Source organism: Sporosarcina sp. P20a (genome assembly GCF_002743175.1).
Classification (GTDB): Bacteria; Bacillota; Bacilli; order Bacillales_A; family Planococcaceae; genus Sporosarcina.
This window is the reverse complement of the sequence record NZ_PDYT01000003.1, coordinates 1-164,082: the sequence shown is the minus strand read 5'-3', so window position 1 is coordinate 164,082 and position 164,082 is coordinate 1. Positions and strand designations below refer to the sequence as shown.

156 protein-coding genes, 3 riboswitches and 1 other annotated feature are annotated in these 164,082 nt (G+C 42.1%); of the genes, 102 read left to right on the top strand and 54 right to left on the bottom strand.

Going from position 1 to position 164,082, the window contains the following annotated elements; all coding sequences use genetic code 11:
* Nucleotides 1–554 precede the first annotated feature (554 nt).
* From CSV72_RS06325 to CSV72_RS06280, 10 genes are all read left to right on the top strand, one after another.
* Nucleotides 555–1,361 (top strand): YihY/virulence factor BrkB family protein, encoded by an 807-nt coding sequence (locus CSV72_RS06325; RefSeq protein WP_099677636.1) that lies wholly within the window; start codon nucleotides 555–557, stop codon nucleotides 1,359–1,361.
* Nucleotides 1,358–2,029, top strand: coding sequence for a response regulator transcription factor (locus tag CSV72_RS06320; RefSeq protein ID WP_099677635.1), 672 nt, complete (start codon nucleotides 1,358–1,360; stop codon nucleotides 2,027–2,029). The genes CSV72_RS06325 and CSV72_RS06320 overlap by 4 nt, the downstream gene beginning before the upstream one ends.
* On the top strand, nucleotides 2,026–3,405 hold the full coding sequence (locus tag CSV72_RS06315) for a sensor histidine kinase (RefSeq protein WP_099677634.1): 1,380 nt from the start codon (nucleotides 2,026–2,028) through the stop codon (nucleotides 3,403–3,405). Before CSV72_RS06320 ends, CSV72_RS06315 begins: the two co-directional genes overlap by 4 nt.
* 74 nt (nucleotides 3,406–3,479) lie before the next feature.
* On the top strand, nucleotides 3,480–3,884 hold the full coding sequence (locus tag CSV72_RS06310) for a hypothetical protein (RefSeq protein ID WP_099634301.1): 405 nt from the start codon (nucleotides 3,480–3,482) through the stop codon (nucleotides 3,882–3,884).
* A gap of 155 nt (nucleotides 3,885–4,039) precedes the next feature.
* On the top strand, nucleotides 4,040–4,696 hold the full coding sequence (locus CSV72_RS06305; RefSeq protein ID WP_099677633.1) for a hypothetical protein: 657 nt from the start codon (nucleotides 4,040–4,042) through the stop codon (nucleotides 4,694–4,696).
* 148 nt (nucleotides 4,697–4,844) lie between these two features.
* On the top strand, nucleotides 4,845–5,465 hold the full coding sequence (locus tag CSV72_RS06300) for a class D sortase (RefSeq protein ID WP_158232165.1): 621 nt from the start codon (nucleotides 4,845–4,847) through the stop codon (nucleotides 5,463–5,465).
* 115 nt (nucleotides 5,466–5,580) lie between these two features.
* Nucleotides 5,581–12,750: an LPXTG cell wall anchor domain-containing protein gene (locus tag CSV72_RS06295; protein ID WP_099677631.1), complete on the top strand. Its 7,170-nt coding sequence runs from the start codon at nucleotides 5,581–5,583 to the stop codon at nucleotides 12,748–12,750.
* Nucleotides 12,751–12,880: 130 nt separating this feature from the next.
* Nucleotides 12,881–13,528, top strand: a complete 648-nt coding sequence (locus tag CSV72_RS06290; RefSeq protein ID WP_099677630.1) for a GGDEF domain-containing protein — start codon at nucleotides 12,881–12,883, stop codon at nucleotides 13,526–13,528.
* A 118-nt stretch (nucleotides 13,529–13,646) separates the two neighbouring features.
* On the top strand, nucleotides 13,647–13,859 hold the full coding sequence (locus CSV72_RS16705; protein ID WP_099677629.1) for a hypothetical protein: 213 nt from the start codon (nucleotides 13,647–13,649) through the stop codon (nucleotides 13,857–13,859).
* 68 nt (nucleotides 13,860–13,927) lie between these two features.
* Nucleotides 13,928–16,948, top strand: coding sequence for a hybrid sensor histidine kinase/response regulator (locus CSV72_RS06280; protein ID WP_099677628.1), 3,021 nt, complete (start codon nucleotides 13,928–13,930; stop codon nucleotides 16,946–16,948).
* A 37-nt stretch (nucleotides 16,949–16,985) separates the two neighbouring features.
* Here CSV72_RS06280 and CSV72_RS06275 read toward each other — a convergent pair whose 3' ends face one another.
* A complete protein-coding gene (locus tag CSV72_RS06275) occupies nucleotides 16,986–18,110 on the bottom strand; it encodes a response regulator (protein WP_158232164.1) in 1,125 nt (374 codons plus the stop codon).
* Nucleotides 18,111–18,330: 220 nt separating this feature from the next.
* On the opposite strand from CSV72_RS06275, the gene cls reads away from it, so the two are divergent.
* Nucleotides 18,331–19,785, top strand: coding sequence for a cardiolipin synthase (gene cls, locus CSV72_RS06270; protein WP_099677650.1), 1,455 nt, complete (start codon nucleotides 18,331–18,333; stop codon nucleotides 19,783–19,785).
* Nucleotides 19,786–19,878: 93 nt separating this feature from the next.
* Here the strand turns inward: cls and CSV72_RS06265 are convergent, their stop codons facing one another.
* Complete coding sequence (locus CSV72_RS06265; protein WP_099677626.1) at nucleotides 19,879–22,017, bottom strand: type IA DNA topoisomerase; 2,139 nt, start codon at nucleotides 22,015–22,017, stop codon at nucleotides 19,879–19,881.
* 182 nt (nucleotides 22,018–22,199) lie between these two features.
* Here CSV72_RS06265 and CSV72_RS06260 point away from each other — a divergent pair, with 182 nt between their 5' ends.
* Nucleotides 22,200–23,087, top strand: a complete 888-nt coding sequence (locus CSV72_RS06260) for a stalk domain-containing protein (RefSeq protein WP_099677625.1) — start codon at nucleotides 22,200–22,202, stop codon at nucleotides 23,085–23,087.
* A 56-nt stretch (nucleotides 23,088–23,143) separates the two neighbouring features.
* On the opposite strand, the gene CSV72_RS06255 is transcribed toward CSV72_RS06260, so the two are convergent.
* Entirely contained in the window at nucleotides 23,144–24,523 is a 1,380-nt protein-coding gene (locus CSV72_RS06255) for an alanine/glycine:cation symporter family protein (protein ID WP_099677624.1), read from the bottom strand.
* Nucleotides 24,524–24,808: 285 nt separating this feature from the next.
* Nucleotides 24,809–25,048, top strand: a binding site (T-box leader).
* Nucleotides 25,049–25,106: 58 nt separating this feature from the next.
* On the opposite strand from CSV72_RS06255, the gene CSV72_RS06250 reads away from it, so the two are divergent.
* Complete coding sequence (locus tag CSV72_RS06250) at nucleotides 25,107–26,693, top strand: 2-isopropylmalate synthase (protein ID WP_099677623.1); 1,587 nt, start codon at nucleotides 25,107–25,109, stop codon at nucleotides 26,691–26,693.
* Between the two features lie 311 nt (nucleotides 26,694–27,004).
* Here CSV72_RS06250 and CSV72_RS06245 read toward each other — a convergent pair whose 3' ends face one another.
* Entirely contained in the window at nucleotides 27,005–28,369 is a 1,365-nt protein-coding gene (locus CSV72_RS06245; protein ID WP_099677622.1) for a sigma-54 interaction domain-containing protein, read from the bottom strand.
* Nucleotides 28,370–28,602: 233 nt separating this feature from the next.
* On the opposite strand from CSV72_RS06245, the gene CSV72_RS06240 reads away from it, so the two are divergent.
* From CSV72_RS06240 to CSV72_RS06215, 6 genes are all read left to right on the top strand, one after another.
* Nucleotides 28,603–29,637 carry an NAD(P)/FAD-dependent oxidoreductase gene (locus CSV72_RS06240; RefSeq protein WP_099677621.1) on the top strand — a complete coding sequence of 345 codons (1,035 nt, stop codon included), beginning with the start codon at nucleotides 28,603–28,605 and terminating at the stop codon, nucleotides 29,635–29,637.
* Nucleotides 29,638–29,661: 24 nt separating this feature from the next.
* Nucleotides 29,662–29,910, top strand: coding sequence for a ferredoxin (locus CSV72_RS06235; protein WP_083034574.1), 249 nt, complete (start codon nucleotides 29,662–29,664; stop codon nucleotides 29,908–29,910).
* A 44-nt stretch (nucleotides 29,911–29,954) separates the two neighbouring features.
* Nucleotides 29,955–31,049, top strand: coding sequence for an aromatic ring-hydroxylating oxygenase subunit alpha (locus CSV72_RS06230; protein WP_083034575.1), 1,095 nt, complete (start codon nucleotides 29,955–29,957; stop codon nucleotides 31,047–31,049).
* Nucleotides 31,042–32,487 (top strand): aldehyde dehydrogenase family protein, encoded by a 1,446-nt coding sequence (locus CSV72_RS06225; RefSeq protein WP_099677620.1) that lies wholly within the window; start codon nucleotides 31,042–31,044, stop codon nucleotides 32,485–32,487. The genes CSV72_RS06230 and CSV72_RS06225 overlap by 8 nt, the downstream gene beginning before the upstream one ends.
* Before the next feature lie 17 nt (nucleotides 32,488–32,504).
* Complete coding sequence (locus CSV72_RS06220; RefSeq protein WP_099677649.1) at nucleotides 32,505–33,587, top strand: tartrate dehydrogenase; 1,083 nt, start codon at nucleotides 32,505–32,507, stop codon at nucleotides 33,585–33,587.
* Between the two features lie 123 nt (nucleotides 33,588–33,710).
* Nucleotides 33,711–35,324: a BCCT family transporter gene (locus CSV72_RS06215; protein ID WP_099677619.1), complete on the top strand. Its 1,614-nt coding sequence runs from the start codon at nucleotides 33,711–33,713 to the stop codon at nucleotides 35,322–35,324.
* A 410-nt stretch (nucleotides 35,325–35,734) separates the two neighbouring features.
* Here the strand turns inward: CSV72_RS06215 and yedF are convergent, their stop codons facing one another.
* From yedF to CSV72_RS06185, 6 genes are all read right to left on the bottom strand, one after another.
* Nucleotides 35,735–35,974 carry a sulfurtransferase-like selenium metabolism protein YedF gene (yedF, locus tag CSV72_RS06210; protein ID WP_199168481.1) on the bottom strand — a complete coding sequence of 80 codons (240 nt, stop codon included), beginning with the start codon at nucleotides 35,972–35,974 and terminating at the stop codon, nucleotides 35,735–35,737.
* The gene (gene yedE / locus CSV72_RS06205; RefSeq protein ID WP_099677618.1) at nucleotides 35,964–37,172 is read right to left on the bottom strand and encodes a selenium metabolism membrane protein YedE/FdhT; all 1,209 of its coding nucleotides are present in this window, start codon (nucleotides 37,170–37,172) and stop codon (nucleotides 35,964–35,966) included. Before yedE ends, yedF begins: the two co-directional genes overlap by 11 nt.
* Before the next feature lie 133 nt (nucleotides 37,173–37,305).
* Nucleotides 37,306–37,875 carry a nitroreductase family protein gene (locus CSV72_RS06200; protein WP_099677617.1) on the bottom strand — a complete coding sequence of 190 codons (570 nt, stop codon included), beginning with the start codon at nucleotides 37,873–37,875 and terminating at the stop codon, nucleotides 37,306–37,308.
* Between the two features lie 117 nt (nucleotides 37,876–37,992).
* Nucleotides 37,993–39,525, bottom strand: coding sequence for an AbgT family transporter (locus CSV72_RS06195; RefSeq protein ID WP_099677616.1), 1,533 nt, complete (start codon nucleotides 39,523–39,525; stop codon nucleotides 37,993–37,995).
* Between the two features lie 381 nt (nucleotides 39,526–39,906).
* On the bottom strand, nucleotides 39,907–40,749 hold the full coding sequence (locus tag CSV72_RS06190) for a YitT family protein (protein WP_099677615.1): 843 nt from the start codon (nucleotides 40,747–40,749) through the stop codon (nucleotides 39,907–39,909).
* A gap of 143 nt (nucleotides 40,750–40,892) precedes the next feature.
* Complete coding sequence (locus tag CSV72_RS06185; RefSeq protein WP_099677614.1) at nucleotides 40,893–41,327, bottom strand: putative periplasmic lipoprotein; 435 nt, start codon at nucleotides 41,325–41,327, stop codon at nucleotides 40,893–40,895.
* Nucleotides 41,328–41,461: 134 nt separating this feature from the next.
* Between CSV72_RS06185 and CSV72_RS06180 the strand changes: the two genes are divergently transcribed.
* The 14 genes from CSV72_RS06180 (at nucleotide 41,462) to CSV72_RS06115 (ending at nucleotide 53,556) form a co-directional block, all read left to right on the top strand.
* Nucleotides 41,462–42,367, top strand: coding sequence for a DMT family transporter (locus tag CSV72_RS06180; RefSeq protein WP_099677613.1), 906 nt, complete (start codon nucleotides 41,462–41,464; stop codon nucleotides 42,365–42,367).
* A gap of 99 nt (nucleotides 42,368–42,466) precedes the next feature.
* On the top strand, nucleotides 42,467–43,159 hold the full coding sequence (locus tag CSV72_RS06175) for a GntR family transcriptional regulator (protein ID WP_099677612.1): 693 nt from the start codon (nucleotides 42,467–42,469) through the stop codon (nucleotides 43,157–43,159).
* 135 nt (nucleotides 43,160–43,294) lie between these two features.
* A complete protein-coding gene (gene phnG, locus CSV72_RS06170; protein WP_099677611.1) occupies nucleotides 43,295–43,717 on the top strand; it encodes a phosphonate C-P lyase system protein PhnG in 423 nt (140 codons plus the stop codon).
* A 36-nt stretch (nucleotides 43,718–43,753) separates the two neighbouring features.
* Nucleotides 43,754–44,350: a phosphonate C-P lyase system protein PhnH gene (phnH, locus tag CSV72_RS06165; RefSeq protein WP_099677610.1), complete on the top strand. Its 597-nt coding sequence runs from the start codon at nucleotides 43,754–43,756 to the stop codon at nucleotides 44,348–44,350.
* Nucleotides 44,351–45,466, top strand: a complete 1,116-nt coding sequence (locus CSV72_RS06160; RefSeq protein WP_099677609.1) for a carbon-phosphorus lyase complex subunit PhnI — start codon at nucleotides 44,351–44,353, stop codon at nucleotides 45,464–45,466.
* Complete coding sequence (locus CSV72_RS06155; RefSeq protein ID WP_099677608.1) at nucleotides 45,456–46,322, top strand: alpha-D-ribose 1-methylphosphonate 5-phosphate C-P-lyase PhnJ; 867 nt, start codon at nucleotides 45,456–45,458, stop codon at nucleotides 46,320–46,322. The genes CSV72_RS06160 and CSV72_RS06155 overlap by 11 nt, the downstream gene beginning before the upstream one ends.
* Nucleotides 46,315–47,154, top strand: coding sequence for an ATP-binding cassette domain-containing protein (locus CSV72_RS06150; protein ID WP_099677607.1), 840 nt, complete (start codon nucleotides 46,315–46,317; stop codon nucleotides 47,152–47,154). The genes CSV72_RS06155 and CSV72_RS06150 overlap by 8 nt, the downstream gene beginning before the upstream one ends.
* Nucleotides 47,155–47,168: 14 nt before the next feature.
* Nucleotides 47,169–48,350, top strand: a complete 1,182-nt coding sequence (gene phnM / locus CSV72_RS06145) for a phosphonate metabolism protein PhnM (protein ID WP_099677606.1) — start codon at nucleotides 47,169–47,171, stop codon at nucleotides 48,348–48,350.
* A gap of 26 nt (nucleotides 48,351–48,376) precedes the next feature.
* A complete protein-coding gene (locus CSV72_RS06140) occupies nucleotides 48,377–49,102 on the top strand; it encodes a phosphonate C-P lyase system protein PhnL (protein WP_099677605.1) in 726 nt (241 codons plus the stop codon).
* Nucleotides 49,092–49,889 (top strand): PHP domain-containing protein, encoded by a 798-nt coding sequence (locus CSV72_RS06135; protein ID WP_099677648.1) that lies wholly within the window; start codon nucleotides 49,092–49,094, stop codon nucleotides 49,887–49,889. The genes CSV72_RS06140 and CSV72_RS06135 overlap by 11 nt, the downstream gene beginning before the upstream one ends.
* 113 nt (nucleotides 49,890–50,002) lie before the next feature.
* Nucleotides 50,003–51,046: a PhnD/SsuA/transferrin family substrate-binding protein gene (locus CSV72_RS06130; protein ID WP_099677604.1), complete on the top strand. Its 1,044-nt coding sequence runs from the start codon at nucleotides 50,003–50,005 to the stop codon at nucleotides 51,044–51,046.
* Nucleotides 51,047–51,123: 77 nt separating this feature from the next.
* Nucleotides 51,124–51,906: a phosphonate ABC transporter ATP-binding protein gene (phnC, locus tag CSV72_RS06125; RefSeq protein WP_099677603.1), complete on the top strand. Its 783-nt coding sequence runs from the start codon at nucleotides 51,124–51,126 to the stop codon at nucleotides 51,904–51,906.
* A gap of 52 nt (nucleotides 51,907–51,958) precedes the next feature.
* The gene (locus tag CSV72_RS06120) at nucleotides 51,959–52,708 is read left to right on the top strand and encodes a PhnE/PtxC family ABC transporter permease (protein ID WP_099677647.1); all 750 of its coding nucleotides are present in this window, start codon (nucleotides 51,959–51,961) and stop codon (nucleotides 52,706–52,708) included.
* On the top strand, nucleotides 52,708–53,556 hold the full coding sequence (locus tag CSV72_RS06115; RefSeq protein WP_099677602.1) for an ABC transporter permease subunit: 849 nt from the start codon (nucleotides 52,708–52,710) through the stop codon (nucleotides 53,554–53,556). The genes CSV72_RS06120 and CSV72_RS06115 overlap by 1 nt, the downstream gene beginning before the upstream one ends.
* Nucleotides 53,557–53,725: 169 nt before the next feature.
* On the opposite strand, the gene CSV72_RS06110 is transcribed toward CSV72_RS06115, so the two are convergent.
* Entirely contained in the window at nucleotides 53,726–54,376 is a 651-nt protein-coding gene (locus tag CSV72_RS06110; RefSeq protein WP_099677601.1) for an SDR family oxidoreductase, read from the bottom strand.
* A 138-nt stretch (nucleotides 54,377–54,514) separates the two neighbouring features.
* Between CSV72_RS06110 and CSV72_RS06105 the strand changes: the two genes are divergently transcribed.
* From CSV72_RS06105 to proS, 4 genes are all read left to right on the top strand, one after another.
* On the top strand, nucleotides 54,515–55,789 hold the full coding sequence (locus CSV72_RS06105; protein ID WP_233191112.1) for a sensor histidine kinase: 1,275 nt from the start codon (nucleotides 54,515–54,517) through the stop codon (nucleotides 55,787–55,789).
* Nucleotides 55,786–56,661: a response regulator gene (locus CSV72_RS06100; protein WP_099677599.1), complete on the top strand. Its 876-nt coding sequence runs from the start codon at nucleotides 55,786–55,788 to the stop codon at nucleotides 56,659–56,661. The genes CSV72_RS06105 and CSV72_RS06100 overlap by 4 nt, the downstream gene beginning before the upstream one ends.
* Nucleotides 56,662–56,759: 98 nt before the next feature.
* The gene (locus CSV72_RS06095) at nucleotides 56,760–58,049 is read left to right on the top strand and encodes a cation:dicarboxylate symporter family transporter (RefSeq protein ID WP_099677598.1); all 1,290 of its coding nucleotides are present in this window, start codon (nucleotides 56,760–56,762) and stop codon (nucleotides 58,047–58,049) included.
* Between the two features lie 160 nt (nucleotides 58,050–58,209).
* On the top strand, nucleotides 58,210–59,646 hold the full coding sequence (gene proS, locus CSV72_RS06090) for a proline--tRNA ligase (protein ID WP_099677597.1): 1,437 nt from the start codon (nucleotides 58,210–58,212) through the stop codon (nucleotides 59,644–59,646).
* A 440-nt stretch (nucleotides 59,647–60,086) separates the two neighbouring features.
* Here proS and CSV72_RS06085 read toward each other — a convergent pair whose 3' ends face one another.
* Nucleotides 60,087–62,279, bottom strand: a complete 2,193-nt coding sequence (locus tag CSV72_RS06085; protein WP_099677646.1) for a DNA topoisomerase III — start codon at nucleotides 62,277–62,279, stop codon at nucleotides 60,087–60,089.
* Between the two features lie 298 nt (nucleotides 62,280–62,577).
* On the opposite strand from CSV72_RS06085, the gene CSV72_RS06080 reads away from it, so the two are divergent.
* Nucleotides 62,578–63,015 carry a GatB/YqeY domain-containing protein gene (locus CSV72_RS06080; RefSeq protein WP_099634273.1) on the top strand — a complete coding sequence of 146 codons (438 nt, stop codon included), beginning with the start codon at nucleotides 62,578–62,580 and terminating at the stop codon, nucleotides 63,013–63,015.
* 51 nt (nucleotides 63,016–63,066) lie between these two features.
* Here the strand turns inward: CSV72_RS06080 and CSV72_RS06075 are convergent, their stop codons facing one another.
* Nucleotides 63,067–63,669, bottom strand: a complete 603-nt coding sequence (locus CSV72_RS06075; RefSeq protein ID WP_099677596.1) for a hypothetical protein — start codon at nucleotides 63,667–63,669, stop codon at nucleotides 63,067–63,069.
* Nucleotides 63,670–64,073: 404 nt separating this feature from the next.
* Between CSV72_RS06075 and CSV72_RS06070 the strand changes: the two genes are divergently transcribed.
* Nucleotides 64,074–65,315, top strand: a complete 1,242-nt coding sequence (locus CSV72_RS06070; RefSeq protein ID WP_369802888.1) for an acyl-CoA dehydrogenase family protein — start codon at nucleotides 64,074–64,076, stop codon at nucleotides 65,313–65,315.
* Between the two features lie 261 nt (nucleotides 65,316–65,576).
* Here the strand turns inward: CSV72_RS06070 and CSV72_RS06065 are convergent, their stop codons facing one another.
* Together CSV72_RS06065 and CSV72_RS06060 are read right to left on the bottom strand one after the other, a co-directional pair.
* On the bottom strand, nucleotides 65,577–67,094 hold the full coding sequence (locus tag CSV72_RS06065) for an ABC transporter permease/substrate-binding protein (protein ID WP_099677595.1): 1,518 nt from the start codon (nucleotides 67,092–67,094) through the stop codon (nucleotides 65,577–65,579).
* Nucleotides 67,087–68,037 (bottom strand): ABC transporter ATP-binding protein, encoded by a 951-nt coding sequence (locus CSV72_RS06060; RefSeq protein WP_099677594.1) that lies wholly within the window; start codon nucleotides 68,035–68,037, stop codon nucleotides 67,087–67,089. Before CSV72_RS06060 ends, CSV72_RS06065 begins: the two co-directional genes overlap by 8 nt.
* A gap of 168 nt (nucleotides 68,038–68,205) precedes the next feature.
* Here CSV72_RS06060 and CSV72_RS06055 point away from each other — a divergent pair, with 168 nt between their 5' ends.
* The 6 genes from CSV72_RS06055 (at nucleotide 68,206) to CSV72_RS06030 (ending at nucleotide 73,257) form a co-directional block, all read left to right on the top strand.
* On the top strand, nucleotides 68,206–69,237 hold the full coding sequence (locus CSV72_RS06055) for an ABC transporter permease (protein ID WP_099677593.1): 1,032 nt from the start codon (nucleotides 68,206–68,208) through the stop codon (nucleotides 69,235–69,237).
* A gap of 1 nt (nucleotide 69,238) precedes the next feature.
* Nucleotides 69,239–69,913 (top strand): ABC transporter ATP-binding protein, encoded by a 675-nt coding sequence (locus CSV72_RS06050; protein ID WP_099677592.1) that lies wholly within the window; start codon nucleotides 69,239–69,241, stop codon nucleotides 69,911–69,913.
* A 194-nt stretch (nucleotides 69,914–70,107) separates the two neighbouring features.
* Nucleotides 70,108–71,082, top strand: a complete 975-nt coding sequence (locus tag CSV72_RS17215) for a c-type cytochrome (RefSeq protein WP_099677591.1) — start codon at nucleotides 70,108–70,110, stop codon at nucleotides 71,080–71,082.
* A gap of 89 nt (nucleotides 71,083–71,171) precedes the next feature.
* Entirely contained in the window at nucleotides 71,172–71,801 is a 630-nt protein-coding gene (locus CSV72_RS06040) for an alpha/beta hydrolase (RefSeq protein ID WP_099677590.1), read from the top strand.
* 12 nt (nucleotides 71,802–71,813) lie between these two features.
* Nucleotides 71,814–72,701, top strand: coding sequence for a hypothetical protein (locus CSV72_RS06035; RefSeq protein WP_099677589.1), 888 nt, complete (start codon nucleotides 71,814–71,816; stop codon nucleotides 72,699–72,701).
* Nucleotides 72,694–73,257 carry a hypothetical protein gene (locus tag CSV72_RS06030; RefSeq protein ID WP_099677588.1) on the top strand — a complete coding sequence of 188 codons (564 nt, stop codon included), beginning with the start codon at nucleotides 72,694–72,696 and terminating at the stop codon, nucleotides 73,255–73,257. Before CSV72_RS06035 ends, CSV72_RS06030 begins: the two co-directional genes overlap by 8 nt.
* Nucleotides 73,258–73,289: 32 nt before the next feature.
* On the opposite strand, the gene CSV72_RS06025 is transcribed toward CSV72_RS06030, so the two are convergent.
* From CSV72_RS06025 to CSV72_RS06015, 3 genes are all read right to left on the bottom strand, one after another.
* Nucleotides 73,290–74,201, bottom strand: a complete 912-nt coding sequence (locus tag CSV72_RS06025) for an EamA family transporter (protein ID WP_369802887.1) — start codon at nucleotides 74,199–74,201, stop codon at nucleotides 73,290–73,292.
* A gap of 155 nt (nucleotides 74,202–74,356) precedes the next feature.
* Nucleotides 74,357–74,596, bottom strand: coding sequence for a hypothetical protein (locus tag CSV72_RS06020; protein ID WP_099677586.1), 240 nt, complete (start codon nucleotides 74,594–74,596; stop codon nucleotides 74,357–74,359).
* A gap of 16 nt (nucleotides 74,597–74,612) precedes the next feature.
* Entirely contained in the window at nucleotides 74,613–74,918 is a 306-nt protein-coding gene (locus CSV72_RS06015) for a DUF3243 domain-containing protein (RefSeq protein WP_369802886.1), read from the bottom strand.
* A gap of 157 nt (nucleotides 74,919–75,075) precedes the next feature.
* On the opposite strand from CSV72_RS06015, the gene CSV72_RS06010 reads away from it, so the two are divergent.
* On the top strand, nucleotides 75,076–75,546 hold the full coding sequence (locus CSV72_RS06010; RefSeq protein ID WP_099677585.1) for a general stress protein: 471 nt from the start codon (nucleotides 75,076–75,078) through the stop codon (nucleotides 75,544–75,546).
* A gap of 97 nt (nucleotides 75,547–75,643) precedes the next feature.
* On the opposite strand, the gene CSV72_RS06005 is transcribed toward CSV72_RS06010, so the two are convergent.
* Complete coding sequence (locus CSV72_RS06005) at nucleotides 75,644–75,853, bottom strand: CsbD family protein (protein ID WP_099677584.1); 210 nt, start codon at nucleotides 75,851–75,853, stop codon at nucleotides 75,644–75,646.
* Between the two features lie 151 nt (nucleotides 75,854–76,004).
* Nucleotides 76,005–76,127, bottom strand: a complete 123-nt coding sequence (locus CSV72_RS17130; protein WP_255397532.1) for a hypothetical protein — start codon at nucleotides 76,125–76,127, stop codon at nucleotides 76,005–76,007.
* A 145-nt stretch (nucleotides 76,128–76,272) separates the two neighbouring features.
* Between CSV72_RS17130 and CSV72_RS06000 the strand changes: the two genes are divergently transcribed.
* Nucleotides 76,273–77,472, top strand: coding sequence for an MFS transporter (locus CSV72_RS06000; protein ID WP_099677583.1), 1,200 nt, complete (start codon nucleotides 76,273–76,275; stop codon nucleotides 77,470–77,472).
* Nucleotides 77,473–77,516: 44 nt separating this feature from the next.
* On the opposite strand, the gene CSV72_RS05995 is transcribed toward CSV72_RS06000, so the two are convergent.
* Nucleotides 77,517–79,166, bottom strand: coding sequence for an SLC13 family permease (locus tag CSV72_RS05995; RefSeq protein ID WP_099677582.1), 1,650 nt, complete (start codon nucleotides 79,164–79,166; stop codon nucleotides 77,517–77,519).
* A gap of 255 nt (nucleotides 79,167–79,421) precedes the next feature.
* Between CSV72_RS05995 and CSV72_RS05990 the strand changes: the two genes are divergently transcribed.
* A complete protein-coding gene (locus tag CSV72_RS05990; RefSeq protein WP_099677581.1) occupies nucleotides 79,422–80,501 on the top strand; it encodes an AI-2E family transporter in 1,080 nt (359 codons plus the stop codon).
* Nucleotides 80,502–80,599: 98 nt separating this feature from the next.
* Complete coding sequence (locus CSV72_RS05985; protein ID WP_099677580.1) at nucleotides 80,600–80,878, top strand: hypothetical protein; 279 nt, start codon at nucleotides 80,600–80,602, stop codon at nucleotides 80,876–80,878.
* Between the two features lie 37 nt (nucleotides 80,879–80,915).
* Here CSV72_RS05985 and CSV72_RS05980 read toward each other — a convergent pair whose 3' ends face one another.
* A complete protein-coding gene (locus CSV72_RS05980) occupies nucleotides 80,916–81,623 on the bottom strand; it encodes a hypothetical protein (protein ID WP_099677579.1) in 708 nt (235 codons plus the stop codon).
* A gap of 107 nt (nucleotides 81,624–81,730) precedes the next feature.
* On the opposite strand from CSV72_RS05980, the gene CSV72_RS05975 reads away from it, so the two are divergent.
* The 4 genes from CSV72_RS05975 (at nucleotide 81,731) to CSV72_RS05960 (ending at nucleotide 85,737) form a co-directional block, all read left to right on the top strand.
* Nucleotides 81,731–82,549 (top strand): ABC transporter permease, encoded by an 819-nt coding sequence (locus CSV72_RS05975; protein ID WP_099677578.1) that lies wholly within the window; start codon nucleotides 81,731–81,733, stop codon nucleotides 82,547–82,549.
* Nucleotides 82,550–82,554: 5 nt separating this feature from the next.
* Nucleotides 82,555–83,334, top strand: coding sequence for an ABC transporter ATP-binding protein (locus CSV72_RS05970; protein WP_099634257.1), 780 nt, complete (start codon nucleotides 82,555–82,557; stop codon nucleotides 83,332–83,334).
* A gap of 74 nt (nucleotides 83,335–83,408) precedes the next feature.
* Nucleotides 83,409–84,437 (top strand): ABC transporter substrate-binding protein, encoded by a 1,029-nt coding sequence (locus CSV72_RS05965; RefSeq protein WP_199170065.1) that lies wholly within the window; start codon nucleotides 83,409–83,411, stop codon nucleotides 84,435–84,437.
* A gap of 406 nt (nucleotides 84,438–84,843) precedes the next feature.
* Entirely contained in the window at nucleotides 84,844–85,737 is an 894-nt protein-coding gene (locus CSV72_RS05960) for a DMT family transporter (RefSeq protein ID WP_099677642.1), read from the top strand.
* 49 nt (nucleotides 85,738–85,786) lie between these two features.
* Here CSV72_RS05960 and CSV72_RS05955 read toward each other — a convergent pair whose 3' ends face one another.
* From CSV72_RS05955 to hutG, 4 genes are all read right to left on the bottom strand, one after another.
* Nucleotides 85,787–86,740: a DMT family transporter gene (locus CSV72_RS05955; RefSeq protein WP_099677577.1), complete on the bottom strand. Its 954-nt coding sequence runs from the start codon at nucleotides 86,738–86,740 to the stop codon at nucleotides 85,787–85,789.
* Between the two features lie 4 nt (nucleotides 86,741–86,744).
* Entirely contained in the window at nucleotides 86,745–87,971 is a 1,227-nt protein-coding gene (pepT, locus tag CSV72_RS05950) for a peptidase T (RefSeq protein ID WP_099677576.1), read from the bottom strand.
* Between the two features lie 629 nt (nucleotides 87,972–88,600).
* Nucleotides 88,601–89,791, bottom strand: a complete 1,191-nt coding sequence (gene gltS, locus CSV72_RS05945; protein ID WP_099677575.1) for a sodium/glutamate symporter — start codon at nucleotides 89,789–89,791, stop codon at nucleotides 88,601–88,603.
* Nucleotides 89,788–90,747: a formimidoylglutamase gene (gene hutG, locus CSV72_RS05940; protein ID WP_099677574.1), complete on the bottom strand. Its 960-nt coding sequence runs from the start codon at nucleotides 90,745–90,747 to the stop codon at nucleotides 89,788–89,790. The genes gltS and hutG overlap by 4 nt, the downstream gene beginning before the upstream one ends.
* A gap of 113 nt (nucleotides 90,748–90,860) precedes the next feature.
* Between hutG and CSV72_RS05935 the strand changes: the two genes are divergently transcribed.
* Both CSV72_RS05935 and CSV72_RS05930 read left to right on the top strand, forming a co-directional pair.
* Nucleotides 90,861–91,781 (top strand): LysR family transcriptional regulator, encoded by a 921-nt coding sequence (locus tag CSV72_RS05935; RefSeq protein WP_099677573.1) that lies wholly within the window; start codon nucleotides 90,861–90,863, stop codon nucleotides 91,779–91,781.
* Nucleotides 91,774–92,661: a DMT family transporter gene (locus CSV72_RS05930; protein ID WP_099677572.1), complete on the top strand. Its 888-nt coding sequence runs from the start codon at nucleotides 91,774–91,776 to the stop codon at nucleotides 92,659–92,661. Before CSV72_RS05935 ends, CSV72_RS05930 begins: the two co-directional genes overlap by 8 nt.
* Here CSV72_RS05930 and CSV72_RS05925 read toward each other — a convergent pair.
* A complete protein-coding gene (locus CSV72_RS05925; RefSeq protein ID WP_158232163.1) occupies nucleotides 92,644–93,300 on the bottom strand; it encodes a substrate-binding domain-containing protein in 657 nt (218 codons plus the stop codon). The two genes, CSV72_RS05930 and CSV72_RS05925, sit on opposite strands and share 18 nt — an antisense overlap.
* A gap of 107 nt (nucleotides 93,301–93,407) precedes the next feature.
* Nucleotides 93,408–93,629 (bottom strand): DUF2187 family protein, encoded by a 222-nt coding sequence (locus CSV72_RS05920; RefSeq protein ID WP_099631988.1) that lies wholly within the window; start codon nucleotides 93,627–93,629, stop codon nucleotides 93,408–93,410.
* A gap of 287 nt (nucleotides 93,630–93,916) precedes the next feature.
* Between CSV72_RS05920 and CSV72_RS05915 the strand changes: the two genes are divergently transcribed.
* The 7 genes from CSV72_RS05915 (at nucleotide 93,917) to CSV72_RS05885 (ending at nucleotide 99,393) form a co-directional block, all read left to right on the top strand.
* A complete protein-coding gene (locus CSV72_RS05915) occupies nucleotides 93,917–94,180 on the top strand; it encodes a metal-sensitive transcriptional regulator (protein WP_099677570.1) in 264 nt (87 codons plus the stop codon).
* A gap of 90 nt (nucleotides 94,181–94,270) precedes the next feature.
* Nucleotides 94,271–94,750 (top strand): DsrE/DsrF/DrsH-like family protein, encoded by a 480-nt coding sequence (locus CSV72_RS05910; RefSeq protein WP_099634248.1) that lies wholly within the window; start codon nucleotides 94,271–94,273, stop codon nucleotides 94,748–94,750.
* Nucleotides 94,751–94,795: 45 nt separating this feature from the next.
* Complete coding sequence (locus CSV72_RS05905; protein WP_099677569.1) at nucleotides 94,796–95,374, top strand: sulfurtransferase TusA family protein; 579 nt, start codon at nucleotides 94,796–94,798, stop codon at nucleotides 95,372–95,374.
* Nucleotides 95,371–96,492, top strand: coding sequence for an MBL fold metallo-hydrolase (locus tag CSV72_RS05900; protein WP_099677568.1), 1,122 nt, complete (start codon nucleotides 95,371–95,373; stop codon nucleotides 96,490–96,492). The genes CSV72_RS05905 and CSV72_RS05900 overlap by 4 nt, the downstream gene beginning before the upstream one ends.
* 68 nt (nucleotides 96,493–96,560) lie before the next feature.
* A complete protein-coding gene (locus tag CSV72_RS05895; RefSeq protein ID WP_099677567.1) occupies nucleotides 96,561–96,788 on the top strand; it encodes a sulfurtransferase TusA family protein in 228 nt (75 codons plus the stop codon).
* A gap of 57 nt (nucleotides 96,789–96,845) precedes the next feature.
* Entirely contained in the window at nucleotides 96,846–97,622 is a 777-nt protein-coding gene (locus CSV72_RS05890) for a sulfite exporter TauE/SafE family protein (protein ID WP_099677566.1), read from the top strand.
* A 227-nt stretch (nucleotides 97,623–97,849) separates the two neighbouring features.
* Nucleotides 97,850–97,953, top strand: a riboswitch (SAM riboswitch).
* Between the two features lie 159 nt (nucleotides 97,954–98,112).
* Nucleotides 98,113–99,393 (top strand): O-acetylhomoserine aminocarboxypropyltransferase/cysteine synthase family protein, encoded by a 1,281-nt coding sequence (locus CSV72_RS05885; protein ID WP_099677565.1) that lies wholly within the window; start codon nucleotides 98,113–98,115, stop codon nucleotides 99,391–99,393.
* A 40-nt stretch (nucleotides 99,394–99,433) separates the two neighbouring features.
* On the opposite strand, the gene CSV72_RS05880 is transcribed toward CSV72_RS05885, so the two are convergent.
* Nucleotides 99,434–100,924, bottom strand: a complete 1,491-nt coding sequence (locus tag CSV72_RS05880) for a glycine betaine uptake BCCT transporter (protein WP_099677564.1) — start codon at nucleotides 100,922–100,924, stop codon at nucleotides 99,434–99,436.
* A gap of 368 nt (nucleotides 100,925–101,292) precedes the next feature.
* Between CSV72_RS05880 and CSV72_RS16860 the strand changes: the two genes are divergently transcribed.
* The 5 genes from CSV72_RS16860 to CSV72_RS05855 all read left to right on the top strand — a co-directional run bounded on the left by CSV72_RS16860 (nucleotide 101,293) and on the right by CSV72_RS05855 (nucleotide 106,924).
* Nucleotides 101,293–101,469, top strand: coding sequence for a hypothetical protein (locus tag CSV72_RS16860; protein ID WP_099625366.1), 177 nt, complete (start codon nucleotides 101,293–101,295; stop codon nucleotides 101,467–101,469).
* Nucleotides 101,470–101,609: 140 nt separating this feature from the next.
* Nucleotides 101,610–101,793, top strand: a riboswitch (cobalamin riboswitch).
* Between the two features lie 143 nt (nucleotides 101,794–101,936).
* The gene (locus tag CSV72_RS05870) at nucleotides 101,937–103,637 is read left to right on the top strand and encodes an S-layer homology domain-containing protein (RefSeq protein ID WP_099677563.1); all 1,701 of its coding nucleotides are present in this window, start codon (nucleotides 101,937–101,939) and stop codon (nucleotides 103,635–103,637) included.
* Between the two features lie 82 nt (nucleotides 103,638–103,719).
* On the top strand, nucleotides 103,720–104,598 hold the full coding sequence (locus CSV72_RS05865) for an energy-coupling factor transporter transmembrane component T (RefSeq protein ID WP_099677562.1): 879 nt from the start codon (nucleotides 103,720–103,722) through the stop codon (nucleotides 104,596–104,598).
* Complete coding sequence (locus CSV72_RS05860; protein WP_099677561.1) at nucleotides 104,580–106,253, top strand: ABC transporter ATP-binding protein; 1,674 nt, start codon at nucleotides 104,580–104,582, stop codon at nucleotides 106,251–106,253. Before CSV72_RS05865 ends, CSV72_RS05860 begins: the two co-directional genes overlap by 19 nt.
* Nucleotides 106,226–106,924 carry an ECF transporter S component gene (locus CSV72_RS05855; protein WP_099677560.1) on the top strand — a complete coding sequence of 233 codons (699 nt, stop codon included), beginning with the start codon at nucleotides 106,226–106,228 and terminating at the stop codon, nucleotides 106,922–106,924. The genes CSV72_RS05860 and CSV72_RS05855 overlap by 28 nt, the downstream gene beginning before the upstream one ends.
* A gap of 110 nt (nucleotides 106,925–107,034) precedes the next feature.
* On the opposite strand, the gene CSV72_RS05850 is transcribed toward CSV72_RS05855, so the two are convergent.
* Nucleotides 107,035–107,214, bottom strand: a complete 180-nt coding sequence (locus CSV72_RS05850; protein ID WP_233190429.1) for a hypothetical protein — start codon at nucleotides 107,212–107,214, stop codon at nucleotides 107,035–107,037.
* A gap of 296 nt (nucleotides 107,215–107,510) precedes the next feature.
* Here CSV72_RS05850 and CSV72_RS05845 point away from each other — a divergent pair, with 296 nt between their 5' ends.
* From CSV72_RS05845 to CSV72_RS05795, 10 genes are all read left to right on the top strand, one after another.
* Entirely contained in the window at nucleotides 107,511–108,200 is a 690-nt protein-coding gene (locus CSV72_RS05845) for a response regulator transcription factor (protein ID WP_099677559.1), read from the top strand.
* 156 nt (nucleotides 108,201–108,356) lie between these two features.
* Entirely contained in the window at nucleotides 108,357–110,555 is a 2,199-nt protein-coding gene (locus CSV72_RS05835) for a sensor histidine kinase (protein WP_158232162.1), read from the top strand.
* Nucleotides 110,556–110,702: 147 nt separating this feature from the next.
* Nucleotides 110,703–111,062: a hypothetical protein gene (locus CSV72_RS05830; protein WP_099677556.1), complete on the top strand. Its 360-nt coding sequence runs from the start codon at nucleotides 110,703–110,705 to the stop codon at nucleotides 111,060–111,062.
* A gap of 79 nt (nucleotides 111,063–111,141) precedes the next feature.
* Nucleotides 111,142–111,579, top strand: a complete 438-nt coding sequence (locus CSV72_RS05825) for a DinB family protein (RefSeq protein WP_158232161.1) — start codon at nucleotides 111,142–111,144, stop codon at nucleotides 111,577–111,579.
* Between the two features lie 1,371 nt (nucleotides 111,580–112,950).
* Nucleotides 112,951–113,295 carry a lmo0954 family membrane protein gene (locus tag CSV72_RS05820; RefSeq protein ID WP_099677554.1) on the top strand — a complete coding sequence of 115 codons (345 nt, stop codon included), beginning with the start codon at nucleotides 112,951–112,953 and terminating at the stop codon, nucleotides 113,293–113,295.
* Nucleotides 113,296–113,310: 15 nt separating this feature from the next.
* On the top strand, nucleotides 113,311–113,943 hold the full coding sequence (locus CSV72_RS05815) for a PspA/IM30 family protein (RefSeq protein WP_099677553.1): 633 nt from the start codon (nucleotides 113,311–113,313) through the stop codon (nucleotides 113,941–113,943).
* Nucleotides 113,944–113,993: 50 nt separating this feature from the next.
* Nucleotides 113,994–114,695 carry a cell wall-active antibiotics response protein LiaF gene (liaF, locus tag CSV72_RS05810; protein WP_099677552.1) on the top strand — a complete coding sequence of 234 codons (702 nt, stop codon included), beginning with the start codon at nucleotides 113,994–113,996 and terminating at the stop codon, nucleotides 114,693–114,695.
* Nucleotides 114,692–115,735, top strand: coding sequence for a sensor histidine kinase (locus tag CSV72_RS05805; protein ID WP_099677551.1), 1,044 nt, complete (start codon nucleotides 114,692–114,694; stop codon nucleotides 115,733–115,735). The genes liaF and CSV72_RS05805 overlap by 4 nt, the downstream gene beginning before the upstream one ends.
* Nucleotides 115,710–116,342 carry a response regulator gene (locus tag CSV72_RS05800; protein ID WP_099677550.1) on the top strand — a complete coding sequence of 211 codons (633 nt, stop codon included), beginning with the start codon at nucleotides 115,710–115,712 and terminating at the stop codon, nucleotides 116,340–116,342. Before CSV72_RS05805 ends, CSV72_RS05800 begins: the two co-directional genes overlap by 26 nt.
* A gap of 275 nt (nucleotides 116,343–116,617) precedes the next feature.
* Nucleotides 116,618–117,448: an undecaprenyl-diphosphate phosphatase gene (locus tag CSV72_RS05795; protein ID WP_099677549.1), complete on the top strand. Its 831-nt coding sequence runs from the start codon at nucleotides 116,618–116,620 to the stop codon at nucleotides 117,446–117,448.
* 546 nt (nucleotides 117,449–117,994) lie between these two features.
* On the opposite strand, the gene CSV72_RS05785 is transcribed toward CSV72_RS05795, so the two are convergent.
* On the bottom strand, nucleotides 117,995–118,732 hold the full coding sequence (locus tag CSV72_RS05785; RefSeq protein ID WP_099677547.1) for an MBL fold metallo-hydrolase: 738 nt from the start codon (nucleotides 118,730–118,732) through the stop codon (nucleotides 117,995–117,997).
* Nucleotides 118,733–119,137: 405 nt separating this feature from the next.
* Between CSV72_RS05785 and CSV72_RS05780 the strand changes: the two genes are divergently transcribed.
* From CSV72_RS05780 to CSV72_RS05760, 5 genes are all read left to right on the top strand, one after another.
* The gene (locus CSV72_RS05780) at nucleotides 119,138–120,334 is read left to right on the top strand and encodes a class I SAM-dependent rRNA methyltransferase (RefSeq protein WP_099677546.1); all 1,197 of its coding nucleotides are present in this window, start codon (nucleotides 119,138–119,140) and stop codon (nucleotides 120,332–120,334) included.
* A gap of 83 nt (nucleotides 120,335–120,417) precedes the next feature.
* A complete protein-coding gene (locus CSV72_RS05775) occupies nucleotides 120,418–120,804 on the top strand; it encodes a hypothetical protein (protein ID WP_099677545.1) in 387 nt (128 codons plus the stop codon).
* Nucleotides 120,805–120,820: 16 nt separating this feature from the next.
* A complete protein-coding gene (locus CSV72_RS05770; protein WP_099677544.1) occupies nucleotides 120,821–121,315 on the top strand; it encodes a DUF1648 domain-containing protein in 495 nt (164 codons plus the stop codon).
* A 91-nt stretch (nucleotides 121,316–121,406) separates the two neighbouring features.
* Nucleotides 121,407–123,137, top strand: a complete 1,731-nt coding sequence (locus CSV72_RS05765; RefSeq protein ID WP_099677543.1) for a DUF2207 domain-containing protein — start codon at nucleotides 121,407–121,409, stop codon at nucleotides 123,135–123,137.
* 23 nt (nucleotides 123,138–123,160) lie between these two features.
* Nucleotides 123,161–124,564 (top strand): cryptochrome/photolyase family protein, encoded by a 1,404-nt coding sequence (locus CSV72_RS05760; RefSeq protein WP_158232160.1) that lies wholly within the window; start codon nucleotides 123,161–123,163, stop codon nucleotides 124,562–124,564.
* Here CSV72_RS05760 and CSV72_RS05755 read toward each other — a convergent pair.
* Nucleotides 124,561–125,442, bottom strand: coding sequence for a MerR family transcriptional regulator (locus CSV72_RS05755; RefSeq protein ID WP_255407585.1), 882 nt, complete (start codon nucleotides 125,440–125,442; stop codon nucleotides 124,561–124,563). The two genes, CSV72_RS05760 and CSV72_RS05755, sit on opposite strands and share 4 nt — an antisense overlap.
* A 128-nt stretch (nucleotides 125,443–125,570) precedes the next feature.
* On the opposite strand from CSV72_RS05755, the gene CSV72_RS05750 reads away from it, so the two are divergent.
* From CSV72_RS05750 to CSV72_RS05740, 3 genes are all read left to right on the top strand, one after another.
* A complete protein-coding gene (locus CSV72_RS05750; RefSeq protein WP_099677540.1) occupies nucleotides 125,571–126,017 on the top strand; it encodes a hypothetical protein in 447 nt (148 codons plus the stop codon).
* Between the two features lie 207 nt (nucleotides 126,018–126,224).
* The gene (locus CSV72_RS05745; RefSeq protein ID WP_099677539.1) at nucleotides 126,225–127,295 is read left to right on the top strand and encodes an ABC transporter permease; all 1,071 of its coding nucleotides are present in this window, start codon (nucleotides 126,225–126,227) and stop codon (nucleotides 127,293–127,295) included.
* A gap of 3 nt (nucleotides 127,296–127,298) precedes the next feature.
* Nucleotides 127,299–127,997 carry an ABC transporter ATP-binding protein gene (locus tag CSV72_RS05740; RefSeq protein ID WP_099677538.1) on the top strand — a complete coding sequence of 233 codons (699 nt, stop codon included), beginning with the start codon at nucleotides 127,299–127,301 and terminating at the stop codon, nucleotides 127,995–127,997.
* Between the two features lie 502 nt (nucleotides 127,998–128,499).
* On the opposite strand, the gene CSV72_RS05735 is transcribed toward CSV72_RS05740, so the two are convergent.
* From CSV72_RS05735 to CSV72_RS05720, 4 genes are read right to left on the bottom strand one after another with little or no spacing between them, the layout of a single operon-like run.
* The gene (locus CSV72_RS05735; RefSeq protein WP_099677537.1) at nucleotides 128,500–129,516 is read right to left on the bottom strand and encodes a ThiF family adenylyltransferase; all 1,017 of its coding nucleotides are present in this window, start codon (nucleotides 129,514–129,516) and stop codon (nucleotides 128,500–128,502) included.
* A complete protein-coding gene (locus CSV72_RS05730) occupies nucleotides 129,513–130,286 on the bottom strand; it encodes a thiazole synthase (protein ID WP_099677536.1) in 774 nt (257 codons plus the stop codon). Before CSV72_RS05730 ends, CSV72_RS05735 begins: the two co-directional genes overlap by 4 nt.
* Nucleotides 130,283–130,489: a sulfur carrier protein ThiS gene (gene thiS / locus CSV72_RS05725; protein ID WP_099677535.1), complete on the bottom strand. Its 207-nt coding sequence runs from the start codon at nucleotides 130,487–130,489 to the stop codon at nucleotides 130,283–130,285. The genes CSV72_RS05730 and thiS overlap by 4 nt, the downstream gene beginning before the upstream one ends.
* A complete protein-coding gene (locus CSV72_RS05720) occupies nucleotides 130,473–131,072 on the bottom strand; it encodes a thiamine phosphate synthase (RefSeq protein ID WP_099677534.1) in 600 nt (199 codons plus the stop codon). Before CSV72_RS05720 ends, thiS begins: the two co-directional genes overlap by 17 nt.
* A gap of 70 nt (nucleotides 131,073–131,142) precedes the next feature.
* Nucleotides 131,143–131,251, bottom strand: a riboswitch (TPP riboswitch).
* A 414-nt stretch (nucleotides 131,252–131,665) separates the two neighbouring features.
* On the opposite strand from CSV72_RS05720, the gene CSV72_RS05715 reads away from it, so the two are divergent.
* The 5 genes from CSV72_RS05715 (at nucleotide 131,666) to CSV72_RS05695 (ending at nucleotide 136,396) form a co-directional block, all read left to right on the top strand.
* Nucleotides 131,666–132,346, top strand: coding sequence for a phosphoribosylaminoimidazolesuccinocarboxamide synthase (locus CSV72_RS05715; RefSeq protein WP_099677533.1), 681 nt, complete (start codon nucleotides 131,666–131,668; stop codon nucleotides 132,344–132,346).
* Between the two features lie 607 nt (nucleotides 132,347–132,953).
* Nucleotides 132,954–133,478, top strand: a complete 525-nt coding sequence (gene ectA / locus CSV72_RS05710) for a diaminobutyrate acetyltransferase (RefSeq protein ID WP_233191106.1) — start codon at nucleotides 132,954–132,956, stop codon at nucleotides 133,476–133,478.
* A 66-nt stretch (nucleotides 133,479–133,544) separates the two neighbouring features.
* Entirely contained in the window at nucleotides 133,545–134,825 is a 1,281-nt protein-coding gene (ectB, locus tag CSV72_RS05705; protein ID WP_099677532.1) for a diaminobutyrate--2-oxoglutarate transaminase, read from the top strand.
* Between the two features lie 15 nt (nucleotides 134,826–134,840).
* A complete protein-coding gene (locus tag CSV72_RS05700; protein WP_099677531.1) occupies nucleotides 134,841–135,230 on the top strand; it encodes an ectoine synthase in 390 nt (129 codons plus the stop codon).
* Nucleotides 135,231–135,799: 569 nt separating this feature from the next.
* Nucleotides 135,800–136,396: a superoxide dismutase family protein gene (locus tag CSV72_RS05695; RefSeq protein ID WP_233191104.1), complete on the top strand. Its 597-nt coding sequence runs from the start codon at nucleotides 135,800–135,802 to the stop codon at nucleotides 136,394–136,396.
* A gap of 699 nt (nucleotides 136,397–137,095) precedes the next feature.
* Here the strand turns inward: CSV72_RS05695 and CSV72_RS05690 are convergent.
* From CSV72_RS05690 to CSV72_RS05680, 3 genes are all read right to left on the bottom strand, one after another.
* Entirely contained in the window at nucleotides 137,096–137,386 is a 291-nt protein-coding gene (locus CSV72_RS05690; RefSeq protein WP_099627715.1) for a DUF2653 family protein, read from the bottom strand.
* Nucleotides 137,371–137,820: a hypothetical protein gene (locus tag CSV72_RS05685; protein WP_099677529.1), complete on the bottom strand. Its 450-nt coding sequence runs from the start codon at nucleotides 137,818–137,820 to the stop codon at nucleotides 137,371–137,373. Before CSV72_RS05685 ends, CSV72_RS05690 begins: the two co-directional genes overlap by 16 nt.
* A 98-nt stretch (nucleotides 137,821–137,918) precedes the next feature.
* Nucleotides 137,919–139,046, bottom strand: a complete 1,128-nt coding sequence (locus tag CSV72_RS05680) for a CAP domain-containing protein (protein ID WP_099677528.1) — start codon at nucleotides 139,044–139,046, stop codon at nucleotides 137,919–137,921.
* A 276-nt stretch (nucleotides 139,047–139,322) separates the two neighbouring features.
* On the opposite strand from CSV72_RS05680, the gene CSV72_RS05675 reads away from it, so the two are divergent.
* Together CSV72_RS05675 and CSV72_RS16700 are read left to right on the top strand one after the other, a co-directional pair.
* Nucleotides 139,323–139,784, top strand: a complete 462-nt coding sequence (locus CSV72_RS05675) for a hypothetical protein (protein ID WP_099634016.1) — start codon at nucleotides 139,323–139,325, stop codon at nucleotides 139,782–139,784.
* Between the two features lie 21 nt (nucleotides 139,785–139,805).
* Nucleotides 139,806–139,973: a hypothetical protein gene (locus tag CSV72_RS16700; RefSeq protein WP_158232159.1), complete on the top strand. Its 168-nt coding sequence runs from the start codon at nucleotides 139,806–139,808 to the stop codon at nucleotides 139,971–139,973.
* A gap of 46 nt (nucleotides 139,974–140,019) precedes the next feature.
* Here CSV72_RS16700 and CSV72_RS05670 read toward each other — a convergent pair whose 3' ends face one another.
* The 4 genes from CSV72_RS05670 to CSV72_RS05655 form a co-directional block, all read right to left on the bottom strand.
* A complete protein-coding gene (locus tag CSV72_RS05670) occupies nucleotides 140,020–142,170 on the bottom strand; it encodes an MMPL family transporter (protein ID WP_099677527.1) in 2,151 nt (716 codons plus the stop codon).
* Between the two features lie 148 nt (nucleotides 142,171–142,318).
* A complete protein-coding gene (locus CSV72_RS05665) occupies nucleotides 142,319–142,519 on the bottom strand; it encodes a cold-shock protein (RefSeq protein ID WP_009766462.1) in 201 nt (66 codons plus the stop codon).
* Nucleotides 142,520–142,710: 191 nt separating this feature from the next.
* Nucleotides 142,711–143,709 (bottom strand): inorganic phosphate transporter, encoded by a 999-nt coding sequence (locus CSV72_RS05660; RefSeq protein WP_099677526.1) that lies wholly within the window; start codon nucleotides 143,707–143,709, stop codon nucleotides 142,711–142,713.
* A gap of 13 nt (nucleotides 143,710–143,722) precedes the next feature.
* Nucleotides 143,723–144,343, bottom strand: coding sequence for a DUF47 domain-containing protein (locus CSV72_RS05655; RefSeq protein ID WP_099677525.1), 621 nt, complete (start codon nucleotides 144,341–144,343; stop codon nucleotides 143,723–143,725).
* Nucleotides 144,344–144,577: 234 nt separating this feature from the next.
* Between CSV72_RS05655 and CSV72_RS05650 the strand changes: the two genes are divergently transcribed.
* The 7 genes from CSV72_RS05650 (at nucleotide 144,578) to CSV72_RS05620 (ending at nucleotide 152,173) form a co-directional block, all read left to right on the top strand.
* Nucleotides 144,578–145,768 (top strand): chromate transporter, encoded by a 1,191-nt coding sequence (locus tag CSV72_RS05650; RefSeq protein ID WP_099677524.1) that lies wholly within the window; start codon nucleotides 144,578–144,580, stop codon nucleotides 145,766–145,768.
* Between the two features lie 71 nt (nucleotides 145,769–145,839).
* On the top strand, nucleotides 145,840–147,057 hold the full coding sequence (locus CSV72_RS05645; protein ID WP_099677523.1) for a multidrug effflux MFS transporter: 1,218 nt from the start codon (nucleotides 145,840–145,842) through the stop codon (nucleotides 147,055–147,057).
* A gap of 557 nt (nucleotides 147,058–147,614) precedes the next feature.
* On the top strand, nucleotides 147,615–149,000 hold the full coding sequence (gene fumC / locus CSV72_RS05640) for a class II fumarate hydratase (protein WP_099677522.1): 1,386 nt from the start codon (nucleotides 147,615–147,617) through the stop codon (nucleotides 148,998–149,000).
* An 84-nt stretch (nucleotides 149,001–149,084) separates the two neighbouring features.
* Nucleotides 149,085–149,609: a PCYCGC motif-containing (lipo)protein gene (locus tag CSV72_RS05635; RefSeq protein ID WP_099677521.1), complete on the top strand. Its 525-nt coding sequence runs from the start codon at nucleotides 149,085–149,087 to the stop codon at nucleotides 149,607–149,609.
* A gap of 401 nt (nucleotides 149,610–150,010) precedes the next feature.
* Nucleotides 150,011–151,003 (top strand): GNAT family N-acetyltransferase, encoded by a 993-nt coding sequence (locus tag CSV72_RS05630; protein WP_233191102.1) that lies wholly within the window; start codon nucleotides 150,011–150,013, stop codon nucleotides 151,001–151,003.
* Nucleotides 150,985–151,674 carry a Dph6-related ATP pyrophosphatase gene (locus CSV72_RS05625; protein WP_233191101.1) on the top strand — a complete coding sequence of 230 codons (690 nt, stop codon included), beginning with the start codon at nucleotides 150,985–150,987 and terminating at the stop codon, nucleotides 151,672–151,674. The genes CSV72_RS05630 and CSV72_RS05625 overlap by 19 nt, the downstream gene beginning before the upstream one ends.
* Nucleotides 151,675–151,735: 61 nt before the next feature.
* Nucleotides 151,736–152,173 carry a GNAT family N-acetyltransferase gene (locus tag CSV72_RS05620; protein ID WP_099677520.1) on the top strand — a complete coding sequence of 146 codons (438 nt, stop codon included), beginning with the start codon at nucleotides 151,736–151,738 and terminating at the stop codon, nucleotides 152,171–152,173.
* A gap of 104 nt (nucleotides 152,174–152,277) precedes the next feature.
* Here the strand turns inward: CSV72_RS05620 and CSV72_RS05615 are convergent, their stop codons facing one another.
* From CSV72_RS05615 to CSV72_RS05565, 11 genes are all read right to left on the bottom strand, one after another.
* The gene (locus CSV72_RS05615) at nucleotides 152,278–152,808 is read right to left on the bottom strand and encodes a YceI family protein (protein ID WP_099677519.1); all 531 of its coding nucleotides are present in this window, start codon (nucleotides 152,806–152,808) and stop codon (nucleotides 152,278–152,280) included.
* 73 nt (nucleotides 152,809–152,881) lie between these two features.
* Entirely contained in the window at nucleotides 152,882–153,787 is a 906-nt protein-coding gene (locus CSV72_RS05610; protein ID WP_099677518.1) for a DUF5996 family protein, read from the bottom strand.
* A 125-nt stretch (nucleotides 153,788–153,912) separates the two neighbouring features.
* Complete coding sequence (locus CSV72_RS05605) at nucleotides 153,913–154,194, bottom strand: GNAT family N-acetyltransferase (RefSeq protein ID WP_369802885.1); 282 nt, start codon at nucleotides 154,192–154,194, stop codon at nucleotides 153,913–153,915.
* A 41-nt stretch (nucleotides 154,195–154,235) separates the two neighbouring features.
* Nucleotides 154,236–154,826: an alpha/beta hydrolase gene (locus tag CSV72_RS05600; RefSeq protein ID WP_099677516.1), complete on the bottom strand. Its 591-nt coding sequence runs from the start codon at nucleotides 154,824–154,826 to the stop codon at nucleotides 154,236–154,238.
* Nucleotides 154,827–154,845: 19 nt separating this feature from the next.
* Nucleotides 154,846–155,469 (bottom strand): flavin reductase family protein, encoded by a 624-nt coding sequence (locus CSV72_RS05595; protein WP_369802884.1) that lies wholly within the window; start codon nucleotides 155,467–155,469, stop codon nucleotides 154,846–154,848.
* 3 nt (nucleotides 155,470–155,472) lie between these two features.
* Nucleotides 155,473–156,366: a VOC family protein gene (locus tag CSV72_RS05590; protein ID WP_099677515.1), complete on the bottom strand. Its 894-nt coding sequence runs from the start codon at nucleotides 156,364–156,366 to the stop codon at nucleotides 155,473–155,475.
* Nucleotides 156,367–156,388: 22 nt separating this feature from the next.
* A complete protein-coding gene (mhqE, locus tag CSV72_RS05585; protein WP_099677514.1) occupies nucleotides 156,389–157,342 on the bottom strand; it encodes a ring-cleaving dioxygenase MhqE in 954 nt (317 codons plus the stop codon).
* A gap of 76 nt (nucleotides 157,343–157,418) precedes the next feature.
* Nucleotides 157,419–157,874, bottom strand: a complete 456-nt coding sequence (locus CSV72_RS05580) for a MarR family winged helix-turn-helix transcriptional regulator (RefSeq protein WP_099677513.1) — start codon at nucleotides 157,872–157,874, stop codon at nucleotides 157,419–157,421.
* Between the two features lie 205 nt (nucleotides 157,875–158,079).
* Nucleotides 158,080–159,048: a polysaccharide deacetylase family protein gene (locus CSV72_RS17275; RefSeq protein WP_369802883.1), complete on the bottom strand. Its 969-nt coding sequence runs from the start codon at nucleotides 159,046–159,048 to the stop codon at nucleotides 158,080–158,082.
* Between the two features lie 124 nt (nucleotides 159,049–159,172).
* Complete coding sequence (gene rsiV, locus CSV72_RS05570; protein ID WP_099677512.1) at nucleotides 159,173–160,045, bottom strand: anti-sigma-V factor RsiV; 873 nt, start codon at nucleotides 160,043–160,045, stop codon at nucleotides 159,173–159,175.
* Entirely contained in the window at nucleotides 160,042–160,572 is a 531-nt protein-coding gene (locus CSV72_RS05565; RefSeq protein ID WP_099677511.1) for an RNA polymerase sigma factor SigV, read from the bottom strand. Before CSV72_RS05565 ends, rsiV begins: the two co-directional genes overlap by 4 nt.
* Nucleotides 160,573–160,747: 175 nt before the next feature.
* Between CSV72_RS05565 and CSV72_RS05560 the strand changes: the two genes are divergently transcribed.
* The 3 genes from CSV72_RS05560 (at nucleotide 160,748) to gloA (ending at nucleotide 163,495) form a co-directional block, all read left to right on the top strand.
* Nucleotides 160,748–162,001 carry an amidohydrolase family protein gene (locus tag CSV72_RS05560; protein ID WP_099677510.1) on the top strand — a complete coding sequence of 418 codons (1,254 nt, stop codon included), beginning with the start codon at nucleotides 160,748–160,750 and terminating at the stop codon, nucleotides 161,999–162,001.
* Nucleotides 162,002–162,324: 323 nt separating this feature from the next.
* Nucleotides 162,325–163,026, top strand: coding sequence for a hydroxyacylglutathione hydrolase (gene gloB / locus CSV72_RS05555; RefSeq protein ID WP_099677509.1), 702 nt, complete (start codon nucleotides 162,325–162,327; stop codon nucleotides 163,024–163,026).
* Between the two features lie 88 nt (nucleotides 163,027–163,114).
* Nucleotides 163,115–163,495: a lactoylglutathione lyase gene (gene gloA / locus CSV72_RS05550; RefSeq protein WP_099633962.1), complete on the top strand. Its 381-nt coding sequence runs from the start codon at nucleotides 163,115–163,117 to the stop codon at nucleotides 163,493–163,495.
* The last annotated feature ends 587 nt before the right edge of the window (nucleotides 163,496–164,082 follow it).

Sequence of the window (164,082 nt, the reverse complement as noted above, 5' to 3'; positions counted from 1 at the left end):
CGTTTTGTCTCTTCTGAATATACTCTTGTTTTCTCCGCCATCTTCTCAACCCCTTATCTATATGAATTGTAGAAGTGCGCTTTATAGTTTGTCTACTTTAAAGGTAGTCTATCACTCTGTTTATCCGCCCAATGAGTCCCGGCAAGCGCTCAATCTTTCCACGTATCCGCTCAATGAGTCCCGGCAAGCGCTCAATCTTCCCGCGTATCCGCTCAATGAGTCCCAGTAAGCGCTCAATCCTCCCGCGTATCCGCTCGATGAATCGAAGCAAGCGCTCAATCTCCCAGTATATCCGCTCAATGAATCACGGCGTCCCCTCTATCCCTGCGCTTATCCGCTCAATCAACCCAGCGTATCCAGCTTATCGAGCCTCGCACAAGTGCTCTACCATCCCGCTCAATCGCTCTAAGTTCCACACCAACCATTCATCACTTCTACTCCAACACCTAAGAAACCACTAAATTTATCTGAGAAATTTCATTTAACCTAATAGTCTAGGGTTTGTTGGGGTATATTGATAGTAAGACACGTACGATAGTAGAGGAGGGGATTCTATGATCATGACGATAATCAAACGCTTCTTTAAAGAACGCTTTTTTGATCAGGCTGCGCAGAACGCTTATTACTTGTTGCTTTCCGTGTTACCCTTTTTACTTGTAGTGCTGTCGATTGTGCAATTTCTACCTGTGCAGGAGGCTAGTATTTTAGCGTTGCTACGTCCATTCGTGCCAGATGAATCTTTTCAGCTAATTGAGCAAAGTGTTCAGTCCGTACTCTATAAAAGTCACGGAAATCTGCTTGCACTAAGTGTATTAGCTGCATTGTGGACGACATCGGTTGCGGTACAATCGTTTGCACGTTCATTAGACATGGCGAATCGTAGGCTTCACCAACAGCCGCTATGGATTAGTATAATTCGTAATCTTGGTGTAACCATTCTTTTCATGCTAATTGTACCGATGTCGTTATTTTTACCGTTAATTGAAAAACTTATGCATACTGTCATTGCGTATTATGATGTATTAGATGCCTGGGAAGGCTGGTTGTATATTTGGCCCAATATAAAATGGGGTCTTGGTACGTTCTTTTTATTTTTGTTCTTCTTGTTATTTTATCAACTCATGCCAACAGGAAAGATGAAATGGAAGGAAGCGTTGCCAGGTGCTTTGCTTTCGGCCTTTGGCTGGCAGTTCGTTTCATTATTATTCGGAGAGTATGTATCACGGGTTGATTATTCTAGGCTATATGGACAATTAGCCGGGATTATCATGCTTGTGTTATGGTTTTATCTAACAGCTGTGATTATTATTCTTTCTGGATTATTGAATGCAGAGTGGAAAAGGAAGGGGCGGTCTAAATGAAGATCTTAGTGGTAGATGATGATATACATATTTTAGAGTTGGTTAGTATTCATTTGCGTCAAGCGGGCTATACCGTTGTGAAGGCGATGAATGGGCTAGAGGCACTTGAGGTAGTCGATAAGGAGTGGCCTGATTTAGCCATCGTGGATGTGATGATGCCAGGTATGGACGGCTATACGCTGACGAAGAGGCTTCGTGAGGATTCTGAAATACCAGTTTTGTTGCTGACAGCTAAAGGTGAGATGGAAGATAAGGAGCGTGGCTTTTTGGCAGGGTCAGATGATTATCTGGTGAAGCCGTTTGAGCCGAAAGAGTTATTGTTCCGGATCCATGCTATTTTGCGACGTTATGATAAAGCGGTGGACCGGATGATTCAGGTCGGTCCTTTAGTGATTAATCGACTGAGTTATGAAGTAGTGCATGGTAAGAAGTCATTACTGCTTCCATTAAAGGAGTTTGAATTGTTGTCGGTGTTGGCTTCTCGTCATAGTCAGGTGTTTACACGAGAAGTGCTAGTAGAGCGCGTATGGGGCTTTGATTATGAAGGGGATGAGCAGACGTTGAGTGTACATATCAAACGTTTACGCGATAAGCTCGAGAAGCTTACGAATCAGGTGAAAATTGTCACGATACGTGGTGTTGGTTATAAACTCGAGGTTTCAGAATGAAGTCGCTGTATGGGAAGTTTCTCGTGTTAACGGTAGGAATTATGCTAGCGAGTGCAATAGTGGCGTTTCTCTCCGTCAATACATATTATCACATGTACTTAAAAGATGAAAATGATGCAAAGAATGTTCAAGTTGCTGAGCAAATTGCGTTGTTCATTGAAGCGAATGACGGGATGGATTTACCTACATACTTCGATATGCTTGCCAGCACGGGTTATAAGTTGCTAGTGAAATCGCCTGCAGGAGACGCAACAGTATATGGAGAAGCATTTCGCGATGATAATCTTGAGGATGAAGCGATTCAGAAAGTCTATAATGGACAAGTCTATCATGGTATGCGAGATCTGAAGGCAGAGACATTCGTGACAGGTTATTTCTCCAATGAGTCAGCTAATACAGTAGGTGTACCGTTAACGTACGATGGTCATACGTATGCACTATTTTTACGACCAGATATTAAAATGCTATTCACGGAAATTCACTATTTGCTTGGAGGCATGGTCATTGTCATGGCGATTATCAGTATTCTCGCTATGCTTGTCGTTGCGCGCAAGCTGATTGCACCGATTGTTGTGTTGACGAAAGCGACGAAGAAGGTAGGCGAGGAGGAGTTCACGGGTGAGCTGTCAATTGATCGACGTGATGAGATTGGGCAACTTGCAAAAAGTTTTCAGCAGATGATTGATCGTTTGAGTGAGAACGACCAGATTCGAAAGGCATTTGTTAGTGATGTGTCGCATGATTTTCAGTCACCGTTATTGAATATTAAAGGCTATGCAGACTTGTTATCGGATGAAGAGCTTCCGGCTAATGAGCGCATACGTTATGCAGGAATCATTCAATCGGAAACAGAACGACTTTCGACGTTGACGAAGCAGCTATTATTGCTGACGTCACTAGATCAACTAATCTCTCCACTGCAGAAAAAAGCATTCCGTGTTGATCAGCAAGTGAAGGAAACAGTACGTAAATTTCAATGGTTATTGCAAGAAAAAGAGATGTCTATCATGCTTGAAATTGATGACGTTACGTATGAAGGGGACCCTGCTTTTCTTGAAAAAGTGTGGGAGAATTTATTGTCGAATGCATTGAAATATTCCCCGGATGGAGAAACGATTGATATCCGACTGACCGAGCAGGCAAATGAAGTCTGTTTCTCTATTGAAGATACAGGAATTGGTATGTCATCTGAAACAAAGAATCGTATATTTGACCGTTTTTATCGTGCAGATGACTCAAGAACACGTGAAGTAGAAGGAACAGGCCTGGGATTATCTATTGTTGAACAAGTAGTACGCCTTCATGAAGGTCGAGTAGAAGTCGTCAGTGAGTTAGGTATAGGTACGACATTCATTGTGTATTTGCCTAAATTGTAACAGGCTGTTCATCTTCCGTTCATCTTGGAGTGTTATGATAAATGTAGTAGAAAGATGACAGGAGGAAATATAACATGCAAGAAAAGTGGAGTTTACGATTGATTCGCATTGCTGCGATTTTTGGTTTAATTGGGACGGTACTCGGTTCCCATATGGCGGGGGCAGGTTCGTACGCATTTCGTCCGATTCACGCGCATATTTTACTTGTAGGTTGGTTATCGGTGTTTTCATGGGGTGTGTTCTACAAGATTTACCGAGTCCGTGCTAGAAAGCTATTAACATTGCAAGGCTGGACAGGGATCATTGGTGCTATTGGTTTAACAGCGGGTATGTGGTTGCAGTTCATGCAACCCTTCAATATCAATGAAGTATTCGCGCTTATATTCTATATCGTAGGTGGTACCGTGCTATTAGTAAGCTTTGCTTTATTCGTAGTTGTAACATTTATGATTGAAAAAACACCTGCTACACGTCAATAAATAATTACCCAAGAATCCGATTCACTCCGGATCCTTGGGTTTTTTATTGTCGAATAACAAAGAAAAGTTTTTAAGAATAATCAGTTGTTTCAACAAATATTTCAATCTGCCTATGACATACTTGAGCGACTTAACAGATGAAGGAGCGAATGACTATGACTGCTCGCAATCGGTTTCACCTCATTACGATTTGTTTTACTGTCTTGATTGCTGGGACATTGTTAATTAAACAAACAGCAAGTTCGGAACAACAAAAGATTGAAACGATAGGAATAGATTATGCCCAGATGAATCAATCCGTGGAAAAAGTGCTAAAAGATATGCCTGAAATAGCAGGGGAGCTGGCATCTATTCAATCCGGCATTCATAATAACAAGCTAGGCCATTCGTTTTCAACAAATAAGACAGAGTTCCGTTTACGTGTGAAAAATAATCTAACTGAACAGGAACATTCATCTCCGTTTCTAAGAGGAATTGCGGAGAAACAAACGGATCATTATCAAGATGCTTTAGATATCGCAGAAGAAGCTTATGGGATTACGGTAACGGAAGATGAAATAGATGCATATATTAAAGAGAATGTCTCGACGATTTGGGATGCGGAAAAACGAAAGTACGCTAAATCGCTACAGTTAACGTTAAATGAACTGGACTATCACTTTGATCGAGATGTCTATGTGATGAATGTTCTATGGGAAAGAGTATTGCCTATCGTTATGCAAGAGTTTCCCAGACAACGTGGCGAAAGTGGACAAGCATATGGGAAGCGTTTGAAAGAAGAATTTTTCAGTGGAACAGAGGATTCTGCATAGGAATTCTTAACAGTATAGGTGTTAAGGGCTACCGTTAATCAGCGGGTAGTCCCTTAATTGTAGTCCAAGGGTTTAAGAGTTTTGTAAGAGCTCGTCATTATACTGGTGTGGGTGAGGTATGAATATGTTTGGCAGGGGAGAGGGTGCAATGGCTCGAAAAGTAATAGGGTGGGTTCTTGTCATTACCGGAGTGTTGGCTGTTTGTTTTCCGATGTTGGAGAATATCGCATATGACAAGCAACAACAGGAACTTCTCGAAGCCTTCGATTTGCTCGGTGCCATGGAGGACATCAGTTTTATGGATGAACCGGAAAGTGTAGCGTCAGCTGAAGCGCCAGTTGATAAGAAAATTCCTTCACTAGAAGGCAGTAGAGGAATTGTATCGATCGATAAAATCAATCTGAAGATGCTGATGTTCGACGGTGTCACGGAGAATGAACTCGCAAAAGGTGCGGGTATCATGGAGCCGCAAAAAGACTTTACGAAACATAACATTGGTCTGGCAGGTCATCGTGCTGTAGCGGATGGTAAGCAGTTCAATCGTCTGGGAGAATTGGAAGCAGGCGACGAAATCCAAGTGAATCTGAAGAGTGAAACACTTCATTACCGCATCACCTCTACATTTGTCGTACATAAAACAGACGTTTCCGTACTCGAAGACAAAGATACACCGCAACTCACACTCGTCACGTGTACACCACTAGGCAGCTGGCATCCACCGGACCGATTGATTGTGCAGGCGGAACTTCAGGAAGTGGAGAATCGTTAACCAAGTTATTTATCTCGACATATAGATAAGAGTCGTAAAAGGGAGATGTTCATTTAATGGATCGGCAGCTAGTGCCCCACCAACATACAATGAAGAGAGAAGAGGGGAACATGAATTGAAGAAACAGATACACATATTTATGCTGGCACTTCTGATTTTGAGCCAGACAATTTTAGGCCCAATCGGTGCAAGCATGGCGAGTGCGGAAAGCTTTCCCCAGCCTGCTTCAAATGAAGTAGGGAATGGGGTGCAGCAGAAAGATGATAAGAGAAGTTCTGCTGAGGCAGATGAGGGAAAGGTTGAGGTTCCCGAACAAGATCCAGGTAAAGTTGAGGTTGTTAAACCTGAAGAACCAAAAGAACCTGTAAAGCCCAATCCAGAAGCTGAAGGACCTAAAGACTCTGAAGAAAAGCCAGAGAAACCTTCTGTAAACCCTGGTGAGAAACTGGACGAAAACCCGGTTGTAAAACCAGAAACTAAGCCAGAAACAAAACCAGATATTAAACCAGAGGAGAAGCCGGTGTCTCCATCCACTGACGATACTCAGCTTGATATAGGTGTGGATGAAGATGTAATTGACGAAGAAAAAGATCCAGATGACACAGAATTGGTTGAAGAAGAAGAGTTGGAAGAAATAGAAATAGAAACGTTAGCTGCTGGAGAACTACCCGCATCAGTGATTACTGGTACCGAGTTTAGAATTAATGGTACTTTAATTTCAGGAACAGGGCCGTTCACAGTGAAGAATGGAGACAACGCCACACTTACATTTAATTTGAAACTTGCAGCTGGTCATACATATGGTCCAGGTTCTACATTAAAATACACTTTGCCAGAAGTTTTCAATGGTATCACATTCCCTTTAGGAACTAATTTTGGTGGACTTGGGGAAATAACGAAATCCGGAAGAGAAATAACTATTACTTTTAATGATTCGATTATTGATGGAAATGGTGTAGGAACAGCACTGGAAAATGCAAAGTTTTCTATTGGTGCTACGTTAAATAGTGTAGACAATGAAACTAATCAAAAAGTAGAATTACCAGGAAAACAAATTATTGAATTAAATTTCGCGCCAGTGAATGGAAATTCAATTACCAAAGAAAGTGGTGTAGCAAAACCTAGTGCTACGAACAGTGAATTTATAGAGTGGGAAGTAAAAGTAAACACAGACTTAAAAGCAACTGGAACAGTAGCATTCAAAGATACGTTAACTACCAATACGGGTAGTGGACATATTTATGATCAAACTTCTGTTGTGATTACTGAACTTTCTATGAAAGCAGATGGTAGTTATACAGAAACGGCATCTGGATTATCTCCAAACTTCGACGGAACTAATAAAGTAATGTCCATAAATCTAGATGGAACAAAAGCGTATAAAATTACTTATAAGACAATACCAGAAGACCCGGGTAATAATGAATCTGTGCAGTATCAGAATAACGCTGAATATGGCAGCGCGAAAAGTGGAACTAAATCTGCTACAGTTTCTTATGGAACACCTTTAAAGAAGAGCGTTTCTAAGAAACCGAATGGTTCAAACTTAGCGACAGAGTGGAAAATTGATTATAACTTCAATAACCGTGCTATTTTGAAAAAGGATGCCGTTTTAAAAGATACATGGACTACAAGTGGTGGTGCGGGTTCTGGTAAACAAGTTCTATCAGACTTCAATGTATATGAAGCGGATGGTACTACACCCGTAGCTGCAGGTGTATATACAAAAACAGACAATGGTGACGGTCAAGGATTCACGCTTCAATTTAATCAAGAAGTCTCTAAACCATATGTCATCAAATATAAAACAACACCAAGTGATATATTCGCTGCACAAGATTTCAAAGTAACAAATACGGTTAAACGTGAAGACATAGAAATTGGCGATAAGACAGCGTCACAATCTTATACCAAGAAAAGTTTTGTGTTGAACAAGACTGCTAATTCAATTGATTATGAGGCCAAAACAATTAAGTGGAATATTACTGCTAACCAAGCGAATTACAGTTTGAATGCCAACTCTGTTTTTGAAGACAAGTTCACAAACAGTAATATGACTTTGCAGGAAGATACGCTTAAAGTAACAGTTGGGGGAGCTACCTTAACAAAAGACACTGATTATACTGTAACTAATATTTCGAAGGACGGATTTAAAGTTACATTATTGAAGGCTGTTGATAAAGAAATAAAGATTTCTTATACAACTGATTATGATATAAGAGATATCGGTACGAATACTCGTACTTTTAAGAATGATGTTGTACTGAAAAATAGTGGCTTGCCTAATGATCCCTCAGATTCTGCAGAGGTATCAATCAAAACTGAACAAAAAGCAAATGGAAAAAAGGAAGGTAAATATAACTATGCAACACAAGAGTTTGAGTGGGAAGTAGAGGTAAACTTTAACTACAATGAGTATACCAACGCTAACTTTGAAGATATTTTGCCCGATACTCAAGAGATCACAGATATAAAGGTCTATTCAGGGACGCTTAATTCAGCTGGGAACTTCCAACAAGGTGGCCCAGTAACTTTCACGAATACTGCTAGTGAATCTAACAAAATTACTTTGGATTTAGGGGCTATTACAACTCCACATAAAGTGGTTTACAAATCTAAAGACAAAGATGGAGTTTATCCAGTAACTAAAGGTAATATTTCAATTAAAAACCAAGCTAAGTTAACACAGGACGGTAATCCTGACTTATCTTCTTCTTGGACAAAAACGATAAGCGTCAATTATACAGATAAATTGATCAATAAAACCGGAGTACAAGTAGGCGGTACGGCAGGAATCAAGTGGAACTTTGAATTCAACTACGCACAGTCAAATCTGCAGAAAGTGGTTATTACAGATACAGTAGGAGCTAGCGAAGGGTCTCCTGATCAAATTATAGATCCCGACTCATTCAAAGTATATGAAGTAGCCTTGACGGGTTCAGGGTCTACACCGTCAATAGGTAAAACCGAATTAAAAAGCGGATACACACTAAACGTGGATAACAAGACTGGTAAATTCACATTGACTCTTCCAGATGGCAATAAAGCGTACTACGTAGAATATGAAACTACTTACTTCGGACCTAGTGGCGCTGATTCAAATGCTACAAATAACGTAGAAGTGAACTATATAAGTACTGAAGGATCAAATGCTTCCGATAGTTCTCCAATAAAGAATTTTACGTACGGAAACTCAGGATCAACGACTAAGGTTCCATTCGTTGCGATTAAAATTGATGGAGTAACAGGTTTGCCAATGGCAGACGTTACATTTACATTATTCAGTGAGTACAGACCAGGAAAAGCACTAACATCCGCGAAAACAGATGCGAATGGAGTATTTGATTTGGGGATGAACTTAACTGAGGGTAAATATACTTTAAAAGAAACTACAGTAGATGGTTATGATAATCCTGGAGATATACACTTCACTTTGCATCGCAATTCTGTCCAAAAAAGTGGAACATACGCAGGGAAACAAATTGTAAACATTGAAAACTTCCCGACAGGTTATGAAGATAAGATATGTAAAGAATTTGTTCTAACAGCAAAAGATGTAGACGGAATGCCAGTTGCGAATAAAGAACTTACACTAACAAACAAATCAACAGGCCAAGTGTCAAAAGTTACAACAGGTACGGATGGCTTAGTTAAGATTCCTTCCAGTGGAAACACTAAGATTAATGCAGGAACGTATGCAGTAACTACTGCAGACAATACAGTGTTAAAAGATGTTAAGATAAACTACACGGAAGATTGCGAAGCATCTGTGCAACCAGCTCCAACATGTGATGCGTTTACGATTACAGTACAAGATAAAGATCTAGCTGCACGTCCAAACGTTTCTGTAACATTGAAACATACAACAGACGCTTCAGTAGACCTTATTACTATAAAAACTAACGATGAAGGAAAAATTAAATTACCTTCAAAAACAACTACTGCAGGTATTTATACTGTGTACGAAGGTAAAATACTTCACGGTCAGGTAAACGTCACATATAAGAGTGATTGCATCGCAACTGTAGGTGAAGAAGCACAATGTGAAAACTTCACGTTGACGGTGATAGATGCAGACGGAGAGCAGCTTGTTAATAATATTACTATAAAAAAAGCTGATAGCGCTGATACAGCTATAGTAGGCATAACAACTGATGAAAACACTCTATCTTTTGAGGCACTTGCATCAGGAAAGTATGACGTATATGAAGGTAATGAAAAATTAGGTAGCTTCACAGTGAATAATGAATGTGAATTTGTATTTAAACAAGAGTTAAAATGTGAAGAATTCACAATTGTAATTGAAGATATAAAAGGTGAAATACGACCAAATCTAACTGTGAAATTAACACATAAAATTGATGGAACCGTAATTGAAAAAACTACTGATGCTACAGGTAAGATCGATTTACCTTCAACAACTAGAGCAGGAATTTATACTGTATATGAAGGTGAAATATTCCTTGGCGAAGTAAACGTCACGTATAAAGATGTTTCTTGTAAAGATGTAGTAGGCGAGTTATCTAAATGTGAAATGTTCACGTTGACAGTAAGAGATGCTGATGGAGAATTACGTGAGGCAGGCGTCGACATTAAGATTACAAAAAAAGATGAGACTGCTGAATTCAAAACGATCAAAACAACTACTGGAGGTATAGTTTCTATTCCCAACCTTCCACCAGGAGAGTATGACGCTTATGAAGACGGTGAAAAGATCGGTAGTTTTTCATCGAATGATGAATGTGCAACTGAATTAGAATTAATTTTAATATGTACAAACTTTACAATTATCGTTGAAGATCAAGATGGTGCAATTCGTCCGAATGTTACTGTATCTTTGAAGTATAAAGATGATAGTACAGTTAATACGATTACTGCAAAATCAAACGTGGGTGGAAAGATCGTATTAAGCAAAGATACTAAACCAGGTATTTATGAAGTCTACGAAGGAAAACAATACGTTGGCGATGTAAAAGTCACATATTTAACTGATTGTGAAGCTTCAGTTGGCAAAACGGCAACGTGTGAAACATTTACGTTAGCAGTAAAAGATGTTGACGGAAAGTTATTCCCAACTGGAACAGAAATTACTATTAGAGAAAAAGGCAATACAGACACATTTAAAAAAGGAATAGTGGATGCTGATGGAAATGTATCACTTCCAAATCTTCCACGTGGAAATTATGTTGCATTTGTTGGAGAAGAGGAACTTGGTAACTTTAAATCTGATACTGATTGTAAAGCGTCAGTTCAACTACTACCAACATGCACAGACATTACAATTACGATTAAGGATCAGGATGGAAAACCTCGTGCTGGTACGATGATATCAGTGAAGAAGGAAAAGAAAAATGTTTCTTTCTATACATCTAAAACAAATGCTCAAGGTGAAATGAAGGTTCCGCTAACTGATATTCAAAATGCTGGTGGTCCGGGGAAATACTTTGTTTATGAAGGCGATTTGTTTATTAAAGAAATTGAAGTAAGTTATAAAGATTGTATAGCTGCAGTTTCAGCAGCTCCAATGTGTGAAGACTTCACGTTAACAGTCAATACTTTAGGCGGAAGTGTACGTCCAAATATTGATGTTATGGTGAAAGATTCAACAGGTAAGAATGAAATTGCAAAAGGAACAACTGATACAAATGGTCAAATTAAAATTCAAGGGAAATTAGGAAAAGGTACGTATCATGTATACGAAAATAACACGTATATTAATTCATTCACAGTGACAGATACATGCTCAGCAACTGTTCAACCGGTACCAATAACTCCAACGCCAACAGTCTGTACAGACTTTAAGCTAACTGTAATACAAGATGGTGATAAAGTCGGTGAAGGTGTGGAAGTGGTATTGAAGAATGGAGATACTGTAGTTGCTAAAGGAACAACAAATATTACAGGAGAAGTTACAATCTCCAAGTCAAAACTTCCAAATGGCGAATATGATGTCTATGTAAATGGTAAGAAGATTGAGGGGAAAAAAGTTAAAGTAACGGATACATGTCACGACACGATTACAATCCCAACGATCCCGGCTTGTGAGAACTTCACCTTAGTGATCAATGAAAACAATAAACCGATCGCAAAAGGTAAAGAAGTTATCTTGAAATCAGGTAACAAGGAAATCACAAAAGGCAAAACAGACGTAACAGGAAAAGTAGTATTCCCAATCAACGTTAAGCACGGGAAATATGATGTAATCGTAGAGGGTAAAAAGATCGGAACGGTTACGGTGGCAGAAACGTGCGAAAGCATAATTTCATATGCTCCTGTATGTGAAGACTTTACTGCAATCGTAACAAAAGACGGTAAACCAGTAAAAGATAAAGAAATCGTCTTGAAAAAAGGCGATAAGAAAGTAGCGAAAGGCAAGACTGATAAAGACGGCAAAGTAACATTCCCAGGTAAAATACCGACAGGAGATTACGAAGTATATCTAGAGGATGAAAAATCAGGGAAAGTAACGGTTGAAAATCCTTGTGAAGAAGGAATAATTGTATTGGCTCCAACTTGTGAGGACTTTACGCTCACAGTGTATGAAGACGGTAAACTAGTAGGCCCGGGCAAGCAGATCACGCTGAAACAAGGTGAGACAGTTAAAGCGGTGGGTACTACAAATGCACAGGGTAAGATTGTGTTTGATATTGCAGAGTTACCTAAAGGTGAGTACGATGCATATCATCAAGATGTAAAAGTAGGAAAAGTGAACGTTACCAATACATGTGAAGAGACATTGACTCTATTGACTGCGCCAGTATGTGAAGAGTTTATTGTAACGGTAACAGAAGACGGTAAACCGGTAGGGGCAGGAAAAGAAGTTATCTTGAAAGATAGAGATAAAGATGTAGCAAAAGGTATAACAAATACGGATGGAAAAGTAATATTCCCTGGGAAATTACCAAACGGAGACTATAATACTTTCGTAGATGGTGAGGCAACAGGTGCTATTACGATTACAAATTCATGTGAGATTGTTCTGAATGCATCTGGTGGTGGTAATCCAGGCAAACCGCAAGAGCCGAGTAAACCTGAACAACCCGGTAAACCGGGTGAGCAAGTAAATCCGAATAAACCAGAATTACCAAGTACTCCGAACACGCCAAATGGCACTGTTAGTAGTACGGGTCCAATCAGCAGTATTACTGGAAGTGGAAACACTAACGCTTCTTCAGGTAGTAATTTACCTCAGACAGGTGAAGCGTATCCAGTAATTCCGATTGCACTAGGAATTTTGCTAATTGTAGGTGGTGCATGGGTTTTACGCAGAAAGAAGCATGCGTAAAAAATAGTAGCAACAAAAAGGTCAGTCTCTTATGAGGCTGACCTCTTTCTTGTTGAGTTTAAGAATTCTATAAGAGTTTAACAGTATACTATGTAAAAGAGCGATATTATCTTATAAAGGGGAGAACCATATGGCTTCTTCAAATTTCATAGATGATTTAGATAAAGAAGAATACCCTTCAGATAAATTCAAGAATATGTCAAATGGGTTTTACCAAGTACCCATCTCAAATTTTGACGGAACCTCAAGAGGATATAGTCTGGATGTAGAAAAAGAAATGCTTTATTGGCGGAAACTTGCTTGTCAAGACGACTTGACGAAATTGCCAAACCGGAGAGCATTCTACTTCATTATTGAATCCTATCTCCAAAAGGTAGATCATCGATCAGAAAAGGTAGTGTTTTTCTATATTGATATTAATCAATTTAAACTGATTAATGATACGTACGGACATTGTGGAGCGGACGAAATATTGAAGGAACTAGGCAGCAGATTGCAGACATTGTCTCTTACAAAAGAAGTTTTTCATTTTAGTGGAGACGAGTTTGTCATCATCTATCGTTATCAAGATAATTTTCAATCAAGACTTAGTGAAATCCAATCCATTTGTGATAAACCATTTAAATTGGCTAATGAAAAGATAGAAATATGTATTAGTATTGGAGCAAGTTTATATCCAACGCACAGTACAGATGTTGCTACATTGCTTCAATACGCTGATTCCGCTATGTATTTGGCAAAACGAAGTAAAAATAATACATTTTGTCTGTATCACTAAGTATGTGTAAAAATCTTTTGAAGGGTATATTACTGTGTATATGTACAGATAAAGTTAGAAACTATTGTCACAAAGTAACAAAGTGAGAAGATGGAAAATATGATTGCATACATGATTTATGATTATTATATATAAATCATTTGAAGAAGTATCTTCTTTAGTTCATGACATTGTGTATCACTCACGCCTGCCGAATAATACGGATCGGTACACATTTCAAATTTGTAAAGGGAAGCTACATGTAGAAGAGCAGCAGTTCATATTGGATAGTGGGCTAGTAATTAGAGTGCGCTATGAAGAAACTGACGAGCTATATTACAAAGTAACTTAGACAGTAATACAGTAACTAGGAGGACAATCAATTGCGAAACATGAAAAAAGTCATCATATGGAGAACCTATGAATAAAAAGTTGCGGCTGATTGTTCCTTTGTTTATCGTGATTTTAATTGCCTTTCGACTAATCTGGATCGATTCTAACCAAAGTACTTACACAGTCACAGCTGAAAAAGGGGTGATAGATCTACGGGGTATGGGTGATTTATCTGAGGATATATTGCTAAACGGAGAATGGCAGTTTTATGCGGAAGAGTTTATTACTCCAGGTGAAAGTTCCAAAAGGGTACCATCATTGATTCAAGTGCCCGCTGATTGGCAAGAACAATTTTCAGGTAACATGTCCTACGGTTATGGGACATACCGTTTGAATATTTATGTAGATCGAGATGACACTAATATCTATCGATTGTATGCGAAGGACATCGTGTCTGCTTCGCGTTTTTTTGTGAATGGTGAGGAAAAAGTACAACTCGGAAAAACAGCAACGAACAGGAAGCAGGAGGAAGTCGACTATCGTCCCCAGACATTGCAGCTAGAAAGTAAAGCAGGGGAAATTGAACTTCTTATTCATGTATCGAATTTCCATTCATTGAAAACGGGTGGTATCATACAGCCGATGAAGTTTGGAGAGTGGTCGGCTGCAGAGCAATCTGTATTTAAGGAATATGGCTGGCAACTTGCACTTATGTCTATTATATGTTTGCATAGCGTATATTCATTTCTAATTTATCTCTTGTTCTCACGGAGGAAGGAGATGTTATACCTCGCTTTATCTTTTCTATCTGTTGCCATCGCCATTGCAATAGCGGACGATAAGTTACTGTTGTATTTCGTTCCAGAAATCTCATTTGCAACTTGGTCAAAAATGAATATACTCGTCTATTCAGGCGCTGCCTATTTAGTAGTGTTGTATATTAGGGCTTTAGTGGATACTGTAAAACACCCCTTCGGCAAGAAGGGACGCTATTATTTCCGGATTATAGGTATAGGATATGGAATATTTGTTATGTTGACGCTGTTGTCAGTAGAAATCGATGTACTGTTTCTCTATGCGTTGATGATTTTGATCCCCTTGCCGACACCGTTTCTAATGTATCGGTTGTCAAAACGCGAGAAGGAGAATTTTATCTTCTTTTTACTTGCAGCAATTAGTTTGATGTCCAGTACTATATGGGGGTTGTATAAGGCGCAAGTCATGCCGGAACTACCATATTACCCTTATGACATGCTAATTAGTATCATACTATTTGGACTGTTTTGGTTTAAACGATTTTTCATGGAAACAGAGAAAAGTCATAACTTGGCTGCTTCTCTACAAGAAGAGATTCAACAAAAGGATGAGTTTCTGGCCAATACATCGCATGAATTACGGAATCCCCTCCACGGTATCTTGAATATTACCCAGACAATCTATGATAGTGAACAAGACAAATTGTCGCATGAAACAATGCGGAATCTGGAAACACTTCTATCTGTTGGTCGACAGATGACTATAATTTTGAATGATTTGTTAGATAGAGAGAATTTGAAAGATGACAAATTCCAACTGGATCATCAAGATGTGAAAATTTTGGCGGTTCTGACAAGTGTATTTGATACACTTAAGTTTATGAAAGAGGGTAAATCTGTATCCCTTGAACATTCGATACCTATTCAGTACCCTGACATCAAGGCAGATGAAAACAGATTATATCAAATTCTATTTAATCTAGTTCATAATGCAATCAAGTTTTCAACTGAAGGAACCGTTCATGTTTCAGCTGAAGTGCAGAACAAAATGGCCGTTATTCGGGTCTCCGATGAAGGTATTGGGATGTCTCCAGAGGATGCTAAGATAATATTCAAACCTTATAAGCAAGCGGAATCTGGTATTACCTCCACGGGTGGAGGGGGATTGGGGCTAGGATTAAGTATTTGTAAACAATTGATTGAACTGCATGGAGGAGAGATAAGAGTAGAAACAAAAGAGGATGAAGGTACCACTTTCACATTTACACTACCTCTTTCGGAAAATCAACAACAAAAGGGCTATATTCCTGTTCCAGATATTGTTCAACAAAAATTGGAACCTGCAGATTCAGTGACATTCTCAGCAAGTAATGCTACTGAACGTATTTTAGTTGTTGACGATGATCCAATGAATCTTCAAATTATTAAGCAGATGCTAAAAGCGGATGGATATATGGTTGTAACATGTACTTCAGCAAATGAAGCGCTCAAAGAGCTTGAACGCGGCCGTTGGAGTCTTGTGATCTCGGACGTTATGATGCCATATATGTCTGGCTACGAGCTGACACGCGAGTTACGAAAGCGATTTTCACTGGCGGAGCTACCGATTCTATTGTTGACTGCTCGGACCCAGCAAATTGATATTCAAATGGGGTTTGAAGCAGGAGCCAATGATTATGTTAGAAAGCCTGTAGAGAAGGTTGAGTTAATCATGCGTGTACGTGCGTTGACAAATCTAAATCAGACGATTGCTGAGCTGATACAAATGGAAGCGGCATGGTTACAAGCACAAATACATCCGCACTTCCTGTTCAATACACTCAATACAATTAGCGCACTCAGCGAGATAGATCCAGAAAAAATGGTAAAGTTGCTAGATAAGTTTGGTACATATTTGGAGCAAAATTTTACAATTCAAAATCTCGCATCAACTGTTTCGCTGAAGAAAGAACTGGAACTAGTAGAGGCTTTTGTATATATTGAAAAGCAACGCTATGGTGACCGTTTGCAAGTTGAAATGGACATTGCGCCAGTTCAAGTGGAAGTGCCACCCCTATCCATCCAAACATTGGTGGAAAATGCGATAGAACACGGTGTACTCAAGCGACCTGAAGGTGGTACTGTGTGGATCAAAGTGTCCGAACGTGACGATGCAGTAGAAATATCGATTTCTGATAACGGATTGGGAATGGAACAAGATTTAGTGACGCTTATGCAAGATAATACAAATATACAAGCGGGTGTAGGTTTACCAAATACGCATAAACGGCTTCGCCAATTAGGGTATTCAGGTCTTACAATTGATAGTATACCGAATATTGGTACGGTCATTCGATTCTCTATAGATAAATAAAAAAGGAAGATAATCTTATAGATTTTCTTCCTTTTTCTCATACATTATCACATAATACTCGGTTAAATAATTCATTAGTCGATCGACTAGGGGATATTCCTAATTCTTCAATTAACTTCTCTTTGAAGTTATGATATGCCTTGATGGCCTCTGTTCTTTTACCTTGTTGCAGATAGTGCGTTAGGAGTTGCTGTAGAGCTTGTTCAGAGTATGGATCCAATTGAATTAAACGTTCCAGTGAAGATTGGATGCGGGTAGTATCTTGTTGAGTTCTGTAATAACTAATCATTAGGTGAAGTAATTGTGTCACCTGCTGTTTCATATGTTCGGCATATGTGTAGGACCAGTCATAGCCTTCTAATTCTAGGTAATCACCTTGATAATCCCTAATGCTTTTTTCAAACGAATCAATAGTAGCCTCTTTCGCCTTGGTATGTTGATGTACTAGTTGCTCCATTTCTAGTGCATCGCAGTAGAAGTTCGATAACTTCATACTATAGCTTTGATTAGTGAAAACAATCACTTTAGAAAAGCCTAACGATTCCAGTGTTTTTCGTAAATGGGAAAGGGCAGTATGTAATTGTATTTTAGCTTTTGCATATTCAGTATCAGGCCAAAGTGTTTCAATTAGGACATCGCGGTGGATCCATTCTCTATGATACGTAAGGAAAAAAGCAAATAGTTCTTTGATTTTTATCGTTTTCCATTTAACAACCTCTTGCTTATATTGCACGATGAATTCTTGGAAACATTGTATCCTCAATGGTTTTTCAGATTCAAGATGTGGAACGTGAACAGAAGGGAGTGCTTGTGTTAATCGTGTAATGGTTTTTTCAAGACGCTCATTTGTAAGGGGCTTTAGTATGTAATCAATGGAATTCAACTCGAAAGCCTGTATAGCGTAATCACGGTAAGCAGAAACAAATACTATTTTAATTGTTGGATTGATACCTAATAAGTGATTGGCCAAATCTATACCATCTATTCCAGGCATGGAGATATCCAAAAAAGCCACGTTAAAAGAAAGAACTTGGACATCAGCAAGTAAATGCAATGAATTGGTAAATGTTTTGATGACTTGTACTTCTTTGAATGCTGCCAACTTATGCGTGAGCAGTTGTAAAGCTAACGGCTCATCATCTACTAAAATAGCCCGAATCACACAGGTCATCTCCTTCATCTCAAAAACACTACTACTATTATATGACATTTACTCTATACTTGTCCAATACATGGTAAAGTATTACTATTACTCGTGTGCATTATTGTTTTGCTTGATGAAATTTGTAAAAATAACGGTGAGAATATATGCTATATTAAAGACTACTTTCTAATGAAATGGAGCGGAAAAAATGATAGAACTTCAAGGGATGTTGCTCGGTATGGAATTTGGTAATATCCTTACACTGCTCTTATCTATCGTCACAATTCTCAACATCCTGCTATTGGCATGGGTTTTATTTATCGAAAGAAGAGATGTAGGAAATACGTGGGCATGGATTATGGTTCTAGTGTTCATTCCTATTGTCGGTTTCTTTATTTATCTGTTCTTTGGACGTAGTTTAAAACAGAAAAACTTCTATAATCTTTCAGTTGCAGAAAGGAAGGCTGAAAAAACGGAAGTAGACAAACAATTGCTCCCGGAAAACTTGGCCAGACTGGAAAGTAATACGTTATTAAAAGATCATACCGAATTAATTCATATGAATTTGAAATCATCTCATGCATTGCTCTCCAAAGATAATCATATTGAAATCTTTGACGACGGACATAAAAAGTTTGCTGCATTGTTTGAGGATATTAACTCTGCAACTAAAGAGATCAATATTCAGTATTATATTATCCAGTCTGATTCACTTGGGACCAAGTTACGGGATCTGTTAATTCAGAAGGCAAAAGAGGGAGTAAAAGTTCGACTCTTGTATGATGAGGTCGGCTCGAAGAAAACACCACCCAGATTTTATAATGAATTACGTGCAGCGGGTGGAGGAGTGGAAGTATTCTTTCCATCGATGTTCCGGCTCGTGAACTTTCGGGTCAATAATAGAAATCATCGGAAGCTTTGTATCATTGATGGAGAAATCGCGTATATTGGTGGTTTCAATGTCGGAGACGAGTATCTTGGACTGGATAAGAAATTTGGTTATTGGCGGGATACGCATTTTAGGATTAGAGGCGGCGCGGTCAATCATATTCAAGGCAAATTCATTTTAGATTGGCATCAGGCAAGTAAAAAGGAGCCGGGTGACTGGGGAGGTTACCTATTCCAGACCGAAAAACATATTGGCACAAGCCCAGTGCAAATTGTCTCAAGTGGTCCGAATTCTGAGACAGAACATCTGAAGAATATGTATATCAAGTTATTATTATCTGCTAAAAAAAGTGTCTACATTCAAACACCATACTTTATTCCAGATACAAGCTTTATGGATGCCTGCAAAATTGCGTTGTTGTCAGGCATTGACGTACAGATTATGATTCCATGTAAGCCTGATCATCCTTTCGTCTACTGGGCTACTTGGTCGTATGTCGGCGATTTGCTGGATTACGGCGCGAAGGTATTATTATATGAGAATGGCTTCTTGCACGCAAAGACGATTGTAGTGGATGAAGAAGTGTCGGTAGTAGGTACTATGAATATCGATTCACGTAGCTTCCGGTTAAATTTTGAAGTGACTGCGATTGTTTATGATGAAAAAGTAGCAACACAACTGACAGATCTGTTTAACCAAGACTCGAAACTTAGTTCTGAGCTTACGAAAGAACATTATGAGGAGCGGTCCTTACTGATTAAGTTTAAGCAATCGATATCACGGTTGTTGTCTCCCGTTCTATAAAGGTGTAAGAACTGTACAATACAAGTCTGTATAATAATCTCATGTAAAAAAGAAGCAGCTTTGTGCCGCTTCTTTTTTGTATGAGTATTTCAGTTACATAAAGACCAAGTTCAGCTTGCCTTCTTTTAACTCCAATGCAGCGTCGAATTTCTTTCCATCGGCTGCTGTGAAGCCTTTGATGATGTTTGTTTGTCCTTTCGTACAGAGCAATTTTACTTGGGGAACAGTTAGTTTCTTTTTCAGGAAAAGTCCTGGGAAGGTTTGTTTGCAGCCGTTTTTGTAGTTACTGCAACCGAAAAACTTTTGATGTTCGATAATCATGCCTTTGCCGCATCTTGGACAGGGTGCGACTTCAGTTCGTGTGTACGACCCTTTGCCGGAAGAAGGCCGAGGGGGTAGCACGATATCAATCGTTTGTTTTTCAAGTTGGACCGGTACGTCTTCAATCAGTTTTTGGATAAACTTTGATACGCTACCCAAAAAGTGTTGGCCCGTTCCTTCACCATTTCCAATTTTCTTTAAGTAGGTTTCCCATTTCGCTGTCATGGAAGGGCTAGCAAGTAGGCTACCTTCGATGGTCTGGCATAGTACGCGTCCTTTATCAGTGATAGATACTATGTTTTTTGTGACGGAAATATAGCCGTGTTTTTTAATCGTCTCGATAATACCGCTTCGTGTAGCTTCGGTTCCAAGACCCTCTATTTCTTTTAAAATATTCGTCTCACTTTGATCTTCCACCAATTTCCCGCATGTTTTCATCATCGCAATTAACTGACCTTCAGTATATGGTTTGGGAGGCTGGGTTGCGCCTTCTTTTATGCCGATTTCACTTTGCACAGTTTCCTCACGCTCAAGCGGTGGTAAGGCTGGTTCTTCGGAATCTTTTGCTTTCTTTGGTGTAGCGAAAAGCTCTTTCCAACCTGTATCACGTTCCGTTTTACCCGTCGTAAAGAACGGCAAACCATTTACGTCCGTAGTGACCTTTGTTTCAGTATACAAATAATCACGGTGGAACATAGCAAGCGTCGTTCGAACGACTTCTTCATATAGATTACGTTCGAGTGGTGACAACTTTGTCAGTGCTGCTTGTGTAGGCAGTTTCTTCGTTGGAATGATCGCATAATGTTCTTGTACTTTTGAGCTGTCTACATAGCGTTTTTTCGGTGAACGCGAGGCTATCTCAAATGGCTGTTCGATTAACTTTTGATAATCTTCTATGGCTGCTTCTAAGTATGTGAATTCACTCGGTGTAATATGTCTTGTATCGGTTCTTGGATAAGAGACGAGCTTCTTTTCATACAGAGTCTGCATCGTTTTTAAGACAGTTGCGGGACTCGCTTTCCAACGTCTATTGGCTGTCGCTTGCAAGGTAGAAAGGGAGTGCAACTGTGGCGGCGGCGTTCGTTTATCAGTATTCGTTAACTCTGTAATGACGCCAGGAGTCCGCTTAGTGATATTACGACTGTTTAGTGCTTCTGCAATTAATTCCCGCTTCGGCTCTTTTAATTTAGCTTTTCCTTTATATATTCCTTTTTCTGCAGTGAAAATAGCTTCTGCTTCGAAAAATGGTTCTGACACGAATGTCTCGATCTCGCGCTGGCGTTGGTAAATCAAATAAACGGTTGGTGATTGAACGCGACCGATAGGGAATACTTCCTGAACTCCCTTGGCTTTCAACAGCAATGTATAAAGTCTAGAACCGTTCATCCCTACGAGCCAGTCGCTAATTTGGCGTGCTTTTGCTTCTTCATAGAGTTGTAGATCTTGTCGATTATCTCGTAGATTCTCGAAGCCTTTACGTACTTCATCGGATTCCAGAGAGTTAATCCATAATCGCTCAATCTTCTGGTTGCGGGCTCCCGTCATATAGTAGATGGAGTAAAAGATATTGGATCCTTCGCGATCGACGTCACATGCGTTAATGACATGATCTGTTGCACGAATGAGCTTTTTAACGATCTGAAATTGCTTATACTTTCCCGGGGCAACTTGAAACTCGTAGCGCTCCGGCAAAATAGGCAAACTACCGAGCGACCAGCGTTTCCAGGCGGGATTGTATGTATGTGGTTCTTTCAATTCTACTAGATGACCGACGCCCCACGTAATGAAGGCACCTTGCGGAAATGTCTGGCATGGTTGAATTTCTGTATAGCCATCGTGTTTACGAGTAGTAAATGCATCTGCATATGCTTTTGCTTGGCTTGGTTTCTCAGCTAGGATGACCGGTTTCATGGGAACACCTCAATTTCGTTAATAGTACGTTCGTTCTGTTAGTTGTATTATCTCATATTTTGAGATGAGTGGCTATTAAGCATGTGTAGAAAAAAGATTTCATGGAAAGGGAAAAGTACCGTAACCTTTTAGACTCCCATACGAACTACTATATAGAACTTATAGTAAGGAGCGGATTTTTTATGAAACTGAATAAAATTGTACCATTTGCGATGTCAGCCTTGCTTATTGGTGGCGTGGCGGTACCTGAAGCAGTTAGCGCGAAAGAGGAAGTGAAGGCCGAAGTGACATCTGATGAAAAAGCTTTTGTTAAAGTAGAAGGAACAATCAATGGCACGGAAAAGAACGATGAATTAACACTCTACACAATTAAATGGAAAGAAGAGTCTTTTGTACTGGCAATTACAAAAGAAACGCTAATTTTCGATAATACGGGTAAGAAGGTAGAATTGAAAAAAGGTGACAAAGTGTCTGCCTATACTCATGCAGATAAGCCAATGATTATGATTTACCCGCCTCAGTACACTCCAGATGCTGTTATTGTCGAGAAAGATGAAGCAAATGCAGCAGTAGTTGGAATATTTGGTGATGAACTGGTGGATCCATATTTGAAACTGCAATTGAATGTAGATGACAGTACGGACATTTCCAGTGCTTCGGGTAATAAAGTGAACGCTGACGACTTGAAAGGCAAAGACTTGCTAGTATTCTACAAAGAAACAACTCGAAGTATTCCAGCCCAGACATCGCCGGAGAAAGTAGTGATACTAGACGTAAATACAGTAGATGAAGATGCCACTGTAGAACAGATTATAGAAGACGATCATTATATGGTCGATGGTGTTAAGATGGTACCACTTCGTTTGCTTGCTGAGAAACTCGGATATGTCGTGGATTCGACTGGCGTGGGGGCGGTCGTTTCAAAAGGTGCTCCATCTTACACGATTACTCGTGGACAGAAGGAATATGGCTACAATAAATCATTGATGAAATTTGAAGCAGCACCGGAGTTGCTCGAACCGAAGAAGACCTATGTACCGGTAGAGTTTATTGAAGAAATGATGAAGTGATCAAATCATAAAAAAAGGCAGGAGTTCATGGACTCTTGCCTTTTTTGCCACTTACATCAAGACTTATTTTTCTTTTGTTTCTTTTCTATCGGATAGAGGTTTGTAAAGTAATCGTTCGTAATGTCCCGTACTTGTCCGCTTAAGAATAGTACCGCAATCACGTTAGGAATCACTACAATTGCGAGTAAAAGATCAAGAAATTTCCAGACGAATTGCAATCCACCAAGTGCTCCGATTATAATAGCCGCCATATATGCGATGCGTATTACGATGGAGAAGTTGGGTCCGAACAAGAACTCTGCTTGTTTTTCACCGTAATAAATGATGACTACAATCGTTGTAATAACGAATAAGAATAATACGATGGATATGATAATGCCACCAAGTGAAGCTCCAAATACCGTACTATACGCTTCTGTCACCATGTTCGCTGCGTTATCTGCGTCAATGACTTCCCAGACGCCTGTTGTTAGTATGACTAGCGCAGTCATAGTACAAACAATCAATGTATCCACTACGACTTCAAAGACGCCCCAGAAACCTTGTTTGGCAGGATGACTATTCACTGCAGCTGCATGGGCAATCGGTGCAGTACCGATACCGGCTTCATTGGAATATAATCCACGAGCGAGTCCCCAACGTATGGCCGCTGCAACACCGGCGCCTGCGAATCCACCTGCTGCTGAAATCGGTTGGAATGCATGTGTGAAAATCAAGCCAAATGCTGCAGGTACTGCGTCGACATGAAAACCGATAATAATGAGTGCACTTACAATATAGATCACGACCATTGACGGAATTAAACGTTCCGTTACGCGCCCAATTGCTTTAATTCCACCGAATGAAATGAGTGCAACCAGTAAGGCGACGAAAATACCCGTTACGATTGGAGATAAACCAAATGAACCTTCCAAGGTCGTAGCGATGGAGTTAGATTGCACCATAGTACTCGCCATAACTTCTAACATGAGGGCGAATGCAAAGATATACGCAACCTTTTTCCAGCCAAGTCCTTTTTTTATGTAATACATCGGACCACCGACGTAATCACCGGCAGCATTCTTTTCACGATATTTGATACCGAGCACGACTTCGGAATATTTCGTGCCGATTCCGATCAGTGCGACCACCCACATCCAGAAGATTGCGCCAGGCCCACCTAGTGCGATAGCTACAGGAACTCCGACAATGTTTGCTGCTCCCATTGTGGAAGCAAGTGCTGAGGTTGTTGCTTGGAAAGGGGTTAGCGTACCATCCCCAGAGCCTTTAGACATGATTTTTCCGAAGGTTTGACGAAAAATGTGTGGCATATAGCGAAACTGGAAGAACTTGAGACGAATTGTGAGGAATAGTCCGCCTCCTATTAGTAAAATGATGATGGGTAATCCCCATAGAAAATCCGAGACGATTTCTACCCACTTCGTAAACGCATTCATTGGCAACGACTCCTTTTGTAGTTTGAGACTACTCAAACATCTAGTTGTTTTGTTTCGGTTTACGAATTAGTTGTCTACTATACTAGTGAATGGATGGAAGAAATGTCAAATGAAAATAGAAATGTATGGGTTTTTGGTACTTGAGTCATTGTTGACAGATACACATCGAAAAGCATATTTAGAAAACATTGATAAGTTGCTTGCTCACTACGTATAGTATATAGAATTATTTGAAAACTATTGACAAAGAGCTCAACACCATGTAGTATTACGTTCAATATTACATTGCAGACTAAGAATGGAACTAGTAAAAATGTTTTGTGTCTTTATAGAGAGCTGGTGGGTGGTGAAAATCAGCAGACGCACATTTTGAACTCATCCATGAGTCACTCCCTGAAAGTTTTACAGTAAGGGACGTCGGTTTCCTCCGTTATCGGGATAGACAGTGATAGCTGTCGATAAGTGGATTGGCCAAGTATGGCGAATCAATTAGAGTGGTACCGCGAGTTTAACCTCGTCTCTATATTTCAATATAGAGACGGGGTTTTTTGTATTTATTTTTAAAAAAAAGGAGTGCAAAGAGATGAGCAGAAAAATTTGGGTTTTTGATACAACATTACGTGATGGAGAACAGGTACCTGGTGCTAAATTAAATCTTTATGAAAAAGTAGAGATTGCACAGCAATTAAAGAAGCTTGGTGTCGATATTATCGAAGCTGGTTTTCCTGCTTCATCCCAAGGTGATTTTGAGGCGGTGAAGGCTGTTGCGCAGAAGGTAGGCAATACAAATGACATCATAATCACAGCATTGGCACGCGCGGTGCAGGCAGATATCGATTCGGTTTATCAAGCAGTGAAGTATGCAGAAAATCCAATGATTCATATGGTGCTGGGCACTTCTGATATTCACGTCGAGAAAAAGTTCAATAAATCAAAGGACCAAATCCTTCAAATAGGTGTAGATGCGGTGAAATATGCAAAAACATTAATGCCACAAGTACAGTATTCAACAGAAGATGCTTCACGCTCGGAGTTCGAGTATTTATGGCATACAATCGAATCCGTCATGAAGGCGGGTGCAACAATGATTAACGTACCTGATACAGTAGGCTTTGCAGAGCCTGAGGAATTCGGTGCGATGATCTATAAATTAAACGACCGCATGAAAAATCTGGATCCAGATGTCTTATTAAGTGTTCACTGTCATAATGATCTAGGAATGGCGACTGCAAACACATTAGCGGCAGTCAAGAATGGTGCGGATAAAGTAGAGTGTACAATTAATGGAATTGGGGAACGTGCAGGAAATGCTGCGCTTGAAGAAGTAGTCATGGCATTGAAAACAAGAAGCTCCATTTATAATGTCAGCACACAAATCAATACAAAAGAAATTATGAAAACTTCACGTCTTGTATCTAGCTTCATGGGATTGGATGTACAGGTGAACAAGGCGATTACGGGAGATAATGCATTTGCACATTCGTCAGGAATACACCAAGATGGCTTATTAAAATCTCGCGATGCATATGAAATTGTTCATCCAGAAGACGTCGGACTGGACGATATGGAATTGATTTTGACGGCGAGATCAGGACGCCACGCGGTGAGAAATGCACTTGAAAAACTAGGGTTTACCCATATGAAGCCTGAAGAATTCGAAGGGATATTTGAAGGGTTCCTTACATTGGCAGATATGAAGAAGGAAGTATACGATCATGATCTATATGTAATTGTTGAAAACTATCATGAAAAGCATGATAAAGAGAACGTGACCAATTATAGTGATCATTTCTTTGAATTCGAAGATCTGCAAGTCGTCAGCAACTCTAGTTTCCCTTCAGCTAGCGTCAAGATTCGTAAAGGGGAAGAAGTCTTCAAGTCGAGTGCTGTTGGAACGGGACCAATCGATGCATTGTATTCAGCAATTGCTGAAATTACAAAGATTCAAGTGAAATTAATTGGCTATGATATAAGTAGCGTATCACGCGGCAAAGATGCGTTAGGAAAAGTGAAAATCACCATTGCGTACGAAGGAGAAAATTATATCGCGAAAGCCGCAGACACAGATATTTTGAAAGCAAGTGCATTGGCCTACATGAATGCGATCAATAGTGTAATCGTAGCAAAGATAAAGGGAACATCTGCACAAAAACTAACTGTAAATATTTAAAGTGAAATGAAAAAGGCAACTATCCTTTCAAGGATAGTTGTCTTTTTTCATGCGTAAATATGAAATAAATATTCCTGGCCAGTTTTTCGTTTTAGATAAATAATGAATGCTGATAAACACCAACGTAAAGTATGGAGACAATTGCTTGATTGTACGATATGCGAAGTATGTATAGTCATTTACTTGGTCGGTTCATTATAATTACTAGGAAAAAACCATAGAAGCAATAATAAAAGGCTACCGCTCTGAATCTTATTACCCGTGCCGAGTGAAGCTTTTTTATTATTGCATAGTTCATATTAATAGTTTTTTTACTTTTCCTCTCGACAATAATCTCGGATCAGTCTGGATGCTTTCGACTGGCTGATTTGGAGGTCGGATGCCACACCCCTAGTTGAACCAAAATTCTGATAGGATCTTCTGACCATGGTAGCTGTTACATTATCTAATGCCTTTTCTAGTGAATTGGAATAGGCGAATTCAGGAATTTCTTTTACTTTTTCCAATATTACTTCCGGTAAATCTTCTATAGTTATAACTGCATCACTTGTAATTACCAGTCGCTCTATTAAGTTTTCTAGTTGTCGCACATTGCCTGGCCAAGAATAATGATAGAGCACATTCAAACAATCTTCAGAAATGATTTTAGTAGTGTGGTATTTATTGTTAAAATTATTCAGAAAGCTATAAACTAAAGGGATGATGTCTTCCTTGCGTTCATCCAATCGCGGCATTTCAATGTCAATTACGTTGAGTCGGTAAAACAAATCTTCACGGAAAGTTTTATTTTCTACCATCTTCGGCAAGTCTTGATTTGTTGCAGCAATAATGCGGATATTCACCGTCTTGCTTACATTGCTACCAATCGGAATAAATTTCTTGTCTTGGATGACTTGAAGAACTTTCGCCTGTAGGGGCAAAGCCAACTCACCGATTTCATCTAAAAAAATGGTGCCGCTATCTGCTGCTTCGAATAAACCTATTTTACCGTCTTTTTTGGCTCCGGTAAATGAACCCGCCGTATAACCGAATAGCTCCGATTCTAACAGATCCCCTGGAATAGCTGCACAATTCACATTAAGGAAAGGACCATTCTTTCTCTTACTCAATTTATGTAATTGATATGCTATGACTCCTTTACCAGTACCCGATTGACCATGTACTAAGATAGTAGAATCTGTAGGTGCCACCTTTTCACAAAAGCGCAGTATTTTTCGCATCTTCGCGTTGCTCGTAATAATCTTACTAGCGAAAACTTCATCTAGTGAGTTTGTAAAATCTAATTCTTCCTCTTTGACAAGCCGTTTAAAATCTTGTATTTCTGTTGCTGTACACACAATATATTCTACTTCATTGTGCGAGTTCAATATAGGGAAAGCCCTGGTCAGCAACTCGGCACCTATATGGGTTTGTTGGCGTACTGAAACGGGGGTTTTTCTTTCCAGAACAAGTGGAACTACAGAAGGAGTCCAGTAACCATCGTTTAGAAAGTCATCATTATACTTGCCGAGCACATCAGCTTTTACCATCCCATAATGCTTTTCGCAATTTCGATTTACATAGACAATCTTAATATCTTTGTCCAAAACATAAATTTCATCCGATGAATAATCCAATATGTTAAGCAATGATTCCAAGGATAGATCCATTTTCTCTTGTTCGTTCTCATTGGACATACAATTTCACCTTCCTGCTGGTATGTGAGTCAACCCCAAGAATTTTTGCATAATTCTGAGTTGTTATTGACTCGATTGTAACAGAACTCTGTAAAAAAGACGATAACAATCTTATTCCCATGCATATCTCAAAAGTTGGCACGGTACTTGCAATAGTATTTAGTAACGCGGCAAGGATGAGGGAATTCCCTCATCACCCCGTAACTATATAAATGACAATAAGGAGGCGCAATATGAACAGAGTAGCCGAAGTTAGCGACATAACAATTATTGGGGGTGGACCAGTCGGCTTATTCACTGCGTTTTATGCAGGACTTCGACAAATGTCAGTAAAAATTATTGAAAGTTTGCCACAATTGGGTGGCCAACTATCGGCACTGTATCCTGAAAAGTATATTTATGATATCGCCGGTTTTCCTAAAGTAAGAGCACAGGAGCTGGTAGATAATCTAATTGAACAAATGAATCACTTTCCGACTACTGTCTGCTTGGGTGAAACGGTAATACAAGTTATAAAAGAAAATGATGACATTTTCAAACTGACAACAAATAGTGGTGTACATTATTCAAGAACAATTATTGTCACTGCAGGTAACGGAGCTTTCCAAGCAAGGAAGATGGAGATCGAGAGCGAAGAGAAATTCCAGGGACAGAATATTCATTATTTTGTTCAGGATATGAATCAGTTCCAAGACAAGAAAGTGGCTTTATTCGGCGGAGGAGATTCAGCAGTGGATTGGGCGTTGATGCTGGAACCGATTGCTGAAACAGCATCCATCATTCACCGCAGAGATAAGTTCCGTGCACATGAACATAGCGTGGAATTATTAAAACAATCCAAAGTAGAACGATTGACACCTTATGTTCCGGTCGAATTGTTAGGTGATGAAAGAATTGAGAAAGTAATTCTAAAGCATTCTAAAACAGAAGAGATTTTAGAGCTTGAAGTCGATGATGTACTAGTCAATTACGGTTTTGTTTCATCACTGGGGCCTATCAAGGACTGGAATCTTGAAATAGAGAAAAACTCCATTGTGGTCAATTCGAAAATGGAAACGAATATCGAAGGGTTCTACGCGGTTGGGGATATTTGCACATATGAAGGAAAAGTAAAGTTGATTGCATCTGGTTTTGGTGAAGCGCCTGTCGCGGTGAGCAGCGCAAAAGTATATATCGATCCGACAGCAAAAACGCAGCCACTGCATAGTACCAGCGTGATGGGGGAATCGGAAGAAGCTTCAAAGAAAGTGGCTGCCGGAGTCAATTAATTATTTTAGATAGGAGGCTAGGAAATGGCACAATATACAATGGTGGAGCGAAGCACATGCATCGCTTGTGGAGCGTGTAACCCGGTTGCTCCTGAATTGTTTGATTACACAGCCGATGGATTTGCTTTTGCTTTATTGGATGACAATGAAGGCATTACCGAAGTGCCAGAAGATCTAATCGAGGATTTGGAGGACGCATTCGAAGGTTGCCCGACGAATTCTATCAAAATGGCGGATGTACCGTTCTCTTGCCAGAGAATTGAAGCTAGTTAATTGATTAATGAATTGTAAAATATAAATCAAGAGGAGAATGAGAAATGGCTTATAATAAAGTACAGAACGCAACAGAAAGAACTTTTGAAAGAACGATGCCTTACAATCTATTTACAGATCCAGAGGTATTGAAAAAAGAAAAAGAAATGATTTTTGCGAAAAGTTGGCAATTAGTCGGCCATGTAAGCCAAGTTGAGAAAAAAGGCGCGTTTTTTACAGCTGAGATTGGCGATGATCCACTTATTATTATCCGGGGAACAGATGAAGTTCTCCGAGCGTTTTATAATGTTTGTCCTCACAGAGCGACGAAATTGGAGAAAAGTGATTCGGGCAAAAAGAAAATACTACAGTGCTCGTATCATGGCTGGACATTCAAAACGGATGGGGCATTAAACAAGGCACCGAACTTCCGAAGCGAAGAAGATGCTGCTTGCGTTCAGGATGCGTGCTTGCGTTCCGTTAGAATGGAAGTAATCGAATCCTTAATTTTTGTTAACTTGGATGACAATGCAAAACCATTGGCTGAATCGTATGGGGATTTCTTCGATCGTCTAGGGAAATTTGAATTCTTGAAGAATCTGCAATTTACTCACAAGAAGTCCCGTCATATTAAAGCAAATTGGAAAGCATTTATTGAAAACTATCTTGAATGTGATCATTGTCACGTAGCGCATCCAAGTTTTATTGACACATTAGATATGGATGATTATCAGATCATTACGTGTGAGAACTATTCAATACAAGGTTCTATGGTGAAGCCTGATAAGCAATATGGAGAAGTAAATCTAGAAGAAGCAGAAATGCAAGGTGGATCATTCTTCTGGCTATGGCCAAACTTGATGCTTACAATTTATCCGGGACCTGCGAATATGGCAACTATTCAGTTAGTTCCGATCGATGAAGAAAATACTGAAATCGTTTATACGTACTACTTTAGCGAAGACAGCTTGGAAAAACTGACTCAAGAAGAGAAAGACCTGATGACGTTCGCGGAGCAAGTTCGCTTTGAAGATATCGAATTGGTTGAATTAGAGCAACTGGGCTTCAAATCACGTGCATTCGAGAAAGGTCGTTACTCACAATCTGAACAAGCAATCGTACAATTCCATGAAATGGTTCTGGAGGCGCTCAATGAATAAACTACTTGATAGAACAACTAATAAACAATTGATGATCAACGGGGAATACGTAGAAGCGCCAAGCTATGCTCCACTATATTCCCCATACTCTAATGAAAAAATTGCTGAAATTGCTATGGCGGATCAAACATTGACGGAACAAGCAATTGAAGCTGCACATAATGCAAGGAAAGTTATTGGAGCCATGCCAGCGTTTCAACGTGCCGAAATATTAGAAAATGTTGCAAGAATACTAGCTGAAAGAACGGAAGAAGCAGCGACAGTCATTTCAAGTGAATCCGCGAAGCCTATTATGTTTGCAAGAGCCGAGGTTTTAAGAACGGTCGAGACATATAAATTCGCTGCTGAAGAAGCAAAACGGATCCATGGAGAAACGATTCCATTTGATGCTGCTTCAGGCGGTGTAGGACGCATCGGTTATACATTGCGTGAACCGGTAGGTGTAATTGCTGCCATTACCCCATTTAACTTCCCAATGAATTTAGTGGCGCATAAAGTTGGGCCAGCAATTGCCGCGGGAAACCCAATAGTCTTGAAACCGGCATCTCAAACGCCTCTATCTGCATTATTCATCGCAGAAGTATTTAAAGATGCCGGTCTTCCGCCGGGTGTACTAAATGTTATAATGGGACCAGGGGGTGTCATCGGTGACGTTCTTGTCATGGATGAGCGAGTTAAAATGGTCACGTTTACCGGAAGTCCAAGTGTCGGAATCGGAATCAGCAATAAAGCCGGATTGAAGAAGACCACATTGGAATTAGGATCTAACTCCGCGTTGATTATAGATAAGGACATTGATGTTGACTCTATTATTGATCGCTGTATTATGGGTGCCTTCTCGAATCAAGGTCAAGTGTGTATATCAACACAACGTATTTATGTCCACGAAGATCGTTATGACGAATTCGCGACTAAGTTCACAACGGCTGCCAAAAAGTTGAAGCTAGGTGATCCACTGGCGGAAGATACGTATATTTCTTCATTGATTTCGAAGAAGGAATTGGAACGCACACTTAGCTGGATTGAAGAAACGAAAAAAGGGAATGCAGAAATTTTGGCAGGTGGTCAGTCGCAAAATGGTGTGCTTGAACCGACGGTTATTGCCAATGCTGATCACTCACTGAAAGTTTCTTGCCAGGAAGTATTTGCACCAATCGTTGTTGTGAATAAAGTAGAATCCGTGCAGGCTGCTATTGAGCTGGTCAATGATTCCCACTTCGGATTGCAAGCAGGCATTTACACTAATAATGTACAGCATGCACTTTATGCATCGAAAAACTTGGAAGTGGGCGGCGTGATCATTAATGACGTACCTACTTACCGTGTAGACCAAATGCCATACGGCGGCGTGAAAGAAAGTGGTACAGGACGTGAAGGCCTAAAATATGCAATTGAAGAAATGACAGAAATGAAGCTCGTTGTTTGGAATCAAGGATGAAAGTGGTGAGTGCTAGAATGGAGACTTATAAGATTGCAGTAATTTCCGGAGACGGTATCGGTCCTGAAGTCATTGATGAAGGGATCAAAGTATTGAAAAAGGTTGCTGAGCTTGACGGTGGTTTTATATTTGATTTCACTTACTTCCCTTGGGGCTGTGAATATTATACCCGTGAAGGCCGCATGATGGCTGAAGATGGAATTGAACAACTAAAGCAGTTCGACGCAATCTATTTAGGGGCTGTTGGCTTCCCGGGTGTTCCGGACCATATCTCATTATGGGATCTTCTGTTGATTATTCGTAAAAGTTTCGATCAATATGTAAATATCCGCCCCGTGACTTTGCTGGACGGTGCGCATTGTCCTCTGCGAAATGTCGATCGTAATGATATTGATATGCTGTTTATCCGTGAAAACACGGAAGGTGAATATTCAGGGGCCGGAGATTGGCTGTTTAAGGGCCAGGAGCATGAAGTGGTCCTGCAAAATGGTGTATTCTCCCGCAAAGGTACAGAAAGAATTATTCGCTATGCTTTTGAGATTGCTAAAAAACAAGGCCGCAGCCTGACAAGTATCAGTAAAGCAAATGCATTAAACTATTCGATGGTCTTCTGGGATCAAGTATTCGAAGAAGTAAGTGCAGACTATCCGGAAGTGAAAACAGCTTCATATTTAGTAGATGCCGCTGCCATGTTGATGATTACAGATCCAAAACGTTTTGAAGTAGTGGTTACTTCGAATTTGTTTGGCGATATTTTAACTGATGTTGGCGCGTCAATCGCAGGTGGAATCGGTTTGGCTGCGGGGGCAAACATTAATCCGGAGGGTACATTCCCATCAATGTTCGAGCCTGTACATGGATCGGCGCCCGATATTGCAGGAAAAGGAATTGGTAATCCTTTAGCCGCTATCTGGTCAGCGAGTCAAATGCTTGATCATTTTGGTTACGAAAAATACGGCGAAATGGTAGTGGATTCCATCGAACAGTTATTGGTCGAGAATGAAGTACTGACACCCGACATGCAAGGAAGCGCCTCTACTTCAGAAGTAGGAGAGCGGATTGTAGACATCATGGGAAACTTGCAAACAGTAAAAGCTTAAATTCGATTTAATCGGTGTTATGCAAATAACACCGTTTAAAATTTAACAAATGCCCGCTCGTATGGCTGTGTGGGAATTTTCGACACATCGATACAAGTGGGTCTTTGAAATAGGAGCGGTAATATGAGAGATAAAAAAACTGTGTTTTATTCTTCATTGGCTGTTAGCTTAGTTTTAATAAGTATCGGTATTTTTGCGCCGAAGCAGCTAGAGAACTTCTCCAATTCCTCACTTAGTTTTATCTATAATAATCTAGGTTGGTTCATTTTGGGAAGCGTTTTCATTTTCTTCGTTTTTTGTATTTATATCGGGATGTCCAAATTCGGTCATATCCGGTTGGGAGATGATGACGATCGGCCAGAGTATAAGACGGCCACTTGGATCGGTATGCTATTTAGTGCTTCTATAGGAATCAGCCTTGTCTTCTGGGGAGTTGCGGAACCGGTTTCCTACTACATCGATCCACCGTTTGGAACGGGTTATTCCGAAGAATCTGCAAAAACAGCAATGCAATTCGTATTCCTGCATTGGGGTGTTTCGGCATGGGCCTGCTATGCATTGGTTGGCGTATCGTTAGCGTTTTTCCAGTTTAGGAAAAAGTTACCTGCGTCATTAAGTTCCGTCTTTTACCCGTTGGTCGGCGATAAAATTCGGGGGACTTTCGGCAAAACCATCGACGTCATCGTCATAATGTCCATCGTCATTGGGATTGCGACTTCGCTTGGCTTCGGAACATTGCAAGTCAATAGCGGCATGAATTACCTCTGGGACGTGCCGATCGGCATTTCCACACAAGCGATCATTATCGTAATCATTAGCATTATTTATGTGGCATCGACAGTTTCCGGTCTTCAAGGGGCGATGAAGCATCTATCAAACTTAAATATGTTACTGGCGTTCGTTTTATTGGGGTTGGTACTTATCTTTGGTCCCACACAAATGATAATGAAAATCTTCTTCCAAGGAATAGGTGATTATGCCCAGAACTTCATTAGCATGTCCTTCCGTACGGACCCATATGGAGACGGTTCTTGGATTTCAAGTTGGACGTTGTTCTATTTTGGCTGGTGGATCGCATGGGCTCCGTTGGTGGGCAGCTTTGTAGCCAGGATTTCGAAAGGCAGAACGATAAAGGAATTCATGTTCGGTGCGATTTTTATCCCAGTATTGGGATCTTTCACTTGGTTTTCGGTCATGGGCGGATCGGCGATTACGTTCATCCAGAATGCGGGCGGGACTGCACTTGCAACGGCGGTGGAATCTGATATTACATCGGCACTATTTAAATTCTTTGAATATTTGCCGTTTAGCGTATTTTTGAGTATTTTAGCCATGGTGCTAGTCATTGTTTTCTTTATCACTTCCGCAAACTCAGCAGTATTTGTACTTGGTATGATCAGTGAAAATGGCAATCCGAATCCATCACATCTAACAAAGGTCGTATGGGGAGTGATCATCGCAGCTATCACTGTCGTGTTGATCATGACAGGCGGCTTAGCAGGGTTGCAATCAGCTCTCGTTGCCACGGCCATTCCAATCTCAGTCTTGATGCTCTTCATGTGCTACTCAACATTTATCGGATTAAAAGAAGAGGTTGAAAGCATTTCTGTGAGGGAAGCCAAGGAGAAGGTGGAACTATCTAAACCGGAAAAACTGGAAGAGATGAAGCAAGAACCGGCCATCTTAGCAGAAGCGGAAAAGAAGTGGGAAGAGGAAATGTTAGTCACAAACAAATGAGTTCTCTAAAAAAGTAATGGGTAAGCCAAAACTATTGTAAGCGGTAACACCGATTGGAAAAGAAAGAGATTAAATAAAAAGGGCTGTTCTGGGAATTCATTACTAGGAACAGCCCTATTTTTATTGCTTGGGAATCAAGAAAAGTTATTGGACGTAGGAGCGGTTATTACTTCATTGCGCTTGACTTCATCATATTATTAATGATGGCTTCGTTTATTAAATGGGTATGTCAGGGGTTAAAAAATGGAATTCGTAGTTATGAAGGGGAGTCTTATGATGAACTGGAAGGACAGAGGGTGGAGATCACAATTGAGCTGGGGGAGAGATCCAGTCAAAGTCATTTGAAAAGAAAATATATTTTAATTTTGAGGCAATGAAAAGGCAGGGTCCCTAGCAGACACTGCCTTTTCTCATGCATAAATATGAAATAAATACTCCTGACCATTCTTTACAGGGTCTTGTGCAAATTTGTAACCGTGAGCAATCGCTTCCTCGGGTACATTGCGGAATGAGCCCGGGCAATCGGTGATGACTTGTAGCATTTCTCCCTTATTCATACCTTCAAGTGTTTCTAATGTGTAAATAACAGGGTAGGGACACGACTCACCGCGAAGGTCGAGTGTGAAATCCGCTTCCAATTTAGCTTGCATGTATATTCATTCCTCTCTTAATTGCTAATTTACGGTGGTAGCGTTTTTCTCCATATACCGTTAATGCATAGAGTCCTCCAAGCATTAGCAGTGTGGCAGAAATTGCACCAATCGGTCCGAATGTATCGAGTAGATTGATTTTTGCTCCACCCTTGACCAATACATTATAGACGCCAAGATGATCCCATGCATAGGCAAGGAACGTAGCACCGATAATGTTGCCCGCAAATACGGGTAAAAATAGCAACTGGCCTTCCATCAAGCGATACATCATTCCTGTTTCACAGCCTGACGCCATCACAATGCCTAGTCCGAATAATGCACCGCCTACAAACGTACTAAGTGCTGCGATTTGTGTGATCGGTGTTAAATCATAGATCGAAATGACAATGATCGTCAAAATAGAACTGACAGCCATTCCTACAATTATCGCTTTCGCCATAATGCTTCGTCCAACGAGAAATAAATCACGGAATGCAGAAGTAAAACAAATTTGTCCACGTTCGATTAAAATACCAAAGGCGAGTCCAAACAGCGCGCCTAAACCAAGTAGTTTTTGTCCTGACGTGAAAAAGTACATAGTGAGTCCGATGTAAAGTACGGCAATCACTACACCAATATACGGCTGGATTATACGTTTCTTTAGTTGTGTCGGCTTTGCATTCCCTCGAATCAATGAAGGTTTACCTTTCCACCAGCGTGTTTTCGTCAGTTTGGCACCGAAGAAAGTCCCTATACCTGTTGCTACGATGAAAATCCATGAGTGAAAAGAGAATTGCGGAACACCTGTAAAGAATGCGGCTAAGTTACAGCCGAGTGCTAGACGCGCCCCGAATCCCGCGATGATTCCACCAATTAAACCTTGTACGTAGCGCCGCTTTTGCTGTGGCAGACGGATTTTGAAGCTATTACTAAGCAACACCATAATGAGTGCGCCTGCGAACATTCCCCAGACAATCCAGCCATCTGGTCGGTTCCATGTGGCTCCTTGTAGATGTACCATATCAAAGTATTGCCAGCCCGAGATATCGACTCCGAATAATAACAGGAGATCGCCTCCGAGTCTTGTGAATTCACCAGTTACTGCCCAGACAGTGGAAGTTAAGCCGAAATACAAAGCACTAAGAATACCTGCTAGTAATAATACGAGGTAGGGGTTCCAATAGTGTTGGAAAATAGGTTGAATGATTCTTTTCATATGTAGTTGCCCCTTATAAAAGTTCTTTTTCTAGTGTATTCTTAATTGTGTAGAAATCAAGTGAATATTTACATTGAGTGAAAGAAAAAGCACGATTACCTGCTCCCATTAAGGAAATTGGTAATCGTGCAGTTCATTTATCAATAATTGTCAGGACGTTACGTATATCCATACGATCCTCTGGCTTAGGCACATGTTTCGGATAGCCAATCATTAGTGTTCCGACAATCTTTTCGTCTGACTTCACACCGATAGCATCTTTAAATACGGGGTCATGTGTCCAGTCATTCGTGCGCCAGATCATGCCGATACCGCGTTCCCATGCGGCCAATTGAAAGTTCTGGATCATCGCAGAAATCGCAGCATAGTCTTCATCCCAACGCTTTTTACGGGCGTCTTCTGGCATGATGACAACTAAATGCAAAGGGATTTCGCGGAAGTAAGCTGCTTTCTGCTGTGCTTTATCAGGTATGTTCCCATCACTTTCTTGGGACGTCAAAAATGCACCTATAAATTTCTCTTTGCCTTCATCTACATACAACTGAAAGCGCCACGGCTCTGTCAATTTATGATTTGGTGCCCATTTTGCGACGTTGAGTAATTCAATTAGTTCATCTATATCGATCGGGTCTGTTTTAAATTTCTTGATGGAGCGTCTACCCATAATCGATTTCTCTACAGCATTCTTTCCTTCATAATCCATAATTAAAAACTCCTTTTGATAGATAGAATCATTCTAAATGAAAACCATTATCAACTACTATACTATCATAAAAAACCCCGTAAGAGCAAAGGATGCACTTACGGGGTAGTGGTTGTCTTATTTTAAGTAATAAATAGGGGATCCAGGTCCAAGATCGATTCCTAGCAACATCCAAATAATTAACGTCACGCTCCAGAACAGTAAGAAGAACATGGAGTATGGGAACATAACAGAAACGAGCGTCCCGATTCCCATCTTCTTATCGTACTTCTGCGCAAAGGCAATGATGATCGCGAAATAGGTCATGAGCGGTGAGATGATATTAGTTGAAGAATCCGCCACACGATACGCCATTTGCGTCAATTCAGGAGAATAGCCGAGCTGCATCATAATCGGTACGAACACTGGTGCCATCATAGCCCATTTCGCAGATGCACTACCGATAAACAAGTTGATGAACGCCGCAATGAGGATGAACATCAGTAACAAAGGAATCCCTGTTAAACTAATACTATCAAGGAAGTTTGCACCGTAAACACCTAGCACCAAGCCCATATTTGACTCGGAGAAGAATGCGACGAATTGACTTGCTGTGAATGACAGGACGATAAACATACCCATTGCAGACATCGTTGTCGACATCATAGCGGCTACGTCTTTGTCATTACGAATTAATTTCGTTACTCTACCGTAAACAAGACCCGGTACAAAGAACATAAAGGCAATGATCGGAACGAGTGATTTCATGAATGGTGATTTAATGATCGGCATATCTGCTTCATCCCCACGCAACGGAGCACCCGGGAATATAACAAGAAGTGCAACCAATGCCCCTGCAACAACGACAGAAACACCTGCTAAAATCAAACCTTTCTTTTCAAGACGAGTTAGCTTTTCTACTTTCTCACGGAATTCACCGTTATATTCGCCAAGACGTGGTTCTACGATTTTTTCTGTGACCCATGCACCGACGAATGTCAAAACGATAACAGAAAATGCGATGAAGTAGTAGTTCATGGCAATATTCATACCTTCTGCATATTCGGGATTGATGATCGCTGCGGACATGATCGTCAATTCACCAAGTAATGCATCGGTACCCGATAGTAGCAAGTTGGCACTGAATCCACCGGAGACCCCGGCAAAGGCAGCTGCTAGACCCGCAAGAGGGTGTCTTCCAAGTGCTGCGAACAATACCGCACCTAGTGGCGGCAGGACAACGTAGCCCGCGTCAGACGCTACACTCGACATAACCCCTGCAAATACTAAACCTAACGTGATCATGCGTTTTGGAACAGACATTACAAAGCCGCGAAGTAAAGCACTGATTAATCCTGAACCTTCTGCGACACCAATACCAAGCATCGTGATGAGCACGACGCCAAGCGGAGCGAAACCGATAAAGTTATCGGTCATATTCGTAATGATGTAATGAATACCTTCACTACTCAATAAGTTATTTACTTCAATCATTTCGCCTTCTTTACCTGGATGCTCTGCACTAACACCGAAGTAAGAGACGACTGCCGAGATGACGATTACCAATAAAGCCAAAACAGCGAATAATGTAACCGGATGTGGCAATCGGTTACCGGTTTTCTCAATCATATCCAAAAACTTTTGGAAAAATCCTTTTTTCTGTTTATCCATGATAATCTCCTCCCACTAGAAAAATACTATTCAATCCATCACGAAAAGGTATAAATTTTTCAGATATTATCAAGTATATAGAAGAACTCCGTTGAGTGAAATGCTTTATTGAAATAATTAAATTGGAAGATAGTTGCGACTCTTGGGAGGAGTGCGAATAGTGTGAAAACACGAGAGAAGCCCAGCCAAGTTTTGGGTGGGGAGTGGTACCAATGACAAAGTGTCCATGACTTTCTTTCGTAAAGGTGGCATGCATCAAAATTTATGCCATCGTCACTTATCCGAGCATGAAAAATCAAGTAAGATAACTCTCTCCTATGCCTGTAATGGTATGGGAGAGAATTCATGATATTAAGGAAATGAACTAGTAGAAATCACATTTTATTTTGGACGTCGTTCCTTAAATCCGCGCTTGAAGATTTCTTGTACATTATTGATGGTAACGTATGCATCTTCGTCTACCCGCTCCAAAATACGTCTTAACTGCACGATTTCCGTCTGGTTAATAATAATGTATAATATCGCTTGTTTCTCGAGCGTATAGCCGCCGCGTCCATCGAGAATCGTCACACCTCTGCCCATTGTAGTGAGTAATTCTTGTCTAATCTCTTCTTGGTGTTTCGATATGATCATCACGGCTTTTCGGTCATCTGCACCGTCTACAATTTTATCGATTACTTTAGCACCCACGTACACAGCAACGAGCGTAAACATCGCTTTTTCTTTCCCGATAACAAAGGCCGACAACAAAATGACGGAAATATCAATGACTAGCATCGCTTTTCCGACACTCCAGCCAAGCCACTGCTGAAGCATCCGAGCCACTGTAGTTGCACCCCCGGAAGTACCGCCAACACGGAAAATCATTCCGAGACCACCACCAACAAATAAACCAGCAAACAATGCGGCAAGTAATGTATCACTACCTAACTGTTCTCCCCAATTCTTCGTTAACTCAAGGAAAATGGACGAGAATATGATGGTGATGACAGTGTAGATAATCGTTCGTTTACTGAAGAATTTGTACCCGATCGCGACCAGTGCTAAGTTGATTATGAAACTGACAAGTCCAGGTGACCATTCGAATAAATAGTATGTAATGATAGTAATCCCGATAACGCCGCCTTCAGATAGCATATTCGGAATGGCAAAGTAGTTAATTCCAATTGCAAATATGAATGATCCAAATATTAAAGCGGCATAATCTATTAGCTTTCTTTGCATTTAATCCCCTCTTTCCGAAAAAGCGACATACAATCGTATGTCGCTTCTGTCCTTTTTGCGGGTCTTTTACTGTAAATGTACTATACCTCTAGGATCTTAGTCAAAACTTGTAAATTAACCGGTTTTGGTTGATTTACAAGTTTTCAGTCCGCATCAATGAAAATCCCTTTAATAACAGGTACATCCCCATCGTCTTTCCCATCATACGTACCGTAAACGGAAACGTCGAAGCCTTCCAAAATATCTGTACGTTCTCCAAGTCGAATATCTTTGACGTATATGACTTCATCCGTGGATTGTTCCGCTTTGCTTTGGACAGTTAAAGTTCCTTCATTCACTCCTGTCACGGTTCCGATAAACTTCACTTTGGAATTAACAGGAACCTTGTCCTCAGCAAATACGACATACTCATGTTCTACCGTATCTGCTTTTAGACCTTCTTCCATTTCGTCACTTGCTGGTTCTACCGGTGCAGTCTCTTCCACGGGCTCCGTTGATTCAATCGGTTCTTTCGGTTCATCATTGCTACAAGCAGCTAATAGAGCAGCAGTTATAATCATGGCAAATAGTTTTTTCATTTAAAATCGCCTCCATTAGTAATCATAAGGAATTTTTGCCGAAAAGAAAACCTTTGTCTTTGATTAGAGTCATAAAAAAGATTGAGAGAATAGACTAGATTTAAATGATTAACCCAATTAGAAAGGATGGAGGAGTGAACAAGCTATTTACAAAATCTACTGTCGCGTTGGCAGTTTTAGTTATAATTTGGGGCATTAGTTGGCCAATTTACAAACTATCGATCGTGTATGCACCGCCACTATTATTCTCGGGAATGCGTGCGTTGCTTGGCGGTTGTTTAATTGTATTGCTGATTATCAAGCTACGTGACAGATTGCAATGGCGTCAGCATTGGCGGAAGTATTGTATTTCAGCTTTGTTCAACACCGTCCTGTTTTTCGGCTTGCATACAATTGGGCTACACTATTTGCCAGGCGGGCTATTTTCTGTACTTGTATATTTCCAGCCAGTCCTCCTTGGATTATTTGCTTGGATGTGGTTGGGCGAAAGTATGACGGCGATTAAAGTAACTGGCCTGCTGATTGGATTCATCGGAATTAGTGTAGTTAGTGTGGATCATTTCACTACCCAGATTTCTATAATTGGCGTGATATTAGGTATATTAACTGCATTCTTTTGGGCGATTGGTGTTGCGTATGTGAAAAAAGTTAGTCAAGAAATAGATGCGTATTGGATGGTCGCGATGCAGTTTACTATAGGGGGTATAGTGCTACTTGTACTCAGTGCCATTACAGAGAGCTGGTCATCAATAGAATGGCATCCTATGTATATTTTTGGACTTGGTTTCGGCGCAACGATGGGTATCCCTGTTGCCTATATCATTTATTATTCGCTCATTCGTGCGGGAGAGGCAAGTAAGGTGGCTGTTTTCACCTTTTTAGTGCCCGTAATTTCTGTGTTTATTAGTACGGTATTTGTTGGAGAGCCCATGACACATACGTTGTGGGTAGGCTTATTGCTAGTCGTTGTCAGTATTTGCTTTGTCAATTATCGCAAGAAGGATCCTATAACACTGATGGATCACAAGAATAAGGAATGATGAAGGGGAAGTATTGTACAATATGATACAAAATATGTCTTCAATAACAGTTCAATAAGGGAGATGGCTATCATATCTACGGAGAAGGAAACTATAATTATGGATGAGCTAATGGAACAAATTGTTTCAAAGACATTCACATATGGAGAAAGATTGCCTTCTGAAAACATTCTAGCGAAAAAACACAATGTACCAAGAATGACTGCAAGGAATGCATTAACAAAGTTAGAAGAGCGGGGTTTTATTTATTCAAAACAAGGCAAAGGGCGATTTCTAAAAGAGCAGGCGATACAAATTCAGCTGTCTCTTACCGCAGGGACGAGTTTTACTGAAAAGATGAAGGCGTTAGGTTATGAATTGGAAACGCGCACGATAGCTTGTGAACAAATAACATACGATGAACATATGTATCAAGCATTAGAAACGAGGAAAACAGACGATATCTACAAAATTGGAAGATTGCGTTTGATTGACGGTGAGCCAATCGCTATTCATTATTCTTTTGTTAGTTCGAAGACCATTCCGAGCATTAAAGAAGATTGCTTTGAAATTCAATCGATGTTTGCCTATTATCGGAAACTCGGCTATGGCGAATTTAACAGCCGCAAATCTCTACTAAGCATCACATTTCCAACTGCAGGCGAGCAACAATTGTTATCTTGCAACAGTATGGTCCCGCTCATTATGGTTGAAAGCGACTGTGTAGACCAGAAAACCGCTAAGGTACTTGAATATACTAAAGTGTTATATCGCAGTGATAAGTTCAAGTATGATATTACGATGAATTCATAAACAAGTATGGCTTTCGGCCATGCTTGTTTTTTTATGTCCAATTGTAAAGGATGTTTACAATAAGCTAACCGTATCTTAAAACACATGAACTTGGCGACAAGTTACTATTAATTTATAGAGAAGGAGGGAGCACATATGAAAAGAAGAAAAAGAACTGAAATTCTTATTCAAGAAAAAGGTCATCTTGCTAGAACTCTTGCAGAAACTATCACGGCTGTATATGAGTGTCGTGAAATTACAGCACCACAATATGGAATGACAATGATTAAAATGCGTGAAACAGCTAAGAATTCCTTATTCTATATGGGTGAAGTCCTGGTTACGGAAGCAAAAGTGGAGATTGCTAATCGCATCGGCATTGGCATTGTCGCTGGGATGGAAGAGGAGCTGGCTAAGCATTTGGCCATCATCGATGCAGCGTATAAAGCCGACTTGCCGGAAACTTTTTTATGGGAACCTCAGTTAATCACTGCTGAGGATGAAATTAGGAAAGAGAAGGTCAGACGACAAGCAGAATTAATCGGTACAAAAGTCAATTTTGAAACGATGGAAATATAATTACTTACTAGAATCAAAGTAGACAGGAGAGAGAGTATGGCGATTGATCAAGTACATGATTTGCAATATGTCTATCGTAAATTACTGCATAGTATGTCACGGCCGGGTACGATTTCATCCATTACAGAACCAGTGAAACGAATGGATTATTCTATTCCTTGCAGTGAAGCTTTACTTTTAACAGCCATGACATTATTAGACGGAGAAGTCACTTTCCATATTATCTCCAATGAACACCAAGGGCTAATAGAAAAGATATCGGAATATACGTCTGCCAAATATGCATCCATTCATGAAGCGGACTTTGTCATAGTCCCTCGCGGAGACAATGAGCAAGCGATACAGCATGCAATGGAACATTGTAAAATCGGTTCCCTCATCGATCCACAGCAATCTTCTACTTGGCTCGTTGAAAGTCCTGTTTTACAAAATGATGGTCAAACAGTTTTAAAAGGTCCGGGTATTCAAACGGAAATACCTCTTCAAACAGGATTTCCAGAAGTGTTTTGGCGAGCTCGAAATCAGCGAACAAATGAATTTCCAATGGGAATCGACTTAATTTTTATAGATCAAGCTTCACAAATTGCTTGCGTACCCAGAACAACGGCAGTTGCACATAAGGAGGTGGGTTAAGTGGGTTATGTTCCTGTAAAAGGAGGCACTGAGGCGATAGATGCTTCTATTAAACGTGTAAAGTTCGAACGGCTCAAAGGACAAGCAATCCTCGAAATTGAAACTATTTTGTCGACGATGAGAGCTTTGGTTGATCAAGTCATGTCGGAGAGTAGTTTATATTCTCCGCAATTGGCCGCATTGGCTATCAAGCAGGCAGAGGGAAGTATGGAAGAAGCAGTATTCCTTATGAGAGCTCACCGCTCCACCTTACCGAGATTGTATTACAGCGAGTCAATCGAAACGGAAGCGATGTTTGTAGAACGAAGAATTTCTGCGAGCTTTAAAGATATACCAGGCGGTCAATTATTGGGTGCCACGTATGACTACACACATCGGCTTCTGGATTTTGATTTGATCAATGAAGATAAAGCTGATAATACACATTGGCTACAAAGCTATGCCGAAGGGTTTCATGAGTTGAAGGTGGAAGAAACGATTGAACGCTATCCGAAAGTTGTAGAGTACCTTCGTAAAGAAGGATTGTTTGAACGGTATGAACTGGACAATACAGAACCTGAAGATATTACGAAACAGAGTTTGGAGTTTCCGGCTAGCCGCAGTGCAAGATTGCAAGTCCTAACCCGCGGGCAAACAGGTGCACTTACTTCGTTGGCATATGCTTCGTTGCGCGGATATGGAGAAGTCCATCCTACTGTAGGTGAAGTACGTGTAGGTTCGCTGCCGATTTACGTTAAGCATCCGAATGAAGAAGACGGTTCAGAGGACGAAGATTTTTACATCGGTGACATTCAAGTAACCGAAGTAGAATCATTTGTGCCTGTCAATGTGAAAAATGAAAACAATGAGGATGAACTGGAATTTGAGATTGGATATGGGATTTGTTATGGACAAAATGAAACCAAAACGATTGCGATGAGTATTCTCGATCAGTGCCTAGAACATCTAAATGATGAATATCCAACACATGATGAAGAATTTGTACTGCTACACATTGATTCAGTGGAATCCAGCGGGTTTATTTCCCACTTGAAGCTACCGCATTACGTGACGTTCCAATCTAAATTGGACAGTATCCGGCAAGTGAAGAAAGGAGTGCAGATCAATGAAAGCTAACACGCATTTTGCTTTTTTCGATGAGGGTTCAAAAAAGGAAATTCGTCGCGCTACTCTAAAAGCTGTAGCCATCCCAGGTTATCAAGTGCCATTTGCTTCTAGGGAAATGCCCATTGCACGAGGTTGGGGAACAGGTGGTTTGCAGCTTACACTTTCTCTAATTGGACAAACAGATGTCTTAAAAGTGATCGACCAGGGCTCCGATGAGTCGGTCAATGCAGTGAGTATTAAAAAGCTAGTTCAAGATACAACAGGTGTTCAGCTGACGGAGTGTACAGAGGAAGCAGACATTATTCAATCAAGGCACCGGATTCCTGAATGTTCATTGACGAAAGAACAAATTCTTGTGTTACAAGTCCCGATACCAGAACCGTTGCGTGCCATTGAAGCTAGGGAGTACGTGACAAAAAATATGCATGCGGAAGATGATTATAGTGGTGCTTGGCTGATGTTGTTCGAGCAAATTATGAAGTTTGGAAAAACAGCGACAACTGCTGATCATCCTGTGTCCGTTCACGACCGTTATGTAATGGCACCAAGCCCGATTCCAAGATTCGATAATCCAAAAATGGATCATTCTGAAGCATTGATCCTTCTCGGAGCAGGAAGGGAAAAGAAAATTTATGCTGTACCGCCCTATACATCCGTCAAATCGTTAGCTTTTGATGATTATCCATTTACTGTTGAATCATTTGAAGGGGCGCATTGTCATTTGTGTGGAGCAGTAGATGTTTTCCTAGATGAACTCATAGATCACGAAAAGGGTGAAACGATTTATCAGTGCAACGATTCAGCTTATTGTATAGAACAATTAAACAAACAAGAGAAAGTTGAGGTGGAAAGCACATATGCATGAAACACCGATTTTACGGGTTAAGAATTTACGCAAACAGTATGGTACGGGCTGTCAAGAATGCCAAGTTAAAGAACGAAATAGTGTAGAGAAAAATTACTGCAGAGCTTGTGGAACGGTCTTTGCCGTACGAGACGTCTCTTTAGATCTTTATCGTGGTGAAATTTTGGGGATTGTCGGCGAAAGTGGAAGTGGTAAATCGACGATGATGCAATGCTTGTATTTTGATACTGATATTACATCTGGAGCTGCGTACATTAACCGACCGGGTAAAGAAAATGAAAATGTTTTCGAATTGTCTTCTCAGCAAAAGCGTATGATTCGCAATCATGATTATGGCATGGTGTATCAAAATCCAGTTCACGGACTGAAGATGAACTTTTCATCGATTGGCAACATAGCGGAAAAGTTAATTGCGGCAGGAAATCGAAATGTGTCGGATATGGAGGCAACAGGGAAAAGATTGCTTACAAATGTTCATATTCCGTTGCATCGTATGAAAGAGGAACCCGAAAAGTTTTCGGGTGGGATGCAGCAACGCGTGCAAATTGCGAAAGCATTATCGAATAACCCACCTATTTTATTTTTGGATGAAGTAACGACAGGGCTAGACTTGTCTGTGCAAGCAAACGTTCTAGATTTAATCAAAAAAATTCAAAGAGAACTACAAATCAGCATGATTGTAGTGTCACATGATTTGGCAGTGATCCGGATGCTGGCGGACCGTACTATTGTCATGTTAAACGGTGAAATAATTGAAGAAGGTTTGACGGATCAAGTATTGGAAGACCCACAACATGCGTATACACAACAATTAGTGTACTCACTATTATAGGGGGAACTGCTGACATGTATGTAATCCACAATGGGAACATTATAACAGAAAACGAAATACTTGAAGGCTTTGCGGTTGTTGTAGAAGAAGAGTTCATTCGAGATATCATCCCGCAGGAAGACGTAATGAAATTTCCGGAAGCTAACCGGATTGATGCGGGAGGTGGACTTATTTCACCCGGATTTATTGACATTCATTCTGATTATATTGAAACAATTGCATCACCAAGACCTTCTTGCATGATGGATTTTGATATAAGTTTGCGAGAGGCTGAAAAAGTATTGATCAGTCACGGTATTACCACTATGTTCCACTCGCTTTCCTTTTATGGGGAAGATGTTTTTACACAGAAAACAATGCACCATCCTAAGAATATCCAGCGTATGATCGATGCCATCCATACAACGCATGGGAATTTGCACTTGATCCGTCATCGTTTACATGCACGATTTGAGATTGACAATATGGATGGCGTGGCGAGCCTTGTGCAGAATATAGAAGATGACAAAGTACATTTGCTCTCTTTTATGGACCATACGCCGGGACAAGGCCAGTATCGAAATTTAGAAGTGTATCGTGAAACCTTGAAAGGATACCGCGATCTATCAGATTCAGACATCAATGTGCTGATCGCGGAAAGACAAACTACAGAGTCTCTAACGACTGAAAACATTAAGGAAATTGCAGAGATTGCTACGAAGAAAGGTATTGCCATTGCCTCTCATGATGATGATAATGTTCAGAAACTAGAATTAGTGAAAACTTTTGGTACGTCTATTAGCGAATTTCCGATTACGTTGGAAGTTGCGAAGAGGGCCAAAGAACTTGGCTTGCATACGATTGCGGGCGCTCCCAATGTTTTACTTGGTGGTTCGCACTCTGGCAATTTATCTGCTACGGAAGCAATTCATCACGGTTGTGTAGATATTTTATGCAGTGACTATTATCCAGCCGGTCTCTTGCATGCGGTCTTTGTATTACATGAGCAACATGGCAACGATCTGCACAAAATGTTCATGATGGTTACGTTGAATCCAGCGAAAGCAGTTCGAATAGATGATGAATTGGGATCCATCAAAATTGGAAAGAAAGCCGATCTGCTCATCATTGAAAGAATGGATGACGGCTATCCTATGTTGACGACTACAATGGTAAACGGAATGCTAATTACGAAAACTAATTACCGTACAAACTAATGTAATTGGAGAGGAGCATCATTTTGATGTCCATACTGAAAATCGCTGGATTCGGCAAACGTTTCACTATTCATCATTTAGATAAAACCATGCCAGCTACAGAAAATATACATTTTTCCTTAGAGGAGGGGGAGTTTATAGGTATTGTAGGAAAAAGCGGAAGTGGGAAATCAACAATCTTAAAAAGTATTTACCGTACGTATTTGCCGGATGAAGGGAAGATTCTATACGACTCGCAGCGCTTTGGGCTTGTAGATTTGTCACAAGTCAGCGATCGACAAATGCTGTATTTGCGTAAATATGAAATGGGTTACGTATCCCAATTTTTAAATGTTATGCCAAGAACAACTTGTCGACAGTTAGTGACCAATGCGTTGCTGGAGATGGGGGAATCTGAAGTAACAGCCAATGCTGAAGCTGAAAAAACGTTAGCTCATTTCGAACTGGATCCTAAACTGTGGGACAGTTATCCAAATACCTTCTCTGGCGGCGAAAAACTACGCTTGAACATTGCCATGGCTACAGTGAAAAAACCTAGACTATTATTGCTTGATGAGCCGACTGCTAGTTTAGATCAGCAATCAAAAGTAAAAGTTCGTGAAATGATAGAAAAACTAAAGAACAATGGAACTACGCTTGTTGGGATTTTCCACGATATAGAGTTCATGGAAGGGTTATGTGACAAAGTATTCGATATGAAGGCGAAAAACCTCGTGCTGGACAATAAGGTGGGTGTTGGTTCTGAAAGCTGATCTACATGTTCATAGTCATTATTCAGATGGCTCGGATTCTGTTTATACTGTTTTCCAAAAAGCTGCAGAGGCCGGCTTAACACATATTAGCTTTGTCGATCATGACACGGTAGCAGGCTGGAAAGAAATCCAAACTGTAAGTGAAAAATTTGGCATCACAGCACTATCCGGCATTGAGATATCGGCATATGACTTCCAGCGGCAACGGAAAGTACATGTGCTTGGCTACAACTATGATTCCGATGCAGTACATATCCAATCGATTTGCCAACCATTGCTAGAAAGAAGGCATGCTCATTCACTTTGGCAAATAGAGCAAATAATAAAGGCCGGTTATTTGCTTGATAAGGAAAGAATCTTTGAATCTGCGAAATTCTCAGGAACGGTTTACAAACAACATATTATGAAAGAGCTGACGGAGGATCCTTTTACTTCAGCTGCCTATCAACGATTGTATAAAGAGTTATTTAAAGGACAGGGCGTCGCATCAGGGGATATAGAATACATCGATGTCTTCGATGCGGTGGGGGCCATTAAAGCTGACGGTGGATTGGCTGTTGTTGCGCATCCAGGACAGCTGGATTCATATGATTTGATCGCTGACTTAGTAAAAGTTGGGCTTGACGGTATTGAACGCAATCACTTTGATCATACAACCGAAGATAGTAGACGAGTTGAAGAACTGGCAGAACAGTATCATCTGTTGATGACAGGCGGCACAGATTTCCACGGTGTATTTGGGAAAGAAATTGAAGTTGGCGATATTGTGAGTCCTTCCGATTTTTAATGGATGGATAAAAGGGGTGTAAAGAGTCTGTGAAGATCCTGTAAATACTCACATAGCGTTATCTTTCTATGTTTCAATAAAGTTGATTAACCAGTTGAAGAGGAGTGAACTTGATGAAGAAATTGAATTCGGTCTTCGCAATACTTGCGTCAGCCACCTTACTAATGTCTGCGTGTTCAAGTAGCCAAGCGGGAGCGGAAAAAACAGAAGTGGATGACGTCATTAGTATTGTCTGGTATCCCAATGAATCGGGAAATGATATGAAAACTTCACGAGATGAAATTGGAAAAGCCATCGAGGAAACAACCGGGAAATCGGTAGAGCACAAGTTGACGACTGATTATGCAATCGCAATTGAAACTATGGTGAATAATAACGCGGACCTTGCCTACATGGGTGCGCAAGGCTATGTTCAAGCTAATAAAGGAAATGAAGCGAATAAGCCGTTAGTGGTTTCCACTGGCCCTTCAGGTACATTGGACGACGCCTTATATTATAGTTGGCTTGCAGTAGACGTAGAGGATCAAGAAACCTTTAAAGTAAACGATGAGTTTTCTTTAGACACATTAGCAAAGAAAAAGATTTCATTTGTTTCAAATAGCTCGACTTCGGGGTTTGTGATTCCTTCCTCGACGATAATTGATCATTTTGTAAACAATAAGAAATATGGAGAATTGAATTCCGAAGATTTAATGGAGGGCGGCCCCCTGTTTTCACAAGTTATATTCGGTAACTCCCATCAAGGTTCAGCAGTGAATGTATTGAATGGTAGTACAGACGTGGCGGCTTTTTGTGATACGTGTGTTGAATCCTATGTAGACGTAGTAGAAGGTGAAGAGAATGAAGTGGGGTCCGTATATAAAGTGAAAAAAGATGCAGCGGAACCATTTAATCGTGTAGCCGGCAAGGAATTCACTTTAATGGAAGTAACGCCTGTACTAAACGCTCCATTTGTTGCGAATACGAATGTCCTTGGTCAAGAAGACTTTGATAAATTACAAACACTATTCACTTCAGATGAATTTGCTAATAACGAAGAAATTTTCGTCCCGAAAGATTCTAATGCAGCAGGCTTATTCTTTAAAACGGAAGATGAGCGTTTTGTGCCAGTTGAAGACGCTTGGTTTACCCCGGTCCGAAATCTTTTTAATGAATAGGTGAATCCAATCAGGGCGTGCATAGTATTGTACGCTTTGATTGTATATATATTCGAAGGAAAGAGGAGCGAGAAGATATGTCTTTATTAACAGTAGAACAACTTGGGAAATCATATAACAATCAAAGGAAAGTGTTGCAAAATGTAAACTTTGAAGTGGAAGCTGGCGAATTCATTTCGATCATCGGTCCTTCAGGCGCGGGAAAATCTACCTTGCTTCGGTGCATCAATCGAATGGTCGACATTGATGAAGGCGCAGTAATCTTTGATGGAGCAGATGTGGGGACGTTGAACAAAAAGGAATTGCGAAAGTTGCGAACAGATATCGGTATGGTTTTTCAGCATTATAATTTGGTGCCGAGATTAACTGTCATTGAAAATGTTCTACACGGTCGATTTGGATATAAAACGACACTACAAGGAGTTATGGGCAGATTTACAGAGGAAGAAAAAGAGCGAGCATTTTTCTTGTTGGAAAAACTGGGGATTGCTGATCATGCCTATAAACGCTGTGACCAACTAAGTGGAGGACAGCAACAGCGAGTGGGAATTGCACGTGCATTAATTCAAGAACCTAAAATTGTTTTATGCGATGAGCCTATCGCTTCTCTTGATCCGAATGCTTCCAAAATCATCATGGATCATTTGAAGTCCATTACCGTGGAACTTGGGATTACATGCATCGTAAATCTGCATCAAGTTGAAGTGGCGCGTGATTATTCAGATCGTATTATAGGGCTTAGGCAGGGCCAAGTAGTCTTTGACGAGATGAGTCATCGATTGACTATGGAACGAACGGATGTCATTTACGGTACTAAGACAAAGACTGTGCCAGTAGTAAGAGAACTAGCAACGGTATGAGGAGCTAACTATTGTGAATGTAAATAGAATACGATACAAGAAAAACCAACAGATGATAGTAGTTGTCCTTCTTCTGGCTTTATTAACGTATCTTTCATCCGTGATCACAGACTTTAATATTTTACATGGATTCGCGACGTTACCTGAAGCATTTATATGGATATTTTCCAACTTGGTAGTCACTGAGGAATCACTTGAACGTATGCCGACCATTCTAGACAAATTAGTTGAAACGATCCTCATGTCTATTGCAGCAACGACAACAGCTACTGTTGTATCGCTTCTCTTGGGAGTGATGGGATCGAAAGCCGTGGGGACGAGCAAGATACTTGGTGTTTTGGCAAGGTTTATAGCATCGCTATCAAGGAATATTCCCGTGGTAGCCTGGGCATTGATTTTACTTCTATCGTTCGGGCAGAACTCTTTAACAGGATATCTCGCTTTATTCGTTGGGTCGGTCGGTTTTCTAACTCGAGCTTTCATTGAGGTCATTGACGAGTCGAGCCAAAGTGCGGTAGAAGCGTTACAAGCAACAGGTGCAACATATATCCAAATTATTATGAAAGCGGTCATTCCCGAGTGCTTGCCGCAAATGATTAGTTGGATACTGTTTATGATTGAAACAAACATACGCAATGCTACGCTAGTAGGAATCTTAACAGGAACCGGGATCGGATACACATTTGACTTGTATTATAAAACACTCAACTATCATGGAGTGGCGTTAGTAACTGTCAGTATCGTCGTGGCTGTGACCCTCATAGAACTACTTTCAAACCATGTACGGAAGGTGATTCTCTAATGCGAGCGACAACACATATGAAGCGACGAAGTGATGGTCGTATTAGCATAAAGTCTGGCAATCAAGTACAGCTAATACTGCAGTTAACCATCCTCATTCTAACCGTACTTACTGTCATAGCTTTCCTGTTCTTTGACTATACAGGGCTCGACATTCAACGAGCTATCCAAGAAACAACCTATAATTTGCAGGTTATGTTTTTAGAACCCGCTCTCAGTCATTTCGGTTGGGGAGAAGCCATCTATCAAGTAGGTATTACACTCGGACTTGCCTTTTTATCTACGATTCTAGGAGCCGTTCTTTCGTTTTTTCTAGCATTGACTGCAGCAACTAATTTGACCAATGAATGGATAACCAAAATAGTTCGCATTTTCTTGGCCTTTATCCGTGCAGTCCCGACGGTTTTATGGGTTTTGATCTTTGCTATTGCGGCTGGATTAGGGAGTGAAGCTGCAGTGCTTGGCATGCTTTTTCATTCAATTGCATATTTAGTAAAAGCTTTTTCTGAAGCGTTTGAGGAAGTAGACAAAGGAATTATTGAAGCATTGAGGGCTACGGGTGCGGGTTGGTGGCACATTGTAGTACACGCGATACTTCCTTCGACATTTACATATCTTATGTCCTGGACTTTTCTGCGGTTTGAAATTAACTTTGCGGTGGCGGTTGCAATGGGAGCGGCAGCCGGAGCAGGTGGTATCGGTTTCGAACTGTTTATGGCTTCAAGCTTCTACTTTGACTTGCGTGAAGTAGGAATGATTACATATATGATCTTAGTACTGGCGATCGTACTGGAGGTCATATCCACATTGCTGAAGAACCGCTATTTCCCTGCAAGTATGAAAAATTGAGTTCGCTACTTCTCCTTCCAACTGGAAGAGAAGTAGTAGTTAGAACTTTATGTATACTGAAGGCCAACTCATAGGGAGTTGGCCTTCAGTGTTTTTTGGCGTTATGGTTGTACGCGTTAGGAATTAGACAGAAAAACCTGAACGGTCAATACCGTACAGGCCTCTGGCTTTATAGTGCATTAATCGCATCTTTAATCGGTGTAGAGCCACCAATTACTTGGAACTCTTTGCCGATCGTTGAGTCGTTTTCTAAACAAGCGAAGATCACTTCTGCAATATCATCACGTGGCACTTCGTTTGGTTCGACAGTAGCCGCGGCTTTTACTTTGCCTGTTCCATTGTCGTTTGTTAAAGCACCTGGATGAATCAACGTATAGTCTAGATCAGTCGAGCGTAACCATTCATCTGCATAGTGTTTTGCTATGACGTACGGAGCAAATGATTCCGATGCTTCCTGGATCGCTTTTCGCGTTGTGTCGTATGAACTAATCATGATGAAACGTTTAACGTCGGCTTTTTGCGCTGCTTGTATAGTTTTGATAGCGCCATCAAGGTCAATCATCATAGTTTTATCTGGACCTGTTTTTGGGCCGGATCCTGCTGTGAAGACGATAGCATCTACGCCGTCTGCTGCTTTTACGATATCGTCCACTTCGCCTTCAAGATCGACAAGCACGGTTTCCGCACCGATTTTCTCAAAGTGTTGCGCTTGCTCTTGCTTACGGATCATGGCTTTTGCTTCCAGTGTATCGCTGTCTTGAATCAATGAAACTAACTGTTTCCCGATCTGACCGTTTGCACCTACAACTAAAACTTTCATGTATTTTCATCCTTTCGATATATAAATATAATAAATGTACCTTCTTACAGTACCCGTAATATATAAGTCCAAAACTGTACAATGTTTTTCTGGTTGCTATAATACGTGTACGATTACTTATTTATTAGGAGTAGAATGATGAATCCAAAATTAATGTGGCGCCATATATATCAATCGGAAGCGGCTAGAATTGCCTTTATTGCAATCTTGACAGCTCTTACGGGTGAATTGAAAGTGATGCCGTTTGACGGAGAGATGTTCCGTTTTGCGCTGGGCGGTATAGTATTCTTTTTACTGATACTTATTTATCCACCTGTTTCTATCTTGCGCACAGGATTCGTTACAGCAGTTACGGTAGTGATATTTCGCGTAACTAAGGAACTATGGCTTGGTGCTGATTTGCTTGAGAGTTTACAAATGCATGTACCTGTCTTTTTGTTTTACTTTATCGTGGCGGTCGGCTGGCATTTCGTCGGTCTTGAAAAGTATAAATCTTTACCACTTCGACTGGGTGCATTGGCCTTCGTATTTGAAGTAGTGAGCAATACATCAGAGCATGCACTGCGTAACTGGTGGCTACATAGTTCTCTGCTCAACGGTAAGGAGTGGGGGATTTTAGTGGGGGTCGCATTATTGCGAAGTTTCTTCACGGTGGGATTATATAGTTCTGTGGCATTATCAAAAGAGAAGCAGCGTGTAGAGGAAATGCTTGGAGTAGGTTCGGAGCTATACGCGGAAGCATTGTATTTACAAAAGTCCATGAACCATATAGAGCAAATCACTGCCTCGAGTCATGATTTGTACCGCAAGCTCAAAAAAGAGAATCAACCGGAACTTAGCACCCAAGCGTTACACATTGCGCAGGAAATCCATGAAGTGAAAAAGGATTCTCAGCGAATTTTGGCAGGGTTATCAAAGTGGACAACACGGCAACAAGTAGAAGTGTTTTACCTGTCTGATTTACTCAATATGGTCGTCACTGCGAATGAAAAGTACAGTGAAATGATCGGTAAGGAATGCACGTTGGAAACAGTAATTGATGGGGATCTTCAAACAGGCCAACATGTCCCTTTGCTCGCTGTATTGAACAATTTGACGGCGAATGCAGTGGAGGCCATTGAAGAAAAAGGTCATGTACTCATTACAGTCGAGAGAGATGAACAGTGGGTGCGCTTTAGTGTATGTGACACAGGAAAAGGGATTCCTTTTGAACATGAAGACATCATATTTGAACCAGGGTATACGACGAAATTTACGGATCAAGGAACAGCAGCAACAGGTATCGGGTTATCGCATGTCTGTGCAATTATCGATGCGATGCAAGGTACAATTGCTGTAAAGCGCCTAGATCAAGGACTGAATGTACTAGTGGAAATCCCTATGGACTCCATTGTGAAGGAGATAGAAGCATGAGATATTTTATCGTAGATGACGACAAAGCAAGCCGTGTGATGCTGAAAAACATTTTGGCAGAGCAAGAAGGGATTGTGATTGGTGAGGCGGAAAGTGGAGTGAAAGCCATTCCGCAAATACTTTCCCTAGCACCAGATGTCGTATTGATCGATTTATTGATGCCTGAACTTGACGGAATCGAAACAATTCAACAGCTGAAAACACAAGGCTATAATGGACAATTCATCATGCTAAGCCAAGTAGTGAACAAAGAAATGGTTGGCGAAGCCTATCAAGTCGGTGTCGAATTCTTCATACATAAGCCGATCAATCAAATAGAAGTACAAAGTATCGTGCGACGTACAGCGGAACAGTTACGTCTAAAAAACTCCTTATTGACGATTCGGGAATCACTGGCGCAATTCGGTTCTGTCGAACAACCTAAAGCACAGCAATCAGTGAAAGATATTGTTCTAAAGAAGCTACATGATATGGGAATCTTCAGTGACAGCGCGAGTCGCGACATTGTAGCCATCATGGAAGTTTTGAATGAGCAGCGAGCTATTCAATTACCACCTCTAAAGGAACTATATGAAGCTGCGTTGACAAAACTGGGTGTGCCAGATGGAGACATCTCCAAAGAAAGTAAGGCGATGGAGCAAAGAATCCGACGGTCCATCCTTACGGCAATGGAACATTTAGCATCACTTGGCGCGGTAGATTATACAATCGATGAATTCGAATACTATGCCCCACGCTTTTTTGATTTCCAAGAGATTAGTCTGAGAATGAAACAGATTCAAGAAGAAAAATTTGAAGTCAGGCCAGTTAAAGTGAACAGTAAGAAGTTTCTGCATGTATTGTATATGGAAACAATAGAAGGACGAAAATAGTTTTTGTAGGATGTTGTAGAATTTTGTAGGGCCCCCGTAAGATATGAATAAGCTACTGAAAGAAAGCGTTTTCAGAGAACATCTAAGGGGGATTATCGATGAAAAAGATATTTAAATTGTCTTTGGCTTACCAAATATTAATTGGATTGGTTTTAGGTATTGCAGTCGGTGCAATCTTCTATGGTAATCCTAATGTAGAGAGATACTTACAGCCAATCGGCACGATGTTCATCAATATGATTAAAATGATTGTGGTACCTATTATTATTTCCACGCTAGTAATCGGCGTTGCAGGTACAGGTGATATTAAGAAATTAGGTAAACTTGGCGGTAAAACGCTTTTATATTTTGAAATTGTAACAACGATTGCGATTATTGTGGGTCTTATGTCCGCTAATATTTTCAAGCCAGGTGAAGGCATCGATATGTCTTCTCTTGAAAAAGGTGACATCTCGCAATATGTAGAAACGACAGAAGAAGTGCAAAATGGCGGCTTCATGGATGTGCTAGTCGGCATCGTACCAAGTAATATTGTAGACTCGATGGCGAATGGCGATATGTTACCAATCATTTTCTTCTCTGTGTTATTCGGATTAGGTGTAGCGGCAATCGGGGAGCGCGGCAAACCGGTACTGGATGTTTTCCAAGGAGTCGCAGACGCAATGTTCTGGGTAACGAATTTGATTATGAAATTTGCACCGTTTGGTGTATTTGCGTTAATTGGTGTAACGGTATCTAAATTCGGTTTGGAATCACTCATTCCGATGGGTAAATTAATGGTTCTTGTATATGCAACGATGATATTCTTCATCATCGTCGTGTTAGGTGGGATCGCGAAGATGGTTGGCGTGAACATCTTCCACTTCATGAAGATCTTGAAAGACGAATTGATTCTAGCGTTTTCTACGTCTAGTTCGGAGACGGTGTTACCGAAAGTGATGGAGAAAATGGAGAAGTTCGGTAGCCCGAAAGATATCGTATCTTTCGTAGTGCCAACAGGATATTCATTTAACCTAGACGGATCTACTCTTTACCAAGCATTGGCGGCTATGTTCATTGCACAAATGTATGGCATTCAGTTGAGTATTATGGAGCAAATCACATTGGTGTTAGTGTTGATGATTACGTCTAAAGGGATTGCAGGCGTACCTGGCGTTTCATTTGTCGTGTTACTTGCGACGCTTGGAACAGTAGGTATTCCGCTTGAAGGCTTAGCGTTTATCGCGGGGATCGACCGTTTGCTAGATATGGCACGTACGGTAGTGAACGTAATCGGAAACGCACTTGCAACGGTGGTCATGTCGAAGTGGGAAGGTCGCTTCGGTGAGGATACTGTGAAAGTAGAACGCGAACCACAATTTGTCTTTGCAGAAGAAAAATTAGTGTAATCGAAGGCTGTCCTCTTCATTGAGGGCAGTTTTTTTTATGGGGTTTAAGAGGTTCGACATGCATTGTGACGGCATTCAATTGTAGGAATGCTTGATTTGTTATATGATTAACAGTATGGAATAACAAGAGTGCGGTTTTTACTAAGGAGGAAATAAAGTAATGAGCAATCAGCAAAATGATTTTACGAAATGGTACATCGATACGATCCAGAAAGCAGATTTGATGGATTATACACCAGTGCGTGGATGTATCGCGTTTAAACCGGACGGCTATGAAATCTGGGAGCATATTCAGGATGAAATGAATCGTCGATTTAAAGAGACGGGTCACCGTAACGCCTATTTCCCAATGCTAATTCCAGAATCGTTTTTCGAAAAAGAAAAAGATCATATCGAAGGATTTTCTCCAGAATTGCCATGGGTAACAGAAGCGGCGGGCGAGAAATTGGAAGAACGTTTGGCGCTACGTCCAACGTCTGAAACGATGATTGGTCATTTGTATTCTGACTGGATCAAGAGCTACCGTGACCTTCCAGTACTCATCAACCAGTGGGCAAACGTATTCCGCTGGGAGAAAAAAACGCTACCATTCATTCGTACGTCTGAATTCTTGTGGCAAGAAGGACATACTGCACACGTAGATGAAGAAGAAGCACGCCATGAAACGATGCAGATGCTGGAAATCTACAAAGAAGTTGTTGAAGACTTACTTGCAATTCCAGTATATGACGGTCAGAAAACACCTTCTGAGCGTTTCGCGGGTGCAATTGATACATTCTCGATTGAAGCGATGATGAAAGATGGTAAAGCAGTACAAGCCGGAACTTCACATTACCTCGGCACAAAGTTTGCGGAAGCATTTGATATCAAATACTTAACAAAAGAAAACAAGCACCAGTTCGTGCATACAACATCTTGGGGAACGTCAACACGCTTGATCGGTTCAGTTATCATGGTCCATGGTGACGAGCAAGGTCTTGTATTGCCTCCACGCGTTGCACCGACGCAAGTCGTGCTAATTCCGGTTGGCCCTTGGAAAAAGAATCCCGCAATTATGGAAAAGCTGGACGAGATCTATGCTGAATTGAAGTCTAAAGGAATCCGCGTACGTTTAGACGATTCGGATCAGTCTCCAGGCTTCAAGTTTAACGAGTACGAATTAAAAGGTGTCCCGGTACGTCTAGAACTTGGACCACGTGATCTTGAAAATGATCAAGCATTGATGAAAGCGCGTGACGGCGGTGAAAAAGTAGCAGTTGATCTTGCTGAAGCTGTTGCGAGCATCGAGCAAGAACTACAGACAATGCAGAAGCGTTTGCTTGAAAATGCTCGTGTGTTCCGTGACGAAAATTCTCATACGAACATCGATACGCTAGATGAGTTGAAGAAGCATATTGAAGAGAGTGCGACGAACGAAGTAACTCCAGGCTGGATCCTTGCAGGTTGGTGTGGCGATGATGCATGTGAAGAACATGTCAAAGATGAAACGAAATTTACAACACGTAATATTCCATTCAATCCGCCGGCAGAGAAATCCGCTTGTATTAACTGTGGAAATGAATCGAAGCATACAGTTTGGTTTGCAAGAGCTTACTAATTGAGAAATCAAAAGCTGTCCCACGAAGTTTTCGTGGGACAGCTTTTTTGGTGATAATAAGTTGGAATGCTGTAAGGAATGACTTTGTGAGTGTGATGGGATGGAAGCTTCGGCTTCCATCCTACTTTTATAATGTAGGGACTAAGAACACTTATTGCCGATAGCGTGTGAACTATGACTGTGTTTTGGACTTATTTAAGTTCAATTACAGAAGTTTACTATCGATCACAATCTTAACTTTAAAGCACAACAAAAAGTGTCACCCACTCGCACTGCAAGAGATTGGTGCGTAGGAGGGGCGACTCCCAGAGGGTCAGGTCGACAGATGAGACAACCAAAGAGAGCATAGCGAACTGGTTGGCTCATCGCGGCCCCTCAGGAAAGCGTCCCCTCCGAAGCGCCAATCCCGACCCCAACACAAACGTCAGCTTACTTTGATATTAGTCGTCCAGTTTCAACCCTTTCAATGCATCTGCGAATGGGTTGTTCACCGGTTCATCTTCGTCGTTTTTCTTCAAGTACTTCTGCACATCGCGCTTGTTTACTTTGCCTTTTGAATCCTTCTCGCGTCGTGCCTTGAATACCGAGAGTTTTTCGCGGTAACCACACTTGCATGTAAAGATCTGTCCTTCACCTTCACCGCGCAACTCCATCTTCTTCTTACACTGTGGACAACGTGCGTTTGTGACGCGGGAGACATTTTTACGGTGGCCACACTCACGATCCTGACAAACGAGCATCTTGCCATGCTTACCGTTTACTTCAAGCATCGGCTTCCCACAGTCAGGACATGTTTTCGTGGAAATGTTATCATGTTTAAACTTTGCTTCACTCGCTTTAATCTCTGAAACAATTTCTTTTGTATAACTTTTCATTTCATTAATGAAATCTTCTTTTTTTAGCTGACCTTTGGCAATTTGCTCTAACTTTAGTTCCCACTCAGCTGTCAGTAAAGGAGATTTCAATTCATCCGGTACTAATTCGAGCAACTGCTTTCCTTTGTTCGTGACGTGGATGTCTTTCCCGCGTTTTTCAATCAGGAAGGAGTTGAAAAGTTTGTCAATAATATCAGCACGTGTTGCGACCGTTCCGAGTCCGCCTGTGGATTTCAATGTGTCAGCCAATTTTTTATCCTGTGTGCCCATATATTTCGTCGGGTTTTCCATGGCGGATAATAAAGTAGCTTCATTGAATCGGGCAGGGGGCTTCGTTTGTCCCGATGTTTCTTTAATAAGTTTAATGTCGAGCTTATCGCCTGCAGCGAGTTTAGGTAACAGTTGTTCTTTCGTGTCTTGTTCAACTTCTTCTTCGTCAAATTGATTGTTATAAACTTCTTTCCAACCAGCAACCAAAATCGTTTTACCGCGCGCTGAGAACCGTTCATCTGCTATTTTTGCATGAACTGTCAATTGCTCGTATTCATGTGCAGGGAACAGAACGGCTAAGAAACGCTTGACGACCAGATCATAGATTTTTCGCTCGCGATCAGACAATTTATCAAGAAATACGATTTCTTCTGTCGGAATGATTGCGTGGTGATCAGATACTTTGCTGTCATCAACGAATGATTTACTCGTTTTGATTGGTTTCTTTAGTATTTTATTCGCAAGTGAACGGTATTCACCTATACCAACTGTTTTCAAACGCTCAGGAAGTGTTGCAACGAGATCGCTTGAAAGGAAACGTGAGTCGGTTCGTGGATAGGTTAGTATTTTATGCTGTTCATATAATTTCTGCATAATGTTAAGTGTATCTTTTGCTGAGTAGCCGAACATTTTGTTGGCGTCACGCTGTAATTCAGTTAAATCGTACAGACCAGGTGAGAATGTTTTTTTCGCTTTCTTCTCAACATTTTCAATTACCGCTTGTTTTCCATCGACCTTTTTGACGATAGCTGATAGTTTGTCACGGTCAAATGAACGAGTATCGCCTGTTTTTGCATCTTGCCAAGTCAGTTTTAGTTTCGAGTCAGATTGCGCTTCGACACCATAAAATGTTTTGGGGCGGAAGGTATTAATCTCTTCCTCACGCTGTGCAATAATTGCGACGACAGGAGTTTGTACACGTCCGCAGTTAAGCTGTGCATTAAACTTGGTTGTTAGTGCACGCGTAGCATTAAGACCGATATACCAATCGGCTTCAGAACGTGCGACTGCTGCTTCAAATAAATTTTCATACGCTTTACCTGGTTTTAACTGCGCGAAACCATCTTTAATTGCTTTGTCAGTTACGGATGAAATCCATAGACGTTTGATTGGCTTCTTAACCTTCACTTTTTCGATAATCCAACGAGCGACTAATTCTCCTTCACGTCCAGCGTCTGTACCGATAATAATATCTGAAACATCCGTGCGAAGAAGTTGCGCTTTTACGGCATTGTATTGTCTACTCGTTTGTTTGATGACCGTAAGTTTCAAATCCTCGGGCATCATCGGTAGGTCATCTAGTTTCCATGTCTTGAATTTCGTATCGTAATTCTCTGGGTCAGCAAGCGTTACTAAGTGTCCGAGCGCCCACGTCACGATATATTTATCGCCTTCTAAATAGCCGTTACCCTTTTTATTGCAGTTCAGCACACGGGCAATATCCCGTGCTACGGAAGGTTTCTCCGCCAGTACTACACTTTTTTTCATATAATGAACTCCTTTTTTTATATACATGTCGAAAAACTCCTCCAACAGATAAGGTTTCTGACCTTATGCTATATGAAGGAGTTACTTACTAAAAAGTGTAAACCAGACCGGAAGTTTCGTCAATTAAGGCGGACGTAAACGTTTTGTGCGTTCAATACTAGAGATATAGGAGTTGCAAAGTGGAAAGTAAAGTCAACCTCGAAAATAGGGTCGGTATTTCAGACGGAGTAAGAATACAAGACTGAACGTATGCTTTTTTTGTATACTGTAAGTAACACTATAGAAACGAGGGATTTCCATGTCAGAATTAAAAGATCGTTTAATGGCCGATATAAGAACTGCAATGAAAGAAAAAGACACAATGAAGAAAGGTGTCATTAATTTATTGCGTGCAGGTCTACAAAATGAATCGATTGAATTAAAGCGCGAACTGACGAAAGAAGAAGAAATCAAAATCGTTCAGCGTGAGCTTAAGCAAACAAAACAATCGCTCGATGAAGGTCAAAAAGCTAATCGTGAAGACATCGTGGAAGCAGAAAAAGCGAAGATTGCGATTGTCGAATCCTATTTGCCGAAACAGATGAATGTGGAAGAAGTAAAAGAATTGATTGCTTCATTAGGCATTTCAAAAGACGCGTCAATGGGTCAGACAATTGGCGTTGTAATGAAGGAAGTGGCTGGTCGTGCGGAAGGAAAGACAGTGTCGCAGGCAGTTAAAGAGTATTTACAGAATTGAATTATGAATAAAGAACTGGACGACAAGTAGTGAACTTGTCATCCAGTTCTTTTATTTTTCAAATGAAGCCCGTAATACGTATACTACATCGTATTCTTTTAATTCATCCAAGTATCCTTCTTTTTGTTCGTAGAAATCGGAAGATAATGTACTTGTTGGCGAACCTTCTGTTGTTGATGTGTAGATGATACCCGCCAACAACATATTATCCGATAGAAGTAAACCTTCTTGTGGATTGGTATTAAATAAAGTGGCCATGTCTTTCAATGCCTTCAGTTCTTCTTGATTACTAACACTTGCAGCGCCCTTAGCGTCGCTAACACTTGCTGAGAATAATAGTTCTGCTTCGAGTGTTTGTGTGACTGTCAACACGATGCTACCCTTCGTTGATTCTCCGGGCATTGGGGTGGATAGCTCGCTGATCGGTTCTGCAACTTTCTTCCCTTTTTTGTATTTTTCTACCCAAAGAGTAACCTTTTTATAGTTTTGATCAGCTGTATAATCAAAGACAAATGCAGTATTAGCAGCTGTTTCAAGTATTTGTTTTTCACGATCTGTAAGTTCAGGTATCGTCAATTTATTCGTGTCGGTTGCAGCACATGCACTGAGAACTAATAGGCAGCTTAAAATCATTATACTCGTCCATTTTTTCATCGCCTAGGCCTCCTTCTCTTTATAATTCATTATAGCATTTTACCGTACTGACCGTTATAGTAGCGTGTTTTTCTAGCCTTTAATATAAATGTGTCCAAATTTATCAAATAAGTAATACTTGAATAAAAAAACGATAAAAGCTCGGATGGATATTATGGAATTGAAATGACTGTTACATCATATGTAATATAGTGTTTTCAATGTTTTATCCATTTTTATTTTGAGAAAACGTCACAAATTCATATGATGAATTGAATGGATTTATTAGATGTTTTATTATAATTTAAAATAAAAAAGATATTTATTTTATAGACCAATCTTTACTATTTAATAAAACGTGATAATGTTGATAGAGAACAGCCTGCTTGCTTGCTAATAGTAAAGTAGGTAAATGATAAAATGGAGTGGTAATTTTGGTAAAAAGTGCTATGATGGAAAAACAAAAACAACAAGATGGAATTATGCAAATTCCTGAATGGTGGACTTGTCCAGAAGGGCATGAAGAATTACAAAAAGCTGCACATGCGTTAGGTAAGAAAGAATTGCTGCCGCGTGCACTTATTTCTGATCAAGAGAGAAGTTATCCACGTGAAAGTTTACGTGAAGTTGCGAAGTCTGGTTATTCGGCTGTTACCATCCCGGTTGAAGCGGGTGGTCTGAAAGACGGATTCACAGCATTTGCAGTACTTTCCGAAAGCTTTGCGCATTATTGCCCATCTACGACGATGTGCTGGGTTATGCATATGACTACAGCGCATACGATCTATGAAGCGGGAACAGAAGAACAGCGTCAGCGTCTATTACCACGCTTGCGTGAAGGACAAATCGGTGGCTTAGCGTTTAGTGAAAGGGCGACAGGGGGGCACTTCTGGAATATCGGTAGTAAAGCGATACGAAATGTAAATGGTTATTTGCTGGACGCTGAAAAGTCATTCGTTACAAGTGGTGGAGAAGCAGACTTTTATTTAGTTGCAACGACGTCACCTGAAACCGATAATCCGGATAATTTAATGTTTTTATTGGTCGAAAATGATCAGCCGGGAGTTGAAGCATTCCCGTTCGATGCAATGGGATTACGCGGAAACGCAAGTGGCCCGATGAACTTTAAAGATGTGCAAGTAGTTCTTGAAAACCGTATCGGTGGCGAAGGCGGTATGGGTTATTTCAACGACAACACGATTGATCCTCTATTCTTACTAGGTTCAGCAGCTTGTTGGGTCGGTATTGCACAAGGTGCTTTGAATATGGCAACAGATGGTGCTAAACGCAGAGTACACGCGGATACGGGATCATCCGTTACAGATTACCAAGTCATTCGTCATGAGTTGGCGAAGGCGCAGATCAAAGTAGATAGCGCACGTAGTATGTTGTATCGTACAGCGGATGCGTTAGATCGTTGCACTAAAGAAGGTAAAGAATTATCGGAGTGTTTATATCCATTATGGCAGCTGAAGACGCATGCAGCAGATATGGTAATTGATGTTACCAATTCGGCGTTGCAAGTGTCTGGTGGCCGTGGTTATATGACAGGTCAGGTAGAGAAGTTCGTACGCGACGGGCGTGCTGGTGCTATTATGGGACCAACAAACGAAGTGTTGCGTGAGTGGATCGGCCGTACAATGATCGAAGTTCCTTGGATGGATTAATTAAATCAAAACAAAACAGTCACCGGCAGGGTATATCTGCGGGTGACTGTTTTTTATTGATATTTGGTAGTGAGTGGGAGAGCGCTGTGCGGTTACGCTCATTAATTCGTATAAAGCGATCATAGTGTTCGGTTAAACGCTCTAAGAGGGTGTCTAAGCGCTCTATCAGCACGCATTACCGCTCTATCATGCTCCGTAAGCGCTCATACTTGCCGTATAACCGCTCTAATACGTACAGCGGCGATCACGCCATCCTCACGTTTACTCCAACAAACCTTGTTCTTTCAAAAATGCCTCTGCTACTTCTTTCGCGTTGGCACCTTCCGCGTTTACTTGATAATTCATTTCACGCATCTCATCATCCGTTACGATTCCAGCAAGGCTGTTTAACGCATCCTCCAGCTCTGTATACTTTTTCAGCGTCTCTTTACGAAGTAATGGTGCGCCTTGATATGGAGGGAACAGTTCTTTGTCGTCTTCAAGAACGGACATTTCGTATTCTCGTAGTTCGCTATCTGTCGAATAGGCATCCATCAAATTGATCTCGCTTGCTTCTATTGCCTGATAGCGTAGCTTCGGTTCCATCGTTTGAATAGAAGGGAACGTGATGCCATAAAGCTTCTGGATGCCTAGGTATCCATCTTCACGGTCATTAAATTCGAGAGTGAAGCCTGCTTTCACGGCTTTCTCGACTGCGGCCAGATCAGATATTGTTATCAGTCCGTACTCTTCTTGGAATGCTTTGGAGACAGCAAGTGTGTACGTATTATTGAAGGACATTGGTGTTAGAAGTGTCATATTAAATTCTTCATCTAGTCCTTTTCGTGCTTGCTCATATACTTCATCACGGTCATTGCTGACGGCTTGCTCTTTCAGAAACTCAGAAATAGCTGTACCCGTAAATTCAGGATACAAATCAATACTTCCCGATCTCAGGGCGTTGAAGACGAATGAAGTTTTACCGAGGCCCGGTTTTAATTCGACGGACAGATCGGTTTGGTCTTCGATTAGTAATTTATACATATTAATTAGAATTTCAGGTTCTGCGCCAAGCTTGGCTCCGATGACTATTTCATTTTTGGAGTTACCTCCTATAAATGGTGCCGCAATCATCAAGACAGCCGCAATAATGAATAGGGCAAATGCGGCAATAGCTTTTCTGAATGAAAGCCCTTCGAAAATCTTTAATAGGAAATCAAAGAAAAGCGCAAGTAACGCTGCGGGTATAGCGCCTAGTACGATTAATGAAGGATTATTGCGATCAATTCCGAGCAATATCAAATCACCTAGACCACCCGCGCCAATCAAAGCAGCTAATGTTGCGGTTCCAACGATTAATACCATCGATGTGCGGATACCGGCCATGATGATTGGCATCGCAAGCGGTAATTCAACTTTCATTAGCCGCTTTCGTGTATTCATTCCCATTGCAGTCGCTGCTTCTCGAAGTGAAGGGTCGACTTCTTTAATGCCCGTGTATGTATTGCGCAAAATGGGCAGCAATGCATAGACTACTAACGCAATAATAGCGGGTATTTTCCCTATACCGAATAATGGAATCAATAGACCGAGTAATGCGAGAGAAGGAATCGTCTGCAATACAGCGCTTGCACCAATGACAGATTCCGCTATTTTTCGCCGGTTTGTCAAATAGATTCCTAGTGGAACCGCGATGACCACCGCAATTAATAAGGAGATTAATGAAATCTGAATATGTTCGATCAGCGCTTCCAGTAATTGACCCCGTCTGTTTTGAAAAACATCTAGAAAATTATTCATTAGACGTTCCTCCCTTGAGTGATTGCTCCGCTAGAAAATGTAGAATACCTTTTCGGGTAACCATTCCAATGACTTGTCCATTTTGTTTAATCGCCACTTGATCTTCAGAAGCTAAGAACTGCAAGAGCGGGCCCCATTCAGAATCAATTGGGATTGCAAAAGCTAGCGATAGATCTGTTGGAATCTCTTCTATATGATCCTTAATGGAAAATGTGCGTGCTGCAGCTGATGCTGTAAACTCGCGCACGAACGGTGAAGCAGGTTTAGTTAGGATCTCTTGTGGTGTTGCAATTTGCTCAATCTTGCCCTGATTCATGATGCAGACACGATCGCCTAGTTTAAATGCTTCCTGTAAATCATGTGTGACAAAGACAATAGTTTTTTGAATTCGATTTTGTAAATCTAGCAAATCATCTTGCAATTTTAGGCGACTGATTGGATCTAGTGCACTAAATGGCTCATCCATCAATAGAATGTCTGGGTCTGCAGCAAGCGCGCGCACGACACCGACCCGCTGTTGCTGGCCACCTGACAATTCATGCGGTTTACGCTTTCGGAATACTTCTGGATCCAACCCGGCCATTTCAAGCAGTTCCGTTACGCGGTTACGGATGTCTTTCTTTTTCCAGCCAACCAGTTCAGGAACAACTGCAATATTTTCTTCGATAGTCATATGCGGAAACAACGCGATTTGCTGCAATACATAACCAATTTGCCAACGAAGTTCATGGATTGGATAATCACTGATCCGCTTGCCGTCGAGCCAAATCGTCCCTTTTGTTAGTGGGATCAGTCGGTTAATCATCTTAAGTGTTGTAGTCTTCCCACAACCACTCGGTCCGACTAGCACAAGAAACTCTCCGCGCTCAATTTCTAAATTCACTGAATCCACGGCCAAGCGTGACATATCATAACTCTTTGACACCTCTTCAAAACGAATCATCAAAATCCCTCCTTTTATTATTACAATTTTCACATAGTGACAGAAAAATAGGAAGTCATATCCTTTTAAAAAGGTAAGGAAAAGTAGTGCATTGTAATATGCCGTTCATTCTCTGTTCATCTTCGAAAGATAAGATAGGAGTATAAAGAAAAAACGGAGGCAATCGATATGAAAATTGCATGGAAAGAAATGAAGAAAAACAAAGCTAAATTCCTGATTCTAGGATCCATTATATTCCTCGTCAGCTTCTTGACATTTATAATCTCAGGACTGGCAAATGGATTATCACAGGATAACGCAGCGCTTATTAAAGATTTACCACAAGGGAAATTTTATTTAGATAAAGAGGCTGACAAGACCTATAACCTATCGAAAATAGACGAAGGAGTTCAGCAGCAAATTCTCATAGACAATCCTGAAGCAACTGCATTTTCTGTTCAGATGGGATTCATCAATGACGAGGACGATAAACAGCATAGTCTGGCATTCGTTACTTCTACCGATTCAGCGCTGTTCGAAAAGGTTAAAGAAGGAGAAATAGTTCTGGATCGTTCTTTACAAGAAGATGGAATTCAAGTGGGTGACGTCTTAACGAATAATCAATTCAGTGGAGAATTCATCGTTAAAGGATTTGTTGACCAACAAAAGTATAGTCACGCACCGGTTGCTTTCATTGACATGACGAACTACCAGGAAATTTATCGAGTGATGGAAATGCAGACGATTTTCATACCAGGTAAAGATGCACCGACACTTAGCGCATTAGATTCTTTTTCTAATAAAGAGTTCTTAAATGCCATTCCAAGTTACAATGCAGAGCAGATGTCATTGAATATGATCGTTTGGTTCTTGGTCATTATTAGCGGTATGCTATTTGCAATTTTCTTCTATATGATGAACGTTCAGAAAATCGGATTGTACGGTATATTGAAAGCAATCGGTATGAAGACGATTTCGTTGTTCAAGATGATTTGGTATCAGATGCTAGTCATTACAGCTATTTCACTCGCGTTGTCCATTGCACTCAGCCAAGCATTTAGCTTGGTTGCCCCTGAAGGCATGCCGTTCCACTTAACGATGGATACCGTATTGATGCTATCTGCAGTATTTATGGTGGTTGGTTTTATCGGTGCTACTATTTCAGGATTCCAAGTGAAAAATATTGAACCGCTTCAAGCGATTCAACAAGGAGAGATGTAATATGTCTGCCTTTATTATTGATGAAGTGAAAAAAACGTTCTCTAATGGGGAAATTGAAGAAGAAATATTAAAAGGTGTCAATTTATCTTTAAAAGAAGGAGAAATAACCGCGCTGATCGGACCTTCAGGATCTGGTAAATCGACGATTCTAACTATCGCGGCAGGATTGCAAAAAGCATCCACCGGTGAAATTATGTTTGAGGGGAAAGACATGACGAAGATGAGTCAGGAAGAGGTTCGCCATATTCGGGCGACAGACTTCGGATTTGTTTTTCAGTCATCTCACTTAGTCCCTTTTTTGACGGTGGAAGAGCAACTGCAGTTAATGCTTGATGTATCAGAAACGAAAATGAGCAAAAAGGAACAGACTAATGCAATAGATGAGATGTTGAAGTTAGTTGAAATGGAGCACCGCAAAGAGTCGTATCCTTCTTCCTTATCAGGAGGCGAGCGTCAACGTGTGGCGATTGCACGTGCAATCATCCATCGTCCAAAGATCTTGTTTGCCGATGAACCTACCGCCAGTCTTGATACGAAACGCTCAAAAGGTGTGATGGAATTACTGCAGGAACTAACACGCACCTTAAATTTGACGACATTAATGGTGACGCATGACGAAGAGATGCTACCGTATGTTGACCGGGTAATTACGATGCGTGACGGTTATATAGTGTAATAAGCAGTCAACGGCACTTTGCCGTTGGCTGTTTTTCATTGTGTTATAAAAAATCGACTGTAGAGTATCTCACATTATAAGCTTTAAGATTAAATAATAATGAACATTAGTAATAAAATGGATAGACTGACATGGGGATGTATGATAGGTTAAATATGGAATATATACATAATTGGTAAAAAGGAGGAGTAGGTATGAAAAGAACAACGGGATTAGCTTTAGGCTTCATTGTTGTAGTTTGTTTGGTCGTCATAGTATTTATGGGCAACCAAATGCGTGTGAATAAAGACCATGCATCAGAAGCTCCAGAAGTAGAAGCGCCGACGGAAGAGGTTGCTGGAATTCAGCACAACCCGCCTTCAATGGATGACGTTCCGGAGGGGAAAGAAGGGGAAGCGATCAAACGCGGCTTCGATTTATTCGATGATACATCCAACGTATTACGTTCCGAGGCAGCTACGGTAGAAGACGGACTTGCCCGAGTGAATGAATTATCTTGTACAAGCTGTCATGCGGGTGCAGGAACAGACGAAGGGGTTTCATCCATGGTCGGAATGTCTGCAGTGTACCCAATGTACATCGGACGATCGGGTCAAATGGTTACACTTGAAGAACGTATTAACGGTTGTATGGTAAGAAGTATGGACGGACAAAAATTTGCTGATGACGATGAGGACTTAGATGCGATGGTGGCATACATGACGTATATCTCCGAAGGTATTCCAGTAGGAGCTGAATTAGATTGGCGCCACAAAAACACTCTGGATGACTTGCCGACACCGAACGTGGAGAACGGTGAAAAGGTGTATCAGCAATCTTGTATCGCGTGTCACGGTGAGAACGGTGAAGGGATTGGTTCTAACACTGGCCCTAAACTTTGGGGTGATGGATCATTTAACGATGGAGCAGGAATTGCACGTATGACTAAAATGGCTGGGTACATCCAGAACAATATGCCAGTTGGTCAAGAAGACACAATTACTGATCAAGAAGCAAGCGACTTGGCGGCATACGTTTTGTCAAAAGATCGTCCTGAATGGAAAAATCACGACAAAGACTGGCCGGATGGTGGTCGTCCAAACGATACAATGACTAAAGAACTTCGTGATCAAATCAAAGATGGCACAATTAACTGGGATGAAGTATTAGCCAAGCCAGAAAAGAAATAAGCTGTTCAACACGTCTGTCGCATAAAGTGGCAGGCGCTTTTTTCTATGGTAAACTAGTTGCATAAAGAAGAGAAAAGGGGAGAATGACTTTGAAATCACCATTTACTTTTACACATACAAAGCCAACGAATGCAGAAGAGAAACAATCTGCACTATTTTTACTTCATGGAATGGGGAGTCATGAAGGAGATTTACCACAACTAGTCAAAGACTTTAAAGAAACTCATCATATTTTCAGTTTAAGAGGACCCATCGTTCATGAGCCAGGCTATGCATTTTTCACAATTGAAGAGGAAGGAAAGCCGGTTCGTGAAGTTTTCGATAAAGTACTCGTCTACATCCAATCATTCATTCGCGAAGCCATCCAGGAGTATGATCTAGATCCGGAGCGTTTGACGGTCATCGGTTTCAGCCAGGGAGCTGTACTTGCACAAGCATTGGGGGTAACACTGATACCTTCACCTCATGGCGTAGTGGCACTTAGCGGGTATGTACCTGATTTCGTCAAGAATGAATACGCAATACAGTCTGTGGAAAATCAACATATATTCATTTCCCATGGTGACTATGATTATGTCATTCCATCCCAATCAGGAGTGGAAAGCAAAGAGTATTTCGAATCGCTCGGAGCGAATGTTACGTTTAAGACATATACTGACGGACATGGCGTAACGCCAGAAAATCAACAAGACTTGGTGACGTTTATACGTTCGCTATAAGGAGTTGGTCGGTTGAAGATTAAACCATTTTGGGCAATTATGCTGACAATCGTATTGATCTGGGTTGGTAATTATATGTACGCCGAGCAGCATAAGCTTGATCATCCTGTCTTCTTGAATCATTATCTTGATATAAGCTTGGAGAATGAACTGTATATACCGTTTTACTTCATTACGAATAAAGATGATACATCATATATTCAACTAGTAGAGCTTGGAAATATTCGAGGGACTCCAGATCGTTTCGGTGAGAATGAGGGAGTAGAAGAAGTAGAGCAATTCGGTAGATATTCACTCAAGAGGGTGAATATACAGTTCGATCCCGAAGCATCTGTGAAACCTGGAGAAACAGTGAGATTCAATGAAATGGTTGTACACTTCACTGGCCACGATACGAAGATTTATCCAATAGGACAGATTCTGTTCCAACGGCAGAAAGAAGAGTTGGATCCGTTCGCTTTCAAATCTGGATCGGTAGGAGAATATTCGGAAGCCCGACTAGCTGCAAGGGAAGCATTGACGATAGAATCTGTTAGCACGGTATTCGATGATACTTTACAAGGGAAATTCCACATTAAATTGCAGAGTGCAGATCATGCAGAAACAGAGCAATTAGAGACTGTATTGGAAAGTGATGAGTGGAGTAAAACAAAAGGCACCGATATACGTAAGATGAAATTTCCTTTGCATTTAAAAATGGGCGACTGGTTGACAGTGAAAAGTTACGCTGATCCTTCTCTACATGCATTACTAGACGTGAAGATTGATTTAAATGGTACAACGGAAGCCGGTGAACTGTTCGTCGGGCAAGTTGGTCATCTACATTTCTATCCGTATATGACGAAAGAATCTATACAGCGAGTCATCGATGAGCGAACGGAGGTAGAGAACCATGAATAAAGCATGTAGGTTATTCTTCTGGGGCTACCTATTCGTGTTCTTCCGGTTGCAAATAGGGATCGACATACTGGCGGCACCAATTGGTTATTTTTTGATTTATTCAGGTGCACGACTTCTTACTGAACATTATCCGGTAGCGAAAAAAGTGCAACTCACCGCGTTCATCGGGTTGCTCATTTCGGTACTAGGCGTTTTCGTGAATCTATCCGAAGTCAGTGATATCGGCTGGACCATATATGCGGAAACTTTATTCATTTGGAAAGTAATCGTTGCCTACTACTTATTTGGCACGTGGAAATCGATGATTCAAGAACCCGGCCAAGCACATTTGCATAACCGCATACACATGGCTTACATCTGGTACATGAGTATTCACTTTCTGATGATGCTGATGGCAGCGTTCTCGTTAAATTTTGGAGATCACGCATTTTCAACATTCTTCATCATTGTAAGTTTTGCAGTTGTTGCAATGGATATCATGCTTTTGTTCCTCATCGCTTCATTGCGTAGAGTGGATTGGTCGGAATATACAACAAACGAGACTTCACTGGATTAGGGAAGTCTCGTTTGTTTTATTCATTTTTCCTTTTACTCCACCCGTCTTAATCGCAATCTAGTCTTCACTGCAAAACGTTGCAATATAGCGGGCCAAGTCATCCCGAATAACACTAGGAAAATGCCGAGAAACTGCAATAGCGTTAACCTTTCGCCAAGCAACAGCATCGAAGCGATAATCGCCACGGGCAACTCGACAGCACTTAAAATAGAAGACATGCCTGCTCCGACTTTTGGTACGCCGATTGAAAATAAGAAAATGGGTAGGACAATGCCAAACACGCCTAATATGGCACCGTACATCCACAATCCCTCACCCAACATCCCGTTCCATAAAATTTCTGGAGACTGGAAAAATGTAATGGCAATTGCTGCATAAAACGACATTAAGAACAACCGCGTCACTACATCCATACCAGGCACTGGCTTCTGATTTGCTGTAACGAACGCTGCGAAACTAAATGCAGCAGCAAGTCCCCACGCCCAACCTTGCCATGGAATCCCGCTTACATCGACGTCAATCAATCCAGCAGCTAAAATTGTTCCGCCGAATAGAAAGACAAGCGACACCACTTCAGATTGTTTGGGTAGACGCTTCGCTCCAATACATTCGTAAAGCATTCCGATCCATGTAAATTGAAAGAGTAATACGACCGCCAATGAAGCGGGCATGTATTCAACTGCTTTTCCATACACTGTTCCAGTAATCGCTGTGAATAATCCTGCAATTAAGACTGGAAAACTTCCACGAAGTGTCGGGACGCCACGTTTAACTAAGATAAAAATAATAAGTGCTAATAGAAAACCTGTATAATATTGGCTCGTCACTGCCTCTGAAGCGGTGAAGCCATCTTGAATAGCTAATTTAATAATCGTTGATAAAATTCCGTAACTTGCAGCTCCAAATACAACGAGCAGCGGATACATCCAGGGTTTCATCCGCATAACCTCCATTTCCACCGGATCATAGTATATCATGGATATGAATTTTCGGACTGAATAATTGTCTCTGCATTTCCCGGGAAATATCGACAACTACTGCAAATAAACGGGGAAAAGCTGTACAGTGAAGTTTTCACTGTACAGCTTTTATCGGTAAATCAGTGGGGTGCACCATAGTCGTTAGACAAGCTACCGCCACTAAAACGAGGGGAGTGGTTGATTTTTTCTTTCATAAGATCTTTTCGCTGATCGGGTAAAGAAATCGAGTCGACCGTTTGCATATCTTCATGCAAATCGAACAAACTAACTGTATTAGTCTGTAAATTTTCAGGATGTGTCTGAATCAGACGATACGTATTCGGATGATATTTTGGACTTGGGTTTTCTGTTGATGCCACGTCTTATCGCCTCCTATTATGCTTGGCGAACCATTTTCAGAAGCATATGTGCCAAAGAGTGTTGCTCTTCTTTAGAACCTGAATCCCAAAGTTCTTGTAATAAATACTGCTCACGGTTTCGCGGTTCTTCATGACGTGATAAGTAATTGGCAATAAATTCAGTTGTCTTCGCCAATTGTTCATCACTCATTCCAAGGTTTTCACCTTTGTGTACCTTTTCGGCTAGATACCCTTTAAAATGATTGAAATTTTGCAAAATCTGCTCTTTCTTTTCTTCTCCCATGTTTGAAACCTCAGATTCCAACTTCTTTTTTATTTCCACCAATCAACCACTCCTTTTCATTGTGATACAAATAGCTTGTACAAGAAGTGAAGAACTATGCATGGGAAGATACATACCAAGTATTTAGAATTATGTGTGAAATCGGTCTTCAGTGGGTAGAAGTATAGCATAGTGTTAGTTAAAGGGAGGTGCAATAATGGCTAATAAACAATATGAGGGCACATTTCATTCAGTCGACAATGTTCTTTATAAAATAACGGAACTGGAAGCCAAAGGGTTTAAAAAACATCGTATGTGTGCAGTCTCTAATGTGCGGGATGATTTAAAAGTATTGGAAAGTGATTCTGAAATTGAGTTAATTGGTATCCAGGAAGGATCACTCTGGGATCATACGCGCCGTCTGTTCAATAGTAAAGATGAAATGTTGACGATCTTTATTAAAATGGGTTTTACGAAACAAGAATCCAAAACATTCTATAATGATTTAAAAGAAGGCGGTATCGCGTTGTTTGTCGATCAACTGACAGATGAAGAACGAGCGCAGTCCATAGATCCACATGATAGTGCCCAACAGCAAACAGACAGCGGAGAAAATCTGGACAGTAACTCGAATGAAGAAGGCAACCCTATTCCAAATAGTCCGCGAATAGGTACCGATCAGTTATGAAAAAGAAGGATCTCCCATTGTGATGGAAGATCCTTCTTTTTATATGCCTATATAAAACCAGCCTGCTGATTGAGCAACAGAATGGTTATCCCCCATATTATTTTTCTTGGTGTGCTTCGTCATCGCTAAAGTGTTCTTTCGCTTCACCGATCTTTTCTTGTGCAGTACCTTTTGCTTTGTCCCATTTACCTTCAGCTTGCATTTTAGTGTTGTTAGTTAAATCGCCTACGGTATCTTTTACGCTACCTTTAATTTTGTTGCCAATTCCTTTTAATTTATCTTCTGTACCGTGATCTTTGTTACTCATATTATCTCCTCCGTTTCGTTTGTTAGTATATAAATACCCACTTTCAAAAAGAGAAAACATCAAAATTATTGTCGGAAAGATTACTAAGGAAATGAAAAACCGGAAACCTTCTGGAGGCTCCGGTTTTTCGGGTGTATGCAAATGATTGGCATTACGGATTACTGTTCATTCCTGAAAGGTTACTAATTTGCTCCATAAGTTTTTCCCGTGACTGCTTATTTCGCATGAGGTAAAGTGCACCAAGTCCGACAGCTGTCATCGCCATTTTGTTCATTTGTCTAACACCTCCAAATAGTAGGATGGCTTTTTGTAAAGATAATATACATTTGATTTTAATACGTCTTCTACTAAATCCAGATAAACTTTTAGTGTAGTGATATAATTTCATTATTCACATATTATGGACTGGAAGTGTCATTATGAATTTACAAGCAAAATCAACGATTCGAGAGCTTCGATTTTGGCGTATTGTCATCGGGCTAGGTATTGCTTCAGTGCTAATATTTGCCGCGATGTATGCTATACAGCCTTTGTTACCTATTTTAACAAAGCAATTCAATGTGTCGGTATCCACTGCCAGTTTAGCCATGTCCGTCAATACAATAGGTCTAATTTTCGGATTGGTGATTCTTGGGTTTTACTCTGACCGGATGGGTAGATCCGTTTTTGTGAAAATCTCCGTATTAGTAACGGCGCTATTGTTTATTCCTATGTTTATGACGAATTCTTTTACTATTATCCTTGTTCTACGTTTTATACAGGGCTTTGCAATGGCCGGTGTATTGGCTGCTGCTCTTGCTTATATTAATGAAGAGATCAATGAGCGGGTAGTAAGTGTGGCGACTGCTCTGTATATTTCATTCAATGGCACAGGTGGGATGCTTGGTCGTTTTGTAACGGGCTATTTGGCAGAACGCTGGTCATGGGAATTGTCACTTCAACTTCTGACGGTCATAGGCGTGGCGGTATTTATCTTCTTACTAGTCGTTTTGCCGAAATCCATTCACTTCGAGCCGAGTGTGGAGTCAATAAAGAAAGACATGGAAGGTTTCGGCATTCATTTAAAGAATCCAGCTTTACTAATTGTTTTTGGACTTGGTATTGTACTACAGCTGAGCTTTACTGGTATGTGGACGTTTCTGCCTTTCCATTTGACGGATTCACCATTTTCGATGACGCTTGATGAAGTTTCTTACATCTACTTTGCTTATGCATTTGGAATTATTGGTGCACCGCTTGCTGGCTCTATTGCTAGTAAAGTTGGTATGACACCTATTCGTTTTATAGGTGTCATTCTGCTGGCGGTCGGCTGTCTTCTTACCATTCCCACTACATTACCGCTAATTATTATCGGTTATTGCGTGATCTGTCTTGGCTTTTTCTCTGCCCATTCTTTAACAGCGGCTTCTGTGAGTAAAGAAGCAACGCATCATAAAGGGAGTGCGTCAAGCTTGTACCTCGTTTCTTACTATATCGGTATGGCGGCAGGAAGTACGCTAGTAACGCCGCTTTGGCAGTTTGCAGGGTGGACGGGTCTCGCTATGTTTTCGGCGGTTGTGCCTGTAGTCTATGTACTACTGATCCGATTACGACGTAGAGTGTTGAGTAAAGCGCAGTAAATGAAAAACCAGATGCCGGAATATGTCCCGGCACCTGGTTTGTTTTAGTCTTTAAATACTTCTGGAATGGTTTGTAAATCGATACCCCATAGTGATGGAAGCAAGAAGTAAATACAAAGTGTTACTAGCACGACTCCGACTATATTGAGCGCGAAGCCGGCTTTCGCCATATCAGGAATTCGCAGATAACCTGATCCAAAAACGACCGCGTTCGGTGGGGTGGCAACCGGTAGCATGAACGCACAAGACGCTGCTACACCTGCTGCGATCATCAATGCGTACGGATGGAAACCGAGTGCGAGTGCCAACGAAGCCATGATTGGATACATCATGGAAGCTGTTGCTGTATTGGATGTGATTTCCGTCAAGAAAATGACCAGTGTCGCAACGATCAAAATAATGACAATGAGCGGAACACCTTTCAATCCAATTAGCTGAGCTCCGATCCATTCAGACAGACCGCTGCTGACAAAGCCAGCTGCGATGGCCAGACCACCACCGAATAGAAGTAAGATACCCCAAGGTAATTTAACCGCCGTATTCCAATCTAGCAAGTGATCACCTTTTTTATTGACAGACGGAATGATGAACAAAATCATCGCAAACACAATCGCAATGACACCGTCACTTAATCCGTCAATAAATTTCGATAGGAAGAACGAGCGCGTAATCCATGAAAACGCAGCTAGTGCGAATATGATGAAGACCATAATCTCTTCAATTGAAGGACGTCCAAGCAATTTCTTTTCTTTATCGATGACTTCACGTCCACCAGGTAATGTTTTGACTGGGGATTTATAGATAATCTTCACTAAATACCACCAAGTTAGTAAGATGAATACCCACGCGAAGGGTACACCGAACAACATCCATTTACCGAATGATAACTCGATGCCGTAGATTTTATTGATAGCTCCTGCAAGCAGTGTATTCGGAGGTGTACCGATCAATGTCGCAACCCCGCCTAATGAAGCGGAGTAGGCAATACCGAGCATCAACGCTTTGCCGAAACCAAAGTTTTCTTTAGTTGTGTCGATAGATGTATCGTCTTTCAAGGCAACTGATACTTGTGTAATGATCGCCAGACCGATTGGTACCATCATCATCGCGGTTGCGGTATTAGAAATCCACATAGACAGAAATCCAGTAGCTACCATAAATCCAAGAACAATTTTGTCCATATTTGTACCGATGGCAGAAATAATTGTTAGTGCAATTCGTCGATGCAAATTCCATTTTTCCAGCGCGAGTGCGATCATAAATCCACCCATAAATAAGAAAATCGTTTCATCTCCGTAAGAAGATGCCGTGTCTTTCATTTCTAGGCCGCCTGTCATCGGAAACAGAACGAGTGGCAATAAGGAAGCAACTGGAATTGGTATAGCTTCCGTAATCCACCAAACTGCAATCCATACGGTACTGGCTAAAATAGCGATACCGGCTGCAGATAAATCAGCAGGTTTGAAGAACAGTAAAATAAGGGAAAAGAGTAATGGACCAAGTACTAATCCAATGAGCTGTGTAGCTGAATAACTGCGAGAGTCTCTGCCTCCACCTTCGTGATTTACGCCAATCTTTTTACCACCTTGTCCGCCTTTTACCATTTCAGAAGTATTAGGTGCAGTGAACAATCGGAAGACATCTTTAACTTGATCATGTAACGACCAAAGACGATTCCAAGTCTGTTGTAACATAAGATCCCTTCGTTTCTACGATGTATTTCTTGAAGAGTTGCAATCTTTCCAAGACAGAACCATTTTACCGGCTAAATACGACTAGGACAAGAGGAATTAAGATTTTTTCGCATAGTTAGACAATTATTGTTACAATACAGTGTAGAAATCAAGGGTTATTGTATAGCAAAGGGCGAAATTAATTTTCGACACGGGTGATTCAACCACGTATAATAAAGTTAACTATGTAAGTTAAAATAGAAGGGAAGTGAGCATTTGACGAAAAAGGTGTGGTTTCAGGTAGGTGTCGGCATATTGCTGGCATTGTTAATCACGAAATACTTTTTAGAAGTAAATTATATTTTTAGACCGGTTGGAGTTATTTTACAAACGATTATCATGCCATTAATCTTTGGTGGACTGCTTTATTACATAACGGTACCGATCCAGCAATACTTGGAAAAGAAAAAGATGCCGAGATGGGGAAGTATTATAACGATCATGCTCATACTTGTAGCCGTTATTTGGATTTTAGTCGCAATCATTGGTCCGATGGTGACGAAACAAGTGAATAATTTGGTGGACAATGGGCCAGCTCTTACCCATCAGCTCGAGCAACTGCAAGATAAAGCGATTAATCAAAAAGATAATTTACCGGAAGGATTGCAGGAATCCTTGAATTCAGCAGTCGAATCCATTCAAACGTTCGCGGTAACATTTGGCAAATGGTTCGTACAATTTGTGCAGTCATTCGTACAAGCCGTAGCATTACTGTTACTTGTACCGTTCTTCTTCTTATTTATGTTGAAGGATCACGAAAAATTTGCTCCGAGAATTTACAATGTGTTCTCCGGTAAGCGTCGTATTTGGGTAAAGAAGACGTTGGAAGATATTGACCAAGTTTTACGTTCTTATATTCAAGGCCAATTATTAATTAGTGCTATTTTAGCGGTAATTATTTTAATTGGTTACTACATTATAGGACTTCAGTACGCTTTACTACTAGCAATTCTCGCTTTATTCATGAATATCATTCCATTTATCGGACCGTGGATTGCGGTGACTCCAGCTTTAATCATTGCCTATTTACAGGAACCTAAATTAGTAATTTGGGTCGGAGTCGTTACGCTAGCTGCACAGCAAATCGATAGTAATCTAATTACGCCGAACGTTATGGGGAAATCACTCGATATCCATCCTCTTACGATCATTACGGTATTATTAGTGGCGGGAAGTCTCGCAGGATTCCTTGGAATTTTAGTAGCTGTGCCTGCCTATGCAGTCGGTAAAGTGATTGTGCAAAACATCTATGAAATGCGAAAAGAAATTAGTGAAGCCGCCACGAAGAATGTGTAGCGATAGAACTAACCTCCTAGTCTTTAGGCTAGGAGGTTTTTGGATGGGTAAATAAAAAAAAACTGCTCATCCTAACGAAAACGAAAGGGTGTTAGCAGATGCTGACGGAATTTCCAGTTATTCATACCAATGTGTGGGATGCGATGTGGGGTGTTCCGGTTGTTTTGATTGTGGTACTGATTGCCAAGTGGTTTTTAAAAGTGCCGCTTAGTTGGCTTTCGACAGTGGCCACAGTAGTTGCGCTCGCTATATCCATATTCATCAGCCATCCAAAGAATTTGTCTGCCGGAATATTCATGGGATTTTTTTATAGTGGTGCGGCAATGGGGATTATCTATTCGACAAAACAATCCTATCATGCTTATCGCAAACGTTAAAAACAGGCCTTCGCATAGTGAGCGAAAGCCTGTTTTTTCACGGTAATGGACAAAAACCGCAACGCATCAATCCGGGTACATCTTTAGAAAAACAGCAAGTTTTGCGGACAGTCGTGTTCAATAAAGCGGTTGGTTCGGAGCCGTTTAAATAGCTTGCGAAACGTGAGTGATCAGCGATACCCGTCCACGTGGTATCGTTTTTTAGCATCTCTAAATCTTCTCTTGCTTCCATTTCCGATCCTGGGTCAGACAATAGTACATGATATTGCCAGAGCCAGAAGCCGAAGATATTCTCCCATAAGGTAAGGGGAGATATGGGTACCACGCTACGCAATGGTGTAATCACTGCATGTGCATCGTCCAGCACCCGTTTAATATGTGCTTGCCGGTCTTCGTCATCGATCATTTCCCAATCTGCGCTAACGACAAAAATGCTAATCGTTTTATTGCCGAACTCTTCCCGTGCACCGAACTGTAGATCTTCTGCTGATCCGTTCCACATTTCGTCGTATGCAGCTAGATTATAAAGCTGCATGGCAAAAAACATACCGAGTCGACGTACGAAGAACGAAGCCGCGACGACTTCATTCGGACTTTGGCTGACAGTCTTTGTGACTTGGACGATACTCTGTACTTTTGAGGAATCCAGTACGTCCGCTAGTGTGAATACAGGATGTGCTGGCTGTTCCAAGTAGACACTGTAACTATTCAATTCTCTGATTTGGTCTGGTGTAAGTGTAGTCATAACTTCAGTATAATCAAACTACTTTGCGGAAACAACCCGAACATGACGCCTGCCCAACCAGTTTACTAGGCCTTTACATACAATAGGCAGTGAAGAGGTGGTGAAGAGTGGAGACTTCAGAATTGGCTCGCAATGAATCATTTGAGGTGGAGCAGAGGGAATGGAAGTTGCGGCAACGCAAAGAACGTGGCAAGCAGTTGCTGACGATTGTGTCACCGTTATTCCTCCTGGTGCTATGGGAAGTGATGTCGAGAACAGGTATCTTGGATATTCGCTTTTTCCCGCCGCCCAGTACGATTGTGCAAACCTTTTATGACATGATTGTGAGCGGCGTAATGGCGAAACATGTTGGTGTCTCATTGTATCGGATTTTCATTGGATTTTTAGCAGGTGTCATACCAGGTATCATTGTCGGTTTATTGATGGGATTATATTCTCCAATCCGGCATTTCGTTCAACCGATTGTCATGGCTCTTATGCCAATTCCAACATTGGCATTATTGCCAATCATCATTATTTTATTTGGAATTGGAGATTTGTCAAAGGTAGTGACGATTGCCGGGAGTGTGTTTTTCCCAGTTGTCATTAATACGGCGGCGGGTGTATTGAATATCGATAAAATTTATTTGGATGTTGCCAATAACTATCAAACGAGCCAATGGAATTTCTTCTTTAAAATTGCACTTCCTGGAGCACTTCCTGTCATGCTCGAAGGGATCCAGATGGGGCAGGCAATTGCGCTATTGACGATCGTGGCGGCAGAGATGATGGGAGCGACTTCTGGGATTGGTTATTTGATATGGACGTCCTATAAAGCTTTCTTATTGCCCGAAATGTATGTGGGATTAATACTCATCTCCTTTTTCGGTTATTTATTCTCGCTTATTCTGCGCGCGCTTCAAAATAAATTATTGCCATGGAGGTGAATGAAATGGAGGGGAAGCCAAAGATTACGGTAGATGGGTTAATGAAAGCTTTTTATAAGAAACAGGGCAGTGTCATTGCGCTTGAAGATATTTCCCTAACGGTAGATGAAGGAGAATTCGTTTGTATCGTTGGTCCGAGTGGATGCGGTAAGACGACGCTGTTACGTATTCTGGCTGGACTGGAGCAGCCGAGTGTCGGTAGTTTTACGATTGCGACAGAAACGAACGACCGGCCGTTGCAATCGATGGTATTCCAGGAACGCGGTGTTATTCCGTGGCTGACGGTACGTGAAAATGTAGCCTTTGGGTTAAAAATGCGCAACTTACCGAAAGCCTTCATTACTGAACGAACAGACTTTTACTTGAAGAAGACGGGGTTGGAACGCTTCGCTTCGCTCTACCCAAAGGAATTGTCTGGCGGAATGAAGCAGCGCGTGAGTATTGCAAGGGCTTTTGCGAATGATCCTGAGATTTTATTGATGGATGAACCGTTCGGTGCACTCGATGAACAAAATCGCTTTATATTACAGGAAGAGTTATTAAGTATTTGGGCAGAGACAAAGAAGACTGTGTTGTTCATTACACATAGTATTGATGAGGCGTTATTGCTCAGTGATCGGATTCTGTTGATGGGGGCTCAACCAGGGAAAATCATCGAAGAAATTATTATCGATATGCCGAGACCGAGAAAGATGGAGGATGTTCGGAAAGATCCAGAAATGGCGGCAAAATTCATTGATATATGGCGTCACTTGCAAGAGGAAGTACTAAAATCAAGAGAATAAGTGATAAAAGGAGAGATGATGTGGGGAAGTGGATAAAGAAGGCGGGATTGTTTAGCCTGTTATCGGTCGTATTGATGATGGGTGCATGTTCTCCAAAAGAAGTAGCGAAGCCCGTACCGAATGATGGCAAGCCGGCTTCAGGTGATTTGGCACCACTTGAGAAGCAGGCGAAGGTATTCATAGCGGAAGATGGGGCTGCTTCTGGAGCTGGTTTTTATATTGCGAAAGAAAAGGGCTATTTTGATGACTATAATATACGTGTAGATTTTGCGGACTTTGCAAACAGCGATGACATGTTGCCTGCACTAGCCGCTGGCGAAGTGGATATCGCGGGTGGCGTTTCTACTGCATCATTCTTTAATGCGATTGCTCAAGGAATTGACGTACGGATCATCGCGGATAAAGGCCATAATATGCCCGGCAAGTCCTATTTCAGTTTTGTTATCGGTAATCATATGGTTGATGAAATCAAGGAGTACAGCGATTTTAAAGGAAAGAAAATCGCGGTATCGTCCCGTAACTCCATTGATGGGTATATCTATGAAGAGATGCTGAAGCATGCAGGTTTGACGGAAGAAGATGTGGAGTATGTGCATATCGCGGACTTCGGTGCGATGCTTGGAGCGATTGATTCAGGAACAATTGATGCCGCGTTGAATATTGAACCGCTTATCGCGCAGGGTGTCAATAAAGGTTTTCACGTACGTTTCGGAGACGCTACTGATTACGCGCCTGAATCGCAGATCGCCATGGTGTTGGCTTCACCGCAATTCATGGCGAATGAAGATTTGTCGTTACGCTTCATGGCAGCCTATCTAAAAGGGGTGCGTGACTATAATGACGCGTTCTTTAAAGATCAAGGTAAAGAAGAGATTATAGACATCATGGTAAAACATACGGCGCTGAAAGATCCTGAGTTATGGGAAAGAGTATTCGTGACGGGACTCGATCCGAACGGTAAGATGTTTATCGATGATATAAAAAAGCAGTATGAGATGTACAAAGCGAACGGGGCGATACGTGGTGAGATCGACTTCGATAAGTCTGTTGATCCGTCGCTTGTCGAGCGTACGATTAAAGAGATCGGGTTATACGAAGATTGATAGTTGGTGGAGCTGTCCGAGAAGTCATGATGTTTGTGACTTCTAAGTGATGGCTTCTTTTTTGATGTAGAAAGTCTGTTGAGGGTTGGAATTAGGATTTACAGGAATTTGAACTTGGACTTAAATAAGTTTACGTTCAACATTAATTGGCATACTACAGTGAGTGACTTATGTAACCCCACTATCAACGTAGGATTGAAGCGTCCCCAGCTGGAGCTTCAATCCCCTCGTGGATGCTAATCTATTCACACAGCAAACTTCTTTAGAATTTACTTACAAGTAAACGCACGTTCTTAACGCTTTGCTTCTATTTCAAAAAGTCAGTATTCTTTTTGAATTCAGCTATAATCCGACAGGAAATCATGCTAAAATAATAGCACTGACTAGCGGAAGTATGGTGAAGCACATGAGGAAATACATAGGCGAGATTGGGTTGACGATCACCGCCATCATCTGGGGGAGCGGCTTTGTGATGAGCGCGCTCGCTTTAGAATATTACACACCGTATCAAATTTTAGCCGTACGTTTTACAATAGGAGCGCTGTTACTTAGTATTGTCTTTCATAAACGTCTACTTCGGATGGATCAGTCGATTTTATGGAAAGGCGCATTGCTTGGTGTTTTGCTGTATGCTGCATTTGCATTGCAGACAGTAGGTTTGCAGTTTACGACACCTTCAAAAAATGCGTTTTTAACCGGTGTCAATGTAGTGATTGTCCCGTTTATCGCATTGATTTTATATAAGCGTAAGCTGGATACCTTTGAATTGTTTGGTGCAGTATTAGCACTGATTGGAGTGGCGGTTTTATCGTTGCAGTGGTCAACCACTATTAACATAGGCGATTTACTAACGCTTGGGTGTGCTGTGATGTTTGCATTTCATATTTTCTACACGGCACGATTTGTCCGAACGGAAGATGCTATTTTGCTGACGCTATTGCAAATGGTTGTCGCCGCCGTGATTAGTTGCGTGACCGTCATCGGAATGGACGAGATGTCATTTTCCATGGAACCACAGGGTATAAGTTCGGTGCTGTACTTAGCTGTATTTTCTACGACTCTGGCATTCTTAATGCAAACAGTTGGGCAGAAACACTTATCGGAAACGAAAGCAGCCATTATATTATCAACAGAATCAGTCTGGGGCATGATTTTCTCTGTAGCCCTTGCCTATGAATTATTGACGTTCCGCATGTTCCTAGGTGCACTCATTATCTTTATTGCGATTTTATTATCAGAAGTAAGACCACAACTATTGAAAAAACGCATTCCACCACAAATAAAAGAACGTGAAGTTTGAAAAAGGGTTGTCCGACAAGTCAGTAACAGACTTGTCGGACAACCCTTTTCTACACTTTCTTTGCGGCCAATGAAGTTTGATAACTATGCAACGACATGCCACCGATAATTACTAGCACGCCGACTAATGAAAGTGCGCCTGGTAATGGCAAGCTAAGCAATAGCATCTCACCAAGCATGGCGAAAATTAATTCGACGGACTGTGTAGCTTCGACAGCTGCCAATTTCCCTTGATCATGTTGCACCATATCCGTCGCCATGAAGAATAGTGAAGTGGCGATTACGCCTGAACTGACTGAGACAATTAATGACTGCACGACCTGACTTAGAGAAGGCAGGCCGACAGTTACCGCTGCATAAACCGCTAGCAGCAACCAAATAGGTATCGTCATCAGTGTCATCGCGAGTACACGCTGGAACATATCGAGCCGTCCACCGACTAGATTCATCATTTTCCGATTGCCTAGCGGGTAGGAGAACGCAGCTATGACAAGCGGCAAGGTACCCAGAAGAATCGTTTTCGTCGATACGCTTCCTGCATGTGGAATCTGGATCAGCACAACACCGACTAAGATGACTAGCGAAATGACCAATGATGCCGCAGGAATGCGGTGACGGATCGTGTGTGTTTCACCAGTTTCCGTCTTGGCTTGGAACGTGAAGAAGGGGGCTAGCAACACGCCAGCGACGATGGTCATCTGCCATGTACCGGCAACGAGCCATCCTGGACTATAGCCAGCTGAAAATGTCAACGGACCGTAAAACAGAACGAACGCTACGAAACTCCAGATGAAAAAGGGCCAAGGTGCCGCAATCATTTCTCGTTTTACGCCAGTCAAGCCGCCGCGCATGGCTACGATGACCACTAGGAAGGGTACCATGAAGAAGTAACGCAATGATGCACTCCACATCCAGCTGCCGCCATCCAGTTCCATCGATCGATTTAGCACAAAAGTAACCGCAAAAAAGAGGGCGGATAATATGCCAATTCCAATAGCCCTCATACACTTAACCTCGCTGTTCCTGAAGTTTCAGCGCTTCAATAATGACTTGTGTAGCTTTCACCATATTGTCTGCTGAGATAAATTCGTATTTACCGTGGTAATTTTCACCGCCTGTGAAGATGTTTGGCGTTGGCATTCCCATATAGGAAAGTTGTGAACCATCCGTGCCACCGCGAATTGGCGCGATTTTCGGTTTGATATCGAGACTACGATAGACATCTGCCATTACATCGACGATTTCCATGACAGGCGTAATCTTCTCGCCCATATTGAAGTACTGATCCGTTACTGTCAGCTCCACCGCATGTTCACCGTACTTCTCTTGAAGACGTGTAGCGGTATCTTGGAAGAGTTGTTTGCGAGCTTCAAAAGAATTCTTGTCAAAGTCACGAATAATATATTGATACGTAGTTTTTTCCACAGAACCATTCGCTTCCATCAAATGAATGAAGCCTTCATAGTTCTCTGTTTCCTGCGGGATATCATGTTCCGGCATGGCTTGATGGAACTCTGTCGCGATCAATAGGGAGTTGACCATTTTATCTTTTGCCGTTCCTGGATGCACATTCGTTCCGGTAAACGTTATTTCTGCACCCGCAGCATTGAAGCTTTCATACTGAAGTTCTCCAAGCGGTCCACCATCCATTGTATAAGCGAAATCTGCACCGAATCGTTCTACGTCAAATTTATGAGGGCCACGTCCGATTTCTTCGTCAGGTGTGAAGCCGACACGCACTTTGCCGTGTTTGATTTCGGGATGTTCAACTAAATAATGCATAGCTGTCATAATTTCGGCGATACCGGCTTTATCGTCAGCACCTAATAAAGTCGTTCCATCCGTCGTAATCAACGTGTGGCCGACGTAGTTGTTAAGCTCAGGAAATGCTTGTACGCTCATGAGGGTTGTTTCATTCAATGAAATATCTTTACCGTCATAGTTGTCGATGCGCTGAGGGTTGACGTTTGTACCTGTGTAGTCAGTCGCGGTGTCGACGTGCGCTAGGAAGCCCACTGTTGGCAGTTGTTTGTCAGTGTTAGCCGGTAGTGTGCCGAATAGGTAGCCGTTTTCGTCCACCGAGATTTCTTCGAGACCGATGTCAGCCATTTCCTTTTCGAGCACACGCAGCAGATCCCATTGTTTTTCGGTGGACGGTGTCGTGTCCGAAGCAGCATCGGATTGTGTATCGATTTTAGCGTAGCGGATAAGTCGTTCAATCAGTTCTTCTTTCATGTAGCAGACTCCTCTCTAGATACGAATTACTGTTTTCATTTTAACAGAGGTGTGTGAATATTTCGCTTAAATCGAATAAAAAAAGAACCGAGAGCGTCGGTTCTTGGAAATGGTGTAAGGTTAATTGGTGTTGGGGTTGGGATTGGCGCTACGGAGGGGACGCTTTCCTGAGGGCTCGCGATGAGCCAACCAGGTCGCGAACTCCCTTTGGTTGTCTCATCTGTCGAGCTGATCCTCTAGGAGTCGCCCCTCCTACGCACCAATCCCTTGCATAGCAAGTGGTTGACACTTATTGTTGTGCATTAAAACTAGCCTTGTAATTAGTTTTGATCTAGAACTTGATCAGTCCTTGAACTTAAATAAGTTGAAACACAACAATAATTCACACACTACCTACAATGAGCGATATAAGTACCCCCACTCGTTAGGTAGGATTGAAGCGGAAGCTGGGGCGACTCCGGGAGGATCAGCGTGCGCCTTGAGACCCCGCAGGAGCGCACTTTGCGACGAGGAGGCTCAAGCCACGCCCTCCGGAAAGCGTCCCCAGCTGGAGCTTCAATCCCTTCGCACTCACAAGTTATATCTTAAGTGTATAAAACGTTAGATTTAGATTTTGCTATCATTTACACTCAAGCAAATATATTTATCGTAGTAATGATGATCGGCATCGAGACGACGTCTATGAGGAAGGCGCCTACGATAGGGACGATCAAGAAAGCTTTGCGTGATGGGCCGTAGCGTCCTGTGACGGCTGCCATGTTCGCCATTGCGTTTGGCGTCGCACCCAGACTATGGCCTGCGAAACCAGCAATCATAACGGCCGCGTCGTAATCCTTACCAAGCAAGCGGAACAGGACGAAGATTGCAAACAACACGACGAAGATCACTTGTACAAAGACGATCAACAACAATGGAAGTGCCAAATCTGCAACTTCCCACAGCTTGATGCTCATTAACGCCATCGATAAGAAAATACCGAGTGATACGTCGCCGATCAAATTGATGCTTGTCATATGAACCGCATCTTCTTTCACGCGATCCACAATGTTTCGTACGATCACTGCAACGAACATCGCTCCTACGTAACCTGGCATGACAAAACCAGTAGCGCTAGAGAACAGCTCGCCGATAAATGTACCGCCTGCGATACAAAGTGTAATCAATAACGTCTGTGTTAGGAAGTTATCCGTGTTGATTGGTTTTTCTAATGATTCCACGGAATATGCTTCTTCATGCACCACTTCCGTAGATTTTAAATCATATTTATTGATCAAGTATTTGACGATTGGACCACCGATTAGACCGCCTGCTACGAGTCCGAAAGTTGCTGCTGCAATACCAACGGATAGTGCAGAATCAATCCCAAGACTTTCTAATGTTTCTCCGTAAGCAGTAGCACCACCGTGTCCGCCTTCCATCGAGACAGCACCAGCCATCATACCGATCAACGGGTGCAAACCAAATAGGTAGGACATGGAGACACCGATGACGTTTTGGACCAGTGCTAAGAAGCCACAAGCTACCCAGTAGATCATCAATAGTTTTCCGCCAAGACGGATTAGACGAAAACTAGCGCCAAGACCGACTGTTGTGAAAAACGTCAACATAAATAAATTTTGCAGTGATGTATCCAATGTAAAACTCAGTAAATTGAAGTACTTCAAAATAGTCGCTAAAAGCGCAAATAGTAAACCGCCGACAACAGGGGCAGGGATACAGAATTTCTGGAGAAAGCCGACTTTACGGACTAACATCGTACCCAGTGTTAGAAGAGCTAACGCTAAAAACAGCGTAGAGATTTGATTTAGCTCAATTGTCATATGATTCGACCTCCCAGCAATGCAAAGATTGCTTCATTTGTAAGATAGGCCCCCAGCTTAACCGTTTGATTATGATGATCAAGTGACGGATTTATTTCCGAAATGTCGAATGAAAGGGTTTTCTTATGTGATGCAACAGTCTGAATGAAAGAGCGTACAATCAACGGATCCAATCCGAAGGGAGACGGCGCACTTACACCTGGAGCATACGCAGAATTCAGGACATCCGAGCACAATGTTAACAAAATAGCGTCCTGTTTATCAATGAATAACTGTATTTTTTGTAATGTATCGTCTAAAGGACTTGTCGAAATTTCTTGTTCTGTGACATATGTCACGCCTTTTGCATCGGCTTCTGCGAATAATGCGTCCGTGTTGCCAAATTCTTGGATACCTAGCACGAGGTAGTCAACATGCGCATCAGCGTCGAGCATCTGCTTGAACATCGTGCCTGAAGAAGGTTGTTCATCGTAGCCACGCAAATCAAAGTGGGCATCAATATTTATGACACCAAGTTTTGCATCAGGGCCAAGGAAATCTCGAACTCCTGTATAATGACCGTAAGCGGTTTCATGTCCGCCACCTAAAATAACGGGCTTCGTATGATAGAGAAGGCTCTTTTGAACGACTGTGCCTAATTCAGCTTGGGCTTGCTCTAGCTGACCATGCTTACATACAACAGTACCTACATCAACTATCTGACGGTCAGCAGGCAAACGCCAAGGTAGTTTCGCTAGTTCGTTACGTAAGGCATTCGGTCCTTCTGCAGCACCGAGTCTGCCATTATTTCGACGTACACCTTCTTCTGAAGAAAATCCGATGAGGGTACAAGTTTTATTGGTAGCGCTTTCTTTTAATTCGGAAAATTGGATGATTTGATGCATTCGGAATGCAGCTCTGTCAGTCTCGCTATCAGTACGACCTGACCAGTATTTTTCATTTGATGGAATTAACAATATACTTCACCCTTTCCAACGTGATATTCTTACTATACTGGTTTGTACTTATTAATTCTAATACATGTTTTTCATATATTCATGCATGCAGGCTATAAGTGGAGGTGAGATGAATGGAATTCAAGCAATTGCAGTATTTTGTCATGGTGGTGCAGCAATCCAGCTTTTCTGAAGCAGCTAAAAAACTTCATCTTTCGCAGCCTTCGCTCAGCAAAGCGATCAAGAACTTGGAGGTAGAAGTCGGATTTCAGTTACTCGAACGAACGACGAAACGTGTCCAACTAACGGAATCGGGTAGCGTAATTTATGAGCGTGCATTGCAAATTCTTCATGAGGCAGATATTTTACAACAAGAGATTAAAGAAGTGAAGTGGACAGGCAGTGGAAGTGTGCAGATCGGTATGATTGAATCCGTGAAGAATTGGCTTCCTTCTATATTACTTGCATATCGTCAGGAGTTTCCATCGATGCATGTGAAGTTAATAGAAGTATTAGGCCGTGGGGATGTTGAGCGAGCGCTCCGTCAGTACGCTGTCCATGTCTGTTTAACCAATCAATTTATAGCAGCTTCGGATATTGTCTCGATACCTTTGTATCAAGAGCAATTAGCAGTTGTCATGCATCCTGAACATCGTCTGGCGGGCAAGAATTCCATTACGCTAGCCGACTTAGAAGATGAGGCATTCATTGTCACGAGTGTTGGGTTGCAAACGAGACAGGATATTTTTGCTGCGTTTGCCGAGGAAGGAGTGCGAATGAATATATGTTACGAAGTAGAGCGTTTTGAAACAATTGTAGAACTTGTGCGGGAGAATATTGGGATTTCGATTATTCCACAAAAGTATTTTGCGCACGGGCCTGACCCAACCATTGTCATTAAAACAACGGATTCAAAGACGTTGACCCGAACTGTGTATCTAACTTATTTGGAAAAGCGTTATATGCCACCAGCTATTGAAGTGTTGATCGATAGTATGCAAATGCGGCGTGACCTCTCTGTGGAGTCGAAAGAGGGAGGCGAACTGGATGAATAAATTTTCATTCGGCATTTTAGTTGTCGTTACGACCGCTTTAATGGGCTCGTCATTCGCTATTGGGAAAATTGGATTGGAATACTCTTCACCGTTATTGCTAGTGGCAATGCGGTTTTCGATTGCAGGCGTTATCATGGCAGTGGTGGTAAAGATATTAAAAAAGCCACATCCGAAAACGTTTGGAGAGTGGAAGTGGCTTGTGCTGATTGGTTCATTGCAGACAGCTGCGGTCATGGGATGTATATTTATGGCGCTTCGTACGATCACGTCAGGCGAAACATCTATTTTAACGTTTACGAACCCGTTGCTTGTCGTTGTCATCGGGACGCTTGTATTGAAAATTCATTACGGCTGGCAACAATGGGTTGGCGTTATTTGTGGTTTGTTTGGGGTATTCATTACAATGGGCGGTCATTTAGACTTGAAGATTGGTACGGTGTTAGGATTTTTATCTGCAGTAGCGTGGGCTTGTGCGACGTTGCTCGTCAAAGTACATGGCCATCGTTTTGATACATGGGTGATGACTGCATATCAAATGCTATTTGGCGGATTGATCCTATTTATGGCGAGTTATGCAATTGAAGAACCGTTTTTCATAGCGAATCCATTGTCTTTGGCGATATTAGGGTGGCTTGCAATTGCCGCATCGATTATACAGTTTTCTATTTGGTTTTATTTATTGCAGACAGGAAATCCCGAGAGAACGAGTGCGTTTCTATTTTTGGCACCATTCTTCGGGACATTGTCAGGATGGATTCTGTTGGATGAGAAGTTATCCATGTCATTGATTTTAGGAGGCATGCTCATCAGTTTGGGAATATTCCTCGTGAACTGGCGTAGCAAACGAGAGCTTAGAAGAGGGCTAGTTGACTTGCCATAGACGGCAATAGGCTTTGAGTTCGCTGAGGAATGCTTGTACTTCATTGGTCTTAGAGCGGGTTCCTGTATAAAAAGCACGTTTGATTGGCGCAACTTTATAATCGAGTACGGTTAGATCGCCTTTTGCGAGCTCTTGTTTGCAACTGTGGCGCGACATAATAGCGATGCCTAGACCACTAAGAACGGCTTGTTTGATACTTTCCGGCGAGCTCATAATAGTAGGCTGTACTTGTACTCCATACTGTTTAAGCGATTGATCAATTAATAGACGACTAGGACTTTCCGTATCAGGTAAAATCCAATGTGTATTTTGCAAATCTAGGATGGACGAGCTTCTCTTACGTGCAAGTGGGTGTATAGCAGAAGAAAGAAGTACTAGTTCGTCTTGCATAAATGCTTCAGACGACGGTAGGTTGTCTAGTTCACTGCAACCAACGTCGACCTTATGACTTTTAAGTAATCGCACAATGTCAGAAGAAGGGGCAGTCGTTAGTTCGAGTCGCATGTCTGGATACTTCGCGTGTAGCCGAGTGAGTACGTCGGGTAAAATAGCTTGCGAAATTACTGGCGAAGCGCCAATACGTAAAGTCCCTTTTAGTGAGGTTGTTTGCGTTAAATCTATATTTGTATGATTAATCAAATCAATCATCTCCAATACACGTTTCTATAGTGAATGACCTGCGGCCGTTACTGGTTTTTATGTGAAAAAATAGCCTTGCATTAATCTGCAAGGCATCGAACGTACAATTATTGAACTGTGTAATTTTTGTGTGCAACGACAGTCATGTTGGAAGCTGCTCCAATATTTTCTGCGTCTTCTTCAGAAATCTTCACAATGACGGAGTTTTCGAGAATCTTGTGTATAGTTCCGGAAACTTCATGTTCATTACGGTTGAAAGATATGACTTCGTCTACATACCGTGATGCTACAAAATCAGAAACTGGACGATCTTTTCGTGGGAATGCCAATCGAATCAACTCCTTCAGTAGTATGGAATTTAGTCTGTCGTAATTTGTCATTAAAATCAGACGGAAAGTGCGTACAATAGCTTACTAGAACTAGTATAACACATTTCGGGAAATTATTCATCATACTAGAATTATGTCGAATGAGCAAGTTTTGCAAGGAAACAATTCTGGAAGTTGACTGGTCCTATTGTCAAAGATAGAATCGTACTGACGATATAAAAATCAATCGGTTGACATTATACCTCAGGGGGTATAATATAAAGCTAACAGTAAGGAGGTTGAGCGATATGGAATACGATGATAAAGTCAAAAATCGGTTAAAGCGTCTCGAGGGTCAAATCAAAGGTGTCTTGCGTATGATGGAAGAGGGCAAGGACTGTAAAGAAGTGATCACGCAATTATCAGCCAGTCGTTCTGCTATTGATCGTACAATTGGAGTAGTCGTGAGCTCGAATTTGATCGCTTGCATGGAAAATCTGGACGAGGCAGATGATCGTACGCATGAATCCATCATTAATGAAGCGGTAGATCTTCTAGTAAAGAGTCGATGAGCAACATCACTTGACTCTTTTTTTTATAACATATAATATACCCCTATGGGTATTTAACAAAGTAATTTTCAAATAGAAGGGGACGAGAACATGACGGAGCAAAAGAAAACAACGATTGTATTATTTAGTGGAGATTATGATAAGGCGATGGCGGCTTATATTATTGCGAACGGCGCAGCGGCGTATGATCATGAAGTAACGATTTTTCATACATTCTGGGGACTGAACGCATTGCGGAAAGACGAACCGATTAAAAGTAATAAAAGCTTCATTGAAAAGGCATTTGGGAAAATGATGCCACGTGGAGCAGACAAAATGGGGTTATCCCAAATGAACTTTGCAGGAATGGGTCCTAAGATGATCAAGCAAGTAATGAAAAAGCATAACGCGATGACATTACCACAACTGATCGATATGGCAATAGAGCAGGACGTGAGATTGATTGCCTGTACGATGACAATGGATTTGCTAGGACTTAATGAAGGAGAACTTCTACAAGAAGTCGAGTATGGCGGTGTAGCCGCTTACTTAGGAGAAGCGCAAGATGGTCAAGTGAACTTGTTTATTTAATTTTTTTGTGAAAATAGATACCCCAGGGTGTATAGGAGGAATACAATGATTCAGTCAGATAACGTGTTAGATGCAAAAGGCCTTGCTTGTCCGATGCCGATTGTGAAGACGAGAAAGATGATGAAAGAGATGGAAGATGGTCAAGTGCTCGAAGTCCAGTCGACAGATGCAGGTACTACTGCAGATTTACAGGCATGGGCGGAAAGTGTGGGGCATCAATACGTCGGTAATGTGAAAGAAGCCGATGTATGGAGCCACTTCGTACGAAAAGCAGGTCAGGAAGATCAGTCACAAAAAGAGTATCCAGTTACAGTCGACAATAGTCAGTTGATGGACCGGCTTCAAAATCCTGACGCTGTGTTACTAGATGTTCGTGAAGTAGCAGAATATGCATTCGCTCATATACCTGGAGCCCTATCTGTTCCTCTAGGCCAGTTGGATGAACGCATGCCGTATTTGAGTAAGGACAGCGAGATCTTTGTAGTATGTCGAACTGGTAATCGTAGTGACATGGCGTGTCGAAAACTAGTCGCAAATGGATTTGAGCGTGTCACGAATGTAATTCCTGGTATGTCGGAGTGGAATAGCGAGACGGAAAATTCAACGGGAGGTATGAATAAATGAGAACGATACAATCAAGTGAAGTAGCAAAACGCGTCATTGCGAAGGAATCATTATTCATTTTGGATGTGCGAAATGAAGGTGCATTTGAAGATTGGAAAATCGAAGGCGAGCAAGTGCGCCATTTGAATGTACCGTACTTTGATTTATTGGATGGCATTGAAGAAATTGAAGATCAATTGCCAAAAGATGAAGAAATCCTAGTTGTTTGTGCAAAAGAAGGTTCGTCCATCATGGTGGCGGAAATCCTGGAAGAAGCAGGCTTCCCAGTAGGTTACCTTTCAGGTGGAATGAAAGCTTGGAGCGAGTATCTTGAGCCAGTGAAAATTGCCGATTTGAAATCGGGTGGCGAGCTCTATCAATTCGTCCGTCTTGGTAAAGGATGTCTTTCCTACATGGTCTTGTCTGGTGGGGAAGCGGCAATCATTGATGCAACACGTATGACGGATGTGTACTTGGATTTTGCTACGCAGCGCGGTATCAAGATCACAAACGTACTTGATACGCACTTGCACGCTGATCATATTTCGGGTGGTCGTCAGATTGCAAAAGCCACGGGTGCAACGTATTGGCTGCCTCCGAAAGATGCAGAAGAGGCAGTATTTGAATATGCAGCGTTAGAAGGTGATACATTCATTCAGATAGGTGAAACCAAAATTGATATTCAAGCACTTTATTCGCCAGGACACACAATTGGTTCGACTTCATTTATCGTCGATGACAGCTATTTGATGACAGGCGATATTCTGTTCATTGATTCGATCGGACGTCCAGATTTAGCTGGTTTAGCGGAAGATTGGGTAGGTGATTTACGTGAGTCTTTGTATAGTCGCTATAAAAAATTATCTGAGGACTTAATAGTCTTACCTGCACACTTCATGATTATAGATGAGTTGAATGAAGATGGTAGCGTGGCGGAGAAGCTTAGCGTATTGTATGAAAAAAATCATGGCTTGAATATTCAGGATGAAAAAGAGTTTAGAGAATTAGTCACGGGTAACTTGCCTCCGCAGCCTAATGCGTATCAAGAAATTCGTCAGATGAATATGGGGAAAATTGAGCCTGATGAAGAAACGCAACGCGAGATGGAGATTGGACCAAATCGCTGTGCAGTTCGGTAAGTATGTAGTTTAATTTATAGTGAAAACAAAACAAAAAATAAAAAACATATTAAAAGGAGAAGATATATATGAGTACAACAACATTTTTAGACGCAAAAGGCCTGGCATGTCCAATGCCGATCGTACGTGCAAAGAAAGCAATGAAGGATTTGCAAGTAGGAGATATTCTTGAAATTCATACGACAGACAAAGGATCAGTATCCGATCTTACTGCATGGGCAGCTTCAGGCAATCATGAAATCAAAGATCAGCAACAAGAGTCCGATGTCTTTAAATTCTGGATCCAAAAAGGGTAAACTACGGATAGAGGGAATTGCTGTCTCCCTCTTTCATCAGGAAGAAGGGAGAACATCATGACCATTCCATTTATTATCACGATCTTCCTCATTGGATTCGTCGGCTCGTTCCTTTCCGGTATGATGGGAATTGGCGGCGCAATTGTTAAATATCCAATGTTGCTATTTATTCCTGCGCTACTGGGTTTTGCTGCATTTACACCACATGAAGTTTCTGGGATTACTGCAGTTGAAGTGTTCTTTGCATCACTTTCAGGAGTTTTAGCGTATAGAAAGAGTAATCTGATCTTGAAACCACTCGTTCTCTACATGGGAATCAGTGTATTAGTCGGTAGTGTGATCGGCGGTGCCGGTTCTAGTATGCTAACAGAAGCTACTGTCAACGTCGTCTATGGTTTTCTAGCTGTTATGGCGGCAATTATGATGTTTATTCCGAAAAAAGGTCTCGACGATCAGCCGGTTGATGAGATTACATTCAATCGCTTCGTTGCTTCTAGTGCAGCCTTTATCGTCGGCTTGGCAGCTGGGATTGTCGGAGCTGGTGGTGCATTCATTTTGGTACCGATTATGCTCGTGATACTAAAAATTCCTACACGCGTTACGATCGCTACATCACTCGCGATTACGTTATTGTCATCAGTGGGCTCAGCATCAGGCAAGCTCTTAACAGGGCAAGTACCCTATGGACCAGCTCTCGTCATGATCGCCGCAAGCATCATCGCAGCTCCGATCGGTGTAAAAGTTAGCCGCAAAGTAAATACTAAAGTATTACAAAGCATTTTAGCCGCGCTAATCATAGCCTCCGCCGTGAAAATATGGTGGGACATATTCTAAATAAGCACAATCGCCAGTACATCGTTCACTGAACATGTCTCTGGCGATTTTTCAAATGGAGTCGCAAGTAAGAAACTTCATTAAACTCACTACGGTGCTTTCTTCACTCTTACTGTCAATTCATCATATTGAAAGTAATGCTAATTTCTAAACATTCTATTAAATCCTTGCAATAGACTAGGAATAGCCGTATACTATTTTTCAACGATGGAAAACGAATAGACACACTCTTATCAAGAGCGGCGGAGGGATTAGGCCCTGTGATGCCCGGCAACCGGCGGAAGCAAAGGTGCTACTTCCTACAAACTTTCGGTAGTTTGGAAGATAAGGGGGAATGAGCGAAAGCAGAGCCCTCTTCTTATTATGGAAGATGGGCTTTTTCTATATAAAAAGAGCGAATCACACGCCTACGTTTTCCTTGTCTAGTCCCAGAGAAAAGATATTCGGGGAGTTTCGGTGTTCCATCAATACATGAAAAAGGGGAATGGTTATGACGAATTTACAGCCAGAAACGATACTATTACACGGAGGGCAAAAACCGGATCCGGAAACAGGCTCACGGGCTTTACCGATTCATCGTACGACTTCTTATGTATTCAGAGACACGGAACACGCACAAAACCTATTTGGCTTAAAAGAAGCAGGTAATATTTATACAAGAATTACGAACCCGACAGTAGCAGTTTTCGAAGAACGTGTCGCACAGCTAGAAGGCGGAACAGCGGCAGTCGCGTTGGCTTCGGGAATGGCGGCCATCGCATTCTCTATTATGAATATTGCTGAAGCGGGCGATGAAATTGTTGCAGCAAGTAATCTTTACGGTGGTACATACAATTTATTCGCCGTAACATTACCGCGCTTCGGCATCAAAGTAAAGTTTGTGGATGCTTCGGATCCTAAGAACTTTGAAGCGGCCATTACAGATAAAACGAAAGCTTTGTTTGCAGAAACAATCGGTAACCCGAGTTTGCAAGTGCTTGACGTGGAAGCTGTTGCGAACATTGCACACGAAAATGGAATCCCATTGCTAGTAGACAACACATTCCCGTCTCCATATGGATCAAACCCCATCGAGTATGGTGCAGACGTAGTGATCCACTCAGCAACGAAATGGATTGGCGGACACGGTACGACTATCGGTGGTGTAGCAGTAGATGCAGGGACATTCGATTGGACACAAGGTAGATTCCCTGGCTTTACAGAGCCGGATGAATCGTATAATGGCTTACGTTACGGAATCGACACGGCAGCAGCGGCTTTCGCAACGAAATTGCGCGTGCAATTGCTAAGAGACTTCGGCCCATGCTTGTCGCCGGACAGTGCGTTCAACTTGTTGCAAGGTTTAGAGACACTTCATTTACGCGTGCCTCGCCACAATGAAAACGCGCAAAAGGTTGCGGCCTTCCTGCAAGAACATCCAGCTGTCGAATGGGTAACCTATACAGGTCTAGAAGATCATCCAACGGCGGAATTGGCCAATAAACATTTGAAAAACGGGTATGGATCAATAATCGTATTCGGTATCAAAGGTGGACGCGATGCAGGAAGACAAGTCATCGACAATGTAGAAATCTGGTCTCATGTAGCGAACGTGGGAGATGCAAAATCATTAATCATTCATCCGGCTTCTACTACTCACCAGCAGTTGTCCGTAGAAGACTTGAAGAATTCAGGCGTTAGCGAGGAGTTAATCCGCTTGTCTGTAGGGTTAGAGTCAGTAGACGATATTATCGCAGATTTGAAACAAGCAATCGAAAAAGCCTCGAACTAATAAAAAAATGAACACTACGCATGTGCGCAGTGTTCATTTTTTATTTTCGTTTTACTTTTTTTCGCTCTTCTTTTAAAGATTTGAATAGCGAGACGACCATCATGATCAGTATGATGGAGAATGGTAAGGCTGCTATGATGATGACGTTTTGAAGTGCATCCAAACCACCAACATATAATAGAATAATCGCGATGGAAGACTGAATGACACCCCAGACAACTTTTAAGTTATTAGGTGGAGTCAATGAACCATATGAAGACTGCATGCCGAGTACAAATGTAGCTGAATCCGCTGATGTAATGAAGAATGATGTAATCAGCAAAATAGCGACAACTGAAATGACGAATGACCAAGGCAATCCACTGAACATCTCAAAAATCGTCAACTCTGTTGCAGTTGAGGCTAGATCGATAATGCCTGCCTTTTGTGTTTCAATAGCTGTCGTACCAAATGCTGAGAACCAAATGGCACTCAATAAAGTCGGTACTACAAGCACACCGATCATGAATTCACGAATTGTTCTACCTTTTGAAACACGGGCAATGAACATGCCGACAAATGGTGACCACGCTATCCACCAAGACCAGTAGAATAGTGTCCAGTCATTCAACCATGAACGATTTTCAGGTGTAAGTGGTGCTGTACGGAAACTCATACGAATGAGGTGCTCTAAATATCCACCGATAGAATCAGTGAACATATTGAAGATCAGCAAAGTTGGACCGAGTGCAATGATAAAGACCAACAGTGTAAGAGCTAATACCATATTTGTATTTGATAAAATACGAATGCCTTTTCCAAGACCGCTCCAAGCGGATATTAGGAATAATACAGTCACGACCCCAATAATAATAAATTGAGACCAGAAACCGATCGGTACACCGAATAAGTAATTCAAACCTGCGTTGATCTGGACTGCTCCAAATCCAAGTGATGTTGCGACGCCGAAGACAGTAGCGAAAACTGCAAAGACATCAATGACGGTTCCGAGTTTACCTTCTACACGATTACCGAAAATCGGACGAAGTGTAGCAGAAATCAATCCAGGCTGACCTTTGCGGAACTGGAAGTAAGCTAGTGCTAAAGCGGTCATACCGTATATGGCCCATGCGTGGAAGCCCCAATGGAAAAATGTTGAACGCATCGCTTCTTTATACGCTTCTTTCGTTTCAGTAGGTGCAGTAGCTGAACTTACTGCATAATGTGAAAGAGGTTCTGCAGCTCCATAGAACACGAGTCCAATTCCCATACCGGCGGAAAATAGCATCGCAAGCCAAGAGAACATAGAAAACTGCGGTCTATCACTGTCTTTCCCCAATCGAATCCTGCCGAGTGGACTGAATATCAAATAAACTGAGATGAAGAATAACATAGAAACTGTCAGTAAGTAATACCAGCCGAATGAATCAGAAATGAAGTTCCTTATAACGAGCGTGACAGCCTCAAAGTGATCGGGAGCAATTACACCATAACCGACAGCCAATACGACCGCTGCTAACGTAATATAAAATGTTGACGATACTTTTTTCATAGGTCCTCCTTTTGAATGTGGTTTGTGAAATGAGCTAAGTATATAATCGAAAAAGCACAATAAAATTGCACACATACACTTGACAATACCCATTTAGTCGCCCGTATAAACGCTAAATAAAAGGCGGTTTGTTGACAAAGTCATTACTAGTGAAAATAAAAAAGACGAGAAAAATTCCTTCTCGTCCAATATGTAAGTTGGTTCTGTAGTGCAATTCATTTACTTGCCCATAGTCATTAGCTTGTGCTTGTGCCAGTATACATGAAAGTTGAGGGTGATTTCCAGCTAGAAGAACAATTTCCTTTCATACATCAAGAACCATAGCCGTGTTATACTATAGAAACAAATGAAATGAGGAGGGGATTTTCGTGCAATATTCACAACCTAAGATGCTTCAGCTCGTAAAGCATAGCCCAGAGTTAAACAGGCGATTGAAAGAGATTATGAAAGAGCATGAGCTAGAGAAAAGCTTTGCACTGAAAGCACTTTATCATGCAGAAGTGAAAGACGGCGGAGTCTATCAGCGGGATTATCAGGAGCTGTAAGCATTCACTCACTTATATAGCACGTGATGAAATAAATAATATTCACGAAAAGACCGATGAGAGATTCTTTCATCGGTCTTTTATACTATTCTTTTGAAATAATAAAAAGTAGCAGGTGAGCATGTGATATACTAATGTAAAATTGAATAGAATATTTTGGTTCTTTACATTATTGTAAAGATGAAAAGGAAACAGGTGAGAATCCTGTACGGTCCGGCCACTGTAAATGGGAAATATCTTCAAAACACCACTGGTGAAATACTGGGAAGGTTGAAGATGTGATGATCCATAAGTCAGGAGACTTGCCAAAATACCATGCGTTACGCCTCCCAGGAAGAGGTATGCATAGTGTATTGGATGTAATAAGTCATTAACTGAAGTCCGCTTATACATAGTGCCCTTGTCTCTTTCTGGAGGCAAGGGCTTTTATACGTTCAATTACCAAACTAGGATAAGGGGGAAATCATTTGTTTAAGCGTTATGTATCTATCATTGCAAGTGTTTTACTAGCAGTAACGATGCTGTTACCTGCAACGAGTTCAGTTGCTTTAGCGAATTCGGATGTTCAACAAAGTAATATAAGCCCGCAAGCCGCTATTTCTACACCTTCTACCGATTCGAAGCGCGTGTCTGAAGCGATTGAGAAAGTTACAAAATATGTACTTAGTAAACCAGTATCTAGTGACTGGGTAGCCGTAGGATTAGCAAAAGCAGGAGTAGCGGTTCCAGCAAGCTATAATGAAGCGTTCAATCAACATATACAAAATCAAATTGTAGGGCAAGCCCGACTGAAAATAACGGATGCAGAACGTCTGACTATAGCCGCTGTAGCGATCGGTAAAGATCCTACGAATACGAATGGTGTCAATTTACTTGATAAAATTTATAACAGTATTGATGTAGCAAATACAGATACAATGATACGCCAAGGGACAAATGGTTTAATCTATGCATTAATTGCACTCGATACAAAAAATTATGAGATTCCGAAAAAAGCACGTTGGAATCGAGAGAAAATAGTGGCTGAGCTATTGAGCTATCAGCGCGAAGATGGTGCGTGGAGTTTGTCTACGAGTAGTACAGGAACAGCGAGCTATGATATGACTGCGATGGCGCTTATTGGTTTAGCTCCATACACTGATCAACCAGTTGTAAAGAAAGCTGTTGATCGAGCGGTCAATTATCTATCTGTCAATCAAGGTCCAACTGGTGGATTCGACGAAGCGTTCGTTGGCGGTATTTCAAGCGAAGCGACATCGCAAGTTATCATCGGTCTAACTGCTAATCAAATTGATCCACGTATACCGATGTTCACGAAGAATGGTATCAACTTAATTGACCACCTGTTGAGTTTCCAAACATCTGACGGTGGCTTCCAGCATACAGCAGGAGATAGCCGTTCGAACGCAATGGCAACGGAGCAAGCATTGCAAGCTTTAGTGGCATTTGATTTGTTCACGAAAGGCAAAGGTATATTGTACAACTTCACGGAAGTACCTGTCGTTCCGTCGCCAAAGCCAGATCCTGAACCAACACCGGATCCGAAGCCAGATCCTGAACCAACACCGGATCCGAAGCCAGATCCAAAACCAGATCCAAATCCAAAACCGAATCCAACTCCAACTCCAACTCCACAGTTTACGGATATTCAAACACACTGGGCAAAGGATTATATTAATCAAGCAGTGGAGCTAGGAATTGCGAGTGGCTATAAAGATCATACGTTCAAGCCGAATCAATCACTGACACGTGCGCAAGCTGTATCTATTTTAGTTCGTGCATTGGATTTGGAAACGGACAAGAAAGCGCCATTCCCTGATATACAAAAGTATGCTTCAAGTACACAAGCAGAAATTGCAGCTGCGTACCATCATGGTTTGGTTAAGGGAAGAGACGGCAAATTTATGCCCGCACAAGAAGTAACGCGTGCACAGATGGCGCTTATGTTATACCGTGCGTATGAAGTGAAGAATGGCGAAGTGTATAAGTTCGAAAAAATGGCGCCTTTCCGTGATATTCGTTCATACAATATGGAAGCTGTAAAAGCGATGAGCATGCTATATGATTTGAAGATGGCAAAAGGAGAGAATGGCAACTTTATGCCGAGTAACTCTACGTCTCGTGCACATGCTATGAAAATGTTAATAGAGTTTTTGAATACAAAATGATCACACAATCTTGCACCCGCGTGGTGCAAGATTGTCTGTCTTTAACGTGTAGTATTTTAAGGGAGTAGAGAGGGGAAGGGTTATGGGCAATGGAATACAGGCAATTCACCCTTTCGTGATGTTTTTTTATTATAGTTGCCTTGGCTTTTTTGCAATGTTCTTCAATCATCCGATCTTTTTACTAGCCGGCTGCCTGGCATTAATTGGGGTCAATTTATCACATGACGGTGGACAAGCGATGAAGCAGTGGACGCCGTTGATGATGACTATGACTGTGCTAATTATTGTGATCAATCCATTGATTAATTCAAGGGGAACGCATGTGTGGTTTGATCTCTTTGGAAAACAAGTGACACTAGAAGCGATGCTCTATGGTGTCGTGACGGCAATGTCGTTGTTGATGATTCTTCTACTATTCGTTTCATTAAATATCGTCCTGAACGGTAATAAATTATTATATATTTTCGCTAGAATCCTACCGAGGACTGCATTTCTAATTATGATGTCCATCCGTTTTGTGCCATTGCTAAAAAGGCGGTTGACCGAAATCCAGGATGTTCAGCGTCTGAAGGGCATGACGATGACACAAGGAACATTGCGTGAGCGTGCGAAGAGCGGGATGTCGATGTTACAAATTCTGCTATCGTGGTCATTGGAAGAAGCTGTGGAGACGGCGGATTCTATGAAAGCGCGAGGGTATGGTTCTGGTACAAGACGTCCGTATATTCCGTATCGCATGACGAAGTCGGATAAACGTTGGATGAGTTATTTACTCGTAGCATTCGTCATATGCGGCACGGGTGGATTGTTGGGCTATGGAAAGATCATTATTTATCCGGAACTTGGTACATTGCATCTATCATTGCTTGATTGGGTTGTATTCACTTGCGGCATGGCTATCGCGCTGTTTCCGGTATTTGTAGAAGGGAGAGAACAACTGAAATGGAATTATTCAATTTGAATCACGTCTCGTTTTCTTTTCCAAACACAGATCAGCATGTGCTAAAGGACATTTCACTTTCCGTCAATGAAGGCGAGTTCCTTGTCATTGGAGGCGCAAGCGGTAGTGGTAAAACGACTTTATTGAAATTATTGAAGAGGGAATTGATGCCGACAGGAAAACTTGAAGGAGAAATTCTCTATAAGGGTAAGTTGATCAATGAGTGGGGAGAGCGGCAGATGGTCGAGCAAGTCGGCTATGTGTTCCAAGATCCAGACAATCAAATCGTCATGGATGAAGTGATGCAAGAGATCGTTTTCGGGCTGGAGAACTTAGGTTACTCTACTTTTGAAATGCGTAAACGGGTAGCGGAAATGGTTCACTTTTTCGGAGTAGAGGACTTGCTGAGCGCAAAGCCTTCCGAGTTGTCAGGTGGACAAAAGCAGTTATTGAATCTACTGTCGGTACTACTTATGAAACCGCGTGTGCTATTGCTTGATGAACCGACATCACAACTCGATCCGGTAGCGGCAAAAGAGTTAATACTGATGCTTGAGCGTCTGAATAAAGAAACGGGCATGACGATTGTATTGGTCGAACACCGTTTGGAAGAATTGTATGCAGTGGCGGACCGGGTCGTACTGATGGAATCAGGTGAAGTTCGGTACGAGGGAGACAGTCGTCAAGTTATTGGAGAGTTATATGCGGATTGCGCTACACAGTTCTTTCCATACTTACCTACATTCGCACGGCTCTATATGGAATTTGAAGAGACACCTATCATTTCGGCAATTCCTTTGACTGTGAAAGAATGTAAACAGTGGATCGGTCGTGAAGAGCATGAAATAGTGCCTGTAGAGGCGCAATCAAATCAATTGAAAGAGCAATGGGTACTCGAGATGGATGATGTGTTTTTCCAGTATCAAAAGAAAGCACCATTCGTCTTGAAAAGTTTTACGTTACGGATTCCGAAAGGTCAGTTTTTTGCAATGGTTGGTGGAAATGGCAGTGGGAAGACAACTGCTTTACGCGCAAGTCTCGGCAGTATAAAACCGCAACGTGGCAAAGTCCGTTTGAATGGGCAGGATATGAAGAAAATGAAGGATTCTGAGTGGCTTGGAAAAATTGCCTATTTGCCACAAAATCCGCGAACGTATTTTGTCCAGCAAACGATTGAAGAAGAAATGCAAAGTATTGGTGGGCGTTTGAAACTACCCGATGTAACGGAACGGATGCATCATTTACTTGAAGCGTTTGGTATTTCCCATTTACGTACGCGTCATCCGTATGATTGCTCAGGTGGAGAAGTCCAGAAAGCGGCACTTGCTTGTATTTTGTTAGGTGAACCCGAGATGTTGTTTATCGATGAACCGACGAAGGGAATGGATCCCGTTTCCAAGAAGCATTTAGGTGAGTTATTGTATAGTTTGCAGCAAGACGGGCTGACCATTTTTATGGTGACGCATGACATCGGCTTTGCGGCGAGTTATGCAGAACGGTGTGCGATGATGTTTGACGGAGAAATCGCGGCGGATGGTACACCGGATGAATTATTCAAAGGCAATTATTTCTACACGACGGCGATTAATCGTGCGACGCGGGAAACAAAACAGCCTGAAGTTTTGACGTATGAGGAGGCTGTAGCGACATGGGCCGTTCGCGAAAGTATTTACTGATTGTTTCATTCGTATTATTATCCTTGCTTGTCGTTTCCATCGTGTTCTTTCATTATAGAGCGTATTTGTTACTTAGCATGATCATGATCGCGGCCATTATGATTCCATTTTTTGCACGCTTTGAGTGGCGGGATGTAGGGGGAAGAGAGGTCGTCTTGCTGGCGATGCTTGCAGCGATTGCGGCAGTTGGGCGTGTTCCATTCGCTGGACTTCCGAGTATTCAGCCGACTTCGTTCATCATCATTATGGCGGGGTTAGTATTTGGTGCGGAGTCGGGCTTCATCGTTGGAGCGGTCGCGGCGATTGTCTCGAACTTCTTTCTCGGTCAAGGGCCTTGGACACCATGGCAAATGTATGCGTGGGGCATGATGGGAATGACTGCGGGACTATTGCGTAATACCGCGTTTATGAAGACATTGTGGGGAAAATGTACATTTGGTTTCGTCTGGGGCTATATATTCGGCTGGTTCATGAATACATGGGTAATCGTAGGGAATATCGAGGCATTGTCTTGGAAATACGTTGCGGGGATTTTTGCATCGAGTATCTACTTTGACCTCGCACATGCCTTATCCAATGTGTTTTTCATTGTCGTATTTGGAGCTAGTTGGATGAAAATCTTACAGCGTATTCAGCGGAAGTATGGATTGCTGTATGAGCAGCTGGGATAACTAGAAGTCAAAACACACACAAAAAGAGTAGCCAAAATTGGCTGCTCTTTTTGTGTGTGATGAATGAAAAAGAATGATTGTATTCGATAACGATGCGTTCTCCTTCAAAATCATGAAGGATTAAACGGTTGATTACCTTCCGTCTGCTTATTCTTCTTTGAATTCGTTTTATTCTTTTTAGCCGCATCATTCTGTCCAATTACATCAAAATCGTCAGGACTCAGATCATAACCTGCGCCATACTCCTCGCGCATCTGCTCATTTTTCTTCTTGTTCTTCTTATTAGGCATATTCGCCACCTCCATTATAAGAGTGTGGCATTCTTATTGAAGATTATACATCAGCTATGAGCGGTTGTGACGGTGCATAGAGCGGCTGGATGTGTTCTATGAGCGCTTGTGTGGCATGATAGAGCGCTTGGCCGTGTTCTATGAGCACTTGTGGATTTTTAAGAGCGGTTAAGGCAGTTTAATGAGCGCAAAAGAATTTATTCGAAAACATCTTAAGATTTTCTTCATATTTATCCTCAGTCTTTATTAAGAGTGTGGTGGTAGAATGAAGTTATTAGTGAGACGGGGTGACGTACATGGCAGACTTTACAGTGCTTGTGGCGGATGACGATAAAGAAATTCGCGAGGGAATTGAAATTTATTTGAAAAATGAAGGATATCGTGTACTGAAGGCGAAAGATGGTCAAGAAGCGTTAGAGTTGCTGGCGTTGAATGAAATCCATTTATTGATTTTAGATATTATGATGCCGAATATGGATGGGATCACGGCAACATTCAAGATACGGGAAGTGCAAAATATCCCGATTATTATGTTGAGTGCGAAAGTGGAAGACACGGATAAAATCCACGGCTTGTCAGTGGGGGCGGACGACTATGTCACGAAGCCATTCCATCCGCTTGAGTTGATGGCTCGTGTGAAGTCGCAACTTCGCCGGTATGTGCAGTTAGGGACGTATGAAGGGCAAAAAGTCATTGAAGTAAATGGTCTTGTTTTAAATGAAGAGGAGAAAGTGCTGACGGTGGAAGGGACGCCCGTTCGCCTAACTCCAATTGAATTTAAAATAACGGAACTACTGATGAAACATCCAGGTCGCGTATTTTCAATCAATGAAATATATGAACGCGTGTGGAATGAACAAGCATATAACGCAGAAAATATCGTAGCGGTGCATATACGAAAAATTCGAGAGAAAATCGAAGCGGATCCGAAAAATCCGCGATATGTGAAGGTGGTGTGGGGCGTTGGTTATAAAATTGAAAAATAGAAACGGCTTAGTTGGGTCACTTATTGCTATTGCGTTAGCTCTCGGAAGTCTCATGTACTGCGCTTCTTTTACGGTTGATATCTTCCTAGACGGCTGGGAACGATTAAGCTTGGCAACTCATTACTTTGGTCGAATTATTAGAGGAGGAACCGTATGATGAACAAAAATATAAAATTGGCCATCTGGTCCGCACTCGTGACACTTGTATTGATCGCGTTGCCGTCCATCATTCATTATGCACCACAGCTTGTTGGCAAATCGTTTACCGACCAAGAAGATTTTACCTATAGAATGGAACAAGAATATGATAATCTGTCGGCTACCGTACTGAATCCAGTCGACTTGAAAAAAGCAGAAAAGGAATTAACGGTTTCGCTGGATGAAATTACAGAATACCGACAACGATACGGTACGCTGTCTGAACAGCTTGATAATATCCAGCAACAATATGCAGAACGAATTGCGGATGCGAAACGCGAGGAAAATGAAACTGTACTATTGGCTCTAGTTAAAGAGCGGAATACGAAACTAGAAGATATTAAAAAGAATTTTGAAAGCGATAATTATGTAGAAGACAAAATCCGCTCGGAAAAGGCAAAAGCTTTAGCTAGTCAGATTAGGGAGACGGAAAATAATCGGCAAACGAATATTCCGATTGCCTATGATCTCGTGAATGTTGAAACGGGTGAGCGATTTACGCGTGGAGATGTCGAGGTCACGTCACTCTTCCAACAACAATTTACAGATGCTACAGGATATTTCAAGGCGAACTCGGCTGTGTATGACAATGGGTACTCTGACTATTCAATGGAACAAGGATCGATGTTCACAGATGACGATGTGGAAGGCATTAGCAACCCTCCGCAATATTTTGAGGGTACGGTTATTATTCCCTCAGATGCTACGGTGTTAAACGATATGGCCAAGGAAAATGATCAATTCATCCGTGGGAAGTATATGGTATATGGATTGTGGGTTCTCGGTGTGCTTGCGCTTGTGGCGTTGTTTACAATTATGAAGTTCCAGAAAGAATGGGTGCTTCAGCCAAGATTTGCTGCTACGTATTCACGCTGGAAAATAGATGTGAAAGTAGCTCTTTTGCTACTAACCGCATTTATTCTAACTCTTTATTTGGAATCGACTATATTCAATGTCTTTAATCAGTTTATGTATCTAACCTTGGGGACTATCAGTAATATGGCGGTCAGTTTCTTGCTGATTGGTGTACTGTTTACCGCACTGTTGGCGTTTCAGGCTGTTCACTTATTTATGCTATACCGCGAACCTGGGCGGCTGATGAAGGATTGGCATGAAAGTTTTACGATGCAATTTATGCAAGATGTTAGAGACACATTCAATAATCGTACAATCGGTGTACAGTTATCGTTGTTGCTCATGATCTTTTTCCTTGCCGGTGTAGGCTTGGTGGGTGGATTCATGCAACCGGAGCTTCTTGTAATTTACGCTTTCTGTGTATTATTTGTCTTGCTACCCGCATTATTCATTTACGTGAAAAAAACAGCTTATTTGAATCGTATATTGGCTGCAACGAACGATATGGCGGCTGGTCATCTGACGCAGGCGATACCGGTGAAAGGGAAATCACAGCTTGCAAAACATGCAGCGAATTTGAATAATCTTCGCGAAGGGGTTCGTGTATCAATCAATGAACAAGCGAAAAGTGAACGGTTGAAAACAGAGTTGATCACGAATGTTAGCCATGACTTACGGACACCGCTCACTTCCATTATTACGTATACAGATTTATTGAAAGATGAGTCGTTAACTGCGGAAGAACGTGCGAAATACGTTGGCATTTTAGATCAGAAATCACAGCGCTTGAAAACGCTTATTGAAGATTTATTCGAAGTGTCAAAAATGGCAAGTGGCAATTTAGAAATGGTGAAGCGGCGTGTGGATTTAAATCAATTGATCCAACAAGCGTTGGCAGAACATGCGGAACAATTCGTTGAGCAAGACTTGCATGTTCGAACTACTTTACCTGAAGAACCAGTCTTTGCGATGGTAGATGGACAAAAGTGGTGGAGAGTACTTGATAACCTGCTCATCAATATCTTGAAATATTCATTGCCTGGTACGAGAGTATACGTCAATCTTCAGCAAGTGGGATCGACTGCGCGTATCGTGTTGAAAAATGTGGCGAGATATGAACTTGGCGATACTACGGATGAGTTATTTGAACGCTTTAAGCGCGGTGATGCATCCAGACAGACGGAAGGTTCCGGTTTAGGATTGGCTATTGCTCAATCTATTGTCGAGCTACATGGCGGCCGTATGGAAGTGGATGTCGATGGAGATTTATTCAAAGTGACGATTGATGTCGTAGGTGGGTAAATTAGCACGGAGTAAGATGGGATAAAATTCCTGTCTTACTCTTTTTTGAATTTTAAAAAGGAATTAGTTTAGTTTATGGCGAATACGGGTATGTATAGAGAGTGCGGTCTATAAATTATGGATTGCATGAAAGGGAGGAATGGTTATATGACAATCGTTGACGGAAAGTATCCAAACAAAAAAGATCTTACTCCGAAAGTGGAAGAAATCAATGAGGAACAGTGTGTGGTAGAAGGTGTAGTAGTACCAGATGAACTACCTCTTGCCGATCCAGCAGATTCTGATTCAAGTGTAGCATTTAGAGAAAATGCACAGGATGAAACGGGAGAACATAAACCCTCCGCTTACAGTCAAAATAAATCACCAAGCCAAAATTATCATGATCTAACACCCGGTGAAAAGTTCCCGTATGGAGATCAGGAAGAATATAATCGTAAATACAACCACGAAGCGCATGACCAGTGGAATGAGCATAAGAACATCAAAAAGCAAGAAGATCCATCGTAAAGTCAGCCTGCCTAAGAGCAAGGCTGTTTTTAGATTAGATGAAAGGGTGGAATGAATGGGGGCATTGCAACAGTTTTCAATGGCTAGAGGTTATACGTTAGGCCTCATTAAGCGAGCAGATGAACATGCGTGGGACGTTCAACCTGAAGGCTTTTCTAATACCATCCGATGGAATGTAGGACATATTTATTCTTTGACTGAAGATCTTCTTTACCGTGCAATAAATGACTACCCAGTCGACAAGTTGGAATGGGCAGAATTCTTTGCGCCAGGAACGAGTCCATCTACTTGGCCAAGCACACCTCCAGCGAAAGAGGAGCTATTCGCTGCGATGAAAGACCAAGGCAAGCGTATTTCGCAACTGACCGAACAACAGTTGGTGCATCCATTAAGTACACCCATTTCCATTGGAAAGTTCATTACGATGGAAACTGCGGAAGAAGTTCTACAGTTTCTGACATGGCATGAAGGTATGCATGCTGGTTTGATAGATGGTCTACTTATGGTAATTAAATAAATTCGAATATAGCTGTTCAGGAGATCATAATGGATTTCTTGAGCAGCTTTTTTGTGTTGGAGTTGGGATGTATTCAGTTGGTAAGTAAGGAATGGTATAGGGCGGTTCCGGATAGTTGTTTTTAATGGAATTCATACTTAAGTGATTGTGGATTACGTTTCTGTTAAGAGTGTGTAATAAGCGGCTTTGGGTTGTGGTTCTTGCGCGTGCATTTTCTGTTTCTAGTTTGTTCAGGAGGTTGTGTTTTAGCTGCCTATGTAAGTGGCGAGTCCATTGCCCTCACTCCGGCGCTGGTGGATGGCTTTCGCGAGGAGCCATAGACAGGAAGGTCGCCTGTCTTTGTCTCCTCGCTACGCCTACCACAGCAGGCGCCTTCGTTAGATTGGGTGTAGGGCAGTTCGTGTAGTGGTTTTTACTCGTTGAAGTGCTGTTGGATTACGTTTCTGTTAAGAGTGCGTAATAAGCGGCTTTTGGTTGTGGTTCTTGCACGTGCATTTTCTTTTTCTTGTTTGATCAGGAGGTTGTTGTTTAGCTGCCTATGCAAGTGGTGAATTCATTGTTCCCACTACGGCGCTGGTGGATGGCTTTCGCGAGGAGACAGAGACAGGAAGTTCGCCTGTCTTTGTCTCCTCGCTACGCCTACCACAGCAGTCGCCTTCGTTGGATTGGGTGTAAGGCAGTTCATATACTTCTTTTTCAAAAGCACAAAATGAGGATTACCGAGTCGCAGCTCTTCTTCCTATTTAGAACCACAACCGAAATAAAAACCACTCAGTAGCGCAGGCACAACTGCGGGGTAGGCCGTGGCCGGGAGACAACTGGCAGCACCACCGCCAGCTGACTCATGGCTGTAGGCAATCCCCCACGTGCCTGCGCGGGTCACGAAAACGAACACTCACTAATTTCCATCCCCAACAACCAGTCGAGCAACGCTCCTCAAGAAAATGACAAAGACCCGCAGCCGCCTAGTCTTTCTGCCAAACATGTTTTTAGGTTGGGTAAGATACGCATTTTATCATTTTACTAGCCTACTTATAACCCCAATCTAAATAATTTCCACTTAGCAGCGAAGGCGCAACTGGCAGCACCACCGCCAGCTGGCTCCTGGCTGTAGGCAATCCCCCACGTGCCTGCGCGGGTTCAGAAAGTGAACACTCACTAATTTCCATCCCCAAGAACCAGTCGAGCAACGCTCCCCCCAAGAAAGTGACAAAGGCCCGCAGCCGCATAGTCTTTCTGCCAAAACAGTTCCTAATATCTGTACCTACTCACACTCAGCCTTAAGTCTGAGTAAGAAATCCGCTACGAGACCGTCGGTGAAAACCGGAATTCATTATAAACTAAGGTTACAAATGAAGGGAGGACATCAACATGAAAAAACTTGGACTACTATTACTAGGAATTGTGGCAGGTTTAGCCCTAGCGCTAAACGTAGGCCCCATCATCGCTTTAGCAGTTACAGGTGCAATCGCGCTTGTCAGCTACCACTACTGGAGAAAAAGCCACTCGATGTTCGCGAAAGTATTTTGGATGACAATCTTGATCATCAGTGTAATCAGCTCGATTTCAAACATCGGTGCATTTATCGGGATCATCGCATTGATTGGAATCTATTATGTATATCGCAAATGGAACGACCGCAATGTAAATCCGAATGTTATATCCAATGACCCGTTCACAAACTTCGAACGTCAGTGGAATGAACTTACAAAATAAAAGGAGAGATGTAATATGAACGCATTTTGGCACAAATTGAGATATACGGTACAAGAGGATTTGAATAATTTGATGGATAAGCCACAGAAGAAGGAAAATCCACTTGAGTTACTGAATCAGTATTTCCTAGATGCGCAAAAGCAAACAGCGGAAATCGGTAAGTTGCTTGAACGTCAAGGAAGACTGAAAGAAGAATTGGAAAACGAATGTCAGGATGCGGATTTGATGGCGGTGAAACGTCGTCGTCAGCTAGAACTCGCTGAAGCGACAGGAGACGCAGAGTTGATTGCGTTCGCGCAAGAAGAAGTAGAGGCATATGAAGGACGAGTTGCCCGTTTGTCTGCGAGTATCCAAGACGCTACGCAAGAATTGCTGTCATTGGAACGAAAGTTTGAAGAGATGAAGCATCGCGTGAAGGATATGCGTGTTCGTCAGTTGCAATTGATGGGTAAAGAGAATGTGACGCGTGCGCAGGAAAAGATGGATCGATTCGTCAAGCCGGATCAGTCGTTTTCAACACTTGACGACTTGCATTCGTACATTGAAAACCTTGGCGGTGGAACGAGAACGACGCAATCGCACTCGTCAATGGAGCAGCGTTTAGATTCATTAGAGAAATCTAACGCAAAATCTCAAGATATTGTGTAAACTATAAGAGGAAGCATCGCGCTTCCTCTATCGAGAAGGGAGAGAATGGAATGGCTAAGAGGGATTCTACTAAAGTTTCGGTATACTTACTTGCTCTTTTGGCGATTGCTTTCGTCGAATCCATGTTGTTTTCAAATGGTAACTTCATCTTCCTCCTTCTCGGTTGGGGATTTCTCGATTATGGTTATCGAAAACGCGGAAAATGGACAGCAATCACAGGTATCGTCTTCATAGTGATCGCGCTTTTGACGTTATGGAGTGTACGGCTGCTGATTTTAGCAATTGTATTATATATTATAATGAAATTATGGAAAGGCACGCCGGCCAGTGAAGTATTTGGAGATTTGCAAAAGCCTCGGGTTAGACGGTCGCAAGGTATGTGGAGGAACCGCTTATTCTCGGTCCAATCCACGCCATTTGCGACGTATGAGTGGGAAGATATGCATATGCAAGGGTTCTTTGGTGATGTGCATGTCGATGTGACGGATACGGTATTGCCTAAAGGCGCTTCATTTATTTCGATTCGGCAAATCTTTGGTAAAGTGCGTATTGAACTGCCTTATGATATTCCGGTGCGAATTCATTATGCCACGCTTTATGGTGAAGCGAATATTTTAGGCAAGGCCTCACAGCAATTATTTAATGAAACGATACAAGAACATGATGGCTATGAAACGAAGCGATCGAATGATCCCGAGTTGATTATATCGGTGTTTACTTGGATTGGCGATGTGGAGGTGCGTAGAAAATGAAGGCAATCATTGGTCGCACCATTTTCTTAACGTTGACGTTTAGTACGATCGTCGCGGTCTTTTTCTATTTGTTCTTTGCTTTATCAATCGCTGGATATCAGAGGTTGCTACTCGATACGGAAGCTGCAGATATGCCGTTGCTTGTCTGGTTGTTCACAACGATTTTCATCATCAGCTTAGGAATTGCAAGCTGGATTAGCCTAAACAGTAGGACGAAAGAGAACATCATTATTGGGAAACTACAAGACTTGTATGCTAAACAGGAATTTACGACCTCAAATAAAATGAAAAAACAAACGAACCGTTCCATTGAACAGCTATATGAAGTACTCGAAGCCCAGCGAAATAGTTTACGTAAGATTACGGATGAGCGAGTCGAGACACAAGATAAAATTATTCAGGAACGGATCGTCCAAGAACGTCAAAGATTGGCGAGAGAACTGCATGATTCTGTGTCTCAACAATTGTTTGCGGCGTCTATGCTGTTGTCAGCACTTGCGGAACAGGCGGAAGAAGGTCCAATTCGTAAGCCGTTACTGCAAGTGGAGAGAATGGTTCAGCAGGCACAACTAGAAATGCGGGCGTTACTTCTTCATTTACGTCCGGCTGCACTGCATAACCAAACGCTTGCGAAAGGTCTCGAAGAGTTATTGAGTGAATTACAGGAAAAAGTGACGTTTGATATTACACATCGTTTAGAAGATATTGAGCTATCTAAAGGCGCGGAAGATCATTTGTTCCGGATTGCACAAGAAACGTTATCGAATACACTTCGTCATGCCAAGGCAACGGAAGTAGAAATTTTATTAATCGAACGAGATGGATTGGCGATTTTACGCGTGCAAGATAATGGCGTTGGATTTAAGCAAGATGACGGTAAAGGTGGATCATATGGTCTACAGAATGTGAAAGAACGTGCGATTGAGATTGGTGGGAGTTGTAAGATTGTCTCAGTACCGTCTCAAGGAACGATCGTAGAAGTAAAATTACCTATTTTGAAAGGGGAGCTGGCGGATGATTCGAGTGCTGTTGGTAGATGATCATGAAATGGTGCGCATTGGCGTATCGACGTATTTGCAAATGCAACCGGATATCGAAGTGATTGCGGAGGCAGAAAATGGTCAGATAGGCGTCGTGAAAGCACTGGATTTACGTCCGGATATTATTTTGATGGACATGGTCATGCCTATTATGAACGGCGCTGAGGCGACGGCTGCGATTATCGACAAATGGCCGGAAGCGAAAGTCATTATCGTCACTAGCTTCCTCGACGATGATAAATTATACCCCGCACTTGAAGCTGGGGCTGTCAGCTATATTTTGAAGACGTCCAATGCGAAGCGCGTGGCGGATGCGATAAGGGAAACGATGCAAGGGCAAACTGTGCTTGAGCCCGAAGTAACTTCTAAAATGATGACAAAAATGCGAGGTGGTCAGACGCATGCCTTGCATGAAGATTTAACCGATCGTGAGCTAGAAGTGTTATTATTATTAGCTAAGGGTAAATCCAATCAGGAAATTGCGGATGAACTATTCATTGCGTTAAAAACTGTTAAGACTCACGTCAGTAATCTATTATCCAAATTGGAAGTCCAAGACCGCACGCAGGCGGTTATTTATGCGTTTCAAAATAAATTAACGGATTAATAGTCTACAAGTAAAAGCTACGGCATATTAGTAGATCGACGATAAAACTGTGGATAAACAGCGATTTTAATTAGAATAGTCTGAAGTTACGAACTTTTCCACAATCTATCCACGTACTATGTGTATAAGTATTCAGTTATGTGCAAAAATAAAAAGTATGCACATGTGGATAAAAATATTCTGTCGGAAACTTATCCACTGTTTGTTACGTCATGGTAGACTGGATAAAAGAAAATAGAATAGCAGAAGGGTAGCCTTCGCGGAAAGAGAGTCATATGGAATTATTTGATTTAATTAAAGCGTTAATATTAGGGTTCGTAGAAGGAATGACGGAATTCGCGCCCGTTTCTTCGACAGGTCATTTGATTATTGTCGATGATATGTGGCTGAAGACGGAAGAATTCCTCGGGAAATATCCTGCAATAACATTTAAGATTGTCATTCAGCTCGGTTCGATTTTGGCTGTAGTCGTGGTCTTTTGGAAACGGTTATTTAGTTTAGTCGGTTTGTATAAAGTGGATAGCGAAGTCAAAATGAGCGAGCGTTTCAATTTGCTACACGTCATTGTTGGTATGTTGCCGGCTGTTATTTTCGGCTTTGCGTTGAAAGATTTGATTGATGATTATTTATTCGGTGTGGAAACAGTTATTTATGCGTTAGTAGCAGGTGCGTTGCTGATGATCGCGGCAGATAAGTTTGGACCGAAAAATCCACGCGTGCAGACGTTGGATCAGATTACATATAAACAGGCATTCACAGTTGGACTGGTTCAGTGTTTGTCGTTATGGCCAGGATTTTCACGTTCGGGTGCGACAATTTCCGGAGGTGTATTGTTCGGAATGAATCACCGGACGGCTGCTGATTTCACGTTCATCATGGCGGTTCCAATTATGATGGGCGCAAGTCTAGTGTCGGTGTTGAAGAACTGGGAGTATATGTCGATGGATGACATCGGGTTTTACGTGGTTGGTTTCTTAAGTGCGTTTGTGTTCGCACTAATTTCTATCCGTTTCTTCCTGAAGTTAATTTCAAAGGTCAAGTTAATGCCGTTTGCGATTTATCGTATTGTGCTGGCAGCGATCTTGGCAGTGATTGTATTTTTATAAGAAGTAAGGCGACCTTTGCAGTATTTGCGGAGGTCGTCTTTTTTTGTAGGATGAAATAGATAGGCTGGCGGGGATAGGGGAGGGGATTTGTGCTTCGGAGGGGACGCTTTCCTGCGGCCATGGCTTGAGCCTCCTCGTTCGCTTCCCTACCTGCGGGGTCTCAAGGCTCATGCTATTCCCGCGGGAGTCGCCCCTCCTACGCTCCAATCCCTGCAATATAAGTGGGTGATATTTATCAAAGTTCAATAAGGTCAGTGTTGTAATCATTTCTGTTTTTATCTTAGATAAGTTTAAGGAAAACAATAATTCACATTCTACTGCCAGTGAGTGTTCTAAATCCTTCTACTATAAAAGTAGGATGGAAGCGGAAGTTGGCGGCGACTCCCGATGGATCAGCCCGATCAGGTGAGACAAATAAGAGAGCATAGCGAACAGTTGGCTCACCGCGGGCCCATGGGAAAGCGTCCGCCAACTGGAGCTTCCATCCCCTCGTACTCTCAAACTTACTCACCAATCCTAAGTGCTCACCAATTTACTCTCCTGGTGTTAAAGCAGTGTATACTTCTTCCCAACTTCCGCAATTTCTACCGAACCACTAAACGTTTTTCCGGCTTCATTTAATATCTCATTTATATCACCATGATGTGGCAGATGGGTGAGGACGAGTTGTCCCACGTCTGCTTGCTGTGCCATGTTTCCTGTTTGGCTACCTGCCATATGACCTGGAGACTTACCAAGGTGCTCTTCGTATAGATTGGCCTCGCAAAATACGATATCTGCATGTCGTGAGAATGTCACAAGCTTGTCCGACCATTCCGTATCGGCCGTGAAAACAGCTGACTTGCCTTCTACTGTGAACTTCATTGCGAGACAGTAGACAGGATGGATGGTTGGACAAAACGTAACAGTGAACGGGCCAATTTGAACGGATTTATTTTCCCGAATTTCGATACCTCGTGTTTGCTCTTTATACGACAACTTCGCAAATTGTTCCTCGTCCTGCGCATGTCCATAAATCGGCAGTGGACGGGAAGGTTGTCCAAGGTAGTACTGAATCAACCGGCTATATTGCAGGCTTCCTATGTCTGCGATGTGATCAGCGTGATAATGGCTGATGACAACGGCGTCGAGTTGGTCGAGTTCGATGTAGTTTTGCAGGGAAGATAATACGCCACTGCCGCAGTCGAGTAGGCAATGGAATCCTTCGTGTTCAATGAGAAATGAAGAGGTGGCGCTGTTCGCTTTCGGATAGCCGCCCCAGATGCCTAAAGGGATGATGTTCATGAGAATTCCTCCTGTTTGGTTATTTTAGTACTTTCATTGTAAGTGAAGGGTGTGTAAATGTCGTGAAAGTAAGTGTTTTTTGAGGTGCGGATTCTAATCGCCACCTTTCACTTTTGTGTCATCTAGTTCCAGCGGCTAGGATCTCGGGTCATAAGTCGTGCTGGTCGGGAGGTAAAACGCGCCTCAAGTCCAGCCCGTCTTATGCCTGTCGATCCTGACGAGCCGCTTCCACTTTTGTGTCATCTAGTTCCAGGTGGCAGAGTCTCGGGACATAAGTCAAAGCTGCTGTGCGGCAAAAAGACGCCGCTTCGCATCTTCGTCTTATGCCTGTCGACTCTAATCGCCACCTTTCACTTTTGTGTCATCCATGCGATAATGGAGAAAATACACTTTGAGGATGACGATATGAGTAAATTAGTTGAAATACAGTTAAATGCACAGGGCACGGTGGCTTTGAAGAAGGGGTATCCTTTGATTTTGAAGGATGCTGTGATGAGTAGTGAGATTCAGACGAAGGAAGGTAGTTTGATTCGTTTGACGGATCGATACCATAAGTATTTGGCTACGGGTTATTATGGAATTCAAAATAAAGGAATCGGCTGGGTGCTGACTTCGAATGAAAAAGAAGAGATTGACTTTGATTTCTTTGATCAGAAAATGGCGACTGCTTTTGAGCGTCGTGACGCGTATATGAAAGATCCGAATACGACGGCTTTCCGTTTATTTAATGGAGAAGGCGACGGAATTGGTGGCGTGACGATCGATTATTTCGATGGCTATTATATGGTCAGCTGGTACAGTGAAGGCATTTATGCGTTCCGTCACCACGTCTATAACGTGTTGGATAAGCGTGGGGGTTACAAAGCGGTTTACGAGAAGAAGCGTTTTGATTCACAAGGGCATTATGTGGAACAGGACGATTTCGTTCAAGGAACACCTGGAGATTTCCCGATTATTGTCAAGGAAAATGGCATGAACTTTGCGATTGATTTGAATGATGGCGCCATGACAGGAGTTTTCCTTGATCAGCGCGATGTACGCGAAGCGATTCGTGACAATTATTCGGAAGGTCGCGAAGTGTTGAATACGTTCTCTTATACAGGGGCGTTTTCGGTTGCGGCGATTTTAGGTGGCGCGAAGAAAACGACGAATGTAGATTTGGCGAAGCGCAGTGTCGCGAAGACGATTGAGCAGTTTAGCGTAAATGGCATTGATTATGAGCAGCAGGATATTAAAGTAATGGACGTCTTTGACTATTTCCGTTATGCGAAGCGTCATGACATGAAATTTGGACTCGTTGTACTCGATCCGCCGAGCTTTGCGCGTTCGAAGAAGTATACATTTAGTACAGCGAAGGATTATCCTATGCTGATGAAAGAAGCGATTGCCGTTACGGAGAAGAACGGTATTATCGTGGCTTCTACTAATAACGCAAGCTTCAGTATGAAGAAGTTTAAAGGTTTCATTGAGCAAGCATTCAAAGAGACGGATATGCGCTATAAAGTATTGGAAGAATCCTCGTTACCAAGAGACTTCCGTACGCCACGGGACTATCCTGAATTTAATTATTTAAAAGTCGTGATTGTGCAGAAGTTACGTTAATTCGTCACAAAAACGTTGGGTGACAATGTCAATATTTCCTAGTACGATGGATCTAATGAAGTCGTGAAACGGGAGGATGACATATGAAACAACTACTTGCGCTGTTGGCTGTGGTGTCCGTCTTAGTACTAACTGGCTGTTCCAATGTGTATAGCCAGGAAGACGGCTACCGCATGGCAATCATCAATCAAGGATTTCCTGTTCCGAAAGAAGCGTATGAAGTGAAAGCTGAGGATTGCATAGGTGAGATTTCTAAATCGGCAAAGTATAAGCTAAAGGGAATCGGTGACGCGGAAGGCAATCCACCAGCTCATTATTTGCGAACGATCGAGGAATGGGGCTGGACTGAGATGGTGGAAGACCGCAGAGGATCCATCCATTTCTATGAGAAACAAGGCAAGATTATGTCGCTCAATATTAAAGAGAATGTCTTTGATGTATTTGAAATGACGAGCGCAAAGGAATCATAAGTAAGGTGGCGAGAGTATGGAGACGAAAAAACCGAAGCTAGACATAGAGAAACCTGCTGTTGCAAAAGCGTTCGATGTGTTGGTTATCGCTTTATTCGCTGCTTCTCTCGTCTATTTAGTGTTGCAGTGGAATCAATTGCCTGACCGTATTCCTGCGCATTTTGGTGCGGGCGGGGAAGTGGACCGTTATGGTTCAAGAATGGAATTACTGCTGTTGCCGATCATAGGTGTAGTCATGTGGGTTGGGATGTGGATGCTGGAGAAGTATCCGCATGCATATAACTACTTAAATTTGCGTCCTGATAACGTAGAAATCCAGTACCGCTATGGCGTGGTATTTATGAATGTCACTAAAAACATTTCGACACTATTATTTGTCTTTCTCATATGGCAGACAACCGATATCGCCTTGGCTCGAATCGAATCATTAAATATGCCGATTTTTATCACGATACTTGGGCTTTTATTCGGTTCGATGGGTGTTTATTTTTATAAAGTAATGAAATTGTAGAGAATAGCTGTATTGTATTCCTAAGGCTCTGCCAATAAATGAATCTATTGATCACCTCTTATCGTATACTCCTGATAAGAGGTGATTTTTTATGAAATGGAAACTGTTACTCGTCGCTTTACTAGCTTTCCTAGTTCTACCGACGACAGCTGGGGCTGTAGATTTCAGCATTTCGGATGTGAAAATCAACGCGCAGTTGGAACCGGATGGGACTGTTCAGGTTAAGGAGCAGCATACGTATGATTTCGACAGTGAATTTAACGGGATCATTCGAGAAATTCAACCGAAAAGAGGGGCTTCAATTAAAGACTTTACTGCCTTTGAAAAGGGTAAGGAGTTAGAAGTCGAAAAGCGTTATACTGAATATCGTGTACACCGCAAAGGAGACAGTGAAATCATGATCTTCGATTTGCAATACACCATTAGGAATGGAATGGAAAAATATAGTGATGGCGCGCAGTTTTACTGGCCGTTTTTTGACCGTCGTAATGAAACCGATTATCGCAATATGACGATTACAATTGTGCCTCCTAGCCGAGCGTCTGACGTGATGTACATTGGCTATGATAGTGCGGAAAATACAGGGAAAGTACAATCGGATGGAACGGTCATATTTTCATTAGGTGAAGTTCATGCAGGCGAAAATGGAGATATTCGTGTAGTTTATGAGTCGTCTTTATTTCCAGAAATGACTGCAGTAGATAGCGACATCCGTCCGACGTTGAAAAAAGATCAAGAAATGGCAGCTATGTTACGTCAGAAGTTCATTCAGAATCAAAAGATGATCGGCGTTGTGGGTGGTGTTAGTGCAGTGGCGGGTATTTTTGGAGTTGGTTTGATTGGATTTTTTGCGAATGCTAGAAGGAAAAGATATGTGAAGGAAGCATACTATCAAATGGAGTCGAATGGTTTCTACGTTCCAGCGAATGATATGAGCTTACCAGCAGTACTTCTTTTCAAGAATGGGGAGGCTTCCGTCGAGCTGATGTCCGCGGCGCTGCTTGATCTCGTTCGTAAAGGGAATGTGAAACAACTATCCGATGAAGAGTTTGAATTGGTTGACGCGAACGTTAAGTTAGAACATGAGAAGCAACTAATTCAGCTGTTATTTTTTCAAATTGGTCATGATAAAAAGTTTACATTGAACGAGTTGAAAAGTTACACAAAAGAAGAGAAGAATTATGAAGCGTTTGATAAGAAATTTGTCATGTGGAAAGATCTTGTAAAAGCAGAATTGAATGAACATAAAATGAAGGTCAAGACTACGAAAGAACGTGTAATACTAAGTTTAATCGGTGTACTTGGAATTGGGTTTGCCATCTCCTTTTTCTATTATGAGTTATATTTGCAGCTAGTTATAGTGGGGATTTTGACATTGGTTGCATTTGGATTCGCATTGTTTTATAGTCCATATAATTATGAAGGGACTTTGCGTAAACTCGAGTGGGAGCGAGTAGGTCAATGGATGAAGGAACTAGATGCGAAGAATTGGGAAGGGTTATCCATTGATGATCGTTTTTGTGTGTTGATTTACGGAGTGGGCGTGAAGCACCCTGAACTGGACGCGTATTATAAGGACTTCGTCAGCGCGCAGAAGCAGCTTGATCAAAATCGCGCTCGTCATGATGAAAGATACCCACATGATACGGGAGACACGCAGTACGGAAACTCCTACTACGGAGGTGCCGTCTACAACCCTGTATTCCTTGCAGGTTCATTCAACCAAGCGTCATCCAATGTATCGAACAATGCTCCAAGCAGTGATAGTAGCAGTGGAGGCGGAGGAACCGGTGGTGGTGGCGGAGGATCGGGTGCGTTTTAAAGTAAGTAAAAGGAGTGAACAGAGTGAGTAAAACAATAGTTTGGTTCCGAAAAGATCTGCGTTTGCATGATCATCCTGCATTGGTGGAGGCGGCAGCACATGGTGAAGTGTTGCCCGTTTTCATTTTGCCAGAAACGCTTCACGCAGCATCGGATTGGTGGTTACATCACAGCTTGCTGGAAATAATCGAGCGCTTTGCGGAGCAGCAAATCCAGTTCGTCGTCAGACAAGGACAACCTGTTGAACAGTTAATGAAGCTAATAGATGAAAGTGGAGCGGATCAGCTTGTTTTCAATGAATTATATGATCCGGAAAGCCGTGAAGCAGAACGTGAAGTAGCGGAAGCTTGTGAGAAAAGACGTGTTCAAGTGCGTTCATTCCAAGGGTCATTACTCGTTACGCCGGATGCGATTTTTAATAAAACGAATCAGCCATATAAAGTATTTACGCCTTACTGGAGGCGACTGCGCCAAGAACCCATCGCGACACCGCTTGCTACTCCTGAATTCGTGCCGTCTACTGCTACGCTACAATCTTTGTCTTCAGATGAATGGAGACTGTTATCGGATTACCCTTGGTATGACAAGCTCGCAAGCTATTGGCAACCTGGTGAAAAAGCTGCAATGGAATGTTGGGAAACGTTCCGAGACAGTGGGTTATACGATTACTTAATAGAACGGGATCTTCCAGCACAATCTAGTGTCTCGCGAATGTCACCTTATTTAGCTTGGGGGAATGTTAGCGTGCGTTCGCTATGGTACGGTGCGTTAGTTGCGGCGGAGGACGTTGGTGATCAACAAGTGGAAGCTTTTATTCGGCAATTGGCGTGGCGCGACTTCGACAATTACCAGCTGCTTTATTTTCCTGAGATGTTGACGAAACCCGTTCGCCAAGAGTTTGAAAACTTTCCGTGGCAACCAGCTGACGGTCAGCTTGAGGCTTGGAAAACAGGGCGTACCGGTTATCCGTTAGTTGATGCCGGGATGCGTGAACTATGGGAAACAGGCTATATGCATAACCGTGTTCGGATGGTTGTGGCTTCTTTTTTGATCAAGCATTTATTGATCGATTGGCGTGAAGGTATGGCGTGGTTTGAAGAGACGCTGGTAGACTTGGATTTAGCGAATAATGCGATGGGATGGCAATGGGTGGCGGGCAGTGGTTTTGATGCCTCACCGTATTTTAGAGTGTTTAATCCGATTCTCCAGGCGAAGAAATTCGATGGGGATGCGCAGTATATAAAAAAATGGCTGCCCGAGTTAACGGGCATGCCAGTAAAGTATGTATTTCAGCCGGCGGAAGCACCGAATGATGTGTTGGAATCGGCAGGCGTTACGATAGGTACAACCTATCCGGCTCCGATCGTTGATCACCAAGCTGCCCGTGCGCGTGCATTGGCAGCATATGATACATGTAAAAACTCTTAAATCTCATCAATCGACTCCAGCAGATGGATATGTTGTAGATGTAACCGATCCGCCCAAATGATTGCCCCGTATCCGCCTAGATAAAATTCGGTATGGGGATGTTGGCCTGCAAACTCGTCCAACTCCTGGATCATCTGCGGATCCTTCTCAAACGGAAACGTAGTGGATGCTGACAGCAACACTTTGACAGGCTTTATCTTTTCTATAAGAGACTGGATAGCGCCTGGAGCCGGTGAAGATCCAATCATCGCTGTGCGCCAGCCGTCGAGCATGAGTTGCAGTAGAAAAATATGCACTGGGATTTCATGTGATTCATTCGGAAGACACGCACCAAGCAGTATAGGTGAGTCTTCCCGGTATTGAAAGTTGCGACGTAGCTGAACGAGCTGATCACGCACGACCAAACTCGACAAAGCTTCCTGGTATTCATCCCATTCACCACTTGCCCAGTGATCCCCTATTTCCTTTAAAAATGGAATAACGATTTGCTGCAGATAGTGTTCAAGTCCTAATCGATGATAGGCTGCTTGTAAGGAGAAGTTTAATTCTAGCTCATCACAATTTTTACCGTGGCGCAGTAAGTCGCTCAGTGTATCTTCTAAATAGCTGTTTTCAGAATTTGATGGAATAGTGGAGTTTTTTTGAGACTTTGCCATTTCAGCTGCTTGTGATAGCGCAAAACCCTCTTCTGCATAGCGCTTCATCAGCAAAAATAACCGAATGTCCTCATCATGATAGACTCGATAGCCATTATCGAGACGCTGTGGAATCACGATATCATAGCGCTCTTCCCACTTCCTCAAGACTTGCCTCGACAAGCCTGTTTGATCTGCAACCTGTTTAATGGTATACGTAGGGGTTTCAGACGACGGCTTCAAAGCAATCAACCTTTCTGTGTACTAGAATTAGCGATCAACTATCGCTCTGTTCTTCATATCTAACATTATACATAGATTTGACGAGACAAGTCAAATCTGTTATTTTTACATTCTAGGAAGGTGTCTAAATGAAAAATACATATATTGTGCAAGGTACATGGATTGGTGTCATAACGGGGATTTTTCTCGCTATACTATTGAAAGGGGTGCAGTCCGTTACAGGTCACAAAGTGTATACTTTGCTATTGAATGTAGATTACATCCCCATCGTAAAAGAGTATGCATTTCCAGAAGTAATTGAAGTGTTTTTTCATCTAATTGTATCAGTTGTGCTCTGTATCATACTAGTGACGTTGTACGATAAATGCAATGGTTTCATCCGCAACCATGTGATTCTATTCACTTTTCTAGTGAATGTCGTTATCGGATTAATCTTGTATCCAACGACTTCATTTTCTGACCGAACGCCAAGTGTCACGAACATGATTTCTCTGTTTTGGTGGATTGCGGGACACGCGGTATATGGTTTCTTTGTAGGGATTTTGATCAGCAGGAATTCAAAAAGTAAGAATTAGGTTTATTCTAATCAATTATTCTAGTATTTGTAGTTAGAACTATGTATAATCAATTAACATGAACGTTATACAAAGTGTGAACAAATCAGGAAACGGCAGTTTGTTTATATCGATAGAAGAATATGATAATTAGGCAATGAATTTCATTGAATTACGGCGTATCGAAAGAAGTAGCAATAAATATCCTATAAAAGGAAGTGAGAATGCATGTTTTTAGCTTGGAGTGAAATTAAAAAGAACAAATTACGGTTTTTACTCATTACATCGATCTTGCTATTGGTGTCGTTCCTCGTGTTCTTCCTATCGGGACTGGCAAATGGGTTAGCCAGCATGAACAGAGAGGCGATTGACACATGGAAAGTTGATGCGGTGTTACTGACAGAGGAATCCGATAAAAGTTTATACGAATCGGCACTCAACAAAGAAGTAGCCGATGAGCTAGATGCGAAAGAAACAGCTGTTGTCAGTCAAATGGGAGCTATTGCGAACAACGGTGACACCAAGCAAAACGTTATGCTCTTCGGTATTGATCGAGATGAGTTTATCAAGCCCGAAGTCACTGAAGGGGACCCGACGTTTTATGTTCAAAACGGTGTGGTAGCATCCGATGTGTTGAAAGATGAAGGCTTTAAGATCGGCGATACGCTGGAGCTATCTTCATCGGATACCGAACTGACGATTGTCGGCTTTACGGAAAAGGCTCGTTTTAATGCATCACCTATACTTTACATGAAGTTAAATGACATGCAGAAGATCAAATTTGGTGACGCGTATACAATGAATAAAGATATTGTCAACGCAATTGTCATCAAAGACAAAGATTGGGATGCACTATCCTTGCCAGACAATACGGAAATCATTGAAACGGAAACCTTCATTGAGAATCTGCCGGGTTATACAGAGCAGAATTTGACGTTAACGTATATGATTTACTTCCTATTCGTTATCTCGGCTGCAATTGTTGCGATTTTCTTGTACGTATTGACAGTACAGAAAATCAGCATGTTCGGTCTAATGAAAGCGCAGGGGATTTCCAGCGCTTATTTGGCAAGATCGGTTATCGCGCAGACATTCATTCTTGCGCTAATCGGGGTTGTCCTCGCATTCGGTCTGACATTACTTGCGGGAAGCTTCCTGCCAAATGCCGTTCCTATCATGTTTGATATACCTACCATGATTATTTATGGTTTGGTCTTAATAGTAGTGGCGATTCTCGGAGCCGTCATTTCGGTTTGGACGATTATCCGAATTGATCCGCTCGAAGCGATAGGAGGATAAAAGATGGTACTAGAATTACGAAATGCGAAAAAGACGTTCGGTGAAGGCAATACGCTAGTCGAGGCGATGAAGGAGACCAATTTTGTAGTCGAACGTGGCGAATTGGTCGCAGTCATCGGGCCATCAGGTTCAGGTAAAAGTACGTTCTTGACGGTGGCTGGGGGTCTTCAAACGCCAAGCGAGGGCGAAGTCATCATTAACGGAAAAGAATTATCGCAGCTAAATGAAAAGCAACGTTCTAAAATTCGTTTGCAGGAAATTGGTTTTATATTACAAGCTTCCAACCTTGTCCCGTTCTTAACTGTTGACGAGCAGCTCGAATTGCTGAATAAAGTGAAGAAAGGCAATATGTCAAAAGACGAGCAACGTAAATTATACGAGGATTTAGGTATTACCAAATTGCATAAGAATTATCCTTCCGATCTATCGGGCGGCGAGCGGCAGCGTGTAGCGATTGCTAAAGCGCTGTTCAGTAAGCCATCAATTCTTTTGGCAGATGAGCCTACAGCTTCACTCGATTCCGATCGGGCGTTTGAAGTGATGGAGTTGTTGCGTAATGAAACCAAGTCCAATCAGACGGCGACCATTGTTGTGACGCACGACGTACGGTTGATCAAGTACGTAGATAAAGTGTATAAGATGACGGATGGTGTGTTGAGGCTGGAGAGTACGGCTGAGGCGGATTTAGGTTTGCCTGAGTGATTGGGATGTTAGATTTTTAATGAAATAAACGCTTCGGACGGCCATTTTTAAGGCTTTCCGAAGCGTTTTTTATTGGTGGGATTGTGGTGGGGTGCTCTATGTGGCGTGTTAACCGCTCAAAGTCGAGTTAAATTGTGTAGCGGCTCATAAAATCGTGGCAGCGCTCAATACTGCCGTCTACCCGCTCAATGCAACACGCTACCCACTCTATCCAGCGAGTAAAGCGCTCATAAAACTGCTTGAGTGCTCTATGCTGCTTGTTATCCGCTCAATGTGACGTGTAAACCGCTCAATATCAAGTTTAATCGTGGAGCCGCTCATAAAATCGTGGTAGCGCTCAATGTTGCCGTCTATCCGCTCTATGCAACACGCTACCCGCTCTATCCAGCGAGTAAAGCGCTCATAAAACCGCTCGAGCGCTCAATGCCAAGAGCTATCCGCTCTATCAGACACGCTACCCGCTCATAAAACCACGCACCACCGCTCTCCCCCAAAAAAACGATCACCCCAACAAACCAGCCACAATCCTCCGCGCAACCGTAATATCCTTCGTTCCATGCACCAACATCCGGCCGTCGCGGAATAACACGAGTCGATGGTCGTCATATTCACAGGAAACCAAATAAGGGTTTTGCTTTAAATCAGAAACAATATCGCGAATGGACTCGGCAAATGGTATCAGTTCAACTTGTCGATTCTTCGGCCATGTCAGTTGAACGGTGTCGCGTCCGCACAGTACGGCGGTCCGAATGACTTCATTGGCAGACAGATAAGGATAGACAGGGGTGTCTGAGCAACTTGGGCAATTGGGTTTCTTCATGCTTTGTACGTTCATTGCGGCGCGTTCGCCTGTCCAGAGATCGACGGATTCGAGACGGGGTTCCATCGTCGCCCCCGTGATACACTTCAGCAGTTCCGCGGTTTGTCGGGCAGCAGTTGTGACGACGATGGGCGAGATGACGCCGACTGTATCGCATGTCAAAGACTGTGGCGGCAATGCTTCGAGCAGGCAATGTAAGCAGGGCGCTTCTTCTTTTACACCAATCGGAAACGTCAGACCGTAGCTACCGACGCAAGCACCCATGAAGAAGGGGATGCCGAGTTGTAATGCGGCATCATTTGCGAGTAATCGAGTTTCGATATTATCTGTGCCATCGAGAATGAATTGATGGCCTTCGAATAATTCGAGGACATTTTCAGGCGTGACATCCGCCACAATCCCACGAACTTTCACGTCGCTGTTGATAGCGCGCAATCGGTTTTCCGCAGCGATCGCTTTAGGCAATTGATCGATGACATCTTGCTCTGTATATAATTGCTGTCTATGAAGATTGGTCCATTCCAAAATATCGCGATCGACAATCGTCAGTTCGCCGATCCCTGCCCGCACTAGCATCTCCGCTCCGGAAGAGCCGAGCGCACCAGCTCCTAAGACGAAAACTTTTGCTTCGCGGATACGTTGTTGCCCAATTGGTCCGATGGGTGCAAACAGTTCTTGCCGAGAATATTTACCGATCAAGTCGTCACAAGCCCTTCAGTCGGACTGCTAGCTACACCATAATCACGGACCGGCATACGTCCAGCTTTATAACCGAGACGTCCCGCTTCAATCGCGAGCTTCATTGCTTCCGCCATCATGATAGGATTGGCGGCTTCCGATACTGCCGTATTCAACAATACACCGTCTGCGCCGAGTTCCATCGCAAAAGCTGCGTCTTTTGGAGAGCCGACTCCTGCGTCAATGATGACGGGTACATTGGATTGCTCAATAATAAATGACAAGTTCAATGGGTTCAGAATGCCTCTGCCCGAACCAATCGGTGCAGCACCCGGCATAATAGCGTGAACACCTAATTCGCATAGTTTTCTCGCAAGTACTACATCGTCTGACGTATAGGGCAATACAATGAAGCCTTCCTCTAACAGCATTTCAGAAGCGCGTAATGTTTCCACGGGATCAGGAAGCAGCGAACGGCTACATCCAATGATTTCAACCTTTACCATGTCGCAAAGTCCGGATGCTTTGGCGAGACGTGCGATATGTACGGCTTCTTCTGCTGTACTCGCTCCTGCTGTATTTGGCAGCAATGTATAGCGCGTCAAATCAAGTCGCTCTAGGAAATTGGGCTGTGATGCTTCGAAAATATCCATGCGTCGTACCGCAAACGTCAGGATTTCTGCTTCCGATACAGCGACTGCTTGTTCCTGTATTTTAAATGAAGGATATTTCCCTGTACCTAATAATAATCGTGAAGAGAATTCTTTATCTGCAATTTTTAACATCTTCATCCGCCTCCTACAAAATGTATGATTTCAATTTGGTCTCGGTCCATGATCGGTGCGTCGTAGTGATCTTTCTCCAAAATCTCTTTGTTTTTCTCCACAATCAAAATGCGATCACCAAGTCCTAAATGTTCAAGTAACTGCTGAATCGTCCCTACTTCTGAAACAACTGAATACGATTTTCCGTTCAGATCAATCATTTTCTCCATAAGATACCTCTCCTATTCTATAACTTTGTAAGATTTCCAGTGAACGCATAGGAGATAATACGGCCGCACCTGCTACGTTATTTCGTTGTAAAATGGGCAGGTGATGCGGCTGAATTCCGCCGATCGCATACACGGGAACCGAACTACACTCAGCAATAGAAAACAATTCTTCCGTTCCGCGCGCTGGCAGTCCAGGCTTCGATGACGTCTTGAAAATATGCCCGTACAGGAGCCAATCAGCACCTTCTTGCGTAGCTTCCTTTGCTTCCTTCAATGAATGAATCGAGCAACCGAAAGTGAGCTCAGGAAATTTTCGATGTGCCTCCCGTAACGGCATACCATAACCAGTCAGCTGTACTTTTGAGAGGTTCAGTCTTCTAGCTAAGTGAGGTCTGGCATGAAGAATGAGCTTGTCGAGTGGAAATTCAGTACTGGCAAGACGCGTAACTAGATCTACTAGTTGTTCGTCTGTCTTGGACTTTTCCCGCAAAATGATGGCATCAAGAAGCGGTGCTGTCTGCAACAAATCTAGTGCCAGTTCATCAACCGAAAGACGGTCGTCGGTCACGCCAAGTAATTTCATTCATTCCCCTCCAATAGAAAAAACCACTTCCCGAATCGGAAAGTGGTAGAAATGTCGACAGAAATACATACGGAACGACTCGCCACTTCCCTCCGCAGGTGCTAACCTGTTCAGGTAATAAGGGTTTCAGAGCCACACTCTTTTCTCAGTCCTTGTGAAGGATTCCCCTAATGGTCAAAATATTTGGTTTTCAGAACTAGCGTATCATGCCCATGGTGGAATGAAAAGAGTTTTTTTGAATAAGTACTCATCCCGCAATTTAATTGCCGATATCGATTTCTACAACAATTACAGTGATCGTTAAGGATGCTTGTTTCTAGTGGAGCCAAATCAATATGTGTCTTGATGGGGGGTAGGTATTCTACTTAGTACGAATTTCAAATAGCGCTCCGAAAATAGGTAGAACGTAATTGTATGAAAGTATATGATAATTTCCTCCTCTTCAAGTGTATTTATTATCCTAAGTATAAGATTATTTTGTGAAATCTACGTTGAAGTCCGTCAAGTTTCGTCAAACAATACTTTTTCTTCTCGTCAAAGTGCTTTATACTGAATAAGTAGTACACATTTATGAATAGAGGAGAATCGTACGGATGAAATTAACCTATTCTGGTAAAACGAAAGACGTCTACCGCTTGGAAGATGGCCACGTGCTATTGAAATTCAAGGATGATGTAACAGGGGAAGATGGTGTATTCGATCCAGGTGCCAACACAGTAGGCCTGACGATTGATGGTGCTGGGAAGTCCGGACTTCGCATGACACAATACTTTTTTGAGAAATTGGCGGAGCAAAACATACCGACACATTACATCGATGCCAATCTGGACGAAGTAACGATGACGGTGAAGCCTGCTACGGTCTTTGGTAAAGGATTAGAAGTGATTTGTCGATACCGTGCGGTCGGAAGTTTCTTGCGCAGATTCGGTGCGTACGCTGAAGAAGGACAAGTACTTGATGCTTTCGTGGAAGTGACATTGAAAGACGACGAACGTCGAGATCCACCTATTTCAGAAGATGCTTTGGCCCAACTTCACATTTTGACGCATGAAGAATACGCAACACTTAAAGAATTAACTCAGCAAATTTCTGAAGTAGTCCGTTCAGAGATGGCCGAAAAAGGTTTAGAGCTATATGATATTAAATTGGAGTTTGGTCGTGATCCTGAGCGGAATATCATGTTGATCGATGAAATTTCAGGAGGCAATATGCGCGTTTATCAAGGTGATACATATATTGCACCAATGGAATTAGAAAAGATATTATTTTCATAAAATTCAACCGGAAACGAAAAATGTTTCCGGTTTTTTATATTCTCTCTCAGGCTATACGCTGACTGGCTTAGCTGAGTTTTACTTTTTAATCAAATAAATAAATAGATATATTTACTGTTGACAACGTTTTCGGAGTTTCCTATAATAGCAACCAGTGTCACAGGCGACACCTAGTTTGCTTCTTCGCCAGTGTGTGAACGTTGGTTGGATGAATGCGTATGGTAGTAAATTTTAGATAATGAAAGTGTCTTTCATATCAGCGAATCGTTAATATATCTGCTGTTTCCATGAACAAAAGCTCCCCGCTTTTGTAAAGGCGCTCTTTTTTGCTCTTCATACTGCAAGGCAGAAAGATAGCACCCATAGTAGCCAGCAAGAATCTCCATTTTGGCTTTTCTACGTAAGTACCCTTGCTATATCCGCTAGATTCATAACTAGAATCTGCCGAGTGTATGTGCTCGGTCCGTAAAAACCTCACATTAATGACTATTCGACGAACGTATTGGAAGTAGATCGTGTTCTCGGGTAACGAAGCACACATCTTAGAAATTCACAGATGATGAATACTTGTACAACTACATGTAAGAGAACTTGGAGGAGAAACTGTTTGGACACAAAACACAAAGTTTCGATTGCAGGACTAGATCCGAACGATCCGTATTCATTTCGTATTCCGACTGTAAATGATGGAAAGTTCATCTGGCAGCTCATTAAGGATACGAACGTACTTGATTTGAATTCCTCTTACAGCTATTTGCTGTGGGCAGACCAATTCAGCGATACGAGTATTATCGTAGAAGATCATGGAAAGCTTGTAGGCTTCATTTCAGGCTTTATTCAACCAAAAGCGCAAGATACATTGTTTATCTGGCAAGTCGCAGTCGATGAATCGGTACGTGGTAAGCGTATAGCTTCCCATATGCTGCATACGATTTTGCAAAGTGATGCATGTCGAAATATTCGCTATCTAGAAGCGACCGTCACACCATCTAATGAGGCGTCCACTAAGTTATTTACAGGCTTAGCACGTGATTTGGAGACGGAATGCACGATTACGGATGGCTATACGACAGATCAATTCCCTGGTGGCGGGCATGAATCAGAAGAACTGTTCCGCATTGGACCATTCTGAGAAACAAGCCGATTGCCGCAACATGACACGGGAAAATACAGAATCTAACGGAGGAATTAATTACACATGGTACTGACAAAAAGTCAGAAAGTAATGGAAGTATTCGAGAATCGCGAGTCGCAAGTGAGAAGTTACAGCAGAAGTTTCCCAACAGTATTCAACAAAGCAAAAGGCTATAAGATGTGGGACACGGAAGGTAAAGAATATATCGATTTCTTCGCCGGCGCAGGTGCTTTAAACTACGGCCATAACAACGATAGAATGAAAGAAAAGCTGATTGAATATATTCATGATGATGGAATTTCACATAGTTTGGATATGGGGACGACGGTCCGAAAAGAATTTCTTGAACGATTTAACGAAGTGATCTTGCAGCCGCGAAACATGGACTATAAAGTAATGTTTCCTGGTCCTACTGGGACGAATACAGTTGAGAGTGCGCTGAAAATCGCCCGCAAAGTTACGGGACGTCAAAATATTGTAAGCTTTACAAATGGTTTCCACGGCATGACGCTTGGTGCGTTGTCTGTAACAGGCAACTCATACAACCGCGATGGAGCCGGAGTACCGCTTACCAATACGACCTCTATGCCGTATGATACGTTTTTAGAAGAAGGGCAATCATTGAACTTCCTAAAAAAGTATTTAGCAAATGCAAGCAGTGGCTTGGATTTACCTGCAGCTATGATTCTCGAAACGGTACAAGGGGAAGGCGGCATCAATCCCGCAAGTTTTGGGTGGTTGCGTGAAGTGGAACGTCTCTGCAGAAATTACGATATCTTATTAATTGTCGATGATGTGCAAGCAGGTTGTGGACGTACTGGAACATTCTTCAGTTTTGAACCAGCCGGCATTAAACCGGACATCGTTTGTCTATCAAAATCCATTGGTGGCTACGGATTACCATTAGCACTCACGCTGATCAAACCAGAATACGATACATTCGGTCCAGCTGAGCATAACGGAACATTTCGCGGTAACAATATGGCGATCTTGACAGCGACTGAAGCTTTATCGTACTGGGAAACAGATGAATTCGCTAAATCGGTACAAGAAAAATCCAAGCTCATCACGAAGCGCATGGAAACCATCGTCGAAGACTATCCACAGTTGAAAGCTACAACACGTGGCCGTGGCTTCATGCAAGGAATCGTCTGTGGTGAAGGCAAGGAAGACTATGCGGATAAAATCTGTGCAAAAGCATTTGAAAAAGGCTTGATCATTGAAACATCTGGACCTGAAGGCGAAGTCGTCAAATTCCTCGGTTCATTGATTATGGATGAAGAAGGTATTGATCAAGGCTTTGATATTCTAGAAGAAGCGATTGAAGAAATTGTTAAAAACTAAGGGAGAGAATGTTCAGTGATAGTACGTACAGTAGATGAAATTATTGGTAGCGAAAATGAAACAAAAGCAGAAAATTGGGCAAGCCGACGTTTCTTGCTGAAGAAAGATAATATGGGCTTCTCGTTCCACGAAACGATTATTTATGCTGGAACGGAAACACATATCCATTACCAAAACCACCTAGAAGCTGTCTACTGCGTGGCAGGCGATGGGGAAATCGAAACGATCGCAGACGGCAAAGTCTATCCGATCAAAGATGGTACGATGTATGCGTTGAATGAACACGACGAGCATTATTTACGTGGTGGAAAAGATGACATGCGCTTGATTTGTGTCTTTAACCCGCCAGTCGTCGGAACGGAGACGCATGATGAGAACGGTGTGTATCCGCTGATTGAAGATTAAGTGTTGTGGAATGTACTATGGTTAGTGAGCACTCTGAGGGTAATTCCTTGGAGTGTATTTTTTATTGTGGGGGGGCGGGTGAGAGGGCCGGCCGCTCATTAATTTGGCTGAGTGCTCTATGTTGTGGCTTATCCGCTCATAGTTTCTGGGCGAGTGCTCTATCAGTCCTTATAAATGCTCAATGTAGTACTTGGCTCCGCTCAATGTCATGGGGTAAGCGCTCAATGCTATGCTTTCTATCTGTCGCTGCTCAAGGTCAGGAGGTAACCACTGGTTCCGTGCAAAGTCATCCACTAATCGCTCAATGCGACCCTAGATCCGCTCAATGTTAGTGTTTAAGCGCTCTATGCAATGCTAAATCAGCCCAAAGTCAGTCGTTAACCGCTCATTGCATGGCGGCGTCCGCTCAATGTCACAAATTATACGCTCAATCCAGCACGTGCTCCGCTCATAAAGTCCCAATCACATGTTAGAATTTCATTAAATAGGGTACACTAGACACTATGAGTTCATTATAAAAGCAGTAATGAACAGTAATGTACATAACTTACACAAGGAGGAATTCAATTATGTGGAAATTACCTAGTATTGTATTGGGCTCGGCACTAATGATGGCGGCTTGCGGTGGCGCGGCGGATGAAGAAAAAGAACCGGTCAACGGTAGCGGTGATCCAGTCGTGGAAGAAGAGGGAACAGCGGAGCCTGAAGTGATGGCGCCGGTTATGAATGTTGACGGAGAAGAAATCGGTTCTGTAACGCTAACGCAAGGACCATCTGGAGTAGCGATGGACATTGACGTAACGGGCCTTGAGCCAGGTGAACACGGCATGCACTTCCATGAAACGGGTGTCTGTACAGCACCAGACTTTAAAGAGTCGGCTGGCGGTCACTTCAACCCAACAGATAAAAAACACGGGTTAGAGAATCCAGAAGGACACCATGCAGGAGACTTGGAGAATCTTGTGGCGGATGAAGAAGGGAACGCAAAAGTTACTGTAACAACAGATGCAGTTACGCTTGAGTCTGGAAAAGACAATTCATTAATTGATGAAGACGGAACAGCTTTGGTTATCCATGAAGGTCCGGATGATAACGTAACAGATCCAGCCGGCAATTCTGGAACGCCATTTGCTTGTGCTGAGATTACATCTGAGAATATGAAGTGATTAGGCAAGTAGGATGTCCCGGGGTTTCGGGGCATCTTTTTTTGTGTTGTTTCGACTTGTTTAAGTTTAAGTGCAAGTGCAAGTGCAAGTGCAAGTGCAAGTGCTTGGAAAGAGTGAGTTACTTAGTGATTACGATGGGATGGAAGCTCCAGTTGGCGGACGCTTTCCCATGGGCCCGCGGTGAGCCAACTAGTCACTGCGTTCCTTTGGTTGTCTCACCTGATCGGGCTAATCCATCGGGAAGAGCCGTAACGAAGGACGGCTTTTGCGAGTAAAAGCGAAGCGTTAGGAGCACATCTTTGCACTTCGCCGCCAACTTCCGCTTCCATCCTACTTTTATAGTGAAAGGACTAAGAACACTTACTGTCGATGGTGTGTGAATTATTGTATTGTCTTAACTTATTTTAATTCAAGTACTGAAGTTCAAAAGTGTATTACAACACTTACTTTAATGCGCAACAAAGTGTATCTTCCACTCACACTGCAAGAGATTGGCGCGTAGGAGGGGCGACTCCGGGAGGATCAGCGGGACAGGTGAAACACCATGCGAGCGAAGCGAGCTGTGTGGTTCACCGCCCGCCCTCCGGAAAGCGTCCCCTCCGAAGCACCAATCCCCACCCCAACACCACTGCCAGCCTCTCCATTAAACTATTGAACACGAAAAAAAGAACGCCCTCCCGGAAAGGGGCGTCCTGTTGATTATCGAACAATCGCGATAATCCCTTCTTCATCATCCAGCTTTAGCTGAATGCCTGCTGCCATCGGATCCTGATCGAGATACTGCTCGATCCAAAGGCGAAGCGCCTCGACTAGACGGGAGGTGTCCAAATGATGCATCTTGCCGTTAAGCTCGGCGTCTGCTGAAAACCCAGTGTCGTCATCGTAAGCAAGTTCGACTTCCACGTCGTCTGGCATTGCACGTGATTCTTTTGCAATCAATACACATACTGCATTTACTACGTCCTGTTCGTAAATTATCTGTTGTTCCATTGATTCATGTCCTCATTGCGTTTACGCTCTTTCTCTTTGAAGATCGCGAAAATCTTCCGAACCATGTAAATGATGAAGACAATCGCTAACACGTTAATGAGCAAGCCCATAATGGATCCAAGCATACCCATATTCGCAAACAAGCTACCGAATAATAGACCTGCCAGTCCACCAACCAATAGACCTTTCATCAAGCCGCCACCCATACCGCCTGGCTTCTTAGCTGTCTTGCCCGCTGTTGCTTTATCAGTACTTTGATTGGTATCTTGTTTCTTTTCTGCTTTGTTCGGTTGCACACGATTAGGTGTACTGAAGCTCTTCTTACCAGACTTATAGCCACGTGCTTCGGCAGTAATTTCATCTTGGAAGATGATGTTCCCGATTGGCGACAAAATCAACGTCGCAGCGAGGAAAAATGCAGCAAATTTTTTCAATTGATAATCTCCTTTAATGCTGTAGTGAAGGTCTTGGATCTACCCATGCCCTTCACTTTATTTTACTGGATAACTAGCCGTAATGAAAGGAAATTCCCTTACTTAGCGAAGAAGTTTTCCGTATAAAATGGCTGTTCTTTGTCGTTGAAATCTACACCGATCCCAAGGAACTGATAGTCGCGGATTAATATGTTTTCTCGGTGGCCTTTTGAATTCATTAGCCCTTCATGTGCAAAAATACTGCTTGATTGACCATATGCTAGATTTTCACCGGCACTGACGAATTGGACGCCTTGTTTTTTCATGCGATCGAAAGGGGACTCGCCTTGTAAGTTTTCATGGCTGAAGTAATCTTGCACTGCCATATCGGTACTATGTAGACGTGCCGTTTCAGATGCCAGTTCATCCCATGTTAAAATGGAACGACCGTGGCGAACTCTTGCTGCGTTCGTCAAATCAAACAATTGCATCTCAAAGCCTTGGCGCATCGCATCGTTTTGAGGGGCGTAGAGCGCGGACTTTCTTTGCTCTAGCGAATCCGAGATTAATTGTACTGCGGTTACGGTATTTTCATTATGCAGATCATAAAAGACATACATATAGAGTCCATCCGAATGAAAGATGTCCATGCCTTCATCATTTTGCAACTTATAAATGTTTGTCCCTTTACGGATTTCAGAGATTGGTTCGCCGAGTCCTTGACGTACTTCTGCTTTTGGCACGCCGTATTCGATGCCGATAGATGAAGCGATCAGGCGATCATTTGTATAAATCGCATTGACGCGACGTTTAATATCGTATGACAGCATGACGAAGTTCTGATAGTTATCATGGAACGTCAGCCATTCTGTGCCGTATTCATTAACGGATTTCCGCGTAGGGTCTCCGAGCTTTTCCTTCACTTGTGCTTCCGTTGTACCAATTTCGATATTGTGGATAGAAATAATGCCTGTTGCCGGCGCATCGAGCACGGGTTGGGCAACTTCCTCTGGGGGACTGCTTCCGTTTGCTTTATCGGAAATGAATGTAATTAAATCGACAATCGATTCTTTTGTATAGTCAAGCGCAGATCCAACTACTTCCTCGTTCAGCACGGTTTCTACTTTGGCATCAAGCGGATCGAGAAACGATAAATCCACGTATTCTGATACCGGGCCTTCCCATAAGGGCTTGAAAGCGTAGAGTAGTACGGCAAGAAAGAGTAACTGAAACAGGCGTTTTATCATTAGAAACCCACTCCTCTATCACATTATACTCTGTTTCCCCTTCAGCAATACAGTGGTAACTATGAAATGTTGAAAATTATCGTCCAGAGTAGCAGGAAAAAGGGTATACTAAAAAAAGAATGGAAGTTTGGAAGGAGTGGATGGCATGTTCGGTGGTGTGAGCAGTGTACCTTCCTGGTTTTATATAGTCGCAATTGCAGTCGTTATATTGCTTGTCCTGATTACGGAATGGCGAACAAGATGAACACTGAATATCAAAAGAAAGAAGGAAATAATATGTTAACATTTGAAGAGAAACAACAGATTATAGAAGAGTTCCCGGAGTTAGTGAAGAAAGAAGTGTCTATGAAGCGCTTGAACTATCATTATGAAGAGTCTTTGTACGATAAAACGGTAGTCGTGCAGCATTTGCACCCGAATGGGAATGCATTTGTTTACGTGGCAGATGTGAAAGGCTATGAAGCAGATGATCGCGGTCTAGTCAATGTACGCGAATACTCTGCAGATGAATTCCGTGCAGTGATTCGTGCGGCAATTGAAGGATTGGCGACAGAAGTTGAGGAACCTGAAACGATTGCAGAAACATGGCAGAATTCCAATGGTCAGATGCTGACACTTCTTGAAGAAGATGGCTTCTTTAATATTTACCATGAAGTAAACTTGGAAGAAGGCTTCGGAGATTACGGTGAGGCGGCAAGTTATTTGAAAGAAGAAGGCTTTTCCGTCAAAACGAAATAACAGCTACAGGAGTGATATCGAATGAAGGGTAAAACAGTTGCGATTTGGCTGATCGTCGTGTTGATTGTGGCGGTAGTGGGCGTCGTATTAATGGTTCAGACTACCTTCAAAAATAATCCTACACAAAAAAATCATCAATCATTGGACAACCAGTCATATACCGAAATCGGCACGTTTGGCTGGCAATAAAAGGAGAAGAGCCTGTTGAGAATATACGATTCTCAACAGGCTCTTTTTATTTTTTTACACTATATTTCTGGCTGTTCGAACGATACAAGCCTTTACCAAACGGTAGCCACCAGTTCCATTTTCCGAACAGTTTCATTAAGCTTGGCACTAGCAATAGTCTAATGATTGTCGCATCGATCGCCACTGCGACTGCAATCCCGACGCCGATTTGTTTCACGGGCATGACGTCTGTAAACGCAAAGGCGCCTGTTAGAACGATCATAATCAGCGCGGCAGACGTGATGACTTTACTCGTCGTGGCCAGTCCTTCGACTGTAGATTTATCATTATCGAACGACTGCGCGAACTCTTCTTGCATGCGCGAGATTAAGAACACTTCATAGTCCATGCTCAAGCCGAATACGAGACTGAAGACGATGACTGGAATGATGAGCGCTACGGTCCCCGGATTTAATCCGAAGTGGCCATACTGGAATATATAGACGAGAATGCCGAATGTTGCGGACAATCCGAGAATATTCATCAGAATCGCCTTCACGGGAATGATCAGTGAACGGAATGCGAACATCAAGATGAAGAAGGTAGAGACGATGATAATGAGCAATACGTATACGATGTGATCAGCTATTTCATCGAAGATTTCCTGGTTGAACCGCGGTTCACCGCCAAGCAAAATGTTAAAACCTGTATCGTTCTCCGACCAATCGCGGATCCAATCTTGTGCTTCATTCGAACTGCCGGCAGCGCTTAATGTCACAGGGATGAATAAACGGTTACCGCTGTCGGTGAAATTCTTTAACATAGGATTGAGCTGGTCGTACATTTGCGGAATACGCAGAGTTTGCTCCCATTCCACGACGTTATCGATTCCGCTGATCGTAAAGACAGTCGAAAGGTCTTTGACCAATGGATCATCTTTCAACTGATCTTGTAACGCTATCATATCGTGAAGACCTTCCGTCGTTTTCCAACTTCCGTCACGCTCTGCGATCAAGAACACTGTACTCTCATCGCCTAAACCAAATGTATCTTCCATTTGTTCAAAAGCTACACGTGTATCGAATGTTTCTGGCAATGAATCAATCTGTGGGATCGTCAGCTCCATATTTTTCACTGGAATTACAGCAATTGCTAGTAACACAAATGCTACAATCGCAATCGTTACGGGGCGCTTGATTACATAATTCGCAAACTTTCTCCAACCGTTCGCATCTTCGCCACGCTCTTTCAGCAAACGTCCTTTATGGATGCGCTCGCCTAGCATTAGCAAAACGGAAGGCAATAGAGTAAGGGAAGAAACGACCGCCATACCTACGACAATCATACCTCCGAGTGCGATATTCATGAAAATATCCACTTGGATGAGAAGCATCGCGCCGAGTCCGATGAACACACAAACAGCAGAGAATATAATCGAGCGACCCGCAGTCCGAATCGTCATGATAATAGAATCTGTCACGCTGCGCTTAGTCAGCTCTTCCCGATAGCGACTAATAAATAATAAAGCAAAGTCGATAGAGAGGGCGAGACCGAGCATCGGTACGATATTTAGTACGAATATGGATAGGTCCACCGTATTGCCAAGCAACGCTAAAATTCCGAGGGTAGAGACGACTGTACCGATGCCGACGATCAATGGAACGAATGAAGCAACAATTGTACCAAACGCAAACAGTAGCACAATGATCGCAATCGGCAAACCGATAGCTTCAGCTGTCATCAAATCGCGTTGGCTAGCCTGGTTGACGTCGTGTTCAAACGCCGCTCCGCCAGTGAGTGTTACGCCTGTTTGACCATCGATTTCATCGCGGATATCCTCCACGACTTGCGGCATATCGTCAGGCACCGTATCAAATTGCAACAAGGCATAGGACAAATCTTTCGTATACTGCGCTTTTTCAGCTAGAGGGGATACGATATCCGACACGACACCGAGCCTTTCCAGCTGATCAAGTGAAGTATCGATTTCTGCGTCAGTTTTTCCGTCAAACACTAAAAACAAAGATTCTGCAGGTAAGCCGAAGTCTTCCGAGACAATCTTCATCACTTGTTCATGCTCGCCGTCCACGCGGAAGCCGTCTCCAGCAAGCAGGCCGGGCAACTGAATGGCGAAATACGTCATCACCCCAAATAGTACAATCCAAAACGTGAAAATCCATTTATATGATTGGGTTACAAACTTCCCGAAACGTTGCAACGTAATTCCTCCTCATTCTATGAATGAAATCAATTATTCTCATGTCTATGCTTATCATAACAATGAAATATAGAGAAGTGCTACGGAAATATGGAAAGAAATGCACAAAAAAACCACTTCCTAAAAGGAAGTGGTTTGTATAGTTAAATTAGTTTTTAGTTACGTTAGTAGCTTGAAGTCCGCGTTGTCCTTGTTCGATCTCGAAAGACACGTCTTGACCTTCTTCAAGAGTTTTGAATCCGTCACCTTGAATAGCTGAGAAGTGTACGAATACGTCGTCGCCATCTTCACGTTCGATGAAGCCATAACCTTTTTCTGCGTTAAACCATTTTACTTTACCTTGTTCCATGTTTGTTTCCTCCTCGTGCACACTCGTGTACACATTGTATTACTATCCTTGCTCAATTTCTAAAAAACGGTCGAGATAAATCGTAGACCAACGTCGAACAAAAATAATTCTTCTTTATCATAACAAGAAAAGGCAGATAAAGCAAGCTGAATGATTAGTTCAAGAGAATGGTCGCTTGGATTCTTAGGTAGTTATAGGAAAAGTGTGAATATTTTATAGACGACTGCAGCCATTAAAGCGGAGATCGGCATTGTGATAATCCACGTCAAAACGATCTTCTGTGCGACTCCCCATTTCACACCTTTCAAGCGTTGCGCTGAACCGACTCCCATAATAGAAGAAGAGATTACGTGCGTCGTACTGACTGGTAAATGAAGAAGGGTAGCGCCAAAAATAATGACTGCGGAGTTTAAATCTGATGCAATCCCGTGAATCGGTCGTATCTTCATGATTTTGCCGCCAACGGTCTTGATAATCTTATAACCGCCGATTGACGTACCGATTCCCATCGCAGTCGCGGCCGCAATCCGTACCCATAGCTGAATATCATCGGTAGTTTGTAATTCCGCCGCTATTAAAGCCATCGTAATAATACCCATCGCTTTTTGCGCGTCATTCGTTCCGTGCGTGAATGATTGAATCGCGGCCGTACCAATTTGCATGTAGCGGATACGGCGGTTTGCTTTAAATAAATTACGGTTCTTTAAAACCGTACGTAATAGGGTCATGACAATAAATCCACCGACCAATGCAATGATAGGAGATAGCAACAGTGCCTGGATGATCTTAATGAAGCCACTGTAATTTAGAATGCCAAATCCCGCTGCCGCTATCGCCGAGCCGGCAATAGATCCGATCAGTGCATGCGACGAGCTAGAAGGGATTCCGAAATACCACGTGACCAAGTTCCAGATAATCGCGGAAACGAGTGCTGCCAAAATAACGAGAGAACCGTTTTCTAATAAGAACGGATCAACGATATCTTTCGTAATGGTTTTTGCTACGCCTGTGAATGTCAGCGCACCAACGAAGTTCATCGTGGCGGCGAGCATAATCGCAGTCCGTGGTTTCAATGCGCGTGTCGATACCGAAGTAGCGATCGCGTTGGCTGTATCGTGGAAACCATTGATGAAGTCGAAAGCCAAGGCAAATACCACGACGAGAATGGTGAGTATGAGAATCGTATCCATTGGTTAGGACCCCTTATGCGTTGCGCATGATGATGGTTTCGATATTATTTGCCACGTCTTGACAGAAATCCGCGGTATCTTCAAGCAGTTCATACAAGTCTTTCAATTGAATGATGCGAATTGGATCTTTTTCACGAATGAACATTTGCTTAATGGAAGTCCGCAACACTTCGTCACAAATCCGTTCGTACTCTTTGATTTGCACGGCATGTGTACGCATTTCGACTAGCTTTTTCTTCGTCAGCAATTCCATCGCCAAAACGATCTCATCTGAACTTTTCATAATGTTGATCATGAACTTCTGCATGTATTCATCGATTTCAATGAGAGAAAACATCTCAAGATTAGCAAGAAAATGCTCCATACCATCGAGGATATCATCCATGGCAATCGCGATATTCAAAATATCTTCCCGTTCAATCGGCGTCATGAACGATGTATTCAATTTCGTGATTAATTCATGAATCAACGTGTCACCAGCTGTTTCATATTCCTTCATTCGAATGCTGACAGCTTTCAAGTCAGAGACAGAATCGACTTTAAAATCGTTCGCATAGTGCATAGATTCCTGCACATGCTTGGCGATGTCCAATAAAGCTGTAAAAAAAGGATCGGGTTTACGTGGACCTAGCATCTAAATTCCTCCATCTATTGTTGACATCGATAGTTATTACATCATACAAAAACCGTGCGAAAAAAGATAGCGAACGATGTAGAATTTAAGCGAAAATTGCTTAGGCTTTCGATTAGTCCTTTGTATGTCCAACTATTGTTAAATTATCGTTAAGTTCTACTAAATCCATTGAATATAAATTGGGACATGAGATGATCAGCAGTAAAGCATTACATAAGCGGAAAGGAGATCAAAATGAAGAATAACACAGCTACTTCCGTAAAAAGGCTAGTAGAACTATTTATCGTCTCTCTTAAACTAGGACTGACCTCATTCGGTGGGCCAACCGCGCATTTAGGTTATTTCCATGAAGAGTATGTCCGGAAACGGAAGTGGATGGATGAAAAAGGGTATGCGGATTTAGTAGCATTGGCGCAATTCCTTCCAGGCCCGGCAAGCAGTCAGGTAGGCATTGGAATGGGTGTGGCACGTGCAGGGGTAGTAGGTGGATTTGTTTCCTTTCTAGGTTTCACGATGCCGTCTGTAGTGGCATTAATCTTGTTTGCCACGCTTCTAGAAGGTTCGGATGTTAGTGGGGCAGGCTGGTTGCATGGATTGAAGATCGTGGCTGTAGCGATTGTTGCGCATGCGGTCCTCGGAATGGCGAAGAATTTAACGCCGGATGTTAAGCGTAAGGCCATCGCATTACTAGCGCTAGTCGTTACGCTTTTATGGCAAGCGGCTTTTACACAAGTCGGTGTGATTATAGTAGCGGGATTAGTAGGGTTATGGCTGTTCAAAGTTCACGATTCGTCAGATGGTAGTTCATCCAAATTCCTCATATCGAAGAAAACAGGAATCATTTGTTTAACACTGTTCTTTACTTTGCTTGGTATATTGCCATTGCTTCGAGAACTGACGGGATCTTACTGGATCGCGTTATTCGATAGCTTTTATCGATCGGGCGCGCTCGTATTCGGCGGAGGACATGTAGTCTTGCCTTTATTGGAACAGGAATTAGTGCCAGCGGGATGGATCGGAAACGAGTCATTCCTAGCCGGTTACGGCGCGACACAAGCCGTTCCGGGACCATTGTTTACGTTTGCAGCCTATCTCGGTGCCGTGATGAACGGTTGGCAAGGTGGATTATTCGCGACCGTTGCGATTTTCTTGCCTGCCTTTCTATTGATCGTCGGAGCACTGCCTTTTTGGGACATTTTGCGCAATCATCCGAAAATCAAAGGAGCGGTCATGGGTGTCAATGCCGCGGTCATCGGAATCTTACTCGCGGCGTTATATAATCCAATTTGGACAAGCTCGATTTTGCGGGCAGAAGACTTTGCATTGGCGGCGATATTATTCAGTATGCTAACCTTTTGGAAGATGCCCCCATGGATCGTCGTGCTATTCGGTGCGATAGGCGGAACTATATTGTCCATACGGTAGAAAGACAACCCAATGCGGTTGCTTTTTTGCTATACTAAATGAATTCTATAGAAGAAAAGGGTTATGTACATATGAATACTTCATTACAAAAAAAGATTTCTATGCCGACTGTTTGGCTCGTAGTACTGCTCGGCTCGTTGTCAGCATTCGGTCCGCTGTCGATGGATATGTATTTGCCAGGATTGCCGATTGTGGCGGAGGATTTAAATGCTTCGACCTCACTTGTTCAATTAAGTCTAACAGCCTGTTTAATCGGCTTAGGCGCAGGCCAGCTCATTTTCGGTCCGTTAAGTGATATTTACGGCAGACGGAAACCGCTCGTCATTACGCTCAGCGTGTACGCAATTGCTTCCGTTCTATGTGCGTTTAGTCCGAATATCTGGATTTTCGTTGCATTACGTTTCGTTCAAGGTATGACAGGCGCTGCGGGCATTGTGATCGCGAGAGCTTGCGCACGTGACTTATATGTAGGAAATGAATTAACTAAGTTCATGGCAATGCTGTCAATCGTCAGTGGATCAGCACCAATACTTTCACCGATTGTAGGCGGTGTCGTGCTGAACTACGCTTCGTGGCATATGGTGTTCCTTTTACTCGGTATCATCGGATTATTAATGTTTTTATCAACAGCATTTTTCTTGCCGGATACGTTGCCGGTTGAAGCACGTTCGGAGAGTGGAATGCTGGCAGTCATCAAGACGTTTAGCGGTCTACTAAAGGATAAGTGGTTCTTAGGCATCGCGTTGACGCAAGGCTTGATCATGTCGGGCATGTTCGCGTACATTGCGGGATCTCCGTTCGTTTTGCAGAATATTTATGGCGTTACGGCACAACAGTTTTCCTTGTTCTTCGCGATGAACGGTGTCGGTATCATTACGGCAGCGCAAGTGACGGGTCGACTTTCTGGTAAAATTCACGAGTTGAAGTTCCTGCGCGCGGGTGTATTACTATCATTCACGGCTAGCATTTTACTTCTATTGACGGTTTGGAATGAATGGCCACTTGCCGTAATTGCGACGGCATTATTCTTTATGGTATCGAGCGTTGGCCTAGTGTCGCCGGCAGCGTTTTCGCTGGCGATGCAGAGTCAAGGTAAGTCAGCAGGAAGCGCATCGGCATTTCTCGGGCTATTGCCTTTCATCGGCGGTGCAATAGTTTCGCCGCTAGTAGGACTAGCAGGAGACAGCTCGGCTTGGCCACTTAGTATTATCGTATTGACATGTAGTACGGCTGCCTTGGTGATCTACTTTACAGTGGTTCGCAAGGCGTTTCGGATGCAAGAGGTTTGATTGGATAGGCAGGCAGTGGTGTTGTGGTAGGGGATTGGCGCTACGGAGGGGACGCTTTCCGGAGGGCGGGCGTTGAACCACACCGCTCGCTTCGCTCACAGGGTGTTTCACCTGTCCCGCTTATCCTCCCGGAGTCGCCCCTCCTACGCGCCAATCCCTTGCAATGTAAGTAGAAGACACTTTTTTTGCGCGTTAAAGTACGTTTTGTAATCCATTTTGAACTTCAATACTAGATGCTAACTAAGTTAAGACAAAACACTACTTCATAAACTATCTACAATGAGTGATCTTAGTAGCACCACTCAATAAATAGGATGGAAGCGGAAGTTGGGGGCGACTCCCTATGGATCAGCCCGATCAAGTGAGACAACTAAGAGAGCATAGCGAACAGTTGGCTCACCGCGGGCCCATGGGAAAGCGTCCGCCAGCTGCAGCTTCCATCCCATCGTACTCACCAAGTAACTTACGCCCCAATCCTTTTTAATTCAAATTTGCGCGAAAATAGGGCATGATAGAGATAGAGAGTCTGATTATTACTTTGAGAGGTGGATGTAAAGATGGAATATCGTATTGAGCATGACACGTTCGGGGAAATACAAGTACCAGCAGATAAGTTATGGGGAGCGCAGACACAGCGCAGTAAGCACAACTTTAAAATCGGCGGGGAACGCATTCCGCTTGGTGTAATCCAAGCCTTTGCCCATTTGAAAAAATCAGCAGCGATCGCAAGTCATTCATTCGGCAATCTATCCGAAGTGAAAATGAAAGCTATTAAAGCAGCGGCAGAAGAGGTTATCGAAGGCAAATGGGACGAGCACTTCCCGTTAGTCGTTTGGCAAACAGGAAGCGGTACGCAGTCGAACATGAACATGAACGAAGTACTCGCTAACCGTGGTAACCAGTTGCTTGAGGAATGGGGCGAGGAAGAACGCCTACACCCGAACGACGATGTCAACAAATCACAAAGCTCCAACGATACATTCCCAACAGCGCTACACGTAGCAGGTGTGATTGCGGTAGAGCGCGAAGTATTGCCGGCAATTGATAAATTAGCAGCAACACTTCAAAAGAAATCCGAAGACTTCGCGGATATTATCAAAATTGGTCGTACGCACTTGCAAGACGCGACGCCATTGACGTTAGGACAAGAAATCAGCGGATGGCACAGAATGCTAGAGAAAACGCACAGTATGCTAGAAACTAGTGTCCAGACAATGAAAGAACTCGCAATCGGCGGTACAGCAGTTGGTACGGGACTTAACACACCGGCTGGATTCGGCGATAAAGTTGCGGAAGAGATTTCAAAATCTGTAGGCATTGAGTTTACATCTGCACAAAATAAATTCCACGCATTGACGAGCTATGATGAAGTCGTCTATACACACGGCGCACTAAAAGCATTGGCTGCGGACTTGATGAAAATAGCGAATGACGTACGTTGGTTGGCAAGTGGTCCACGTTCAGGTATCGGTGAAATCACGATTCCAGAAAACGAGCCGGGCAGCTCGATCATGCCAGGTAAAGTGAACCCGACACAAAGTGAAGCATTGACGATGGTTGTGGCACAAGTAATGGGTAACGACGCGACAATCGGTTTTTCTGCGAGCCAGGGGAACTTCGAATTGAACGTCTTCAAACCAGTTATTATCTACAACTTCCTACAATCAGCGAAATTACTTGCTGACGGTATGATTAGCTTTAACGATAACTGTGCGGTAGGAATTGAACCGAACCGTGAAGAAATCGACAATAAAGTGAAGAACTCTTTGATGCTCGTTACAGCATTGAATCCACATATCGGCTATGAAAATGCGGCGAAGATTGCTAAGAAAGCCCATAAAGAAGGTACAACGCTGAAAGAAGCAGCACTTTCTACTGGTTTATTGACAGAAGCGCAATTTGACGAATACGTAGACCCAAGCAAGATGACGGGCAACTCATAATTGTCATGAATTTGTACGCTTGTTTTTCCCGCAAACCTTGTATACTAAAGGCATAACGTCTATACGAAGGAGTCAGGAATATACATGAAAAAGAAGTTACTTGCAGGACTGGCGGCGCTGACTTTAGCGCTTGCGGCATGCGGAAACGGCGCTACAGAAAAGCCTGCTGAAGTAGATCCGACAGATGCACGGGCAGAAGCAGGGCATGATCACGCAGAACATTTGCCGAACGGCGACTTGCAGGAAGTGACCGCTTCAGCGGATATCCTGCCTTCATTCCTAGACGATAAGCCAGAAGATATGCGCATGGTCTATCAAGTGGCGGGCAATGCAACGGACGTTTTAGAATACATGCCTTGCTATTGCGGTTGCGGAGATAGTGCTGGACACAAGAGCAATATGAATTGTTTCTTGGATGAAGTACGCGAAGACGGCTCGGTCGTCTGGGACGATCACGGCACGCGCTGCCTAGTTTGCCTAGAGATCGCAGTGAAATCCGTACAAATGAAGCAAGACGGCAAGTCGATGAAAGAAATCCGTGACGCGATTGATACGGAATACGGTAACGGAGATTATGCGAAACCTACAGATACTCCAATGCCTGCTTGATTGGTTGATTTTATAAGCTGCAGATTCACTCTTTTAATGGGTGGGTCTGCAGTTTTTTTGTTTTGGCTCAATGTTGACGTGTTTGCGCTCATAGTTTAGGGCTAAGCGCTCTATGTAGGTACTCAGCCGCTCAATGTCTACGCGTACCCGCTCATACTTGGAGTTGGAGTGCTCTATGTGTCTCCGCGCTCAATGTAGAAGCGTATCCGCTCATACTTGGAGGTTAAGCGCTCTATGTGGCTACGTACGTGCTCAATGCCGACCTGTACCCGCTTAAACTTTGAAATCGAACGCTCTATATACCTCCACATCCGCTCAATACCAACACACATCCATTCATTTCATTGGCAAGCTAAACAGTTGTGGTATAATTTAGATAAATTAGGCAGGAGGGGATTCTGATGATTCATTTTGTACAATTTGAAGAGCAGTATATACCGAAGATGGCCACGTTATTAACGGAGAGACATGTAGATGAACGACAGCGTTTTCCGTTTTTGCAGGAACGCTTTGCGGACGTCGAACAAGCTGAGGATCGCTTGCGTGAAGAATTGGAGAAACCGTATACAGGGGGACTCGTGACGTTGCGTGACGATGATGTCATCGGCTATTTGCTATACGAATACCGTCAAGACGCTACACGTGGACGTACGGTGTATGTTGGGTACCCGTCATTTGTCATTCATGAAGACGAGCATCCAAGATTGGCACGGTTGATGTACACGGAAGCTGGTGCGGAATGGGTTCGCAATGGCTATTTCGAACATGTGATGGATATTCCGGTTGGTAATGATGAATTAATTCTTGAAATGCTGGAGCAGTCGTTTCATTTCGAACAGCGCTTTGCGGCGTTGTCGCTTGAACAGTATCGTGCACAGCCAGGAGAGAATAGCCTTGTGAAGATGAAGGAACTGGTAGGAGACGAGCAAAAAATATTGCACAAGATGGCGCCGTGGAACAGTTTGCATCAGGCGAAAGCGCCAGCGTGGAAACCGATTACACAAGAGGCCTTGGATGCGGAGCGCGATGTATTTGCGGCGTATGAAGGCAAGGAAGGTACGCGCAGTTGGGTTGCTGAGCAAGATGAAGTACCTGTAGCCTTTCATCTATTCACACCGGCAGACGCGCGTCATGCGATGACGACACCGGATGAGTCGGCAGTGCTTGTACAAGCGACGACGAATATTGAGATGCGTGGACAAGGTATCGGTAAATCGATTGCGAATCACAGTTTCACACAAATGAAAAATGCCGGTTATAAATATGTCATGACAGATTGGCTGACGGCAAATCATTTGGCGTCGTATTTCTGGCCTAAGCTTGGATTCCGTTCGTATATGATCCGTATGGCGCGTACAGTGGATGCACGCATCTCATGGGCGGACGGACAATGACGGGCATGAAGTTCGTCTCGTCTTGGAGTGGCGGCAAAGACTCTGCACTCGCAACGTATCGCGCGATTCAAGAGGGAAATACGCCAGCGATGTTGTGGACGATGTTCGAGAAAGATCAGCCACATTCCAAATCACATGCATTGCCACTGGAGATCGTTCAAGCGCAGGCGAAGCAGATGGATATTCCATTGATGATTCGAAAAGCAGACTGGGCTGGCTATGAAATACAATTCATAGATGCTATGCGCGTTTCAAAAGCACATGGTATTCACAAAGCAGTTTTTGGTGACATCGATTTAGAAGATCATTTACTATGGGTACAGTCGATGTGTGCCAAAGTGGGTATGGAAGCATATCATCCACTTTGGGAAGAACCGCGACGTAAGCTTCTCGAAGAATTCATTGCAGAAGACTTTGAAGCCTATGTGGTTGTTGTGAATACAAAGATGATGCCTGCTAAATTTCTCGGTAGACGTTTCACGGTGGAATTAATGGATGAACTCGAAGCACTCGGCATCGATAGTTGTGGGGAGTCAGGGGAATTCCATACGGTCGTAGTCGATGGACCGATTTTCAAGGAACGCATTCCGGTGAAGATGAGTGAAACTATCGAAAAAGATGGCTATGTATTTTTGAAATGTGAGATAGAACAAGAAACTTCCACAGACTGAGAGAGTGTCTGGGGAAGTTTCTTATTTACGGAAGAAAAGTAAAAAGAGGAGTAGATGCACGATGAACTTTAAGAGAATACGTACAGAAGAAGATCTTCAAAAGTCTTTCAACATACGAAAAGCGGTATTCGTCCAAGAACAACAGGTTCCGGAAAAGGACGAGTTTGATGAATTTGATGTGTTGAATGCATTATGTGAACATATAGTAGTAGAAGATGAAGGACAAGCGATCGCGTCAGGTAGATTGAGAGTAGTAGATGGAGTAGGGAAGTTAGAACGCATTTGTGTGCTAGCCTCTCATCGGAGTGCAGGCATTGGAAAGATAATTGTTCAAGGCTTGGAAGAGATTGCAATGGACAAGGGCTTGGCGCGGCTGAAGTTGCACGGTCAAACACATGCAGAGGAGTTTTATCTTAAACTCGGATATGAAACTACATCCGATGTATTCATGGAAGATGGTATACCGCATATCGTAATGGAGAAAAAGTTAGCTTTATAGGTAGAAAGAAAAGCCCCTACAGGTAGAAGATAAAATCTACCTGTAGGGGCTTGCTAAATACATCACATTATCAGCCTTTACAAAAAGGCTGAATTTTATATGGCTTACTTACGTAATTGAATTTCGATATTGATCTTTACTTCATCACTTACGACAACGCCGCCAGTTTCTAGTGCAGCGTTCCATGTTAAACCGAATTCTTTACGGTTAATCGTTGTTTTACCTGTAAATCCAGCAGCTTCGTCTCCGCTCATCGGATCTTTAGCCATACCTTCATACTTTACATTGAACGTAACAAGCTTTGTTGTATCTCTAATCGTGAAGTCGCCAGTTAAGTCGTACGTATCTTTAGAAGTCTTTTCAATTTTTGTTGCTTTGAATGATAAGTTCGGGTAGTTTTCTACATCGAAAAAGTCAGCTGAACGTAGATGATTGTCTCGATCGGCTTTACGCGTATCAATACTGTTCGCATCAATTGTGAAATCGATAGATGCTCCTGTTAAATCTTCTGGATCCGCTTCGATGTTTCCTTGGAATTCGTTAAATGTACCTTTCACATTTGAAATCATCATATGTCTTACGGAAAAACCTACTGTACTGTGAGCTGTGTCTACGTTCCATGTTGCTTTTGTCATAAAAAATCTCCTCCAATAATGTTTTGTTTATATTTACTATAGTCATTCAACGTTTTCATACAATAAAACGTATTTATTGTTTTTTATTCGGTTCCATTTTTAACTCTACGAAGCAATGATGGGTATTTTCCCATTCTAAGTATTCGAACGACTTTCTGCATGAAGCTTCCAAGAAGCGAATGACTTCAGCAGGGTCCGCTTGATCGACGTCATTTTTAATTTCATACAGGTATTCAGCCATATCGGGGCTGAAGTAACTGCCTTCAGGGAAAGAGTCATCTGTTTTTAATTCCACGCCTTCGACAAACGGATAGGGCAGTGTGAAGAAGGTAGGATGTTCAAATTTGTCATCGCCCAACCAAAAGCCAAACTCGATCATATGTTCATCAAAAGCAGCTCGTTCAATTATTCTACTATCATCTGGGAAAGGTTCGAACTCGTTATACACAATGATACCTGTCACGTCGAACGTGCCCCAGAAAAGACCTGGATAAATCTTTCGTTGTCTGATTGGAGCAAGGAATTGTTGCTCAGCATCCCATGCAAATTGGAACCACTTAAGAATTTGTTTAGCTACGTCTTCGTTGTAGTGATGATGTTCAACGTCGTCTTCAAAAGGCGTCGTCGTTTCCATTTCCTGAGGCGTTGTATGGATGGACAACGGTATACCTAGATCATCGGCAGTGCGAACGATCTCCTGATAGTAGTCACGAATCGTCTTTCCGTCCTCAAGTGTGATCACCGCGTCATCTTTTTCTGTTTTACTAATGATTTCATTTTTAATTAAATCGACTTCAATTTCAAAGTGGTGAGCGTTATATCTCAGCAGCCCTGTAGTAAACCCGCGCGGTGTAATATCGAGAACTACGTGCGCCCATTGGGGTTCCTGTGCAGCATATTCTAGTTTCACTTTCCCTAAAATTTGAGAAACAAGCTGTAAGGTGATGATTTCATTCTTATGCGTTTTATAAAATCCCACTAGTAGCACCTCCTAGGAATTACTTACCCTCTTTTTTAAAAAAATATGCCTAGAGCAGAGGATTTAATAGAAAATTGTAATAGTAGTATCGTTTCATGGCGTAGTAATGAAATACAGTCAGCCTATTATCTTGTTTTCAAAACGTCCTCGTACTGCGCTCTATTTCTTTCAAGTCTCGCTTTTGCGAAAGGACATAAAGGGATAATCTGTCGATTGCTTTCACGTGCATATTTCACTACTTCTTCCAATAGCATATCGCCGACGCCTTGGCCTCTTAATTGGTCGCTAACCATTGTATGATCAATGATGAATTGCTTTGGACCATTCAAGACAATCGTCATTTCCGCTAGAGGTTCTTCCGGGTTGTCACCAACATAAAATTTCTCATTGCTTTTTTTGATCTCCATCATCATCACTCCTATTTCTGTTTTTAGTACATAGATTTCGTTTAATTTAACCAGTTTTTCGCTTGCATTGCGACGTCCCGTGTCAGACTATGTCCTTTAACCCAAGCCGTTGTAACGTTTGCGCCTCTTTCTTCAAAGAGATGGATGACGCGCTTGCTTTCAGATTCAGGCACAATCGGATCACCTTCGCCTAGTGATAGGAATACTTCCACATCACTGAAATCATGTTTTTCTTCTACATCTGCAGGATATAGTGGTGCGAATAAAGCTGCTTTTTTAAGTGTTTCTGGGTGCTTGAGCATCATTTGAATCGCAATGTTCGAGCCGTTTGAGAATCCGACTAGCACCGTATCTTCCATTTTGAAATCATATTCTTTTGATTTTTCTTCAATGAAATCATATAGTTCATTACCTCGGAACTCAAGATCTTCCCAGTCGTACTGACCTTCACCATGACGCTTGAAGAATCTATTCATGCCATTTTCCTGCACATTCCCTCTAATGCCTAACACGTTGTATTCCGGATTGAGTAGTTCGGCAAGAGAGACTAAGTCTGTTTCTGTACCGCCTGTGCCGTGGAGCAATACGAATACGGGTGCACCTTTTTTGTTTTCGTTGTAAATATATTTCATTACACGTCAACTCCTTTGGTTATTTAACAGGGCGTTCTACTGTGAATAGCTTACCTATTTCAGCGTAATCGCTACCGGCTAGTCTACTTACAGCTTTTAGTTTCAACGGGTCAATATAGCCGTTATGATAAATTGTTTCGTCTATATGATAGTGTTTTACTTTCAGCAATAAAACATCGGTAGTTGCGATATTTTCTTCATTGTAAATGACCATTGAATCGTATAATTCTGTTTCAAATCTCACTTTGGTTTCATTCAATCCAGGAACTTGAACCGCTTTTGAGTCTACTGTCGTAAAACTCGAGACGTCCAGCTCGCTTTCATCGGGTCCTAGCGGTGCGGAAGTCGCGTTTGCCGCTTCTACGTTGTCTGTATCGACAACTTGGACTACGGCTTCTTTATTTTCATAAATATTTCTAGCCGTATCTTTCGATTTCCCATCTACGCGCTGTACAGCAATTGACAGCATAGGGGGATCATACGTGACGATATTGAAATAACTAAATGGTGCAATATTTACAATACCCGAATGAGACATCGTAGAAACCAATGCGATAGGTCTAGGAATAACTGAACCAATCAGGAATTTCTTCTTTTCTTTTGCCGTTAGATCTTGTGGAGAGAAGTTGAGCATTTTATTCATCTACTATACCTCCAATTTCGGCAGCAGACTTTCGTATTCCTGCCGGTTCTGTTCGTATTGTTCCGGTAATTTCAGCATGGAACCAAGTGATTTCATATCTTCATCTACATCGAATCCTGGACCGTCAGTTGCAAACTCGAAAACGACGCGTCCCTTTTCTTTAATATAGATTGAGGTGAAGTAATTTCTGTCTTTCACTTCAGTGACTTTAAATTGTTCATCTGCAAGTACAGACTGCCACTCTTTCAATGCATCCTTATGCGGCACGGACCACGCGATGTGGTGGACCGTACCAATACCGAATCTTCCGGCAGGTTGCGGGGGAGTGGCCGTAATAATATGGTGCTTTTCCTTGCCTACTGTTTCAAAGTGTTGATTCTGATCATCTATATTGAGTTCATTTAAACCCATAAGGCCGGTAAGTAAGTCTTTAGTGCCTTCGGGATTTCCTGACAATAAAACAGCACCATGAAAATCAACTATATCGTAATGATCTGCAGTTATTTCCCCTTCGACCAGTGCGAGCTCGAGTCCATGAACATCATCGAACTCGAGTGTGTCTTTACCAAAAAGCTGTGTCATGTTAATGGGAATATGTTGAGCAGTTAAATGCTCTTTCCAATAGTCCATGCTTCCTTTAGGTATTCTAAAAGCAATCCGTCCGACCTGACCGCTGCCTATTCTACCTTGATTATGATTTGTCCAAGGGAAGAATGTAATAACCGTTCCAGGAGTTACATTATGATCCCCAAAGTACAAATGATAGACACCTGGATCTTCAAAGTTTACCGTTTGCTTTATGAGACGGAGTCCCAAAACATCTCTGTAAAATTTCAGATTTTCATTGGGATCTCCTACAATAGCTGTAATATGGTGGATCTTTTTAATGGCTTCCATTTATAAAACTCCTTCACAACTGTTATGAACGTGTTGTATCGAATGGGCGAATCTGTGATTCAATATATTCACGTTTTGGTTCAAGGAACGGTGGAAGGGATAGGCTTTCTCCCAATGTTTCGTATGGTTCGTCCGTCATGAAACCTGGTCCGTCTGTTGATAGCTCGATTAGAATATGACCGACACGTGTATAAAGTGCTTCAAAGTAGAAACGGTCTACGTGACCGGAATGTTGCATACCCATTGCATCATACTTTGCTTCCCAGTTTTTAATCGCTTCATGATCTTTCACCCGGAACGACACATGGTGAACCTGTCCGTACCCTTGACTGCCTTGTGTTGTATCATCATTTCGTAAAATAATTTGACCCCCGTTGCCACCTTCGCCTACATCAAACAGCGTTACATTCTCTTCTTCAAGAATCGGTTTCATACCGTATACTTCAGTGAGCATTTTCTTGAAATCTTTAAAATAGCTAACTGTGATTTCAATTGGTCCTAAACCATAAATCGCGTGTTCTTCAGGTACGGGTCCATTTTTCCAAGGTGTGCCGGGTGCTACGCCTTCATTATTCTCATCAGAGAACAGTTGATATTTTTGCCCGTCAGCTTCTTCGAAAGGTAGTACTTTTTTGCCAAAAAGCTCTTGAATGCCGTCGTTTTCTACGCCAAACTCCTTGAAACGCTCTAGATAATATTCAAGTGCTGCGTCGTTAGGTACCCGTAGGCCAGTTCTGGAAATCGAGTTCGTTCCCGGTGTTCCTTTCGGATTGTTCGGGAAGTCGAAGAACGTCATGTCAGTCCCTGGAGAACCCATATCATCCGCGAAAAATGTGTGATACGTATGAATATCGTCTTGGTTTACCGTTTTCTTAACCAATCGCATGCCCAGTACGTTTGTGAAAAATTCATAGTTTCTCATTGCGTTATCTGTCATTGCAGTTACGTGGTGAATGCCTAGTAATTCGTTTGTCATGTCATAAAACCCCTTTATATTTAGTTGATATATTACTAATTCGAGAGAATAGTTTTGAAAAAAACTAGATTTACCTTCACATATTCTGTGCATGTAAACCTAACTTTTTTAAATGTGTAATTAGTTGTTCTTTTTCTTGTATATCTAGTCCGCTAAAAATTTCTTTGATCGCCTTTTTGTGAGGGGGGAAGATTTCATTCATTAATTCCGTCCCATCCGTTGTAATGGACGCATGTGTGACACGTCGATCTTTTGGACAAGGCTTTCTTTTGATTAAGTTTTTCTTTTCTAATTTATCTACAACGTAGGTAATACTACTACTAGCAATCAATACTTGCTCACCGATTTTTTGTATCGGCTGATCACCTTTACTATAGACTAATTCTAAAACGGCAAACTCTGTTGGATTTAATCCTGAGCGTTTTATATCTTCTTCCACACGCACTTTAATGGATTGCAATGCTCGAGTTAAAACAATGAATGCCTTTAGAGACAAATCTTCTTCATAGATTTCTTTATTTTGATTGTCCATGACGTTCTCCTTTTATCTCGAATTCAAGGTAATCATATAATATTCACTTTATGATGTCAACCCATACGTTTATAAAAGATCTGCAATACTTAAAAGTTTGCATCATTTCAAATGGAAAAGGTGAAACGAAAGGGGAGGCTAACTGCACGTAATAAATAGCCTCCACACACTAGCATCTATTAATAAACTCTAATATATTGTGATTTTAAAGCGCAGCATCATTTTGGAAGTTCATGACAAAGTGAGACGCATCATTGTACACTCCGAAAACATATCCTTGGTCTTTGAAAAAGTTCAAAACTTCTGGAAGTGCTTCTAAAGTTTGTGATTTTTCATGCATTAATACGATTTCTTTATCAGAAATAGTGTCTCGTTTGATGTTTTGCACTATTTGAGAGGGATTGCCAGGAAGTTCCCAATCGTGCGAATCGATCGTCCAATCCCAAATTTTAATATGTGCCTCAGCTAGTTGTTTCCGTATTTGTCCGCCGTTCAATCCAGGCGCTGATCCATAAGGAGGGCGAACTAGCCGAGGAGTAGTTCCTGTAATTTTATGAATTAGATCTAATGTTTCAATCATTTCGGGTACAAACTGATGATTCGTATAAAGGGCTTGATAATTGTGAGTCATACTGTGGCCACCGATATAATGACCTTCTTGTGTTGCACGTTTTACGCTTTCCTGAAGATGTTCTTTCTTCAAGTTACTGCCTTGCATGAAGAATGTAGCTTTGGCATCATGTGCATCCAAGACATCTAAAAATTGCTCAGTCCATTTGCTTGGACCGTCATCAAATGTTAAATACACTACTTTTTCCGGCTCTTTCTCTGCTGGAAGTTGTTCTGTATTTTCTTCAGCGGGCATTTCCGTTGGTTCTTCTGAAGATATCTCTGTTTCTTCTTCAGTAGGTGGTTCTGTTTCATCTGATTCTATTGTAGGGAATATTTCAGGTTCAGGATTAGATTCTTCTGGTGGTGTAATAGGTTCTGGCTGATTAGTTGATGCTGGTTTAGTTACAGGTTGATCCGAGGTACTAGGTACTTCACGGAAAGAGTAGGACGTCCCAACAAAAAGAACAGTACCCGATAGAACGAGAAGAATAATTAGAAGCAGAAAATATCTTTTCTTCAACTTTCTTCTTTTCTTTCCGACTTGTTGATGTAGCGTATTCATAAAATTTACATCTCCTATCATTTTGTATTGAATAGACCGTTTATTACCTTATGTATGTATAAAAATACCTTTATTTATAGGAAGAACAGCAGAAGAAGTCAATCATCTGCTGTTGTAAAATAACTTATTGAATATACGTGTCCCCGACTAGGGCATCCTGTAAAATATGTGAAGGAATCTCAAATGTGACAACCCCCATATAACCCGGTGCTACTTCATACTGATCAAAAGAAATGACGAGTGTATGATCCGCAGTAATATAGAAGTCTTGATTTGCTTGAATTGAATTGAACTCGATGTTCGCTCCTTCGATAGCTAAATACGCAGTGTTTTCATCCTCTTCCATTTGTCGCTTCATCTCTTGTTTAATATAGGTAGTAATGATCCCGACATAGGAATCGTCTTTAAAGAGACTTGGTAATGTAAGAAGGATATTATGTTGTTTATCAATCGTGTCATATTGCATTTCAGTGGAAGAAGATCCAGCTGTAGTGGTTTCGTAACGCGCAATAGATAAAAGTTGTTCTGTGTCGGTTTTTACTTCATAGCCAGAATCCATACCTAAATGACCGCTACCTGCCTCTTCTAGTCTGGCGATCTCTTCCTCAAATTTCGTAAAGAGCGCTTTGTTTTCTTCGATATATTTTTCATTTAGCGCAGTTTGCAATCCTTCGTTTTCTAAACCATCGATTGCCGGTGTTTTCATATTTGCCTGATACGTTTCCTTTTCCATTGTTAAAGTCTCTATCGTGAAAACTTGCACGATCGAACCGAGAACGGGGATGTTCACTAGCGAATTGGCGAAAGTCGGACTAGCATTAATGCTACCAACGAATAAAGCAGAAGCAGCAGCGACTCCAATCGACCAGTTTCTTAGAGGAGAACGCTTCTTTTTTGTGATTTGTGCCCTTTGAATAGAATCTTTCACTAAATTGTCCAATTCGGGAGGAATTTCAATATCGTCATATTCTTTCTTGAGTTTGTTTAACCGCTTCATTCCAAATCCCCCTTTTCAATTTCTATACGCAGTTTCTTTAAAGTCCGGTAAAGCCTGGTTTTCACTGTATTACTGTTTTCATCTAAGACGGCTGCCACTTCGTCAATCTTCAAATCTTCGAAGAAACGTAAAATAATTAACGATTTTTCATCTGGAGGAAGTGTATCTAGCGCATCTAGTAAATCTATATCAGTTAGTTCATCTTCAGTTTGTGGTAAATAGCCATCTAGAACTTCATCATCCATGACCATGACCCGCTGATGTTTGCGAATAAAATCAATGGAAGTATTCACGAGTATCCGATAAAACCACGTCTTTAAATACTTGATTTCTTCCAAACGATGAATGGATTTTAACGCTTTGAAAATCGAGTCTTGCACAATATCCAGCGCATTTTCTTTGTTTTTCACATAGCTATAGGCGAGCCGATAATGAGCATTTTGGTTTTCAATTAAAAATTGCTCAACCTGCTCCATTTTTTTATTTTTTGTCATGACAAAAGGTTCACCTTCTTCAATTTTAAACATGTCGCGATCACGTCTTACTCTTTTGACGGACAGCTTCTGCAAAAAGTTTGGATTTTATTTTAAAAAATAGACAAGAATTGGCTGATCATATGGTGTTGAGAGCAAGAATTATTTTTCTTGTTTCGTAACTGCTATACTCATGACTATACCAACGGATAAAGGAGCAATGTATTTTATGAAGAAATATATTAATGCGAATATATACGGTGACTCAGATTCCCATGAGTTTTTGGTGGAAAATGGTCAATTTACCGCAATAGGTAATGATCTAGATAACGCAGATGAAATAATTGATCTGCAAGGACGTTTAGTATTGCCACCTTATGTGGATCCTCATTTACACTTGGATTATATCTTTTCGGGACTAGGCGAAGGAAATGCAAATGTATCGGGGACATTATTTGAAGGCATCCAGCGTTGGAGTGATAATAAGAAATCATTAACTGAAGAAATGGTGCGTGAACGTGCGATAAAAGGAATTCAAAAAGAAGTGAGTAAAGGGGTTCAATTCATTCGTACACATGTAGACATTACAGATCCGAATTTAACGGGGATGAAAGCATTAGTCACACTGCGCGAAGAATTGAAAGATCTCGTTACATTACAACTGGTAGCTTTTCCGCAAGAAGGATTCTTTAGATATGAAGGGGCAGAGCGTTTAATGGAAGAAGCACTTGAAATGGGTGCGGACGTAGTAGGGGGAATTCCTCACTTTGAAATTTCCTATGAACATGGCGTGGAGTCATTGCGACGTATTGTCGATATGGCGATCAAGCATAATGTCATGATTGATATTCACTGTGATGAAAACGATGATCCAAATAGTCGGTTCTTGGAAGTGTTAAACGCGCTCGTTATGGAAAAAGACTATGGTAAATATACAACGGCTAGTCATACATGTAGCTTCGGTTCAGTCGATAATAGCTATGCCAATAAAATGTTAGGTCTATTTAAAGAATCACAAATTAACTTTATTTCTTGTCCAACTGAAAATGCCCATTTACAAGGACGGGGAGATAGCTATCCTAAACGTCGTGGCTTAACACGAGTAAAAGAGCTATTAAATAACGGAAACAATGTGGCATTTGCTCAAGATTCCATTGCGGATTACTGGTATCCTTTAGGCAATGGAAATATGATGAATATTTTAGATAATGGGATTCACTTAGCGCATTACACACATATTGACGAGATCAATAAGGCGTTGGATTTGATCACGTACTATGGTGCAAACATTATGAGAGTAAATGATGCGTATGGTATTGAAGTGGGGAAACCAGCGAACTTTATCGTATTGGATGCACAAGATCCGTATGAAGTCATTCGTGAGCGGGCGGAAGTGCTGATGTCCGTGAGACATGGTGGCTATCTCTTTAAGCGTGAACCGCGAAAAAATGAAGTGGAAGTGGATTTTTTAAAGCAATCGTGAGGGTTCTTGATCATACTTAAAAGTCTTTCTCAACCTAGTGTTGAGGAGGACTTTTATTGTTCATAGAATATTGGAAGTAAAACCAAGCCCAGTAGAAGAAGTACAGGAATTGAGGTGACAATTAAAGCCGAAATTTTTAACTTTCCTTAACTTTTTTCAAAATGACAGGATTTAGGATTGAATTACAGACAGAGGGGGTTGACTTCTTCATGTATATAAATTATCTCTGTGTTATGATAGCTGGATAAATTAAAACTTGTCGGTGGAAGGGGAATAAGTCTCCAAACCGCAAATTAAATATATAAAAGAGGAGGAATCATAAAGTGATTATTCATCCAATCAAAGCCTTTTCTGATAATTATATATGGTGCATACAAGAAGAAAAAGAGGTCGTTGTGGTTGATCCAGGAAAAGCGAGTGTTGTCCTGGATTACCTTGAAGAAAAGCAGCTTCGTTTGGCGGCCATTCTTTTAACTCATATGCATGAAGATCATACTGGTGGGGTACGGGAGATTCTAGCGAGTCATCCGGAAAGTCTTGTTTATGGACCGGAAGAAACGAAAGACTTGGTGAATAGTGTTGTAAAGGAAGGGGACTCCTTTAACTTGATGAGCCAAACTTTCCAAGTCTACAAATCAGGAGGTCATACGCATGGCCATATCAGTTTTTTAATGGGGAAAAGTCTCTTTTGCGGGGATGCCTTATTTTCAGCAGGATGCGGTCGGGTTTTTACTGGCGATTACGAAGCTCAATATGAAACGTTGCAGAAATTTAAGCGCTTAGATGACGATATAAACGTTTATGCCGGTCACGAGTATACCGAAACTAATTTACATTTTGCATACGAAATGCATCCTGATAATAAAAAAATCTCCAACTCATTGGAAGAAGTCCAAGAAATGCGTGCTAAAGGAAAGCCAACGCTCCCGACAACAATCGGCAGGGAGAAGGAAATTAACCTATTTCTGCAAGCGGAAACTTTGGAGGACTTTATCGAATTACGTAACGCGCGTGATAACTTCTAGGACAGCTAATTTTATTCAATCGCATAAAGTGTACGGATATAGTATCTGTGATAAGATTAGGTCAATAAAATCATGGAGGATGATAGTGATGAACCAAGTACTCGTTGAAATTTGTTTACGTGTTAGAGACATTGATGCTACTTTAGATTTTTATACGGAGCTTTTTGATTTTGAAGTAGCTAGTCGCAGAGAATTCCCTGAGAATAAATTTGATTTAATCTATCTAAATTCACCAGGGTCTTCAGTACAAATAGAACTTACGTATAATTATGATGCAGAACCATATGTTATAGGAAATGGTTTCAGTCATTTAGGTGTAACCGTAAATGATTTAGAAAAAATGCATGAAATCTGTAAAGCTTCATCTTATGAAACAGGTGAATTAAAAGGACTTGCAGGCGGAACACCTTCTTACTTCTTTGTTACTGACCCTGACGGCTATAGAATCGAAGTAAAGCGTAAACACTAAAACATTCTAAATTCAAAAATGATTGTAAATAGCCCACCCTCGACACTCTTTTACCAAACAGAGAATTGAGGTGTAGGCTTTTTTATTGTCGTGGTATTTCTCGTTAGACGGGTGACTGTATCAATCGCGTCGTTTTTCATGACCAGCTCGACTATGGATTTCCTCGCATCTGCTCGGTGAAAACGTACGTTGTGAATGTTATTCCGTCTGTATTAATAACCGTATCTTTTACACTGTCGTTATTGATTTCTACTCCGTTATCTTCTTTGACTTGATCAGCTATGATTAAAGAAATTAGCCTTATTGAGGCATGGTCCTTATTCTATAATTGTGCCCATAGATGGAATAATGGTTGGAACTCGTTGATCTGCGCTCCAGCCGGACGCGTTCTGGAGGGAGGGCGGTGAACCACACCCCTCCGCTTCGCTTCGCCGGGGTGTTTCACCTGTCCCTCTGATCCTCCCAGAGCCATTCCTGTCTGGTCAGTGAGGCCCTATTGAAAAAGAAAAGTCCCCTTGTTATCATTCAGGGTGTCAAGGCATCGACGACTTGACCCGGAATCATAAACAAGGAGGACTCCAATGAAT

Bases quoted from the DNA above. Each gene is read 5' to 3' on its own strand.
- CSV72_RS06325 (WP_099677636.1), top strand. From the start codon at position 555: ATGATCATGACGATAATCAAACGCTTCTTTAAAGAACGCTTTTTTGAT.
- CSV72_RS06320 (WP_099677635.1), top strand. From the start codon at position 1,358: ATGAAGATCTTAGTGGTAGATGATGATATACATATTTTAGAGTTGGTT.
- CSV72_RS06315 (WP_099677634.1), top strand. From the start codon at position 2,026: ATGAAGTCGCTGTATGGGAAGTTTCTCGTGTTAACGGTAGGAATTATG.
- CSV72_RS06310 (WP_099634301.1), top strand. From the start codon at position 3,480: ATGCAAGAAAAGTGGAGTTTACGATTGATTCGCATTGCTGCGATTTTT.
- CSV72_RS06305 (WP_099677633.1), top strand. From the start codon at position 4,040: ATGACTGCTCGCAATCGGTTTCACCTCATTACGATTTGTTTTACTGTC.
- CSV72_RS06300 (WP_158232165.1), top strand. From the start codon at position 4,845: ATGGCTCGAAAAGTAATAGGGTGGGTTCTTGTCATTACCGGAGTGTTG.
- CSV72_RS06290 (WP_099677630.1), top strand. From the start codon at position 12,881: ATGGCTTCTTCAAATTTCATAGATGATTTAGATAAAGAAGAATACCCT.
- CSV72_RS16705 (WP_099677629.1), top strand. From the start codon at position 13,647: ATGATTATTATATATAAATCATTTGAAGAAGTATCTTCTTTAGTTCAT.
- CSV72_RS06280 (WP_099677628.1), top strand. From the start codon at position 13,928: ATGAATAAAAAGTTGCGGCTGATTGTTCCTTTGTTTATCGTGATTTTA.
- cls (WP_099677650.1), top strand. From the start codon at position 18,331: ATGGAATTTGGTAATATCCTTACACTGCTCTTATCTATCGTCACAATT.
- CSV72_RS06265 (WP_099677626.1), bottom strand. From the start codon at position 22,017: ATGAAACCGGTCATCCTAGCTGAGAAACCAAGCCAAGCAAAAGCATAT.
- CSV72_RS06260 (WP_099677625.1), top strand. From the start codon at position 22,200: ATGAAACTGAATAAAATTGTACCATTTGCGATGTCAGCCTTGCTTATT.
- CSV72_RS06255 (WP_099677624.1), bottom strand. From the start codon at position 24,523: ATGAATGCGTTTACGAAGTGGGTAGAAATCGTCTCGGATTTTCTATGG.
- CSV72_RS06250 (WP_099677623.1), top strand. From the start codon at position 25,107: ATGAGCAGAAAAATTTGGGTTTTTGATACAACATTACGTGATGGAGAA.
- CSV72_RS06245 (WP_099677622.1), bottom strand. From the start codon at position 28,369: ATGTCCAATGAGAACGAACAAGAGAAAATGGATCTATCCTTGGAATCA.
- CSV72_RS06240 (WP_099677621.1), top strand. From the start codon at position 28,603: ATGAACAGAGTAGCCGAAGTTAGCGACATAACAATTATTGGGGGTGGA.
- CSV72_RS06235 (WP_083034574.1), top strand. From the start codon at position 29,662: ATGGCACAATATACAATGGTGGAGCGAAGCACATGCATCGCTTGTGGA.
- CSV72_RS06230 (WP_083034575.1), top strand. From the start codon at position 29,955: ATGGCTTATAATAAAGTACAGAACGCAACAGAAAGAACTTTTGAAAGA.
- CSV72_RS06225 (WP_099677620.1), top strand. From the start codon at position 31,042: ATGAATAAACTACTTGATAGAACAACTAATAAACAATTGATGATCAAC.
- CSV72_RS06220 (WP_099677649.1), top strand. From the start codon at position 32,505: ATGGAGACTTATAAGATTGCAGTAATTTCCGGAGACGGTATCGGTCCT.
- CSV72_RS06215 (WP_099677619.1), top strand. From the start codon at position 33,711: ATGAGAGATAAAAAAACTGTGTTTTATTCTTCATTGGCTGTTAGCTTA.
- yedF (WP_199168481.1), bottom strand. From the start codon at position 35,974: ATGCAAGCTAAATTGGAAGCGGATTTCACACTCGACCTTCGCGGTGAG.
- yedE (WP_099677618.1), bottom strand. From the start codon at position 37,172: ATGAAAAGAATCATTCAACCTATTTTCCAACACTATTGGAACCCCTAC.
- CSV72_RS06200 (WP_099677617.1), bottom strand. From the start codon at position 37,875: ATGGATTATGAAGGAAAGAATGCTGTAGAGAAATCGATTATGGGTAGA.
- CSV72_RS06195 (WP_099677616.1), bottom strand. From the start codon at position 39,525: ATGGATAAACAGAAAAAAGGATTTTTCCAAAAGTTTTTGGATATGATT.
- CSV72_RS06190 (WP_099677615.1), bottom strand. From the start codon at position 40,749: ATGCAAAGAAAGCTAATAGATTATGCCGCTTTAATATTTGGATCATTC.
- CSV72_RS06185 (WP_099677614.1), bottom strand. From the start codon at position 41,327: ATGAAAAAACTATTTGCCATGATTATAACTGCTGCTCTATTAGCTGCT.
- CSV72_RS06175 (WP_099677612.1), top strand. From the start codon at position 42,467: ATGGATGAGCTAATGGAACAAATTGTTTCAAAGACATTCACATATGGA.
- phnG (WP_099677611.1), top strand. From the start codon at position 43,295: ATGAAAAGAAGAAAAAGAACTGAAATTCTTATTCAAGAAAAAGGTCAT.
- phnH (WP_099677610.1), top strand. From the start codon at position 43,754: ATGGCGATTGATCAAGTACATGATTTGCAATATGTCTATCGTAAATTA.
- CSV72_RS06155 (WP_099677608.1), top strand. From the start codon at position 45,456: ATGAAAGCTAACACGCATTTTGCTTTTTTCGATGAGGGTTCAAAAAAG.
- CSV72_RS06150 (WP_099677607.1), top strand. From the start codon at position 46,315: ATGCATGAAACACCGATTTTACGGGTTAAGAATTTACGCAAACAGTAT.
- phnM (WP_099677606.1), top strand. From the start codon at position 47,169: ATGTATGTAATCCACAATGGGAACATTATAACAGAAAACGAAATACTT.
- CSV72_RS06140 (WP_099677605.1), top strand. From the start codon at position 48,377: ATGTCCATACTGAAAATCGCTGGATTCGGCAAACGTTTCACTATTCAT.
- CSV72_RS06130 (WP_099677604.1), top strand. From the start codon at position 50,003: ATGAAGAAATTGAATTCGGTCTTCGCAATACTTGCGTCAGCCACCTTA.
- phnC (WP_099677603.1), top strand. From the start codon at position 51,124: ATGTCTTTATTAACAGTAGAACAACTTGGGAAATCATATAACAATCAA.
- CSV72_RS06120 (WP_099677647.1), top strand. From the start codon at position 51,959: ATGATAGTAGTTGTCCTTCTTCTGGCTTTATTAACGTATCTTTCATCC.
- CSV72_RS06115 (WP_099677602.1), top strand. From the start codon at position 52,708: ATGCGAGCGACAACACATATGAAGCGACGAAGTGATGGTCGTATTAGC.
- CSV72_RS06110 (WP_099677601.1), bottom strand. From the start codon at position 54,376: ATGAAAGTTTTAGTTGTAGGTGCAAACGGTCAGATCGGGAAACAGTTA.
- CSV72_RS06105 (WP_233191112.1), top strand. From the start codon at position 54,515: ATGAATCCAAAATTAATGTGGCGCCATATATATCAATCGGAAGCGGCT.
- CSV72_RS06100 (WP_099677599.1), top strand. From the start codon at position 55,786: ATGAGATATTTTATCGTAGATGACGACAAAGCAAGCCGTGTGATGCTG.
- CSV72_RS06095 (WP_099677598.1), top strand. From the start codon at position 56,760: ATGAAAAAGATATTTAAATTGTCTTTGGCTTACCAAATATTAATTGGA.
- proS (WP_099677597.1), top strand. From the start codon at position 58,210: ATGAGCAATCAGCAAAATGATTTTACGAAATGGTACATCGATACGATC.
- CSV72_RS06085 (WP_099677646.1), bottom strand. From the start codon at position 62,279: ATGAAAAAAAGTGTAGTACTGGCGGAGAAACCTTCCGTAGCACGGGAT.
- CSV72_RS06080 (WP_099634273.1), top strand. From the start codon at position 62,578: ATGTCAGAATTAAAAGATCGTTTAATGGCCGATATAAGAACTGCAATG.
- CSV72_RS06075 (WP_099677596.1), bottom strand. From the start codon at position 63,669: ATGAAAAAATGGACGAGTATAATGATTTTAAGCTGCCTATTAGTTCTC.
- CSV72_RS06065 (WP_099677595.1), bottom strand. From the start codon at position 67,094: ATGAATAATTTTCTAGATGTTTTTCAAAACAGACGGGGTCAATTACTG.
- CSV72_RS06060 (WP_099677594.1), bottom strand. From the start codon at position 68,037: ATGATTCGTTTTGAAGAGGTGTCAAAGAGTTATGATATGTCACGCTTG.
- CSV72_RS06055 (WP_099677593.1), top strand. From the start codon at position 68,206: ATGAAAATTGCATGGAAAGAAATGAAGAAAAACAAAGCTAAATTCCTG.
- CSV72_RS06050 (WP_099677592.1), top strand. From the start codon at position 69,239: ATGTCTGCCTTTATTATTGATGAAGTGAAAAAAACGTTCTCTAATGGG.
- CSV72_RS17215 (WP_099677591.1), top strand. From the start codon at position 70,108: ATGAAAAGAACAACGGGATTAGCTTTAGGCTTCATTGTTGTAGTTTGT.
- CSV72_RS06030 (WP_099677588.1), top strand. From the start codon at position 72,694: ATGAATAAAGCATGTAGGTTATTCTTCTGGGGCTACCTATTCGTGTTC.
- CSV72_RS06025 (WP_369802887.1), bottom strand. From the start codon at position 74,201: ATGCGGATGAAACCCTGGATGTATCCGCTGCTCGTTGTATTTGGAGCT.
- CSV72_RS06010 (WP_099677585.1), top strand. From the start codon at position 75,076: ATGGCTAATAAACAATATGAGGGCACATTTCATTCAGTCGACAATGTT.
- CSV72_RS06005 (WP_099677584.1), bottom strand. From the start codon at position 75,853: ATGAGTAACAAAGATCACGGTACAGAAGATAAATTAAAAGGAATTGGC.
- CSV72_RS17130 (WP_255397532.1), bottom strand. From the start codon at position 76,127: ATGAACAAAATGGCGATGACAGCTGTCGGACTTGGTGCACTTTACCTC.
- CSV72_RS06000 (WP_099677583.1), top strand. From the start codon at position 76,273: ATGAATTTACAAGCAAAATCAACGATTCGAGAGCTTCGATTTTGGCGT.
- CSV72_RS05995 (WP_099677582.1), bottom strand. From the start codon at position 79,166: ATGTTACAACAGACTTGGAATCGTCTTTGGTCGTTACATGATCAAGTT.
- CSV72_RS05985 (WP_099677580.1), top strand. From the start codon at position 80,600: ATGCTGACGGAATTTCCAGTTATTCATACCAATGTGTGGGATGCGATG.
- CSV72_RS05980 (WP_099677579.1), bottom strand. From the start codon at position 81,623: ATGACTACACTTACACCAGACCAAATCAGAGAATTGAATAGTTACAGT.
- CSV72_RS05970 (WP_099634257.1), top strand. From the start codon at position 82,555: ATGGAGGGGAAGCCAAAGATTACGGTAGATGGGTTAATGAAAGCTTTT.
- CSV72_RS05965 (WP_199170065.1), top strand. From the start codon at position 83,409: ATGATGGGTGCATGTTCTCCAAAAGAAGTAGCGAAGCCCGTACCGAAT.
- CSV72_RS05960 (WP_099677642.1), top strand. From the start codon at position 84,844: ATGAGGAAATACATAGGCGAGATTGGGTTGACGATCACCGCCATCATC.
- CSV72_RS05955 (WP_099677577.1), bottom strand. From the start codon at position 86,740: ATGAGGGCTATTGGAATTGGCATATTATCCGCCCTCTTTTTTGCGGTT.
- pepT (WP_099677576.1), bottom strand. From the start codon at position 87,971: ATGAAAGAAGAACTGATTGAACGACTTATCCGCTACGCTAAAATCGAT.
- gltS (WP_099677575.1), bottom strand. From the start codon at position 89,791: ATGACAATTGAGCTAAATCAAATCTCTACGCTGTTTTTAGCGTTAGCT.
- CSV72_RS05935 (WP_099677573.1), top strand. From the start codon at position 90,861: ATGGAATTCAAGCAATTGCAGTATTTTGTCATGGTGGTGCAGCAATCC.
- CSV72_RS05930 (WP_099677572.1), top strand. From the start codon at position 91,774: ATGAATAAATTTTCATTCGGCATTTTAGTTGTCGTTACGACCGCTTTA.
- CSV72_RS05915 (WP_099677570.1), top strand. From the start codon at position 93,917: ATGGAATACGATGATAAAGTCAAAAATCGGTTAAAGCGTCTCGAGGGT.
- CSV72_RS05910 (WP_099634248.1), top strand. From the start codon at position 94,271: ATGACGGAGCAAAAGAAAACAACGATTGTATTATTTAGTGGAGATTAT.
- CSV72_RS05905 (WP_099677569.1), top strand. From the start codon at position 94,796: ATGATTCAGTCAGATAACGTGTTAGATGCAAAAGGCCTTGCTTGTCCG.
- CSV72_RS05900 (WP_099677568.1), top strand. From the start codon at position 95,371: ATGAGAACGATACAATCAAGTGAAGTAGCAAAACGCGTCATTGCGAAG.
- CSV72_RS05895 (WP_099677567.1), top strand. From the start codon at position 96,561: ATGAGTACAACAACATTTTTAGACGCAAAAGGCCTGGCATGTCCAATG.
- CSV72_RS05890 (WP_099677566.1), top strand. From the start codon at position 96,846: ATGACCATTCCATTTATTATCACGATCTTCCTCATTGGATTCGTCGGC.
- CSV72_RS05885 (WP_099677565.1), top strand. From the start codon at position 98,113: ATGACGAATTTACAGCCAGAAACGATACTATTACACGGAGGGCAAAAA.
- CSV72_RS05880 (WP_099677564.1), bottom strand. From the start codon at position 100,924: ATGAAAAAAGTATCGTCAACATTTTATATTACGTTAGCAGCGGTCGTA.
- CSV72_RS05865 (WP_099677562.1), top strand. From the start codon at position 103,720: ATGGGCAATGGAATACAGGCAATTCACCCTTTCGTGATGTTTTTTTAT.
- CSV72_RS05860 (WP_099677561.1), top strand. From the start codon at position 104,580: ATGGAATTATTCAATTTGAATCACGTCTCGTTTTCTTTTCCAAACACA.
- CSV72_RS05855 (WP_099677560.1), top strand. From the start codon at position 106,226: ATGGGCCGTTCGCGAAAGTATTTACTGATTGTTTCATTCGTATTATTA.
- CSV72_RS05850 (WP_233190429.1), bottom strand. From the start codon at position 107,214: ATGCCTAATAAGAAGAACAAGAAGAAAAATGAGCAGATGCGCGAGGAG.
- CSV72_RS05845 (WP_099677559.1), top strand. From the start codon at position 107,511: ATGGCAGACTTTACAGTGCTTGTGGCGGATGACGATAAAGAAATTCGC.
- CSV72_RS05835 (WP_158232162.1), top strand. From the start codon at position 108,357: ATGAACAAAAATATAAAATTGGCCATCTGGTCCGCACTCGTGACACTT.
- CSV72_RS05830 (WP_099677556.1), top strand. From the start codon at position 110,703: ATGACAATCGTTGACGGAAAGTATCCAAACAAAAAAGATCTTACTCCG.
- CSV72_RS05825 (WP_158232161.1), top strand. From the start codon at position 111,142: ATGGCTAGAGGTTATACGTTAGGCCTCATTAAGCGAGCAGATGAACAT.
- CSV72_RS05820 (WP_099677554.1), top strand. From the start codon at position 112,951: ATGAAAAAACTTGGACTACTATTACTAGGAATTGTGGCAGGTTTAGCC.
- CSV72_RS05815 (WP_099677553.1), top strand. From the start codon at position 113,311: ATGAACGCATTTTGGCACAAATTGAGATATACGGTACAAGAGGATTTG.
- liaF (WP_099677552.1), top strand. From the start codon at position 113,994: ATGGCTAAGAGGGATTCTACTAAAGTTTCGGTATACTTACTTGCTCTT.
- CSV72_RS05805 (WP_099677551.1), top strand. From the start codon at position 114,692: ATGAAGGCAATCATTGGTCGCACCATTTTCTTAACGTTGACGTTTAGT.
- CSV72_RS05800 (WP_099677550.1), top strand. From the start codon at position 115,710: ATGATTCGAGTGCTGTTGGTAGATGATCATGAAATGGTGCGCATTGGC.
- CSV72_RS05795 (WP_099677549.1), top strand. From the start codon at position 116,618: ATGGAATTATTTGATTTAATTAAAGCGTTAATATTAGGGTTCGTAGAA.
- CSV72_RS05785 (WP_099677547.1), bottom strand. From the start codon at position 118,732: ATGAACATCATCCCTTTAGGCATCTGGGGCGGCTATCCGAAAGCGAAC.
- CSV72_RS05780 (WP_099677546.1), top strand. From the start codon at position 119,138: ATGAGTAAATTAGTTGAAATACAGTTAAATGCACAGGGCACGGTGGCT.
- CSV72_RS05775 (WP_099677545.1), top strand. From the start codon at position 120,418: ATGAAACAACTACTTGCGCTGTTGGCTGTGGTGTCCGTCTTAGTACTA.
- CSV72_RS05770 (WP_099677544.1), top strand. From the start codon at position 120,821: ATGGAGACGAAAAAACCGAAGCTAGACATAGAGAAACCTGCTGTTGCA.
- CSV72_RS05765 (WP_099677543.1), top strand. From the start codon at position 121,407: ATGAAATGGAAACTGTTACTCGTCGCTTTACTAGCTTTCCTAGTTCTA.
- CSV72_RS05750 (WP_099677540.1), top strand. From the start codon at position 125,571: ATGAAAAATACATATATTGTGCAAGGTACATGGATTGGTGTCATAACG.
- CSV72_RS05745 (WP_099677539.1), top strand. From the start codon at position 126,225: ATGTTTTTAGCTTGGAGTGAAATTAAAAAGAACAAATTACGGTTTTTA.
- CSV72_RS05740 (WP_099677538.1), top strand. From the start codon at position 127,299: ATGGTACTAGAATTACGAAATGCGAAAAAGACGTTCGGTGAAGGCAAT.
- CSV72_RS05730 (WP_099677536.1), bottom strand. From the start codon at position 130,286: ATGAAGATGTTAAAAATTGCAGATAAAGAATTCTCTTCACGATTATTA.
- thiS (WP_099677535.1), bottom strand. From the start codon at position 130,489: ATGGAGAAAATGATTGATCTGAACGGAAAATCGTATTCAGTTGTTTCA.
- CSV72_RS05720 (WP_099677534.1), bottom strand. From the start codon at position 131,072: ATGAAATTACTTGGCGTGACCGACGACCGTCTTTCGGTTGATGAACTG.
- CSV72_RS05715 (WP_099677533.1), top strand. From the start codon at position 131,666: ATGAAATTAACCTATTCTGGTAAAACGAAAGACGTCTACCGCTTGGAA.
- ectB (WP_099677532.1), top strand. From the start codon at position 133,545: ATGGTACTGACAAAAAGTCAGAAAGTAATGGAAGTATTCGAGAATCGC.
- CSV72_RS05695 (WP_233191104.1), top strand. From the start codon at position 135,800: ATGTGGAAATTACCTAGTATTGTATTGGGCTCGGCACTAATGATGGCG.
- CSV72_RS05690 (WP_099627715.1), bottom strand. From the start codon at position 137,386: ATGGAACAACAGATAATTTACGAACAGGACGTAGTAAATGCAGTATGT.
- CSV72_RS05680 (WP_099677528.1), bottom strand. From the start codon at position 139,046: ATGATAAAACGCCTGTTTCAGTTACTCTTTCTTGCCGTACTACTCTAC.
- CSV72_RS05675 (WP_099634016.1), top strand. From the start codon at position 139,323: ATGTTAACATTTGAAGAGAAACAACAGATTATAGAAGAGTTCCCGGAG.
- CSV72_RS16700 (WP_158232159.1), top strand. From the start codon at position 139,806: ATGAAGGGTAAAACAGTTGCGATTTGGCTGATCGTCGTGTTGATTGTG.
- CSV72_RS05665 (WP_009766462.1), bottom strand. From the start codon at position 142,519: ATGGAACAAGGTAAAGTAAAATGGTTTAACGCAGAAAAAGGTTATGGC.
- CSV72_RS05660 (WP_099677526.1), bottom strand. From the start codon at position 143,709: ATGGATACGATTCTCATACTCACCATTCTCGTCGTGGTATTTGCCTTG.
- CSV72_RS05655 (WP_099677525.1), bottom strand. From the start codon at position 144,343: ATGCTAGGTCCACGTAAACCCGATCCTTTTTTTACAGCTTTATTGGAC.
- CSV72_RS05650 (WP_099677524.1), top strand. From the start codon at position 144,578: ATGAAGAATAACACAGCTACTTCCGTAAAAAGGCTAGTAGAACTATTT.
- CSV72_RS05645 (WP_099677523.1), top strand. From the start codon at position 145,840: ATGAATACTTCATTACAAAAAAAGATTTCTATGCCGACTGTTTGGCTC.
- fumC (WP_099677522.1), top strand. From the start codon at position 147,615: ATGGAATATCGTATTGAGCATGACACGTTCGGGGAAATACAAGTACCA.
- CSV72_RS05635 (WP_099677521.1), top strand. From the start codon at position 149,085: ATGAAAAAGAAGTTACTTGCAGGACTGGCGGCGCTGACTTTAGCGCTT.
- CSV72_RS05630 (WP_233191102.1), top strand. From the start codon at position 150,011: ATGATTCATTTTGTACAATTTGAAGAGCAGTATATACCGAAGATGGCC.
- CSV72_RS05625 (WP_233191101.1), top strand. From the start codon at position 150,985: ATGGGCGGACGGACAATGACGGGCATGAAGTTCGTCTCGTCTTGGAGT.
- CSV72_RS05620 (WP_099677520.1), top strand. From the start codon at position 151,736: ATGAACTTTAAGAGAATACGTACAGAAGAAGATCTTCAAAAGTCTTTC.
- CSV72_RS05615 (WP_099677519.1), bottom strand. From the start codon at position 152,808: ATGACAAAAGCAACATGGAACGTAGACACAGCTCACAGTACAGTAGGT.
- CSV72_RS05605 (WP_369802885.1), bottom strand. From the start codon at position 154,194: ATGGAGATCAAAAAAAGCAATGAGAAATTTTATGTTGGTGACAACCCG.
- CSV72_RS05600 (WP_099677516.1), bottom strand. From the start codon at position 154,826: ATGAAATATATTTACAACGAAAACAAAAAAGGTGCACCCGTATTCGTA.
- CSV72_RS05595 (WP_369802884.1), bottom strand. From the start codon at position 155,469: ATGAATAAAATGCTCAACTTCTCTCCACAAGATCTAACGGCAAAAGAA.
- CSV72_RS05590 (WP_099677515.1), bottom strand. From the start codon at position 156,366: ATGGAAGCCATTAAAAAGATCCACCATATTACAGCTATTGTAGGAGAT.
- mhqE (WP_099677514.1), bottom strand. From the start codon at position 157,342: ATGACAAACGAATTACTAGGCATTCACCACGTAACTGCAATGACAGAT.
- CSV72_RS05580 (WP_099677513.1), bottom strand. From the start codon at position 157,874: ATGGACAATCAAAATAAAGAAATCTATGAAGAAGATTTGTCTCTAAAG.
- CSV72_RS17275 (WP_369802883.1), bottom strand. From the start codon at position 159,048: ATGAATACGCTACATCAACAAGTCGGAAAGAAAAGAAGAAAGTTGAAG.
- rsiV (WP_099677512.1), bottom strand. From the start codon at position 160,045: ATGAAGCGGTTAAACAAACTCAAGAAAGAATATGACGATATTGAAATT.
- CSV72_RS05565 (WP_099677511.1), bottom strand. From the start codon at position 160,572: ATGTTTAAAATTGAAGAAGGTGAACCTTTTGTCATGACAAAAAATAAA.
- CSV72_RS05560 (WP_099677510.1), top strand. From the start codon at position 160,748: ATGAAGAAATATATTAATGCGAATATATACGGTGACTCAGATTCCCAT.
- gloA (WP_099633962.1), top strand. From the start codon at position 163,115: ATGAACCAAGTACTCGTTGAAATTTGTTTACGTGTTAGAGACATTGAT.